148 protein-coding genes, 1 tRNA gene and 2 pseudogenes are annotated in these 162,399 nt (G+C 58.4%); 47 read left to right on the top strand and 104 right to left on the bottom strand.

Going from position 1 to position 162,399, the window contains the following annotated elements; translation table 11 throughout:
* Positions 1 to 76 (top strand) — tRNA-Lys (locus N438_RS24490).
* 82 nt (positions 77 to 158) lie between these two features.
* Here the strand turns inward: N438_RS24490 and N438_RS24485 are convergent.
* Positions 159 to 1,085, bottom strand: coding sequence for a LysR family transcriptional regulator (locus tag N438_RS24485; protein ID WP_032755091.1), 927 nt, complete (start codon positions 1,083 to 1,085; stop codon positions 159 to 161).
* An 88-nt stretch (positions 1,086 to 1,173) separates the two neighbouring features.
* On the opposite strand from N438_RS24485, the gene N438_RS24480 reads away from it, so the two are divergent.
* Positions 1,174 to 2,172, top strand: a complete 999-nt coding sequence (locus tag N438_RS24480; RefSeq protein ID WP_008803879.1) for a bile acid:sodium symporter family protein — start codon at positions 1,174 to 1,176, stop codon at positions 2,170 to 2,172.
* Here the strand turns inward: N438_RS24480 and N438_RS24475 are convergent.
* The 3 genes from N438_RS24475 to zipA all read right to left on the bottom strand — a co-directional run bounded on the left by N438_RS24475 (position 2,169) and on the right by zipA (position 5,508).
* Positions 2,169 to 2,387, bottom strand: coding sequence for a DUF3820 family protein (locus tag N438_RS24475; protein ID WP_002913440.1), 219 nt, complete (start codon positions 2,385 to 2,387; stop codon positions 2,169 to 2,171). The two genes, N438_RS24480 and N438_RS24475, sit on opposite strands and share 4 nt — an antisense overlap.
* Before the next feature lies 1 nt (position 2,388).
* On the bottom strand, positions 2,389 to 4,404 hold the full coding sequence (gene ligA, locus N438_RS24470) for an NAD-dependent DNA ligase LigA (protein WP_012540946.1): 2,016 nt from the start codon (positions 4,402 to 4,404) through the stop codon (positions 2,389 to 2,391).
* Between the two features lie 69 nt (positions 4,405 to 4,473).
* On the bottom strand, positions 4,474 to 5,508 hold the full coding sequence (gene zipA, locus N438_RS24465; protein WP_012967479.1) for a cell division protein ZipA: 1,035 nt from the start codon (positions 5,506 to 5,508) through the stop codon (positions 4,474 to 4,476).
* 230 nt (positions 5,509 to 5,738) lie between these two features.
* Between zipA and cysZ the strand changes: the two genes are divergently transcribed.
* From cysZ to crr, 5 genes are all read left to right on the top strand, one after another.
* Positions 5,739 to 6,500: a sulfate transporter CysZ gene (gene cysZ / locus N438_RS24460; protein WP_008803876.1), complete on the top strand. Its 762-nt coding sequence runs from the start codon at positions 5,739 to 5,741 to the stop codon at positions 6,498 to 6,500.
* Between the two features lie 176 nt (positions 6,501 to 6,676).
* A complete protein-coding gene (gene cysK / locus N438_RS24455; RefSeq protein WP_012540942.1) occupies positions 6,677 to 7,648 on the top strand; it encodes a cysteine synthase A in 972 nt (323 codons plus the stop codon).
* A 380-nt stretch (positions 7,649 to 8,028) separates the two neighbouring features.
* Positions 8,029 to 8,286 (top strand): phosphocarrier protein Hpr, encoded by a 258-nt coding sequence (gene ptsH, locus N438_RS24450; RefSeq protein ID WP_002913505.1) that lies wholly within the window; start codon positions 8,029 to 8,031, stop codon positions 8,284 to 8,286.
* Positions 8,287 to 8,330: 44 nt separating this feature from the next.
* Entirely contained in the window at positions 8,331 to 10,058 is a 1,728-nt protein-coding gene (ptsI, locus tag N438_RS24445; protein WP_008803874.1) for a phosphoenolpyruvate-protein phosphotransferase PtsI, read from the top strand.
* 42 nt (positions 10,059 to 10,100) lie between these two features.
* Positions 10,101 to 10,610: a PTS glucose transporter subunit IIA gene (gene crr, locus N438_RS24440; RefSeq protein WP_008803873.1), complete on the top strand. Its 510-nt coding sequence runs from the start codon at positions 10,101 to 10,103 to the stop codon at positions 10,608 to 10,610.
* Between the two features lie 40 nt (positions 10,611 to 10,650).
* On the opposite strand, the gene N438_RS24435 is transcribed toward crr, so the two are convergent.
* Positions 10,651 to 10,890 (bottom strand): hypothetical protein, encoded by a 240-nt coding sequence (locus N438_RS24435; RefSeq protein ID WP_012540941.1) that lies wholly within the window; start codon positions 10,888 to 10,890, stop codon positions 10,651 to 10,653.
* Entirely contained in the window at positions 10,890 to 11,753 is an 864-nt protein-coding gene (pdxK, locus tag N438_RS24430; RefSeq protein ID WP_012540940.1) for a pyridoxine/pyridoxal/pyridoxamine kinase, read from the bottom strand. The genes N438_RS24435 and pdxK overlap by 1 nt, the downstream gene beginning before the upstream one ends.
* 83 nt (positions 11,754 to 11,836) lie before the next feature.
* Between pdxK and ptsJ the strand changes: the two genes are divergently transcribed.
* On the top strand, positions 11,837 to 13,135 hold the full coding sequence (gene ptsJ / locus N438_RS24425) for a transcriptional regulator PtsJ (protein ID WP_116696565.1): 1,299 nt from the start codon (positions 11,837 to 11,839) through the stop codon (positions 13,133 to 13,135).
* 181 nt (positions 13,136 to 13,316) lie between these two features.
* Positions 13,317 to 13,712 carry a nuclear transport factor 2 family protein gene (locus N438_RS24420; protein ID WP_008803870.1) on the top strand — a complete coding sequence of 132 codons (396 nt, stop codon included), beginning with the start codon at positions 13,317 to 13,319 and terminating at the stop codon, positions 13,710 to 13,712.
* On the opposite strand, the gene cysM is transcribed toward N438_RS24420, so the two are convergent.
* From cysM to cysP, 5 genes are all read right to left on the bottom strand, one after another.
* Positions 13,709 to 14,620 carry a cysteine synthase CysM gene (gene cysM / locus N438_RS24415; RefSeq protein WP_012540938.1) on the bottom strand — a complete coding sequence of 304 codons (912 nt, stop codon included), beginning with the start codon at positions 14,618 to 14,620 and terminating at the stop codon, positions 13,709 to 13,711. The genes N438_RS24420 and cysM overlap by 4 nt on opposite strands.
* Positions 14,621 to 14,738: 118 nt before the next feature.
* A complete protein-coding gene (cysA, locus tag N438_RS24410) occupies positions 14,739 to 15,833 on the bottom strand; it encodes a sulfate/thiosulfate ABC transporter ATP-binding protein CysA (RefSeq protein WP_012540937.1) in 1,095 nt (364 codons plus the stop codon).
* A complete protein-coding gene (gene cysW, locus N438_RS24405) occupies positions 15,823 to 16,698 on the bottom strand; it encodes a sulfate/thiosulfate ABC transporter permease CysW (protein WP_023298047.1) in 876 nt (291 codons plus the stop codon). The genes cysA and cysW overlap by 11 nt, the downstream gene beginning before the upstream one ends.
* Positions 16,698 to 17,531 carry a sulfate/thiosulfate ABC transporter permease CysT gene (cysT, locus tag N438_RS24400; protein WP_042936728.1) on the bottom strand — a complete coding sequence of 278 codons (834 nt, stop codon included), beginning with the start codon at positions 17,529 to 17,531 and terminating at the stop codon, positions 16,698 to 16,700. The genes cysW and cysT overlap by 1 nt, the downstream gene beginning before the upstream one ends.
* Positions 17,531 to 18,547, bottom strand: a complete 1,017-nt coding sequence (gene cysP / locus N438_RS24395; RefSeq protein ID WP_008803866.1) for a thiosulfate/sulfate ABC transporter substrate-binding protein CysP — start codon at positions 18,545 to 18,547, stop codon at positions 17,531 to 17,533. Before cysP ends, cysT begins: the two co-directional genes overlap by 1 nt.
* A gap of 200 nt (positions 18,548 to 18,747) precedes the next feature.
* On the opposite strand from cysP, the pseudogene N438_RS24390 reads away from it, so the two are divergent.
* Positions 18,748 to 19,109: pseudogene (locus N438_RS24390) on the top strand (DUF559 domain-containing protein).
* Between the two features lie 96 nt (positions 19,110 to 19,205).
* On the opposite strand, the gene N438_RS24385 reads toward N438_RS24390, so the two are convergent.
* The 4 genes from N438_RS24385 to N438_RS24370 all read right to left on the bottom strand — a co-directional run bounded on the left by N438_RS24385 (position 19,206) and on the right by N438_RS24370 (position 21,698).
* Entirely contained in the window at positions 19,206 to 20,105 is a 900-nt protein-coding gene (locus N438_RS24385; RefSeq protein ID WP_008803864.1) for a Dyp-type peroxidase, read from the bottom strand.
* 94 nt (positions 20,106 to 20,199) lie between these two features.
* Positions 20,200 to 20,775 carry an RpoE-regulated lipoprotein gene (locus tag N438_RS24380; RefSeq protein WP_008803863.1) on the bottom strand — a complete coding sequence of 192 codons (576 nt, stop codon included), beginning with the start codon at positions 20,773 to 20,775 and terminating at the stop codon, positions 20,200 to 20,202.
* 61 nt (positions 20,776 to 20,836) lie between these two features.
* Positions 20,837 to 21,286, bottom strand: coding sequence for a DUF2919 domain-containing protein (locus N438_RS24375; RefSeq protein WP_008803862.1), 450 nt, complete (start codon positions 21,284 to 21,286; stop codon positions 20,837 to 20,839).
* Complete coding sequence (locus tag N438_RS24370) at positions 21,273 to 21,698, bottom strand: GNAT family acetyltransferase (RefSeq protein ID WP_002913637.1); 426 nt, start codon at positions 21,696 to 21,698, stop codon at positions 21,273 to 21,275. Before N438_RS24370 ends, N438_RS24375 begins: the two co-directional genes overlap by 14 nt.
* A 211-nt stretch (positions 21,699 to 21,909) precedes the next feature.
* On the opposite strand from N438_RS24370, the gene amiA reads away from it, so the two are divergent.
* Both amiA and hemF read left to right on the top strand, forming a co-directional pair.
* Positions 21,910 to 22,782, top strand: coding sequence for an N-acetylmuramoyl-L-alanine amidase AmiA (gene amiA, locus N438_RS24365; protein WP_008803861.1), 873 nt, complete (start codon positions 21,910 to 21,912; stop codon positions 22,780 to 22,782).
* Positions 22,782 to 23,681 carry an oxygen-dependent coproporphyrinogen oxidase gene (gene hemF / locus N438_RS24360; protein ID WP_023298048.1) on the top strand — a complete coding sequence of 300 codons (900 nt, stop codon included), beginning with the start codon at positions 22,782 to 22,784 and terminating at the stop codon, positions 23,679 to 23,681. Before amiA ends, hemF begins: the two co-directional genes overlap by 1 nt.
* A 43-nt stretch (positions 23,682 to 23,724) precedes the next feature.
* Here hemF and eutR read toward each other — a convergent pair whose 3' ends face one another.
* The 18 genes from eutR to maeB all read right to left on the bottom strand — a co-directional run bounded on the left by eutR (position 23,725) and on the right by maeB (position 41,107).
* On the bottom strand, positions 23,725 to 24,777 hold the full coding sequence (gene eutR, locus N438_RS24355) for an HTH-type transcriptional regulator EutR (RefSeq protein ID WP_116696564.1): 1,053 nt from the start codon (positions 24,775 to 24,777) through the stop codon (positions 23,725 to 23,727).
* Positions 24,778 to 24,822: 45 nt separating this feature from the next.
* A complete protein-coding gene (gene eutK, locus N438_RS24350) occupies positions 24,823 to 25,308 on the bottom strand; it encodes an ethanolamine utilization microcompartment protein EutK (RefSeq protein ID WP_023298050.1) in 486 nt (161 codons plus the stop codon).
* A gap of 11 nt (positions 25,309 to 25,319) precedes the next feature.
* Entirely contained in the window at positions 25,320 to 25,979 is a 660-nt protein-coding gene (gene eutL / locus N438_RS24345) for an ethanolamine utilization microcompartment protein EutL (RefSeq protein WP_008803857.1), read from the bottom strand.
* A gap of 9 nt (positions 25,980 to 25,988) precedes the next feature.
* On the bottom strand, positions 25,989 to 26,891 hold the full coding sequence (gene eutC, locus N438_RS24340) for an ethanolamine ammonia-lyase subunit EutC (RefSeq protein WP_012967471.1): 903 nt from the start codon (positions 26,889 to 26,891) through the stop codon (positions 25,989 to 25,991).
* 20 nt (positions 26,892 to 26,911) lie between these two features.
* Positions 26,912 to 28,273, bottom strand: a complete 1,362-nt coding sequence (gene eutB, locus N438_RS24335; protein ID WP_012967470.1) for an ethanolamine ammonia-lyase subunit alpha — start codon at positions 28,271 to 28,273, stop codon at positions 26,912 to 26,914.
* Positions 28,274 to 28,284: 11 nt separating this feature from the next.
* The gene (eutA, locus tag N438_RS24330; protein WP_023298051.1) at positions 28,285 to 29,688 is read right to left on the bottom strand and encodes an ethanolamine ammonia-lyase reactivating factor EutA; all 1,404 of its coding nucleotides are present in this window, start codon (positions 29,686 to 29,688) and stop codon (positions 28,285 to 28,287) included.
* Positions 29,685 to 30,917, bottom strand: a complete 1,233-nt coding sequence (eutH, locus tag N438_RS24325) for an ethanolamine utilization protein EutH (RefSeq protein WP_008803853.1) — start codon at positions 30,915 to 30,917, stop codon at positions 29,685 to 29,687. Before eutH ends, eutA begins: the two co-directional genes overlap by 4 nt.
* Positions 30,918 to 31,116: 199 nt before the next feature.
* Positions 31,117 to 32,304 (bottom strand): ethanolamine utilization ethanol dehydrogenase EutG, encoded by a 1,188-nt coding sequence (gene eutG / locus N438_RS24320; protein WP_023298053.1) that lies wholly within the window; start codon positions 32,302 to 32,304, stop codon positions 31,117 to 31,119.
* Positions 32,294 to 33,133: an ethanolamine utilization protein EutJ gene (eutJ, locus tag N438_RS24315; RefSeq protein WP_012967467.1), complete on the bottom strand. Its 840-nt coding sequence runs from the start codon at positions 33,131 to 33,133 to the stop codon at positions 32,294 to 32,296. Before eutJ ends, eutG begins: the two co-directional genes overlap by 11 nt.
* Positions 33,134 to 33,142: 9 nt before the next feature.
* Positions 33,143 to 34,546 (bottom strand): aldehyde dehydrogenase family protein, encoded by a 1,404-nt coding sequence (locus tag N438_RS24310; RefSeq protein ID WP_016161620.1) that lies wholly within the window; start codon positions 34,544 to 34,546, stop codon positions 33,143 to 33,145.
* A gap of 11 nt (positions 34,547 to 34,557) precedes the next feature.
* Complete coding sequence (eutN, locus tag N438_RS24305; RefSeq protein ID WP_012967466.1) at positions 34,558 to 34,845, bottom strand: ethanolamine utilization microcompartment protein EutN; 288 nt, start codon at positions 34,843 to 34,845, stop codon at positions 34,558 to 34,560.
* 128 nt (positions 34,846 to 34,973) lie between these two features.
* Complete coding sequence (eutM, locus tag N438_RS24300; protein ID WP_000387720.1) at positions 34,974 to 35,264, bottom strand: ethanolamine utilization microcompartment protein EutM; 291 nt, start codon at positions 35,262 to 35,264, stop codon at positions 34,974 to 34,976.
* 38 nt (positions 35,265 to 35,302) lie between these two features.
* Positions 35,303 to 36,319 carry a phosphate acetyltransferase gene (gene pta, locus N438_RS24295; RefSeq protein ID WP_116696563.1) on the bottom strand — a complete coding sequence of 339 codons (1,017 nt, stop codon included), beginning with the start codon at positions 36,317 to 36,319 and terminating at the stop codon, positions 35,303 to 35,305.
* On the bottom strand, positions 36,309 to 37,118 hold the full coding sequence (gene eutT, locus N438_RS24290; protein ID WP_116696562.1) for an ethanolamine utilization cob(I)yrinic acid a,c-diamide adenosyltransferase EutT: 810 nt from the start codon (positions 37,116 to 37,118) through the stop codon (positions 36,309 to 36,311). Before eutT ends, pta begins: the two co-directional genes overlap by 11 nt.
* Positions 37,115 to 37,804, bottom strand: a complete 690-nt coding sequence (eutQ, locus tag N438_RS24285) for an ethanolamine utilization acetate kinase EutQ (RefSeq protein WP_012540921.1) — start codon at positions 37,802 to 37,804, stop codon at positions 37,115 to 37,117. Before eutQ ends, eutT begins: the two co-directional genes overlap by 4 nt.
* The gene (eutP, locus tag N438_RS24280; protein WP_023298056.1) at positions 37,782 to 38,261 is read right to left on the bottom strand and encodes an ethanolamine utilization acetate kinase EutP; all 480 of its coding nucleotides are present in this window, start codon (positions 38,259 to 38,261) and stop codon (positions 37,782 to 37,784) included. Before eutP ends, eutQ begins: the two co-directional genes overlap by 23 nt.
* A 12-nt stretch (positions 38,262 to 38,273) precedes the next feature.
* On the bottom strand, positions 38,274 to 38,609 hold the full coding sequence (eutS, locus tag N438_RS24275; protein ID WP_002913729.1) for an ethanolamine utilization microcompartment protein EutS: 336 nt from the start codon (positions 38,607 to 38,609) through the stop codon (positions 38,274 to 38,276).
* Between the two features lie 218 nt (positions 38,610 to 38,827).
* Positions 38,828 to 41,107 (bottom strand): NADP-dependent oxaloacetate-decarboxylating malate dehydrogenase, encoded by a 2,280-nt coding sequence (maeB, locus tag N438_RS24270; protein WP_008803844.1) that lies wholly within the window; start codon positions 41,105 to 41,107, stop codon positions 38,828 to 38,830.
* A 294-nt stretch (positions 41,108 to 41,401) separates the two neighbouring features.
* On the opposite strand from maeB, the gene tal reads away from it, so the two are divergent.
* The gene (gene tal / locus N438_RS24265; RefSeq protein WP_008803843.1) at positions 41,402 to 42,358 is read left to right on the top strand and encodes a transaldolase; all 957 of its coding nucleotides are present in this window, start codon (positions 41,402 to 41,404) and stop codon (positions 42,356 to 42,358) included.
* A gap of 16 nt (positions 42,359 to 42,374) precedes the next feature.
* The gene (gene tkt / locus N438_RS24260; protein WP_008803842.1) at positions 42,375 to 44,369 is read left to right on the top strand and encodes a transketolase; all 1,995 of its coding nucleotides are present in this window, start codon (positions 42,375 to 42,377) and stop codon (positions 44,367 to 44,369) included.
* Here tkt and N438_RS24255 read toward each other — a convergent pair.
* From N438_RS24255 to aegA, 3 genes are all read right to left on the bottom strand, one after another.
* The gene (locus N438_RS24255; RefSeq protein ID WP_072122196.1) at positions 44,359 to 45,405 is read right to left on the bottom strand and encodes a DUF1176 domain-containing protein; all 1,047 of its coding nucleotides are present in this window, start codon (positions 45,403 to 45,405) and stop codon (positions 44,359 to 44,361) included. The genes tkt and N438_RS24255 overlap by 11 nt on opposite strands.
* Positions 45,406 to 45,468: 63 nt before the next feature.
* The gene (nudK, locus tag N438_RS24250; RefSeq protein ID WP_002913754.1) at positions 45,469 to 46,065 is read right to left on the bottom strand and encodes a GDP-mannose pyrophosphatase NudK; all 597 of its coding nucleotides are present in this window, start codon (positions 46,063 to 46,065) and stop codon (positions 45,469 to 45,471) included.
* A 58-nt stretch (positions 46,066 to 46,123) separates the two neighbouring features.
* On the bottom strand, positions 46,124 to 48,106 hold the full coding sequence (gene aegA, locus N438_RS24245; protein ID WP_008803840.1) for a formate-dependent uric acid utilization protein AegA: 1,983 nt from the start codon (positions 48,104 to 48,106) through the stop codon (positions 46,124 to 46,126).
* Positions 48,107 to 48,478: 372 nt separating this feature from the next.
* On the opposite strand from aegA, the gene acrD reads away from it, so the two are divergent.
* A complete protein-coding gene (gene acrD / locus N438_RS24235) occupies positions 48,479 to 51,592 on the top strand; it encodes a multidrug efflux RND transporter permease AcrD (protein ID WP_023340604.1) in 3,114 nt (1,037 codons plus the stop codon).
* Between the two features lie 127 nt (positions 51,593 to 51,719).
* Here the strand turns inward: acrD and ypfM are convergent, their stop codons facing one another.
* Positions 51,720 to 51,779, bottom strand: a complete 60-nt coding sequence (ypfM, locus tag N438_RS24230) for a protein YpfM (RefSeq protein WP_100181659.1) — start codon at positions 51,777 to 51,779, stop codon at positions 51,720 to 51,722.
* 365 nt (positions 51,780 to 52,144) lie between these two features.
* Between ypfM and N438_RS24225 the strand changes: the two genes are divergently transcribed.
* The 3 genes from N438_RS24225 to N438_RS24215 are packed head-to-tail and all read left to right on the top strand — an operon-like array spanning position 52,145 to position 53,859.
* Entirely contained in the window at positions 52,145 to 52,498 is a 354-nt protein-coding gene (locus tag N438_RS24225) for an ArsC family reductase (RefSeq protein WP_008803838.1), read from the top strand.
* Between the two features lie 3 nt (positions 52,499 to 52,501).
* On the top strand, positions 52,502 to 53,629 hold the full coding sequence (gene dapE, locus N438_RS24220; RefSeq protein ID WP_012540914.1) for a succinyl-diaminopimelate desuccinylase: 1,128 nt from the start codon (positions 52,502 to 52,504) through the stop codon (positions 53,627 to 53,629).
* Positions 53,630 to 53,655: 26 nt separating this feature from the next.
* Positions 53,656 to 53,859, top strand: a complete 204-nt coding sequence (locus N438_RS24215) for a YpfN family protein (protein ID WP_002913768.1) — start codon at positions 53,656 to 53,658, stop codon at positions 53,857 to 53,859.
* Positions 53,860 to 53,907: 48 nt separating this feature from the next.
* Here the strand turns inward: N438_RS24215 and ypfH are convergent, their stop codons facing one another.
* The 6 genes from ypfH to dapA all read right to left on the bottom strand — a co-directional run bounded on the left by ypfH (position 53,908) and on the right by dapA (position 60,559).
* Positions 53,908 to 54,603, bottom strand: coding sequence for an esterase (gene ypfH, locus N438_RS24210; RefSeq protein WP_008803836.1), 696 nt, complete (start codon positions 54,601 to 54,603; stop codon positions 53,908 to 53,910).
* 76 nt (positions 54,604 to 54,679) lie between these two features.
* On the bottom strand, positions 54,680 to 56,683 hold the full coding sequence (locus N438_RS24205) for a GNAT family N-acetyltransferase (protein WP_032730888.1): 2,004 nt from the start codon (positions 56,681 to 56,683) through the stop codon (positions 54,680 to 54,682).
* 9 nt (positions 56,684 to 56,692) lie between these two features.
* A complete protein-coding gene (locus N438_RS24200) occupies positions 56,693 to 57,568 on the bottom strand; it encodes a neutral zinc metallopeptidase (RefSeq protein WP_012540912.1) in 876 nt (291 codons plus the stop codon).
* Positions 57,569 to 57,687: 119 nt separating this feature from the next.
* Positions 57,688 to 58,401, bottom strand: a complete 714-nt coding sequence (purC, locus tag N438_RS24195; protein ID WP_002913801.1) for a phosphoribosylaminoimidazolesuccinocarboxamide synthase — start codon at positions 58,399 to 58,401, stop codon at positions 57,688 to 57,690.
* 228 nt (positions 58,402 to 58,629) lie between these two features.
* Entirely contained in the window at positions 58,630 to 59,664 is a 1,035-nt protein-coding gene (bamC, locus tag N438_RS24185) for an outer membrane protein assembly factor BamC (protein WP_008803834.1), read from the bottom strand.
* Between the two features lie 16 nt (positions 59,665 to 59,680).
* Positions 59,681 to 60,559, bottom strand: coding sequence for a 4-hydroxy-tetrahydrodipicolinate synthase (gene dapA, locus N438_RS24180; RefSeq protein WP_002913803.1), 879 nt, complete (start codon positions 60,557 to 60,559; stop codon positions 59,681 to 59,683).
* Positions 60,560 to 60,712: 153 nt separating this feature from the next.
* Here dapA and N438_RS24175 point away from each other — a divergent pair, with 153 nt between their 5' ends.
* Positions 60,713 to 61,279 (top strand): glycine cleavage system transcriptional repressor, encoded by a 567-nt coding sequence (locus N438_RS24175; protein WP_002913804.1) that lies wholly within the window; start codon positions 60,713 to 60,715, stop codon positions 61,277 to 61,279.
* 3 nt (positions 61,280 to 61,282) lie between these two features.
* On the top strand, positions 61,283 to 61,753 hold the full coding sequence (gene bcp, locus N438_RS24170) for a thioredoxin-dependent thiol peroxidase (protein WP_008803833.1): 471 nt from the start codon (positions 61,283 to 61,285) through the stop codon (positions 61,751 to 61,753).
* Positions 61,754 to 61,813: 60 nt separating this feature from the next.
* On the opposite strand, the gene N438_RS24165 is transcribed toward bcp, so the two are convergent.
* Positions 61,814 to 62,878 carry an AI-2E family transporter gene (locus tag N438_RS24165; protein ID WP_008803832.1) on the bottom strand — a complete coding sequence of 355 codons (1,065 nt, stop codon included), beginning with the start codon at positions 62,876 to 62,878 and terminating at the stop codon, positions 61,814 to 61,816.
* A 54-nt stretch (positions 62,879 to 62,932) separates the two neighbouring features.
* On the bottom strand, positions 62,933 to 63,049 hold the full coding sequence (locus N438_RS28425; protein WP_012540910.1) for a hypothetical protein: 117 nt from the start codon (positions 63,047 to 63,049) through the stop codon (positions 62,933 to 62,935).
* 51 nt (positions 63,050 to 63,100) lie between these two features.
* On the opposite strand from N438_RS28425, the gene bepA reads away from it, so the two are divergent.
* From bepA to N438_RS24150, 3 genes are all read left to right on the top strand, one after another.
* Positions 63,101 to 64,564, top strand: a complete 1,464-nt coding sequence (gene bepA / locus N438_RS24160; protein WP_008803831.1) for a beta-barrel assembly-enhancing protease — start codon at positions 63,101 to 63,103, stop codon at positions 64,562 to 64,564.
* Positions 64,565 to 64,573: 9 nt separating this feature from the next.
* Positions 64,574 to 64,933 carry an arsenate reductase (glutaredoxin) gene (gene arsC, locus N438_RS24155; protein ID WP_008803830.1) on the top strand — a complete coding sequence of 120 codons (360 nt, stop codon included), beginning with the start codon at positions 64,574 to 64,576 and terminating at the stop codon, positions 64,931 to 64,933.
* A gap of 127 nt (positions 64,934 to 65,060) precedes the next feature.
* Positions 65,061 to 65,972 carry an Rpn family recombination-promoting nuclease/putative transposase gene (locus N438_RS24150; protein WP_012540909.1) on the top strand — a complete coding sequence of 304 codons (912 nt, stop codon included), beginning with the start codon at positions 65,061 to 65,063 and terminating at the stop codon, positions 65,970 to 65,972.
* Here the strand turns inward: N438_RS24150 and N438_RS24145 are convergent.
* The 5 genes from N438_RS24145 to bglK all read right to left on the bottom strand — a co-directional run bounded on the left by N438_RS24145 (position 65,969) and on the right by bglK (position 71,321).
* On the bottom strand, positions 65,969 to 66,670 hold the full coding sequence (locus N438_RS24145) for a DnaA inactivator Hda (RefSeq protein WP_020947395.1): 702 nt from the start codon (positions 66,668 to 66,670) through the stop codon (positions 65,969 to 65,971). The two genes, N438_RS24150 and N438_RS24145, sit on opposite strands and share 4 nt — an antisense overlap.
* Before the next feature lie 98 nt (positions 66,671 to 66,768).
* Entirely contained in the window at positions 66,769 to 68,055 is a 1,287-nt protein-coding gene (gene uraA, locus N438_RS24140) for a uracil permease (protein ID WP_012540908.1), read from the bottom strand.
* Positions 68,056 to 68,141: 86 nt separating this feature from the next.
* Entirely contained in the window at positions 68,142 to 68,768 is a 627-nt protein-coding gene (gene upp, locus N438_RS24135; RefSeq protein WP_004201927.1) for a uracil phosphoribosyltransferase, read from the bottom strand.
* A gap of 216 nt (positions 68,769 to 68,984) precedes the next feature.
* Positions 68,985 to 70,418, bottom strand: a complete 1,434-nt coding sequence (locus N438_RS24130) for a 6-phospho-beta-glucosidase (RefSeq protein ID WP_032755110.1) — start codon at positions 70,416 to 70,418, stop codon at positions 68,985 to 68,987.
* 9 nt (positions 70,419 to 70,427) lie between these two features.
* On the bottom strand, positions 70,428 to 71,321 hold the full coding sequence (bglK, locus tag N438_RS24125; protein ID WP_008803826.1) for a beta-glucoside kinase BglK: 894 nt from the start codon (positions 71,319 to 71,321) through the stop codon (positions 70,428 to 70,430).
* A 263-nt stretch (positions 71,322 to 71,584) separates the two neighbouring features.
* On the opposite strand from bglK, the gene purM reads away from it, so the two are divergent.
* The 4 genes from purM (at position 71,585) to ppx (ending at position 77,036) form a co-directional block, all read left to right on the top strand.
* A complete protein-coding gene (purM, locus tag N438_RS24120) occupies positions 71,585 to 72,622 on the top strand; it encodes a phosphoribosylformylglycinamidine cyclo-ligase (protein WP_008803825.1) in 1,038 nt (345 codons plus the stop codon).
* Entirely contained in the window at positions 72,619 to 73,260 is a 642-nt protein-coding gene (gene purN / locus N438_RS24115; RefSeq protein ID WP_012540904.1) for a phosphoribosylglycinamide formyltransferase, read from the top strand. Before purM ends, purN begins: the two co-directional genes overlap by 4 nt.
* A 179-nt stretch (positions 73,261 to 73,439) precedes the next feature.
* Positions 73,440 to 75,500 (top strand): polyphosphate kinase 1, encoded by a 2,061-nt coding sequence (gene ppk1 / locus N438_RS24110; protein WP_004890441.1) that lies wholly within the window; start codon positions 73,440 to 73,442, stop codon positions 75,498 to 75,500.
* A 3-nt stretch (positions 75,501 to 75,503) separates the two neighbouring features.
* Positions 75,504 to 77,036, top strand: coding sequence for an exopolyphosphatase (gene ppx / locus N438_RS24105; RefSeq protein ID WP_008803823.1), 1,533 nt, complete (start codon positions 75,504 to 75,506; stop codon positions 77,034 to 77,036).
* Between the two features lie 55 nt (positions 77,037 to 77,091).
* Here the strand turns inward: ppx and N438_RS24100 are convergent, their stop codons facing one another.
* Positions 77,092 to 79,320, bottom strand: coding sequence for an EAL domain-containing protein (locus N438_RS24100; protein WP_012967452.1), 2,229 nt, complete (start codon positions 79,318 to 79,320; stop codon positions 77,092 to 77,094).
* 370 nt (positions 79,321 to 79,690) lie between these two features.
* Here N438_RS24100 and N438_RS24095 point away from each other — a divergent pair, with 370 nt between their 5' ends.
* The gene (locus N438_RS24095) at positions 79,691 to 79,864 is read left to right on the top strand and encodes a YfgG family protein (protein WP_012967451.1); all 174 of its coding nucleotides are present in this window, start codon (positions 79,691 to 79,693) and stop codon (positions 79,862 to 79,864) included.
* A gap of 99 nt (positions 79,865 to 79,963) precedes the next feature.
* Here N438_RS24095 and N438_RS24090 read toward each other — a convergent pair.
* A pseudogene (locus tag N438_RS24090) lies at positions 79,964 to 80,873 on the bottom strand (LysR family transcriptional regulator).
* 72 nt (positions 80,874 to 80,945) lie between these two features.
* Here N438_RS24090 and N438_RS24085 point away from each other — a divergent pair.
* Positions 80,946 to 82,235: an MFS transporter gene (locus tag N438_RS24085; protein WP_042947033.1), complete on the top strand. Its 1,290-nt coding sequence runs from the start codon at positions 80,946 to 80,948 to the stop codon at positions 82,233 to 82,235.
* 69 nt (positions 82,236 to 82,304) lie between these two features.
* Here N438_RS24085 and guaA read toward each other — a convergent pair whose 3' ends face one another.
* Complete coding sequence (gene guaA / locus N438_RS24080; protein WP_008803811.1) at positions 82,305 to 83,882, bottom strand: glutamine-hydrolyzing GMP synthase; 1,578 nt, start codon at positions 83,880 to 83,882, stop codon at positions 82,305 to 82,307.
* A 67-nt stretch (positions 83,883 to 83,949) separates the two neighbouring features.
* Positions 83,950 to 85,416 (bottom strand): IMP dehydrogenase, encoded by a 1,467-nt coding sequence (guaB, locus tag N438_RS24075; protein ID WP_004151980.1) that lies wholly within the window; start codon positions 85,414 to 85,416, stop codon positions 83,950 to 83,952.
* Between the two features lie 158 nt (positions 85,417 to 85,574).
* On the opposite strand from guaB, the gene xseA reads away from it, so the two are divergent.
* Positions 85,575 to 86,966: an exodeoxyribonuclease VII large subunit gene (gene xseA / locus N438_RS24070; RefSeq protein WP_023340611.1), complete on the top strand. Its 1,392-nt coding sequence runs from the start codon at positions 85,575 to 85,577 to the stop codon at positions 86,964 to 86,966.
* Here the strand turns inward: xseA and N438_RS24065 are convergent.
* The 12 genes from N438_RS24065 to N438_RS24005 form a co-directional block, all read right to left on the bottom strand.
* The gene (locus N438_RS24065) at positions 86,950 to 87,168 is read right to left on the bottom strand and encodes a zinc ribbon domain-containing protein (RefSeq protein ID WP_004201901.1); all 219 of its coding nucleotides are present in this window, start codon (positions 87,166 to 87,168) and stop codon (positions 86,950 to 86,952) included. The two genes, xseA and N438_RS24065, sit on opposite strands and share 17 nt — an antisense overlap.
* A gap of 49 nt (positions 87,169 to 87,217) precedes the next feature.
* Positions 87,218 to 88,297, bottom strand: a complete 1,080-nt coding sequence (locus N438_RS24060) for a Gfo/Idh/MocA family oxidoreductase (RefSeq protein WP_023323099.1) — start codon at positions 88,295 to 88,297, stop codon at positions 87,218 to 87,220.
* Positions 88,298 to 88,414: 117 nt separating this feature from the next.
* Complete coding sequence (gene der, locus N438_RS24055; RefSeq protein WP_008803808.1) at positions 88,415 to 89,893, bottom strand: ribosome biogenesis GTPase Der; 1,479 nt, start codon at positions 89,891 to 89,893, stop codon at positions 88,415 to 88,417.
* Positions 89,894 to 90,006: 113 nt separating this feature from the next.
* Entirely contained in the window at positions 90,007 to 91,185 is a 1,179-nt protein-coding gene (gene bamB, locus N438_RS24050) for an outer membrane protein assembly factor BamB (RefSeq protein ID WP_008803807.1), read from the bottom strand.
* A gap of 10 nt (positions 91,186 to 91,195) precedes the next feature.
* A complete protein-coding gene (locus tag N438_RS24045) occupies positions 91,196 to 91,816 on the bottom strand; it encodes a YfgM family protein (protein ID WP_004201892.1) in 621 nt (206 codons plus the stop codon).
* 34 nt (positions 91,817 to 91,850) lie between these two features.
* The gene (gene hisS / locus N438_RS24040) at positions 91,851 to 93,125 is read right to left on the bottom strand and encodes a histidine--tRNA ligase (protein WP_012967446.1); all 1,275 of its coding nucleotides are present in this window, start codon (positions 93,123 to 93,125) and stop codon (positions 91,851 to 91,853) included.
* 91 nt (positions 93,126 to 93,216) lie between these two features.
* On the bottom strand, positions 93,217 to 94,338 hold the full coding sequence (gene ispG, locus N438_RS24035; RefSeq protein WP_008803805.1) for a flavodoxin-dependent (E)-4-hydroxy-3-methylbut-2-enyl-diphosphate synthase: 1,122 nt from the start codon (positions 94,336 to 94,338) through the stop codon (positions 93,217 to 93,219).
* A 26-nt stretch (positions 94,339 to 94,364) separates the two neighbouring features.
* Entirely contained in the window at positions 94,365 to 95,357 is a 993-nt protein-coding gene (rodZ, locus tag N438_RS24030; protein WP_032730938.1) for a cytoskeleton protein RodZ, read from the bottom strand.
* A 276-nt stretch (positions 95,358 to 95,633) separates the two neighbouring features.
* Positions 95,634 to 96,800, bottom strand: a complete 1,167-nt coding sequence (locus N438_RS24025) for a bifunctional tRNA (adenosine(37)-C2)-methyltransferase TrmG/ribosomal RNA large subunit methyltransferase RlmN (protein ID WP_008803802.1) — start codon at positions 96,798 to 96,800, stop codon at positions 95,634 to 95,636.
* 483 nt (positions 96,801 to 97,283) lie between these two features.
* Positions 97,284 to 97,715: a nucleoside-diphosphate kinase gene (ndk, locus tag N438_RS24015; protein ID WP_004144312.1), complete on the bottom strand. Its 432-nt coding sequence runs from the start codon at positions 97,713 to 97,715 to the stop codon at positions 97,284 to 97,286.
* 160 nt (positions 97,716 to 97,875) lie between these two features.
* Complete coding sequence (gene pbpC, locus N438_RS24010) at positions 97,876 to 100,200, bottom strand: peptidoglycan glycosyltransferase PbpC (RefSeq protein ID WP_060619794.1); 2,325 nt, start codon at positions 100,198 to 100,200, stop codon at positions 97,876 to 97,878.
* Positions 100,201 to 105,150 (bottom strand): alpha-2-macroglobulin, encoded by a 4,950-nt coding sequence (locus tag N438_RS24005; RefSeq protein ID WP_116696561.1) that lies wholly within the window; start codon positions 105,148 to 105,150, stop codon positions 100,201 to 100,203.
* A 206-nt stretch (positions 105,151 to 105,356) separates the two neighbouring features.
* On the opposite strand from N438_RS24005, the gene sseA reads away from it, so the two are divergent.
* Entirely contained in the window at positions 105,357 to 106,214 is an 858-nt protein-coding gene (gene sseA / locus N438_RS24000; RefSeq protein ID WP_012967442.1) for a 3-mercaptopyruvate sulfurtransferase, read from the top strand.
* A gap of 226 nt (positions 106,215 to 106,440) precedes the next feature.
* Positions 106,441 to 107,283, top strand: a complete 843-nt coding sequence (locus tag N438_RS23995) for a hypothetical protein (protein ID WP_012540875.1) — start codon at positions 106,441 to 106,443, stop codon at positions 107,281 to 107,283.
* Positions 107,284 to 107,353: 70 nt separating this feature from the next.
* On the opposite strand, the gene sseB is transcribed toward N438_RS23995, so the two are convergent.
* The 11 genes from sseB to trmJ form a co-directional block, all read right to left on the bottom strand.
* Positions 107,354 to 108,130 carry an enhanced serine sensitivity protein SseB gene (sseB, locus tag N438_RS23990; protein WP_012540874.1) on the bottom strand — a complete coding sequence of 259 codons (777 nt, stop codon included), beginning with the start codon at positions 108,128 to 108,130 and terminating at the stop codon, positions 107,354 to 107,356.
* 97 nt (positions 108,131 to 108,227) lie between these two features.
* Positions 108,228 to 109,514 (bottom strand): aminopeptidase PepB, encoded by a 1,287-nt coding sequence (pepB, locus tag N438_RS23985; protein WP_012967441.1) that lies wholly within the window; start codon positions 109,512 to 109,514, stop codon positions 108,228 to 108,230.
* 107 nt (positions 109,515 to 109,621) lie between these two features.
* Positions 109,622 to 109,822: a Fe-S cluster assembly protein IscX gene (iscX, locus tag N438_RS23980; RefSeq protein WP_002913954.1), complete on the bottom strand. Its 201-nt coding sequence runs from the start codon at positions 109,820 to 109,822 to the stop codon at positions 109,622 to 109,624.
* Position 109,823: 1 nt separating this feature from the next.
* Entirely contained in the window at positions 109,824 to 110,159 is a 336-nt protein-coding gene (gene fdx / locus N438_RS23975; protein WP_004201872.1) for an ISC system 2Fe-2S type ferredoxin, read from the bottom strand.
* Position 110,160: 1 nt separating this feature from the next.
* The gene (gene hscA / locus N438_RS23970; protein WP_023340615.1) at positions 110,161 to 112,011 is read right to left on the bottom strand and encodes a Fe-S protein assembly chaperone HscA; all 1,851 of its coding nucleotides are present in this window, start codon (positions 112,009 to 112,011) and stop codon (positions 110,161 to 110,163) included.
* Positions 112,012 to 112,026: 15 nt separating this feature from the next.
* Positions 112,027 to 112,542 (bottom strand): co-chaperone HscB, encoded by a 516-nt coding sequence (gene hscB, locus N438_RS23965; protein ID WP_116696560.1) that lies wholly within the window; start codon positions 112,540 to 112,542, stop codon positions 112,027 to 112,029.
* 74 nt (positions 112,543 to 112,616) lie between these two features.
* Positions 112,617 to 112,940 (bottom strand): iron-sulfur cluster assembly protein IscA, encoded by a 324-nt coding sequence (iscA, locus tag N438_RS23960; RefSeq protein ID WP_002913979.1) that lies wholly within the window; start codon positions 112,938 to 112,940, stop codon positions 112,617 to 112,619.
* A gap of 17 nt (positions 112,941 to 112,957) precedes the next feature.
* Positions 112,958 to 113,344: a Fe-S cluster assembly scaffold IscU gene (gene iscU, locus N438_RS23955; protein ID WP_002913991.1), complete on the bottom strand. Its 387-nt coding sequence runs from the start codon at positions 113,342 to 113,344 to the stop codon at positions 112,958 to 112,960.
* Between the two features lie 26 nt (positions 113,345 to 113,370).
* Entirely contained in the window at positions 113,371 to 114,585 is a 1,215-nt protein-coding gene (gene iscS, locus N438_RS23950; protein ID WP_008803791.1) for a cysteine desulfurase, read from the bottom strand.
* Positions 114,586 to 114,764: 179 nt separating this feature from the next.
* A complete protein-coding gene (gene iscR / locus N438_RS23945; protein WP_008803790.1) occupies positions 114,765 to 115,256 on the bottom strand; it encodes a Fe-S cluster assembly transcriptional regulator IscR in 492 nt (163 codons plus the stop codon).
* Positions 115,257 to 115,508: 252 nt separating this feature from the next.
* Positions 115,509 to 116,243, bottom strand: a complete 735-nt coding sequence (gene trmJ, locus N438_RS23940; protein ID WP_008803789.1) for a tRNA (cytosine(32)/uridine(32)-2'-O)-methyltransferase TrmJ — start codon at positions 116,241 to 116,243, stop codon at positions 115,509 to 115,511.
* A 120-nt stretch (positions 116,244 to 116,363) separates the two neighbouring features.
* On the opposite strand from trmJ, the gene suhB reads away from it, so the two are divergent.
* Positions 116,364 to 117,167, top strand: a complete 804-nt coding sequence (gene suhB, locus N438_RS23935; RefSeq protein WP_008803788.1) for an inositol-1-monophosphatase — start codon at positions 116,364 to 116,366, stop codon at positions 117,165 to 117,167.
* Positions 117,168 to 117,213: 46 nt separating this feature from the next.
* On the opposite strand, the gene N438_RS23930 is transcribed toward suhB, so the two are convergent.
* The 3 genes from N438_RS23930 to N438_RS23920 all read right to left on the bottom strand — a co-directional run bounded on the left by N438_RS23930 (position 117,214) and on the right by N438_RS23920 (position 119,759).
* Entirely contained in the window at positions 117,214 to 118,050 is an 837-nt protein-coding gene (locus tag N438_RS23930; protein WP_022064874.1) for a hypothetical protein, read from the bottom strand.
* 99 nt (positions 118,051 to 118,149) lie between these two features.
* Positions 118,150 to 119,130 carry a nickel/cobalt transporter gene (locus N438_RS23925; protein WP_049008861.1) on the bottom strand — a complete coding sequence of 327 codons (981 nt, stop codon included), beginning with the start codon at positions 119,128 to 119,130 and terminating at the stop codon, positions 118,150 to 118,152.
* Positions 119,121 to 119,759, bottom strand: a complete 639-nt coding sequence (locus tag N438_RS23920; protein ID WP_012967437.1) for a DUF1007 family protein — start codon at positions 119,757 to 119,759, stop codon at positions 119,121 to 119,123. The genes N438_RS23925 and N438_RS23920 overlap by 10 nt, the downstream gene beginning before the upstream one ends.
* A gap of 124 nt (positions 119,760 to 119,883) precedes the next feature.
* On the opposite strand from N438_RS23920, the gene csiE reads away from it, so the two are divergent.
* The gene (csiE, locus tag N438_RS23915) at positions 119,884 to 121,161 is read left to right on the top strand and encodes a stationary phase inducible protein CsiE (RefSeq protein WP_012540862.1); all 1,278 of its coding nucleotides are present in this window, start codon (positions 119,884 to 119,886) and stop codon (positions 121,159 to 121,161) included.
* Here csiE and N438_RS23910 read toward each other — a convergent pair.
* Complete coding sequence (locus tag N438_RS23910; protein ID WP_008803783.1) at positions 121,158 to 122,294, bottom strand: 3-phenylpropionate MFS transporter; 1,137 nt, start codon at positions 122,292 to 122,294, stop codon at positions 121,158 to 121,160. The genes csiE and N438_RS23910 overlap by 4 nt on opposite strands.
* 299 nt (positions 122,295 to 122,593) lie before the next feature.
* Between N438_RS23910 and N438_RS23905 the strand changes: the two genes are divergently transcribed.
* Positions 122,594 to 123,016: a DoxX family protein gene (locus N438_RS23905; protein WP_012540860.1), complete on the top strand. Its 423-nt coding sequence runs from the start codon at positions 122,594 to 122,596 to the stop codon at positions 123,014 to 123,016.
* A 55-nt stretch (positions 123,017 to 123,071) separates the two neighbouring features.
* Here N438_RS23905 and glyA read toward each other — a convergent pair whose 3' ends face one another.
* Positions 123,072 to 124,325 (bottom strand): serine hydroxymethyltransferase, encoded by a 1,254-nt coding sequence (gene glyA / locus N438_RS23900; RefSeq protein ID WP_008803781.1) that lies wholly within the window; start codon positions 124,323 to 124,325, stop codon positions 123,072 to 123,074.
* A gap of 325 nt (positions 124,326 to 124,650) precedes the next feature.
* On the opposite strand from glyA, the gene hmpA reads away from it, so the two are divergent.
* Positions 124,651 to 125,841, top strand: a complete 1,191-nt coding sequence (gene hmpA, locus N438_RS23895; RefSeq protein ID WP_008803780.1) for an NO-inducible flavohemoprotein — start codon at positions 124,651 to 124,653, stop codon at positions 125,839 to 125,841.
* Positions 125,842 to 125,915: 74 nt separating this feature from the next.
* Here the strand turns inward: hmpA and glnB are convergent, their stop codons facing one another.
* The 5 genes from glnB to purL form a co-directional block, all read right to left on the bottom strand.
* A complete protein-coding gene (gene glnB, locus N438_RS23890) occupies positions 125,916 to 126,254 on the bottom strand; it encodes a nitrogen regulatory protein P-II (RefSeq protein WP_002914032.1) in 339 nt (112 codons plus the stop codon).
* A gap of 65 nt (positions 126,255 to 126,319) precedes the next feature.
* Positions 126,320 to 127,657 carry a two-component system response regulator GlrR gene (gene glrR / locus N438_RS23885; RefSeq protein WP_023340619.1) on the bottom strand — a complete coding sequence of 446 codons (1,338 nt, stop codon included), beginning with the start codon at positions 127,655 to 127,657 and terminating at the stop codon, positions 126,320 to 126,322.
* Positions 127,644 to 128,330, bottom strand: coding sequence for a two-component system QseEF-associated lipoprotein QseG (qseG, locus tag N438_RS23880; RefSeq protein WP_023298077.1), 687 nt, complete (start codon positions 128,328 to 128,330; stop codon positions 127,644 to 127,646). Before qseG ends, glrR begins: the two co-directional genes overlap by 14 nt.
* 29 nt (positions 128,331 to 128,359) lie before the next feature.
* Positions 128,360 to 129,781 carry a HAMP domain-containing sensor histidine kinase gene (locus N438_RS23875; RefSeq protein WP_012967434.1) on the bottom strand — a complete coding sequence of 474 codons (1,422 nt, stop codon included), beginning with the start codon at positions 129,779 to 129,781 and terminating at the stop codon, positions 128,360 to 128,362.
* 591 nt (positions 129,782 to 130,372) lie between these two features.
* Positions 130,373 to 134,260, bottom strand: coding sequence for a phosphoribosylformylglycinamidine synthase (gene purL, locus N438_RS23870; RefSeq protein WP_116696559.1), 3,888 nt, complete (start codon positions 134,258 to 134,260; stop codon positions 130,373 to 130,375).
* Positions 134,261 to 134,435: 175 nt separating this feature from the next.
* Here purL and mltF point away from each other — a divergent pair, with 175 nt between their 5' ends.
* Positions 134,436 to 136,052, top strand: coding sequence for a membrane-bound lytic murein transglycosylase MltF (gene mltF, locus N438_RS23865; protein WP_008803775.1), 1,617 nt, complete (start codon positions 134,436 to 134,438; stop codon positions 136,050 to 136,052).
* Here the strand turns inward: mltF and tadA are convergent.
* Both tadA and yfhb read right to left on the bottom strand, forming a co-directional pair.
* Positions 136,049 to 136,558 carry a tRNA adenosine(34) deaminase TadA gene (gene tadA, locus N438_RS23860; protein WP_032700879.1) on the bottom strand — a complete coding sequence of 170 codons (510 nt, stop codon included), beginning with the start codon at positions 136,556 to 136,558 and terminating at the stop codon, positions 136,049 to 136,051. The two genes, mltF and tadA, sit on opposite strands and share 4 nt — an antisense overlap.
* Before the next feature lie 62 nt (positions 136,559 to 136,620).
* Positions 136,621 to 137,256, bottom strand: coding sequence for a phosphatidylglycerophosphatase C (yfhb, locus tag N438_RS23855; RefSeq protein ID WP_008803773.1), 636 nt, complete (start codon positions 137,254 to 137,256; stop codon positions 136,621 to 136,623).
* Between the two features lie 212 nt (positions 137,257 to 137,468).
* Between yfhb and N438_RS23850 the strand changes: the two genes are divergently transcribed.
* Together N438_RS23850 and N438_RS23845 are read left to right on the top strand one after the other, a co-directional pair.
* Positions 137,469 to 138,317 carry a MurR/RpiR family transcriptional regulator gene (locus N438_RS23850; protein WP_004144349.1) on the top strand — a complete coding sequence of 283 codons (849 nt, stop codon included), beginning with the start codon at positions 137,469 to 137,471 and terminating at the stop codon, positions 138,315 to 138,317.
* Positions 138,318 to 138,373: 56 nt separating this feature from the next.
* Positions 138,374 to 138,634 carry a YfhL family 4Fe-4S dicluster ferredoxin gene (locus N438_RS23845; RefSeq protein WP_004144350.1) on the top strand — a complete coding sequence of 87 codons (261 nt, stop codon included), beginning with the start codon at positions 138,374 to 138,376 and terminating at the stop codon, positions 138,632 to 138,634.
* 12 nt (positions 138,635 to 138,646) lie between these two features.
* Here N438_RS23845 and acpS read toward each other — a convergent pair whose 3' ends face one another.
* The 11 genes from acpS to rpoE form a co-directional block, all read right to left on the bottom strand.
* Positions 138,647 to 139,027: a holo-ACP synthase gene (gene acpS / locus N438_RS23840; RefSeq protein WP_015370293.1), complete on the bottom strand. Its 381-nt coding sequence runs from the start codon at positions 139,025 to 139,027 to the stop codon at positions 138,647 to 138,649.
* Positions 139,027 to 139,758, bottom strand: coding sequence for a pyridoxine 5'-phosphate synthase (gene pdxJ / locus N438_RS23835; protein WP_116696558.1), 732 nt, complete (start codon positions 139,756 to 139,758; stop codon positions 139,027 to 139,029). Before pdxJ ends, acpS begins: the two co-directional genes overlap by 1 nt.
* Positions 139,759 to 139,769: 11 nt before the next feature.
* Positions 139,770 to 140,507 (bottom strand): DNA repair protein RecO, encoded by a 738-nt coding sequence (gene recO / locus N438_RS23830; protein WP_016161647.1) that lies wholly within the window; start codon positions 140,505 to 140,507, stop codon positions 139,770 to 139,772.
* Positions 140,508 to 140,518: 11 nt separating this feature from the next.
* Positions 140,519 to 141,424 carry a GTPase Era gene (gene era, locus N438_RS23825; RefSeq protein WP_008803768.1) on the bottom strand — a complete coding sequence of 302 codons (906 nt, stop codon included), beginning with the start codon at positions 141,422 to 141,424 and terminating at the stop codon, positions 140,519 to 140,521.
* A complete protein-coding gene (gene rnc / locus N438_RS23820; protein WP_002914065.1) occupies positions 141,421 to 142,101 on the bottom strand; it encodes a ribonuclease III in 681 nt (226 codons plus the stop codon). Before rnc ends, era begins: the two co-directional genes overlap by 4 nt.
* 249 nt (positions 142,102 to 142,350) lie before the next feature.
* A complete protein-coding gene (lepB, locus tag N438_RS23810) occupies positions 142,351 to 143,325 on the bottom strand; it encodes a signal peptidase I (protein ID WP_008803766.1) in 975 nt (324 codons plus the stop codon).
* A gap of 13 nt (positions 143,326 to 143,338) precedes the next feature.
* Positions 143,339 to 145,138, bottom strand: coding sequence for a translation elongation factor 4 (gene lepA / locus N438_RS23805; RefSeq protein WP_008803765.1), 1,800 nt, complete (start codon positions 145,136 to 145,138; stop codon positions 143,339 to 143,341).
* Between the two features lie 185 nt (positions 145,139 to 145,323).
* On the bottom strand, positions 145,324 to 145,803 hold the full coding sequence (rseC, locus tag N438_RS23800) for a SoxR-reducing system protein RseC (RefSeq protein WP_008803764.1): 480 nt from the start codon (positions 145,801 to 145,803) through the stop codon (positions 145,324 to 145,326).
* Positions 145,800 to 146,756 carry a sigma-E factor regulatory protein RseB gene (gene rseB / locus N438_RS23795; RefSeq protein WP_012540854.1) on the bottom strand — a complete coding sequence of 319 codons (957 nt, stop codon included), beginning with the start codon at positions 146,754 to 146,756 and terminating at the stop codon, positions 145,800 to 145,802. The genes rseC and rseB overlap by 4 nt, the downstream gene beginning before the upstream one ends.
* Complete coding sequence (gene rseA / locus N438_RS23790) at positions 146,756 to 147,406, bottom strand: anti-sigma-E factor RseA (RefSeq protein WP_008803762.1); 651 nt, start codon at positions 147,404 to 147,406, stop codon at positions 146,756 to 146,758. The genes rseB and rseA overlap by 1 nt, the downstream gene beginning before the upstream one ends.
* Positions 147,407 to 147,438: 32 nt before the next feature.
* Positions 147,439 to 148,014, bottom strand: coding sequence for an RNA polymerase sigma factor RpoE (gene rpoE / locus N438_RS23785; protein WP_002914074.1), 576 nt, complete (start codon positions 148,012 to 148,014; stop codon positions 147,439 to 147,441).
* Between the two features lie 420 nt (positions 148,015 to 148,434).
* On the opposite strand from rpoE, the gene nadB reads away from it, so the two are divergent.
* Positions 148,435 to 150,054: an L-aspartate oxidase gene (nadB, locus tag N438_RS23780; protein WP_008803761.1), complete on the top strand. Its 1,620-nt coding sequence runs from the start codon at positions 148,435 to 148,437 to the stop codon at positions 150,052 to 150,054.
* Here nadB and N438_RS23775 read toward each other — a convergent pair.
* Positions 150,039 to 150,776, bottom strand: a complete 738-nt coding sequence (locus tag N438_RS23775) for a tRNA1(Val) (adenine(37)-N6)-methyltransferase (protein WP_016161648.1) — start codon at positions 150,774 to 150,776, stop codon at positions 150,039 to 150,041. The genes nadB and N438_RS23775 overlap by 16 nt on opposite strands.
* A gap of 130 nt (positions 150,777 to 150,906) precedes the next feature.
* On the opposite strand from N438_RS23775, the gene srmB reads away from it, so the two are divergent.
* Entirely contained in the window at positions 150,907 to 152,238 is a 1,332-nt protein-coding gene (gene srmB / locus N438_RS23770) for an ATP-dependent RNA helicase SrmB (RefSeq protein WP_012540851.1), read from the top strand.
* A gap of 45 nt (positions 152,239 to 152,283) precedes the next feature.
* Here srmB and grcA read toward each other — a convergent pair whose 3' ends face one another.
* The gene (grcA, locus tag N438_RS23765; protein ID WP_002914084.1) at positions 152,284 to 152,667 is read right to left on the bottom strand and encodes an autonomous glycyl radical cofactor GrcA; all 384 of its coding nucleotides are present in this window, start codon (positions 152,665 to 152,667) and stop codon (positions 152,284 to 152,286) included.
* Between the two features lie 311 nt (positions 152,668 to 152,978).
* Between grcA and ung the strand changes: the two genes are divergently transcribed.
* Positions 152,979 to 153,668 (top strand): uracil-DNA glycosylase, encoded by a 690-nt coding sequence (gene ung / locus N438_RS23760; RefSeq protein WP_012540850.1) that lies wholly within the window; start codon positions 152,979 to 152,981, stop codon positions 153,666 to 153,668.
* A 57-nt stretch (positions 153,669 to 153,725) separates the two neighbouring features.
* Here ung and N438_RS23755 read toward each other — a convergent pair whose 3' ends face one another.
* Positions 153,726 to 154,811 carry a tRNA/rRNA methyltransferase gene (locus N438_RS23755; RefSeq protein WP_022064862.1) on the bottom strand — a complete coding sequence of 362 codons (1,086 nt, stop codon included), beginning with the start codon at positions 154,809 to 154,811 and terminating at the stop codon, positions 153,726 to 153,728.
* Between the two features lie 203 nt (positions 154,812 to 155,014).
* On the opposite strand from N438_RS23755, the gene trxC reads away from it, so the two are divergent.
* The 5 genes from trxC (at position 155,015) to N438_RS23730 (ending at position 160,735) form a co-directional block, all read left to right on the top strand.
* Positions 155,015 to 155,440, top strand: coding sequence for a thioredoxin TrxC (gene trxC, locus N438_RS23750; protein WP_002914091.1), 426 nt, complete (start codon positions 155,015 to 155,017; stop codon positions 155,438 to 155,440).
* 69 nt (positions 155,441 to 155,509) lie between these two features.
* Entirely contained in the window at positions 155,510 to 156,208 is a 699-nt protein-coding gene (gene tapT / locus N438_RS23745) for a tRNA-uridine aminocarboxypropyltransferase (RefSeq protein ID WP_012540848.1), read from the top strand.
* Positions 156,209 to 156,242: 34 nt separating this feature from the next.
* Positions 156,243 to 158,894 carry a protein lysine acetyltransferase gene (gene pat, locus N438_RS23740; RefSeq protein WP_012540847.1) on the top strand — a complete coding sequence of 884 codons (2,652 nt, stop codon included), beginning with the start codon at positions 156,243 to 156,245 and terminating at the stop codon, positions 158,892 to 158,894.
* 120 nt (positions 158,895 to 159,014) lie between these two features.
* Complete coding sequence (gene pssA / locus N438_RS23735; RefSeq protein WP_008803754.1) at positions 159,015 to 160,370, top strand: CDP-diacylglycerol--serine O-phosphatidyltransferase; 1,356 nt, start codon at positions 159,015 to 159,017, stop codon at positions 160,368 to 160,370.
* Between the two features lie 41 nt (positions 160,371 to 160,411).
* Positions 160,412 to 160,735, top strand: coding sequence for a YfiM family lipoprotein (locus N438_RS23730; RefSeq protein ID WP_109956307.1), 324 nt, complete (start codon positions 160,412 to 160,414; stop codon positions 160,733 to 160,735).
* Between the two features lie 3 nt (positions 160,736 to 160,738).
* On the opposite strand, the gene N438_RS23725 is transcribed toward N438_RS23730, so the two are convergent.
* Positions 160,739 to 162,037 carry an MFS transporter gene (locus N438_RS23725; protein ID WP_012540846.1) on the bottom strand — a complete coding sequence of 433 codons (1,299 nt, stop codon included), beginning with the start codon at positions 162,035 to 162,037 and terminating at the stop codon, positions 160,739 to 160,741.
* Between the last annotated feature and the right edge of the window lie 362 nt (positions 162,038 to 162,399).

Raw genomic sequence — 162,399 nt, 5'->3', positions numbered from 1 at the left:
GGGTCGTTAGCTCAGTTGGTAGAGCAGTTGACTTTTAATCAATTGGTCGCAGGTTCGAATCCTGCACGACCCACCAATGTAAAAAGGCGCCCTAAAGGCGCCTTTTTGCTATGCGCCGAACATGGCCCTGCCACGAGTTCCCCCGCAGCCCCCCCCTGTCAGCGCTGATACAGCGGATCTTCCACCCTCGCAGCGGTTAAATTTGCCCCTTCTTCACGCACAATTTCCCATAACGCCTGAGCGGCGGTCGACAGCGAGCGATTTTTCCGGCATGCCAGCATCAACTGCCGCTCCATCACCGGGGTCAGCCGCTTCACCGTCAGATGGCTCCCCTGCGGTAACGGCAGCGCCAGCGCCGGCAGAACGCTGATGCCAATTCCCGATTCTACCATCGGAAACAGCGTTGCCGGGTGACCAATCTCCTGCACAATGTTCGCCCGGATAGCCAGCCGGCTAAGGGCCGCATCAATCAGCGGACGGCTGCCGGAGGCATAGTCCTGCAGGATCAGTCTCTCATCCTGCAGCGCTTGCCACGGCACCTCCGTCAGGCCGGCAAAAGGATGATCCTCCCGGCAAAGCAGCAAAAAAGGTTCCGCCAGGACCACTTCACACTGCAGATCTGCCGCCGGGCCGGGGTCGATCACAATGCCGAAATCCACTTCCCCATGGCGAATACTCTCCAGCACCCACTGCTGGGGCCGATCGTGCAACACAAAATCGATATCAGGATAACGACGGTTGCTGTGAGCAATACACTGCGGAATCAGGTGGGCGGAAATCGTCTGACTGGCGGCGACCTTGACGGTACCGCTCATCTGCTGGCCGACGCGCCCGGCGTCGCGCAGGGTAATCGTCAACTCGTCGAGCAAACGCTCCAGCCGCCCCGCCAGCTGCAGACCCGCTTCGGTGAGCACGACTTCGCGAGTGGTACGGTCGAGTAGCCGAACGCCGGTCTGATGCTCCAGCTCTTTGACGCTATGGCTGACGGCCGACTGACTTAAGCCAATCATCTCCCCTGCCCGGCTGAAGCTTCTGGCCCGGGCGACGGTGACGAATACTTTTAACTGACGCAGAGAGTAATTCATCTTTTTTATTCATGAATAGATGCAATAAATCAATTTTATTTCTCAAATGAAAAAAAGCACAATAGCGCATCTCTTTTCAGGAGCGTTTATGAAACTTTTCCGCATTCTCGATCCGTTTACGGCAACTCTGGTCACCGTTGTCCTGCTGGCCTCATTCTTCCCCGCCCGTGGCGCTTTCGTTCCCTTCTTTGAACATCTGACCACCGCCGCCATTGCCCTGCTGTTTTTTATGCACGGCGCTAAACTCTCCCGGGAAGCGATTATCGCCGGCGGCAGCCACTGGCGTTTGCATCTGTGGGTGATGTGCAGCACCTTTATACTCTTCCCGGTACTCGGGGTTCTGTTTGCCTGGTGGGCGCCGGTGAATGTCGATCCGATGCTCTACAGCGGCTTTATCTATCTGTGCATTCTGCCGGCCACCGTGCAATCCGCTATCGCCTTTACTTCGCTGGCCGGAGGCAACGTCGCGGCGGCGGTGTGCTCAGCCTCGGCCTCCAGCCTGCTGGGGATCTTTGTTTCACCGCTGCTGGTGGGCGTCCTGATGAACCTTCATGGCGCAGGCGGCAGCCTCGAGCAGGTCGGTAAAATCATGCTGCAGCTGCTGCTGCCTTTCGTACTCGGTCACTTATCACGGCCGTGGATCGGCAACTGGGTGGCGAAGCATAAGAAGTGGATTGGTAAGACCGACCAGACCTCGATTCTGCTGGTGGTTTACTCCGCCTTTAGCGAGGCAGTGGTGAATGGCATCTGGCATAAAGTCGGTCTGGGATCGCTGCTGTTTATCGTGGTGGTCAGCCTGGTGCTGCTGGCCATTGTCATCGCCGTTAACGTGTTCGTCGCCCGCCGCTGCGGCTTTAACAAAGCCGATGAGATTACCATCGTCTTTTGCGGTTCGAAAAAGAGTCTGGCCAACGGCATCCCGATGGCCAATATTCTCTTCCCGACCTCCATCCTCGGCATCATGGTGCTGCCGCTGATGATCTTCCACCAAATCCAGCTGATGGTCTGCGCAGTGCTGGCGCGGCGCTACAAGCAGCAAACCGATGCGCGTCTCGCTGAGGAAAAGGCCAACGCCGCCAAAGCTTAACGCGCTTTCTTCAGGGGCTGAACCAGATCGCTCAGCCCCTCGGTTTTAATCAGCAGGGTCAACGCCATCAGCTCGCCGAGATGGCCGGCAGGAAACTGATCCTTACGCGCAAACCACAGTAAATACTCTTCCGGGACATCGATTAAACGACGTCCCTTGTATTTACCGAACGGCATCTCAGTATTGGCTATTTCGACCAGCTGCGCTTTATCCACGTTATTCTCCCAGCAGACGCATCATTTCGGCTTCGTCAATCACCTCAATGCCCAGCTCCTGCGCTTTCGCCAGCTTAGAACCCGCCGCTTCGCCGGCAATCACCAGGTCAGTTTTCTTCGACACACTGCCTGCCACCTTCGCCCCCAGCGCGACGAGACGCGCTTTGGCGTCATCCCGCGATAGCTGACTCAGGCTGCCGGTCAGGACCACGGTTTTACCCGCAAACGGGCTATCAATCTCTTCCGCCTTCACCACGACTGGCGCCGGCCAGTGAACGCCTTCGGCCAGCAGCTGCGCGATGACATCGCGGTTACTCTCTTCGGCAAAGAAGTTGAAGGTATGGGTGGCAACCACGATGCCAACATCAGGGACCTTTTGCAGCTCCTCAATGGAAGCCTGCTCCAGGGCTTCAAGAGTGCCGAAATGCGCCGCCAGGGCCGCCGCTGTCGCTTCGCCTACCTCGCGAATACCCAGAGCGTAGAGGAAGCGTGCGAAGGTCGTCTCTTTGGCTTTTTCCAAAGCATTGACCACATTTTGCGCGGACTTCGGCCCCATCCGATCCAGCCCGGTGAGTTTCCCGGCGCTCAGGCGGAACAGATCCGCCGGCGTATGGACATACTCTTTCTCCACCAGTTGGTCGATGATCTTGTCACCCATGCCGTCAACGTCGAGCGCGCGACGGGAGACGAAGTGCTTAAGCGACTCTTTACGCTGCGCGCCGCAGATAAGGCCGCCCGTACAGCGGGCTACCGCCTCGCCCTCCACTCGCTCAACGTCGGACTGACATACCGGGCAGTGGGTCGGGAAGACAACATCCCGGGCATCCGCCGGACGCTCGGAAAGCACCACATTGACCACCTGCGGGATCACATCGCCTGCCCGACGAATCACTACCTTGTCGCCGATTTTCAGACCTAAGCGTTCGATTTCATCGGCGTTATGCAGGGTGGCATTGCTCACCAGCACGCCGGCGACATGGACCGGCTCCAGGCGCGCCACTGGCGTGATCGCCCCGGTGCGCCCTACCTGGAACTCCACATCCCGGACGAAAGTCATCTGCTCCTGTGCCGGGAACTTAAAGGCCACGGCCCAGCGCGGCGCGCGGGCCACAAAACCCAACTGCTCCTGCAGCGCCAGCGAATCGACTTTGATCACCACGCCATCAATGTCAAAGCCCAGATGAGGACGATCTTCCTCGACTTTACGATAGTAAGTGAGCACTTCCTCGGGAGTATGACACAGGGTGACGCGATCGCTCACCGGCAGTCCCCATGCTTTGAACTGCTGCAAACGGGCCGAGTGGCTGGCCGGCAGCTCACCGCCCTCCAGCACGCCAACGCCGTAGCAGAAGAAAGTAAGCGGTCGCTTCGCCGTGATGCGCGGATCGAGCTGGCGCAGCGAACCCGCCGCCGCATTACGCGGGTTAGCAAACACTTTTCCGCCGGTGCGGCGCGCTTCTTCATTGATTTTTTCAAACCCGGCCTGCGGAAGGAAAACCTCACCACGCACCTCAAGACGTGCCGGGATATTCTCGCCATGCAGCTTGAGGGGGATAGTGCGAATGGTTCGCACATTGGAGGTAATATCCTCGCCGGTGGTACCGTCGCCGCGGGTCGCGGCCTGCATCAGTACGCCGTTTTCGTAGAGAATACTCACCGCGAGGCCGTCGAGCTTAAGCTCGCAGCAGTAGGTGAGATCGTCAGTGCTTTTCAGGCGATCCTGTACCCGCTTGTTGAAGGCGAGAAAGCTCTCTTCATCAAACACGTTGTCCAGCGACAGCATCGGCACTTCATGGCGGATCTGGCTGAAGGCAGTTAGTGGCGCCGCCCCCACCCGCTGAGTCGGCGAGTCCGGGGTAATCAGCTCCGGATGTTGACTCTCCAGCTCGCGCAGCTCGCGCATCAGGCGGTCATATTCCGCATCGGGCACTTCCGGCGCGTCCATAACGTGGTACAGATATTCATGATGGCGAAGCGTGGTTCGCAGTTCAGTCAGTTGTTGTTCGATCGGTTCCATATCACACCATCAATGATAAAAAACCCCCGACAGGCGGGGGTTGAGAAGGAGTTGAGATAACGCGGGACGTCAGGCGTTCGCGTCTTTCACTTCGCGAATACGATCCTGGTATTCACGCAGTTTTTGCGGCGTCATCATGCGACGCTGATCGTCAAGCACCACGCCGCCCACTTCATCGGCGATATACTGCGCAGACTGCAGCATCAGCTTGAAGTTCTGCAGTTCATCACCGTAGGAAGGGACCTGCATAAAAATAGTCACCCCAGGGGTCATCATATCCGCCATGCTGTCCGGATTGAAGGTCCCCGGCTTCACCATGTTGGCCAGGCTGAACAGCACCGGACCGCTGCCATCCGGGCTCAGATGGCGGTGGAAAATATTCATTTCACCAAACTTGAAGCCGGCCTGCTGGATGCTGTTGATCAGCACCTCGCCGTTAAGCTGTGCGCCGTGATGGGCGGCGACGTTCATCACAATGACCGTCTCTTTACGCTCTTTCGGCTGCGGCGCGGCAGGCTGCTGCGGCTCTACCGGCTGCGGCTCGACCACGGCGGGCTGCTGCGGGGCGGCTGGCTGCGGCTGGGCAACGGTCGGCGTCACCGGCTGCGGTGCGACGGGCTGCTGCACAACGGGCTGCGGCTGATGTTGGGGTTGCACGGACGGCTGCGCGGGCTGCGGCTGTTGCCAGCCAGGCTGCGGAGCCGCATGCGGCACAGGCTGCTGTCCCTGCGGTTGAACCGGGGCCTGGCGCGGCGATTGCTGCGGCTGGCGAACCGGTTCATCAGGACGCACAGGCTGCTGCATCTGGCGCTCGTAAGGCGGCTGGTACTGGTGCTGCGGCGCCTGACGAGGGGCTTCATGCTCCCCATGCGCGCCGTGCGGGGCGTGAGTGACCGGATGAACGCGGACTTCACCTACGCCTTCAACATTATCATCAAAGTCTTCGTTTTCCGACTCATCGTCGCGCGACTTCATACGTTTCAGTGGGCGATCGCGAAACATCGAAGAACGTTCTTTACGGCTGGTCCAAAAACCATGTACCAGTAAAGCGATTATGGCGATCGCGCCAACAATGATTAATATCAGACGCAAATCCTGCATCATTATATTCTCTGTTGTTCTAACACCTTGCCACCACGGCAAACATTTACTCACTAAGAGTATTTGCCGATTACCTCAAGTGCAAGTGCGTCGGTCGCTTTCACCACATAAAGATGAACTAAATCGTGCTTTTTGCTGTTTTTTCGAACATTTCCTAACTGGTTATTGTCTGGCGACCCGATAAAATAAGCGAGCATTCACACTGGATGTTAAAAAAGGAGCATTGCCTGGCTATGGTTTCATCATCCGCACCGACCCCGCGTAGCGGCGTTTATTATTTTTCGCAGGGCTGGAAACTCATCGGGCTGCCTGGCATACGGCGTTATGTCTTTTTGCCTTTGCTGGTTAACGTGCTGCTGATGGGCGGAGCCTTCTGGTGGCTATTTACCCGTCTCGACAGCTGGATCCCCTCGCTGATGAGCCATGTGCCGGACTGGCTGCAGTGGCTGAATTACCTGCTGTGGCCGGTGGTGGTGCTCTCGATTCTGCTGGTGTTTGGTTACTTCTTTTCGACTATCGCCAACTGGATAGCTGCGCCGTTCAGCGGCCTGCTGGCGGAACAACTTGAAGCGCGTCTGACTGGCGCCACCCCGCCGGACGTCGGCGTCTTTGGCATCATGAAGGATATTCCGCGCATCATGAAACGTGAGTGGCAGAAGCTGGCCTGGTACCTGCCCCGCGCCATCGTGCTGTTGCTGCTCTACTTTATACCCGGCGTTGGCCAGACGGTGGCCCCGGTACTCTGGTTCCTGTTCAGCGCATGGATGCTGGCGATTCAATACTGCGATTACCCCTTTGATAATCACAAGGTCCCCTTCAGGACCATGCGCGAAGCGCTGCGCAGCCGCAAAGTGATGAATATGCAGTTTGGGGCGCTCACCAGTCTGTTTACCATGATCCCGGTGTTAAACCTGGTGATCCTGCCGGTGGCCATCTGCGGCGCCACCGCAATGTGGGTCGATTGTTATCGCGATAAACACGCGGTCTGGAAATAGCCCCAACATGTTCACCCCGGGAGCGGCTGGGGCCGCTCCTTATATCTCGCTTATTCCTTCTTGCTTATCATTATTTCCCTTCCGCATATAGATATGCTAAATCCTTACTTCCGCATATTCTTTAAGCGGGTATGCTGATGCCGTACCCCCAAATTTCATACAGTTAAGGACGGGCCATGAGTAAGATTTTTGAAGACAACTCCCTGACTATCGGTCACACGCCGCTGGTACGACTGAACCGCATTGGTAACGGCCGTATCCTGGCAAAGGTAGAATCTCGTAACCCGAGCTTTAGCGTAAAATGCCGTATCGGCGCCAATATGATCTGGGATGCTGAAAAGCGCGGCGTTTTGAAACCTGGCGTGGAACTGGTCGAACCGACCAGCGGCAACACCGGTATCGCCCTCGCCTACGTGGCGGCTGCCCGTGGTTACAAGCTAACGCTAACCATGCCGGAAACCATGAGCATTGAGCGCCGCAAACTGCTGAAAGCGCTGGGCGCCAACCTGGTACTGACCGAAGGCGCAAAAGGCATGAAAGGCGCTATTCAGAAAGCGGAAGAGATCGTCGCCAGCAACCCGGAAAAATTCCTGCTGCTGCAGCAGTTCAGCAACCCGGCTAACCCGGAAATCCACGAAAAGACCACCGGCCCGGAAATCTGGGAAGACACCGATGGTCAGGTGGACGTCTTTATCTCTGGCGTAGGCACCGGCGGTACGCTGACCGGCGTCAGCCGCTACATTAAAAACACCAAGGGCAAAAAAGATCTGATCACCGTCGCGGTCGAACCGACCGATTCGCCGGTCATCTCCCAGGCGCTGGCGGGTGAAGAGCTCAAGCCAGGCCCGCACAAAATTCAGGGTATCGGCGCCGGCTTCATTCCTGGCAACCTGGATCTGAAGCTCGTGGACAAAGTGATCGGCATTACCAACGAGGAAGCTATCTCCACGGCGCGCCGTCTGATGGAAGAAGAAGGCATCCTGGCGGGTATCTCTTCCGGGGCCGCTGTTGCCGCCGCGCTGAAGCTGCAGGAAGATGAGGCCTTTACCAATAAGAATATTGTGGTTATCCTGCCTTCCTCAGGTGAGCGTTATTTAAGCACCGCGCTGTTCGCCGATCTCTTCACTGAGAAAGAACTGCAACAGTAGTGCCAGCTTGTAAATAATGTGTAAAAAAGCACCTTTTCAGGTGCTTTTTTGTGGCATACGTCAAAGTTTTACCCCTCCTGGCATTGATTCACCTCGTAGGGTCTGGTATTTAACCAGCACATTTATTTTGATGCGCGAAATTATTCAGAAGAGGATTTCCGCCAGCTGAATCGATTTTATGATTTGGTTCAAGTCTTCCTTTCGCGGCATAATGTTTAATGACGTGCTAGACGTCAATGGCCCGCAGGTCTTCGCAGCGCCAGGCGCTGCCGACGCCAAGGCCGGAAACGTAACGCCGGCGCTAACAATACAGGCTAAAGTCGAGTCGTTAGACTAGACTTTAGGTCCACAACACTAAACCTATAAGTTGGGGAAATATAATGTTCCAGCAAGAAGTTACCATTACCGCTCCGAACGGTCTGCACACCCGCCCTGCTGCTCAGTTTGTTAAAGAAGCTAAAGGCTTCACTTCTGAGATCACTGTAACCTCCAACGGCAAAAGCGCCAGCGCCAAAAGCCTGTTCAAACTGCAGACTCTGGGCCTGACCCAGGGCACCGTAGTGACCCTCTCCGCTGAAGGCGAAGATGAGCAGAAAGCTGTTGAGCATCTGGTTAAACTGATGGCTGAACTCGAGTAAGTTCACGGGTTCTTTTTCATATCAGTCACAAGTAAGGTAGGGTTATGATTTCAGGCATTTTAGCATCCCCGGGTATCGCCTTCGGCAAAGCACTGCTGCTGAAGGAAGATGAAATTGTCATCGACCGGAAGAAAATTTCTGCCGATAAGGTTGATCAGGAAGTCGAACGTTTCCTGAGCGGCCGCGCCAAGGCCTCCGCCCAGCTGGAGGTCATCAAAACCAAAGCTGGTGAAACTTTCGGTGAAGAAAAAGAAGCCATCTTCGAAGGGCATATCATGCTGCTGGAAGATGAGGAGCTTGAGCAGGAAATCATAGCCCTGATTAAAGATAAGCACATGACTGCCGACGCGGCAGCCAATGAAGTTATCGAAGGTCAGGCCACTGCCCTGGAAGAGCTGGACGATGAATACCTGAAAGAACGTGCGGCTGACGTACGCGACATCGGTAAGCGCCTGCTGCGCAACATCCTTGGTCTGTCGATTATCGATCTGAGCGCGATTCAGGATGAAGTCATCCTCGTCGCCGCCGATCTGACCCCGTCTGAAACCGCACAGCTGAACCTGAAAAAAGTGCTGGGCTTCATCACCGACGCGGGCGGCCGTACCTCTCACACCTCCATCATGGCGCGTTCCCTGGAACTGCCGGCCATCGTGGGCACCGGCAGCATCACGGCGCAGGTGAAAAACGGCGATTATCTGATTCTCGACGCGGTGAACAACCAGGTTCTGGTCAACCCGTCTAACGAGCAAATTGAAGCGCTGCGTAATCTGCAGGCTCAGGTTGCGGAAGAAAAAGCCGAACTGGCGAAACTGAAAGATCTGCCGGCGATTACCCTCGACGGCCATCAGGTTGAAGTCTGCGCAAACATTGGTACCGTTCGCGATGTCGAAGGTGCTGAGCGCAACGGCGCCGAAGGCGTAGGCCTGTATCGTACCGAATTCCTGTTCATGGACCGTGACGCGCTGCCAACTGAAGAAGAGCAGTTTGCGGCCTATAAAGCGGTGGCTGAAGCCTGTGGCTCTCAGGCCGTTATCGTGCGTACCATGGACATTGGCGGCGATAAAGAGCTGCCATACATGAACTTCCCGAAAGAAGAGAACCCGTTCCTCGGCTGGCGTGCCGTGCGTATCGCGATGGATCGTAAAGAGATCCTGCGCGATCAGGTGCGCGCCATCCTGCGTGCCTCCGCTTTCGGTAAACTGCGCATTATGTTCCCGATGATCATCTCTGTTGAAGAAGTGCGTGCGCTGAAGAAAGAGATCGAAATCTACAAACAGGAACTGCGTGACGAAGGTAAAGCATTTGACGAATCCATTGAGATCGGCGTGATGGTGGAAACACCGGCTGCGGCGACCATTGCTCGTCATCTGGCCAAAGAAGTTGATTTCTTTAGTATCGGCACCAATGATTTAACGCAATATACTCTGGCAGTTGACCGTGGTAATGATATGATTTCACATCTTTACCAGCCGATGTCACCGTCTGTACTGAATCTGATTAAGCAAGTTATTGATGCTTCTCACGCTGAAGGTAAATGGACTGGCATGTGCGGTGAGCTTGCGGGCGATGAACGTGCTACACTTCTGTTGCTGGGTATGGGGCTGGACGAATTCTCTATGAGCGCCATTTCCATCCCGCGCATCAAGAAGATTATTCGTAATACGAACTTCGAAGATGCGAAAGTATTAGCAGAGCAGGCTCTTGCTCAACCGACAACGGACGAGTTAATGACGCTGGTTAACAAGTTCATTGAAGAAAAAACAATCTGCTAATCCAAGAGATGCGCGGCCCAAATTACTGCTTAGGAGAAGATCATGGGTTTGTTTGATAAATTGAAATCTCTGGTTTCTGATGACAAGAAAGACACCGGAACTATTGAGATTATTGCTCCCCTCTCCGGTGAGATCGTCAACATCGAAGACGTGCCGGATGTGGTTTTTGCGGAAAAAATCGTGGGCGATGGGATTGCCATCAAACCGACCGGCAACAAAATGGTCGCGCCGGTAGACGGTACCATTGGTAAAATTTTCGAAACCAACCATGCGTTCTCTATTGAATCTGATAGCGGCATCGAGCTGTTCGTTCACTTCGGTATTGATACCGTTGAACTGAAAGGCGAAGGCTTCAAGCGTATCGCTGAAGAAGGCCAGCGCGTGAAAGTCGGCGACCCGGTTATCGAATTCGATCTGCCGCTGCTGGAAGAGAAAGCCAAGTCTACCCTGACTCCGGTGGTTATCTCCAACATGGACGAGATCAAAGAACTGATCAAACTGTCCGGTAGCGTGACCGTGGGTGAAACCCCGGTTATCCGCATCAAGAAGTAATGCTTGCTGCATAAAAATGGCGCCGAAAGGCGCCATTTTTTTATATCGCGCTGGTCACCGGCTGATAGCACTTCTCCCGGGACAGAATGCGCAATCCCTCCGGCGTGCTCTCCAGAATACGACGCTCACTGTCAGAGACCAGCAGATCGCACTGGTACCCTCCGGCCAGGCCGAACAGCGACCGCGCTACGCAAGCATCCTCCAGCGCCGCCTCCCCTGTGGTATCAAAATGACCGACAATGCGCCCCTGTTGGCGGATCACTAACCGATAGCTTTTCATCAGTTTTTCTCCCGTGGCGGCAGGATCAGTTCGTCACACCCCTGCGCGGCAGTCCAGTTCATGACCTCCAGCACGCGCCGGGCGGCAGCCTGCGTCGCCGCCCCCAGCGCCAGGCCGGTGAGCAGACCGCTCACCAGCTCTGCACAGAACAGATCGCCCGTTCCCTTCAGGTCCGTTTCCACCCGCGGGTGGGCCACCACCTCCACCGCATCGGCCGTCACCACCAGCACATTTATCGTCGAACGCGCCTCTCCCGGCGCGCTGGTGATCACCACCCATTTGAGGGTATCTGACAGCAGGCTTCGCGCCGCGGCGACCGCCTCCTGCTGATTGCGACAGCGCTGGCCGCTCAGCGTTTCCAGCTCAAACAGATTGGGGGTGATCCCTTGCGCCAGTGGCAGAAGATGCTGACGATAGGCGTCCGGGATCTCAGCCTTAACGTAGATGCCGCTGTCGACATCGCCGATGACCGGATCCACCAGAATGCACAGCCCGGGATGGCGGGCCCGCACCCGCGTCAGCCACTGTGCCAGACGTTCAATTTGCACGGCGTTGCCCATATAGCCGGTGGTCACTGCACGCAGTTCGCGCAACGCGTCGCGCTCCTCCAGCGCCTGCAGATACCCGACAAACCACTCCTCCGGAATAATGCCGCCATAGAACGTCTCATAATGGGGCGTATTGCTGAACAGTACCGTCGGCACCGCCAGCACGCGCAAACCGTGCTGTTTAATGGCCGGAACCGCGATGCTGTTGCCAACGCTGCCATAGACTACCTGGGACTGCACAGCGACGATATCGACTTCCGACGCCCGGCTTGTGTCGTGAAAGAGCACTGATTGTATGTCATCTTGCTGGCCCATCTTTTCTCCCCCCCGCTGGACAGCGGGTCACGCACTGATTATGATTCGTCCTATGCTAAATTTCATTTTGTCATAGGTCAATAATGTTTACCGGAAAAACCGCCAGCGATATCTTCGATCATATCCGCCATCTGGTGCAGAGCGGTGGGTTGCGGCCCGGAGAGGTTCTGCCACCGGTACGCGAGCTCGCCAGCCAGCTGGAGGTGAATCGCAATACCGTCGCCGCCGCCTATAAACGGCTGGTCACCTCCGGGCTGGCCGTCAGCCAGGGACGAAACGGCACGGCCATTAAAGCACGGGATCCGCTGCCGGCGCTGGAGGGCGGTGACCCAACGACGCCGCTGAACGATATCTCCAGCGGCAATCCGGACCCCGCCAGACTGCCTGAATTAACCCGTTATCTGGGCCAGCTTGCCCGCACACCACGCCTGTATGGCGATGCTCCCATCGAGCTGCGGCTTGGTCAATGGGCCGAGGCGTGGTTTGCCAAAGAGATAGCGGTTCCCTTTGCGGTGAATCTCGCCAGCGGAGCGATTGACGCCCTGGAGCGTCTGCTGAGCGCTCTGCTGCTGCCCGGCGACGGCGTTGTGGTGGAAGATCCCTGTTTTCTCAGCAGCATCAATATGGTGCGTTACGCCGGCTTTACCCCCTGCCCGGTAGCGGTTGATGCCGAGGGGATGGATCCTGACGGCCTGGAGGAGGCGTTACGCAACGGCGCACGGGCGGTGATCTTAACCCCGCGCGCGCATAATCCTACCGGCTGTAGCCTGACGGAAACCCGGGCGCATGCCCTGCGGGAGGTGCTGGCCCGCTATCCGCAGGTACTGGCGATTGTTGATGACCATTTTGCCCTGCTGTCGGCCACGCCATGGCACTCCCCTCTTCCTGCAAGCACGCAACGCTGGGCGCTTGTGCGCTCAATGTCAAAAACCCTCGGGCCAGACCTGCGGCTGGCCTTTATCGCCAGCGATGCCGATACCTCAGCGGCGCTGCGCCTGCGGCTTAACGCCGGCAGCCAGTGGGTCAGCCATCTGCTGCAGGACCTGACGCTGGCCTGTCTGACCGATGAGGCGTTTATCGCCTCGATGACGGAGACCCGTCGTCATTATCGCCAGCAGAATGAGAAACTGGCGGCGGCGCTGGCCCGGCACGGCCACAGCCATGCTACGCCTGGCGATGGCCTTAATTTCTGGCTGCCGCTGCCAGCGGCGAGCCAGCCCTACGCCTTACGCCTGGCCCGCGCCGGCTGGCTGGTCCGGGAGGGGGAAATATTTGGTGTCCGAACACCTGCGCACGGGCTGCGCCTGTCGCTGGGCCGTCTGAGTGACGCTGAGATTTCCCGCCTGGCGGCTGATATTGCGCTGGTCTTAAACCAACCCTGATGCAGGCCGTATCATTCGGCATGTTGAAGCATCTGCCGCACAGGTGAGTGATGGCAGCTGCCGATAAATTAATGAAAAAGCAAACGAAAGCAGGCACAGTCTTACCTGCATACCCTGCTCGCCCGGACGAATAAAACAGTCCCGGTGGCGGACAAATCGCTCACAAGAAGGAGCACCAGAGATGCATCACACTGACCTGGCACTGAAGGCGGTCATTGAAGCCTGCGACCGCGCTATCTCACAGGAAGATTACGATACCCTGATGGCCTATTACGCAGAAGACGCCGCGCTGGTCGTCAAACCGGGCATGGTGGTCAGAGGGAAAGAGAATATCCGCAAAGCCTTTATCGCCATTGCCGACTATTTCCAGCACCGACTGGTGGTGACTCAGGGGAAAATGGAGGTTATTGAAGGCGGCGGCAATGCGCTGGTGATTATGGAGACCCGGCTGGATATCCCGACGGCGGACGGGATATCCCAGGTCACACGGCGCGCCACCTATGTCTTTCAGAAGCAGGGCGAGCGCTGGCTGTGTACGGTCGATAACTCCTACGGCACCGACCTGCTTGATGATTAAATGCCAGCCCCCTGGCTAAAATGTTCTTCGCCGAACACGCCGGTGGAAAGGTAACGATCGCCGCGATCGCAGACGATCGCCACCACCACCGCGCCAGGATTTTCACGGGCAATGCGTAACGCGCCCGCCACCGCGCCGCCGGAACTGACCCCGCAGAAAATGCCTTCCCGCACCGCCAGCTGACGCATGGTATTCTCGGCATCCTGCTGATGAATATCCAGCACCGCATCCACCAGCGAAGCGTTAAAGATCCCCGGCATATACTCTGCCGGCCAGCGACGGATCCCGGGAATACTGCTGCCCTCTTCCGGCTGCAGGCCGACAATGGCCACCGGTTTACTCTGTTCGCGCAAAAAGCGCGATACGCCGGTAATGGTGCCGGTGGTCCCCATGCTGGAGACAAAGTGGGTGATACGTCCCGCGGTCTGCTGCCAGATTTCCGGCCCGGTGGTAGTGTAGTGGGCGTAGGGGTTATCCGGGTTGTTAAACTGATCGAGCAGTTTGCCCTCTCCGCGCTGCGCCATCTCAAGAGCCAGGTCGCGGGCCCCCTCCATTCCCTGCTCTTTGGTGACCAGAATCAGCTCGGCGCCGTAGGCACGCATCGCCGCCCGGCGCTCCTGGCTCATGTTGTCGGGCATCAGCAGCTTCATATGATAGCCTTTCAGCGCGGCGATCATCGCCAGCGCAATACCGGTGTTACCGCTGGTCGCTTCGATCAGCACGTCGCCGGGCTGAATTTCGCCGCGCTTTTCCGCTTCGACGATCATCGACAGCGCGGCGCGGTCTTTCACCGAGCCTGCCGGATTATTGCCTTCGAGTTTGACCCAAACTTCACTGCCGTTGTCCGGACCCAGACGCTGAAGCTTGACCAGAGGGGTATTGCCGATGGTGTGTTCGAGTGTATTCACGATTTTTACTCAATAAAAAAGCCGGGTTGCGCTTCGCTTACCCGGCCTACAAGACGCGTAAAAATTCCAGGCCCGGAAAGCGTAGCCTTACCGGGCGATAGACCTGCTCAATAAGCTATCAGGCCGACTCCGCCAGAGCAAGCTCGCCGCGCGGCTCGATACGCTCGGTACCGTTATACAGGCGCGCGTTTTGCAGGCCAACGAACAGCCGTTCGCCGCGGGACGGGGCCTCATCGCCTGCCAGCACCACGCTCAGCGGTTCGTCATACCACCCCAGAGGCTGAACGACTAATTGGGTGTAGTGCCCTTTCGGGCTGGCTTCCAGCACCTGCACCGGCAGCGGGGAATCCAGGCTGGTCCGGCGGCTGATGTCCACTTCCCACGGACGCAGGAACAGATCCACCGGCCCCTGGTATGTTGGGGTATAGCCTAACGGCCAGCGGTGCGCGCCAACGTGGAACTGTCCACCGCGGATAATGCCCTGCAGGCGGTTTACTTCTCCCATAAACTCCAGTACGAAACGGGTCGACGGTTCACGCCACACGCGCTCCGGGGCATCGGCTTGTTCGATGTTGCCCTGACTCATCACCACTACCCGGTCAGCAACTTCCAGCGCCTCTTCCTGATCGTGGGTGACGAACACGCTGGTAAATTTTAACTCTTCATGCAGCTGACGCAGCCAGCGGCGCAGCTCTTTACGCACCTGCGCATCCAGCGCGCCGAAGGGTTCATCCAGCAACAGAATTTGCGGCTCCACCGCCAGGGCGCGCGCCAGCGCCACGCGCTGCTTCTGGCCGCCGGACAGCTGCGCCGGATAGCGATCCGCCAGGTGGGCCAGCTGCACCATCTCCAGCAGTTTGGTCACTTTGGCTTTAATCGCCGCCGCATTGGGTCGTTCACGGCGCGGCAGCACGGTCAGGCCAAAGGCGATGTTATCGAACACCGTCATATGGCGGAACAGCGCATAGTGCTGGAAGACGAAGCCCACTTTACGGTCGCGGGCGTGCATCCGGCTGACGTCGGTGCCATGGAAGCGGATATGACCGCTGGTCTGATGCTCCAGCCCGGCGATAATTCGCAGCAAGGTGGTTTTTCCGGAGCCCGAGGGCCCCAGCAGCGCAACCATTTGTCCGGAAGGGATATCCAGCGAGATATCATTCAGCACCTGGGTGCGACCAAACGATTTCTTAATATTGGCAATCTCAATGCTCATGATTTCCCTCCTGTTGCGCGCGTTCTTTCTGATTGGCCAGACGCCATTGCAACATACTCTTTAAAAACAGGGTCAGAATAGCCATTAACGTCAGCAGGGCCGCAGCGGTAAACGAGCCGACGGTATTGTAATCCTGCTCCAGTAGTTCAATTTGCAGCGGCAGCGACAGCGTTTCTCCACGAATCGAACCGGAGACTACCGACACTGCGCCAAATTCGCCGATGGCGCGGGCGTTGGTCAACACCACGCCGTACAGCAGCGCCCAGCGAATATTCGGCAACGTCACCCGACGGAACATCTGCCAGCCGGAAGCGCCCAGCAGCACCGCGGCTTCATCTTCATTACTTCCCTGGCTCATCATCACCGGCACCAGTTCGCGCACCACAAACGGACAGGTGACAAAGATGGTCGCCAGCACCATACCCGGCCAGGCGAACATGATCTGCAGGTTATGTGCATCAAGCCAGCCGCCCAGAGGACCGTTAGAGCCATAAAACAGCAAATACACCAAACCGGCCACTACCGGCGAGACGGCGAACGGGATATCCAGCAACGTCAGCAGCAGCTGGCGACCGGGGAAAGTAAAACGTGTCACCAGCCAGGCCAGCAGCGTACCGAACACCAGGTTCACCGGTACGGTAATCAACGCAATCATCACCGTCAGCCAGATGGCATGCAGCATGTCCGGGTTGGCCAGGTTTTCCAGCACCGGCATCAGCCCTTTGCTGAAGGCCTGGATAAAGATATAGAGCATCGGCACCACGAGGATGAAGGCGGAGACCACCATCCCGACGCCAATCAGAAACCATTTCCCCCAGTTGATGCGGGGCGCGTCGTAGCGTTTCAATTGAGTAACTTCCGCCATTAGTGACCTACCACGCGTCGACCAAAGCGACTCTGCAGGGTATTGATGGAAAAGAGCAGCAGCAGTGAGGCAGCCAGGATCACCGAGGCGATCGCGCTCGCCGCCGGATAGTCAAACTCCTGCAGACGAATAAAGATCATCAGCGAGGTCACCTCTGTCTTCCACGCGATGTTGCCAGCGATAAAAATCACCGCGCCAAACTCGCCGAGGCTACGGGTAAACGACAGGGCAATGCCCGCCAGCAGCGCCGGCGACAGCTCCGGCAGCACCACTTTGCGGAAACTCTGCCAGCGCGTCGCGCCCAGCGTTTCCGCCGCTTCCTCATACTCGGGTCCCAACTCCTCCAGCACCGGCTGCACGGTACGTACCACGAACGGGATGCTGGTGAAGGCCATCGCCACGGCGATGCCGAGCCAGGTATAGGTCACTTTAATATCGAACTTCGCCAGCCATTCACCGTAAATTCCGTTAACCGAAAACAGCGAAGCCAGTGTCAGGCCGGCCACCGCCGTCGGCAGCGCAAACGGCAGGTCCATTAAGGCATCCAGCAGCGTGCGGCCCGGAAAACGATAACGAGTGAGGATCCAGGCCATCAGCAGACCAAAGACGCCGTTAAAAATCGAGGCCACAAACGCCGACAGCAGCGTCACCTTATAGGCCGCCACCACCTGCGGATTGGTGATCACATCCCAGTATTGCACCCAGCTCATCTGCGCCAGCTGCATCACCAGCGCGCTGAGCGGTAATAACAAAATCAGACAGACAAACAGCAGGCTGGTGCCGAGGCTCAGGGTAAAGCCCGGCAGCACGCGCTTGGACGACACAGCAAACATTACTTACGCCCCGCCGCCAGCAGTTTGTCCAGTTCGCCGCCACTGGCGAAGTGGGTTTTCATCACCTCAGGCCAGGAGCCAAACTTGTCCTCTACGCGGAACAGCTCGGTCTGCGGGAATTTATCCTTCAGGGCGTCCATCACTTTCGGGTTGTTTACCCGGTAGTAGTAGTCGGTAATGATGGTTTGCGCCTGCGGGCTGTAGAGCCAGTTCAGGTAGGCTTTCGCCGCCTTTTCCGTGCCATTGGCTTTGACGTTTTTATCCACCCATGCCACCGGGAACTCCGCCAGAATGTTGGTTTTCGGGATCACCACTTCAAATCCCTGCGCCTCATACTGCTTACGAATATTGTTCACTTCCGATTCGAAGCTAATCAGCACATCGCCCAGGCCGCGTTCAGCAAAAGTGGTGGTCGCCCCGCGTCCGCCGGTATCAAAGACTTCGACGTTCTTCAGAAATTGGGTCATAAACTGTTCGGTTTTGGCTTTATCGCCGCCGTCGGCTTTATCCGCCGCGCCCCATGCCGCGAGGTAGGTGTATCGGGCGTTACCCGAGGTTTTCGGGTTCGGGAAAATCAGCTTGACGTCAGAACGAACCAGATCGTTCCAGTCATGAATGTTTTTCGGGTTGCCTTTACGCACCAGGAAACCCATCGTCGAATAGAACGGTGAGCTGTTGTTCGGCAGGCGGCTTTGCCAGTCGGCCGGGATCAGGTTGCCCTTGTCATGCAGGATCTGCACGTCCGTCACCTGGTTGTAGGTGACCACGTCCGCCTTCAGGCCCTGCAAAATAGCCAGCGCCTGCTTGGATGAACCGGCATGCGACTGCTTAATCGTCAGCGTGTCCCCGCCATTGTCCTTCGCCCACTGCTGCTCAAAAGGCGGGTTAAGGGCGGCAAACAGCTCGCGGGAGACATCATAGGAGCTGTTCAGCAGCTCTGTCGCCTGCGCCTGCGCGGCCAGCAGCATGGAAGCCGCCAGCGCCAGATATCCTTTTTTCAGTGATTTAACGGCCATTGCGCACCCTTATCAACGTTGAACATTTTCTGATGATCATCATATTTATAACGGGTACGAAAGGAGTAACGGTTTTATATACCGTTTGGCGATTTGGAAGTCGAAAAGAGAATAAGCAACTGGCAAAGCTTTGCTGAAAGCGGCTCGCAGATTAGACGTGTCATTGTGACAAACGGCAGCCAGGCGTGCACTGTGTTTATATGAAAAACACACAGATATTTGCTCGTCAGCTCAGACGTAGCTTAACGCCCGCAGAACGTCGACCAGGGTACTGACTGCGCAACCGCCATTTTGCTTGCTATAAGTTTCGCCGCCAGCATCCCGTGGGTCCCTATATTCTCGATTTTGCCTGCTGCGCAACACGGCTGGCGATTGAACTGGACGGCGGCCAACACGATGGAGGCGTGCCTACGATGTTCGCCGCACCCGCTGGCTACAGAGCCAGGGATGGCGGGTTTTACGCTTCTGGAATAATGAGTTTGAAGAGTATGAAGATGCGGTGATGCAGAGAATACTTGAAGCGCTTGAGTCGCCGATGCCCTCACCCCGCCCCTCTCCCTGAGGGAGAGGGAGAAAAAGAGTCCGCACGCAGAATCCATAACCGTACCGTACCGTCCCCTCTCCCCCCTGGGGAGAGGGTTAGGGTGAGGGGAAAAAATTACAGCGCCTGAATACGCTCCAGGGATGGCGCGAAGTAATAGCCGCCAGTCACCGGTTTAGTGAAGCGCAGCATCGCGTCGCGTTTGCCGTCGGTATCGCCGAACATGCTCAGCAGCTGCTGCTCGATGTTATACAGGCGCGCGCAGTAGGCGCAGAAATAGAGACCATGGGTGCCGCTGGCGGTGCCGTACGGCAGGCTCTGACGGACGATTTTCAGCCCTTTGCCATCTTCTTTTAAGTCCACGCGGCTCAGGTGCGACGTGACCGGACGCTCGTCGCCATCGATCTCTTCGTTGGCTTCTTTGGTACGGCCGATCATCATCTCCTGATCCGGTACGCTCATGCGGTTCAGCTGTTTGAGATTATGCTCCCAGCGCTGGACGAACACGTAGCTGCCGCCCGCGTCCACACCGTCTTTAATGACTGCCACTTCGCGGCGGGTTTCTTCCCCCGCCGGGTTTTCGGTGCCGTCGACGAAGCCGCTGAGATCACGCTCTTCCACCCAACGGAAACCGTGGATCTCTTCTTTCACGTCGATAGCGTCGCCAAAGGCGGCCATCGCGGCCTGCGCCACCGAGAAGTTAACTTCATGACGGGCGGATAAAATATGAATCAGCAGGTCATACTGGGTGGACGGCGCCAGCCCTTTGCCATAGACCGGGAAATCTTTTAACTCTTCCGCCCCTTCGCCGCCGCTCAGCTGACGCCAGACGTTATTGCCGAACGCCACCACCGCCCCGAGTTTGGCGTCGGGGAATTTAGCCTGGAAGGTGGCCACGTTATCGACAAAATTTTTGCTCGCTTCGCGCAGGGCGTTAACGTCCCCTTTGACATTGGCTTCAATCCAAATCGCCGCGCGGCAATGTTCCGGCAAAATGCCGCTCTGAACCTGAGACATCGCTCCTCCTGAAATGATGCGACCACAACGCTATCGCGTTGCTAACGCGCCATTGTAACCGTTTTTCAGGGCCGTCGTGTCTCTTCAGATCAATTTAGCGACGCCAGATAATTTTGCTGACCTTCCAGTTTTTCAGCGTATCGTCGGAGGGCATCAGCTCGTCCGGGCCGCTCCAGTGGCCGGTAAAGGCATAGCTGATATGCTGGCTCCCCTCGGCCTGACACTCGACGACCGCGCCATTGTCATTGCTGCCTTTCTGGCAGTTGCCGAAAGCTTTGCTGTACAGGTCGCTAAACGGTGTGCCGATTTTCACGCCGCTGGCGGTTTTGATTTCGGCATCACGCACGTCAATCCGGCTGATGGTACCGTTGTCGCCATTGATGGTCAGCGCCACGCTGTTGTCTTTCAGCGCTTCAAAATAGTGGACGATATTGCCCTTATCGGTCTTCATCCCGCTGCGTAAACGGTAGTCGCTCCCCAGCGCATCGCTAATAGCCTGTTCATTGAGCGGCGTGGAAGCCGTCAGTTTACCCACCCCCTGCTCGGTCACCTCGGTAGAAGCGCCAAACCAGTTCCACGGATAGGCCGCCGACCAGTTGACTGCGCTCATCGTGGAGCAGCCGGTCAGCGCCAGCGGAAGCGCACAGAGCATTAAACGTAGCGATTTCATATCACAATCCTTTCTGAGTCATTCAACGCATGTTGGAGTTCACGATCGGCAAAAAGTGCCCTTAAAAGGTGGTCTGGCGAAAACAGGCGCCCAGGCGACGGCTGGTTAACAGCCACCACAGGGCATAACCATCCGCCACCAGCAGCCCGATGGTCAGCGAGGAGGGAGATTCGCCGCTCAGCCATAGCATCGGCTGCCACAGCAACAGCAGCAATTGCGATAGCACCAGCAGCCAGCGCATCGCCCGCCACGCGCGCGGCAGGCGCTGACGGTAGCCGCTAAGCAGAAAGGCCAGCACCGCCGGCACGCCGGGGAGTAAACCGAGCCAGAAGCGGTCGTGATCGGGATAGAACAGATTAAGAATCGCGTCGCCCTGCTGGCGCGATGCGCCGGCCATCAAAAACAGCACCCACGTGCGGGCCTGCAACAACAGCACGCACCAGAAGAGCAAAGGCAGGCGCAGACGGCCATGGGCATCAAAATCGGCGGGGATAAACTCAGTATTCTTCATCTTCGATCAGACGCTTGCCCAGGGTCAGGACATCGGCGTATTCATAGCCCAGCCGCTCATACATTCCCTGCACCACGTCGTTGTCTTCACGAACCATAATGTTGATTTTCGGGCAGCCGCGGGCAATCAGCTTTTTCTCGAGCCGGTTGAGCAGCGCGTTCGCGATACCCCGGCCACGATATTCCGGATGGACGCCGAGATAATAGGCCGATCCGCGATGACCGTCATATCCGCCCATCACCGTGCCGACCACTTCGCCATTCACTTCCGCCACCAGAAACAGGCTGACGTCATGATTCAGCTTGCGCTCAATATCCATCTCCGGATCGTTCCACGGGCGCAGCAGATCGCAGCGCTCCCACAGCGTCACAACCTCTTCGAAATCCTGCTGGCGAAAAACGCGAATCTCCATGGTATTCCCCACCATTGACGGTTAAAAACAGTGATTATGGCGCGAATATAACTGATAGCCAATATCAGGCGAAATCAGCGACAAAAAATGGCATAATATGACTTTGTCATGTATTGAAATGAAAAGTAAAACAATTCTTATTTTGAATGGTCGTAACGGCAAACGCGATACGATATAACATTGGACATCACTTGTTTACAATTCAGGCCGAATGAGCACTTTTAAACCCTTAAAAATACTTGCTTCGCGCCGTCAGGTGCTGAAAGCCGGGCTGGCTGCGATGACGCTGAGTGGCGTCGCCGCACAGGTCAGCGCAAAAGAGCAGCCACTGAAAACATCAAATGGACACAGCAAACCCGCCGCTAAAAAGGCCGGCGCCCGCCGCGTTGTGATGCTCGACCCGGGCCACGGCGGTATCGACACCGGGGCTATCGGCCATAACGGTTCGAAAGAGAAGCATGTAGTGCTGGCGATCGCTAAGAACGTGCGCAGCATTTTGCGCAGCAACGGCATCGACGCCCGCCTGACCCGCACCGGCGATACCTTTATCCCGCTGTACGACCGCGTGGAGATTGCCCATCAGCACGGCGCCGATCTGTTTATGTCGATCCATGCCGACGGCTTCACCAACCCGAGCGCCGCCGGCGCCTCGGTGTTTGCGCTGTCAAACCGCGGCGCCAGTAGCGCCATGGCAAAATACCTCTCCGACCGCGAAAACCGCGCCGATGAAGTTGCCGGTAAGAAAGCGACCGATAAAGATCATCTGCTGCAGCAGGTGCTGTTCGATCTGGTGCAGACCGACACCATTAAAAACAGCCTGACGCTGGGCTCGCATATCCTGAAAAAGATCAAACCGGTGCATAAGCTGCACAGCCGCAATACCGAGCAGGCGGCGTTCGTGGTGCTGAAGTCGCCGTCCATTCCGTCCGTGCTGGTGGAAACCTCGTTTATCACCAACCCGAACGAGGAGAAACTGCTCGGCACCACCGCTTTCCGGCAGAAAATCGCCACCGCGATTGCCAACGGCATTATCAGCTATTTCCACTGGTTCGATAACCAGAAAGCCCATTCGAAGAGACGTTAATGAAACCCGATGCCGCGCAGGTTAAAACTTTTCTGCTCCAGCTCCAGGACAACCTTTGCCAGCAGCTGAGCGCTGTCGATGGCGCACCGTTTATTGAAGACGCCTGGCAGCGGGAAGGCGGTGGCGGCGGGCGCAGCCGGGTGTTGCGCGACGGCAACGTGTTCGAACAGGCCGGGGTTAACTTTTCTCACGTCCATGGCGATGCGATGCCCGCCTCGGCAACGGCCCATCGCCCGGAGCTGGCCGGACGCAGCTTTGAAGCCATGGGCGTCTCGCTGGTGGTTCATCCGCTTAACCCCTATGTGCCCACCAGCCATGCCAACGTGCGGTTCTTTATTGCCGAAAAGCCTGGCGCCGACCCGGTGTGGTGGTTCGGCGGCGGCTTCGATTTAACCCCTTACTACGGCTTTGAAGAGGATGCCGTCCACTGGCATCGTACCGCCCGCGATCTGTGTCTGCCGTTCGGCGAAGCCGTCTATCCGCGCTATAAAAAATGGTGCGATGATTACTTCTATCTCAAGCACCGCCAGGAGCAGCGCGGTATCGGCGGTCTGTTCTTTGACGACCTGAATACCCCGGATTTTGACCACTGCTTCGCCTTTATGCAAGCGGTCGGGAACGGCTATGCTGACGCCTATTTACCCATCGTCGAACGCCGAAAAGCCACGCCGTACGGCGAGCGCGAGCGCCACTTTCAGCTCTATCGCCGCGGCCGCTACGTCGAGTTCAATCTGGTCTGGGACCGCGGCACCCTGTTCGGCCTGCAGACCGGCGGGCGTACGGAGTCGATTCTGATGTCGATGCCGCCGCTGGTGCGCTGGGAATATGATTATCAGCCCGAGCCCGGCAGTCCCGAGGCGGCGCTGAGCGAGTTTATTCAGGTGCGCGACTGGCTGTAACGGCCGGATGGCGGCTGGCCACCCGGCAGCGGCGTCGCTTCGCTCACACCCACTGGCGCAGGCGATGGTGCAGCGTCATCGACGGTTTCTCAGCAAACAGCTGCTGATAGTCGGTGGCGAACTGCCCCAGATGCCAGAATCCCCACTGCATGGCCGCCTCCTTGACCGTCTCCCGCTCTGACCAGGGACTTATCAGCTCCCGGCGTACGGCGTTCAGACGGATCCGTTTGAGCCAGGCGTTGGGGCCAATCCCCAGAATCGCATGGAAGGCGTTTTGCAGGGTGCGACGGCTGACGTACAGCTGCTGGCACAGGTCGAGAACGGTTAGCGGCTCCGCGCTGTTTTCCAGCACATATTCGCGGGCCTGCGCCAGCAGGCGGCGGTAGCTCTGGTGGCTGATACTCTCCGCGCTCACCATCGGCTGCGCCTCTTCCAGCATCGTCCCCATCGCCAGCAACAGATTATCCCGCAGCACCTTGCGCACCGCAGGCTGATGAAGGGTATCCGGATGCTCGCTGAAGGTGGCCAGCGCCTGCTGCACAAACCCCCACAGCGCGGCCTTATGCGGCTCCCGAACTGCCAGCGCTGACTGGTTGCGTAGCATATGCAGCACTCGCTCCGGGTGGTGCAGGAAACTGGCATGGCGAGAAATCACCTCCTGGGAAATGACTACTCCGAGGATGGTGTAATCATCCGGCGTGCTGAGCTCGAACTCCGTACCGCCGGGACGGGTGGCGATTTCTGCCCGGCCCAGGCACTGCGAACCAATAAACCCCTGCTCTCCCCGCGCCGCCGGAATACCAAACCAAAAGGCGTTCGGCCAGACCACGCAGGACTGGCGCAGCGCCAGCCCGGTAAATTCGCGAAAGACCTGGATCTCATCGAGCAGAATTTCGGTAAACTCGCCGCGAAACTGCCCCGGATGCAGCTGATCGTAAATCTGTTGCCAGGCGGTAATGGTCAGGGCGTGCTCATATACATCGGTTGTGTGTCGTTGATGAATATTGTCAATTTCAACCTGGGGCGTCAGCCTGGTGTCTTCCGGCAACGCCTCGCAACAGAGATGGTGCAAATTTGCAGAACGACGCTTTTTCATAATCGTTAAAGCCGGGGGCAAGCCGCTCCCGGCACCTCCGACAGGTTATGGATTTTTGAGACGATAGCGGCTACTGCGTTTGCGTAGCGTCCCTGCGGAAAAGAGCTGATCCAGCGCCTGGCGGGCCTTATCCAGCGGCCAGGCAAAATGCGCGGCGACCTCGCCGGCCGTCATGCCCTGACGAACTGATGCCAGCAGCGTCAGTAACGCTTCCGATGACGCCGGGTCAGCAGGCGGCAGGGGCGCTGGCGGCGGTGGCTGAAAGCCGCCGATCAGCCACTGGGTATCCTCTTCCGGACGGCCGATTTCCCGACGGCTGATCACGCAGCCGGTCCGCCGGGCGGCGGCGGCCCCGGCGTCCAGCGCAGCGCGGCAGGCCGCCAGATCCCCCTCCACCACCAGCGTCAATCTGCCGGGGTCGAGCACTTCATGACTGAGCAGGCGCACATTGGCCGCCTTGAGCATGGCATCCGCGGCGTCTACAGCGGCGACCATGCCCTCCACTTCCAGCAATCCCAGCGCATTGATCATCGCTCCCTCCGTTACGCACGCTGAACAGGATGACGGGCAATATCGAGAACGGCATCGGTAAAGGCGTTGCAGGCGGCTTTACAGGCGGCCTGACTTCCCGTCAAAAAGGCGGCCGAATAGTTGGTTTCCGACGGCGGCGGGACGTAGGTCACCAGCTGAACGTCGGCAGACTTCATCGCCGCATCGATGCCGTACGTCGCCTCCAGCGGCGGCGCCACCAGATAAGCGATCGGATCGCCCAACGCGATGCCAGCGGTGGATGAAAGATAAGAGCCGGTACGCGACACCACGTGCGCCAGAAACGCGGTATCTTGCGCGTCGTTAGCCCACTGGAACGCCGCCCCGCTTTCAATATGCGCCATCATGGCATCCAGCCCGGCGCGAACTTCCGCCGGGTTCGGGCCGCCGAGCATAATCAGCACTTCACCGGCGGTGGGCGACGGGCCGTGAGCTGCTCCGGCATACAGGGAGCGGCCATAGACCACCTCCACCATCGCCTGCTTTGTCGCTTCATCGGCGGCAATATACGTCACGTCATCAGAATCTGCCGTGATGAGTCCTAGGCTACGTATATGTGGCGGTAATTTAAGCTCCCGGGCAAAACCGTCATTCACCGAGGCAATGACGCGCATGGCAGTGACCGAGGGTCGAATCAAATCTAATGCGGGCATGATGCCTCCTTAACGGCTCATGTTGATGCCGGAAGCTTTCTGCTCCAGCATGCGTTTGGCTAAATCCACGATCACCGCGGCGGCTTCTACCGGCGGGGTGCCGCCCTGGTGGATATTGGAGATACAGGTCCGGTCGGCCTCGACGGTGGTCGCCACCCGCGGGGAGTACACCGCGTAGCAGGAGAGGCTCTCTGACTGGCCAAGTCCCGGGCGCTCGCCAACCAGCAGGATCACCACCTTCGCGCCGAGGATCTCGCCGATCTGATCTTCAATCTTGACGCGGCCATAGCGCACGAAGAACGGCGTCCCGACCTTCAGACCCGCCTGTTTCAGGCCGGCAAGCAGCGGCGGCAGGATCTCTTCGTAGTTGGCGGTGATGGCATCCGTCGACAGGCCATCGGACACCACCACCTGCACATCCGGATCCATCACGCACTGCGCCTTCAGCGCATCGATGGCCTCCGGACTGAGACGGCGTCCCAGATCGGGGCGCGTCAGGTAGCGATTTTTGTCGCTGATTTCCGAACGCACTTCCAGCAGCCCCTGCGCTTTCACCCACGCCTCCGGCACCTCTTTGAGCACCGTATCTTTCGAGCGCGAGTGATCCGCCAGGAAGCGCAGCAACGCGAGGGTGCGCGGACGCGGACCGGCGCGACCGGTGCAAACGCGCGCTGCGGTGCTGCGTTTCAGTTCGGTCAGCACTTCGGCGCGGTGCGGATGTTGTACGCCAATCCAGGCTTTCGCTTCCGCAGAGCCCAGATCCAGCGCGCAGCTTTCCACTGTTGCGTCGGTGGCGCACGCGGCAGCGTGGCAGGCCGGCGTCGTCGCTACGGGGGCCTCTGGCTGTGTCTGTGGCTGTCCCATTGACGCCATTACGCTGCGTACAATGTCTTCAATCTGTTTTTGATCCATGATGTGTCATCCCCGCGTCATCAGAAGAACAGTGACGGATCGCCCGCCCGTTTGGTCAGACGACCATTTGCCATAATGCCCATCCGTTCCAGCCAGCCTTCGAACTCCGGTGACGGACGCAGACCCAGCAGCTGGCGCACGGTCGCGGTATCGTGGAAGGCGGTAGTCTGGTAGTTGAGCATGATGTCGTCGCCGAGCGGCATGCCCATGATGTAGTTGCAGCCAGCGGTCGCCAGCAGGATCATCAGGTTTTCGTTGAGGTTCTGATCGGCATCGGCATGGTTGGTGTAGCAGCAGTCGCAGCCCATCGAGATGCCGCTCAGCTTGCCCATAAAGTGGTCTTCCAGCCCGGCGCGAATAATTTGTCGGTCGTTATAGAGGTACTCCGGCCCGATAAAGCCCACCACGGTGTTGACGAGGAACGGATCGTAGTGCCGCGCCAGGCCATAGTTACGCGCTTCCATCGTCACCTGGTCGGCGCCGAAGTTAGCGCCCGCGGAGAGCGCCGAGCCCTGCCCGGTTTCAAAGTAAAGACAGTTCTCCCCGGCGATGCGGTTAAACTCCGCTCCCACCGCCCGCGCTTCATCGAGCATCGCCAGTTCGACGCCGAACTCTTTTAGCCCTTTTTCGCTGCCGCAGATGCTCTGGAAGATAAGCCCCCCCGGCGCGCCGCGGCGGATAGCTTCGATCTGGGTGGTGACGTGCGCCAGCACGCAGCCCTGGGTCGGGATGGAAAACTTGTCGATCACCCCGTACACCGTATCCAGCACGCGACTCAGGTTCTCCACGTCGTCAGTGACCGGGTTGACGCCAATCACCGCGTCGCCCGCGCCGAAGGAGAGCCCTTCGTAGATTTGCGCGGCAATACTCTGCACGTCGTCGCGGGTATCGTTCGGCTGCAGGCGGCAGCTAAAGGTCCCCGGCAGACCGATGGTGGTATTGGCTTTTTTGATCACCGGCATTTTTTTGCCGCCATAGATCAGATCGGCGTTGGAGCAGATCTTGGCCACCGCCGCCACCACCTCGGAGGTCAGCCCTTTGCGGACAAAGGCGATATCGTCGCTGGTGACCTCGTCGTTGAGCACGTATTCGCGCAGGTCGCTGATGGTCCAGTGTTTGATCCGCTGATAGGCGGTTTCGTTCACGTCATCCTGGATCAGGCGCGTCACGCAATCCTCCTCATAGGGGATCACCGGGTTATTGCGGATATCGGCCACCGTCATATCGGAAAGCACCTGCTTGGCGGCCACGCGCTGCTGCGAACTCTCCGCTGCCACGCCCGCCAGCACATCCCCCGAACGCAGTTCGTTGGCTTTCGCCAGCACCTCTTTAACATCCTTAAACTGATAAACATTGCCGAACAATGTGGTCTTTAGTTTCATAAGTCGTTCCCTCAGGAAGGAAATGCGAGTGATTTCACCGTCACCGGCACAACCGATCCGCCAAAAAGAGGCGTACCAATGTCGATATAGTCCCCCGCCCGGACGCTCACCTCATCGATGACCGCCAGCGGAAGGTGTGGAAGCTGCGGCCGCAGCAGCATGCCCAGCGCTTTGCCAAAATCCTGCTCGGCCACCAGCAGCAGCGGACGCGGATTGGGAAAGCGGGCGACAAACGCCAGCAGGGCGTCAATTACGGTCAGTAAGGTGGCGTAGCGCACCGGAAGTGAAGCGGGAAGCGCCAGCACGTAAGCGTCCGCCTCGGGGGCCAGATCGAGCTGCGTCAGCGCCTGCCGCCAGGCGTTCGGCAGATCGGCGGCCTCCTGCGGGATAGCCACCGGCAGATTGCGCAGCGGCAGTTGAACCCTCTCCAGCCAGATGGTGCTCCCGGACAGGGACAGCGTATGCGCCCCGGCGCCAATCACCGTGGCGCGCACGGTTTGCGTCGGAAACTGCACGTTCATTTCACGCAGGCGCGGATGCTCGTGCAGGGCCGTGGCCAGCAGCGGCCCGATATCGGAAAAACAGAAAGGATCGGCGGGTTGATGGCGGTAGCACTCCCCCACTCCGCCGGAAAGAGTAATCACCTCCGGCTGAACACCCGCAGGCAGTACTTCGGTTTGCATCAGCCCCTGCGCCAGCGGTGAGAGCCTGCCGTCGATCACCTCAACGATCAGCCCCGCCATCCGGCGCGCCACCTGCGCCAGCTGACCCGCAGTCAACGATAAAGCATCGGTTCCCGGGCCGAATACCGCATCGACAATCCGCTGTCCTGGCGAGTGCGCGTGGACCACGCGCCCCTGAGCGTCGGTTTCCAGCAGGCGGCCGCCGACGTTGAGGCAGGCGGTGGCGCTGAGGTTACCGGCGTCAAACAGGGCATAGTTCGAGGTACCGCCGCCAATATCGATATTAAGCACCCGGCACATCCGCTGCCGGGACAAGGTCTGCGCCCCGGCGCCGTGTCCGGCAATGACCGACTCCAGGTGCGGCCCGGCGCTGGCGACGACAAAATCGCCCAGCGACTGCGAGAGCGCCATCACCGCCGGGCGGGCATTGCGGGTTTTCGCGCTTTCACCAGTGATGATGATCGCCCCGGAGTCCACCGCTTGCGGGGCAATCCCGGCGGCCCGGTACTGAGCCAGAATCAGCGCCTCAAGCTCGGCCTCTTTCAGTTCTCCCTGCTTATCAACCGGCGTAAAAAAGACCGGGCTTTGCCAGCTAATGTCGCGTTTGATGAATTCGTAGCGCGGCACCTGGGAGACCGCCGCGCGGTTCACCAGCTCGAGGCACGAGAAGATCACCTGCGTGGTGGTGGTGCCGATATCAATACCGACGCTCAACAGCTGGCGCGTGTTCACGAGTGCGCCTCCGCTTCGGTGTTGGCAGGCGCCGGTACGTTTTCATCTTTTGGCACCAGCAGCATCGCCACGCCAATCGCGGTAACGCCGCCGACCAGCTTGCCGACGATCATCGGGAAGATCATGGCGTTCATGTTGGCCGCCGCAAAACCGAGATGGTCGCCGAGGGCGAACGCCGCTGACACTGAGAAGGCGCAGTTGATCACTTTTCCACGGGTATCCATCTGCTTCATCATGCCGAACATCGGGATATTGTTCGCGAGGGTAGCGACCATGCCGCCGGCAGCCATATTGTTGATTTTGAGGAGATTACCGACACGCATCAGCGGCTTTTCAAACCAGCGGGTCAGCAGGAGCACCATCGGGTAAGCGCCGAGCAGCACGCAGGAAATAGAGCCAATGACTTCGATGGCGCGCATCACCTCGCCGGGCTGGTCACCAGGCGCCATAAAGATCGGGTCGAGTCCTGGGATCAGCTCCCAGCCGAGCAGGAACTTGATCACCGCCGCCGCCAGGCCGATGGTGATCAGCGCCACGAGGAATTTGGCGAAGATCTGGAAGCCGTTGATCATTTTTTCCGGAATGAACTTCAGCCCCAGCGCCACCAGCACGGCGACGATGATCACCGGGATCATATTCATCAGGATCAGCGCGAAGGTAAACGCTACCGGCTGGCCGTTGATCTCCACCCCGGAATACATCGCCACCAGACCGCCGGCGATACAGCCGATGGGAATAGTGACAATGCCCGCCAGCACGCCGAGCGCCAGCCAGCGGCGATCGGCAGGTTCGATAATGCCGAGCGCCACCGGAATGGAGAACACAATGGTCGGCCCCATCATGGAGCCGAGGATCAGGCCCGAGTACATCCAGGCCGCCACGTCGCCGCCCGCCAGCTCTTTGGCGAGGAAGAAACCGCCCATATCGCACGCCAGCAGCGTGCCGGCAAACATCGACGGGTTGGCGCCAAGCATCTCATACAGCGGGATAATCACCGGACCGAGCAGATGGGCCAGCACCGGCGCCAGGGCGGTCATCCCGACCATCGCCAGGCCCAGCGCGCCCATCGCCATAAACCCTTCTTCAAACTGACCGCCGGATCCCTCAATGCTTTTCCCCAGTTTGCCGAGAAAGCGCGCCGAGCCGCCGAACTGCGACAGGATCCTGTCCACGGCGGCAATCAGCATAAAGAACATCATGATGTACATGATGATTTCGTTAATTCCCATAGCCCTTACTCCCTGTCATTTATGATTGGTAGATACTGTGAATACCGGGACATTAGCCGCACTCGGGGAACTTTCCCGGGTCGAGGCGTGAACGCCTTACCCGGGCTACGGCATAGCAGACGGCTGTGATCCTGTAGCCCGGCTAAGCGCAGCGCGAGCCGGGAAAGCCACAGCCACACGCCTCCGGGAAAATCCGCATTTATTGCGCCACCGCGTACAGCTCGATAATCTGCTCCCGGGTGGCGGTGCGTGGATTGGTGCGCAGACAGATGTCGTCCTGCGCCGCCTGTGCCCAGGTGGCGTAGTGCGCGGGCGTCGCGCCGGCATCCGACAGCCGCATCGTCAGACCGACTTCCGCAATCAGTTCGCGCACGGCGGCGATTGCCTCAAGGTCATCGGTTTTCCTGCCGGTCAGCGCCCGGCCGATCTGGCTGAAGCGCCCCCGGCACACCATACGGTTGAAGCCCATCACCGTTGGCAGCAGCATGGCGTTGGCCAGACCGTGCGGAATATGCAGCGCCGCCCCCGGCTGATGCGCCATGGCATGGCATAGCCCCAGCCCGGCGCTGGAAAACGCCATCCCCGCCATGCAGGAGGCCAGCAGCATGCTCTCCCGCGCCGCCAGATCCTGGCCGCAGCCCACCGCTTTCGGCAGCGCTTCGCCGATCATGGCTATCGCCCCCATCGCCAGACTGTCGGTAAACGGCGTGGCGTGACGGGCGCTGTAGGCCTCGACGGCGTGGGTCAGCGCATCAATCCCGGTCATCGCCGTGACAGACGGGGGAACGCCCTCAGTTAGGGCGGCGTCGAGGATCGCCACATCCGGCATCAGCGAGGCATGCGCCAGCACCTGTTTGCGTCCACTCACCGCATCAATAATCACCGTCACGTTGGTAGTTTCTGACCCGGTGCCGGCGGTGGTCGGCACCGCAATCAGCGGCAGACGTGGCTGTAATTCGCTGTGCTCCGTCATCTCCCCCAGCGTCTGCTCAGGGTTGGCGACCAGCAGCGCCACCGCTTTCGCCGCATCCAGCACCGAGCCGCCGCCGAAGGCCACCACGCCGTCGCAGCGCGCGTCCCGCAGCTGGGCGACCGCAGCGCAGACATCGGTGACGCAGGGTTCGCCGGCGGGACAGGGCCAGAGGGTCATAGCGACTCCTTTCATCGCCAGGCTACGCTCCAGCCCGGCGGTCATTCCCGCCTGATGGAGAAAACGGTCAACCATGACAAACAGATGCTTCAGGCCCCGGGCCTGCGCTTGCGGGCCGCAGGCCGCCAGCGCGCCGACGCCGTGCAGCGTCACCGGCGGAACGTTGAAGCTTTTCACTTGCTGAAGATTCAGCGTATCGAAGGCGTGGAACAGCGCCGTCTGCAGTTCAGCTTGCATAGATCCCCTCCGCTTTTTCCCTCCCGCTGTTGGCGATTGCCAGCGGGGTCATAAACAGGCTGTGCCGGGGTAAATGCACCTTCAGCGTCGGGAAACATTGGCAAAAAAGCGCCCTGACGCCCGGCTGCATGCAGGCGCCGCCTGCCAGCCACAAATCACCAATCCCTTGTCCGGTAATATGTCGGGCGACAATCTCAGCCATCTTCTCGTACACCGGTTTCACTACCGGCCAGATCTCTCCGGCATGGCGGCGCTTGTACTGCTCAGCCTCTTCCAGCCCGATGCCGCGATTCCCGGCCAGAGTCAGGGAGATATGGTGTCCGCCGGTGGCTTCATCCGCCGAATACGTCACCCTGCCCTGTTTAACGATGGCGATCCCGGTGGTGCCGCCGCCGATGTCCACCACCCCGGCATTATCGAGCTGCAGCAGATCCGCCACCGCGGTGGGCTCATCCAGCACATGACTGATCTCCAGCCCGGCGGACTCCAGGACGTTGATCGAAATGCGCGGATCGGTGCCGGGCGGAAACGAGGTCGCCGCATGCGTAAAGCGGCAGCCCAGCTGCTGTTCGAGGGTCGCGAGATGACGGCGCACGAGGGTGACGGCGCCGAAGAAGTCCCAGACGATGCCGTCGCGCACCACATCGGCCCAGTCAAGACATACCGCAACCGGCTGGCCATCACGGTCGACCACCATCGACACCACGTCGCAGGTACCTAAATCGATACCCAGCCACAGCGGCGACTCGCTGGCGGCGGGTGCCTGGTTACACAGAGCAGCGGCTTTTTGCAGTCTCGGCGAAAGCCAGCGTTGTTCGTCGTGCGCCATGTTCATCCCTTATACGATTCGAAACGCATCCACCAGCACGCAGCGGCGCAGACGAACGAAGGTCCGCGCGCTGGTCACCCCCTCCCCGGTTGGGGTGGTGATGGTCATGGTGGTCCAGCCCTCGCCGCCCAGCCCAAGCCCGGCGATGCACGGCCCGTTTTTGACGAAGATGCTGGTGTCGATGGCATTCGCCATCTGGTTCATGTTGTCGATGTTGCGCGAGTGCATCGCCGCCGTATGGTGGCAGCCGCCTTCCAGTTGCACCGCCAGGGCGATGGCCTCCTCGACGTTCGCCACCCGCACCACCGGCAGCACCGGCATCATCAGTTCAGTCACCGCAAACGGATGGCTGGCAGGGGTTTCCACGAACAGCAGGCGGGTTTGCGCCGGCACCTGCAGGCCAATCGCCGCGGCGATTTTGCCCGCATCGCGGCCGACCCAGTCGCGGCTGACCGTGCCTTTGCCGCGCTCGTCGATATTTTTCAGCAGCAGCGGCTGGAGCTGTTCGGCCTGCGCCGCCGTGAGTTTCACCGCCTGCTGGCCTTCCATCAGGCGCATCAGTTCGTCGGCGACGCTATCGACCACGATCAGCACCTTCTCGTCGGCGCAGATGATGTTGTTATCAAACGAGGCGCCTTTGACGATCGCTTGCGCGGCGCGCGGCAGATCGGCGGTCTCATCCACCACCACCGGCGGGTTGCCGGCCCCGGCGGCAATCAGACGTTTGTTGGTATGTTTGCGCGCCGCCTCGACCACTGCTTCGCCGCCGGTCACCACCAGCAGGCCGATACCAGGGTACTTAAACAGCCGCTGGGCGGTGTCGATATCCGGGTTCGCCACGGTCACCAGCAGGTTGGCCGGGCCGCCGGCGGCCACTACCGCCTGGTTAAGCAAGGTGATCGCCCGCTGCGAGACCTGTTTCGCCGCCGGATGGGGGGCAAAGACTACGCTGTTGCCGGCGGCAATCAGACTGATGGCGTTGTTAATCACCGTCGCCGCCGGATTGGTCGAGGGCGTGACCGAGGCCACCACGCCCCAGGGCGCGTTTTCAATCAGCGTCAGGCCGTTATCGCCGGTCAGCACCTGCGGAGTCAGACACTCCACGCCTGGCGTACCCCGTGCCTGCGCCACGTTTTTGGCAAACTTATCTTCAACGCGTCCCATGCCGGTCTCCGTCACCGCAAGCTCCGCCAGTTCACGGGCATGCTTTTCACCCGCCTCACGAATGGCCTGAATCACCTGCTGACGCATCGCCACCCGCTTTAATCCCTGCTGGGCCGCCGTTGCCGCCGCGACAGCGTCATCCAGTGAGGCAAAAACGCCCCTATCATGAACGGCGTCAGCAGGCTGACTGCTGTCTTTCATTTTCAGCAGTACCGCTTTCACTACCTGTTCAATGTCCTGTTGATTCATGATTTTTCACCCTACTTATGGAAGAGCACCTGACCATCGGCCGCAGCCTCATCCACGATGCCAATCACGCACAGATCGACCGGAGAGGCGCCATGGGCGTGCGCCTGTCGCGCCGAGCTGCCGCTGACCAGCAGCACCCACTCCCCGCATCCCGCGCCGATGTTGTCGATGGCGACCGCGCATTGCCCGTCGGGTTCGCCGCGGGCATTGAGCATCTCCACCATCAGCAGTTTGTCGTGGGCCAGCCCTTCATGGCGTACGGTGCAGACCACATATCCGGTAACAACAGCCAGCTTCATGTCCGTCTCCGCGTGTGATGTGCAGGCCGGATAAGCGCAGCGCCATCCGGCATTCATGCCTTGTCATTGCCAGATAGCGACGCGCTAGCGTCCTGTCCGACCCGGACTGTCCGGCACCCCCTCTCCCGTTAGATGTTGCTATCGCCCTTGAAGCTGATCGGGAAGACCTCTTCCAGATCGCCATGCGGGCGCGGGATGACATGTACAGAGACCAGCTCACCGATACGCTGAGCCGCCGCCGCCCCGGCATCCGTGGCGGCTTTGCACGCCGCGACATCGCCGCGCACCATGGCGGTCACCAGGCCGCCACCGATCTGTTTCACGCCTACCAGCTTGACGCGGGCCGCTTTGACCATGGCGTCGGAGGCCTCAATCAGTGCAACCAGGCCCCGGGTTTCAATCATTCCTAATGCTTCCATTGTGTTTTCCTCTCATAAGGGGTCCTGAAGGGGACCATTCATTCAACCAGCGTGGACGAGTCGGGGATCCGGCTTGCGTCCGTCTGGCGCGTTACCGACGCCACCAGCGCCAGTTCGATAATTTCCTCTACGCTACAGCCTCGCGAGAGGTCGTGAAGCGGGGCGGCGAGGCCCTGGATCAGCGGCCCGATGGCGCGATATCCACCCAATCGCTGGGCGATTTTGTAGCCGATGTTGCCCGCCTCCAGCGATGGGAAGACCAGCACATTGGCCCGCCCCCGCAGCGGGCTGCCGGGCGCTTTGTGCGCAGCGACGTCGGGTACAAAGGCGGCGTCAAACTGCAGTTCGCCATCGACCATCAGCTGCGGCGCCCGCTGACGCACGATCTCCGTGGCCTGCTGGACGTTAGCCACACAGGGATGCCGGGCGCTGCCGTGCGTGGAGAAGGACAGCATTGCCACCCGCGGCGCTTCGCCAGCGATCGCTTGCCAGGTCTCGGCGCTGGCAATCGCGATATCCGCCAGCTGCGCCGCCGTCGGCTGCGGCACCACGCTGCAGTCGGCAAACCCCAGCGGCTGGCCGGCATACTGCGGCAGCATCAGAAACAGCGAAGAGAGCGTTTTACCCCCCGGCTGCAGGCCGATAAGGCGCAGACCGGCGCGCAGCACGCTGGCGGTTGACGAGAGATTCCCGGCGATACACACCTCGGCCTCACCGCCGCTGACCATCGCCGCGGCGAACATCAGCGGGTCGGCCAGCTTGTCGACGGCGTCAGCGGGCGCTTTATCGCCGGCGCGCGCCTGCCAGGCGGCGGCAAACGCCTCGCGCATCGCCAGGTTGCTGTGCGGATCAATGATCTGCACTCCGGTCAGCGGCAGACGTTCGCCAAGGGCGAACTGCCGCAGCGCGAAGGGACTGGCGACGAGGATCGGACGCGCCAGGCCCTGCTGCTGCAGATAATGCGCCGCCTTCAGCACACGGACGTCCAGCGCATCCGGGAACACCACTCGGGCGGGGGCGCGCAGCGCCAGTTTGCGGCATTGGTCAATAATCATCTTCACCTCCCAGCTGCTGCTGCAGCTGGCTGAGGGTTGGCGGCGAATCCGTCACGCCCAGGATCATCATCACGTAGACCGCGCTGGAGAGACGGTTGAGCGCTTGCATAATATCGGCGCGCCGGACCGCAAATTGCGGCGTGATAAACACCTGCGCCGCGGTCACCTCCGCCTCGCGGACTTTGCCGCGCAGCAGATTAAGCAGCGCGACCTCGCGCCCATGGCGGGCCTCCGGCACCAGGTGATCGTGGCCCAGGAAGCGCAGCGGCTGATGGGACAGACGGTGTAACTGTCCCTCGCTGAATCCGGCTATCGACTGCGCCGCCAGCGGCTCCTCCAGCGCGTCGGCGCGCATGATGTTGCCCAGCCGCGAACGGATATCCATCAGCCACGGCTGCCAGGACTCCGCCAGTTCAATTTGCAGCCACACCGTCAGAGCGATGGTGCTGTCCAGCACCGCACGGAAGGCCAGCCGCGGATCGTTTTTCGCCACCAGGGTATCGGCCGTCAGGTGGGTCAGGGTGTCCGGCTTTTTATCCACCGGCTGGTGACAGAGCTCGCAGCAGGCCTGGGGCGAATGGTCGCGGCTGGTCAGGACATGCACCGGCTGCGGCGTCTGTTCGTCATCCTCGACAAACAGGCGCCCCTGGCGGTCGAGAAATTTGACCCGCAGATGCCGACTTTCCAGCAGCTCCCGCGCCGAGGGCGTCAGGCGAGCGTTGGCAGGAAGATGGATTTCACCGCCTTCGCTGAGCGTATGATTCGCTCTGAGCCACGCTTCGGTAATGAAATCGTTCATAGCGATTGCCAGTTTGCCGGCCAGGCGACGTACAGGAAGCGCACCGTCGACGGGGTACCGAATTCGATGCTGGCGCCTTTCGGGATAAACATGACGTCCCCTGCTTTGGCAATCAGCGTTTCCCCCTGATGGCGCACATGCAGCTCGCCCTCCAGCACCATATCGATTTCGTCGTAGTTCAGCGTCCACGGGAAGAAGGCGTTCTCCCACTGCATAAATCCGGCGGCCATGCTGCTGCCATCCTGGTCGGTCACCAGGTCCGTTAAGCCGACGCAGTGCGGCTGGGCGCCGTCGAAGCGGCCAAACTTCACGCTGCTGCCGTCGATCACTTTGATGCCGCCTTTGCCGGTCACGGAGTCAAATCCTGGCTGCATCGCCTCCTGCTCCAGGGACTGCTTCTCCTTCATCACCTTTTCCATCAGCTGCGCCACCAGGCTTTCGGTAAACTGGCCTTCCGGCAACTGCGCCAGGATGGTTTCGCGGATCCGCTGGCTTTCCGTTTTGTCGCTGTCCGCCGCTGTCGCCGCCGGCGCGGCGCCATCATCCTCGGTGATAGTGAATCCCAGCAGCTCGGCGACTTCGCGCGCTTCCGGGGTGATAATGCTGGCGCGCCGAACAACTGACATCGCCTGTTCGCCGCGCGCGTGGGCGGCACGAATATCGTTAGCGGTAATGAGTTTCTTCACCTGGCCCTTCCTCCTTTTGGCTGAGCTCACTCAAATAATTTTCCAGCGACGCGACGCTTTGCGGATCGCAACCGTTGAGGGCGAAAACCGGCGCCTGAAACCCCATCCCGTCCAGCAGCTGCCGCACCGCGGCGACGTTGGCATCCGGCAGATCCGTTTTGCTGATCGCCACGATAAGGTGCTTTCGGCTGCCAATATCCAGTAACCCGGGAGGCAGGCGACTTTCGATATCATTGGCCGCATGGACATAAATCAGGGTGTCCACATCCTGCAGGGTGGTAATTAAGGCGTGATACCAGCGAGGATGGCTGAAATATTCCCCGGGTGTATCGATGTCGCCACGATCGTTAAATTCCAGCGCCTGCGTTTTTCTGGCGAGGGAATAATTTCCCTGCAGGGCATTAAATAATGTGGTTTTTCCTGCACCGACGGCGCCGACAATGGCAATACGCTTCATGGTCGCTCTCAATTAACTTTTCGTTAATTCGCACAAGGTATAATTTAATAAGCGGCCTAACCCGCCGATGGTCTGCAGGAGCGCCTCCTCCACCGCGCCGACCGAACCGTAGATCACCAGCGCGCCGCTAAACCGGTCGAGAAAACCGATGTGCACATCGGCGGCCTTCATCGCCAGATCGCCGGCGATCATCGCTGTTTCCCCCGGTGTCAGCGTCATAATGCCGATCGCGCCGGATTCGGGTACGCCGATCTTTTTCGCCAGCTCCGCTCCCGGGTGGGCAATCAGATGCGCCAGTGTGACCTGTTTGCCTGGTACGAATTCCTGAATAATGCGTTCTTTATCCATGACTGATTGCCCCCCTGAAATCTGTCCTCATGGTGACGGTATTTCAGCGCGGCAAATAACAAATTTCGGCAAGTGGGGTTAAAAGGTGAAGTGGATCACTCAGGAGAGAAAATAATAATGCGGCGGAATTAAAAAGGCAGGCTCAGCGTTTTTACTCGCCGGCCTGCCTGATATTGTGCGCGGAAAACTCTCCGCGCGTTAATGGGAAAAAAACGAGATTACAGCGGTTCGGTTTGCGCTTCGACAACCGCCAGCGCCACCATATTCACAATGCGGCGTACGGAGGCGATCGGCGTCAGAATATGCACCGGCTTCGCCACCCCCATTAGCACTGGCCCGACGGTCACCCCTTCCGAACTGGAGACACGCAGCAGGTTATAGCTGATCCGGGCGGCTTCCATATTCGGCATCACCAGAATATTGGCCGATCCCTTCAGCGGGCTGTCCGGCATGCGATCGTTGCGGATGCTTTCCACCAGCGCGGCGTCGCCATGCATTTCGCCATCGATCATCAGCTCCGGGGCGCTCGCCTTCACCAGTTCAAGGGTTTTGCGCATCTTGCTGGCTGACGGGCAGTCGGCGGAACCAAAGTTGGAGTGCGACAGCAATGCCACCCGCGGCTCAATACCGAAGCGACGCACGCTTTCCGCCGCCATCAGGGTGATCTCCGCCAGCTCTTCCGGGGAGGGATCGTGATTGACATAGGTGTCGGCGATAAAGGTGTTGCCGCTCGGCAGCAGCAGCGCATTCATCGCCCCGGCGGTGCTGACGCCGTCGCGATAGCCAAACAGCGGCTGCACCACGCGGTAGTGGTCGTGGTACTCGCCGATAGTCCCGCAGATCATCGCATCCGCTTCACCGCGATGAACCATGATGGCGCCAATCACCGTGGTGTTGCTAATCACCGCCCGCTGCGCCTGCTCCTGGGTAATGCCGCGGCGCTTCATCAGCTGGTAGTACTCGCTCCAGTACTCTTTAAACCGCGGGTCGGATTCATTATTGACGATCTCAAAGTCAACGCCGGCCTTGATCTGCAGACCCAGCTTCTGGATGCGCATTTCAATCACGCTAGGGCGCCCCACCAGAATCGGTTTGGCCAGCCCCAGCGACACCAGCTCCTGAGTGGCGTGCAGCACCCGGGTCTCCTCCCCTTCCGCCAGCACCACGCGCTTCGGCTCTTTGCGCGCCTGAGAGAAGATAGGCTTCATAAACAGGTTGGTTTTATAGACGAACTCGCTCAGCTTCTCGATATAGGCGTCAAAATCGGCGATCGGGCGCGTTGCCACGCCGGAGTCCATCGCCGCCTTCGCTACCGCAGGGGCGATTTTGACGATCAGCCGCGGGTCGAACGGTTTCGGAATGATGTAGTCCGGGCCAAAGCTTAAATCCTGATCGCCATAGGCGGAGGCCACCACTTCGCTCTGCTCGGCATGGGCCAGCTCGGCAATGGCGTGCACCGCCGCCAGCTTCATCTCTTCGTTGATCGCCGTCGCGCCGACGTCCAGCGCGCCGCGGAAGATGAACGGGAAGCAGAGCACATTGTTGACCTGGTTAGGGTAGTCGGAGCGACCGGTACAGATGATGGCGTCATCGCGGACCTGCTTCGCCAGCGGCGGCAGAATTTCCGGCTCCGGGTTGGCCAGGGCAAGGATCAGCGGCGCGCGCGCCATCTTCTTCACCATCTCCGGAGTCAGCACTTTCGGGCCAGAGCAGCCGAGGAAAATGTCGGCGCCATCGATCACATCATCAAGCGTACGTTTGCCGTCGTCTTCCACTGCGTAGGCGGCTTTGGTTTCCGCCATGTTCGGTTCACGGTCTTTATAGATGACGCCTTTCGAATCGCAGACCACGATGTTGTGCTTTTGCATCCCCAGCGCCACCAGCAGGTTCATGCAGGCGATCGCCGCCGCGCCCGCGCCGGAGACCACCATCCGCACGTCGGACAGATTCTTCTCGACGACGCGCAGACCGTTGAGGATCGCCGCGGTGCTGATGATCGCCGTGCCATGCTGATCGTCATGGAAAACCGGAATATTCATCCGCTCGCGCAGCTGCTGCTCGATGTAGAAACACTCCGGCGCTTTAATATCTTCCAGGTTGATACCGCCGAAGGTCGGCTCAAGGGCGGCGACGACGTTAATGAATTTGTCCGGATCCAGCTCATCGACTTCGATATCAAACACATCGATGCCGGCGAATTTCTTAAACAGGACGCCTTTGCCCTCCATCACCGGCTTGCCGGCCAGCGCGCCGATATTCCCCAGCCCCAGCACCGCGGTGCCGTTGGAGACGACCGCCACCAGGTTGCCGCGGGCAGTGTATTTGTAGGCGGCCAGCGGATCTTTTTCGATTTCCAGACAGGGGGCCGCGACGCCCGGCGAGTAGGCCAGCGCCAAATCGCGCTGGGTGGCGAGAGGTTTGGTCGGCGAGACCTGGATTTTTCCGGGAACCGGAAATTCGTGGAAGTCGAGGGCGCTCTGTTTTAACTGCTCATCCATTTTCTATTCCTTTCTTTCACGTATCGTTCGTAGGGGAAAAGCGTGATGACCATCCTGTCGTTCACCTTTCAGTGGCAGACAGTATCCCTCCTGGCGGGGCGATAAACTTTGAACACCGCCAAACTCTGGCCATCGCTATGATCTGGTTGTTATCAATTTATAGCGGTTATGTTACCCGGATTCGCCGCCAATAATAGCCCCGTCTGCTATGCTTTTTGGTTATGTACCTCATCACTATTTATACCGCATACCGGCAAGCACTCATGTAACACCTTGTTCCAGGAGGACTTATCTATGAATCAGCTAGACAGCATCAAGCAGTTCACCACCGTGGTCGCCGACAGCGGCGACATCGAATCCATTCGCCACTATCATCCGGAAGATGCCACCACTAACCCCTCCCTGCTGCTGAAGGCCGCCGGCCTGGCGTCCTATAGCGGACTCATTGACGACGCCATCGCCTGGGCGAAAAAGCAAGGAGGCGGCCGTGAAGCGCAGGTGACTCACGCCTGCGATAAGCTGGCGGTCAATTTTGGCGCGGAGATCCTCAAAAGCATTCCGGGCCGGGTCTCCACCGAGGTGGACGCCCGGCTCTCCTTCAACCGGGAGAAGAGCATCGAGAAGGCGCGCCATCTGGTGGCGCTGTATCAGGAGATGGGCATTGATAAGTCGCGGATCCTGATCAAACTGGCATCCACCTGGGAGGGGATCCGCGCCGCCGAGACGCTGGAAAAAGAAGGCATCCACTGCAACCTGACGCTGCTGTTTTCCTTCGCCCAGGCCCGGGCCTGCGCCGAAGCCGGGGTCTATCTGATCTCCCCTTTCGTCGGGCGTATTTATGACTGGTATCAGGCGCGTAAGCCGCTGGATCCTTACGTGGTGGAGGAAGATCCGGGGGTGAAATCGGTGCGCAATATCTATGACTACTTCAAACAGCATAAATACACCACCATCGTGATGGGCGCCAGCTTCCGCCGCACCGAACAGATCCTCGCCCTGGTCGGCTGCGACCGGCTGACCATCGCCCCGCCCTTGTTAAAAGAGCTGCAGGCCAGCGACGCCCCGGTGGTGCGCAAACTGATCCCTGCCAGCCAGATCCTGCCGCGCCCGGTGCCGCTCAGCGAGGCGGAGTTCCGCTGGGAACATAATCAGGACCCGATGGCGGTCGAAAAGCTGGCGGAGGGGATCCGCCTGTTCGCCGTCGATCAGCGCAAACTGGAAGATCTGCTTGCCGCCAAACTGTCACTTTAGTCTCACGGAGAAAACTATGTCCCGAAGAGAGCTTGCCAACGCCATCCGCGCCCTGAGTATGGACGCGGTGCAGAAAGCCAATTCCGGCCACCCCGGTGCGCCAATGGGGATGGCAGACATTGCCGAAGTGCTGTGGAACGATTTTCTCAAGCACAATCCGCAGAACCCTGGCTGGGTGGACCGCGACCGCTTTATTCTGTCCAACGGCCACGCGTCGATGCTGCTCTACAGCCTGTTGCACCTGACCGGCTACGATCTGCCGCTGTCAGAACTCAAGCAGTTCCGTCAGTTGCACTCAAAAACGCCGGGCCACCCGGAGCATGGCTATACCCCCGGGGTGGAGACCACCACCGGCCCGCTGGGCCAGGGGCTGGCGAACGCCGTCGGCATGGCCATCGCCGAACGCACCCTGGCGGCACAGTTTAACCGCCCCGGTCATGAGATTATCGACCATCACACCTGGGTTTTCATGGGCGATGGCTGCCTGATGGAGGGGATCTCCCATGAGGCCTGTTCGCTGGCCGGTACGCTCGGACTGGGTAAGCTGATCGGTTTTTACGATCACAACGGCATCTCCATCGACGGCAAAACCGAAGGCTGGTTTTCCGATGATACGGCCGAACGCTTCCGCGCCTATCACTGGCATGTGATCGGTGACATTGATGGTCACGATCCGCAGGCCATTAAACAGGCCATTGCGGAAGCGCAGGCGGTGAAAGATAAGCCGTCGCTGATTATCTGTCGGACCATCATCGGCTTCGGTTCGCCCAACAAAGCGGGGTCGGAAGAGTCTCACGGCGCGGCGCTGGGCGAAAAAGAGGTGGCCCTGGCCCGCCAGCAACTGGGCTGGAAATATCCGCCCTTCGAGATCCCGAAAGAGATCTATCAGGGCTGGGATGCGCGTCCGCGCGGCGAAAAAGCCGAGCACGCCTGGAACGAGAAATTCGCCGCCTACCAGCAGCAGTTTCCGGAGCTGGCCGCTGAGCTGACTCGCCGCATGGATGGCACCCTGCCGGAAGACTTTGCCGCGACCGCCCGCGACTACGTGGCGAAACTGCAGGCCGAGCCGGCGAAAATCGCCAGCCGCAAGGCCTCGCAAAACGCGCTGAACGCCTACGGCCCGCATCTCCCGGAACTGCTGGGCGGTTCGGCGGATCTTGCGCCGAGTAACCTGACCATCTGGTCTGGCTCGACATCGATTAAAGACGATCCTGCGGGCAACTATATCCACTACGGCGTGCGCGAATTTGGCATGACCGCGGTGGCCAACGGCATCGCCCTGCACGGGGGCTTCATTCCGTATACCTCTACCTTCCTGATGTTCGTGGAGTACGCCCGCAACGCCGCGCGCATGGCGGCCCTGATGAAGGCCCGGCAGATCATGGTCTATACCCATGACTCCATCGGTCTCGGGGAAGATGGCCCGACGCACCAGGCGGTGGAACAGCTGGCCAGTCTGCGTCTGACGCCGAACTTCAGCACCTGGCGCCCCTGCGACCAGGTGGAGACCGCCGTCGCCTGGCAGGCGGCCATTGCGCGCCAGAACGGACCAACGGCGCTGATCCTGTCGCGGCAAAACCTGGCGCAGATGCCGCGCACCCCGGAACAGGTGCAGGCTATTGCCCGGGGAGGCTACGTGCTGAAAGATGCCGGCGGGAAGCCCGACCTGATCCTCATCGCCACCGGCTCGGAAGTGGAGATCACTGTGCTGGCCGCAGAAAAACTGTTGGCGAACGGGGTGAATGTGCGGGTCGTCTCGCTCCCTTCCACCGATGTGTTTGATGCCCAGGATGAGGCCTGGCGCGAGTCGGTGCTGCCGTCGGACGTTAGCGCCCGGGTGGCGGTCGAGGCCGGGATAGCGGACTACTGGTATAAATATGTCGGCTTAAAAGGCAAGATCGTCGGCATGACCGGCTATGGCGAATCCGCCCCGGCAGAGCAGCTGTTTCCGTTCTTTGGCTTTACGGTCGACCATATCGTCGCCACCGCGGAGCAGGTGCTTAACGGGTGATCCACAGCGTGGGCCAGGCGTCTGGCCCCTGCCAGTTATCACACGTCGGCTGCTGCGCGTAGCGGGAGAGACTGAACCGCTGGCCGTCAAAACGCCAGCGGGTCTGGATCCCGCAATCGCCGGCCTCGCGGCCTTTATCCAGGGTCACCAGCTCATGGCGGCGATCATCGTAGCTGGCGTTGATAAGCTCGATCTCCCGCGGTGCCTCGCCCGGCGGCTGAAACGGCAGCGTCAGTCGCACCTGACGGGCGACATACGGCCGCTGGCGGGTGACCAGCCAGGCCAGCCAGACGGTGTTGTACGCGCCGGATTCGCAGCTGGTCATCAGCAGCACTTTGTCATCCGTCAGCGCAGTAACGCGAATTTCACGGCGGAAGGGATCGAGGGAGCAGTTGCTGTTGTTCATCCGCTCATTACCGTAGTCCATCAGATCGTTGAGCTCCTCACGCCCCAGCGGCGACTGCGCTGTTTCCGCGGTCGCCACCGCGCGCAGCGCCGGGGCCGGCGGTACGCTGAGCGGCGGCTCTTCCCCTTTGCCGACCCAGGCCGTTTCACTGCCTACCCGCTTTTGCCGATCGTCGATAAAAAACAGAGCCGCTTTCAACCCCTGCAGGGAGATGCTCTGCAGGCCATTGGCCAGCGAGAGAGCTTTCCCCTCCTGAACCTGCTGGAGAAATGCATCGATCGTCACGCTGTCGGCGGTTTTAATGAGCTTATCTTCAATGTGCCAGCGCTTGTCGGTCAGGGACACCGGTTTGCCATCCAGCAGCAGGCGCGGCGCTATCGGCGCTAGCGTCGCCACCGGATTACCGGTGCCCCCCAGTTCGATACGCAGGCTGGCGTCAGTCACTGCTCCGGCGCTGCGGCTGAGGGTCATCACCAGCCCATAATGCAGCCCCACGTTACGGGTGACGCAGAAATTTTGGTTGTTACAGGTGACCTGCCAGTCGTTGAAGCGCTGCTGCGTCGGTGCCGACCATGCCTGCGAGCAAGGCAGCACCGCCAGAAAGAGGAAAAAAATGATGCGAAAAAGCATGAACCGCCCGACCCCAGATAAACCCGACCACGGCGCCTATCCTGGACAACGGCAGCCGCTTACTCAATCGGATTTGTCAGAGTTCCCCGACATCAGGCCGGAGGTTTGCAGATACTGCAGCAGGATGACCGCCTTACCGTCGCGGATCTCACCGTCAGCGACCATCTGCAGCGCCTGGCTAAAAGGCAGCTCCAGCACCTCGATGGCTTCATCATCCACCCCGCCGCCGCTGGTGGTTCGCTGCGCGTCGCTGTACTCGGCGATAAAGAAATGCACCACTTCGGTGACGCCCCCTGGCGACATAAACAGCTCAAACAGCTTACGCACCTCGCCCACTTCGTAGCCGGTCTCTTCCACCGCCTCTTTACGAATGCAGGCTTCCGGCTCGTCGTTGTCCAGCAGCCCGGCGCAGGTTTCAATCAGCATGCCGTCATGATTGCCATTGACCCAGGTGGCGACCCGGAACTGCCGCACCAGGACCACCGTCTGCTTATGGCGGTTATACAGCAGTACGGTGGCGCCATTGCCGCGATCGTAGACTTCGCGCTTATGGCGCACGACGCTGCCGTCCGCCCGCGTTAGCTCATAAGTCATGTTGCGTAGTACGAACCAGTTCTCAGAGAGGATTTTATCTTTAATGACGTGAATATTGAGTGACATACCGACCCCACAGCGTAAAAGGACGCCCTCATACTACGCTGCGGGGCCGGGTTTGTCGTCAGTGAAGCGGCGTCGTTTTCAGCGCCAGATAGTCCAAAATCCCCTGCGCCGCGTGACGGCCTTCCGCCATCGCCGTCACTACAAGGTCTGCGCCGCGCACGGCATCGCCGCCGGCAAAGATCTTCTCCTGACTGGTCTGGTAACGGTAACGGCTCTCGACGCCGGCTTTGATGCGCCCCTGGCTGTCCAGCGCCACGCCCGCCGCTTCCAGCCAGGGCATGCGGTGCGGGTGGAAGCCAAAGGCCATGATCACCGCATCCGCCGGCATAACAAACTCACTGCCGGGGATCGGCGTCGGGCGGCGTCTTCCTCCCGCGTCCGGGGCGCCCAGCTCGGTGCGCAAAAAGCGTACCCCGTTCACTCGCCCGCTTTCGTCCAGCTCCAGGGTCACCGGCTGGACGTTAAACTCAAAGACCGCCCCCTCTTCGCGGGCGTTTTTGACCTCTTTTTTCGAGCCCGGCATGTTGGCTTCATCCCGCCGATAGGCGCAGGTCACCTGGCGGGCGCCGTGACGCAGCGCGGTGCGCACGCAGTCCATCGCTGTATCGCCGCCGCCCAGCACGACGACGTTCAGCCCGGCAGTGTTGATATAAGGCTCCTGAGCCGATGCCGCCAGCCCCATCACCTGTTTGGTGTTGGCAATGAGGAACGGCAGCGCATCGTAAACGCCGGGGGCCTCTTCGTTCGGCAACCCCGCCTTCATGGAGCGATAGGTTCCGGCGCCGACGAACACCGCGTCATAGTCGGCCAGCAGCGTCGCCATGGGGATATCTTTCCCCACCTCGCAATTGAGCTCAAAGCGGATACCCATCTCGCTGAAAATGGCCCGCCGCCGGGCCAGCAGCGATTTATCCAGCTTGAACGCCGGGATGCCGAAGGTCAGCAGACCGCCAATCTCCGGATGACGGTCAAAAACCACCGGCTGGACGCCGTGACGCACCAGCACATCGGCGCAGGCCAGCCCGGCCGGCCCGGCGCCGATAATCGCCACCCGCTTACCGCTCGGCTTAACCTGCGAGAGGTCCGGACGCCAGCCGCTGGCCAGCGCCTGGTCGGAAATATAGCGCTCAATGTTGCCGATGGTGACTGCGCCGCTTTCATCGCGCAGGGTGCAGGCACCTTCACACAGCCGGTCCTGGGGGCAGACGCGACCGGTGATCTCCGGCAGGCAGTTGGTCTGATGGGAAAGCGCGACCGCGGCGGCGATATCCCCCGCCTTAACCAGCTCGACCCACTGCGGGATATGGTTATGCAGCGGGCAGGTCCATTCGCAAATACTGTGTTCCCCACACGTGAGGCAGCGGGCGGCCTGCTGCTGCGCCTGCGCCGGGGTGAACGGCTGATAGATCTCCTCAAAGTGGCTCTTACGCGCCTCCGCCGCCAGCTTATCCGGCTCCCCGCGCGGCGGCGTCATCGCCATTTGCCTGACCTTCGCGCCAACATTGGGCTGGCTGCAGGTCAGCGTACCGCGCTGCCACGGCTGCACCTCCTGGCATGCCGAGCGCAGTCGCCGCTGCTTCGCCAGCGCGGTCAACGTCTCATCGTCGGCGAGGGTCAGTGCCTGCGCGGGACAGTTTTCCACACAGGCCGGTCCCGCCTCGCGGCCCTGGCACAGATCGCATTTCAGCGCGCTGGCCTTTACCAGGCCCGCAGCCTGCGGCGTCACCACCACCTGCATCACCCCGAACGGGCAGGCCACCATGCAGGATTTACAGCCAATGCATTTCTCCTGACTGACCTGAACGCTGTCGCCGGACTGGGCAATGGCGTCGTTGGGGCAACTGCGGACGCAGGGGGCGTCTTCACAGTGGCGGCAGGTGATAGCGTTACGCTGGCCCGCCGCTTTGATGACGGTGATACGAGGTAAAAAGCGCTGCGGGGTCAGCACGTGTTGCTCCTCGTTATGCGCCATTACGCAGGCCACTTCGCAGGCCTGGCAGCCGATACATTTTCGACTATCGCTCAAAATAAAGTGGTTCATGGCTTCCTTTTGTCTTTTTGGTGAATAACCCCTCAATGCGCATGACTATTTATTACCCGACAAGACGGCGCCGGAACAATGTCCAAATGCCCAGGATAAACTTTTTCTGGAGAGAATCCGTTTTGGATCAATTTTTTTGACTTAAATGAAATGAGGTTTCACACCGGCAAGAGATAATCCGCCTGTCTGAGGCTGCAAAGCAGACTCACTGCCTGCTGGCAGGAAAGTTCGAGGTTTCTTTACGATACGGCAAAAGCAACATGATAAATTACACTATCTCCTTAATTTCTCCACGATTGCCGGAGGCGCTGGCGCTAAAGTGGCACAGGCTGTGCAATAACAAAAAAATGTGCATATGAGGTCTTTATTCTGATGGCGAATTTCTTTATCGATCGCCCCATTTTTGCGTGGGTGCTGGCAATCCTGTTATGTCTGACGGGCACCCTTGCCATTTTGTCGCTTCCCGTTGAACAGTATCCCGACCTCGCCCCGCCGAACGTGCGGATCACCGCCAACTATCCCGGCGCCTCCGCGCAAACCCTGGAGAATACCGTCACCCAGGTTATCGAACAGAATATGACCGGCCTCGATAACCTGATGTATATGTCATCCCAGAGCAGCGCCACTGGCCAGGCGACGATCACCCTCAGCTTCACCGCCGGTACCGACCCGGACGAAGCCGTGCAGCAGGTTCAGAACCAGCTGCAGTCGGCGATGCGTAAACTGCCGCAGGCGGTGCAAAACCAGGGGGTGACGGTGCGCAAGACCGGCGACACCAATATCCTGACCCTCGCCTTCGTCTCCACCGACGGCAGCATGGATAAACAAGATATTGCCGACTACGTCGCCAGTAACATTCAGGACCCGCTCAGCCGCGTCAACGGCGTGGGGGATATCGACGCCTACGGCTCGCAATACTCAATGCGCATCTGGCTCGACCCGGCGAAGCTCAATAGCTACCAGCTGACCACCAAGGATGTGACCGACGCCATCAGTTCGCAGAACGCCCAGATTGCCGTCGGCCAGCTTGGCGGGACGCCTTCGGTCGATAAGCAGGCGCTAAACGCCACCATCAACTCGCAATCTCTGCTACAAACCCCGGAGCAGTTCCGCAATATCACCCTGCGCGTCAATCAGGATGGTTCAGAGGTGACGCTGGGCGATGTCGCCACCGTCGAGATGGGGGCGGAGAAGTACGACTACCTCAGCCGCTACAACCGGCAGGCCGCTTCGGGCCTGGGAATTAAGCTTGCTTCCGGCGCCAACGAAATGGCCACGGCGGAGCGCGTGATCAATCGCCTCAATGAGCTGTCGCAGTATTTTCCTCACGGTCTGGAATATAAAGTCGCCTACGAGACGACCTCCTTCGTAAAGGCCTCCATCACTGATGTGGTCAAAACGCTGCTGGAGGCGATCCTGCTGGTCTTCCTCGTGATGTATCTGTTCCTGCAGAACTTCCGCGCCACCCTGATCCCGACCATCGCCGTGCCGGTGGTGCTGATGGGCACCTTTGCGGTGCTGTATGCCTGTGGCTACAGCATCAACACCCTGACGATGTTCGCGATGGTGCTGGCGATCGGCCTGCTGGTGGATGACGCCATCGTGGTGGTGGAGAACGTCGAGCGCATCATGAGCGAGGAGGGCCTGTCGCCACGCGAGGCGACCCGCAAATCGATGGGACAAATTCAGGGCGCGCTGGTGGGGATCGCCATGGTGCTGTCGGCGGTGTTTGTGCCAATGGCCTTCTTCGGCGGCACCACCGGGGCCATCTATCGCCAGTTCTCAATCACTATCGTCGCGGCGATGGTCCTCTCGGTGCTGGTGGCCATGATCCTCACCCCGGCCCTTTGCGCCACGCTGCTCAAGCCGGTTAAGCCAGGTGAATCCCATGAAAGAAAAGGCTTCTTCGGCTGGTTCAACCGCACCTTCAACCGCAGCGCCAGCCGCTACGAAACCTTTGTCGGCAAAATTCTTCACCGCTCGCTGCGCTGGATGCTGATCTACGTCGTCCTGCTCGGCGGGATGGTGTTCCTGTTCCTGCATCTGCCCACCTCGTTCCTGCCGCTGGAGGATCGCGGGATGTTCACCACCTCGGTCCAGTTGCCGAGCGGCAGCACCCAGCAGCAGACGCTGAAGGTGGTGCAGAAGGCGGAAGATTACTTCCTCAATAACGAGAAGCAGAACGTCGAGTCGGTGTTCGCTACCGTTGGCTCCGGCCCCGGCGGCAACGGGCAGAACGTGGCCCGCATGTTTGTGCGTCTCAAAGACTGGGACCAGCGCGACCCGGAAACCGGCTCCTCCTTTGCCATTATTGAACGCGCCACCAAAGCGTTTAATCAGATCAACGAAGCGCGGGTCATCGCCAGCAGCCCGCCGGCCATCAGCGGCCTCGGCAGTTCGGCAGGCTTCGATATGGAGCTTGAGGATCACGCCGGTAAGGGGCACGATGCGCTGATGGCGGCACGCGATACGCTGCTTGAGCTGGCCGGCAAAAACCCTCTGTTGACCCGGGTCCGCCATAACGGGCTCGACGACAGTCCGCAGCTGCAGGTCGATATCGATCAGCGTAAAGCGCAGGCGCTGGGCGTCTCCATTGACGACATCAACGATACGCTGCAAACCGCGTGGGGGTCGAGCTACGTCAACGACTTTATGGATCGCGGCCGGGTGAAGAAAGTCTACGTCCAGGCAGCGGCGAAATACCGGATGCTGCCTGACGATATTAATCTCTGGTATGTCCGCAACAGCAGCGGCACGATGGTGCCGTTCTCGGCCTTCGCCACCTCACGCTGGGAGACCGGCTCACCGCGTCTGGAACGCTACAATGGCTACTCGGCGGTGGAGATCGTCGGTGAGGCGGCGCCGGGTATCAGTACCGGCACCGCGATGGACATGATGGAGAAGCTGGCCGCGCAGTTGCCAACCGGCTTTGGCCTCGAATGGACCGCCATGTCCTACCAGGAACGCCTCTCTGGCGCTCAGGCGCCGGCACTGTACGCGATTTCGCTGCTGGTGGTGTTCCTGTGCCTGGCGGCGCTGTACGAGAGCTGGTCGGTGCCGTTCTCGGTGATGCTGGTGGTCCCGCTCGGGGTGATTGGCGCCCTGCTGGCGACCTGGATGCGTGGCCTGGAGAATGATGTTTACTTCCAGGTGGGCCTGTTGACGGTGATCGGCCTGTCGGCGAAAAACGCCATTCTGATCGTTGAGTTCGCCAACGAGCTGAACGAGAAAGGCCAGGATCTGCTCAGCGCCACGCTGTCGGCCTGCCGTCAGCGTCTGCGCCCCATCCTGATGACCTCGCTGGCGTTTATCTTCGGCGTGCTGCCGATGGCGACCAGCACCGGTGCCGGCTCCGGCAGCCAGCATGCGGTCGGTACCGGGGTGATGGGCGGGATGATCTCCGCCACCGTACTGGCCATCTTTTTCGTGCCGCTGTTCTTTGTGCTGGTACGTCGCCGCTTTCCGCTGAAGGAGCGTCCGCAATAAGCCGTCGGGCGTTGGCGGCGAGCCTTAATAACAGAAAAGGCGACCCTTAAGGTCGCCTTCTTTATGTGTTCAGAACGATGACGCGCTTATTTACTTCGCGTTATTCCCCTGCTCACATTGCGGAAATTTATTTACGAAGCATGCCTTCAATAAAATCTTTCCAGTTCCCCAGTTCATGTTCAATCATAATAGCCTCTCTTATTATTATGGTCGATTCTATATAACTTCATTGCTGATGGGAAGTTGGGCTCCCCTATTGCTCTGATTGTCTTGTGGACGTCTGACAGAGATAAAACCTCTGGTTGCCGCCACTATGCCGTTTCGTATGTAAAAATTATGTGACGCAGAGCACTCTCAGGCAACATTTTCGCAATATTGTTAATAGCCTCACATCACTTCCGCGAATGAGCAAAATTTCACCACGCCGTCAATTGAATGAGATACCCGGTAAAAAGTTATATTTATTCATCTGAATCACGTATTATTTCAGTAAGACTTATATATTCGGAAATATCTGAGTTAACCGCTTAATTGAATGTGAAAGGTTTATCTATGCTCACCATGTACGGAATTAAAAACTGCGATACCATTAAAAAAGCCCGTCGCTGGCTGGAAGCGCATCAGATTGCGTATCAGTTTCATGACTACCGCGCCGATGGCCTTGACCGCGCGCAACTGGATACCTTTATTGCCGAACTGGGCTGGCAGGCGCTGCTGAACACCCGCGGCACCACCTGGCGCAAACTCGACGAGTCGCTGCGCAACAGCATCGATAATGCCGACGCCGCCGCCGCATTGATGCTGGAAATGCCGGCGATTATCAAACGCCCATTGCTCTGTGCGCCCGGTCGTCCTATGCTGCTGGGTTTTAGTGAAGCAAGTTATCAGCAGTTTAACGAGGTATAGTCTATGTCTTGCCCGGTCATTGAGCTGGCTCAGCAGCTTATTCGCCGCCCTTCCCTTAGCCCCGATGATGCGGGATGCCAGGCGTTAATGATTGAACGCCTGCGTGCGATCGGCTTTACCGTTGAACCGATGGATTTCGGCGATACACAGAATTTCTGGGCCTGGCGCGGCCACGGCGAGACGCTGGCCTTCGCCGGCCACACCGACGTGGTCCCGGCAGGCGACGCCGACCGCTGGATCAACCCCCCGTTCGAACCGACCATCCGCGACGGCATGCTGTTCGGCCGCGGCGCAGCTGATATGAAAGGCTCGCTGGCGGCGATGGTGGTGGCGGCGGAACGTTTTGTCGCGCAGTACCCGAATCATCGCGGCAGACTGGCGTTCTTGATCACCTCAGATGAAGAGGCCAGCGCCAAAAACGGCACCGTCAAAGTGGTGGAAACGCTGATGGCGCGTAATGAGCGTCTGGACTACTGTCTGGTCGGCGAACCCTCCAGTACCGAGGTGGTCGGCGATGTGGTGAAAAACGGCCGCCGCGGCTCGCTGACCTGCAACCTGACCATTCACGGCGTGCAGGGCCATGTTGCCTATCCGCACCTTGCCGATAACCCTGTCCATCGCGCGGCGCCGATGCTGGCGGAGCTGGTCAATATCGAGTGGGATAAAGGCAATGAATTTTTCCCGCCAACCAGCATGCAGATCGCCAACGTACAGTCCGGTACCGGCAGCAACAACGTGATCCCCGGCGATATGTTCGTCCAGTTCAACTTCCGCTTCAGTACGGAACTGACGGACGAGATGATCAAAGCCCGCGTGGTCTCCCTGCTGGAAAAATACCAGCTGCGTTACAGCGTGGAGTGGTGGCTCTCCGGCCAGCCGTTCCTCACCGGGCGCGGTAAACTGGTGGATGCGGTGGTGAGCGCAATTGAGCACTATAATGAGATCAAACCGCAGCTGTTGACCAACGGCGGCACCTCTGACGGTCGGTTTATCGCCCGCATGGGGGCGCAGGTGGTTGAGTTGGGCCCCGTGAACGCAACCATTCACAAAATTAATGAATGTGTGAACGCCGCCGACCTGCAGCTGCTGGCACGGATGTATCAACGCGTAATGGAACAGCTGGTCGCCTGACGAATTGACGTAAAGAGGAAGCGCGCATGGAATGGCTTATTAAACACTGGTGGATTCTGGTTCTGGTCTTTTTGGTGGGGGTGATTATCAACGTGATCAAAGATCTGAACCGCGTTGACCACAAAAAATTCCTTAACAACAAACCCGATCTGCCGCCGCACCGCGATTTTAACGATAAATGGGACGATGACGACGACTGGCCGAAGCACGACCAGTCGAAGAAACCGTAAGTTTGCCTTTATCGCGGTACTGCCCGCCTGTAACCCCGTCCGCCGGGGTTACAGCATTTCGATGATATCGTCCCCTTTTGGCGTACTGCCGCTCAGCGCCTCATCAAAATAGTGCTTCGGCACGGTATAACGCAGACGCTCGATGGCAAACTGCATGCTGCGATCGTCAATGGCATGCCCCAGATCGTCAACAATATCTAAGGTCACGTCGCCGCCCGCCTGCTGTAATGCCTCCTGAGCCGACACCGCCCACGCCAGGTCGATAACCCGATCTTCCCCCCCGTGGATCAGATGAATGGTGGTGGCCGTCGTTGCCGTCATCGGCAGCGTCGCGTAGCGGCCATTAAAGGCGATCACTCTTGAAGCCAGATCTGGCGCCGCTTTGATACTCTCCAGCGACATAATCGCCCCCTGAGAGAAACCGATCAGCGCGGTGGCCAGTGGACTGACGCCGCTTTTCTCTTGCCAGTAGCGCACAATGTCAATGAAGGTCGGCATAATGGCATCGATGCGCTGCTGACGATTCTCTTCCGTCACTCCCTGCACCGAAAACCACTGCCGACCGTTGGGACCGCAAGGTTCGACCCCGCCGATGCTGACAATTAGCGCATCGGGAAACTGCGGCGCGAACCAGCTGCCGATTTGCCCCATAGAGACCGGGTTATCACCCACACCATGAAACAGCAGCAACAGCTGTTGCGCAGGCGTCGCAGGGCTTTGAACAATAAAATGATCGTGTTTCATGGCTGTCTCCTTAGTGTATGCCGGCAGTTTACGCCGCTCGCCAGATATGACCATGCCATTTAACTGAATGAGTTAGTTAAAATAATTGCAGATGCGCCACCTGCTGACGCAGCGCCTCAGCACGCGCTGCATCGAGGAAGCGCAAGGCGTCAGCGGCCTCAACACGCCATCTCGCCAGCAGGGCTTTACGCCCCGTCAGCCGCAGCGCAGCACACAGCGCGGCTTCCTCTTCCCCCTGCAGACGTCCGCGCAGAGCCGGCAACGGCATGTCGGCCTGCATCAGCAGGCGGTTGAGGCAGCCCAGCGCCGCGGCCAGCGGGCGATGGGCGAAAGCAAAGCTCGCCGCTTCCAGCCAGTCCTCATCACTAAGCATAGCGTCTGCGACGGCCGGCAGCGGCGCGGATTCGTCCCGCCACGGGCGAAGCCAATATTCATCCCGCAGCAGCCGCTGCGCCTCCCGCTGCGCGAGCTGGTGCCCCGCCGCAGTCAGCGGGAACAGAGCCATCGCGGTATAGCAGCCGCTGCTGGCCTCGCGATGGGTTCCCAGCCGCACGAGGATAAACCCGCAGCGTTGCCAGAAGCGCCACAGCTCAGGGGTATAGCCGAAGCTGACGGACAGATAGTCATAGCCTGCGGCATCGGCGGCGATACTGGCGATCATCTTCTGCCCGAGACCATCGCGCTGACGGGCAGGATGGACAGCGATCCGACTGACCCGCAGCCCGGACAGCGTCGCCGCCAGGGGACTGCCGCCATGCGCCGCCAGCGACTGGGCGACCAGATTCCCGCGCGGCCGGCGAAACCCTGCCCACACCGCCCGGCTAAGTTCGGGAGAAAGTCCCCCCTCGGCCACCAGCCACAGCGCGCCCGCCACCGCGCCGCTGGCGCGAGCGCAGCGAAAAGCCTGGCCGGGGGCATCCATCATGCGCCGCAGATCGAGCGGGGAAGTCCGGTAGTGCGCCCCGGACAATAGCTGGTACATCGCCTCCGGTAGCGCTGGCTGCGATTGCCAGCAGGACTGATTAACCGCTTCCAGCACCACCTCCCCCGTCGGCGCGTCGCGAAATGCCTCATCGTTAAAGATCAGCAACTGACGGATGGCTGACTCCAGCGGACAGCCCGCCGCCCAGCGGATCGGGGCGCTCAGGCTGAACGACTGCAGACGGGGCAGGCTGGCGCAAAATTTCAGCAGGAATCCGCGACCGGTGCCTTCATAACCCTGCACCGTCGTGGTGAGTAGCGTGCGGGGAAAACGGCTTACCAGCTGCCGGAGAAGCGGAGCCGGGATCGACGCGGCCTCATCGACAATCAGCCAGGCCGCCGTTTCTTGCGACGCCAACAGCGCATCGGGCGCCATAAAGCGGAACGCCTCGCCGGCAAAGCTCGCCAGCACCTCGACGGCGCTACGCGTTGGGGCGGTGACGATGGCCTCGCCCCCAAGCTGGCGCAGCAGCATGCCCGCGAGAGCGGATTTCCCTCGCCCGCGCTCTGCCGTCACCGCCGCGATACCGGGCGGCAGCCGCAACAGTTGCTCAAGGATTAGCGCCTGCTCGGCCTGGGGGTGGCCATCGGCGGGATGCCAGTCAGGGCGGGGGGCGGCCAGCGGGAAGCGCGGCCGGTCCGACTGCTGCCAGAGCAGCACCTCCGGATCGGCGATAAACTGCCGGCAGCAGCGGTGAACAAAGTTGGGGGTAACGATAGGGTCGGGAGTATCGCTCCAGCGCAGGGAGTCCTCATCCGCCCGGGTCGGCCAGTCGGCGAAGGGGGGCGTCAGCAGCACCAGCCAGCTTCCCGCCCGCAGCGTACCGCTCAGGGCCGCCAGGGCCGCCACGTCACACCCGCGCCGGGCATCGAAAAAGGCGTGCATCACTTCCCGCCCCAGCAGCGTCTTCAGGGCGCCAGGCGCCACGCAGGGCGCAGAAACCGGATCGGAGCCTACCCACAGACCATCGCCGCCGAGCCGCTCCCGTAGCGCCTGCGCCTGCTGCAGCGTCCAGGCCTCATCGCCGCTGAGCACCAGCAGGCGACGGATCCCCTCCCGCGCCATCTGCGCGGTGAGGTCAAGCAGCGCGTCCATCATCGGTGGCGATTACAGCGCGCTGCCGAAGGTGTTGCACTGCGCCGGATCGCCGCTGTCGAAACCGCGTTTGAACCAGGTGTAGCGCTGTTTTGAGGTGCCGTGGGTAAAGCTGTCCGGTACCACGCGCCCCTGGCTCTGCTGCTGCAGACGGTCGTCGCCGATGGCTTCGGCAGCGTTCAGCGCCTCCTGCAGATCGCCGGTTTCCAGAATATCCTGCTGCTGCATATTATGGCCCCAGACGCCGGCGAAGCAGTCCGCCTGCAGCTCCATCTTAACCGACAGACGGTTGGCTTCGGCCTCGGTGGCATGCTGCTGTTGCTGGCGAACTTTCGGCTCAATGCCCAGCAGTTTTTGCACGTGGTGGCCCACCTCATGAGCAATGACGTACCCCTGAGCAAAGTCGCCGTCGGCGCCCAGTTTATTTTTCATCTCATCGTAGAAGGACAGGTCGATATAGACCGTGCTGTCGGCAGGACAGTAGAACGGCCCCATCACCGACTGACCGGTGCCGCAGCCGGTACGGGTCGCGCCGCGGTAGAGCACCAGTTTTGGCTGGGGGTACTGGCGGCCCATCTTTTCAAAGATCGGTCCCCAGGTATCTTCGGTGGTGGCCAGAATGACGGAAGTAAACTTCGCCGCTTCATCGTCTTTCGGACTGATGGAGCGCTGCGTGGAGGTCTGCTGCTGCGGCATCGGCTCCCCGGTCAGCATGCCGGTCAAATCCACGCCGTAGTAGCCCGCCACCAGCACAATAATCAGCAGTACAATGCCGCCCTTCCCGCTCGGCAGACGGAAACCGCCGCCCCCGCTGCCGCCAAACGGCGAGCCTGATTGACCACGTCGATCTTCAACATTGTCGCTTTCGCGACGCCCTTGCCAGCGCATAAGCACCTCATTCCCTGTTATGTATCAATAGCAGAGATCGTAGGCGGTTCAGCGCAGGATTACCACAGGAAACAGCAAGAGACGCCAGAAGATGAGGCCATCTTCTGGCGGCGGGCGGGTTAGTCGAGCTTAACGCCCAGGCGGTGAGCCACTTCTTCGTAGGCTTCGATCAGGCCGCCAAGGCTCTGGCGGAAGCGGTCTTTGTCCATTTTATCGAGGGTGTTTTTATCCCACAGACGGCTGCCGTCCGGCGAAAACTCGTCGCCCAGCACCACTTCGCCTTTGAACAGACCAAACTCCAGCTTAAAGTCCACCAGAATCAGACCGGCGTCATCGAACAGCTTTTTCAGCACGTCGTTGGCTTTGTAGGTCAGCTCGCGCATCCGCGCCAGATTCTCTTTGCTCACCCAGCCGAAGGTTTCGCAGTAGGAGTCGTTGACCATCGGATCGTGCATAGCATCGTTTTTCAGGAACAGGTCGAACAGCGGCGGGTTCAGCTCGATACCTTCTTCAATGCCTAAACGTTTTACCAGCGAGCCTGCCGCACGGTTACGCACCACGCACTCTACCGGCACCATATCCAGTTTTTTCACCAGACATTCGGTATCGGAAAGCAGCGCTTCCATCTGGGTAGGGATGCCCGCTTCTGCCAGTTTGCTCATAATGAAATGGTTGAACTTGTTATTCACCATGCCTTTACGATCGAACTGCTCGATGCGCGCGCCATCACCTGCTGACGTATCGTTACGGAATTCCAGTACCAGCAGGTCCGGATTATCGGTGCTGTATACTGTCTTCGCCTTACCACGATACAACTCAGCTTGCTTTTTCATCTTTCACTACTCCAGTGATATTGAGCCTAAAAATACGTTTCCACCTATACACAAAATCATTCAAAGTGCATCGAGGCGGCAACTGAGCGAATCCCCAGGAGCTTACAAAAGTAAGTGACTGGGGTGAACGAAGGCGGCCAACAAAGAGGCAATTTGAAGGATGATGTGTATACGCACACGTTTGCGTCACTATATATTAAAAGGGCCGGATTGCTCCAGCCCTTTTGATTACTTGTTAAATGCGGCCTGGAATACGGCTACCAGGGCGTCATTTTGCGACTGCGTCAGAGTGTGACCTTTCGGGTCGATGAACTGCAGGCTACTGCGGTTATCGAGGTCACCGACCTGCAGTTTGTAGTCACCGGAGGCCAGCTGCGGGTCACGTGCGCCCAGCTCCTGCCAGCTGCTGTCAGACAGCGGCTTGTAGGTCAGCGCCATGCTGCCCTGAGAGCGCGTGCTGTCGGTCACTTTCATTCCCACTTTTTCGAGGGCGCCCGGCAGACGTTGCCACACCATGTTAAACGGCGCGCGAACGACAAGCATCGGCAGGCCGGTATCGTCGGCAGCGCTCTGCACGTCGAAGGTGGCGCCAGCACTGCGCTGGGCCGCGTTCTGGGCGCTGGTGGCGCTCGCATCAAGGCCTTCAGAAATGACGTTCAGCATGGCGGTGCTGTAGCGCTGCAGTGACGCCGGATCGGCAACCGGTTTACCCGCCTGCTCCAGATTCACCAGCTTAACGACCACCGCTTGCTGATAGCCCTGCGGTTTGACGGAGATTTGATAACGACCGCGATACTGCTGATCTTCATCAAGGCGGTTCCACTCAACCCAGTCGGTGTTCAGCGTCTGGCTCGCATCATCGCGTTTCGCGATAACGTAGTTCTTCGACTGAAGGATACTGGTGACCTGCGCCCACAGCGAGCCGCTGCGGCCGTTCTCAACCATCAGCGTCGCGGTATCGCCATTAAACTGGGTCCGCGCACCGCTGACCAACGCCAGCGGCTGCGCTGGCGGGCGAATGTCCAGCGCTTTGCCCACCGCGCCGGTGCTGTTGGCCACCGGAATGTTGTAATCGCCCACCTGAATCGGCAGGATCATCCCCGCCGGCGCGTGAAGTTCGCTCAACGGTGACGCCTGTAAATAGGCCTCATCACCGCTCACCTGACGCTTATAGCGCGAGTCGGAACTACAGGCCGCGAGGAGTAGAACCAGCGAAACACCCGCAACCTTCGCCAGGCGCGACTTCTGTACTGAGTAAGCCATCAAATCTCCCTAAACTTTACAGCAAACCGGCATGCTTCAGCGCGGCGGTGACGGCTTCACGACCATGGTCGGTGATGGGCGTCATCGGCAAGCGCAGCGTATCGGTCGCCACAAGACCCAACGCCTTGCATCCCCATTTCACCGGGATAGGATTGGGTTCGACAAATAATTTTGTATGCAGTGGCATCAGACGCTGATTAATCGCACGCGCTTCGGCAAATTGACCCGCCAGCGCCAGACGGCACATGTCGGCCATTTCGCGCGCCGCCACGTTGGCAGTGACGGAAATCACGCCCACGCCGCCGAGCTGCATGAAGTCCATACCGGTCGCATCGTCACCGCTCAGCAGAATAAAGTCGTCTGAAACCAGCTCTTTGATCTGGTGAACGCGACTTAAGTTCCCTGTAGCTTCCTTAATACCGACAATATTTTTAATTTCCGCCAGACGGCCAACGGTTTCCGGCAGCATATCGCAACCGGTACGGGACGGCACATTATACAGAATTTGCGGCAGGTCAGTATGTTCAGCGATAGCTTTAAAGTGCTGGAACAGGCCTTCCTGGGTCGGGCGGTTATAATAAGGAGTGACCGTCAGGCAGCCGACAACACCACTGTCGTTAAAACGTTTGGTCAGGCTAATCGCCTCTGCGGTTGCATTGGCTCCCGTGCCAGCGATAACTGGAATACGCCCGTCGGCCAGTTCCAGCGTCATCATCACTACGTCGCCATGCTCTTCATGGCTCAGCGTTGCGGATTCACCGGTAGTCCCTACCGAAACGATCGCCGAGGTTCCGTTGGCGACATGGTAATCAATCAGTTTTTTCAGGCTTGTCCGGCAGACATTACCGTTTTCATCCATCGGCGTGACAAGCGCTACAATACTTCCCGTGAACATGGGCCATCCTCAGAGCAGAAGTGCGACAAGATTCTCAATGTTACGTTTGGAGCTGCAATAAAAGCAAGAGACCCGACGCCATCAGGGATGTTGTATGGCGGTTTTTTTTATGCTTTCCTAATGTTACCTCACCTTTTTAAAGGAAGAACAGGTTTGACAGCCTCATTACAACACTATCTGGTTATTACCGCCCTGGGGGCTGACCGTCCCGGCATCGTGAATACGATCACTCGCCACGTCAGCAGCTGCGGTTGTAATATCGAAGACAGCCGGCTGGCCATGCTCGGTGATGAGTTTACGTTTATCATGCTGCTTTCCGGGTCGTGGAATGCGATTAACCTGATCGAATCAACCCTGCCGCTGAAAGGTGCGGAGCTGGAATTGTTGATCGTGATGAAACGCACCACTGCGCGCCCGCCGCAGGCCATGCCAAACACCGTTTGGGTCCAGGTTGAGGTGCCGGACTCACCGCATATCATCGAGCGCTTCACTGCCCTGTGCGATACCTGGAATATGAATATTGCGGAACTGGTGTCCCGCACTCAGCCGGGAGACGGCGATTCCGCGCAGCTTTTTATCCAGATAACTGCCCACAGTCCTGCGACGCAAAATGCAGCAAATATCGAACAAGCGTTCAAAGCCCTATGTACAGAACTGAACGCACAAGGCAGTATTAACATCGTTAATTATTCACAGCATGATGAACAGGATGGAGTTTAACCCATGACCCCACTGAAAGCCGGTGATATCGCACCGAAATTTAGCTTACCGGACCAGGACGGCGAGGAAGTAAATTTAACCGACTTCCAGGGACAACGTGTCCTGGTTTATTTTTACCCGAAAGCCATGACCCCGGGCTGCACCGTCCAGGCGTGCGGCTTGCGTGATAATATGGACGACCTGAAGAAAGCCGGTGTAGAAGTGCTGGGCATCAGCACCGATAAACCGGAAAAGCTCTCCCGTTTCGCCGAGAAAGAGCTGCTGAACTTCACGCTGCTGTCTGATGAAAACCATCAGGTTTGCGAGCAGTTTGGCGTCTGGGGCGAAAAATCCTTCATGGGGAAAACCTACGACGGTATTCACCGTATTAGTTTCCTCGTCGATGCCGATGGCAAAATCGAACACGTCTTTGATGACTTCAAGACCAGCAATCACCACGACGTGGTGCTGAACTGGCTGAAAGAAAACGCCTGATGCAGAGCAAGACGCCGGGGGAGGAGATCCTCACCCGGCGTCTTTTTTATCCCGAACACGTCAGTCGTCGTCAACCACCAGGCCATCCGGCCAGGCATGCACTACCGCTTTAATCAGCGTGGCCAGCGGAATGGCGAAGAAGACGCCCCAGAACCCCCACAACCCGCCAAAGATCACCACCGACAGGATAATCACCAGCGGGTGTAAATTGACCGCTTCCGAGAACAGCACCGGGACCAGCAGGTTGCCGTCCAGCCCCTGAATAATCAGATAGACCGCGAACAGGCTCCAGAACTCGGTGCCAGCGCCAAACTGAAACAGCGCCACCCCCACCACCGGAATGGTCACCACAAACGCGCCGATATAGGGGATCAGCACCGAGAAGCCCACCAGCACCGCCAGCAGCAGCGAGTAGTTGAGGCCAAAGAGAATAAAGCCGATCCAGGTGGCGACGCTGACGACAATCATCTCCAGCACCTTGCCGCGAATGTAGTTGGTGATCTGCTGATTCATCTCCTTCCAGACCTGCCCGGCAAGGCCACGATTACGCGGCAGTACGCGGCGCACCGCGTTGAGCATCTGCTCTTTATCCTTCAACAGGAAGAAGACCATCAGCGGCACCAGCACCAAATAGACCGCCAGGGTAAGCAGCCCCACCAGCGAGGCCAGAGAGTACTTCACTACCGAGTCGCCCACCGTCAACATCCGATTGCGCATATTTTCCGCCATCGCATCGATGATGCCGGCATCCATTAACGCCGGATAGCGCCGCGGCAGCGTAGCGGCAAAATCAGAGAGTTTGTTGAGCATACCCGGCATATCGCGGATGAGATAGATCCCCTGCTGCCAGGCCACCGGCAGCACCACAAAGGCCAGCAATAGCAGGATGCCCACAAAGAGAATCAGCACCAGCGAGGTCGCCCAGGTGCGCGACAGGCCAATCCGTTCCAGACGAACCGTCGGCCACTCCAGCAGATAGGCCAGTACGATAGCCACCAGTAACGGCGCTAACAGACCGCTGAAAAAGAACATGATGCCGAAACCGGCAAGCAAAATAACCAGCAGCGCTATCGCCTCAGGGTCGCTGAATCGACGGCGGTACCACTGCATTAACATCTCAAGCATAAAACCTTCCCTGAAGGGCCAAGCGGCGACAATCCGGGGAATTGTATCGAAATGTCACAAAAAAGACTTCGCTTTTTGATGCGCCGCAGACAAACCGTTCTCCGCCGTGAAGATCATATTTTCAAGGCGGCCAACGCCAGCTAAACTCGCTGGGATGCGGCCAGGGAACATTGCGTCGCACAATCGGTCAAACTGGCACACCCACATTACAGGACAGAGGTTATGTTCAGGCAGTTGAAGAAAACGCTGGTGGCGACCGTCATCGCCTCGCTGACGCTGGGTTCGATAGGCCCTGCTTTTGCTGACTCCGCAGATACGCTGCCGGACATGGGGACCTCTGCAGGAAGCACGCTGTCGATTGGTCAGGAAATGCAGATGGGGGATTACTATGTGCGCCAGCTGCGCGGCAGTGCGCCGCTGATTAACGATCCCCTGCTGGTACAATATATCAACGGGCTGGGCATGCGTCTGGTGGCACACGCCAACTCAGTGCGCACCCCGTTCCATTTCTATTTGATTAATAACGACCAAATCAACGCCTTCGCCTTCTTTGGCGGCAACGTGGTCCTCCACTCCGCCCTGTTCCGCTACTCTGATAATGAGAGCGAACTGGCCTCTGTCATGGCGCACGAAATCTCCCACGTTACGCAGCGGCATCTCGCCCGCGCGATGGAAGATCAGAAGCGCAATGCGCCGCTCACCTGGGTCGGTGCCCTGGGTTCGATTCTGCTGGCGATGGCCAGCCCGCAGGCCGGGATGGCGGCGCTGACCGGGACGCTGGCCGGTACCCAACAGGGCATGATCAGCTTCACCCGCCAGAACGAAGAAGAGGCCGACCGGATTGGCATTCAGGTTCTGCAACGCTCGGGATTCGACCCACAGGCTATGCCGATGTTTATGGGTAAACTGCTTGACGAGTCGCGCTACTCGACGCGACCGCCGGAAATGCTGCTCACCCACCCCCTGCCGGAAAGCCGACTGGCCGATGCCCGTAACCGCGCCAACCAGATGCGCCCGGTGGTGGTACAGTCCTCAGCGGACTTCTATCTGGCGAAGGCGCGTACCCTCGGGATGTACACCAACGGCGACAACAAGCTGGGCACCGATCTGCTGAACGCCTGGGATAAGGGCAATATTCGCCAACAGCATGCCGCCCAGTATGGTCGCGCTCTGCTGGCGATGGAAAGCAACAACTTTGACCAGGCACGCAAAACGCTGCAGCCGCTGCTCAGCGCCGACCCGCAAAATGCCTGGTATCTCGACCTGGCCACGGATATCGACCTCGGGCAGAAGAAAACCAGCGACGCCATCAATCGCCTTAAAAACGCCCGCGAGCTGCGCACCAATCCGGTACTGCAGCTGAACCTGGCCAACGCCTTGCTGCAGGGCGGACAGCCCGGGGAAGCGGCGACCATTTTGAACCGGTATACCTTTACCAATAAAGAGGATGGCAACGGCTGGGATCTGCTGGCCCAGGCGGAAGGCGCGCTGGGCAATCGCGACCAGGAGCTGGCGGCGCGGGCAGAAAGCATGGCGCTCGTCGGTCAGCTGGAACAGGCGATTTCCCTGCTCAGCAGCGCCAGCTCGCAGGTGAAACTTGGTAGCCTGCAGCAGGCGCGTTACGATGCCCGTATCGACCAGCTACGCGATCTGCAGGCCCGCTTCCGCCCCTATCAAAAAATGTAAGGAGACCCCATGACCGACGCGGTAACAATTTACCATAACCCACGCTGCTCGAAGAGCCGCGAAACGCTGAGCCTGCTGCAGAGCCGCGGCATCGATCCACAGGTGGTGCTTTATCTCGACACACCGCCGGATGCCGATACGCTGCGTGAGCTGCTGCAGCTGCTGGGTATGGAGAGCCCCCGCGAGCTCATGCGCCAGAAGGAGGATCTGTACAAATCGCTCAATCTTGCCGACCAGGCGCTTAGCGACGCGGCGCTGATTCAGGCGATGGTCGACAATCCTAAGCTCATTGAACGCCCTATCGTCGTCAGCCGCGGCCAGGCGCGTATTGGCCGCCCGCCGGAGCAGGTCCTTGAGATCGTAAGCTAACCCACCTGCGCCGCGCTTTCGCGGCGCTTTTTTTACGTGGCCGATTCCAGATCTTCCACGCCAATCCCTCCCGCCCGCCGGACGATGCTACTGTTCATCTATCGCTCAATCCACTGGACGGATGAACATGAAAAAACCGACCTCCACGCCCCATGACGCGGTGTTTAAAACCTACCTCTCCCATCCCGATACCGCCCGCGATTTCCTGCAACTGTATCTGCCCGAAACGCTGCTTAAAGTATGCGATCTGCGTACGCTGCATCTCGAGTCGGGGCATTTTGTCGAAGACGATCTGCGCCCCTTTTATGCCGACATTTTGTATTCCCTGAAAACCACGGCGGGAGACGGTTATATTTATGCGCTTATCGAACACCAGAGCACGCCCGACCGGCATATGGCCTTTCGTCTGATGCGCTATGCCATCGCCGCCATGCAGCGTCATCTCGATGCCGGTCACGATCAACTACCGCTGGTGATCCCTGTCCTCTTCTACCACGGTCTGGCCAGCCCCTACCCATACTCTCTACGCTGGCTCGATGAATTCGCCGCCCCGGAACTGGCCAACCGTCTTTATCACGAAGCGTTTCCGCTGGCGGACATTACCGTCATTCCGGATGACGACATTGCCACCCACCAGCGCATGGCAACGCTGGAGTTACTGCAAAAACATATTCGACAACGCGATCTGGCGCAGCTCCTCGACAAGCTGAGCGAATTATTATTGACTGGACTGGCGACACAATCGCAGGTACAAGCCCTGATGCACTATCTGGTGCAGGCAGGCAATACGCGCGAGCCGATCAAGTTCATACGCGAACTGGCGTTACGTACGCCGCAACATAAGGAGACGTTGATGACGATTGCGGAATATCTCGAGCAACAGGGACTGGAGCGGGGACTGGCGCAGGGGCGACAGGAAGGCCGGAAAGAAGAGGCACAGCGTATCGCCGCCGCCATGCTACACAGTGGCCTGGCGCGCGATCTGGTCGCTCATCTGACCGGACTGACGGAGCAGGAGCTGGCCCCACTGGCGGACTAGAGCTTAAGGATCTCTTTCACGAAGGGGATCGTCAGCTTGCGCTGGGCGGTAATCGAGGCGTGATCCAGCTGATCGAGGGTCATAAACAGCGAGCGCATCTCGCGATCCAGCCGCTTCAGCAGGAAGCGGCACACGTCTTCCGGCATCTCGAAGCCGCGCAGTCTGGCGCGTAGCTGCAGCGCCTGCAGTTTGTCTTCATCCGACAGCGGCTGCAGCTTATAGATCTGCCCCCAGTCCAGCCGTGAGGCGAGGTCCGGCAGACCAAGATTCAGCTGCCGCGGCGGCCGATCGCCGGTGATCAGCAGTCGGGTTTTGCCTGATTCCAGGATCCGGTTGTAGAGATTAAAGATGGCCATTTCCCAGGGCTCATCCCCGGCGACGCATTCAATATTATCAATGCAGACCAGCGCCAGCTGTTCCATCCCCTCCAGTACCTCGGGCACAAACCACGTCCGTTTATCCAGCGGCACGTAGCCCACCGCATCCCCGCGCTGGGAAAGCTCGGCGCAGGCGGCGTGTAACAGGTGGCTGCGACCTGCCCCTTCACGTGACCAGATATAAATGTACCCGCTGTGTTCCTGGCGCAGTACGTTCTGGAGGGCAGCAAGTAGGGAAGGATTATCACCCGGCCAGAAACTTGCGAAGGTTTCGTCGTCAGGAAGATACAGTGGCAAAGAGAGCTGTGCCGGTGCGTTCAGATGGACCTCAACATAGGCTTACAGAAAAACGCGGAGAGTTTACCACAGATTTAGGTCAGGAGAGAACCGGGCGGGATCGCCGCCCGGTCAGGAGATCGTTATTTAACCTCTTCGCTATCCGCCGCGTCGAGGACCACCTCTTCCGGACGCAGGACGCTGATAAGCTTGAAAATCAGGCTCAGCGCGATGCCCACGATGGTCGCCAGCGCCATCCCTTTCAGCTCGGCGGCGCCAATGTGTACTTTAGCGCCGCTGACGCCGATGATCAGGATCACGGAGGTGAGGATCAGATTCTGCGCTTTACTGTAATCCACCTTCGATTCAATCAGTACGCGGATCCCCGAGGCGCCGATCACCCCGTACAGCAGCAGCGAAACGCCCCCCATCACCGGTACCGGAATGATCTGGATAGCCGCCGCCAGTTTGCCGACGCAGGAGAGCAGAATCGCAATGATCGCCGCGCCGCCAATAACCCAGGTACTGTAAACCCGGGTAATCGCCATCACGCCGATATTTTCACCGTAGGTGGTGTTGGGCGTCGAACCAAAGAAGCCGGAGATGATCGTCGACAGGCCGTTGGCAAACATCGAACGATGCAGACCCGGGTCGCGGATCAGATCGCGCTTAACGATATTGGCGGTCACCACCAGGTGCCCGACGTGCTCAGCAATCACCACCAGCGCGGCGGGCAGAATGGTGAAGATAGCAAACCACTCAAAGCGCGGCGTGTAGAAGGTCGGCAGCGCGAACCAGTGCGCCTCGGCGATCGGGGTGGTATCGACCACCCCCATCACAAACGACAACGCATAGCCCACCAGCACGCCAATCAGGATTGGAATAATCGCCAGGAAGCCGCGGAACAGCACAGAACCAAATACCGTCACCGCCAGCGTTACCATCGAAATAATAATGGTTTTGCTGTCGGGGGCTTGACCGTCGGCTGGCAGCAGCCCGGCCATATTAGCCGCCACACCCGCCAGTTCGAGGCCGATAACCGCCACGATGGCGCCCATCGCCGCCGGCGGGAACATCACATCCAGCCAGCCGGTACCGGCTTTTTTGACAATAAAGGAGACGAGGCAGAACAGCACGCCGCACATAATAAAACCACCCAGCGCCACTTCGTAGCCCAGCGGCAACAGCAGCAGTACTGGAGAAATAAAGGCGAAACTCGATCCCAGATACGCCGGGATTTTGCCTTTACAGATAAAGAGGTACAACAGCGTACCAATACCGTTAAACAGCAGGACGGTGGCCGGGTTGATGTGGAACAGGATTGGCACCAGCACCGTTGCGCCAAACATAGCAAACAGGTGCTGCAAACTAAGCGGGATAGTCTGTAAAAGCGGCGGTCTTTCACTCACCCCGATAGCACGGCGCGTCATAGTGTTTTCCTCTGAGATGGTTAGTTATGTGTGTTTTATTCAAAAAAAAGCCGACTTTCAAAGTCGGCTTATTTATCGTTATTCGATTATTTCGTACCAAAGATCTTGTCGCCGGCATCGCCGAGACCGGGAATGATATACCCGTGTTCATTCAGTCCCTTATCGACAGAGGCGGTGTACAGCTCAACGTCCGGGTGCGCTTTCTCCAGCGCGGCAATCCCTTCCGGCGCCGCCACCAGTACCAGCACCTTGATGCTGGTGCAGCCGGCGTTTTTCAGCAGATCGATAGTGGCGATCATCGACCCACCGGTGGCCAGCATCGGATCAACCACCAGCGCCATACGCTCATCAATGTTGGACACCAGCTTCTGGAAGTAAGGTACCGGCTCGAGAGTCTCTTCATTACGATAGATACCCACCACGCTGATACGCGCGCTGGGGACGTGCTCCAGCACCCCTTCCATCATGCCAAGGCCTGCGCGGAGGATAGGCACAACGGTAATTTTCTTGCCCTTGATCTGCTCAACTTCCACCGGGCCATTCCAGCCTTCGATGGTCACTTTCTCGGTCGCCAGGTCGGCGGTGGCTTCATAAGTCAGTAAGCTGCCCACTTCTGAGGCGAGTTCACGGAAGCGTTTGGTGCTGATGTCGTGCTCGCGCATCAGGCCCAGCTTGTGTTTGACGAGTGGGTGTTTGACTTCCACAATCTTCATTCTCTTTCTCCTCTGAGGGGCGGCCACAAAAAAATCGCGGGATTATACCGCTTTTTGCGGATTGTGCCATACCCATCTTGCTTGACGTATATCAAGCAAAGTGATTTAGAGACAAAAAAACCGGAGGCAAGGCTCCGGCTTGGGTGCGGGGTGCAGTCCATACGCTTACGCGGGCCTACGTGTATTGTAGGTCGGTTAAGCGTTAGCGCCACCCGACTACGACAGGTTCTCCCCGTTGCTGGCAATCACCTGTTGATACCAGGCAAAGGACTTTTTCCGGCTGCGAGCCAGCGAGCCATTGCCTTCATTATCTTTATCGACATAAATGAAGCCGTAGCGTTTTTTCATTTCCCCTGTGCCGGCGGAAACCAGATCGATACAGCCCCACGGGGTGTAGCCCATCAGATCAACGCCATCCTCGACCACCGCCTTTTTCATCTCCGCGATATGGGCGGAGAGATAATCGATACGATACTGGTCATTGACGCTGCCGTCCGCTTCACGGACATCGATCGCGCCAAAACCATTTTCGACAATAAACAGCGGCAACTGGTAGTGATCCCAGAACCAGTTCAGCGAATAGCGCAGGCCAACCGGGTCAATCTGCCAGCCCCAGTCCGACTTTTTGACGTACGGGTTGGAGACCAGGCTGGTGGTTTCATCATAGTCGAGCAAGGGGTTGTCTTCGGTGGCTTTGGTAGCGAACGACATATAGTAGCTAAAGCCAATGTAGTCGACACAGCCCTCGGTTAACGCCAGGCGATCGGCTTCGGTGATATCCAGGGTAAAGCCGCGGCGGGCAAAATAGTTGAGCAGATGCTGCGGATAGCGGCCGCGCACGTGAACGTCGGTAAACCAGTAACGGCGGTGCATGGCGTTCATCGCCATCATCATATCGTCCGGGGCGCAGGTCAGCGGATAGATCGGACACATAGCGATCATGCAGCCAATCTGCAGTGCAGGGTTGATCTCGCGCGCCGCTTTCACCGCCAGGGCGCTGGCCACCAGCTCATAGTGCGCGGCCTGGTACATCACCGGTTCCCGGTCTTCATCCGGCAAATATTTCAAACCGGAGTTGGTGAAGGGGGCAAAGTCCTCATGGAAGTTGGCCTGGTTGTTGATCTCGTTAAAGGTCATCCAGTACTTCACTTTATGTTGATAGCGGGTGAAGACGACCCTGGCAAAGCGCACGAAAAAGTCGATCAGCTTCCGGTTGCGCCAGCCGCCATACTCGGTGACCAGGTGATAAGGCATTTCAAAATGCGACAGCGTAATCACGGGCTCAATGCCGTGCTTCAGGCATTCGTCGAACAGATCATCATAAAACTGCAGGCCAGCCTCGTTGGGCTCCAGCTCATCGCCCTGCGGGAAAATACGCGTCCAGGCAATCGAGGTGCGAAAACATTTGAAGCCCATCTCGGCAAACAGCGCCAGGTCCTCCGGATAACGATGATAAAAATCGATCGCCTCATGGTTCGGGTAGTTTTTCCCCGCCACCACGCCGTCGGTAATTTCACGCGGCACGCCGTGGGCGCCGGCAGTCATCACATCCGCCACGCTGATCCCCTTGCCGCCCTCCTGCCAGCCGCCCTCTAACTGATGCGCGGCGACCGCGCCGCCCCACAGAAAATCTGCTTTAAATCCGGACATAGTCTCTCCCTAATGTCGATCGTCGCCAGGCGAACGATAGTGCTGATTGAAATGGTAAACCGCGCCAATCAGGCCGGCATCGTTGCCGTGACTGACGGTATCGAGATAGTCGGCAATGCCAAACCAGGCCAGATGCTGGCGCAGCAGCGCCAGAAATCCTGGACGTTCCACAATGCCGCCGCCGATAAAGATGGCCTGCGGATCGAAGATATTAACGAGGTTATAAAGGCCATGGCCCAGACCATTGAAGAACTCGGCGACCAGACGCTGGCAAACCGGGTCGCCGGCGTCATAGCGGTCAAAAATCATTTCGCCTGTCACGCTCTCCAGCGGCGCAGCGATATGTTCCGCATAGCGATGGCGTAGCACTCGCAGGGTGCAGTTCTCATTCATCGAATAGCGACGAGGATCGCGCCCGCCGGGACGGTCAGTGAGCATGTAGCCGAACTCACCGGCGCGAAAACGCGCCCCGTGAACCAACTGATGATGGCAATAAATCGCCCCACCAATGCCGGTGCCAATGGTGAGTACCAGAAAATTGGCCATTTCCGCCGCTTTGCCCTGCCAGCGCTCGGCCAGCAGCACACAGTTGGCATCATTTTCAACTGAGACCGGCAGTCCGGTCCGGGCTTCAAGCCATGCTTTCATGGCGAAGTTATCAAATCGACGAATAGCGCCGCCCATGGTGATAAAGCCGCTGTGCGGATCAACATAGCCTGGCGCGCTGATGGCGACCCCTTCACACGACGGATGGGCCGCCAGCCATGACAGCATTGCCTGTAAGATATGATCGCCATCGCTGTCATTGATCGACTGCTTCGCGCTTTCCAGTAGCCTGCCATCGCGGGTCATCACGCCCATCTTTAATGCGGTGCCACCGATATCAAATGCCGCAATTTTCATTCATCCCTCTCCTGACCAGCGTCAATCACTGGCAAAATGCGTGGCAAACCAACACAGAAACCGGTTTCAGTCTTATGATGAGGATTCCTTAAGGCTGAGGCAAGCACAAGACTGTACCCGGTTTCATTTTCGTGAGCAGTATCAAATTTGACCATCTATCCGCTGTTTCACGCCGACTGTAAAGCAGGCTCGCAAACGTTTGCTTTCCCTGTTAGAATTGCGCCGATTTTTCTTGCTTACCGCAAACGCGTGGAGACTTCGCAGTGACCGACAAAACCTCTCTCAGCTATAAAGATGCCGGCGTGGATATTGATGCAGGCAACGCTCTCGTCGACCGTATTAAGGGCGTGGTGAAGAAAACCCGTCGCCCGGAAGTGATGGGGGGACTGGGCGGATTCGGCGCGCTGTGCGCACTGCCGCAGAAATACCGCGAGCCGGTACTGGTCTCCGGCACCGACGGCGTCGGTACCAAGCTGCGTCTGGCAATGGATCTGAAGCGTCACGACACCATCGGCATCGACCTGGTCGCCATGTGCGTGAACGACCTGGTGGTTCAGGGTGCTGAGCCGCTGTTTTTCCTGGATTATTACGCGACCGGTAAACTGGACGTCGATACCGCGGCCAGCGTCATTAACGGCATCGCCGAAGGCTGCCTGCAGTCCGGTTGCGCGCTGGTGGGCGGTGAAACCGCAGAAATGCCAGGGATGTATCACGGTGAAGATTACGACGTAGCGGGTTTCTGCGTCGGGGTGGTGGAAAAATCAGAAATCATCGACGGCAGCAAAGTGGCCGACGGCGACGTGCTGGTGGCGCTGGCGTCCAGCGGCCCGCACTCTAACGGCTATTCACTGGTGCGTAAGATCATTGAGGTTAGCGGCGTTGACCCGCAGACCACCGACCTTGACGGCAAACCGCTGGCCGACCATCTGCTGGCGCCAACCCGCATCTATGTGAAATCGGTGCTCGATCTGATCGCCAGCGTTGACGTCCACGCTATCGCCCACCTGACCGGCGGCGGTTTCTGGGAAAATATTCCGCGCGTGCTGCCGGATAACACCCAGGCGATCATTGATGAGTCCTCCTGGCAGTGGCCGTCCGTCTTCAACTGGCTGCAAACCGCCGGTAACGTCAGCCAGCATGAAATGTACCGTACCTTTAACTGCGGCGTGGGGATGGTTATCGCCCTGCCGGCTGCAGAAGCAGACAAGGCCATTGCCCTGCTGAACGAGAAAGGTGAAAACGCGTGGAAAATCGGGTATATCAAAGCTTCCGATTCCGAACAGCGTGTGGTCATTGCATGAAAAACATCGTGGTGCTGATTTCCGGTAGCGGCAGCAATTTGCAGGCGATCATCGACGCCTGCGGCCGGAAACAGATAAACGGCACCCTGCGGGCGGTATTCAGTAACAAGGCTGATGCGTTCGGCCTTGAACGCGCGCGCGCGGCCGGCATCCCGGCCCACGCGCTGGCGCAAAGTCAGTTTGCTGACCGGGAAGCATTCGATCGTCAGCTGATGCATGAAATCGACGCCTACGCCCCGGATTTGGTAGTGCTGGCGGGCTATATGCGTATCCTGAGCCCGGCGTTCGTCAGCCATTATCAGGGACGTCTGCTGAACATCCATCCTTCGTTACTGCCGAAGTATCCAGGCCTGCATACTCATCGTCAGGTGCTGGAAAACGGTGATGAGGAACATGGGACCTCGGTGCACTTCGTCACTGATGAGCTGGACGGCGGTCCGGTTATCCTGCAAGCCAAGGTGCCGGTCTTCGCTGGCGACAGCGAAGATGAGGTGACGGCGCGGGTTCAGGCCCAGGAACATGCCATTTATCCGCTGGTCATCAGCTGGTTCGTCGATGGGCGTCTGCGCATGGCAGGCAACCACGCCTGGCTGGATGAACGACAACTTCCGCCCCAGGGCTATGCCGCTGAAGAATGAACAACAGCCCCGCCTTTTCCTGTCGCGGGGCTTTTTTTTAATTAAAATTGTTTATTAATCAATCATCTCACAGAAATATTTCTTCTTACTGTCATATTGTTGTGACACAGTAAATCGCTATGCAGAAAAATTCGTCATAATAGTCTACGTCCTGTGAGTAAAACGGAGTGTGAGCGGTAATGGGCCAGGAAAAGCTATACATCGAAAAAGAACTCAGCTGGTTGTCTTTTAACGAACGCGTGCTGCAGGAAGCGGCGGACAAAAGTAACCCGCTGATTGAGCGCATGCGCTTCTTAGGGATCTACTCCAACAACCTTGATGAGTTTTACAAAGTGCGCTTCGCTGAGCTTAAGCGCCGGATTATTATCAGTGAAGAACAAGGCAGTACCGCCCATTCTCGCCACCTGTTAGGCAAAATCCAGGCCCGCGTTCTGAAGGCCGATCAGGAATTCGATAGTCTGTATAACGAACTGCTGCTGGAGATGGCGCGCAACCAGATCTTCCTCATCAACGAGCGCCAGCTGTCCGTCAATCAGCAGGCCTGGCTGCGCAACTACTTCAAACAGTATTTGCGTCAGCATATCTCGCCGATCCTGATTAACCGTGAAACGGACCTCGTGCAGTTCCTGAAAGATGATTACACCTATCTGGCGGTGGAGATTATCCGCGGGGAAAACATCAACTATGCCCTGCTGGAAATTCCGTCAGACAAAGTGCCGCGCTTCGTAAACCTGCCGCCGGAAGCGCCTCGCCGCCGTAAACCAATGATCCTCTTGGATAACATCCTACGCTACTGCCTGGATGATATCTTTAAAGGCTTCTTTGATTACGATGCGCTGAACGCCTACTCGATGAAAATGACCCGTGACGCCGAGTACGATCTGGTGCATGAGATGGAGTCGAGCCTGATGGAGCTGATGTCTTCCAGCCTCAAGCAGCGCTTAACCGCCGAGCCGGTTCGCTTCGTCTACCAGCGCGATATGCCGGACGCGATGGTCGAAATGCTGCGCGATAAGCTCTCCATCTCCAATTACGACTCGATGCTGCCGGGCGGCCGCTACCACAACTTTAAAGACTTTATCGGCTTCCCGAATGTGGGTAAGGCTAATCTGGTCAATAAGCCTATGCCGCGCCTGCGTCATCTGTGGTTTGATAAATTCCGCAACGGCTTCGACGCCATCCGCGAACGCGACGTCCTGCTCTACTATCCCTATCACACTTTTGAGCATGTGCTGGAGCTGCTGCGTCAGGCCTCGTTCGACCCCAGCGTACTGGCGATCAAAATCAACATCTACCGTGTAGCCAAAGATTCGCGCATCATTGACGCGATGATCCACGCCGCCCATAACGGTAAAAAAGTCACCGTGGTGGTGGAGCTGCAGGCACGCTTCGATGAAGAGGCTAACATTCACTGGGCGAAACGCCTGACGGAAGCGGGGGTCCACGTGATCTTCTCCGCGCCGGGTCTGAAGATCCACGCCAAGCTGTTCCTTATCTCGCGTAAAGAAGGCGATGAGGTGGTGCGCTACGCCCATATCGGTACCGGTAACTTTAACGAGAAGACCGCGCGGATCTACACCGACTATTCGCTGTTAACCGCCGATGCGCGCATTACCAATGAAGTCCGCCGCGTGTTTAACTTTATTGAAAACCCCTACCGCCCGGTCAGCTTCGATTACCTGCTGGTGTCGCCGCAGAACTCGCGCCGTCTGCTGTATGAGATGATCGATCGCGAGATCGCCAATGCGCAGAACGGGCAACCCTCCGGGATTACGCTGAAGCTGAACAACCTGGTGGATAAAGGGCTGGTGGACAGACTGTACGCCGCCTCCAGCTCCGGCGTGCCGGTCAATCTGTTGATCCGCGGCATGTGCTCGCTGATCCCTGGACTGGAAGGCATCAGCGATAATATCCGCGTCATTAGCATCGTTGACCGTTTCCTCGAGCACGACCGGGTCTACTGTTTTGAAAACGGTGGCGATAAACAGGTCTGGCTCTCCTCTGCCGACTGGATGACGCGTAACATCGATTACCGTATTGAAGTTGCCGCCCCGCTGCTCGACCCGCGTCTGAAACAGCGAGTGCTGGATATTTTTGATATCTTGTTCAACGATACGGTAAAAGCGCGCTATCTTGATAAAGAACTGAGTAATCGCTATGTGCCGCGCGGCAATCGCCGTAAAGTGCGTGCACAGATGGCGATTTACGATTATCTCAAATCACTCGAACAACCCGACTAACCTATGCCAATAAACGAAATAACCCCTCGGCCGCAGGAATTCGCTGCGGTCGACCTTGGTTCGAACAGTTTTCATATGGTGATCGCCCGTGTCGTCGATGGCGCCATGCAGATCATTGGACGCCTGAAACAGCGCGTGCATCTGGCCGATGGCCTTGATGAAAACTCGGTGTTGAGCGAAGAAGCGATGACCCGCGGGCTGAACTGCCTGTCGCTGTTTGCTGAACGTCTGCAAGGGTTCTCCCCTTCCAGCGTCTGCATCGTCGGGACGCATACGCTGCGTCAGGCGACCAACGCGGCAGAGTTTCTTAAACGCGCGGAAAAAGTGATCCCCTACCCGATCGAGATCATCTCCGGCAATGAAGAAGCGCGCCTGATTTTTATGGGCGTTGAGCATACGCAGCCGGAGCGCGGTCGTAAGCTGGTGATTGATATCGGCGGCGGTTCGACCGAGCTGGTCATCGGTGAAGATTTTGAGCCCCGCCTGGTGGAAAGCCGTCGCATGGGCTGCGTGAGCTTCTCGCAAGCCTACTTCCCTGGCGGGACAATCAATAAAGAAAATTTCCAGCGTGCTCGCCTGGCGGCGGTACAAAAACTGGAAACCCTGGCCTGGCAGTTCCGTATTCAGGGCTGGACCGTGGCGCTGGGCGCCTCCGGCACCATTAAAGCTGCGCAGGAAGTGTTGGTGGCCATGGGTGAGAAGGACGGGTTTATTACGCCGGAACGCCTCGAAATGCTGGTCAGTGAGCTGCTGAAGCATAAAAACTTCGACGCGCTCAGTCTGCCAGGCCTCTCTGAAGATCGTAAAGCGGTCTTTGCGCCGGGGCTGGCGATTCTGTGCGGCGTGTTTGACGCGCTAGCCATTAAAGAACTTCGTCTGTCCGATGGCGCCCTGCGTGAAGGCGTGCTGTACGAAATGGAAGGCCGTTTCCGCCACCAGGATATTCGTAGCCGCACAGCGCAGAGTCTGGCGAATCAGTACAATATCGATCGCGAACAGGCACGCCGGGTGCTGGAAACCACCACCCATATGCTGGAACAGTGGCAGGAACAGAACCCCAAGCTGGCCAATCCGCACCTTGCGGCGCTGTTGAAGTGGGCGGTGATGCTCCATGAGGTAGGGCTGAATATCAACCATAGCGGTATGCATCGCCACTCGGCCTACATTCTGCAGAACAGCGACCTGCCGGGCTTCAACCAGGAGCAGCAGATGCTGATGGCCACCCTGGTGCGCTATCATCGCAAAGCGATAAAACTCGACGACCTGCCGCGCTTTACGCTGTTCAGGAAAAAGCAGTTTCTGCCGCTGATCCAGCTGCTGCGCCTGGGCGTGCTGCTGAATAACCAGCGTCAGGCCACCACCACGCCGCCGACCCTGCGGCTGCAGACGGAAGCTCACCACTGGACGCTGACCTTCCCGCACAACTGGTTTAGCCAGAATGCGCTGGTGCTGTTGGATCTGGAAAAAGAGCAGCAGTACTGGGAAGGTGTGCCGGAATGGCTGCTGAAGATTGCAGAAGAAGAGCCAGACGCCTGAGCCGCGCTCCTGAATATTCCCCAGGCCGGGCCATCGCGCCCGGCTTTTTTCTGCTTCAGGCAGTCATCCCTTCCGCCAGCTGCGCCAGTGGTACCGGTACGCCGATATCGTAGCCCTGCAAATAATCGATCCCCAGCGCGATGACCGCCTGGCGTATCTCCGGCGACTCGACATATTCAGCCACCACCTGCATGTTCTTCATACGCGCCAGACGACAAATAGAATCCACCACCTGGTAATCGAGACTGCTGGCAAGCAGATTGCGAATAAAGCTGCCGTCGATTTTAAGAATGTCGACGTTCATCGTTTTTAACCGGGCGTAGCTGGCGTAGCCGGTACCAAAATCATCGATCGCCACCCGGCAGCCCAGCGCCCGCAGATGCTCTAAAGTCTGACAGACCAGCTCAGGGTTACTGAGTGCATAGTTCTCGGTCAATTCGAAAATAATCTGCCATGGCTCAATGTTGTACGTCTGCAGCAGCGCTTCGACTTCCTGAGGAAACTGGCTGCGGCTCAACGTGACCGGAGAGAGATTGATCGCCAGCCGCAGACCGGGCAGTGCCCGCCGGTGGGTATCCATAAAGGCTAGCGTGTGCTCAATGACCCACTGATCCACACGAGAGGAGAGGCCAAACTCGTGCGCCACCGGCAGGAACGCGTTTGGCCCCGTCAGTTCGCCCGACTCCCCTTCCATCCTCAGCAACACTTCATGGTAGTTATCGCCGCGGATGCCCTGGATAGGCTGCGCCATCAGGACGAAGTGGTCTTGCTCCAGCGCCTTGAGGATGCGATTCATCATCACCACTTTATCTTTCAGATCCTGTTGAACATGGCCAGCGCCGCGGCGCTGCATATTCTCCGGATGGCCGCTGGCCAGCGACATGTCGGCAATCGTGTTTAGTTCGCCAAGCAGCAAATACAGATGCTTGACTGGTGAGCGAACGTTGCAATAGCTCATGCCGATCCGCGGCTGGAGGGGAACCCCGTCCCAGTAGAAACGGAACTGCCGCAGGGAGCGGTCGATCAAATGAATACGCGCCTGATGCCCTTCACTGTTGAGGCGAAAAACCAAGTCATGGCCGGCAAGGTGATACACCGCTTCGTTAGGCTGCAGTAACGCGCTCAGGTGGTTCGCCAGCATTTGCTTATACTGAATGCGTAACAATACGCCGTAGTGGCGGCCCAGCAGTTCCAGCTCAGGAATGCGCAAAAAACAGAGCGTCGACCAGCTCGCACCGTTGAGCGCCCGACTCAGCGCCCGCAGATTAGGCATATGTACGACCGGGTCGAGGAAAGCCATCTGCCGGACGCGAGCGTAGATCAGCCGCTGCTGTGTCGCCAGCATCGCCGTGTAGGCGACAATAAACGAGAAAACCAGATAGCTTGAGGAGGTGATCGCCAGTTGGGTGTTATAGCTTGGATAAACCGGTAAGTAACGGTAATGAAAATGGATCACGGCAATCAGTACCGGCGTCCAGATCAGCGAGATAAAACGATAGCCAAAACGCATGGCTCCCCAGAGCATGACCGGCATAAGTAATGATAACGTATAATTCGTACTAAATATGGTGCTGGTATCATTAAGCGGCATCAATAATAGCCCCAGCAACAGGATTAATATCGCCGCCCAGCAAATGATTTCAATTGTTTTTATTTTTGGATCAATTTGTAAGCGAACCTGAGAAATAAATCCGCGAACATGAAAAGGGTTCCGAATTATCCGTAGCAGAAAATAACACAGCGGCACGCCCGTCAGACACCCCACCATCAACGCCTGAAAGGTGATTAACGACCGTAAACTAAAGGGCGTAATCCCCGTCATCTCCGTCGTACGTGGATGCAGTCCCAGATACTCAGCGATCTGTGACAGAATAAGAAAAATGACCGAGGGAAGCAGCATCTGCCAGAACAGACGGTGCGGCATCAGTTTGACGTTACCGTGCGAGACCTGCTGGCGCCGGGGTACAAAGATGCGATATCCGCCCCAGCACAGCACGCAGGGGATGAGAAAATGAAACAACACGCCGATAGCCTGCTCGGGCGTCATTCCTCGGGCCAGCGTGAGCAGCAGGCCAATAATAATACCCGGGATCGCCGCCCAACCGAAAAACATCATCAGGCTGAGTACTAATGCCAGAGGAAGATAATAAAGGAATACCATGTGGCCATTGAGCATGGTGTAGGTATTCGCCCATCTGGCGAAGGGTAATAACAGCGAGGGCAGAACAAGCGGTAAAGCCCACCACTTGTCGCGATATTGTTGATAATATTTTAATAAATTCATAGGTGCTCTACAGAGAGCCTCTGCTCCTGCGAGGCATATTCAGGCAGGCATCCAACCACCCCATGCTGACCGCATAAGTAATAACGATACGGTAATGTTCGCTGATTTTAGTGGTCAAGAGAATGGGACTGTTGATATAAATCAACAAATACTGACGCTAACATTAATAAAACTTATTTTTTTACCTTTTTATTGCTAATAAAGTGAGCATGTAAATACGATGATTATCTTATATAACATTAATTAATGTTTTCACTGCGGCACTTTTACATCTGCATCAATTGACCCCACCTCGTTCCTGTGCCTTAATACCCCCATCGCCCATCTTCGGGTATACTTCAAGGAACCTTTTGTGAGTCAGGCACCCAGTATGCGTAAACGACATCGATTTAACCGTCGCATGACCCGTATCGTACTGCTTATCAGCTTTCTCTTCTTCTTTGGACGCTTTGTCTACTCCTCCATCGGCGCCTGGTACCATCACCAGGATAAAAAAGCGTCGCAGGAGTCTTCACTCACCGTCGAGCCCTCCGCTCGCGAGTAATCCTTTGATTATAATACTGGAAGCGCCACACTCCGCAGACAGAGTCGCTCGCTGCTGATGTATTGTCTTTGATGCGGTAATTTTGCCGTCGGCGATTTATCAGCGCACGGCATGCAGCAGGCGCAGCATTTCTGCGATACCTTTTGTCACAATTTTGTCCTGACGCATGACTACCGCCAGCTGTCGATATAGCCGCGGCGCCAGCGAGTGCACGCTTAATCCGTCGCGATCCTTCTCCTGCTCCACCGCCATGCGGGGCACGATGCTGTAGCCCAGCCCTGCCCGCACCATCCGTTTAATCGCCTCGATGCTGCCCAACTGCATCACCGGCGTGACCGCCACTCCCGCCGAGCGGAACCAGCGGTCAATCAGATCCCGGGTGCCGCTGCCTGCTTCGAAGGCAATGAGCGGCAGCGCCAGCAGTTCTGCAGGAGTATAATCCGCCAGCGTCCCCGTCTCGTGACTGGCATGGATAACCACGAACTCCTCGTCAACCACTGAGGTCACCGCCAGACTGCGTCCCTGTACGGGCAAGGTAACCAGCCCGAGATCGAGGCGATTTTCCTCCACCGCCCGGACGATATCCAGCGTGTTGCCGGTGGTCACCCCCACCGTCAACAGCGGATACTGCTGACGAAGATGCTGCAGCAGCGGCGGGAGAAGATGAATGCAGGCCGTCGCGCCGGTCCCCAGCGTTACCGCCCCATTAACTTCCTGACTGAATGCGCTGACCGACTGCATTGCGCTATTCACCGCCCGATCGATCTGCTCGCTGTGGGCCAGCAGTGCCATTCCCGCCGCCGTCGCCTTGATCCCGCGGCCGGTACGCTCCAGCAAACGGGTCTGTAAAAACTGCTCCAGCTGACGCACCTGCAGGCTAACGGCAGGTTGGGAGATCCCCAGCGCGTCGGCGGCGGCAGAAAAGCTGCCGCGCTGTACGACCAGCCGGAAGGTCGCCAGGTTTCCCAGGTTCAGTGTTGTCATACAAAGTTTCTCTTATACCGCACATAAGGTGGCCGCTCTGCCAGAACAATAGCCTGCCGGGTATGCTCAGGACAACTGCCTTAACGGAATGAAAACCATGGAAACACGCGCTATTCCCCGACGGCTCGCCTTCACCGCGGGTGGTCAGCAACTGATCAACTGGGGGATCTCTTTTTATATGCCCGGCACCTTTGCCGGGGCTATCGCCGCCGACAAAGGATGGTCCTTACCGCAGATCTATCTCGGCCTGACGCTCGCCATGCTGATGATGGCCGCTGTTTCTCCGTTCGTTGCCAGGCTGCTGGCTCGCTTTGGCGGAAGGCTGGTGGTCACCAGCGGAACCTTACTGATAGCCGCCAGCTGCGCCATGATGGCCTGGCGCCCTTCGCTGGCCGGCTGGTACGGCGCCTGGCTGCTGACCGGCATCGGCATGCGGCTCTCGCTGTATGATGCGCTGTTCGCCGCAGTGGTGAATCTGTACGGTCAGCAGGCGCGGAAAACTATCTCTCATATCACTCTCGCTGGCGGTCTGGCCTCTGCCCTCTTCTGGCCGCTGGGCGAGGCGTTATTAACCGTCATGTCCTGGCAGGATGCCCTGCGGATCTATGCGCTGTTTGGCCTGCTGAGCGCCTGTCTGAGTTATCAGTTGCCACGCCAGCGACTCAGTACATCGGTGAAAATGATAGCCCCAACGACTACAGCAGAGGGCGATCGGCGTAACGGAGTGCGTTACGCGATCTTTATTGCGCTGATCACCTTCATCTCTAACGGCACCTCCACCCATCTGCCGGAGTTTATCAGCCACTTTGGTCTGCCGGTTGCCGTCGGTATGCTGTGGGGATTCGGCCAGACCGGCGCCCGGCTGGGGGAAGTGCTGGCCGGTCCCCGGGTCACCCCACTCACGCTGACGCGTTTTACTGCGCTCGCCATGCCACTCTGTTTTCTCCTTGGATTGAGCAGCACGGCTTATGCCGGGTTTGCAGCCGGGTTTGTGCTGGGGTATGGCGCGATTAACGGGCTGGTGACGATTGTCAAAGCGACGCTACCGCTGGCGCTGTTTAGCGCAGAAAGCTATGCCTGCCGCACCGGTATCCTGCTAATCCCCGGGCAACTGATGGCGGCTGCCTCACCCTTTGCCTACGCATGGCTGAACCACCGGCTGGGCATTATCGGCGGAATGTGGGTGTCCACCGGATTAACGTTGATCGTTGCCGGACTGGCGCTGGCGATGGTGCGCGGGGCGGGCAAGGCACAGCCGGGCAAATTTCCCGCCCTTCATCCGACGGCGGCAAAAAATGGGCCAGCTGAACATCTGCCGGAACCGCAAATGGGGAATTCACAGGGAAACCTCACCCTGCCAGATAACCTTCTGGGACGACGGGATTGAAGGGATGTCTAAAGTAAAAAACCCTCTGTAAAAACAGAGGGTTTCGTTTCATTCAGCTAACGACGGGGATCATTCCCACTCAATCGTTGCTGGCGGCTTACCGCTGATGTCATACACCACGCGGGAGATACCGTTCACTTCATTGATGATACGGTTAGAGACGCGGCCGAGGAAATCATACGGCAGGTGCGCCCAGTGCGCGGTCATAAAGTCGATAGTTTCCACTGCACGCAGGGAAACGACCCAGTCGTATTTACGCCCATCGCCCATCACGCCGACGGAACGAACCGGCAGGAATACGGTAAACGCCTGACTCACTTTGTTGTACAGGTCAGCTTTGTGCAGCTCTTCGATGAAGATAGCGTCCGCACGACGCAGCAGGTCGCAGTACTCTTTCTTCACTTCGCCCAGCACGCGCACGCCGAGGCCCGGGCCCGGGAACGGGTGACGGTAGAGCATATCGTACGGCAGGCCCAGTTCCAGACCGATCTTACGCACTTCGTCTTTGAACAGCTCACGCAGCGGCTCAACCAGCCCCATCTTCATCTCTTTCGGCAGGCCGCCCACGTTGTGGTGAGATTTAATGACGTGCGCTTTACCGGTAGCGGAAGCGGCAGATTCGATAACGTCAGGGTAGATGGTACCCTGCGCCAGCCATTTGACGTCGTCCAGCTTCAGCGCTTCTTCGTCGAACACTTCCACGAAGACGCGGCCGATGATTTTACGTTTCGCTTCCGGATCGTTCTCGCCTTTCAGCGCGTCGAGGAAGCGCTGCTCGCCTTCGACGTGAACAATGTTCAGGCCAAAGTGGTCGCCAAACATGTCCATCACCTGCTGCGCTTCATTCAGACGCAGGAGGCCGTTATCCACGAATACGCAGGTCAGGTTTTTGCCGATGGCGCGGTGCAGCAGCATCGCGGTCACGGAGGAGTCCACGCCGCCGGAGAGGCCGAGGATCACTTTGTCATCGCCAACCTGCTGGCGGATACGCTCGACGGCGTCGTCGATGATTTTCGCCGGGGTCCACAGGGCTTCGCACTGGCAGATGTCGCGCACGAAGCGCTCCAGCATACGCATCCCCTGACGGGTGTGGGTCACTTCCGGGTGGAACTGCACGCCGTAGAAGCGTTTTTCTTCGTTGGCCATAATGGCAAACGGGCAGTTGTCGGTGCTGGCGACGGTGACGAAGTCAGACGGGATGGCGGTAACTTTGTCGCCGTGGCTCATCCACACGTCCAGCAACGGTTTGCCGTCCGCGGTCAGGGAGTCTTCGATACCGCGCACCAGCGCGCTGTCGTTAACCACTTCAACCTGCGCGTAGCCAAACTCACGCTCGTTAGAACCTTCCACATGGCCGCCCAGCTGCATCGCCATGGTCTGCATGCCGTAGCAGACGCCAAATACCGGCACGCCGGCTTCAAACACATACTGCGGCGCGCGCGGGCTGTTCTCTTCGGTAGTACTTTCCGGGCCGCCGGAAAGAATGATGCCGCTTGGATTGAATTCGCGGATCTGTGCTTCTGTGACATCCCACGCCCACAGCTCACAGTAGACGCCCAGCTCACGCACGCGACGCGCCACCAGCTGAGTATACTGAGAGCCGAAGTCGAGGATGAGAATGCGATGTTTATGAATGTTTTCCGTCATTGACGCTAATTCCGAGGCAAGTGAAACAGAGTAAATAAATCGCCCGACGCTAGGTCGGGCGAAGAAATCAGGAGCCCAGACGGTAGTTCGGGGACTCTTTGGTGATGGTCACGTCGTGAACGTGGCTTTCCTGAATGCCCGCACCGCTGATGCGTACGAATTCAGCTTTGGTACGCAGCAGGTCAATGGTACCACAGCCGGTCAGACCCATACAGGAACGCAGACCGCCCATCTGCTGGTGAATGATTTCTTTCAGGCGACCTTTATAGGCCACGCGGCCTTCGATACCTTCCGGCACCAGTTTGTCAGCGGCGTTATCGCTCTGGAAGTAGCGGTCAGAGGAGCCTTTAGACATCGCGCCAAGAGAGCCCATGCCGCGGTAAGATTTGTAAGAACGGCCCTGGTAGAGTTCGATTTCACCCGGGGATTCTTCGGTACCCGCCAGCATAGAGCCGACCATCACCGCGGCCGCGCCGGCAGCGATGGCTTTGGCGATATCGCCGGAGAAACGGATACCGCCGTCAGCGATAACCGGAATACCGGTCCCTTCCAGTGCTTCCACCGCGTCGGAAACGGCGGTGATCTGCGGCACGCCCACACCGGTGACGATACGGGTCGTACAGATGGAGCCCGGGCCGATACCCACTTTCACCGCGCTGCAACCGGCTTCCGCCAGCGCGCGCGCGCCTGCACCGGTGGCCACGTTGCCGCCGATGATCTGCAGGTCCGGGTATTTCGCGCGGGTTTCACGAATGCGCTGCAGGACGCCTTCAGAATGACCGTGCGAGGAGTCGATCAGCAGAACGTCAACGCCCGCGGCTACCAGCGCGTCTACGCGCTCTTCGTTGCCGGCACCGGCGCCGACCGCCGCGCCTACGCGCAGACGTCCCTGCTCATCTTTACAGGCATTCGGTTTACGTTCTGCTTTCTGGAAATCTTTAACGGTGATCATGCCGCGCAGGTGGAAGCTCTCATCCACGACCAGCGCCTTCTCAACGCGTTTTTCATGCATCTTAGCGAAGACCACCTCGCGGCTTTCGCCTTCACGTACGGTAACCAGGCGCTCTTTCGGGGTCATATAGACGCTGACCGGCTGGTTCAAATCGGTGACGAAACGCACGTCGCGGCCAGTGATGATACCGACCAGCTCGTTCTCTTCGGTAACCACCGGGTAGCCGGCGAAGCCGTTACGCTCGGTCAGCTCTTTCACTTCACGCAGGGTGGTGGTTGGCAGAACGGTCTGCGGGTCGGTGACCACGCCGGACTCATGTTTCTTCACGCGACGAACTTCTTCCGCCTGGCGCTCGATGGACATGTTTTTGTGAATAAAGCCGATGCCGCCTTCCTGTGCCAGGGCAATAGCCAGACGCGCTTCCGTTACGGTATCCATGGCTGCGGAGAGCATAGGAATATTCAGACGAATGGTTTTCGTCAGCTGAGTGCTGAGATCGGCAGTATTCGGCAGAACGGTAGAATGAGCGGGAACGAGGAGGACGTCGTCAAACGTCAGGGCTTCTTTAGCGATACGTAGCATGGGCAATATCTCGACCAGGGTGGATAAATATTGCCGTGGCATTATACAGAGCGTAACCGATTGCATCTACCCTTTTTTGCAAATAATACTTGCCATCCCCTCTGAGCGCGTTACTATCGACTGAATAACCTGCTGATTTAAAGTTTGATCTTGCTCACATGTTACCCTCTCAATCCCCCGCAATTTTTACCGTAAGCCGCCTCAATCAGACGGTGCGTCTGCTGCTTGAGCGCGAAATGGGCCAGGTTTGGATCAGCGGCGAGATCTCTAACTTCAGCCAGCCCTCCTCTGGCCACTGGTACTTCACCTTAAAAGACGATAACGCCCAGGTGCGCTGCGCGATGTTCCGCAACAGCAACCGCCGGGTGACGTTTCGCCCACAGCACGGGCAGCAGGTGCTGGTTCGCGCCAACATCACCCTGTATGAGCCGCGCGGCGACTACCAGATTATCGTCGAAAGCATGCAGCCCGCCGGCGAAGGGTTATTACAGCAGAAGTATGAGCAGCTCAAAGCGCAGTTAACGGCGGAAGGACTGTTCGAGCAAAAACATAAGCAGGCGCTCCCCTCACCCGCCCACTGCGTCGGCGTCATCACCTCGAAAACCGGTGCGGCGCTGCACGATATTCTCCATGTTCTCAGGCGCCGCGATCCCGGGCTGCCGGTGATCATCTACCCAACCGCGGTCCAGGGTGACGACGCCCCCGGGCAGATTGTGCGCGCCATCGCGCTGGCCAACGCGCGCCAGGAGTGTGACGTACTGATTGTCGGACGCGGCGGCGGTTCGCTGGAGGATCTGTGGAGTTTTAACGATGAACGGGTGGCACGGGCTATTTTCGCCAGCCAGATCCCTATCGTTAGCGCCGTCGGCCATGAAACCGACGTCACGATCGCCGATTTTGTTGCCGACCTGCGAGCACCGACTCCCTCAGCCGCCGCGGAGATCGTCAGCCGCAATCAGCAGGAACTGCTGCGCCAGCTGCAGTCCGGACAGCAGCGTCTGGAGATGGCGATGGACTATTTCCTCGCCAGTCGCCAGCGCCGTTTTACCCAGCTGTTCCATCGCCTGCAGCAACAGCATCCGCAGCTGCGCCTGGCCCGCCAGCAGACCGCCCTGGAACGCCTGCGCCAGCGGATGCGTATCGCCGTGGAATCGCAGCTTAAGCGCGCCGAACAGCGGCAAAAGCGCACCGTTCAACGTCTGGATCACTACAACCCGCAGCCACGGATCCACCGGGCGCAATCGCGGATCCAGCAGCTGGAATACCGGCTGGCGGAAAATATGCGTGGCCGCCTCAGCGAGCGGCGTGAACGGTTTGGCAACGCGGTGACCCATCTGGAGGCGGTGAGTCCCTTAGCCACTCTGGCGCGCGGCTACAGCGTCACCTCGGTGAGCGACGGTACGGTGCTGAAACAGACAAAACAGGTCAAAACCGGCGATCTGCTCACCACCCGCCTGAAAGACGGCTGGGTCGAAAGCGAAGTGAAGCAGATCGCGCCGGTAAAAAAAACGCGAGCCAGAAAGCCTTCGCCCACTAAACCAGCGGAATAAATTCCACCCGTTTTTTCGAGATCAGGCCATGCCCATGCTGGCAAAAGTAATCCACCGCGCCGCACGCCTTGAGCACCTCCAGCGGCTGGTGGCATTCCGGGCAGCGGGCCTCGAGGGCAAATACCCTTTCGCACTGGGCGCAATGCGCGCTGCTGCCTTTGACATCTAACGGCGCGTGGCACAGAGGGCAATCAAGTTCCATAACCATTCCTTTCAACGTTTATCTGCACCTATTTTATCATGTTCCGGGTTTAATGAGGGCCGCGTAATTGCTGCTGTAGCCGGAGCAGCCATTCCACTTCCTCAAGCCGACGTCGCGTCAACCCGGCCACGCTGTCGGGCGCCCGGATAAACAGATTATCCGCGCCGAGGATCTGCTCATCGAGGCAGTGCGAATAGATCGTCCCGGGGCGGGTCCAGCGCTGGATCCGCTCGCCGTCGTGCAGCGTCACCACTTCGCCCTCAGGGGAGCGGTCGAGGATGAGGATTCGCCCGTCCCGCAGCCCTATCCGCATTCCCTTTTGCCCGCCCGCGGGGCCCGCGTATTTGTTTAGCCAGATATTAAGCGGGATAGTGCCCAGGGTTCCCTGCAGATGCGCCTCCCCCTCTGCGGTGACCGTATCCCCAGGGGCAATGTCATGGCCGAGGCGGTCTTTCGCCACCCGAAGGGAAAGGCTCAGCGCCGTATCGCTTCCGCTGGCGTGCAGGGTTTCGCGGAGCATCGCCAGGACATGGGTGCCGATATCGAGGATCACCCCATCAGGGTGACGCAGCTGCCGGGTATCCAGCTCCCCGGTGGCAAAATTGAGCGCGACCGGCTCTCCGGCAGCGTTAAAGCCGCTTGGCTCCTGTAAATAGCCTTCGAGCCAGACGATATCCTGCGCTGACAGGTGCGGCGGCGGCAGGCGGCTGGCCTCCCCTTCCGCCCGCCACCGTGGGCCAGGAGCGTTCAGCGCAACGCCTCGCGCCATCCAGTGGTCAAGAGCCAGCACCCGCGCGGCCTGCTCATGCGGCGCCAGCAGCGCCCGCAGCCGGGCGGCCTGCTCAAGGTTGGCCACGATCGGCTTTTCCACCACGATGCGGGAAATGCCGCTGGCTAACGCCCTCTCCAGCACGGGCAGATGCTGAAGTGATGAGGTGGTAATGAAGAGCGTATCCAGAGGTTCGGCCAGCAGTGCCGACAGCGAATTACAGCGCTGGATCCCCGGCAGCGCTCTGCTGCAGTCCAGGTCATAGCCATGGCAGCTGTCAATACGGTATCCCAGGCGACGCAGCGCCGGTAAATAGGCGGTTTCCACCACCGCGCCGAGGCCGATAAAACCAATCTGCATAGTAAGTCCACCTTTGAGCCGCTCTGTTCCCCGCGAAGTATCGCGGGATTATGGCGGAAGGTTTTGACATTTACCGGCATGGCGGCCACAAAAAACCCGCCGAAGCGGGTTTGATGATTATTTGCTTTTCTTGATGTGCTTGATCAAGCGCTTACGTTTACGCATCTGGTTCGGCGTCAGGGTGTTGCGCTTGTTGGCGAACGGGTTTTCCCCTTCCTTGAACTGGATCCGGATTGGCGTACCCATCACGTCCAGGGATTTACGGAAGTAGTTCATCAGGTAGCGCTTGTAGGAATCCGGCAGATCCTTCACCTGGTTACCGTGGATCACCACGATAGGCGGGTTGTAGCCCCCGGCGTGGGCATATTTCAGCTTCACGCGACGGCCACGCACCAGCGGTGGCTGATGATCTTCCGCCGCCATGTTCATGATCCGGGTCAGCATCGCGGTGCTTACGCGGCGGGTGGCGCTGTCATAGGCTTCGCGTACCGATTCAAACAGGTTGCCGACGCCGCTACCGTGCAGGGCGGAGATGAAGTGCACCCGGGCAAAGTCGATAAAGCCCAGACGATAGTCGAGGGTCTCCTTCACCTGCTCCTTCACTTCCTGACTCAGGCCATCCCACTTGTTGACAACGATCACCAGCGAACGACCGCTGTTGAGGATAAAGCCCAGCAGCGAGAGGTCCTGATCGGAGATCCCTTCGCGAGCATCGATCACCAGCAGCACGACGTTGGCGTCTTCAATCGCCTGCAGCGTTTTGATCACCGAGAACTTTTCCACGACGTCGGTGATTTTCCCGCGCTTACGTACCCCGGCGGTATCGATGAGCACATATTCACGCTCGTCACGCTGCATCGGGATGTAAATACTGTCGCGGGTGGTGCCCGGCATATCGTAAACCACCACGCGATCTTCACCGAGGATGCGGTTGGTGAGGGTTGATTTACCGACGTTAGGGCGTCCAACAATCGCCAGCTTGATCGGCAGATCCTGCGGATTGAAGTCGTCCTCCGGCTCTTCTTCCGCTTCACCATTCTGCTCGGCTTCGAATTTTGCCCAGTATTCGGCGTCTTCATCCACCTCTTCCTGCGGGCTGATCTCATCCACCCATGGCAGCAGGGCCTGCTCCAGCAGGCTGGTCACGCCGCGGCCGTGCGAAGCAGCGATAGGATAGATATCACCCAGGCCTAAGGACCAGAAGTCCGCCATCGCCTGGTCGACATCGATGCCGTCGGTTTTATTGGCCACCAGGAAGGTGGGCTTTTCACGAGAGCGCAGATGTTTAGCGATGGCGATGTCCGCCGGCATCAGGCCTGCGCGCGCATCGACCATAAACAGCACCACATCGGCCTCTTCGATAGCCAACAGCGACTGCTCCGCCATCCGGGTTTCCACGCCCTCTTCCGTACCATCAATACCACCGGTATCGATACAGATGAATTCGCGGCCTTCGACTTCGGCCCGACCGTACTTACGGTCACGAGTCAGCCCCGGGAAATCCGCAACCAGCGCATCACGAGTGCGCGTCAGGCGGTTAAAGAGCGTGGATTTTCCAACGTTAGGGCGCCCGACAAGCGCGACCACAGGTATCATGTTAAATGCCTCATACAATCACTAAGCAACATCGTCTTAACGACGTTTTTAAAAAAGTCAAAACGGCCCCTGTCTGCCAGGGGCCGTTTCTTAATCATTCACGACAGCGGTAATTAACGCGTAATCGCGTACAGCGTACCGTCTTTCGCCTGGATCAGCAGTCGACCATCTGCAACCACCGGATCGGTCAGGAAGCCGGAACTATCGACTTTCTGCTGTGCCACAAAATGGCCATCTTCCGGATTCACCCAGTGCATGTAGCCTTCGCTATCACCGACGACCAGATTGCCATTATACAACACCGGCGCGGTCAGCAAACGGTGCAGCAGATCGCTTTGCGTCCACAGGGTCACACCACCATCGGTGGTCAGTGCCAGCAGGCGATCGTTCTGGTCAACCAGGTAGATACGGTTACCATCGACGATGAAATCATTCACCGAACCCAGCTCGCGTTTCCACATAATCTGGCCGCTACGCAGGTCCAGCGCGGTCAGGTTACCGTTATAAGCCAGCGCATAAACCACACCGTTAACGATGATCGGCGTCGTGTCGACGTCGTTCAGGCGGTCAATTTCCGTCGGGCCGGTGGCCGTAGAAATACGCTGCTGCCAAATCATCTGCCCCTGCTGCATCAATACTGCACTGACGCGGCCGTTGTCGCCGCCGACGATCGCCGCGCCATAAGCGGTCGCAGGCGCAGACTCGCCGCGCAGGGAGAGTGCCGGCATATCGAGGTTAACGGTCCACTTCACGGCACCATCGGTCTCATTCAACGCCTGCAGCTGGCCGTTACTGGTATGCACCAGCACCATGCCATCGCTCACCACTGGTCGCGACAGCGCCTCGCCAGCAACGCGGGTTTGCCAGGCAACGGTACCATCGCTGGTATTCAGCGCATACAGCTGCGCTTTCTCACTGCCAATATAAACATGGCCGCCAGAGACGGTCACACCGCCGGAAAGCAGCGCTGGCACGCGCGAGAACCAGCCATCTTTCTCCGCCAGGTTCACAGACCACACCTCTTTGCCGTCGTCCGCGTTCAGCGCTTTGACGGTGCCTTTACGGTCAGCAGCATACACTACGCCGTCGGCGAAGGCCGGATGAAGGTTAGAGTAAAATTCGCCGATACCATCGCCAACCGAGGTGCTCCAGGACGTGGACGGCGTAAACTGGTTTTCTACCGTCGGCAGCGGTGACATTTTCACCACATCTTCTTCGCTATTAAACAGCGAACACCCGCTCAGCAAGGTAACGGAAAGCAGCCCTGGCAAAAGTAATTTACGCAATTGCATCGAGTCCCTCTCAGATGGACAAATTATTCATTTTCATACGCATCATTTCGCTGAGCGCAGGAGAAGCATCGCTTTTCACGCCAGCTTCCCACGCCGCACGGGCCCCTTGCTTATCGCCTTTGCTCAACAGAATTTCGCCGCGCAAATCGGCCACAATGGCGGTCCAGCCCTCACCTTTGATGCTGTCGAGGGTTTTCAGCGCCGCATCAGCCTGTTTCATCTGCAGCTGAACGCGGGCAAGACGCATGCTGATAACCGATTTCAGGTTATCATCAGACGCGGCCGCCAGCCCCTGCTGCAGCTGCTTTTCAGCGTTAGGCAGATCGTTCTGTTCAACAAAATGCTGTGCCAGCTCGAGAGAGGCGAAGGCGCCGTAGGTATTTTTATTGTCAGCCGCGAATTTCTCCGCCCCTGACAGTACTTCTGGCGTATTCGATTTCAGCGCGGAAGTCGCCTGTTCGTAAGCCAGAGACGCGTCTCTGGCCGTATCCTGCTGATGGGAGGTCCAGTAGCGCCAGCCAACCAGCGCGCCAATCCCTAAAATCACCCCGACCGCCAGCGCTTTGCCGTTTTCGGCAAAGAAGCGCTTCAGCGCATCGACCTGATCGTTCTCGTTGTTAAAAGTTTCCACGCAGTCCTTCTCCTGACTAATAATTCCCGGGAGATTAACCCAGAAGTGTGCGCAAATGCGCGGCAACGCTCTCCTGCGTTACGGTAGTTTGCTCACCTGAGCGTAAATCCTTCACTACCACGTTTCCGTCAGCGATCTCTGACTCACCGACCACCAGGGCGATACGGGCGCCCCACTTATCGGCGCGGGCAAACTGCTTCTTAAAGTTGCCGCCGCCGTGGTTGGTCATCAGCTTGACGCCGGGCAGCGCATCGCGAACCTGCTCAGCCAGACGCATTGCAGCAGACTGAGTATCGGTCCCGGAGGCTACCAGGTATATATCGACAACAGGATCGGCTTTAAATTCCGGATTCACTGCCTGGACCAGTAAAACAAGACGTTCCAGCCCCATAGCAAAGCCCACGCCCGGGGTGGCACGACCGCCAAGCTGCTCAACCAGACCGTCGTAGCGGCCGCCGGCGCAGACGGTGCCCTGGGAACCGAGGCTGGTGGTTACCCACTCGAACACGGTACGGTTATAGTAGTCGAGGCCGCGTACCAGACGCTGGTTGACGGTGTAGCGGATCCCGGCATCGTCGAGCAGCGCGCACAGGCCGGCAAAGTGGGTTTTCGACTCTTCGTCGAGGTAGTCGCCGAGCGCCGGCGCGTCGTTCAGCAGCGCCTGCACGTCCGGGTTCTTGGAGTCCAGCACCCGCAGCGGGTTGGTGTACATCCGGCGTTTGCTGTCTTCATCCAGTTTATCGGTAAACTGCTCCAGGTAAGCGACCAGCGCGTCGCGGTAGTTGGCACGCGCTTCCAGCGAACCGATGGAGTTCAGCTCAAGGCTGACGTGATCGGAGATGCCCAGCTCACGCCACCAGCGCGCGGTCAGCATAATCAGCTCGGCATCGATGTCCGGGCCCTGCAGGCCAAACACTTCGGCGCCGATCTGGTGGAACTGGCGGTAGCGACCTTTCTGCGGACGCTCGTGGCGGAACATTGGCCCGACGTACCACAGACGCTGTTCTTGATTGTACAGCAGACCATGTTCGATGCCGGCACGTACGCAGCCCGCCGTCCCTTCCGGACGCAGCGTCAGGCTGTCGCCGTTGCGGTCCTCAAAGGTGTACATCTCTTTTTCAACCACGTCGGTCACTTCGCCGATCGCGCGTTTGAATAACGGGGTCTGCTCTACAATCGGCAAACGGATTTCGCTGTAACCGTAGCTACCGAGCACCTGCTTCAGTGAGCCTTCAATGCGCTGCCAGAGAGCGGTTTCGCCCGGCAGATAATCGTTCATGCCACGGATGGCTTGAATGTTCTTTGCCACGTTTATTCTCTTTATATATACAAAAATGAACCCCGGCGCCTTGCGCCCGCAGGTTCAATCATACACGGGAAGCGTATCGCTTCCCAACACGTTATTTTGCTTCAAGCTGTTGAACGTCAATACGACGGGCTTCATCGAGCATCGAGGCTTTGGCACGAATACGCGCTTCCAGCTGGTCGATCATGTCGTCGTTGTCCAGTCGATCTTTACGCACGCCGTCTTCATACAGGCCGCTTTTCTTGTTGCCGCCGGTCACGCCGAGGGTGGAGACCAGCGCTTCGCCCGGACCATTCACCACGCAGCCGATGATCGAAACATCCATCGGGGTGATGATATCTTCCAGACGCTGCTCCAGGGCGTTGACCGTACCGATAACGTCAAACTCCTGACGCGAGCAGGTTGGGCAGGCAATGAAGTTAATGCCGCGAGCACGAATGCGCAGGGACTTGAGGATATCGAAGCCGACCTTGATCTCTTCCACCGGATCCGCCGCCAGCGAGACGCGCAGCGTATCGCCGATCCCCTCGGATAACAGCAGGCCCAGGCCGATCGCGGACTTCACCGCGCCGCTGCGTGCCCCACCCGCTTCGGTGATCCCGAGATGCAGCGGCTGATCGATCTGTTTCGCCAGCAGGCGATAAGACTCTACCGCCAGGAAGACGTCGGAGGCTTTAACGCTGACTTTAAACTGATCGAAGTTGAGGCGATCGAGATGATCGACGTGGCGCATAGCAGATTCGAGCAGCGCCTGCGGCGTCGGCTCGCCATATTTTTCCTGCAGATCTTTTTCCAGCGAGCCGGCGTTGACGCCGATGCGGATAGGAATGTTTTTATCGCGTGCGCAGTCCACAACCGTGCGAATGCGCTCTTCGTTGCCGATGTTGCCCGGGTTGATACGCAGGCAGTCAACACCGTATTCGGCGACTTTCAGCGCGATACGGTAGTCAAAATGGATATCGGCGACCAGCGGGACGTTGACCTGCTGTTTGATCAGTTTGAACGCTTCAGCGGCATCCATCGTCGGAACAGAGACGCGGACGATGTCCGCGCCGACGCGCTCTAACGCTTTGATTTGGCTTACCGTCGCGGCCACATCGGTGGTACGCGTATTGGTCATTGACTGGACGGCGATGGGGGCCCCATCGCCAATTGGCACATTACCAACGTAAATACGTTTAGATTTTCTACGTTGAATCGGAGCCTGGTTATGCATGAAAAATCTCCCGCGTTACCCGTCTGTTACTGCGCCGGTGATTGTTCGGCATTGAGGGTCAGACGCGCAACCTGGTTAGTTCTGATAAAACGACTCAAATCGACTGGCTTGCCGAGGAACTGGATCTGTACCGCTGCCGGGGCGCCAATTTTCAGTTTATACGGCGCCTGACCGCTCAGGTTCAGGTTGCCACCTTTACGCTGCAGGCCGCTGAACAGTTTTTTACCGGTGGCATCGCTTACTTCCAGCCAGCAGTCGGCGGAAAAGTTCATCACCAGATCCTGTGCCGACGCCGCTGGGGTCGTGACGTTCGCCTGATCGGTCGGTAACGGCGAGGCCGGCGTTGCCGGGGTCGTCGGGGCCGTTCCGGCGGTATCGACATTAGCCTGAGAAGGTGCCACGACCGCGTTATTGTCCGCTGGCGTCTGAGCCGGGGCGCTGGTGGTCGGTGCGCTGGCGGTATCGGTTGGCGCGCTGTTCGCGGCGCTATCGGTGCCTGAGTCTACCGGCGCGCTGGTATCCAGCGGCACGTTCTGGCTGTTGGCGTCACCGCCGTTCAGCTCAGCGGAAGACTGATCGGCCATGGTCGAGATCTCTTCCTGCTGCGCCTTATGGTCTTGCCACCACCAGGCACCGCTCAGGCCGATAACCACAAACAGCACCAGCCAGGTAAAGCTCATCAGCCAGCCATCGCGCTTTTTGCGACGCTTGCCTAAAGAGAAGCTCTGCATTGGCGCGACCTTTGCCGCACGGATAGGCGCTTGCTTGGCCATCATCGGCAGCAGTTCTTCTTCAGGGATATGTACGAGGCGAGCGTAGGAGCGGATGTAACCGCGCAGGAAGGTGGAGGCGAGGTCGGCAGGTGCCTTATCGTCTTCAATATCACGAACCGTGGACACCTTCAGGCATAAGCGTTCGGCCACCGCTTGCTGGCTAAGTCCGAGTTGTTCGCGGGCGTGACGCAAACGCGCGCCCGTGGTGTTTGCTTCTTGATGATCTTGAGTGGCTTCAGTATTCATTCGCTACAACTACTGGTACGTGAAATTTAAAGTTCAGCGCGGGAAAACGCCGGCGCCGCGAGACATCTGTGTTACGTCAGCCTCACAGTATAGGACTGTCAGGCGCGCGATCACAGAGACGAATCAAAATTGAATGCTAAGCGGTTGTTGTGCCGCTACATACTGCCTCAAAGTCGACAAAAACGCACCGTAATTATTAACTGAATCAGCGTATTTCGCCTGGTTATTGGTCATAAATATGACCCGCGCCGCCTGTGCTGCACGGGTCATCATTTGTCAGACCGCTTTTACGTCAATCGCTTCACCCTGCATCCGCTTACGCAGCGTGCGCTTGGTACGGTCAATAACATCGCCCGCCAGCTGGCCGCAGGCGGCATCAATATCGTCACCGCGGGTTTTACGCACGATGGTCGTAAATCCATATTCCATCAGGACCTTGGAGAAACGGTCGATGCGGCTGTTGGAGCTACGGCCGTAAGGCGCCCCCGGGAAGGGGTTCCATGGGATCAGGTTGATCTTGCACGGGGTGTCCTTCAGCAGCGCCGCCAGCTCGTGGGCGTGCTCGGTACCGTCGTTGACGTGATCCAGCATGACGTACTCGATGGTCACCCGGCCCTGGTTGGCGTTGGACTTCGAAATATAACCACGCACCGAGTTGAGGAAGGTCTCGATGTTGTATTTTTTGTTGATCGGGACGATTTCGTCACGAATGGTGTCGTTCGGCGCGTGCAGGGAAATCGCCAGCGCAACGTCGATCATATCGCCGAGCTTATCCAGCGCCGGCACCACGCCAGACGTCGACAGGGTGACGCGACGTTTGGAGAGACCAAAACCGAAGTCATCCAGCATGATTTCCATCGCCGGGACGACGTTGTTGAGGTTCAGCAGCGGCTCGCCCATGCCCATCATTACCACGTTGGTGATCGGACGCACGCCGGTGGTCTTCACCGCGCCGACGATTTTCGCCGCGCGCCAGACCTGGCCAATAATTTCGGACACCCGCAGGTTGCGGTTAAAGCCCTGCTGAGCGGTGGAGCAGAATTTACATTCCAGCGCACAGCCTACCTGTGAAGAGACGCACAGGGTGGCGCGGTCTTCTTCCGGGATATAGACGGTCTCAACGCGCTGATCGCCAACGGCGATCGCCCATTTGATGGTGCCGTCGGTTGAGCGTTGCTCTTCCACCACTTCCGGGGCACGGATCTCAGCGACTTCTTTCAGTTTGCCGCGCAGGACTTTGTTGATGTCGGTCATTTCATCAAAGTCGTCGCAGCAGTAGTGATACATCCATTTCATCACCTGATCGGCGCGGAAAGGCTTCTCGCCCATGTTTTTAAAAAACTCGCGCATCTGCTGACGGTTTAAATCCAGCAGGTTGATTTTGGCATCTTTGTTCGGCACCGTCAGAGCGGCGGTATCAGGCGTGACAATTTGTTCAGACATAATGTTTTCCGGCCTCGTTATTACACGTTATGGCCCCAGGTGGGTTGAAAAAGAAACGCCCCGGAGAGCGACTGCTCGTCCAGGGGCGCTATATTCTACAAATTCTGGCGCATCATTGCCACGTTTGCACAAAGCAATGATAAAAAATCTGTAACTGACTGCTCAATCCTTTAAGGCTTTTCGATTGTCGCAAGGCGGCAAGCAAGTGGCAAATTCGTCGGGAACGAATTTGACCAGCCGTAGGCTGGCCTCCAGTGAGAGGCAGGAGCCTCTCATTAATCCCCGGGAGCATAGATAACTATGTGACCGGGGTGAACGCGCGCAGCCAACGCCGCGACGGTCGAAAAGACGAGGTTTGTATCTCCAAAGTATTTCAGGTCACAGCGAGGCGGCGAGTTCGCAAATCCCCGGGAGCATAGATAACTATGTGACCGGGGTGCGCGAAGGAAGCCAACAATGCTGTGGCGTGAAAGACGCAGGAGATTAGCGAGTGCGCGGGCAAACCTCGCCTTCAGCAAAGAAGAACGCGATTTCGCGAGCAGCGGATTCTACAGAATCGGAACCATGGGTGCCGTTCTCAGTGAAGCTATCAGCGTAGTCAGCGCGCAGGGTACCGGCCAGAGCGTTCGCCGGGTTGGTGGCGCCCAGCAGGTCACGGTGACGCTGAACCGCATTTTCGCCTTCCAAGACGGAAACCACGATCGGGCCGGAGGTCATGAATTCAACCAGACCATCGAAGAACGGACGACCTTCGTGCTCAGCATAGAAACCGCGAGCCTGCTCAACGGTCAGATGCAGCATTTTGGTGCCGACGATTTTGAACCCTGCAGCTTCAAAGCGAGAAAAGATGCTGCCAATAACGTTTTTTGCCACCGCGTTTGGTTTGATGATGGAAAAAGTACGTTCAATAGCCATGATTACCTCTAATTAAATGTTCTGTTGTTGCGCATACGATCGTATGGCCTGGCGCGCATTATAATGAGCAACGTCGGCGATGCCTACGGATGAAGGTAACATTTTGTTAAAATAAGATGAGTATTGGAAACACAAACCGCCAACAACAAATTTACCCTGGTTATTGCAGGGTGAAACTGGCGGCCGCCGTTTGCCCAGCCTCATCCATGACCACCAGCTGCCACTCGCCAGGCTTATCCAGCGTTAGCGTGGTTGTCGCACCGGTGGCATCTAACGGCTGGCCGTTGATAAACCACCAGCGCCGCCCTTCTCCACCGCTGGTTTGCACGGGTAACATCACCCGCGCCTCGCCCGGCAGACGTTTTATTAACGCCCCTTCGCGAATACCTGACAACACCAGCGGCGCGGCATTCTGAGTTTGCAACGGTGGGCACACTTTCGATACCGGCCCCAGACGCGCGCGACGGCGCTCCCTGGCCGGCAGCCACGGTTCCAGCGGCAGCGGCCAGACATCAATAACGACTTCAGTCGCACCCGGACAATCCGCGGCCACCCTTTCCCCTGCTGCGTTGCGCCACACCGGGAAGCGGATCCCGCGCACGCCCTCCTGCCCGGGCAGCAGCAGCGTCGGTGGCTGGCTGGCATCCAGCAGCCAGCTGGCTAAGCGCCGGCGGCAGTTGCTGTCACCGGCCGGTAGATCCTGCCCGCCTGGCCAGCAAATAGTCCCGCGGCTCACCGTTTGCGGGCGCGGGTCGACCGGCAGCCCGCCGCGGCTCATCGCCTGGCGCGCCAGCAACAGATTATTGACCTGGTTTAACAGAGGCACGGCGCTGGCGAAGCCAAACTGGCCCACCACCGGCGTACCGTCTGGCCGTCCGGTCCAGATACCTATCAGATATCGCGCATTGAGGCCGACCGCCCACGCATCGCGATAGCCATAGCTGGTACCGGTTTTCCACGCCAGCGGCACCACTTGCGGCAGTGAGGCATCGGGAACCGGTTGCGCTTCGCCGGCCAAAATGCGCCGGACAATCCACGCCGCACCGGGTGACATCAGCGATCTTTCCACCAGCGGGGCGTCGGGCTTCAGGCGCAGCCGCGCCGCCTTGCCGTGACGGGCAAAGGCGCTGTACGCCGCGACGATATCTTCCAGCCGTGCCCCGGCCCCACCGAGGATCAGCGACAGGTTCGGCTCTGCGCCAGCGGGCAGCGTCAGGGGCAGCCCGGCGTTGCGTAAATTCGCCGCGAAACGTTTGGGCCCGTAGGCTTCAAGCACCTGCACCGCCGGCAGATTCAGGGAGCGCACCAGCGCCTCGCTGGCGCTCACCGGGCCATGAAATCCGCTGTCAAAATTGCCGGGACGATAATCGCTAAAGCGTCGTGGAACATCCTGTAATAACGACGCCGGATGGATCAGCCCGTCATCCATCGCCATCGCGTAGACAAAGGGTTTCAGCACCGAACCCGGCGAGCGCACCGCCGAGACCATATCAATGTGGCCGAAGCGGCTGTCGTCGGTGATATCCGCCGATCCCACCCAGCCGCGGACTTTCATATCCGTGTGATCGACGACAACAATCGCCAGTGAACTGCGCGGCGGCAGGCGCGATTTCCAGTTCAGCGCCAGATCCTCAAGCTGCCGCTGGAGCCCGGCATCGAGCGTTGTCGTCACCTTTTCGTCGCGACTGGTCGCCAGCGCCCGGCGCGAAAAAAGCGGCGCCAGCTGCGGCATCTGCCGCGGGAATAGCCATACAGGTTCCTCCATCGCTTCCTGTACCGGCCGTTGCGGCCAGACGCCCTGGCTGACCATGCGCGTGAGGACTTTATCGCGCGCCGCCTGGGCCCGCTGCGGCCAGCGGTCCGGGCGCAAACGACTGGGCGCCTGGGGCAGCACCGCCAGCAGCGCCGCCTCGCCGTAGCTGAGCTGAGCGGGCGGTTTGCCAAGATAAGCCCAGCTGGCCGCGCCGATCCCCTGCAAGGTGCCGCCAAACGGCGCGCGGTTCAGATAGAGGGTAAGAATGTCGTTTTTTGACAGATGCCACTCCAGCTGCAGCGCCCGCCATAGCTGGCGTAGCTTGCCGCCGAAGGTGCGCGGATGAGGGTCGAGCAGACGCGCGACCTGCATGGTGAGCGTGCTGCCGCCGGAAATGACCCGCCCGGAGGTTAAATCCTGCCAGGCGGCGCGCAGCACCGCGAAGGGATTGACCCCTGGATGTTTCCAGAACCAGCGGTCTTCATACTGAATGAGCGCCTGCAGATAGCGCGGCGACACGTCGGCGAGAGTCACCGGATAACGCCAGACGCCCTGCGCATCGGCAAAGCGCCAGAGCGGCGTGCCGTCTTCCGCCACCACCACGCGGGCAGGCGTGACGTCCTGCAGCGGCAGCGGCCACAAGCGATCGGCGACCAGCACCGCCAGCCACAGCAGAAAAATAAACGCCGCCAGCCAGCGCCAGCGGCGTTTAACCCGAGGCAATACGCGCATTTACGGCGTCACGGTGAGCGGACCGCTGGCCGCCCCGGTCGCCCGCCACTGCGGCACATACATCGATTCCACCTGGGGCTGCGGGACCTGATAAGTGCCCGGCGTCACCGCCCGCGCCAGATAGACCAGCGTCACCGGCTGGCCTTCATTGACAGCGACAGCGGCGACGAAACGGTCGTCACGGAACTCGATATGCTGAATATCCGCCTGCTGCATCTGGTTAAGGAGATTTTGCACCGCGTCGCCATTCTCCTGCAGGCTGGCGCTGCTGTTGGCCAGATTCTGGTTTTCCAGCTCCAGACCGGCCGGCAGCAGATCGACCACCAGCGCGTCAGGCACATTGCGTTTGGCGGTCACCTCCAGCTTCACCAGCACCAGTTCGCCGCTGCGCAACGAGGTCAGCGATTTCTGCTGGCCGTGGGTATCGAAAATAGCGCGTTCAATCCCCAACACGTTGCCGCCCGGCTGTGGCGCGCTTTGCGGATAGCCGCTGCTGTCGAGACGCAGCCACAGCGGCTGACTGCCGGTATTACTCACCTGCAGCGTCGCCAGCCGATCGCCGTCGAGGTTACGGGTTTGCGCTTTGTCGCCGGCCAGCGGCTCAGCCTGCAGCGAGGTTTGCGCCTGCCAGTTGCCCGGCAGGTCGGCAAGCGTACGTCCGGCAAGGAACAGGGCGTTGGTTTCCTGGGTCGACAGCCAGCGCTGGCCGTAGGTCTCTTCCGACAGCGTGCTCAACAGCGTGTTTTGCACCTCCGGCAGCAGCTTGTTCTCTTCCAGCAGCGCCAGCTTCAGGGCGTCATCGCGAAGCGGGCTACCGTAATCGCCCAGCCAACGATTCTCATCCTGGCGCGGGGTGGCAACCGCCAGCTTCATGGCCTCATCGCTGCGCGGCGCATCGCCCATGGTTTTCAGCGCAATGCCGAGCTGCAGCAGCGGCAAGCCGGATCGCGCCTGGTCGTGACGGCTCCAGATTTCACGCAAGGCGCCGAGCGGGGCTTTTTGCTGACGCGCCAGCACCAGCGCGGCGTATGCCTGGGCGGCAAAGCGGCTGGCCTGGGCGTCATCGCTGTAGCGCACGGTCATCAGCCCCGGCTCCTGCAGATAGCGCAGCAGGCGTTCGTTACCTTTATTAATGGCGTTGACCGGTACGCTATAGCCCTGCTCGCCCGCGCGGACGAGGAAGTCCATGGCGTAGGCGGTCAGCCAGTACTCTTCCGGCCCCTCTTTATCCCACAACGCAAAGCTGCCATTTTCCAGTTGCATCTGCAGCAGGCGTGAGATACCAACATCGATTGCCGCGCGGCGTTTTTCATCGCTATCGCCGCTGATGCCCAGCGCTTTTAGCTGCGCCGCGCTGGTGTACAGCGACGGGAACAGGCCGCTGGCGGTCTGCTCAAGGCAGCCGTAAGGATAGGCTTTCAGCTCGCGGATATAGCGCGCGAGGTTCAACGGCGGTTTCCCGCTGAGCAGCAGTTGGCCCTGCAGCGTTTGCGGGGCGAACCCCTGGCTCTGCGCCGCCGGCGCCTGCCAGCTTTCGCCGGGCTGTAGCACCGCGCCGCTGTTGACAGTCTGGGCCGGGAATGCCGGACGGACGCCGATTCTCCACTGTTTCTGCAGCGGGGCGAAGGTTTCTCCCGGCAGACTCAGGCCGCTGATAGTAGCATTGACCTGACCATCGCCGAATCCCGCCAGCGCGCTCACCGGTATAAACAGCGTGCTGCGCGCCCCCGGCGCCAGTTGCACCGGTGGCAGTTGGCCATCGGTCAAGGTCACCAGCCCGCTGGCGGTAAGATGTACCTGCAGGGTTTGCGGTTTATCGGTTAGATTGCTGAGATCCAGCGCCAGCCGTGTGGTATCGCCGCTGGCGAGGAAGCGCGGGGTGTTCAGTTCGGCGATGACCGGGGCGGCCACCACCACTTTATCTTCGCTGCTGCCGAAGTCATCCGCCGTCCACGCCTGGGCCATCACCCGCAGCTCGCCGTTAAAATCGCCAATGGGTAACGTCACCGTGCCTTCGCCCTGATCGTTCAATACCACCGGCTGCGCCTGCTGGGCGACGATCGTCACGTGGTTGACCGGCGGTTTGCCGCCGCGTTTTAACTCGTCGCCATCGCCGCCGAAGCGCAGGCTGGCCACACGTCCCTGCCCTTCGATCACCTGGCCGTAGATGTCATAGATATCTGCGCCGTAACGCTTCTGGCCAAAGAAGGCGTTCCACGGATCCGGGGTAGCGTAATCGGTGATATTCAGTACCCCGCTATCCACCGCCGAGAGCAGGACGTTGACCTGTTTCGGCGCCTCGCCCTCTTTGACGCTGGCTTTCACTTTCACCGTCAGCGGCTGGTTGGGGCGCATTTTGTCCGGAGCCTCCAGCGCCAGCGTCAGGCGGCGGTTTTCATCGCCCAGCGGCAGATGCAGCAGGCCGACCGCGCGTTTCGGCGTCGCCGAGCGGGATTTATCGCCGGGGCGAACCACCAGCGTGCTGAGGTAGAGATCGTGGCGGTTCCAGGCTTTATCCACCGGAATAGACAAATCCATCCCCTCCGCCGGGACGTCAATTTCCTGCCACCACAGCGGCCCTTCGCTGGATTCCACCATCGCGTAGCCTTTACCCGCCGCCGGGGCGGCGATGTGCAGCTTGATGGTGTCGCCCGGTTTATAACTCGGTTTATCCAGCTTCATGGTGACCCGATCAGGACGCGCCGCGCCGGTACCTTCGCTGTTATCCTGCCAGCTATAGCCGGCCCAGAAGCGCACGCTGCTGACCACGTCGTCCGGCCCTTTCACCTCCAGGCGATATGAGCCCCACTCTACCGGGAAGCTCACTTTGCCGGTTTGTCCGGCCTGCAGATCCAGCGACTCCTCGCCCTCCTGCAGATCTTTTTGATCGAACTGCGACTGCCAGCCTTCGCTGTCGGACCAGTTCCAGTAGTAGTCGCGGCGCTCGCGGATCAGCCGTACCTGCAGGCCCGAGACCGCTTTTTTCTCGCCTTTGGCGTCGGCATAGACGATATCAAACGCAGCGTTACTGTTCTCATCGACCACCGGCTGCTTCACGGTGGTATCGGTGCGGTAATCGTAAACGTCCTTCAGCGTAAATTGCGGGCGGATCCCCGGCAGCGCCCCGGCGGGCCAGATCGGCTGCTGTACGGTACGGGTCACCGGACGCCCCCCGGATTCCAGCAGGCTCGCCTGCAACACCACCTGCAGCGGCGAATGGCTATCCTGCCACTGGCTTGAGGTGGTCACTTCGCCATGGCCTTTTTCGTCCAGCGTCAGCTGGACTTCATCCAGACTACGGGAGAGGTTTTCTTCCGCAATATCGCCGAACTGGAAGCCCGGCAGCGCGGCGACGGCGTCGCGCAGCGGGCGCAGGAACAGCTTGCCATGCAGCTGGTTGCCGCTGGCCGGCGCGCCGTAGAGATAAGCGCCGCTGACGCCAAAGGTGACGTCGGCATCCGGCGCGACTGGCTCGGCCTGCGGCGTCAGGTTCAGGGCCATGCGTTCCGGCATAAAGTCTTCGACGTGGAAGTCCCACTCGCGCGGCTGGTTATCGCCGGTGCTGGCGCGAATGTGCCACATGCCGGTAGCCGCGCCGCTGTCAAGCGGATAAGTGAACTGGTACAGACCATTCACCGGTTTGCTCATCACCGAACGGATCACCTGGCCGTCCGGCTGAACCACCTCCAGCTTCACCGGCTGCTCCGCCAGCGGCTTGCCGTCGCTATCGCGCAACAGCGCATTGAGGATCACCGTTTCGCCCGGCCGATAGAGATCGCGCGGGCCAAACATAAAGAACTGTTTGCTAAAGCCGGGCGCCCCTGCGATAGAGAATTCCGCCAGATCCAGCGCCGGCAACTTGAGATCGAGCAGCGTCGTCTGCCCCTCTTTACGCGCCAGCAGCAGCGCGGCTTCTTTATCGGTTTGCAGAGTAACGTGGCCCTGGCTGTCGCTTTTCGCCTCCGCCAGGGTCTGCCCTTTGGCGTTGAGCAGCTGGACGTCGATACCAGACTGGGCGGCGCCGTTTTCCAGGCTCTGGGTAAAGACGTCCAGCCGGTTGTGGTAGCGATGCGCCGAGACGCCGATATCGCTGAGGGTAAACAGCGTCGCCGCGTTGCTGTAGCTATAATGGCCCGCCGGGTTCATCACCGCCACGTAGACGCCCGGCTGCTGGAGCGGCTTGATATCGTTCAGCGGCAGCAGCAGCTTTTCGCGGGTATTGCGTGCCGGGTTGAGATCGAAGCGGCCGGTATAGACCAGATCCGCCATCTTCAGCAGCTCATCAGACTCCCAGTTGCTTAACGAGTTGCGGTATTCCCACTGGCTGACAAACGCGGAGAGTGATTCCGGCTTAATACGGAAGAAGTTAACGTCGACATTATCAACGTTCAGCGCCATCACCGGCAGCCCGGCGACCACGTTGCCCGGCAGCAGCGAGCCGCGGCTGGCGAAACCAACGCTCGGTGCGATATCGCGGGTGGTCAGGGTCTTCTCGAACGGTTTGTCGAGCGTGGCCTTGTTCAGGGCGGTCAGCGTCGGGTCGACCGAGACAATCAGCTCTCGCTTTGGCTCAAGGTGACGCAGACGCAGCTCTTTCAGATTCGGCGCCAGTTCCCAGGCACCGTCGACCTTACCGCTTTTCTTGTCGACCAGATGCACGCTGCGGGAGAAATCCTGGTCCGGCTGCAGCGGCACGGAAAACGTCAGCACCAGGGTCGCGGCGCCATCCAGTTGCACCTCCGAGGCGTCGAGCAGCGTCAGCGCTTTGCCCTGGCTTTTTTCCGCCAGCGCCGCCAGCTGGACGCGGTCCGGTTTTGCCGTCGCGCCTGGGTTGCTATCCGCAGCTGGCGCCGGGGCCGTGGCCTGCGGCGTACCGCTGTCATCACACCCGGTTAATGAAAATGCGGTAAGGAGCGCCAGTGACAGCGCCGCTAAACGAAATGGTTTCATCCTTCTAACCCCTCGGCCGGTGGGCCTGATGCAAATTATCACTTTTTATTATGCGTTAAGGCGGCACTTCTCAACAGTGATGACGCGGGTTTCTGCCGATTAATCAGAAAAGTGCCGTGACGTCGTCCCCACTCTGACGTCCTTAACTTGTCAGCGTGAGATAAAACGCCGACAATTCAGTCATGAATTGTAAAACGGAGGCACCCATGTCCACCTCGTTTTTTGTCGCCGCCGACTGGCTGGCAGAACATATTGATGACCCGGAGATCCAGATTATCGACGCCCGTATGGCGCCCGCCGGGCAGGAGGCCCTGCGCGATATGGCCGCGGAATACCGCGCCGGCCACGTGCCGAACGCGCTGTTTTTCGATATCGAGGCGCTGTCCGATCACACCAGCCCGCTGCCGCATATGATGCCGCGCGCCGAGGCGTTTGCCGTCGCCATGCGCGAGCTGGGCGTCTGCAGCGATAAGCACCTGGTGGTTTATGACGAAGGCAATCTGTTTTCCGCGCCTCGCGCCTGGTGGATGCTGCGCACCTTTGGCGTGGAGAAGGTGTCCATTCTGGCCGGTGGGCTGGAGGGCTGGCGACGTGACGAACTGCCGCTGGAGCAAGGCGTGCCCGAGGTGGCCGAAGGGGAATTCGACGTGCGTTTCGATCCCCAGCAAATTAAGCGCCTGACCGACGTCCTGCTGGTCAGCCATGAAGGGTCGGCGCAGATTGTCGATGCGCGTCCGGCGGCCCGGTTTAACGGCCAGGCCGACGAACCGCGCCCGGGCCTGCGTCGCGGGCATATCCCCGGCGCGCTTAACGTGCCGTGGACGGAGCTGGTGATTAACGGCGAACTGAAAACCGTCGACGAGCTGAACGACATCTTTTTACGTCAAGGTGTCGATTTTGAACGGCCAATCATCGCCAGCTGCGGATCGGGGGTGACGGCGGCGGTGGTCGTGCTGGCGCTCACCACGCTTGGCGTGAACGGCGTCTGCCTGTACGACGGCTCCTGGAGCGAATGGGGCGCGCGGAGCGATCTGCCGATTGAACCGGCCTCTGCCGCTCCGTAAACACGGCGTGACCGCGGGCCTCCCGTCCCGCGGTCACTAAATAATTTCTGATTTTCCCTCTCCCCTCCTTCTGCTTCTCGCTAAACCGGTTACTCTGTGCTGCCGCAGGGTTTGTACCTGCCGTATTCGCTTTGCCTGATGAGGAGGCAGAGCACCGATACGGAATTCCTCAGGACTGATAGCGCATCCAGTCCGTCCCAATCTGATGTCACCACAAGGAGTGAAAATGGCATTAGTCTCTAACCCACATTCTGCTGATTCACCGCGCCGTCCCTGGCTGGGAGGCATAGCTGGCCTGCTGGCGGGCGGCGTCATTCTTTATTTTTGGCCGCAATGGAACCGGACATGGTTAAGCCTGGTGCCTGTGCCGGTTTCTGTTTATACCCGCTTTCTCGGGGTCACGCTGGAAGAGGTCCCGTTAATAACCTATGGTCACCAGGCGCTGCTGGGTTTTCTGATGGTGCTGCTCGCGCCCGGTTACGGTAAGTCGACCCTTGCCGCGTGGATGATGCATAACCCTGCGTCAAGCCGGCGCTGGCCCGGCGAGGTTCTCCGCGCCTGGGGCATAAAATTTGGCCTGCTGATTATCGTCTTTTGCAATCTGTTCTTTTTATCCCGGGTCGGATCCGGGACCCTGGCGTTATATATTTTTATTCTCCAGCACGTCAGCGTTGCCGCGGCGGTGGCGTCAGGGGGGCTGCTCCTGCGTGACGCCCGACGTCTGGCCCGCACGTTCGACGCTCAGCTGGCGGACCTGCGCCTCCTCGTGATACTCACGCTGGGGTTTCAGACGATTTTGCCGGCGCAGATCGCGCTGATGAGCGCCCGGGGCGTGAATACGCCGCTGGGCTGGTACATTGTTATCGCGCAAATGGCAGGGGTGTTACTGGCGTTTATGCTGGTCGGCGGGCTGGTGGCAGCGCTACGTTCTTTGCTGGGCGAGGAGAGATGTCGGGCATGGCGTGGGGATATGGCGCTCTTCAACGGCATTGTCACGCTGTGTGTGACGGGATTTCTTATCTATAACATGGCGTCAGCCTATCCGCGGATCTTTGCTGCGCTGCATTAACCCTGGCAAAGCCGATTTTCGGCCTCACACTGGAAGCATAAAGAAACAGCGGGGGCAGCCGCCCCCTCTGTCAGATAATGCGGTTTTGTTTGAAATCGCGCAGGAAGCTGCCCCAGCGCTTTTCATAGAACGGTGTGATATGGGCAATCATAAAGTGGCTGATGCCCTTCTCGCCTTCCACCACCTGACAAATATCGATCGGCTCATCGCCGGGCAGGGTATCGGTCGCCACGCTGCCGGTGGTCTGGATAACGGATTCAATATCCCCTTCCGCTTCAATACCGATCAACAAGTTGGCCGGCGCGTCGGCGCTCTCTTTAATCGAGCACAGAAACGCCCGCTTGACGGTTTTCAGCGTTTTGAACAGCGTGGTCAGCGAATCGACCATCTGCGCCGGCGGGTCAGCGACTTCAGACAATAACAGCGCTTCGCCCCCTTCCAGCACCGTCTGGGTGCTGAGCGGGCTGCCCTCTTCCCCGAGCAGATGGCTGATTTCACGCGGGGTGAACTCTTTGCCGCTCGGCAGCTTCGGGTTGAGGAACAGCGATTCGCCCAGCGTCATCGCCATCAGCGTACGGGCCGGCATCATCACGAAAGCCTGTTCGTCTTCCACCGCCTGCTGCAGCGCCTCCAGCGAGGTAAAGAACGGGATCACCGAGCTGCCGTCATCTTTTTCCCAGTGCTGCAGATCCAGCGCGCTGTCTTCGACAATCTGCTCACCATCGGCTGCACTGCCGGGTACCCAGACGGTCGCCTCCAGCAGCGCGCTGAAAAATGCCGGACGGTGGGCAGGCTCGGTCGCCGCTTTTTCCAGCAGGGTTTCTAATTCATTTTTCGTATCAGACATAGTTTGGCTACTTCACAATGAATTGCCCGGCGGCCATTCGTCCACGCGGGCATACGGTTTTCCTGGCCGGGTAAGCGTAGCGCCCCCGGCAAGGCCGTTACTCAGCCGTCAGCAGGTTAGCAATGGTACGCACGCCAAGACCCGTCGCGCCCGCCGACCACTGCTCAACGGCAGATTTACGGTAGGTTGCCGAACAGTCGATATGCAGCCAGCCCTGATGGTAGTTTTCCACGAAGTGGGACAGGAAACCCGCCGCGGTACTGGCGCCAGCCGGATAGGCGGCACTGCCGGTGTTGTTCAGTTCAGCGAAGTTCGACGGCAGCTGGTTGCGGTGGAACTCGGCCAGCGGCAGACGCCAGAAGGCTTCGTTTTCCGCCTGGGCGCTCGCCAGCAGGCGATTCGCCAGCGCATCGTCAAAGCTGAACAGCGCGTGGTAGTCATTACCCAACGCGGTTTTCGCCGCGCCGGTCAGGGTGGCGGCATCGATGATCAGCGCCGGCTTCTGCGCCGAAGCGTCAATCAGGCCATCCGCCAGCACCAGGCGGCCTTCGGCGTCAGTGTTCATCACTTCAACGGTTTTGCCGTTACGATAATGAATAATATCGCCGAGTTTAAAGGCGTTACCGCTGATCAGGTTGTCGGCGCAGCACAGGTAGAGCTTCACGCGCTTGTTCAGCCCGCGGGTAATGGCAAAAGCCAGCGCGCCGGTGATGGTCGCCGCGCCGCCCATATCGGATTTCATTGAATCCATAAAGGCGCTCTGTTTGATGCTGTAGCCGCCGGAATCAAAAGTGATGCCTTTGCCCACCAGGCAGGCGTATACCGGGGCTTCTTTATCGCCGGTCGGGTTATAATCCAGCGCCAGCAGGACCGGCGGACGCTCGGAGCCGCGGCCTACGGTGTGCAGACCGAGATAGCCCTGCTCACGCAGATCTTCGCCTTTGGTGATGCGATAGCTCATCTGCTCGCCCGCCACGCTGCACAGCAGGTCCACGGCGCGCTGTGCCAGCTGCTCCGGGCCCAGCTCTTCCGCCGGCGCGTTGATGGTGTCGCGCACCCAGTCAATAATGGTCAGACGGTTGTCCAGCTCGCTACGCTGCGCATCGTCCAGGGTCGGCCATTCAACTTTACGGGTGCCTTTCGGACCTTTATAACCCGCCCAGAACGCCCACGCGCGGTCGGTGTCCCAGCCTTCGCCGCTTAACGCGACATGTTTGATGCCCATACCGTCAATTTTACGCGCCGCGCGTTGAATCAGGCCCAGGTCGTCTTTGCCGTTGAGATGCAGGGCGATGCCGTCGTTATTAATGCTGTAAGACGCCTTTTCTCCCCAGCGCGCATCGGCTGGCTGAGTAGAAAGCGTAATCTTCATGGCTTCGGTCATTATCATTATCCTTCTTAGCAAACGGGCCACCGTATGGCAGCCCGTAATGTTCTCTCGCTCGATGATTCATCCGACTTAATACCGTCGCATAAATCATAACGCGAAAATTATTCGGCTTCGTCTAACCAGACTAACAGAATCGCCTCGAGAATTTTTTCATTGGATGCGTTTGGGTCGTCATCGAACTCTTCCAGATCGCAAATCCACTGATGCATGTCGGTAAAGCGAACGGTTTTCGGATCGAGATCCGGATAAGCGTCGTACAGCGCTTCGCCGATTTCACGGCTGTCGGTCCATTTCAGTGCCATATTAATGCTCGCGTGCGTGGTTGATGGTGTAACGCGGGATCTCAACGACCAGATCTTCGTCGGTGACGCGCGCCTGGCAGCTCAGGCGGCTGTCCGGTTCCAGTCCCCAGGCTTTATCCAGCATATCGTCTTCATCTTCGGTACTTTCCGCCAGCGAGTCAAAGCCTTCACGCACGATGCAGTGGCAGGTGGTGCAGGCACAGGATTTTTCGCAGGCGTGTTCAATCTCGATGCCGCTACGCAGCGCCGCATCCAGAATAGTTTCACCAGTCTCAGCTTCCACAACGATGCCATCCGGACACAGGTCCTGGTGGGGCAGAAATACAATTTTTGGCATTTTAAACCTCGTCCACGGATTGGCCTTTCAGCGCGATACGGACCGACTGATCCATACGGCGGGCGGCGAATTCCTGGGTTTGTGTGTCGATATTTTTAATCGCTTCTTTAATGGCGTCGGCGTCGTCGCCTGCCGCCGCGGCGCGTACCTGCTCCGCAGCAGCATCGATAACCTGACGCTCCGCGGCGCTTAACAGCGCGGCGTCGGCGGCCAGCGCGCTTGTCAGGCTCTCCAGGACGCGGGCGGCTTCCACTTTCTGTTCAGCCAGCATGCGCGCCTGGACATCCTGTTCGGCGTAGCTCATCGAATCTTTAATCATGGTGGCGATTTCGCCATCGGTCAGACCGTAAGACGGTTTCACCTGGATAGAGGCTTCCACGCCGGTCGATTTTTCCATCGCCGTGACGCTCAGCAGACCGTCGGCATCGACCTGGAAGGTGACGCGAATATGCGCCCCGCCTGCCGGCAGGGCCGGGATCCCACGCAGCGCAAAACGCGCCAGCGAGCGGCAATCCTGCACCAGCTCACGCTCGCCCTGCATCACATGAATGGACATCGCCGTCTGACCATCTTTGAAGGTGGTAAACTCCTGCGCGCGGGCCACCGGAATGGTGGTATTACGCGGGATCACTTTCTCCACCAGGCCACCCATGGTCTCCAGCCCTAACGACAGCGGGATAACGTCGAGCAGCAGCAGTTCGCTGTCCGGCTTGTTGCCGACCAGAATATCCGCCTGAATCGCCGCGCCGATGGCGACGACTTTGTCCGGGTCGATGGAGGTCAGCGGGGTGCGGCCAAAGAATTCGCCAACGCGTTCGCGCACCAGCGGCACGCGAGTGGAACCGCCGACCATCACCACTTCCAGCACCTCTTGCGCCTCAACGCCGGCGTCTTTCAGCGCGCGACGGCAGGCCAGTAAAGTGCGTTTTACCAGCGGGGCAATCAGATCGTTAAACTGGCTGCGGGTGATATCGCCCTGCCAGCCACCGACCTCGACGTGCGCTGCCTCGGCATCGCTGAGGGTGATTTTCGCCGCGATGGCGGCATCCAGCAGCTCACGCTGCAGGCGGTTATCGCTGCGGTCGCTGAAGCCCGCCTGCTCGCGCAGATAGTCGGCCAGCAGATGGTCGAAATCATCGCCGCCGAGCGCCGAGTCACCGCCGGTCGCCAGCACTTCAAACACCCCGCGGCTTAAGCGCAGAATGGAAATATCAAAGGTGCCGCCGCCGAGATCGTAGACCGCAATTACCCCTTCCTGACCGGAATCGAGGCCGTAGGCGATAGCCGCCGCGGTCGGCTCATTGAGCAGGCGCAGCACGTGCAGCCCCGCCAGACGCGCCGCGTCTTTGGTCCCCTGACGCTGAGCGTCGTCGAAATAAGCGGGAACGGTGATCACCACGCCGTCGAGTTCACCAGCCAGCGCTTCGGTTGCCCGGGCAGCCAGCGCTTTCAGGATGTCGGCGGAGACGCGAATCGGGTTCAGCAGGCCGCCGGCGGTCTGGATCATCGGCAGGCCGTTTTCACTGGCCTGCAGCTGATACGGCAGATGCGGGTAGCGGTTTTGAATATCGGCGAGGGAGCGCCCCATCATTCGCTTCACCGAGCTGATGGTATTGGCAGGATCCTGGGCGGCGTTAAGCCGGGCATCATAGCCGACGGTCAGCCCCGAAGCGTGGTAGTTCACCACCGACGGCAGCAGATAGCGGCCTTGATGGTCGGGCAAGGTTTCGGCCTGGCCGCTACGCACGGTAGCCACCAGAGAATTGGTGGTGCCCAGGTCGATACCGGCCGCCAGACGACGCTGGTGCGGCGCGGCGCTCAGGCCGGGCTCACTAATTTGTAATAAGGCCATAATTGCTTCCGAAAATTAAAAATCGAGCAGTTTTTCTTCGAGTTCTTCAGCACTGCTGCGCAGTTTATCAAGAAAACGGAGCTTAAGTACCGTATCCGCCGCCGCCTCCCAGCTCTCATTATGCAATTGGTCAACCATCAGTTGATGGCGGGTATCAAACAGCGCTTTCACTCGTTTGATAAAGGCTTCCAGCCGCGCATCGTCTTTCGCCTTACCGATCTCGTCGAGCTCTTCGCGTAGCTCCAGCTGTTCCATCAGGAATGCGGTATCGCGAACGGTATGCTGCTCGCTGGCCAGATCGAAGCCATGAAGCGAGAGGAGGTATTCCGCCCGGGTCAACGGATGGCGCAGCGTCTGCCAGGCCTGGTTTATGGTCGCGGAATGCTGAACCGCCGCAAGCTGTTCCGCAGCAGGCGCGCTGGCAAATTTATCCGGATGGTACTGGCGCTGCAGATCCTGATACCGGACAGCCAGTTGTTCAAGCGAGAGGGTATAGCTGGCTGGTAACCCGAAGAGGGTGAAATAGTCCATAGTAACCTCAGGGTCATGCATCTAAATGAAAACCCCACGCGCGGCGTAACCGCGGTGGGGTTGGGGATGACCGATTATACGTTAAAGCTTTCGCCGCAGCCGCACTCGTCTTTGACGTTAGGGTTGGTGAACTTGAACCCTTCGTTGAGACCTTCTTTGACGAAGTCCAGCTGAGTGCCGTCGAGGAATTGCAGACTTTTGCCGTCGATCACGACCTTCACGCCTTTGTCTTCAAACACGGTGTCTTCTGCCGCCGGCTCGTCAACAAACTCCAGTACATAGGCCATACCCGAGCAGCCGGAGGTTCTCACGCCCAGGCGCAGGCCAAACCCTTTACCGCGGTTCGCCAGAAAGGCATTGACTCGCGCTGCAGCACTGTCGCTAAGAGTAATCGACATAACAAAACCTCAACTAATTATTTTGCTTCACGTTTGCTTTTGTAATCCGCAATCGCGGCTTTAATCGCGTCTTCCGCCAGAATAGAGCAGTGAATTTTCACCGGCGGCAGTTCCAGTTCATCGGCGATATCAGTGTTCTTGATCGCCTGCGCTTCGTCCAGGGATTTGCCCTTCACCCACTCGGTAACCAGGGAGCTGGAAGCGATGGCGGAACCGCAGCCGTAGGTTTTGAAGCGCGCGTCTTCAATGATACCTTCATTGTTGACTTTAATCTGCAACTTCATCACGTCGCCGCAGGCCGGCGCGCCGACCATACCGCTGCCGACGTTCTCGTCGCTGTTGTCAAAAGAGCCGACGTTGCGCGGATTCTCGTAATGATCGATAACTTTTTCGCTGTATGCCATGTTGAATTCTCCTTATCGGTGCCGAATTAGTGATGTGACCATTCAATACTGTTCAAATCCACGCCCTGCTTAAACATTTCCCACAGCGGAGAAAGATCGCGCAGACGGCCGATGGAGTTACGAACCAGTTTGATGGTGTAGTCAATCTCTTCTTCGGTAGTGAAACGACCTAAAGAGAAACGAATAGAGCTGTGCGCCAGTTCATCAGTCATGCCTAACGCGCGCAGCACGTAGGATGGCTCAAGGCTCGCGGAAGTACAGGCTGAACCGGAGGAAACCGCCAGGTCTTTCAGCGCCATAATCAGCGACTCACCTTCAACGTAGTTGAAGCTGACGTTAAGAATGTTCGGCGCGCCCTGCTCGAGGTCGCCGTTGAGATAAACTTCTTCCATATCCTTCACGCCGTTCCACAGACGGTTGCGCAGCGTGCGCAGACGCGCCATTTCGCTTTCCATCTCTTCTTTGGCGATACGGTAAGCTTCACCCATGCCGACGATCTGGTGAACAGGCAAAGTACCAGAACGCATACCGCGCTCGTGGCCACCGCCGTGCATCTGCGCTTCGATACGGATACGCGGTTTACGGCGAACGTACAGCGCGCCAATGCCTTTCGGACCATAGATTTTATGGCCGGAGAAGGACATCAGGTCCACCTTCAGCTGGCTCAGATCGATAGGCAGCTTGCCCACGCTCTGGGTGGCGTCTACGTGGTAAATGATACCGCGGGCGCGACACATCTCGCCGATGGTAGCGATATCCTGCACCACGCCGATTTCGTTATTCACATGCATGATGGAAACCAGGATGGTGTCGTCACGCATCGCCGCTTCCAGCTCTTTGAGATCGATAATCCCGTTGCGCTGCGGCGCCAGGTAGGTCACCTCGAAGCCTTCACGCTCCAGCTGACGGCAGGTATCCAGAACCGCTTTATGCTCGGTTTTGCTGGTGATGATGTGCTTGCCTTTTTTCTGATAAAAGTTGGCTGCACCCTTGATCGCCAGGTTGTCGGATTCAGTCGCACCAGAGGTAAAGACGATTTCGCGCGGGTCGGCACCGACCAGTTCGGCAATCTGATTGCGGGCGATATCAACCGCCTCTTCAGCCTGCCAGCCAAAACGGTGGGAACGGGAGGCCGGGTTACCAAAGGTCCCGTCCATGGTCAGGAACTGCATCATTTTCTCGGCAACACGCGGGTCCACCGGCGTGGTTGCGGAGTAATCGAGATAAATCGGTAATTTCATTGCTCTTAAACTCCGTACATCACTCAATGCAAGGAATCAGGCAACCGGCTTGATGTACGACCGAGTACACGGAATGCTGGCGCATCCCGGCCTGATTCTGAAAGCTCTTTATAATCGTTGTCCCGACCGTTTCGTGCTGCCTCGCCCTGTCAGCCGCAGTCCGAAACGGGACGGGTCACTCAGGCGCGCAGCTTAACGTTGATCGCGTCCTGGGTGCGCGCATTGCGCTGGGTTTCGTGCTGATGCTGACGGCCGGACACATCAAGGATCTCCTGGTTATTCACCAGTTCACCCAGGGTGATATTGTTCAGGAAGCCGGTCAGGCGTTCGCTCAAATCGCGCCACAGCGCGTGAGTCAGGCACTTATCGCCGCCCTGACAGCCGCCTTTGCCCTGGCAACGGGTCGCGTCAACGGATTCGTCTACCGCGCTGATCACTTCGCCGACGGCGATGCTGCTGGCATCTTTACCTAACAGATAACCACCGCCTGGACCACGAACGCTGGAAACCAGGCCATTTTTACGCAGGCGAGAGAACAGCTGTTCCAGATAGGAAAGCGAAATTCCCTGACGCTCTGAAATATCTGCCAACGGCACCGGGCCCGTTTCAGAGTTGAGCGCAACGTCAAGCATCGCGGTCACGGCATAACGCCCTTTAGATGTCAGTCTCATGTCTTACTTAACCTCAAACTCGCCCCTGGCCGGGCTTTTTATTAATATGGGTATTGCATAGCAGGGCCAAGTCTGACATTCCCGAGTAATTTGGTCAACTATTTACTTGACTGTTTTAGTCAGGTATTTGGCTTTCCGTGCCGTTATTAATTTCGAGCCGCTCCCGGGGTCGGCCAAAGGCCTCGCCCGGGCTACAACAGAGATGTAGATTCGTAGGCCGGATAAGCGAAGCGCCATCCGGCGTTAACGCGCTTACTTACCTTTATTCTGCTGCTCAATAGACGCCAGCATGCCGCGCAGAATGTTCAGCTCCTGACTTTCCGGACGCGCGCGGGTGAACAGACGACGCAGCTTGTTCATCACCTGCCCCGGATGATTCGGGCGGATGAAGCCCGTCGCCAGCAGCGTCTGCTCAAGATGGCCGTAGAAACGCTCCAGATCGTCCACCAGCGGGTACGGCGCCTCTTCATGGTCAACCGCAGGCTGCGCCTGCTCCTGCGTCGCCAGCCAGGCCATCCGCACTTCATAAGCGATAACCTGCACCGCCATCGCCAGGTTCAACGAGCTGTACTCCGGGTTCGCGGCGATCGCCACGTGGTAGTGGCACTTCTGCAGCTCTTCGTTGGTCAGGCCAACGCGTTCGCGGCCAAAGACCAGCGCCACCGGCGCATGCTGCCCCTCGGCGACGCTTTTCAGGCCGCATTCGCGCGGATCGAGCATTGGCCACGGCAGTGTACGGGAGCGCGCGCTGGTACCCACCACCAGGCTGCAGCCCGCCAGGGCTTCATCAAGGGTATCGACGATCTGCGCGTTACCGATCACATCGCTGGCGCCCGCGGCGAGGGCTATCGCCTGTGAGTCGGGTTTGACCAGTGGGTTGACCAGCCACAGGTTAGTTAAGCCCATGGTTTTCATCGCGCGGGCTACAGAGCCCATATTGCCGGTGTGGGAGGTTTCTACCAGTACGATTCGAATATTTTGCAGCATTATGGTTCTTCGGCTAAAGATTATTCGGGCATGCTACCATAAAACGGAGACATAAGCAGATTTCGCTGTTATTATATGCGCCGTTTTTTCCCGTTCTTTAACATCCAGTGAGAGAGACCGATGCATCCGATGCTGAACATCGCCGTGCGCGCCGCGCGCAAGGCGGGTAATTTAATTGCCAAGCACTACGAAACGCCAGACACCGTAGAAACCAGCCAGAAAGGCAGCAATGATTTTGTGACCAACGTCGATAAAGCCGCTGAAGCGATTATTATCGAAACCATTCGCAAATCTTACCCGCAGCACACCATTATCACCGAAGAAAGCGGTGAACACGCTGGTGAAGAGCAGGATGTTCAATGGGTTATCGATCCACTGGATGGCACCACCAACTTCGTTAAACGTCTGCCCCACTTCTCTGTTTCCATCGCCGTACGCATCAAAGGTCGTACTGAAGTCGCGGTGGTTTACGATCCGATGCGTAACGAACTGTTTACCGCGACCCGCGGCCAGGGCGCGCAGCTGAACGGCTACCGTCTGCGCGGCAGCAACGCTCGCGACCTCGACGGCACCATCATCGCGACCGGCTTCCCGTTCAAAGCGAAGCAGCACGCCACCACTTACATGAATATTCTCGGCAACATGTTTACCGAATGTGCCGACTTCCGTCGCACCGGCTCTGCCGCGCTGGATCTGGCCTATGTAGCCGCCGGCCGCGTTGACGGTTACTTTGAGATCGCCCTGAAGCCTTGGGATTTCGCCGCAGGCGAGCTGATCGCCCGTGAAGCTGGCGCTATTGTCTGCGACTTCACCGGTGGCCATAACTACCTGCTGACGGGCAACATCGTTGCCGGTAACCCGCGCGTGGTGAAAGCGATGCTGGCGAATATGCGTGAGCAGCTGAGCGATGCGCTGAAGCGTTAATCTCTTACAGATGTCAAAAAGGAAGCCGCGGCTTCCTTTTTTTATGTCATTTTATCATGTTGAGGATCTGGCGAATCACCGCATTGCCGCCGATGCACAGTACCGTCAGGCCGCTAAACAAGGCCAGCGGCCCGCGCCAGCGCAGGCAGCCCTGCGGTCCCAGCCAGCGCCGGAAACACAACGCTATTCCTACTGTCGCCAGGCGGGCTAACAGCACGCCGACCATCGCCGGAACCAGCAGCAGCCATCCCCACAGCGGCAACTCGAACTGCTGCGCACTGAGTAAAATCCATACCAGCTGAAACGGCAGATAAAAGCTCAGGGCAAAGATCAGCGGAATGCGAATATTGCTTGCCGGTGCGGAAACGCCTTGAAAGTCTCGCCAGCTATCGCGCAGCAGTATCCCAGCCAGCACCAGCGTGGCCAGATAGCAGACGTCGTTAAAGATGCCCACGAACTGCATCAGCCGATAGCTGGTCAGCTTCCCCATGAAAGCAAAACGCCAGAAAATGATCACCAGGAAACCGAACTGCAATACCCAGCTGCGCAGGATCCAATCGACCATCTCCCGCGGCGAGGGCTGATTATGCACAGCCCAGGCAACAATGGGCAGTTTACTGTGCCCGGGGTGGCAAAAAGCCATGACGAAACCCGACAGCGTTAAGGTGGCGTAGGCCACCAGCGGGATATCCCCGATACGCGACACCCCGAATCCCATGACATACGACATGGCGTGGTAGACGCGCACCAGATCTGACGGCCACCAGCTGGCCAGCGCCGGAAACCAGTAGACGATCGCCAGGCCCGCCAGCAGCCCGGCGGCACCGGCGCAGCCATAATAAAACCGCCCGCTCGGTGCGGAAGAAACGATATTTGCGGCCATAGCGACTCCTTGTCATCCGCCGAAAAGCGGAAAACTAGAGCATCGCTTCGCCAGCGGCAAGCACAGGCGCCCACTTTCGGATTTGCGCCCGGCGTCTGACTAAAACGGGCGGATCCCACCGCCGGCCGGGACCGCGGTGAACCACATCACTCCTGCCGCCGCCAGCAAAATCACGCCGCCGGCCAGCGCCAGCGTCAGCCAGCCCACCTGACGCCACAGCGGCGGCGCCTGATGCTGACCCAGCTTCACCGCCAGCTGGCGAAAACTGTGCACCAGCAGCGCCAGCGCCGTGATGGTCAACGAGGTTCCCGCCGCCATCGCCAGCGCCGCCGCCATTCCCCAACTGAACACCCCGATCACCTTGCTGAACAGCAGCACCATGATCGCTCCCGAGCAGGGGCGCATGCCCATCGACAGGACGATCGCGGCGCGTGCCCGCCAGTCGTCGCCGCTCTGAAACTGATCCGGCGCCGGGAGATGCTGATGCCCGCAGCCGCAATGCTCGTGATGAACATGATGTGGGGTAAAAGCGGTAAACGTTGGCCGGCTCAGCAGCAGACGCAGCTTTTTTAACGCCCGCCAGCACAGCAGCAAGCCTAATGCGCCCACCAGCAGATAGCTGCCCTTCTCCAGCCAGAAACTGCTGAGATGCAGCTGGCGCGCCGGCAGCTGCAGCAGCGCCAGCACCACGACCACCAGCGCGATGGCCACCAGTCCCTGTAATAAAGAGGCGGCCAGCGTCAGGTTAATGCTTGATTTCAGCTTCGAGGGATGGGTGGCGAGCCAGGTAGTAATGACAATTTTGCCATGGCCGGGCCCTAAGGCATGCACTACACCATAAACGAAACTGAACCCGAGCAGCGACAGGCCCGCCGCTGCCGGGTTCTCCGCCACCGCCTGCAGCAGGCGGCTGAGTTCCAGATTCAACGAGCGCTGCCAGACCGCGCTCTGCATCAGCACCTGCGGCCACGCCCGCCATAGCCAAATGCCGCCGATGATGCTCACAGCCAGCAACAGCGCCAGCGGCCACAGCGCTTTCCAGCGCGAGGATCGCGCGCGGGGGGTGAAAATTACTGACATGTCAGGGTCACCTTCTGGGCAAAATAGCTGCCCAGCGCCATATCCTCCGGCGGCGCATCCGCTTTATCCAGCGACTGAGCGTACGAGAGCATTTTGTCGTTCGGTTTTGGCGTCATCACCGTTGCCTTACAGGCGGCCCGCAGCGCGGCGGGCAGGGAAAAATCGCTATCCTTGTCATAAAACATGTCGACGTAGTAGGTCGGGTCGAAGGTGGAAAAGGTAAACGTCTGCCCGGCAACGGGTTGCGGCGTCGCCAGCGGCAGCGTAAAGGTCAGTACCGCCTGCAGTCCGTCACGCTCGAGGCCATAGCCGTCGGGACGATTTTCAAATTTCACCCGCTGGCCGTTGTGCCACAGCTCGCTGAAATAGTGCTGGCCGAGTACGTTGGCCATCACCTCCGCCGCCAGCTTTTTCCATACTTCGCTGCCCGGTTTGGCGTTACCGGCGTCATAGAGCAGATCCGATGAGGTAATTTCATCCATGGTCCAGCGCATTTTAAACCCGCTCAGCAGACCGTCTTTAACCACCGGCTCGCTCTGCAAACTAATGAAGCTATGCGGATGCGCGGCGGCTGAAAATGATAAAACCATGAAAAACGCCGCGCTGGTGCATTGTTTCACTCTGTTCATCTGTTCCTCACGTGAAAAATTCTGTGAACTTCACCAGCAATCCTGAGCTAAAGCGGGCGTTTCGCCCTGCCCCCGCCTCTGCCATTGTCTATTCTTAGCGAAAACCCTAACTGGAACTTACCAGATGATGACCGTCATTGAACCACCATCTGCGCTTTCCAGTCCACAGCGCCGTAGCCAGGTGCTCCTGATGTTTTATCTGCCCGGACAGTCGGTGACGACTGAACGGCTTGGCAGGATCAACCTCGTTGATGAGACCACGGCCCGGCAGGATATTGAGGAGACCGGACGCGAAATTCAGCGTTACCACCGTTTGACCCTCCGGTCAGAGGTGGACGGCAGCTATCGGATTGAAGGCGCCGCGCTCGACCAACGTTTATGTCTGCTGCATGCGCTGCGGCGGGGGCTACGCCTCTGCCCGCAGTTCGTCAATCATCATTTTACCCCGGCCCTGAAAACGCAGCTTAAACAGGAAGGCATTGCCCGTACCTTATACGATGATACCAATCTGCAGGCGCTGGTGAACCGCTGCGCGCGGGCGCTCAATCGCCAGTTTGACTGCCGCGACGTGCAGTTTCTGCGCTTATATCTGCAGTACTGTCTGCTTGAGCATCACCGGGGATACTCTCCGGACTTCAATGATGAACAGCAGCGTTGGGCCCAGACCGCCGCCGAGTTTACCCTGGCGCAGGAGATTGTCCGCCACTGGCAGCGCCGGGTCGGCGCTCCGCCGCATGTTGGAGAGCCCTTCTTCCTCTCGCTACTGTTTATGTTGCTCAAAACCCCCGACCCGGTCCGCGACGGTCACCCGCACGATCGCCGCCTGCGACTGGCTATCTCCGGCCTGATCCATCGCTTCCAGGTCCTCGCCGGCAGGGCTTTCAGTGATGAGCAGGGGCTCAGCGATCAACTCTATATTCATTTATCGCAGGCGTTGATCCGCAGCGTGTTTGCCATCGGCATCGACAGCACGCTCACGGAGGAAGTGAGCCGGCTCTATCCTCGCTTACTGCGTACCACCCAGGCGGCATTGAGCGAATTCGAGGAAGCCTGGCACATCCATTTTAATGAGGAAGAGACCGGCTTAATCGCGGTGATCTTTGGCGCCTGGCTGATGCAGAAAAGCGACCTGCACGAAAAACAGGTGCTGTTGCTAACCGATGACAACCCGGCTATAGAAGAGGCTCTGGAACAGCAGCTGCGCGAACTCACGCTGCTGCCGCTGAATATCAAATACCAGAGCGTAGAGCGCTTTCAGAAGGAAGGTGCGCCCAAAGGGGTGACGCTTATCGTCACCCCTTATGCGACGGCGCTACCGCTGTTTTCGCCGCCGCTGATCCACGCGGAGAACTGCTTCACTGAACGCCAGCAGCAGCATATCTGCGCGATGCTTGAGGACTAGGCCGCCACCGCTTTTGGCCGGATAATCAGCGCCGGGATCGTCAGCAGGGCCATTACCCAGAACACGCCCTGGTGCAGGTGCTGATAGAGGAAACCGGCGAAGACGGTCATGATGGCAATACTCCCGCCCATCGCCACCGCGGAGTAGACGGCCTGCAAGCGGATCACTTCGCTGCCCTGACGGGCGGCGATATAGCGCATCGCCGCCAGATGACACACCGTGAAGGTGCCGCAGTGAAGGATCTGCGCAAGGAGGAGTCCCGGCAGCGCCGTGGTCCAGCCCATCAGTCCCCAGCGAATCAGCCCGCAGACGGCGGAGAGCAGCAGCAGGTCGCGTGCGCTGAAGCGGCGGAACACCTTTTTACTCAACGCGAAGATCACCACTTCCGCCACCACGCCTAACGACCACAGATAACCGACCGCCGAGGCAGAATAGCCGGCCTGCTGCCAGTAGATGGCGCTAAAGCCGTAGTAGGCGGCGTGCGCCCCCTGTAGCAAACAGACGCAGGCGAGAAAGCGCCAGCTCTGGCGTACCAGCGTCAGCCAGGCCGTCAGTCCTGCTCCCTGCTGCTGGCGCGACTCCCCGTGGGGCATCACCGACGGCTTAAGCAGCATACCCAGCAGCATCGAGGCGACACCCAGGCTTAACATCAGCAGGATCGCCCGATAATCAAACAGGCTGACCAGCTTGCCGGTCAGCGCCGAACCGATGACAAAGGCAATGGAGCCCCATAGCCGCACCCGGCCATAGTCCATGGTGATCTGCTTTTGCCAGGTATTGGCCAGGGCATCCGTCAGCGGCACCAGCGGCGAAAAGAACAGGTTGAAGCCGATAATGACCGCCAGCAGCCATGCCACGTGACTGCCGACCCAGAAGGCCAGCGCGAAAAGTAAGGTTAACAGGGCCAGCACGCGCAACGCGGCAATGAGCCGGGAGGGATCGCTGACCCGCGGGGCAATCAGCAGGCTCCCAAGAAAACGAGCCACCAGGCCAGCGCCAAGCAACAGGCCGATGGTTTCCGGAGTCAGCCCGTTTCCGGCCAGCCAGACGCTCCAGAAGGGCAGAAAAATACCGTAGCTAAAAAAGTAGGTGAAATAACTGAGCGCCAGCCAGCGCGTGGAGTGCAAGACCATGATTTCCTCCCGAATGGTGGCGACAGTCTGGCGACAAACCCCATCTTGAGTAAACCGGTGTCTCACTCTCTATATGGAAGTTGAGTACATTTGTCTTTAAATCGTGACACACATCACAGAGCGAGCACCATCCCATCGCCGGTTGTATTAAATAAAATCCGATAACCGGGCATCAAAGTGCGAGCAACCCGCAGCCAAATCCTGATGAAACGAAGCGCAACATTATTATTTTCTCACCATGGCGGCGGGCAAATTTGTGTATTACGTTTAAATCACACTTCTCTCATAACGAGCTGATTATGAACACACTCCGCTATTTTGATTTTGGCGCTTCCCGCTCCTTGCTGCTGCTCATCGCCCGCATCGCCGTGGTGGTCCTGTTTATCCTTTTTGGTTATCCGAAACTGTTAGGCTTTGGCGGTACGGTGCAGTACATGGCCGCCTCCGGCGCGCCGATGCCGACGCTGGCGGCGATTATCGCTGTGATAATGGAGGTCCCTGCCGCGATCTTAATTGTGTTGGGCTTTTTCACCCGCCCGCTGGCGGTCATCTTTATTTTTTATACGCTGGGTACGGCGGTGATTGGCCATCATTACTGGGATATGACCGGCGATGCGGTATTGCCGAACATGATTAATTTCTGGAAAAACGTCAGCATCGCCGGCGCTTTTCTGCTGCTGGCGATTACCGGCCCCGGAGCGATTTCGCTCGACCGCCGCTAATCGGCAGACACAAAAAAGGCCGCAATCGCGGCCTTTTTTATTGCAACGTTAACGCTTACGCATAAACCGGGAAACGGGCGCAGATATCCAGCACTTTGCCTTTCACACGTTCAATGACCGCTTCGTCATTGATATTGTCCAGCACGTCACACATCCAGCCAGCCAGCTCTTTAACTTCCGCTTCTTTGAAGCCGCGGCGAGTCACAGCCGGAGAACCGATACGGATACCGGAAGTCACGAACGGGCTCTTCGGATCGTTCGGCACGCTGTTTTTGTTCACGGTGATGTTGGCGCGGCCCAGGGCGGCGTCAGCTTCTTTACCGGTCAGGTTTTTATCCACCAGATCCAGCAGGAACAGGTGGTTCTCAGTACCGCCAGAAACCACTTTGTAGCCGCGGTTCAGGAACACTTCCACCATCGCTTTGGCGTTTTTCGCAACCTGCTGCTGGTAAACTTTAAACTCTGGCTCCATCGCTTCTTTCAGCGCCACCGCTTTCGCCGCGATAACGTGCATCAGCGGGCCGCCCTGCGCGCTTGGGAACACGGCAGAGTTCAGTTTTTTGTACAGCTCTTCACTACCGCCTTTCGCCAGGATCAGGCCGCCGCGCGGACCCGCCAGGGTTTTGTGGGTGGTGGTGGTCACAACGTGAGCATGCGGAACCGGGTTCGGATACACACCCGCGGCAATCAGGCCAGCCACGTGCGCCATATCGACGAACAGGTAAGCGCCGATGCTGTCGGCGATTTCACGCATTTTCGCCCAGTCAACGATACCGGAGTAAGCGGAGAAACCACCGATGATCATCTTCGGTTTGTGTTCCTGAGCCTGCTTCGCCATGTCGTCATAGTCAATTTTACCGGACTCATCAATACCGTAAGGGATGATGTTGTACAGTTTGCCGGAGAAGTTAACCGGAGAGCCGTGAGTCAGGTGGCCGCCCTGCGCCAGGTTCATACCGAGCACGGTATCGCCCGGCTGCAGCAGCGCGGTGTAGACCGCAAAGTTAGCCTGAGAGCCGGAGTGCGGCTGGACGTTAGCATAGTCAGCGCCGAACAGTTCTTTCGCGCGGTCGATAGCCAGTTGCTCAACCACGTCGACATATTCACAGCCGCCGTAGTAACGCTTGCCCGGATACCCTTCAGCATATTTGTTGGTCAGCTGAGAGCCCTGCGCCTGCATGACGCGCGGACTGGTGTAGTTTTCGGAGGCGATCAGTTCGATGTGCTCTTCCTGACGTACTTTTTCCTGCTCCATAGCCTGCCACAGTTCGGCATCATAATCGGCAATGTTCATTTCACGCTTTAACATCCGCATCTCCTGACTCAGCTAACAATAAAATTTCGGCCTAAAAAGGCGGTCCGATTGGACAACGGCCCACAGTATAACCTAATCATTCTGTGATAACAGGTCTTGACAAAGGATTTTACGCAAACGATTGGCTCCGCATGACACAAGGCTTTGAGCAATAACGTCTCTCTCATTATCAACGGATTTCTTTTCAGGTTTGTGATGCAAATTCTTCATGTTGTAACGGCATCGGGATTAAGTGTTAAAGAACCATTTACATAGCAGGGTTATTTCTATAAGATGCATTTAAAATGCATCAATAAGATAACACACAAGGAAGCACGCTATGCTCGACGCTCAAACCATCGCCACGGTCAAAGCCACCATCCCCCTGCTGGTAGAGACCGGCCCAAAGCTCACCGCCCATTTCTACGATCGTATGTTCGCGCATAATCCGGAGCTCAAAGAGATTTTCAACATGAGCAACCAGCGCAACGGCGATCAGCGCGAAGCGTTATTCAACGCCATTGCCGCCTACGCCAGCAATATCGATAACCTGCCCGCCCTGCTGCCGGCGGTGGAAAAAATCGCCCAGAAACACACCAGCTTCCAGATCAAACCGGAGCAGTACAACATCGTTGGCAGCCATCTGCTGGCGACCCTCGATGAAATGTTCAGCCCGGGTCAGGAAGTGCTTGATGCCTGGGGAAAAGCTTACGGCGTGCTGGCGAACGTCTTTATCGGCCGCGAAGCAGAAATTTATCAGCAAAACGCCAGTAAAACCGGCGGCTGGGAAGGGACCCGCGCGTTCCGCATCGTGAAGAAAACCCCGCGCAGCCAGCTTATCACCAGCTTTGAGCTCGAACCGGTTGATGGCCAGCCGGTCGCCGATTACCAGCCTGGCCAGTACCTGGCCATCTGGCTGAAACCGGAAGGCTTCGAATATCAGGAAATCCGCCAGTACTCCCTGACCCGCAAAGCGGACGGCAAAGGCTACCGCATCGCGGTAAAACGTGAGGACGGCGGTCAGGTTTCCAGCTGGCTGCATAACCATGCCAGCGAAGGCGATGTGGTCTATTTAGCCGCCCCGGCGGGTGACTTCTTCCTTAACGTTGAACCACAGACGCCGGTCACCCTGCTCTCCGGGGGCGTCGGGCAAACGCCGATGCTGGCGATGCTGGATGCGCTGGCGAAGAGCGGTCATCAGGGTCAGGTGAACTGGTTCCATGCGGCGGAAAATGGCGACGTTCACGCCTTTGCCGATGAAGTGAGTGCGCTTGGCGCGGCGCTGCCGGCGTTTACCTCGCACGTGTGGTATCGCAACCCGAGCGAAGCCGACCGTCAGACTGGACGTTTTGATAGCGAAGGTTTGATGGATTTAGCGGCAGTGGCGGACAATATTCGCGCCCCGCAGATGCAGTTCTATCTCTGCGGCCCGGTAGCGTTTATGCAGTTTGCAGCGAAGCAGCTGGTAGAATTAGGGGTTAATAAAGACAACATTCATTACGAATGTTTCGGCCCGCATAAGGTCCTGTAAGCCCCGACGACGCGGGGATTTGTAGGCCGGGTAAGCGCAGCCTCACCCGGCAATACTGCAGCGAGCGGCGAGGATTAAATCGCCGCGTCGTCTTCTTCACCGGTACGGATACGAATGACCCGCGCGACGTCGAAGACAAAGATCTTGCCGTCGCCAATCTTGCCGGTCTGCGCCGTACGGATGATGGTATCCACACAGGTATCGACGATATCGTCGGTCACCACGATTTCAATTTTTACTTTTGGCAGAAAATCCACCATGTACTCCGCACCGCGGTACAGCTCGGTATGACCTTTCTGGCGGCCAAAGCCCTTCACTTCCGTCACCGTCATCCCGGTGATGCCGACTTCGGCCAGCGCTTCACGCACGTCATCCAGTTTGAAAGGTTTAATAATCGCATCAATCTTTTTCATGGTGTTCCTGTCTTAGTCGCGTAACCGGTTGCTTACCGTATCATAACTTGCGCTATGTTACGGAGCTACTCTTTAAAGTCGTTGGCGTCGAGCTCATGGCGCGACAGCAGTTTATAGAATTCGGTGCGGTTGCGCCCTGCCATCCGCGCGGCGTGGGTGACATTGCCTTTAGTAATTTGCAGCAGCTTGCGCAGGTAGTTCAGCTCAAACTGATTGCGCGCCTCCACGAAGGTCGGCAGCGCGGTATTCTCTCCTTCCAGCGCCTGCTCCACCAGCGCGTCGCCAATCACCGGCGACGAGGTCAGGGCCACACACTGCTCAATCACGTTCACCAGCTGGCGCACGTTACCCGGCCACTTGGCGGCCATCAGCCGCTTCATCGCATCGCTGGAAAACGCCCGGACAAACGGCTTATGGCGATCGGCGGACTGGCGCAGCAAATGATTAGCCAGCAGCGGGATATCCTCAGCCCGTTCGGAAAGCGGTGGGATCTTCAGATTCACCACGTTGAGTCGGTAAAACAGATCTTCGCGGAACTCGCCGCGGGCCATCGCCTTCGGCAGGTCGCGATGGGTGGCGGAGATGATCCGCACGTTGATCTCGATATCGCGGTTGCTGCCCAGCGGACGCACCTTACGCTCCTGCAGGACGCGCAGCAGCTTCACCTGCAGCGCAACCGGCATATCACCGATCTCGTCGAGAAACAGCGTACCGCCCTCAGCGGCCTGGAATAATCCTTCACGGTTACTGACCGCGCCGGTAAAGGCGCCCCGCGCATGGCCAAACAGTTCGGATTCGAGCAGCTGTTCCGGCAGCGCGCCGCAGTTGATCGCCACGAACGGTTTATCATGACGCGGGCTGGCGTTATGGATCGCCTGGGCGACGATCTCCTTCCCGGTCCCACTCTGGCCGTTAATCAGCACGCTGACATCCGATTGCGCCACCATCCCGGCCTGCTCAAGCAGACGCAGCATCAGCGGGCTGCGGGTCACAATCGACTGGCGCCAGGCTTCGTCGGTGGCCGGCGAGCGCTGCTCTAACGCCTCATCAATGGCTTTATACAAGGCATCTTTATCGACCGGCTTGGTCAGGAAGCTGAACACCCCCTGCTGGGTCGCGGCCACGGCGTCGGGAATCGAACCATGGGCGGTGAGAATAATCACCGGCATGCCGGGCAGCCCCTTCTGGATCTCGCTGAACAGCTGCAGGCCATCCATTTCATCCATCCGCAGATCGCTAATCACCAGATCCACTTTCTCACGCCCCAGCACGCGCAGCGCTTCCGGCCCGCTCTCGGCGGTGACCACGCTGTAGCCTTCGCTGACCAGGCGCATGCCCAGCAGCTTCAACAGTCCCGGATCGTCATCCACCAGCAGCAAACGCGCCGGTTTACGGATCGTCATGGATCACCTCCGGCACTTTTTCGCTGCCGAAGTTGCCGCCCGGCTTGCGGCTGGAGAGCTGGCGTTCGATATCCGTCAGGTTCTCCAGCTTACGGGTGGTCAGCTCCAGCTGTTCGCGCAGCGCCTGCTCCTGCTGTCGCAGCGTCTCCAGTTCGCTATCGCTGGACTGCTGAAGCTTCGCGTAACGGGCACGCTCTTCCACCAGCTGCAGCTGACGGGTCTGGCCGTCGCGCCAAAGCTGATACAGCGGGCGGACCTGAACGGCGATTTGCGGGCTGAAGGTATCGAGACGCGCCACCAGGTCGCGACGCTCGTCGGGAGTAATTTTGGCATCAGCAAGCAGGATGCCGCGACGGAACGCGTCCTGCCAGCTGTCGTCGGTATGGCGTTTCGCCTCCGCCCGCGCCTGCGCCGGTGCGAGGCGATCGGCACAGTCAATGCCCCGCAGCCAGTAGAGGGGATTTTTGTCGCTGGCATCGCTGCTGTGGGCCCAGATGTCCGCGCAGTCTACCGCGACAAAATCGGCCACCTGATGCTGCGCCTGCCCGGGGGCGGCGGTACCTTCCGCGGTATGCGGTGAAAAGCCGGCGGAACACCCCGCCAGCGTCAGACAAGCAATGCCTGAAAGCAGCCATCCGCGAAGGGAACGGCGCCAGGCCAGGAATTGGGACATAGTTCCCCGATATCGATTCATAAGTTGGATTATTCCGGCGCTGAGGGAAGCGTAATGCGAAAACAGACCTGCCCGGCGGGCGCGTCAACTAAGCTGAGCTCCCCTTGCATCTGCCGGACGCAGTCGCGGGCGATACTCAACCCCAGCCCACTGCCCTTAACGGCCCCTTTACGCTGGTGACTCCCCTGGTAAAAAGGCTCGAAAATCATATTCTTTTCCGCGGCCGGGATCGGTTCGCCGCTGTTGGCGACATCAATACGCACCTGCTCTCCGTGCCGGTAGCTGTGGATACGGATGTTACCGGATTCAGCGCCATAGTGCACCGCATTGGAGTAGAGATTATCCATTACGCTTATCAATAGTGCAGGCTCTGCCAGGCAACGCCGCGCCTGCAGCGTCAGTTCAGTATGCATCAGTTTAGCCCGCGCGGGCAGGCTGTGCGCCGCCACGACGTTTTCCACCAGGTCCACCAGATCCACCGCTTCGCGAGCCACCGGGCTGTCGGCCTGTTTTCGGTTGTAGTCCAGCAACTGTTCAATCAGCTTTTGCAGGTTACGACTACTGCTGTCGAGGATCTCGACGATCTCCTGCTGCTCAGGGGTCAGTGGCCCGGCGACCCGGTCGGCCAACAGCTCGGTACCTTCACGCATACTGGCCAGCGGGGTTTTCAGCTCATGCGACAGATGACGAAGAAATTGATGCCGCTGCGACTCCAGCCACGCCAGGCGCTCGCTGAGCCAGATGATGCGCTTGCCCACCGAGCGCAGCTCGCGCGGGCCGGTAAACAATGCGGCGTCGTCCAGCGACTTCCCTGCCCCCAGCTGATTGATCATTCTTTCTATGCCTTTCACCGGACCGATAATCATACGGGTGAAGAGCAGCACCAGCGCCAGGCTCAGCAGAAACAGCACCAGCGCCTGCCAGCCGAAAAACTGGCCGCGTTCGGCAATCTCCTGCTGCAGCTGCTGGCCGCGGGAATAGACGACTGCCCGGGTCGCCTGCACCATATCGCTGTTATTGCTGGCGAAAACTTCCAGTCTGGCGGCCGCCTGGGCATCGGGGCCGCTATTTTTACACTGCAACTGCGCCAGATCGCTGACGTCCTGACGCAGCGCCTGCCAGAGTTTCTCGTCCGGTAGCACGCCGGCATGGGCATCCAGCATCTGGCTGTAGCGCTGTCGCTGATTCTGATACACCCGCGCCAGCGTCGGATCGTCCAGCACGCAGTACTGGCGATAGCTGCGCTCCATTTCCAGCGCGGCATTGATCATCGCCTCGCTGCGTCGGGCATCGACCAGCGTAGTGCGGTTAATATGCGCCGCCTGGGCGCTAAGGGCATTCAGGCTCTGCCAGGCCTGCCACGCCAGCACCAACAGCGGCAGCAGGATCAGCACAAAGGAGAGCGTCACCAGTTGACGCAGCGAACGGGGAAAAAGAGAGAGTCGCTTCAAGGATGTTGTCTCAATCATTAGCTCTGGTCGATGCTAACTGAGGAGCGCGCCGGAGAAAAGCGCTACCGCTGGTTACTGCGCCGCAGAAACAACAAAGCCAGGCGCAAGGCCTGGCTTTGTTCAGGAATGAGGCGGTGCCTTACTCGACGTTTCGCCCGATGTCTGATAAAGCCAGGCTGTTATCAGGAGTTGGACGGCAGGCACCTGTTTGTGCGTCATTCGAAGTTTATGTAGCGCGTCCCGAAGGGGCTGACATAAGAAGGTGAATGAGCCACTGGTTAATATTATGCATGAACTATGCCACCTTTCAAAACATTTTATTAACACGCTGATATATATGATATTAGCTCACGATCATTGCCATACCGGAACCGTACATTTTTTATTCATATTGTCGCTAATTGACGACACTAAACAGGCGCCGCACCACTGCTCAATAAAATCAATATGTTAAGTGTCTCCTATTGACGACACCATAACATAGGGGTTGTCGGCAATTCCCGACACCCTGGCGTGCCGGCCATCACAGATAAAAAAAGCCCCCTGCCTGAGCAGGGGGCTGATACATTCACATGAGGCGCTGCCGGAAGGTTAACCCAGCTGTTTACGCGCGTTACGGAAGATACGCATCCACGGGCTGTCCTCGCCCCAGTTCTCCGGGTGCCAGGAGTTGCTTACGGTGCGGAAGACGCGTTCCGGGTGCGGCATCATGATGGTCGCGCGCCCGCTTTCGCTGGTCACCGCGGTGATACCGTTCGGGGAACCGTTCGGGTTCGCCGGATAGGTTTCGGTCACTTTGCCAAAGTTATCCACGAAGCGCAGCGCCACCAGACCTTTGCTCTCCAGCTGGGCCAGATGCGCGCTGTCGCGCACTTCCACCTGACCTTCGCCGTGGGAGACCGCAATCGGCATCCGTGAGCCAACCATGCCTTCCAGCAGCAGGGATGGGCTTTGCGTCACTTCCACCAGGCTAAAGCGCGCTTCGAAGCGGTCAGACTGGTTACGCACAAAGCGCGGCCACAGGTCGCTGCCCGGGATCAGCTCGCGCAGGTTGGACATCATCTGACAGCCGTTGCACACGCCGAGCGCCAGCGTCTGCGGACGATGGAAGAACGTCGCGAACTCATCGCGCACGCGCTCGTTGAACAGAATCGACTTCGCCCAGCCTTCACCCGCGCCCAGCACGTCACCATAGGAGAAGCCGCCGCAGGCCACCAGGGCATGGAAATCCCCCAGACCGGTGCGGCCCGCCAGCAGGTCGCTCATATGCACGTCGATGGCGTCAAAGCCGGCGCGATGGAAGGCTGCCGCCATTTCAACGTGGGAGTTCACCCCCTGCTCGCGCAGGACGGCCACTTTCGGACGCGCGCCGGTGGCAATGTACGGCGCCGCAATGTCGTCATTAATCTCAAACGAAAGCTTCACATTGAGGCCCGGATCGGCGTCATTGGCTTTCGCCTCGTGCTCCTGATCGGCGCAGGCCGGGTTGTCGCGCAGACGCTGCATCTGCCAGGTGGTTTCCGCCCACCACATGCGCAGCGTAGTGCGGCTCTCGCTAAACACCGTCTGACCGTTGGCGGTCAGCACGAAGCGATCGCCCTCGACCGCTTTACCAAGGTAATGCACGCAGTCTGCCAGGCTGTTAACCGCCAGAATGGCTTCCACCGCCTCACGGTCTGCAGCGCGCACCTGGATCACCGCCCCCAGCTCTTCGTTGAACAGCGCGGCCAGACGATCATCGCCCAGCGCGGCGATATCTGCTTCCAGGCCACAGTGGCCGGTAAAGGCCATTTCCGCCAGAGTCACCAACAGGCCGCCGTCGGAGCGGTCGTGATAGGCCAGCAGTTTACGCTGCGCCACCAGGGCCTGCATCGCATCCCAGAAGCCTTTCAGCTGAGCGACATCACGCACGTCTGCCGGCTTGTCGCCGAGCTGGCGATAGACCTGCGCCAGCGCCGTCGCGCCCAGCGCGTTGTGCCCTTTACCGAGGTCGATAAGCAGCAGAGCGTTATCTTCTGTAGAAAGCTGCGGCGTGACGGTATGACGAACATCTTCGACACGGGCGAAAGCGGAGATCACCAGCGACAGCGGGGAGGTCATCTCGCGCTGCTCGCTGCCTTCCTGCCAGCGGGTTTTCATCGACATCGAGTCTTTACCGACCGGAATGGTCAGGCCCAGCGCCGGACACAGCTCTTCGCCTACCGCTTTCACCGCCTCATACAGGCCAGCGTCTTCGCCCGGGTGACCTGCGGCGGCCATCCAGTTAGCCGACAGCTTCACGCGATTCAGCTCGCCAATCTGCGTGGCGGCGATGTTGGTCAGCGCTTCGCCGACGGCCAGACGGCCAGAGGCCGCGAAGTCCAGCAGGGCAACCGGGGCGCGCTCGCCCATCGCCATCGCTTCGCCGTAGTAGCTGTCGAGGCTGGCGGTGGTCACCGCGCAGTTGGCCACCGGGATCTGCCACGGGCCGACCATCTGGTCGCGGGCGACCATACCGGTCACGGTGCGGTCGCCGATGGTCACGAGGAAGGTTTTCTCGGCCACCGTCGGCAGGTGCAGAACACGGTTTACCGCATCAGCAAGGGTAATCGGTTGGCGATCCAGCGCGCTGCCCTGGGCTTTCAGGGTCTGCACATCGCGGGTCATTTTCGGTGTTTTGCCGAGCAGAACGTCCAGCGGCAGGTCGATCGGCTGATCGTTAAAGTGGCTGTCGCTCAGGCTCAGGTGCTGCTCCGCGGTAGCTTCGCCGATAACGGCATAAGGCGCGCGTTCGCGGCGACACAGTTCGTCGAACAGCGGCAGTTGCTCCGGGGCGACCGCCAAAACATAACGCTCCTGCGATTCGTTACACCAGATCTCCAGCGGGCTCATCCCTGGCTCATCGCTGAGAATATCGCGCAGCTGGAATTTACCGCCGCGGCCGCCGTCGCTCACCAGCTCCGGCATGGCGTTGGAGAGACCGCCCGCGCCAACGTCGTGGATAAAGAGGATCGGGTTGGCGTCGCCCAGCTGCCAGCAGCGGTCGATCACTTCCTGACAGCGGCGTTCCATTTCCGGGTTGTCACGCTGTACGGAGGCGAAATCGAGGTCGGCATCGGACTGGCCGGAGGCCATAGAAGAGGCCGCGCCGCCGCCGAGACCGATGTTCATCGCCGGGCCGCCCAGCACGATCAGCTTCGCCCCGACGGTAATCTCGCCCTTCTGCACATGCTCGCCGCGGATGTTGCCGATACCGCCGGCCAGCATGATCGGTTTGTGGTAGCCGCGCAGCTCTTCGCCATTGTGGCTGGTGACTTTCTCTTCATAGGTGCGGAAGTAGCCGTTCAGCGCCGGACGACCAAACTCGTTGTTAAACGCCGCGCCGCCCAGCGGGCCTTCGGTCATGATGTCCAGGGCGGTGACAATGCGGTCCGGTTTACCGAAATCTTCTTCCCACGGCTGCTCGAAGCCCGGAATACGCAGGTTGGAAACCGAGAAGCCCACCAGGCCCGCTTTCGGCTTCGCGCCGCGGCCGGTGGCGCCTTCATCACGGATTTCGCCGCCGGAGCCGGTTGCCGCGCCCGGCCATGGAGAGATGGCCGTCGGGTGGTTATGGGTTTCCACCTTCATCAGTATGTGCGCCGGCTCCTGATGGAAGTCGTAGCGCCCGGTCTGGTGGTCGGCAAAATAGCGCCCCACTTCAGACCCTTCCATCACCGCGGCATTATCTTTATAGGCCGACAGGACGTAGTCCGGCGTTTTTTCGAAGGTGTTTTTGATCATTTTGAACAGCGACTTCGGCTGCTGTTCGCCGTCGATGATCCAGTCGGCGTTGAAAATCTTGTGGCGACAATGCTCAGAGTTCGCCTGAGCGAACATATACAGCTCAATATCGTTCGGGTTGCGGCCCAGACGGGTAAACGCATCCTGCAGGTAGTCAATTTCGTCATCTGCCAGCGCCAGCCCCAGACGGAGGTTGGCGTCAATCAGCGCCTGACGGCCTTCGCCCAGCAGGTCAACGCTGGTGACCGGCGTCGGCTGATGGTGAGCGAACAGCGTCTCGCCCGCTTCCAGGGCGTCGAAGACGCTCTCCATCATGCGGTCGTGCAGTTCCGCCGCCACGACGGTCCACTGCGCTTCGGTCAGGGTTGAGGCTTCAACGTAATACGCCACGCCGCGCTCCAGGCGCACGACCTGAGTCAGACCGCAGTTGTGAGCGATATCGGTAGCTTTAGAAGACCAGGGAGAGATGGTGCCAGGGCGAGGGGTCACGAGCAGTAATTTACCGGTCGGGGTATGGCTGCTTAAGCTCGGGCCATACTGAAGCAGTCGCGCCAGGCGCTCGCGATCGTCAGCGCTCAGCGGAGCGTTCAGATCGGCAAAATGAATATACTCGGCATATATGGCGCTTACCGGAAGGTTGGCCGCCTGAAATCGTGCCAGCAGTTTATTAATACGGAATGCCGACAGTGCAGGTGAACCACGCAAAATTTCCATCATAAGTCTCTCGTCTTCGAAGCTTTCAGGGTGAGCCAGGGGGGGAAACGGGCGTCATTATAGTGAATCCTGCGCCCCGACGAAACCGTTTGCGTAGAAATAAAATCATTGATGCTATTTATCAATAAATGTGACGACCATCGCGAATAAGTTGCCAACTGGCGCATTCTTAAGCAGAATGCCGCACATTCGACGACAACCTTGCGTTTTTTCCGGACATCGCCTGCTGAGGAACCTGAAGCTGCAGAAGATTAACGCTCTGAAAAAATTAAAGATTAATTATCTGCTGATCGGCATTGTCACCCTTTTGCTGGCGGCGGCCCTGTGGCCGTCAATCCCCTGGTCCAGTAAACCCGAGAACCGGGTGGCGGGTATTATCGCTCGCGGCGAGCTGCGCATCAGCACCATCAACTCGCCGATGACCTTCGCCACCATGAACGATAAAACGTTCGGTCTGGATTATGAACTGGCGAAGCAGTTTGCTGACTATCTGGGCGTGACGCTTAAGATAACCGTCCGGCAGAATATCAGCCAGCTGTTTGACGACCTCGACGACGGTCAGGCCGATATGCTGGCTGCCGGTCTGGTTTATAACCAGGAGCGGGTGAAAAACTACCAGGCTGGCCCCACCTACTATTCTGTTTCCCAACAGCTGGTCTATCGTGTCGGTAATATCCGGCCGCGCACTCTCGCGTCGCTAACCGCCGAGCAACTCACTATCGCTCCGGGCCACGTGGCGATCAACGACCTGCAGGCCTTAAAAGCGGAGAAATATCCGGATCTTACCTGGCGCGTGGACGAGAAGCGCGGTACCACGGCGCTGATGCAGGCGGTGATTGACGGCAAACTCGATTACACCGTCGCCGATTCGGTGGCCGTCAGCCTGTTTCAGCGCGTCCATCCGGAGCTGGCGGTGGCCCTGGATATCACCGACGAACAGCCGGTCACCTGGTTTAGCGCCCGGGGCGAAGATAATTCGCTGTCGGCCGCAATGCTTGATTTCTTCAATAACATTAATGAAGACGGGACGCTGGCGCGCCTGGAGGAGAAATACCTCGGCCACGGCAACGACTTCGATTATGTCGACACCCGCACCTTCCTCCGTGCAGTGGAAAATATTCTCCCGGACGTGCAGCCGCTATTTGAAAAGTACGCCCGCGAGATTGACTGGCGCCTGCTGGCCGCGATCGCCTGGCAGGAATCCCACTGGGATCCGCAGGCCACTTCCCCCACCGGCGTGCGCGGCATGATGATGCTGACGCGCAACACCGCGCAAAGTCTGGGACTGACTGACCGGACCGATGCGGCGCAGAGTATCGACGGCGGCATGCGCTATCTGCAGGATATGATGGATAAAGTGCCGGATTCGATTCCGAAAGACGAACGCATCTGGTTTGCGCTGGCTGCTTACAATATGGGCTATGCCCATATGCTGGACGCCATGGCGCTCACCCGCAAACAAAAAGGCAATCCCAACAGCTGGGCAGACGTTAAGCTGCGTTTACCCCTGTTGAGCCAGAAGCCCTATTACAGCAAACTTAAATACGGCTACGCGCGCGGCCATGAGGCCTACGCCTATGTGGAAAACATCCGCAAATATCAGATAAGCCTTGTCGGCTATTTGTCAGAGAAGGAGCGCCAGCAACAGCAAACGCTGGCCCTGGCGGAGGATTACCCGGCCGTGCTCCCGAATGAACTCGAACAGCCGCAGGAGACCACCCTGCCCTTTTTCAAGTTTCGCGCCGATAAGCAGATGGATAATGCCCGGTTAAAACTCCCCGGCCACCTGTATTAACCTTCTCCGGTCTGCTCCCGGGCTTTCTTCAGCGCTTTTTTCTCTTCCCGCCGCCAGCGAAAGAAGTCGCTCAGCATGGTAGAGCAGGACTCCGCCAGCACGCCTTCGCTTATTTCAACCCGATGATTCATTCCCGGATGGTGCAGGACATCTATTAGCGAGCCAGCGGCGCCGGTCTTGGCATCCCTGGCGCCAAAGACCAGGCGGGCGATACGGCTGTGCACCATGGCGCCAGCACACATGACGCAAGGCTCCAGGGTCACGTACAGCGTGGCGTCGATCAGGCGATAGTTTTGCAGCACCAGCCCGCCCTGGCGTAAAGCCATAATTTCCGCGTGAGCGGTGGGGTCGTGACGGCCGATCGGCCGGTTCCAGCCCTCGCCGATGACCTGGTTGTTATACACCAGCACCGCGCCCACCGGCACCTCGCCCTCTTCCCAGGCGCGCTTTGCCAGCGTCAGGGCATGACGCATCCAGTATTCATCATTGAGTTCGAGGTCAGACACAGCGGCCACTCCAGCAGAAAAAGCGGGGCGCATTATACATGGGCGCTATCAATTACACACTATTACTCCAGCTGCTGGAGCTCTCCCTGAGGCGTTACCCGCCAGCGATGCTGGCAAAAGCCGAGCAACGGGTTGTCCTGCTCGCTGTCGCTATAGCCGCTGTACAGCCGCAGCGGCGCGCCAATCTTTTTCTCCAGCTGCACCACTTTTTCATGCCCCAGGCAGCGCAGGGTCAATACCCAGCCGCCCCAGCGGCGCGCGGTGCGGCTGGCTATCAGATTCACCCGCGGCAGCCAGAGAGTATCGCGATAGACCTGCTCCACCAGCGACTGCGGCGAGCCGGTGATCAACCAGACGTCGGCATCGGTACTGGTCAGGTAGGCCGTGAGCCGCGCATGAACCACCGGAAACGCCGTCACATGATGGCGAAACCAGCCGACAAATTCCGCTTCCAGCCGCTTCAGTACCGCCTCGCGACGGCCAAAGGTTGACGCCCACAGCAGGAGGCTCATTGGCCAGCGCGCCGCCCGCCCACACACCGCCAGCCCGGCAAGGATCGCCGGCCCCATCGCCACCACCAGCAGCAGGTTTAGCGGCAGATTACGCAGCAGGTAGCGCAGGAAACTGCCGAACATATCCTGCTGATGCAAGGTTCCGTCCAGATCGAAAAACACCACTTTCCGTTCATTGTGCTGCAAACTGCCTCCTTATGTCAGGACTCGCTTCTCGTTAGGTTAAGCTTAACAGCCTTACGCCGCGAAGAGGGAAAACATCCCCTGCCGTTAAGGAACAATTAAATTAGCAGGCGAAGGAAAAATTGTGGCTCAAGAATTTTTAATTCGTGGTATACCCCTTATAATCGAATAAAAATTCTGTCAGTCACGAGCCGGACGGCTCCAGCGGAGCTCCAATGAACTGTTTAACGCGTATTCGTCAGCGCTATCCCACCCTGGCGGCGAGCGACAAAAAGTTGGCCGATTATATTCTGAGCCAGCCCGATGAGACCCGGCACCTCAGCTCGCAGCAGCTGGCGGCGGAAGCCGGTGTGAGTCAGTCCAGCGTGGTTAAATTTGCCCAGAAACTGGGGTTCAAAGGCTTTCCGGCGCTGAAGCTGGCGCTGAGTGAAGCGCTGGCCAGCAGCCCGGATCCGCACTCGGTTCCGGTACATAACCACATTCGCGGTGACGACCCGCTGCGTCTGGTCGGCGAGAAACTCATTAAAGACAATGTCGCCGCCATGCATGCCTCGCTGGACGTCAATACTGAAGAGACGCTGCGGGAAGCCGTCACGCTGCTGCGCAACGCCCGGCGGGTGATCGTCACCGGCATCGGCGCGTCCGGTCTGGTGGCGCGTAACTTTAGCTGGAAGCTGATGAAGATCGGCATCAACGCGGTTTCTGAGCAGGATATGCACGCCCTGCTGGCGACAGTGCAGGCCATGTCCAGCGACGATCTGCTGCTGGCGATCTCTTACTCCGGCGAGCGCCGGGAGATCAATATGGCGGCAGGTGAAGCGCTGCGCGTGGGCTGCAAGATCCTGGCGATCACCGGCTTTAGCCCTAACGCCCTGCAGCAGCAGGCAACCCACTGCCTGTATACCATTGCCGAAGAGCAGGCGACGCGCAGCGCGGCCATCTCCTCCACCAGCGCGCAAATGATGCTCACCGACCTGCTGTTTATGGGGCTGGTGCAGCAGGATCTGGAGCGGGCGCCGGAGCGCATTCGCCATAGCGAAGCGCTGGTGAAAAAGCTGGTCTGAGCAGAAAATGGGCGTATAATGCCCGCCCTGTTTGTGTTGTTTCTGAGACTTTCCTGATGGCGCTGTTAATTACCAAAAAATGCATCAACTGCGATATGTGCGAACCGGAGTGCCCGAATGAGGCCATTTCGATGGGTGATAGCATTTATGAAATTAACAGCGACCGCTGCACCGAGTGTGTGGGTCATTACGACACGCCAACCTGCCAGAAAGTGTGCCCGATCCCGAATACGATCCTGAAAGATCCGGCACACGTCGAGAGTGAAGAACAGCTGTGGGATAAATTCGTGCTAATGCACCACGCGGATAAAATTTAACCGCCATCCTGGCTAGCTTTCGACAATCACCGTGGCGCAGGCGTAGTGGCGTTCATCGGCGAGAGTAACGTGAATAGCGCTTACCCCCATTCGTTCCGCCAAAAGCTTTGCTTCGCCCCATAGTCGCAGCTTCGGCTTGCCCAGCTCGTCGTTGTATACCTCGAACTGATTAAACGCCAGTCCGTTACGGATCCCGGTTCCCAGCGCTTTCGCCGCCGCTTCCTTGACCGCAAAGCGTTTCGCCAGGAAACGCACCGGCTGCTGGTGCTGCTCCCAGATGCTCCATTCATGGTCGCTCAGCACCCGGCGGGCAAGGCGATCGCCGCTGCGGGCGATCACCGCTTCGATGCGGGCGATCTCGACGATGTCGGTACCCAGCCCGAGAATGGCCATTAGCCGCGCGCTTCCAGCATCAGACGCTTCATTTCCGCGACAGCCTCTTTCAGGCCACTCATCACTGCGCGACCGATAATCGCATGGCCGATATTCAGCTCATGCATTTCCGGCAGCGCGGCAATCGCTTTCACGTTGTGATAGGTCAGACCGTGGCCGGCATTCACCTTCAGGCCAAGGCTGGCGGCATAGGTGGCCGCTTTGGCAATACGTTCCAGCTCCTTCGCCTGCTCAGCATCGGTTTTGGCATCGGCATAGCAGCCGGTGTGAATTTCGATATAGGGCGCGCCAACGTCTGCCGCCGCTTTGATCTGCTCGTTATCCGCATCGATAAACAGAGAGACCAGGATACCGACATCCGCCAGACGTTGGCAGGCATCGCGCATCTTGTCGCGCTGCCCGGCCACGTCCAGTCCGCCTTCGGTAGTGACTTCCTGACGTTTCTCCGGCACCAGGCAGCAGAAGTGTGGTTTGGTTTCGCAGGCGATCGTCAGCATCTCTTCGGTGACCGCCATTTCAAGATTCATCCGGGTGTGCAGCGTCTCGCGCAGGATACGCACATCGCGATCGGTAATATGGCGACGGTCTTCGCGCAGATGCACGGTGATGCCGTCAGCGCCGGCCTGCTCGGCAATGAACGCTGCCTGAACCGGATCCGGATAGGCGGTGCCGCGCGCGTTACGCAAGGTCGCGATATGATCAATATTGACCCCTAACAGTAATTCAGCCATGACAATCCTCGTTAATCATTATTCGTATTATCCGCCCGCGCCTTTCGCGAGGGCATAAACTGGCGAAACAATTCCCGACTCTTAAGCGGTTTGCCGCCAAGATAGGGCTTCAGGGCGATACGGGTAAAGCGCTTCGCGGCGCGCAGCGTATCTACATCTGGAAATTCGCGACTCGCCAACGCTTTCAAATGGTGCCCGGTAAACGTGTTGTTATCAATCACCAGGCTGGCAATAAAGCCCTTTTCTTCGCGATAGCGATAGGTCATGGTGTCATCCACCGGCTCACCGCTGCCCGCGCAGTGAAGAAAATCCACGCCATAGCCCAGGTGCCCGAGCAGCGCCAGCTCAAAACGCCGCAACGCGGGCTCCGGCGAGCCGCTGGTTCCGGCAAGCGCCTGAATGCAGTGCAGATAGTCAAAAAAGAGTTCGGAGAAGCGTGTTTCGTGCTCCAGCACGCGGGAGATAAGCTCGTTCACATAGAGACCGCTGTAGAGCGTGATACCACTGAGCGGCAGCGCCAGCGAGACGGCTTCCGCGCTGCGCAGGGTTTTGACTTCGCCGCGGCCGCCGAAGCGAACCAGTAAGGGGGTAAAGGGCTGTAAAGCGCCTTTGAGATTAGAGCGTTTGGAGCGTGCGCCTTTGGCCACCAGGCGCACACGACCCGATTCTTCCGTGAAGACGTCCAGCATCAGGCTGGTTTCGCTCCACGGTCGGCTATGCAGGACAAAGGCGCGCTGCCATCCATCCACGTTGCGTTAACTCAGAGGTCGTCAACGTAACCGAGACTGCGCAGGGCGCGCTCGTCATCGGCCCAGCCGGATTTCACTTTGACCCACAGCTCGAGGTGTACCGGCGCTTCAAACATGTCCTGCATGTCCTTACGCGCTTCGATACCGATGGTTTTAATTTTGGCGCCTTTATTGCCAATCACCATCTTCTTCTGCCCTTCGCGCTCGACGAGGATCAGGCCGTTGATATCGTAGCCGCCGCGCTCATTGGTTACGAAACGTTCGATTTCCACAGTGACGGAGTACGGCAGCTCAGCACCGAGAAAACGCATCAGTTTTTCACGGATGATCTCGGAGGCCATAAAGCGCTGGGAACGATCGGTAATATAATCTTCCGGGAAGTGATGGATCGCTTCCGGCAGATGCTTACGCACGATCGCCGCGATAGTATCGACGTTGGTGCCGGTTTCCGCAGAGATCGGCACAATGTCGAGGAAGTTCATCTGGCTGGCGAGGAACTGCAGGTGCGGCAATAGCTCCGCTTTGTCCTGCACGTTATCCACCTTATTGACCGCGAGGATCACTGGCGCTTTCGCGTCACGCAGCTTGTTGAGCACCATCTCGTCGTCTTGCGTCCAGCGAGTGCCTTCCACCACGAAAATGACCAGTTCAACATCGCCAATTGAGCTGCTGGCCGCTTTGTTCATTAAGCGGTTAATAGCACGCTTCTCTTCCATATGCAGGCCCGGGGTATCGACGTAAATCGCCTGATACGGCCCTTCGGTATGGATACCGACGATGCGGTGACGCGTCGTTTGCGCTTTTCGGGAAGTGATCGAAATCTTCTGCCCAAGCAGCTTATTCAACAGCGTGGATTTGCCAACGTTTGGACGACCAACGATGGCGACAAATCCGCAATAACTTTTTTCTTCGCTCATTCCAGCTCCAGTTTTTTCAGCGCCTGTTCGGCGGCAGCCTGCTCCGCCTTGCGACGGCTGGAACCTGTGCCAACCACCGGTTCACTCAGGCCACTGACCTGGCAGTGGATAGTAAATTCCTGATCGTGCGCTTCGCCACGCACCTGGACCACCAGGTAGGACGGCAGCGGCAGATGACGTCCCTGCAGATACTCCTGCAGACGCGTCTTCGGATCCTTTTGCTTATCGCCCGGACTGATTTCGTCCAGACGGGTCTGGTACCAGGAGAGGATTAAGCGTTCAACGTTCTGAATATCGCTGTCGAGGAAAACCCCGCCAATTAACGCTTCAACGGTGTCAGCGAGAATGGATTCGCGACGGAAACCGCCGCTTTTCAGTTCGCCCGGCCCGAGGCGCAGACACTCGCCCAGTTCAAACTCGCGAGCGATCTCCGCCAGCGTGTTGCCACGCACCAGCGTCGCGCGCATGCGGCTCATATCGCCTTCGTCTACGCGAGGAAAACGATGATAGAGCGCATTCGCGATCACAAAACTTAAAATGGAGTCACCTAAAAACTCCAGGCGCTCATTATGTTTGCTGCTGGCACTGCGGTGAGTTAATGCCTGTTGCAACAGCTCCTGATGATGAAAAGTGTAGCCCAGCTTTCGTTGAAGCCGATTAATTACGATGGGGTTCATGCGTTACCAATAAATGAATGCGTCAAAGATGCAGCACACGAAACCGACCTGAGCATACGCTTCATACAGCAAGTTGAAACAGTCCAATACGCTTTCGTGTGCAGTGTCACCCGGCAGAGCGACAACCAAAAACTTCGGGGGGATATTCTATACGCAACGACACGTGATGTCGTTAGTTTGAATGGATTTAAATATTAAATAATTCACGTCGCTGCGGTTATCGCAGCGACGTGAATTCAACAGGGGAAATTAATGAATTCCACCAATGCGCGATAACCGCACGCCGGTCGGCCATTCACCTTCCTGTTTTTCAAAACTCATCCAGATAGCGGTCGCTTTTCCGACCAGGTTCGCTTCCGGCACAAAGCCCCAGTAGCGGCTGTCGGCGCTGTTATCCCGGTTGTCACCCATCATAAAATACTGACCGGGCGGTACAATCCAGGTGGCCAGCGGCAGGCCGGACTGATGGTAGTACATCCCAACCTGATCCTGGGCAATCGGCACCATCAGAATACGGTGCGTGACGTCGCCCAGCGTCTCCTGACGCTCGGTCAGACGAATGCCGTCAGCTTTGGTTTCGCCCTTCGGCAACTGCCAGAAACCGCTGGACGCTTCGCCGCCGTTGCTGCGGGAGAAGGTCTGAACGAAATCGCTCGGCTCAACATTGGAATAGGTCACCGGCAGCGCGTTGCCGCAGGCCTGTCCGGAGCTGCAGCCCGGCTGAATAGTGACCTGCTTGGCAACCGGATCGTAGGTGACTTTATCGCCCGGTAATCCCACCGCGCGCTTAATGTAGTCGAGACGCGGATCTTCCGGATATTTAAACACCACGATGTCGCCGCGCTTTGGATGACCCGTTTCGATCAGCGTTTTCTGGTAGATCGGATCTTTAATGCCGTAAGCGAATTTCTCCACCAGGATGAAATCGCCAATCAGCAGGGTCGGCATCATCGAACCTGACGGGATCTGGAAAGGTTCATAGATAAACGAACGCACAATCAGCACAATCGCCAGCACCGGGAAGACCGAGGCGCCAGTTTCCAGCCAGCCCGGTTTCGGGCCCACTTTCTTCAGCGTTTTCTTGTCCAGTTGCTCGCCGGTCGCTGCCTGAGCAGCGGCCTGACGCTCACGACGTTTTGGTGCGAAGATGAACTTATCCAGACACCACAACAGCCCTGTCACAAGGGTCGCAATGACCAAAATCAGGGCAAACATGTTCGCCATGCCAACTCCTTAATTATTTGCCGTCTTTACCAACGTGCAGAATGGCGAGGAACGCTTCCTGCGGCAGTTCAACGTTACCGACCTGCTTCATACGCTTCTTACCTTCTTTCTGCTTCTGCAGCAGCTTTTTCTTACGGCTGACGTCGCCGCCGTAGCATTTCGCCAGGACGTTTTTACGCAGCTGTTTCACAGTAGAGCGCGCGATGATGTGGTTGCCGATAGCCGCCTGAATGGCGATATCGAACTGCTGACGCGGGATCAGCTCTTTCATCTTCTCGACCAGTTCGCGACCACGATAAGGGGCGTTGTCGTTGTGGGTGATCAGCGCCAGCGCATCGACACGCTCGCCGTTGATCAGCACGTCAACGCGCACCATGTTCGAGGCCTGGAAGCGTTTGAAGTTATAATCCAGCGACGCATAGCCACGGGAGGTAGACTTCAGGCGGTCGAAGAAGTCGAGAACCACTTCCGCCATCGGGATTTCGTAGGTCAGCGCCACCTGTTTACCGTGGTAAACCATGTTGGTCTGCACGCCACGCTTCTCGATACACAGGGTGATCACGTTGCCGAGGAACTCCTGCGGCAGCAGCATGTGACACTCGGCGATAGGCTCACGCAGCTCCTGAATATTATTCAGCGGCGGCAGCTTGGACGGGCTATCGACGTAGATAACTTCTTTGGAGGTCGTTTCCACTTCATAGACTACCGTCGGCGCCGTGGTAATCAGGTCAAGATCGTACTCACGCTCCAGACGCTCCTGAATGATTTCCATGTGCAACAGGCCGAGGAAGCCGCAGCGGAAGCCGAAGCCCAGCGCCGTTGAGCTTTCCGGCTCATAGAACAAGGAAGCATCGTTCAGACTCAGTTTACCCAGCGCATCACGGAAGTTTTCATAGTCATCAGAGCTCACCGGGAACAGACCAGCATAGACCTGCGGCTTCACTTTTTTGAAGCCCGGCAGCGCTTTATCCGCTGGATTACGCGCCGCGGTCAGGGTATCGCCCACCGGCGCGCCGAGGATGTCTTTGATCGCGCAGACCAGCCAGCCTACCTCGCCGCATTTCAGCTCGGTACGGTCGACCTGTTTCGGGGTGAAGATGCCCAGACGGTCGGCGTTATAGACCTGGCCGGTGCTCATCACCTTAATTTTATCGCCCTTGCGCATGGTGCCGTTTTTAATACGCACCAGCGACACGACGCCTAAGTAGTTATCGAACCAGGAGTCGATGATCAGCGCCTGCAGCGGCGCGTCCGGATCGCCTTCCGGCGGCGGAATATCGCGCACCAGACGTTCCAGCACGTCCGGCACGCCAACGCCGGTTTTCGCCGAGCAGCGAACCGCGTCGTGAGCATCGATACCGACGATATCTTCAATCTCGTCCGCTACGCGCTCCGGATCGGCCGCAGGCAGGTCGATCTTGTTGAGCACCGGAACGACTTCGAGGTCCATTTCCATGGCGGTATAGCAGTTCGCCAGGGTCTGGGCTTCTACGCCCTGTCCGGCGTCAACCACCAGCAGCGCGCCTTCGCACGCCGCCAGGGAGCGCGATACTTCATAGGAGAAGTCAACGTGGCCCGGGGTGTCGATAAAGTTGAGCTGATAAGTTTCACCATCGCTGGCTTTATAGTCCAGGGTGACGCTCTGCGCCTTGATGGTAATCCCGCGCTCACGTTCAAGGTCCATGGAGTCCAGAACCTGGGCCGCCATTTCGCGATCAGAAAGGCCACCGCAAATCTGGATGATACGGTCAGACAGCGTCGACTTACCGTGGTCGATGTGAGCGATGATCGAAAAGTTACGTATATTCTTCATATTTAGAGTTAATTATGCCTTACGAGTATCATGAGGCCGCTGTACTGTGCCTGACGTTTTTTAATCCGAAAACGCCGCATTCTACACTACATCCGTGAAACCAGGAAATGCTGTTAGATCCAGCATAACGGCAGAAATTGTGGCGTTGTTACAGGAAGAGTAAATAAAGATGAGGGGCAGTGAAATCACTGCCCCATTTCAGAGGAGGGCGTATCAACACGCAGCAGATCCGGCGGCAAACCGACGCTTAAAATCACCGGCTGCCATGACTGGCGAGCAGCCAGCTGCGGCGACAGACCGCGCGCCACCAGGAAGCCGCCGACGCCGCCCAGCAGCGCGCCGCAAAGTGACGCGATATCGCTGGCAAACAGCACCTGGAAAATGGACGCCATCACAAACAGCCCCACCAGCGGCGCCATATAGACGAGCAGCGCTGAGCCCAGCAGGCTACTTTCAGCGATCCCCAGCTCCACTTTTTGCCCCGCGGCCAATGGCTGCTCGCAGGGCACGCTAATGGTATGGCTGGTCTGCGGCCCCAGCTTGTTTAACACCCGGCTACCGCAGCCGGCACGGGAAGCGCAGCTGCTGCAGGAGGCTTTAACGTCGCAGTGCACCTGCGCCACGCCGTTATGCCAGGAAACCACGGTGGCCCACTCTTTAATCATTGTACTGCCTTGAATTTAATACTGTCAGAGATACGCTTCGCCGTCTGCGGCGGCAGTTCGCCCACCACGGTGATCTCCGCATTATCGCGTACCGTCGTGCTGACGGTACGTCGGCCGGTGCGCAACAGCTGGTCGCTGCTGGCCGCCGTGGCGCGGTTGATATTGATCGAGAAGCTGAACAAGCCGTCGGAATAGAGACGTGATTCGACTGGACCGTCAAAAGTGGGCAGACGGCGCTGACTGCTGGAAACTTCAGCCATCCCCTGGGGAAGCCACGTTGGCGCCCAGTTGAAGTTGGCTTTGTCGCCCCCTTCAGGGACGGACAGCTGCGGCGGTAGATTCGCTTTTGCCAGCGTCTCCATGCTGGCGCTGACGTTATCGCCAACGTTGAAGGAGACAACCCGGAACTGCTCCAGCGTTTCACCGTCGCGGTCGAGCAAATCGACGCGCAGCGGCAGTTTGGTCTCGGCGTCCAGCCAGGCGATAAAGCTATAGCGCGTACCGTCGCGAGCTACGACGCGGATCACGTCGCAGAGGCGATCAGCGATACGAGTACGGCCAACGGAGATAAAATCATACGCCGCGGAGAGGCGTTTGAAATCGCTATAAACCAACGATGGCAGCGAATCGACGATGTAGTCGCCGTTGAGGGTGAAAGGATCGAGACCGGGTTCAAAATAGCTGATTTCCGTGCCGCGCAGGACCACTTCCCGGCGCGGGCCGTCCAGCTGCAGCAGCTGCGCCAGCGGTTGATTGTTCAGTCGCGCATGACGATAGCGCAGCGACTCAACGCCTTGTTTATTGATGCTGACGAAAGACAGCTCATAATTGAGGGACTGGCTGGCCAGGTTCATCTGCTGCAACAACGCCCCGGACGATGTATCAGCCGAGGCGTTGACAGAGAACAACAGGCTGCCTGCCATGAGCGACATGGCACACCAAAGTTGCTTCATTACTGCGATTGCGTTCCTAAAGTTTGATAACCCGGCACCTGGACTGCTGCCTGCTGAGTCTGGGCCTGGCCAAACTGCAGCTGCTCAGCGTGCAGGCGGCGCTGCAGTTCATAGTCCTGCAACATGGCGTTAATCCGGCGGCGCTGTTCCTGGACTTGCGCCTGCTGGCCGCTACCCGCTGATGCGTCAGCCGGCACGCCAAGGCTTACCGGGCTCGCTTTACCCATCATCGGCAGGGTATTGAACACTGGCGCCTCTGGCTGCTGAGTCGCATCAGACTGCCCATTATAGTGCTGGACGCCGACGATAACCGCAAGCGATACGCAGGCGGCAACGCCCATTTGGGTGAGTGAGCTGGCCCATGGACGCACTTTGTTCCAGAACGGCATCTGTCGCCACTGGTGGGGTGCGGGCTGAGATTCAGGAATAAGCGGCGCCGTCTGACGAACGGGCTCATTTTCAATGGCGGCCATCACCCGGGCGGAGATATCGAATTGCAGCACCTCTGCGGTATCGCCACGCAGCGTATCGCGAATGAGATGATAGCTCTCCCAGGTTTTTTGCATCTCAGAGGAACGGCTCAGCTCGTTGAGCAGTTCTTTATCCAGCGTTTCACCATCCATTAAAGCCGAAAGTTGTTCTTTCTGCATGCCTGATACCCTTTTCCAGTATTCCGCTATCGTCAACGCCTGATAAGCGGTTGAACTTTATTATCAATAGCTTCTCGCGCCCGGAAGATACGCGAACGCACCGTCCCAACCGGACAATCCATGATAGCGGCTATCTCTTCATAGCTCAGGCCATCCAGCTCCCGTAACGTAATTGCCATGCGTAAATCTTCCGGGAGCGATTCAATGGTACGAAAAACTATTTGTCTCAGTTCTTCTGACAACATTAAGTTCTCAGGGTTCGAAATTTCTTTCAACGCCCCGCCGCTTTCGAAGTTTTCCGCCTCGTTGGCGTCAACATCGCTGGACGGCGGACGGCGTCCCTGAGCAACCAGATAATTCTTCGCCGTGTTGACGGCGATACGGTATAACCAGGTGTAAAAAGCGCTATCTCCCCGGAAAGAGTCCAGCGCACGCCATGCCTTAACGAACGATTCCTGAACAACGTCAGCGATATCGCCCGGCGGTACATAGCGGGAAACCAGACTCGCGACCTTATGCTGATAGCGCACCACCAGCAAATTAAACGCTTTCTGATCTCCTTTCTGGACCCGTTCAACAAGGACCTGATCCGTTAACTGCTCGCTCATCCGAGGTAATGTCTCCCCAAACCCAATTCCCATGCGTCTTCAAAACACCACCCAAAATCTGCATTATGAGCAAGCTGACTGTTGGAGTGCATGAAAACAATAAAGTTCCGTTACGCTTTTGTTTTTTGTCTGGCAACGGCGGCAGATCGTTATCAATCATTATATGCCCAGGTTGCTAAACAACAGGTTAGTCAATAAGAAAAAGCGCAGGCCCGACTGAAGGGTATCGTAACACAGTGTTTATTTCACTATAAAATCCAATGCTAACAACCTGCTCCACTTCTCTTTTTTACCGCACAACGCCCCTTTTCCCGGCCCCTTCTGTTTAGCCGTCACAACACCAGGCAAAAAAATATGTACGATTCCTCACGCGCTGGTGCTATTGTGAGCTAAATGTGTTTAGTAAATTAAACAAAGACGATGAATACCACTCCTGACTTCTCTTGTGATGTGTTGATTATCGGCAGCGGCGCTGCCGGTCTCTCCCTCGCGCTGCGCCTGGCGGAGCACAGTTCGGTGACGGTGCTGAGTAAAGGGCCGATCAGCGAAGGTTCGACGTTCTATGCGCAGGGCGGGATTGCCGCCGTCTTCGATGAGACGGACAGTATCGAATCCCATGTTGAAGATACGCTGATCGCCGGCGCGGGACTCTGCGATCGCCATGCGGTCACCTTCGTCGCCAGCAACGCCAGACCGTGCGTACAATGGCTTATCGATCAGGGCGTGCTGTTTGACACCCAGGTCCAGGCCAATGGCGAAGAGAGCTACCATCTCACTCGCGAAGGGGGGCACAGCCATCGACGCATTCTTCACGCCGCCGACGCTACCGGCAAAGCGGTAGAGACAACGCTGGTCGATAAAGCCCTTGCTCATCCGAATATCCGCATCATTGAGCGCAGCAATGCCGTTGATTTGATCGTCTCGGACAAGATTGGCCTGCCGGGCACGCGCCGGGTGGTCGGGGCCTGGATCTGGAACCGCAATAAAGAGCGGGTAGAAACCTGCAGCGCGAAGGCGGTGGTGCTTGCGACCGGCGGGGCCGCCAAGGTTTATCAATATACCACTAACCCTGACGTCTCTTCCGGAGACGGCATTGCGATGGCCTGGCGGGCGGGCTGCCGGGTAGCGAATCTCGAATTCAACCAGTTCCACCCCACCGCGCTGTATCATCCACAGGCGCGCAATTTCCTGCTTACTGAAGCGCTGCGCGGCGAAGGCGCCCACCTTAAACGCCCGGACGGCACCCGCTTTATGCCGGACTTTGACGAGCGCGGCGAGCTGGCCCCGCGCGATATCGTCGCCCGCGCCATCGACCATGAAATGAAGCGCCTGGGCGTTGACTGTATGTTCCTTGATATCAGCCATAAACCCGAGGCGTTTGTTCGCCAGCACTTCCCGATGATTTACGAAAAGCTGCTCGGTCTGGGAATTGATTTAACCAAAGATCCGGTGCCGGTCGTCCCCGCCGCGCATTACACCTGCGGCGGCGTGATGGTGGATGATAATGGCCGTACTGACGTCGATGGCTTATACGCCATCGGCGAAGTCAGCTATACCGGGCTGCACGGCGCCAATCGCATGGCCTCGAACTCGCTGCTGGAGTGTCTGGTCTACGGTTGGTCCGCCGCGGAGGATATCGCCCGGCGCCTGCCGCTGGCTCAGAAGGTCACCACCCTGCCGGCGTGGGATGAAAGTCAGGTGGAGATCCCGGATGAACTGGTGGTTATCCAGCATAACTGGCACGAGCTGCGCCTGCTGATGTGGGATTATGTCGGCATTGTGCGCACAACGCGCAGACTGGAGCGCGCCCTGCGGCGCATTACCATGCTCCAGCAGGAGCTGGATGAGTATTACGCCCGCTTCCGCGTCTCGAATAATCTGCTGGAGCTGCGCAATCTGGTGCAGGTGGCGGAGCTTATCGTACGCTGCGCGATGTTACGTAAGGAGAGCCGCGGGCTGCACTATACCCTCGACTATCCGCAGCCGCTGCCGAACAGCGGCCCGTCGATACTGTCGCCCCTGGCTCACATAAAGAGATAAAAATCCCCGGTCAGAGCAGTAAACCCTTCAGAGTACTGCTGCTCTGGCCCGCGGATCGCCAGTCTGTCGCAGAAACACTCTCCTGCCGTCGGGGAGAACGCCAGCAGCACCCGGTGCGGCGGCCGCAGTTCGGTCTCCGCCACGTCAGTGCGCAGTCGCAAATGCCACCCCATCGCCGTTGCCCGCTCGATAAACGCATTACCGATATCCACCGGCAGCACCACGCAAAAAAAACCTTCTTCGGTGATATGCTCTGCGGCACAGGTCAGCAGGGAGGCGTGATCGAGCGTCGTGGTATACCGCGCCTGCTCCCGCTGCGAGGTAGCGCATGGCACGCCTTCGGCAAAAAAAGGCGGGTTACTGATTATCAGTTCATAGCGTCGGGTTTGCGACGGCTGCCACTGATGGATATCGGCCTGGCAGATTTCTATGCGCGAAGACCACGGTGACGCGAGGGCATTTTCCCGCGCCTGAGCGGCTGCCTCCTCGTCCAGTTCGACCGCATCGACTTGCACATCGTGACCGGTACGCTGGGCGAGCATTAGCGCCAGCAGGCCGCTGCCCGCGCCAATATCCAGCACATGCTTCACCCCGGCAATCGGCGCCCAGGCGCCAAGCAAAATGCCATCAGTGCCCACCTTCATCGCGCAACGATCGTGGGCGACAAAGAACTGTTTGAAGGTAAAACCATTGCGCGGCAGCGCAAACTTCGACTGAGACATCCTCAATAACCTTGCCGACAAAACTCCTGAACGTAAGGCTATGCACAATACCGGAGAACAGATAGCCTTACAAACAGATGAACATTACGTCAGTAACGTCTATAATCGGCGGCCCACTCAGAGGTAGAACATGACTGTAACGACTTTTTCCGAACTTGAACTCGACGAAAACCTGCTGGAGGCCCTCCAGGATAAAGGTTTCACTCGCCCGACAGCCATTCAGGCCGCCGCTATTCCGCCTGCGCTCGATGGCCGTGACATTCTCGGTTCAGCGCCGACCGGCACCGGTAAAACGGCGGCGTATCTGCTGCCAGCGTTGCAGCACCTGCTCGATTTCCCGCGTAAGAAATCCGGGCCGCCGCGCATTCTTATCCTGACGCCGACCCGCGAGCTGGCGATGCAGGTGGCTGACCACGCCCGCGAGCTGGCGAAGCATACCCATCTGGATATCGCCACCATTACCGGCGGCGTAGCGTACATGAACCACGCGGAAGTGTTCAGCGAAAACCAGGATATCGTGGTCGCTACCACCGGTCGCCTGCTGCAGTATATTAAAGAAGAGAACTTTGACTGCCGCGCCGTCGAGACCCTGATCCTCGATGAAGCCGACCGCATGCTGGACATGGGCTTTGCTCAGGATATCGAAACCATCGCCGGTGAAACCCGCTGGCGCAAGCAGACCATGCTGTTCTCCGCCACGCTGGAAGGCGATGCGATCAAAGATTTTGCCGAACGCCTGCTGGAAGAGCCGGTTGAAGTCTCCGCTACCCCATCGACCCGCGAACGTAAAAAAATTCATCAGTGGTACTATCGCGCCGACGATATCGAGCATAAAACCGCGCTGCTGATTCATTTGCTGAAGCAGCCGGAAGCAACCCGCTCCATCGTCTTCGTGCGTAAGCGCGAGCGCGTTCACGAACTCGCCGCTAAGCTGCACGAAGCAGGGATTAACACCTGCTGGCTGGAGGGCGAGATGGTGCAGATTAAGCGCAACGAAGCGATTAAACGCCTGACCGATGGTCGCGTGAACGTGCTGATCGCCACCGACGTCGCCGCACGCGGTATTGATATCCCGGATGTCAGCCACGTGTTTAACTTCGACATGCCGCGCACCGCCGATATCTATTTGCACCGTATCGGTCGTACCGGCCGCGCCGGTAAAAAAGGCATCGCCATTTCGCTGGTTGAAGCGCATGACCACCTGCTGCTGGGCAAGATCGGCCGCTACGTTGAAGAACCGCTGAAAGCCCGCGTGATTGATGAATTGCGACCGAAAACCCGCGCGCCGAGCGAGAAGTTAACCGGTAAACCGTCGAAGAAAGTATTGGCGAAGCGCGCCGAGAAAAAAGAGAAAGAAAAAGAGAAACCGCGGGTGAAGAAACGCCACCGCGACACCAAAAATATCGGTAAGCGCCGTAAGCCAAGCGCGGCCGGGACGCCATCAACGTCCACTGAAGAGTAAAAAAAACGCCGGGACATCCCGGCGTTTTCACATCTGGCTTCAGCCTTACAGGCTTTCGGTAAAGGTACGGGCGATAACGTCGCGCTGCTGTTCCGGAGTCAGGGAGTTGAAGCGTACCGCATAGCCGGAAACACGAATGGTCAGCTGCGGGTATTTTTCCGGGTGCTCAACCGCGTCCAGCAGAGTTTCGCGACGCAGCACGTTCACGTTCAGGTGCTGACCGCCTTCCACGCGAACTTCTGGTTTCACGTCTACCGGAATTTCACGGTATTCGATTTCACCCAGTTTGCTCACCGCCACCACGTCGTCTTCCGCAAAACCACCTTTGGCACACAGGCAGCGCGCTTCGCCTTTTTCGCTGTCCAGCAGCCAGAAAGAGTTCAGCAGGTCGTCGTTTGCCGCTTTAGTAATTTGGATACCAGTAATCATTTGATGCCTCCCAGGCAGTGTTTATTCGATTTTGGCCTCTTCGCGGCCAATTGGTAAAACCATTGTTGTATGAGTGTATATATATCAGCCGCACCCTCGGCATTCCTTGATATAAATCAATAAAAACCACTCACACAAAGTGGGTATAGGGGGATTTTATTGTTTTACATCAAGTTAGGCCATGGGGTCTCATAAATAATTTTGTAAATTTTCAATTTTTTTTGCATAAAAGCCCACATCAAGCCGTGCCGATTTTGTTCTGTAGAAAGAAGCCGTTAAGCTATAGCGATGACCCTTTGCAGGAGAGCAAGATGACCACCTCTTTAACCTGGCATGACGTGCTGGCGGATGAAAAGCAACAACCCTATTTTCTCAATACACTGAAGACCGTCGCCGAAGAGCGCCAGTCCGGGATCACCATCTACCCACCGCAAAAAGACGTCTTCAATGCGTTTCGCTTTACCGAGCTGGGCGACGTCAAAGTCGTCATTCTCGGCCAGGATCCCTATCACGGCCCGGGTCAGGCCCACGGTCTGGCATTCTCGGTTCGCCCGGGCGTCGCGATCCCGCCCTCGCTCTTGAACATGTACAAAGAGCTGGAGGCCACGATCCCCGGTTTTACTCGCCCCACTCACGGTTATCTCGAAAGCTGGGCGCGTCAGGGCGTACTTCTGCTTAATACGGTCCTGACCGTCCGCGCCGGGCAGGCGCACTCGCACGCCAGCCTTGGCTGGGAGACCTTTACCGATAAAGTTATCGCGTTAATCAATGAGCATTGCGAGGGGGTGGTCTTTCTGCTGTGGGGTTCTCATGCGCAGAAGAAAGGCGCGATTATCGATCGTCAGCGCCACTGCGTGCTGAAGGCGCCGCACCCATCGCCGCTCTCTGCGCATCGCGGCTTCTTTGGCAGCAACCATTTCGTACAGACCAACCAGTGGCTGGCTGACCGCGGCGAAGCGCCGATCGACTGGATGCCGGTCCTCCCCGCCGAAAGCGAGTGATCGACAGCCATAAAAAAAGCCAGCATCAGCTGGCTTTTTCGCATTCAGGCAGGCGAATTACGCCTTGTTCTGACGCCACCATTCTGCCAGCAGGACGCCGGTCGCCACAGAGACGTTCAGGCTTTCGACATTGCCGGTACCGTTGATGGCAACGCTGAGATCGGAGCTGGAAATCGCCGCATCGGACAGACCATCACGCTCCTGGCCTAACACCAGCACCATTTTCTTCGGCAGCTCGGCTTTAAACAGCGGCGTACCATTATGGCTGGACGTTGAGACAATCGCGTAGCCCGCTTTGCGGAACTGATCCAGGGTATCGATAAAGCTGTCGCCGGTGATCGGTTCAACATGCTCCGCCCCGCCCTCCGCCGTACGGATCGCCGCCCCGGACTCCAGCACGCCAGCATCCTGAACCACCACGCCCTTCACGCCGAAGTGCGCGCAGCTGCGCATGATCGCCCCGAGGTTGTGCGGGTTACCCACGTCTTCCAGCGCCAGAACGCAATCGTCTTCTGCCGCCTTCGCGACCCACTGGGCAACAGAAGTGCCGTGGCGTTTTTTGATCAGGAAGCAGACCCCGCCGTGGTGCTCGGTGCCGGAGGCTTTCGCCAGCTCGGCTTCGTCCACCACATGATAGGCTTTACGGTTGGCCGCCATCCAGCGCAGCGCCTCTTTAAAGCGGGGCGTGACGCTCTGGATAAACCAGGCGCGAACGATAGCTTCCGGACGGCTCTGGAACAGCGCCTGGCAGGCGTTTTCGCCATACACGCGGGTCTCTTCCGCACGCTGACGACGCAGCACTTCCGGATCGATAAAGCTCTTCCCGCTGATCCCGCCGTGATCTTCTTTTACCGGCGTCTCATCGCCAGGAGCACGGGAAACGGTACGCCACGGAGACGCATCGTCACGATGAAAATCATCGCGCTTGCGATCGTCACGCTTACGGTCGTCACGTTTGCGATCGTCGCCGCGGCTGTTTCGTTCGTCACGCGCAGGGCGGCTGCGGCCGTCAACACGAGATTTTCCTGGACGACCTCCCCCTTTCCCGGTACGTGGGTTATGGGTGCGTTTGTCAGAATCATCATCACTGCGGACATACATCACTTTGACCTTGCCGCTTTTATTTTTCAGTTCGTCGCTCATCAATTTTCTCCACCTGCGCTGCGCGAAGCGCGCAGATTACCCGATGTGTCATCGCTTCGCCATGATTTCGTTTAAAAGCCGGCCTCTATTGCACTCATCGAACAAAACGCATTGTCCTTAAATAACACTTAATCGATAATATGTAACATCACAGAAACATATCGGCCACGTGCCACGTTGCAACCCATAACCAGAGGTTAGTTATGAATACCGTTTGTGCCAGTTGTCAGGCTCTGAACCGCCTCCCGGACGATCGTAGCGCGGATGGCGCAAAGTGCGGACGCTGCGGTCACGATCTTTTTGACGGCGACGTCATCAACGCGACCGGGGCAACGCTGGATAAACTCTTAAAGGACGATCTGCCGGTCGTTGTCGATTTCTGGGCGCCATGGTGCGGCCCCTGCCGTAGCTTCGCGCCGATCTTTGAAGATGTCGCGGAAGAGCGTAGCGGGAAGATGCGTTTTGTGAAAGTCAACACCGAAGCGGAACGTGAGCTTAGCGCCCGGTTTCGTATCCGCAGCATCCCGACCATTATGATGTTCAAAAATGGCGAAGTGATCGACATGCTCAATGGCGCGGTGCCAAAAGCGCCATTTGATAGCTGGCTGAACGAAGCCGGCCAACAGTAATCCTTCCGGGGCACCGCTTGTGCCCCGTTTTCACCTCTGCGACAATAGCGTTTTTCTCTAGCGACTCCCATGATTGAAAACGCAGTCCTTCGCCTGCGCGCTGAACGCCTCGCGCGTGCTACCCGGCCTTTCCTTGCTCGCGGCAACCGCATCCGCCGCTGTCAGCGCTGCCTGCTGCCGCTCAAGCAGTGCCTGTGCGCAACATTAGTGCCAGCGCAGGCCACCAGCCGCTTCTGCCTGGTGATGTTTGATACAGAACCGATGAAGCCCAGCAACACCGGCCGGCTCATCGCCGATATTCTGCCTGATACCGAGGCTTTTCAATGGTCGAGAACCGAGCCGCCGCAGGCGCTGCTCGATCTGGTCGCGCATCCTGATTATCAACCGATGGTGGTTTTCCCTGCCTCCTATGCCGGGCCGGAGCGCCAGATCCTGAGCGCGCCGCCGTCCGGCAAGCCGCCGCTATTTATTATGCTCGACGGCACCTGGACCGAAGCGCGCAAAATGTTCCGCAAGAGCCCTTATCTTGACGCGCTACCGATAATCTCCGTCGATCTGTCACGCATCTCTGCCTATCATCTGCGCGAGGCGCACGCCGACGGACAATACTGTACCGCGGAAGTAGCCATCGCCCTGCTGGATCTGGCGGGCGATGCCCCGGCCGCCGCTGCGCTTGGCGAGCACTTCACCCGCTTCCGGACCCGCTATCTGGCGGGAAAAACCCAGCATAAGGGCAGTATCACAGCGGACCAGGTGGAAAACGTTTAAAATCATTCGGTCACTGGGATGAAAGGAGACCGGTATGAGCCAACGAGGCCTGGAAGCACTGCTGCGACCAAAGTCCATCGCCGTTATTGGCGCATCAATGAAGCCGCAGCGCGCTGGCTATCTCATGATGCGCAACCTGTTAGCCGGCGGTTTCAATGGCCCGGTACTGCCGGTGACCCCCGCCTGGAAGGCGGTGCTCGGGGTGCTGGCATGGCCCACGATTGAGAGCCTGCCGTTTACGCCGGATCTGGCGGTGCTCTGTACTAACGCCCGGCGTAATATCGAATTGCTCGAAGCCTTAGGGCAGAAAGGGTGTAAAACCTGCATCATTCTCTCTTCGCAGCCGGAACAGTATCCGGCGCTGCTCGAATGCGCCGCGCGCTATCAGATGCGCCTGCTCGGCCCGAACAGCCTGGGACTGCTGGCGCCGTGGCAAGGCCTGAACGCCAGCTTCTCGCCGGTCGCGATCCATCGCGGTAAACTGGCCTTTATCTCGCAGTCGGCCGCCGTCTCTAATACCATCCTTGACTGGGCGCAGCAGCGCGAGATGGGGTTTTCCTACTTCATCGCGCTGGGCGATAGCCTGGACATTGATGTCGATGACCTGCTGGACTTTCTGGCCCGCGACAGCAAGACCAGCGCCATTTTGCTTTACCTCGAGCATCTAAGCGATGCGCGCCGATTTGTCTCCGCTGCGCGCAGCGCTTCGCGAAACAAGCCTATCCTGGTGATTAAAAGCGGCCGTAGCCCCGCGGCGCAAAAGCTGTTGCACGTCAACTCCGGGATGGATCCGGCATGGGATGCAGCCATACAGCGTGCTGGCCTGCTGCGGGTGCAGGACACCCATGAGCTGTTCTCCGCCGTGGAAACGCTCAGCCATATGCGCCCGCTACGCGGTGAAAAGCTGATGATCGTCAGTAATGGCGCGGCTCCGGCGGCACTGGCGCTGGATGAACTCTGGCTGCGGAATGGCAAACTGGCGGTCCTCAGCGAGGAGACCCGCGACGCCCTGCGCCAGGCGTTGCCGGTTGGCGTCGAGATCGCCAACCCGTTAGATCTGCGCGATGATGCCAGCAGCGAACATTATCAGCAGGCCGTGAATATTTTGCTCAACAGTCAGGACTATGACGCGCTGCTGGTGATCCACTCGCCCAGCGCGGCCGCGCCGGGCACGGAGAGTGCGCTGGCCCTGATTGACGCCCTGAAGCATCATCCGCGCGGTAAATATGTCACCGTGCTGACCAACTGGTGCGGCGAATTTTCCTCGCAGGAAGCGCGACGTTTATTCAGCGATGCCGGCCTCCCAACCTACCGTACGCCAGAGGGCACGATCACCGCTTTTATGCATATGGTGGAATACCGTCGCAACCAGAAACAACTGCGCGAGACGCCGGTGCTACCGGATTCGTTAACCGCCAATACCAGCGAAGCGCATGCTCTGCTGCAGCAAGCGATAGATGACGGCGCCACCACGCTGGATACCCATGAGGTCAGCCCGGTTCTCCGGGCCTATGGCATCCATACTCTGCCGACATGGATTGCCGCTGACAGCGCAGAAGCAGTGCATATCGCTGAGCAGATAGGCTATCCGGTCGCGCTGAAGCTGCGTTCTCCGGATATCCCGCACAAATCGGAAGTACAGGGGGTCATGCTCTATCTGCGCACCGCCGCCGAGGTGCAGCAGGCGGCAGATGCGATGATCGATCGCGTCAGACTGGCCTGGCCCCAGGCGCGCATCCATGGTCTGCTGGTGCAGAGTATGGCTAATCGCGCCGGCGCCCAGGAGCTGAGAGTGGTGGTTGAACACGATCCCGTCTTCGGCCCGTTGATTATGCTGGGCGAAGGCGGCGTGGAGTGGCGGGCCGAGGATCAGGCCGCGGTGGCGCTGCCGCCGTTGAATATGAACCTGGCGCGTTATCTGGTGATCCAGGCGATCAAAAATAAAAAGATCCGCGGTCGCAGCGCATTGCGCCCGCTGGATATCGCGGGCCTGAGCCAGCTGCTGGTTCAGGTATCGAATCTGATCGTCGACTGCCCGGAGATCCAGCGCCTGGACATTCATCCCCTGCTCGCCTCCGGCAACGAGTTTACGGCGCTGGACGTCACGCTAGGCCTGGCCCCCTTTGACGGCGACAGTGAAAGCCGCCTTGCGATTCGTCCCTATCCGCACCAGCAGGAGGAGTGGGTGGTGATGAAAAATGGCGATCGCTGCCTGTTTCGGCCGATCCTTCCGGAAGATGAGCCGCAGCTGCTCGCGTTTATCGCTCAGGTCACCAAAGAAGATCTCTATTATCGCTATTTTAGTGAGATCAACGAATTTACCCACGACGATTTAGCCAATATGACGCAGATCGACTACGATCGAGAAATGGCGTTTGTTGCCGTCAGGACCACCGCTGAGAAAAGCGAAATTCTCGGCGTAACGCGGGCGATATCCGATCCCGATAATATTGACGCCGAGTTTGCCGTTCTGGTCCGTTCAGATTTAAAAGGGTTAGGCCTGGGGCGAAGGCTGCTGGAAAAGCTGATCGCCTATACGCAAAGCCATGGCCTGCAACGCCTTAATGGCATTACGATGCCGAATAACAGAGGCATGATCGGCCTGGCCAGAAAGCTGGGATTCACCGTTGATATTCAGCTGGAAGATGGGATTGTCAGTCTATCGCTGCCCCTGAATCAGGGATAATCGCGCCACGCTGACCGCAATTGTTGACCACATTAGCGGGTAGTAATGGTATTATTGCCCGCTTACGTCGTCTGCATGGTACAGAAGACCCTTCAATAAACAGAGAAGAAACGCACTGTGATGTTGTCAAAATTTAAGCGTAATAAACATCAACAACACCTTGCCCAACTCCCTAAGCTTTCTCAGTCAGTTGATGATGTAGAGTTCTTTTACGCCCCTGCGGATTTCAGGGAAGCGTTACTGACCCGGATTGCCCACGCCACTCAGCGTATATGCATTATTGCGCTCTACCTGGAGCAAGATGATGGCGGAAAAGGAATTTTGCAGGCTCTCTACGACGCCAAACGCCAGCGTCCGGAACTGGATGTCCGCGTTCTGGTAGACTGGCACCGTGCTCAACGTGGTCGTATCGGCGCCGCCGCCTCCAACACCAATGCCGACTGGTATTGCCGGATGGCCGATGAAAACCCAGGTGTGGATATCCCCGTTTACGGCGTGCCGATTAATACCCGGGAGGCGCTCGGCGTTCTCCATTTCAAAGGCTTTATTATCGATGACAGCGTCCTCTACAGCGGCGCCAGCCTGAACGATGTTTATCTGCATCAGCACGACAAGTACCGTTATGACCGCTATCAGTGCATCCGTAACGGCAAAATGGCGGACGTCATGTTCGACTGGGTCGACAATAATCTGGTTCAGGGGCGCGGCGTTAATCGTCTCGACAGACCGGATCGGCCAAAAAGCCCGGAAATCAAAAACGACATTCGCCAGTACCGTCAGGAGCTCCGCGACCGCAGCTACCATTTTGTCGGCACCGCTGGTGACGAAGAACTCTCCGTCACCCCGCTGGTAGGACTGGGGAAATCCAGCCTGCTGAACAAAACTATTTTTCACCTGATGCCTTGTGCCGAGCACAAGCTGACGATCTGTACCCCCTACTTCAACCTCCCTGCCGTACTGGTGAGAAATATCATCCAGCTGCTGCGGGACGGTAAACAGGTGGAGATTATTGTCGGCGATAAAACCGCTAACGATTTCTACATTCCGGAAGATCAACCGTTTAAAATTATCGGTGCGCTTCCCTATCTGTATGAGATCAACCTGCGGCGTTTCCTCAGCCGACTGCAATATTATGTCAATACCGATCAGCTGATCGTTCGCCTGTGGAAGGATGACGATAACAGCTACCATCTGAAAGGCATGTGGGTTGACGATGAGTGGATGCTGCTCACTGGCAATAACCTTAACCCACGCGCCTGGCGGCTCGATCTGGAAAACGCCATTCTGATCCACGATCCAAAGCGGCAGCTGGGGGCCATGCGGGAAAAAGAGCTGAAACTCATCCGCACCCACACCACGGTAGTGAAACATTATCGGGATCTGCAAAGTATCGCCGACTATCCGGTGAAAGTGCGAAAACTGATCCGCCGCCTGCGACGGATCCGCATTGACCGGTTGATCAGCCGTATTCTCTGACTATCAGCCCCGCGTCGACGGGGCTTTTTTCTGGAAGCGCTATGCGTTCGATAATATTGATGACATCGCTGCTGTTATCGGGCTGCAGCCACATGGCAAATGATGCATGGTCCGGTCAGGACAAAGCCCAGCATTTTCTGGCCTCGGCGATGCTGTCTGCCGCCGGCAATGAGTATGCGCAACATCAGGGTTACAGCCGGGACCGCAGCGCCGCCATTGGCCTGATGTTTTCCATCAGTCTTGGCGCATCAAAAGAGCTTTGGGACAGCCGCCCGGCAGGGAGCGGCTGGAGCTGGAAAGATTTCGCCTGGGATGTCGCCGGCGCGACCACCGGCTATGCTGTGTGGCAACTGGCGCACCAGTAAGCGTTACAGGCGCAGGCCTTTCCCCTTACGATGCAGCATCAGGGAAACCAGGAAGGCGATGGCCGCCATCACCGTCACATACCAGTAGAACGCGTGCTCTATCCCCGCCGACTTAAGCGACAGCGCGACATACTCCGCAGAGCCGCCGAACAGCGCGTTCGCGACGGCATAGGAAAGCCCTACCCCAAGCGCGCGGACCTGAGCCGGGAACATCTCTGCTTTCAGGATGCCGCTGATCGAGGTATAGAAACTGACGATCAGCAAGGCGCAAATCACCAGTCCGAAGGCGGCATACGGTGAGCTCACCTTCTGCAGAGCACTGAGAATAGGCACGGTAAATAACGTCGCCAGCACGCCAAAGCACAGCATGGAGGTGCGACGGCCAACTTTATCCGAAAAGGCGCCGAACAGCGGCTGAACCAGCATATAAACGAATAGCGCCGCGGTCATGATCACGCTGGCGGTGCTAGCCGTCATGCCCGCCGTGTTGACCAGATACTTTTGCATATAGGTAGTAAAGGTGTAGAAGGTCAGCGATCCGGCGGCGGTAAAGCCCAACACCATCACGAAGGCCCGGCGATTGCGCCACAACCCTTTAAATGATCCAGCCTCTTTCAGCGCCCGGGTCTCCTGCTTTGAGGTTTCGTCCAGCTGGCGACGCAGCCACAGCGCGACGATAGCTAGTACCGCCCCAAGAGCAAAAGGAATACGCCATCCCCAGGCATGGAGATCTTCATCGCTGAGCACCTGCTGGAGCGCGACAACCACTAATACCGCCAGCAGTTGACCGCCAATCAGCGTAACGTACTGGAAGGAGGCATAGAAGCCTTTCTTACCTTCCACCGCGACTTCACTCATATAGGTCGCACTGGTGCCGTATTCTCCGCCAACAGACAGCCCCTGGAACAGACGCGCCAGCAGCAGCAGCGCCGGGGCCCAGGTGCCGATGACCGCATAACCCGGCAGACAGGCAATCACCAGTGAGCCAAAGCACATCATGCACACCGAGATAAGCATAGAGGCTTTACGTCCGCGGCGGTCGGCGATTCGACCAAACAGCCATCCGCCGATGGGACGCATCAGGAATCCGGCGGCAAATACGCCTGCCGTCTGCAGCAGTTGGGTGGTGGTATTGCCAGATGGAAAAAAGATATGGGCGAAATAGAGCGAGCAGAATGAATAAACGTAAAAATCAAACCACTCAACCAGATTCCCCGAGGAAGCGCCAACTATTGCCCAAATACGACGACGGGTATCGGCCTGATCCGGCGCGCCCCGTTCGGTAATGCTACTTTCTGTCATTGTTATATTGCTCCAGCAAAGACTGCAATCTGTCTTGTCGGGCGTACCACGTCACGTAGACAAATTAGTTAGTGAACTAAATGTTATATAATTGTTATATCTTTATATGTGACTGTATTCACATTTTTTTTCGTAAGAGTGGTTTTCGCGATTAACGCCAGCGCAGGGGCAAGGAAAAAGTAGATTATGATGAAGGGATTACCATGACGGGGTTTTATGTTGCTTTGAATGAAGATAATGGGGCGGGTATGGCAGGGTTTTCCCCGGAGGCGGTGCTGCGCACCTTGTCCGGGCTACAGGTCGTGCAGGGCGGGTGCGAATCCGTAGCCCCGGTAAGCGCAGCGCCACCGGGGAGACATACC

The organism is Klebsiella sp. GL120222-02 (assembly GCF_003097195.1).
GTDB lineage: Bacteria > Pseudomonadota > Gammaproteobacteria > Enterobacterales > Enterobacteriaceae > Klebsiella > Klebsiella variicola.
The sequence above is the reverse complement of the archived record's forward strand: the minus strand, read 5'-3'. Positions and strand labels throughout refer to the sequence as shown.

What these genes read in the sequence shown, in the direction of transcription:
- N438_RS24485 (WP_032755091.1), bottom strand. Translation starts at nt 1,085, where the DNA reads ATGAATTACTCTCTGCGTCAGTTAAAAGTATTCGTCACCGTCGCCCGG.
- N438_RS24480 (WP_008803879.1), top strand. Translation starts at nt 1,174, where the DNA reads ATGAAACTTTTCCGCATTCTCGATCCGTTTACGGCAACTCTGGTCACC.
- ligA (WP_012540946.1), bottom strand. Translation starts at nt 4,404, where the DNA reads ATGGAACCGATCGAACAACAACTGACTGAACTGCGAACCACGCTTCGC.
- zipA (WP_012967479.1), bottom strand. Translation starts at nt 5,508, where the DNA reads ATGATGCAGGATTTGCGTCTGATATTAATCATTGTTGGCGCGATCGCC.
- cysZ (WP_008803876.1), top strand. Translation starts at nt 5,739, where the DNA reads ATGGTTTCATCATCCGCACCGACCCCGCGTAGCGGCGTTTATTATTTT.
- cysK (WP_012540942.1), top strand. Translation starts at nt 6,677, where the DNA reads ATGAGTAAGATTTTTGAAGACAACTCCCTGACTATCGGTCACACGCCG.
- ptsH (WP_002913505.1), top strand. Translation starts at nt 8,029, where the DNA reads ATGTTCCAGCAAGAAGTTACCATTACCGCTCCGAACGGTCTGCACACC.
- ptsI (WP_008803874.1), top strand. Translation starts at nt 8,331, where the DNA reads ATGATTTCAGGCATTTTAGCATCCCCGGGTATCGCCTTCGGCAAAGCA.
- crr (WP_008803873.1), top strand. Translation starts at nt 10,101, where the DNA reads ATGGGTTTGTTTGATAAATTGAAATCTCTGGTTTCTGATGACAAGAAA.
- N438_RS24435 (WP_012540941.1), bottom strand. Translation starts at nt 10,890, where the DNA reads ATGAAAAGCTATCGGTTAGTGATCCGCCAACAGGGGCGCATTGTCGGT.
- pdxK (WP_012540940.1), bottom strand. Translation starts at nt 11,753, where the DNA reads ATGGGCCAGCAAGATGACATACAATCAGTGCTCTTTCACGACACAAGC.
- ptsJ (WP_116696565.1), top strand. Translation starts at nt 11,837, where the DNA reads ATGTTTACCGGAAAAACCGCCAGCGATATCTTCGATCATATCCGCCAT.
- N438_RS24420 (WP_008803870.1), top strand. Translation starts at nt 13,317, where the DNA reads ATGCATCACACTGACCTGGCACTGAAGGCGGTCATTGAAGCCTGCGAC.
- cysA (WP_012540937.1), bottom strand. Translation starts at nt 15,833, where the DNA reads ATGAGCATTGAGATTGCCAATATTAAGAAATCGTTTGGTCGCACCCAG.
- cysW (WP_023298047.1), bottom strand. Translation starts at nt 16,698, where the DNA reads ATGGCGGAAGTTACTCAATTGAAACGCTACGACGCGCCCCGCATCAAC.
- cysT (WP_042936728.1), bottom strand. Translation starts at nt 17,531, where the DNA reads ATGTTTGCTGTGTCGTCCAAGCGCGTGCTGCCGGGCTTTACCCTGAGC.
- cysP (WP_008803866.1), bottom strand. Translation starts at nt 18,547, where the DNA reads ATGGCCGTTAAATCACTGAAAAAAGGATATCTGGCGCTGGCGGCTTCC.
- N438_RS24385 (WP_008803864.1), bottom strand. Translation starts at nt 20,105, where the DNA reads ATGTCTCAGGTTCAGAGCGGCATTTTGCCGGAACATTGCCGCGCGGCG.
- N438_RS24380 (WP_008803863.1), bottom strand. Translation starts at nt 20,775, where the DNA reads ATGAAATCGCTACGTTTAATGCTCTGTGCGCTTCCGCTGGCGCTGACC.
- N438_RS24375 (WP_008803862.1), bottom strand. Translation starts at nt 21,286, where the DNA reads ATGAAGAATACTGAGTTTATCCCCGCCGATTTTGATGCCCATGGCCGT.
- N438_RS24370 (WP_002913637.1), bottom strand. Translation starts at nt 21,698, where the DNA reads ATGGAGATTCGCGTTTTTCGCCAGCAGGATTTCGAAGAGGTTGTGACG.
- amiA (WP_008803861.1), top strand. Translation starts at nt 21,910, where the DNA reads ATGAGCACTTTTAAACCCTTAAAAATACTTGCTTCGCGCCGTCAGGTG.
- hemF (WP_023298048.1), top strand. Translation starts at nt 22,782, where the DNA reads ATGAAACCCGATGCCGCGCAGGTTAAAACTTTTCTGCTCCAGCTCCAG.
- eutR (WP_116696564.1), bottom strand. Translation starts at nt 24,777, where the DNA reads ATGAAAAAGCGTCGTTCTGCAAATTTGCACCATCTCTGTTGCGAGGCG.
- eutK (WP_023298050.1), bottom strand. Translation starts at nt 25,308, where the DNA reads ATGATCAATGCGCTGGGATTGCTGGAAGTGGAGGGCATGGTCGCCGCT.
- eutL (WP_008803857.1), bottom strand. Translation starts at nt 25,979, where the DNA reads ATGCCCGCATTAGATTTGATTCGACCCTCGGTCACTGCCATGCGCGTC.
- eutC (WP_012967471.1), bottom strand. Translation starts at nt 26,891, where the DNA reads ATGGATCAAAAACAGATTGAAGACATTGTACGCAGCGTAATGGCGTCA.
- eutB (WP_012967470.1), bottom strand. Translation starts at nt 28,273, where the DNA reads ATGAAACTAAAGACCACATTGTTCGGCAATGTTTATCAGTTTAAGGAT.
- eutH (WP_008803853.1), bottom strand. Translation starts at nt 30,917, where the DNA reads ATGGGAATTAACGAAATCATCATGTACATCATGATGTTCTTTATGCTG.
- eutG (WP_023298053.1), bottom strand. Translation starts at nt 32,304, where the DNA reads ATGCAAGCTGAACTGCAGACGGCGCTGTTCCACGCCTTCGATACGCTG.
- eutJ (WP_012967467.1), bottom strand. Translation starts at nt 33,133, where the DNA reads ATGGCGCACGACGAACAACGCTGGCTTTCGCCGAGACTGCAAAAAGCC.
- N438_RS24310 (WP_016161620.1), bottom strand. Translation starts at nt 34,546, where the DNA reads ATGAATCAACAGGACATTGAACAGGTAGTGAAAGCGGTACTGCTGAAA.
- eutN (WP_012967466.1), bottom strand. Translation starts at nt 34,845, where the DNA reads ATGAAGCTGGCTGTTGTTACCGGATATGTGGTCTGCACCGTACGCCAT.
- eutM (WP_000387720.1), bottom strand. Translation starts at nt 35,264, where the DNA reads ATGGAAGCATTAGGAATGATTGAAACCCGGGGCCTGGTTGCACTGATT.
- pta (WP_116696563.1), bottom strand. Translation starts at nt 36,319, where the DNA reads ATGATTATTGACCAATGCCGCAAACTGGCGCTGCGCGCCCCCGCCCGA.
- eutT (WP_116696562.1), bottom strand. Translation starts at nt 37,118, where the DNA reads ATGAACGATTTCATTACCGAAGCGTGGCTCAGAGCGAATCATACGCTC.
- eutP (WP_023298056.1), bottom strand. Translation starts at nt 38,261, where the DNA reads ATGAAGCGTATTGCCATTGTCGGCGCCGTCGGTGCAGGAAAAACCACA.
- eutS (WP_002913729.1), bottom strand. Translation starts at nt 38,609, where the DNA reads ATGGATAAAGAACGCATTATTCAGGAATTCGTACCAGGCAAACAGGTC.
- maeB (WP_008803844.1), bottom strand. Translation starts at nt 41,107, where the DNA reads ATGGATGAGCAGTTAAAACAGAGCGCCCTCGACTTCCACGAATTTCCG.
- tal (WP_008803843.1), top strand. Translation starts at nt 41,402, where the DNA reads ATGAATCAGCTAGACAGCATCAAGCAGTTCACCACCGTGGTCGCCGAC.
- tkt (WP_008803842.1), top strand. Translation starts at nt 42,375, where the DNA reads ATGTCCCGAAGAGAGCTTGCCAACGCCATCCGCGCCCTGAGTATGGAC.
- N438_RS24255 (WP_072122196.1), bottom strand. Translation starts at nt 45,405, where the DNA reads ATGCTTTTTCGCATCATTTTTTTCCTCTTTCTGGCGGTGCTGCCTTGC.
- nudK (WP_002913754.1), bottom strand. Translation starts at nt 46,065, where the DNA reads ATGTCACTCAATATTCACGTCATTAAAGATAAAATCCTCTCTGAGAAC.
- aegA (WP_008803840.1), bottom strand. Translation starts at nt 48,106, where the DNA reads ATGAACCACTTTATTTTGAGCGATAGTCGAAAATGTATCGGCTGCCAG.
- acrD (WP_023340604.1), top strand. Translation starts at nt 48,479, where the DNA reads ATGGCGAATTTCTTTATCGATCGCCCCATTTTTGCGTGGGTGCTGGCA.
- N438_RS24225 (WP_008803838.1), top strand. Translation starts at nt 52,145, where the DNA reads ATGCTCACCATGTACGGAATTAAAAACTGCGATACCATTAAAAAAGCC.
- dapE (WP_012540914.1), top strand. Translation starts at nt 52,502, where the DNA reads ATGTCTTGCCCGGTCATTGAGCTGGCTCAGCAGCTTATTCGCCGCCCT.
- N438_RS24215 (WP_002913768.1), top strand. Translation starts at nt 53,656, where the DNA reads ATGGAATGGCTTATTAAACACTGGTGGATTCTGGTTCTGGTCTTTTTG.
- ypfH (WP_008803836.1), bottom strand. Translation starts at nt 54,603, where the DNA reads ATGAAACACGATCATTTTATTGTTCAAAGCCCTGCGACGCCTGCGCAA.
- N438_RS24205 (WP_032730888.1), bottom strand. Translation starts at nt 56,683, where the DNA reads ATGATGGACGCGCTGCTTGACCTCACCGCGCAGATGGCGCGGGAGGGG.
- N438_RS24200 (WP_012540912.1), bottom strand. Translation starts at nt 57,568, where the DNA reads ATGCGCTGGCAAGGGCGTCGCGAAAGCGACAATGTTGAAGATCGACGT.
- purC (WP_002913801.1), bottom strand. Translation starts at nt 58,401, where the DNA reads ATGAAAAAGCAAGCTGAGTTGTATCGTGGTAAGGCGAAGACAGTATAC.
- bamC (WP_008803834.1), bottom strand. Translation starts at nt 59,664, where the DNA reads ATGGCTTACTCAGTACAGAAGTCGCGCCTGGCGAAGGTTGCGGGTGTT.
- dapA (WP_002913803.1), bottom strand. Translation starts at nt 60,559, where the DNA reads ATGTTCACGGGAAGTATTGTAGCGCTTGTCACGCCGATGGATGAAAAC.
- bcp (WP_008803833.1), top strand. Translation starts at nt 61,283, where the DNA reads ATGACCCCACTGAAAGCCGGTGATATCGCACCGAAATTTAGCTTACCG.
- N438_RS24165 (WP_008803832.1), bottom strand. Translation starts at nt 62,878, where the DNA reads ATGCTTGAGATGTTAATGCAGTGGTACCGCCGTCGATTCAGCGACCCT.
- N438_RS28425 (WP_012540910.1), bottom strand. Translation starts at nt 63,049, where the DNA reads ATGTTCCCTGGCCGCATCCCAGCGAGTTTAGCTGGCGTTGGCCGCCTT.
- bepA (WP_008803831.1), top strand. Translation starts at nt 63,101, where the DNA reads ATGTTCAGGCAGTTGAAGAAAACGCTGGTGGCGACCGTCATCGCCTCG.
- arsC (WP_008803830.1), top strand. Translation starts at nt 64,574, where the DNA reads ATGACCGACGCGGTAACAATTTACCATAACCCACGCTGCTCGAAGAGC.
- N438_RS24150 (WP_012540909.1), top strand. Translation starts at nt 65,061, where the DNA reads ATGAAAAAACCGACCTCCACGCCCCATGACGCGGTGTTTAAAACCTAC.
- uraA (WP_012540908.1), bottom strand. Translation starts at nt 68,055, where the DNA reads ATGACGCGCCGTGCTATCGGGGTGAGTGAAAGACCGCCGCTTTTACAG.
- upp (WP_004201927.1), bottom strand. Translation starts at nt 68,768, where the DNA reads ATGAAGATTGTGGAAGTCAAACACCCACTCGTCAAACACAAGCTGGGC.
- N438_RS24130 (WP_032755110.1), bottom strand. Translation starts at nt 70,418, where the DNA reads ATGTCCGGATTTAAAGCAGATTTTCTGTGGGGCGGCGCGGTCGCCGCG.
- bglK (WP_008803826.1), bottom strand. Translation starts at nt 71,321, where the DNA reads ATGAAAATTGCGGCATTTGATATCGGTGGCACCGCATTAAAGATGGGC.
- purN (WP_012540904.1), top strand. Translation starts at nt 72,619, where the DNA reads ATGAAAAACATCGTGGTGCTGATTTCCGGTAGCGGCAGCAATTTGCAG.
- ppk1 (WP_004890441.1), top strand. Translation starts at nt 73,440, where the DNA reads ATGGGCCAGGAAAAGCTATACATCGAAAAAGAACTCAGCTGGTTGTCT.
- ppx (WP_008803823.1), top strand. Translation starts at nt 75,504, where the DNA reads ATGCCAATAAACGAAATAACCCCTCGGCCGCAGGAATTCGCTGCGGTC.
- N438_RS24100 (WP_012967452.1), bottom strand. Translation starts at nt 79,320, where the DNA reads ATGAATTTATTAAAATATTATCAACAATATCGCGACAAGTGGTGGGCT.
- N438_RS24095 (WP_012967451.1), top strand. Translation starts at nt 79,691, where the DNA reads ATGCGTAAACGACATCGATTTAACCGTCGCATGACCCGTATCGTACTG.
- N438_RS24085 (WP_042947033.1), top strand. Translation starts at nt 80,946, where the DNA reads ATGGAAACACGCGCTATTCCCCGACGGCTCGCCTTCACCGCGGGTGGT.
- guaA (WP_008803811.1), bottom strand. Translation starts at nt 83,882, where the DNA reads ATGACGGAAAACATTCATAAACATCGCATTCTCATCCTCGACTTCGGC.
- guaB (WP_004151980.1), bottom strand. Translation starts at nt 85,416, where the DNA reads ATGCTACGTATCGCTAAAGAAGCCCTGACGTTTGACGACGTCCTCCTC.
- xseA (WP_023340611.1), top strand. Translation starts at nt 85,575, where the DNA reads ATGTTACCCTCTCAATCCCCCGCAATTTTTACCGTAAGCCGCCTCAAT.
- N438_RS24065 (WP_004201901.1), bottom strand. Translation starts at nt 87,168, where the DNA reads ATGGAACTTGATTGCCCTCTGTGCCACGCGCCGTTAGATGTCAAAGGC.
- N438_RS24060 (WP_023323099.1), bottom strand. Translation starts at nt 88,297, where the DNA reads ATGCAGATTGGTTTTATCGGCCTCGGCGCGGTGGTGGAAACCGCCTAT.
- der (WP_008803808.1), bottom strand. Translation starts at nt 89,893, where the DNA reads ATGATACCTGTGGTCGCGCTTGTCGGGCGCCCTAACGTTGGAAAATCC.
- bamB (WP_008803807.1), bottom strand. Translation starts at nt 91,185, where the DNA reads ATGCAATTGCGTAAATTACTTTTGCCAGGGCTGCTTTCCGTTACCTTG.
- ispG (WP_008803805.1), bottom strand. Translation starts at nt 94,338, where the DNA reads ATGCATAACCAGGCTCCGATTCAACGTAGAAAATCTAAACGTATTTAC.
- rodZ (WP_032730938.1), bottom strand. Translation starts at nt 95,357, where the DNA reads ATGAATACTGAAGCCACTCAAGATCATCAAGAAGCAAACACCACGGGC.
- N438_RS24025 (WP_008803802.1), bottom strand. Translation starts at nt 96,800, where the DNA reads ATGTCTGAACAAATTGTCACGCCTGATACCGCCGCTCTGACGGTGCCG.
- ndk (WP_004144312.1), bottom strand. Translation starts at nt 97,715, where the DNA reads ATGGCTATTGAACGTACTTTTTCCATCATCAAACCAAACGCGGTGGCA.
- pbpC (WP_060619794.1), bottom strand. Translation starts at nt 100,200, where the DNA reads ATGCGCGTATTGCCTCGGGTTAAACGCCGCTGGCGCTGGCTGGCGGCG.
- N438_RS24005 (WP_116696561.1), bottom strand. Translation starts at nt 105,150, where the DNA reads ATGAAACCATTTCGTTTAGCGGCGCTGTCACTGGCGCTCCTTACCGCA.
- sseA (WP_012967442.1), top strand. Translation starts at nt 105,357, where the DNA reads ATGTCCACCTCGTTTTTTGTCGCCGCCGACTGGCTGGCAGAACATATT.
- N438_RS23995 (WP_012540875.1), top strand. Translation starts at nt 106,441, where the DNA reads ATGGCATTAGTCTCTAACCCACATTCTGCTGATTCACCGCGCCGTCCC.
- sseB (WP_012540874.1), bottom strand. Translation starts at nt 108,130, where the DNA reads ATGTCTGATACGAAAAATGAATTAGAAACCCTGCTGGAAAAAGCGGCG.
- pepB (WP_012967441.1), bottom strand. Translation starts at nt 109,514, where the DNA reads ATGACCGAAGCCATGAAGATTACGCTTTCTACTCAGCCAGCCGATGCG.
- iscX (WP_002913954.1), bottom strand. Translation starts at nt 109,822, where the DNA reads ATGGCACTGAAATGGACCGACAGCCGTGAAATCGGCGAAGCGCTGTAC.
- fdx (WP_004201872.1), bottom strand. Translation starts at nt 110,159, where the DNA reads ATGCCAAAAATTGTATTTCTGCCCCACCAGGACCTGTGTCCGGATGGC.
- hscA (WP_023340615.1), bottom strand. Translation starts at nt 112,011, where the DNA reads ATGGCCTTATTACAAATTAGTGAGCCCGGCCTGAGCGCCGCGCCGCAC.
- hscB (WP_116696560.1), bottom strand. Translation starts at nt 112,542, where the DNA reads ATGGACTATTTCACCCTCTTCGGGTTACCAGCCAGCTATACCCTCTCG.
- iscA (WP_002913979.1), bottom strand. Translation starts at nt 112,940, where the DNA reads ATGTCGATTACTCTTAGCGACAGTGCTGCAGCGCGAGTCAATGCCTTT.
- iscU (WP_002913991.1), bottom strand. Translation starts at nt 113,344, where the DNA reads ATGGCATACAGCGAAAAAGTTATCGATCATTACGAGAATCCGCGCAAC.
- iscS (WP_008803791.1), bottom strand. Translation starts at nt 114,585, where the DNA reads ATGAAATTACCGATTTATCTCGATTACTCCGCAACCACGCCGGTGGAC.
- iscR (WP_008803790.1), bottom strand. Translation starts at nt 115,256, where the DNA reads ATGAGACTGACATCTAAAGGGCGTTATGCCGTGACCGCGATGCTTGAC.
- trmJ (WP_008803789.1), bottom strand. Translation starts at nt 116,243, where the DNA reads ATGCTGCAAAATATTCGAATCGTACTGGTAGAAACCTCCCACACCGGC.
- suhB (WP_008803788.1), top strand. Translation starts at nt 116,364, where the DNA reads ATGCATCCGATGCTGAACATCGCCGTGCGCGCCGCGCGCAAGGCGGGT.
- N438_RS23930 (WP_022064874.1), bottom strand. Translation starts at nt 118,050, where the DNA reads ATGGCCGCAAATATCGTTTCTTCCGCACCGAGCGGGCGGTTTTATTAT.
- N438_RS23925 (WP_049008861.1), bottom strand. Translation starts at nt 119,130, where the DNA reads ATGTCAGTAATTTTCACCCCCCGCGCGCGATCCTCGCGCTGGAAAGCG.
- N438_RS23920 (WP_012967437.1), bottom strand. Translation starts at nt 119,759, where the DNA reads ATGAACAGAGTGAAACAATGCACCAGCGCGGCGTTTTTCATGGTTTTA.
- csiE (WP_012540862.1), top strand. Translation starts at nt 119,884, where the DNA reads ATGATGACCGTCATTGAACCACCATCTGCGCTTTCCAGTCCACAGCGC.
- N438_RS23910 (WP_008803783.1), bottom strand. Translation starts at nt 122,294, where the DNA reads ATGGTCTTGCACTCCACGCGCTGGCTGGCGCTCAGTTATTTCACCTAC.
- N438_RS23905 (WP_012540860.1), top strand. Translation starts at nt 122,594, where the DNA reads ATGAACACACTCCGCTATTTTGATTTTGGCGCTTCCCGCTCCTTGCTG.
- glyA (WP_008803781.1), bottom strand. Translation starts at nt 124,325, where the DNA reads ATGTTAAAGCGTGAAATGAACATTGCCGATTATGATGCCGAACTGTGG.
- hmpA (WP_008803780.1), top strand. Translation starts at nt 124,651, where the DNA reads ATGCTCGACGCTCAAACCATCGCCACGGTCAAAGCCACCATCCCCCTG.
- glnB (WP_002914032.1), bottom strand. Translation starts at nt 126,254, where the DNA reads ATGAAAAAGATTGATGCGATTATTAAACCTTTCAAACTGGATGACGTG.
- glrR (WP_023340619.1), bottom strand. Translation starts at nt 127,657, where the DNA reads ATGACGATCCGTAAACCGGCGCGTTTGCTGCTGGTGGATGACGATCCG.
- qseG (WP_023298077.1), bottom strand. Translation starts at nt 128,330, where the DNA reads ATGTCCCAATTCCTGGCCTGGCGCCGTTCCCTTCGCGGATGGCTGCTT.
- purL (WP_116696559.1), bottom strand. Translation starts at nt 134,260, where the DNA reads ATGATGGAAATTTTGCGTGGTTCACCTGCACTGTCGGCATTCCGTATT.
- mltF (WP_008803775.1), top strand. Translation starts at nt 134,436, where the DNA reads ATGCCGCACATTCGACGACAACCTTGCGTTTTTTCCGGACATCGCCTG.
- N438_RS23850 (WP_004144349.1), top strand. Translation starts at nt 137,469, where the DNA reads ATGAACTGTTTAACGCGTATTCGTCAGCGCTATCCCACCCTGGCGGCG.
- N438_RS23845 (WP_004144350.1), top strand. Translation starts at nt 138,374, where the DNA reads ATGGCGCTGTTAATTACCAAAAAATGCATCAACTGCGATATGTGCGAA.
- acpS (WP_015370293.1), bottom strand. Translation starts at nt 139,027, where the DNA reads ATGGCCATTCTCGGGCTGGGTACCGACATCGTCGAGATCGCCCGCATC.
- pdxJ (WP_116696558.1), bottom strand. Translation starts at nt 139,758, where the DNA reads ATGGCTGAATTACTGTTAGGGGTCAATATTGATCATATCGCGACCTTG.
- era (WP_008803768.1), bottom strand. Translation starts at nt 141,424, where the DNA reads ATGAGCGAAGAAAAAAGTTATTGCGGATTTGTCGCCATCGTTGGTCGT.
- rnc (WP_002914065.1), bottom strand. Translation starts at nt 142,101, where the DNA reads ATGAACCCCATCGTAATTAATCGGCTTCAACGAAAGCTGGGCTACACT.
- lepB (WP_008803766.1), bottom strand. Translation starts at nt 143,325, where the DNA reads ATGGCGAACATGTTTGCCCTGATTTTGGTCATTGCGACCCTTGTGACA.
- lepA (WP_008803765.1), bottom strand. Translation starts at nt 145,138, where the DNA reads ATGAAGAATATACGTAACTTTTCGATCATCGCTCACATCGACCACGGT.
- rseC (WP_008803764.1), bottom strand. Translation starts at nt 145,803, where the DNA reads ATGATTAAAGAGTGGGCCACCGTGGTTTCCTGGCATAACGGCGTGGCG.
- rseB (WP_012540854.1), bottom strand. Translation starts at nt 146,756, where the DNA reads ATGAAGCAACTTTGGTGTGCCATGTCGCTCATGGCAGGCAGCCTGTTG.
- rseA (WP_008803762.1), bottom strand. Translation starts at nt 147,406, where the DNA reads ATGCAGAAAGAACAACTTTCGGCTTTAATGGATGGTGAAACGCTGGAT.
- rpoE (WP_002914074.1), bottom strand. Translation starts at nt 148,014, where the DNA reads ATGAGCGAGCAGTTAACGGATCAGGTCCTTGTTGAACGGGTCCAGAAA.
- nadB (WP_008803761.1), top strand. Translation starts at nt 148,435, where the DNA reads ATGAATACCACTCCTGACTTCTCTTGTGATGTGTTGATTATCGGCAGC.
- N438_RS23775 (WP_016161648.1), bottom strand. Translation starts at nt 150,776, where the DNA reads ATGTCTCAGTCGAAGTTTGCGCTGCCGCGCAATGGTTTTACCTTCAAA.
- srmB (WP_012540851.1), top strand. Translation starts at nt 150,907, where the DNA reads ATGACTGTAACGACTTTTTCCGAACTTGAACTCGACGAAAACCTGCTG.
- grcA (WP_002914084.1), bottom strand. Translation starts at nt 152,667, where the DNA reads ATGATTACTGGTATCCAAATTACTAAAGCGGCAAACGACGACCTGCTG.
- ung (WP_012540850.1), top strand. Translation starts at nt 152,979, where the DNA reads ATGACCACCTCTTTAACCTGGCATGACGTGCTGGCGGATGAAAAGCAA.
- N438_RS23755 (WP_022064862.1), bottom strand. Translation starts at nt 154,811, where the DNA reads ATGAGCGACGAACTGAAAAATAAAAGCGGCAAGGTCAAAGTGATGTAT.
- trxC (WP_002914091.1), top strand. Translation starts at nt 155,015, where the DNA reads ATGAATACCGTTTGTGCCAGTTGTCAGGCTCTGAACCGCCTCCCGGAC.
- tapT (WP_012540848.1), top strand. Translation starts at nt 155,510, where the DNA reads ATGATTGAAAACGCAGTCCTTCGCCTGCGCGCTGAACGCCTCGCGCGT.
- pat (WP_012540847.1), top strand. Translation starts at nt 156,243, where the DNA reads ATGAGCCAACGAGGCCTGGAAGCACTGCTGCGACCAAAGTCCATCGCC.
- pssA (WP_008803754.1), top strand. Translation starts at nt 159,015, where the DNA reads ATGTTGTCAAAATTTAAGCGTAATAAACATCAACAACACCTTGCCCAA.
- N438_RS23730 (WP_109956307.1), top strand. Translation starts at nt 160,412, where the DNA reads ATGCGTTCGATAATATTGATGACATCGCTGCTGTTATCGGGCTGCAGC.
- N438_RS23725 (WP_012540846.1), bottom strand. Translation starts at nt 162,037, where the DNA reads ATGACAGAAAGTAGCATTACCGAACGGGGCGCGCCGGATCAGGCCGAT.